We start from the raw sequence: 226834 nt of genomic DNA on the forward strand, positions 1-226834 counted from the left end.
GGCCCCCGCGTCGACACCCGGCGCGGCCCAGCCCTTGACCCCGGGTCGGGGCGCGGCTCTCGCGCAGCCCCCGTGCGGGGCCCACTCCCGGGGCTCGGCCCCGGCTCCGGTCACGGCCCAAGCCCTGGCCCCCTGCCCGGCCCCCGGCCCGGATCCGGCTGCCGCCGCTCGCGCGGCACGGGCGGAGGGCTCGACACGCGGTGGTGCGGCCCGCCCGGCGCCGGCAGCGGAGCGGCGGATCGAGGGGTTGTTGCTCGGGCTCGCCGCAGGCGACGCCGCCGGCTGGCCCGCCGCCCGGCACCGGGCCAGCCGCATGCCCGAGTGGACCCGCCGCCTCACCCGCGAGCTCGACACCTTCGCCGAGCAGAACCAGACGACGACCCTCCCCGTGCCCATCGCCCTCAACCAGCCCCCGGAACCCCTGCGGCTCGGCCCCTCCGACGACGCCGAGTGGGCCGCCTTCGCCGCCGAATCCGTACTCACCGCGGCAGGTGTGCTGCTCAGCGACCTCAGCCGGTCCCGCCGGATGCGGGCCGCCATCGACCTCGCCTGGAACGCCCTGGCCAGCGAGATCGCCGCGGCGGCCGAGCGCGCCCCCGAGGTGGAGTCGGCCGTCCTCCCGCTCCGCGCCCGCATCTCCGTCCGCGCCGGCCTCGGCAACCTCGCCGCCGGCCTGCGCCCGCCCGCCACCGGCCACGACAACCCGCACTACTTCGACGACGCCGCCTGCATCCGCGCCTGCGTCCTCGCCGTCGTCCACCCCGGCGACCCGGCCGCGGCCGCGGACCTCGCCGAGTTCGACGCCCGCTACACCCAGGACGGCGACGGAGTCCACGGCGCCCGCGCCATGGCCGCCGCCATCGCGTCCGCCCTCGCCGGCGCCGACACCGACACCGCGGTCGACGCCGCCCTCGGCCGGCTCCCCGAGGCCACCGAGATCGGCCGCAACGCCCGCCACGCCGTCAAGCTCGCCCGTGCCCACACCGGCGGAGGCGGCGCCTTCGCCATCGTCCCCACCCTCGAGCACGAGATCGTGGACCACGTCTACAGCTACGGCATCGCCGCCGCCGAGACCGTCCCCGTGGCCCTCGCCCTCGCCACCGCCGCCCGCGGCCGGGTCGAGGAGGCCGTCCCGGCCGCCGCCTGCCTGTCCCGCGTCGCGGACTCCGCCCCCGCCCTCGCCGGCGCGCTCACCGGCGCCCTCGGCGGCGGCGACTCGATCCCCACCGCCTGGCGCGAGGCCTGCCGCACCCTCTCCGGCTGCGCCCTCCCCCGCCTCGCCGGGACCGATCTCGTCGAACTCGCCGCGCTGCTCGCTCGCACGGAACTCACCTCACCCAAGGGATGATTCGGACATGACGCTCACTCTGGAAGACCGGGCGGCCGGATGCCTCGTCGGAGCCGCCGTCGGCGACGCGCTCGGCGGTCCGGTGGAGGGCTGGTCCCCCGACCAGATCGTGGAACGGCACGGCGGCCGCGTGCACGGCATCGTCGGCCCGTGGCACGAGGACTGGCGCACGGCCCGCCCCATCGCGCCGTACCACAAGGGCGACGGCCACGTCACCGACGACACCCTCATGACCCATGCGCTGGTACGGGTCTACGAGGCCGTACGGGACCACCTCGACGCGTACGCGATCGCCGACCACCTGGTCCCGGACCTGATGACCAGCCCGCGCTGGATCCCCGAACTCGAAGCGGAGGCCCTCCCCCTCCAGCGGATCTTCCTCGCGGAGAAGTGGATCGTGACCCGGCTGCACTACGCGCACGCGGACCCGCGCGAGGCGGGCAGCGGCAACATCGTCAACTGCGGTGCGGCGATGTACATGGCGCCGGTCGGCATCGTCAACGCGGGCAATCCGGCGGGCGCGTACGCGGAGGCGCTGGACATCGCCGGCGCGCACCAGTCCTCGTACGGGCGCGAGGCGGCGGGCGTCTTCGCGGCGGCGGTGGCCGCGGCGTGCGTACCGGGGGCGACGGCGTCCTCGGTGGTGGACACGGCCCTCGCCCTGGCCAAGGACGGCACCCAGGAGGCGATCGCCGCGGTGTGCGAAGTGGCGGGCCGCCACCGGGACTTCGAGTCGGCGCTGGCCCCGCTGCGCGCGGCGGTCGCCCCGTACGACTCCGTCGGCCCGGACTACCGCAAGCCGTCCCTCGGGGCGCGGCGGCCGTCCCGGCTGCACGCGATCGAGGAGCTCCCGATCGCGCTCGGGATGCTGATCGTCTCCGACGGGGTGTACGAGGGTTCCGTGCTCGGAGCCGTCAACTACGGGCGTGACTGCGACTCCATCGCCACGATGGCGGGGGCGATCGCCGGAGCCCTGTCGGGCGTCTCGGCGGTCCCGCCCGCCTGGGCCAAGCAGGTTTCCGAGGCCAGCCGCCTCGACCTGCACGCCCCGCCATCGGCACTGGCCGCGGTGACCCGTGAGGTCTTCGCCCTGGACCGCGCCCGACGCCGCGCCCACGAGTCGGCCTTCACCTCGATCGCCACCCCGCAGTGACCGGCACCCCGCCCTGCGATGCCCCTGCGGCCGGCCCCGCACCGCTCCCGGTCGGCGGACACCCGCCCGCACCCGCCCCGCCGGCCAACGCCGACCGGGCGAGGTACCCGGCACCGCCCGACCCGGACCCGGCAAGGTACGCAGCAGCGCCCGACCCGGACCCGGCAGAGCATGCGACGCCAGCCGACACCCACCCGGCAAGGCACGCAGCAGCGCCCGACCCGGACCCGGCAGAGCATGCGGCACCAGCCGACCCGGACCCGGCAAGGCATGCGACGCCAGCCGACACCCACCCGGCAAGGCACGCAGCAGCGCCCGACCCGGACCCGGCAAGGTACGCAGCAGCGCCCGACCCGGACCCGGCAGAGCATGCGACGCCAGCCGACACCGACCCGGCAGGGTGCGCAGCAGCGGCCGGTCCGGGCCGGGCGGGGGTGGGGCCGGGGACCGGCGCAGGCGCGCCGACGGCCACCGGCGGCACTCCGCCGCGCCCGGCGGTCCGCGGGGAGCCGCCCGCACCCGGGTCGGCGGTGCGGGCGGCCTCGACCGCGGGCGGCGTACGGCTCACCTGGGTCCAGCCGGAGGACCTGGTCGGGCACGAGCTGCGGCAGGCCGCCGAGGACGGGCGGGACGCGGAGCCCCTGCTCCGCGCCTGGATCGCGGCTGGCGGTGCCCCGGCGCCCGGCCGGGCCGGCGCCTCCCCCGCCCCCGCCCCGCCGGAGCTCCGCGCCCTGGCCTCCCGCCTCCTGACGGAACTCGCCGGCCTGCCCTCCCCGTCGGCACCCGACGAGCCGACCCCCTGGCCCGCCATCACCGCCACGTGGACCGCGACGCCGGGCCGGGGGCCCGGACCCGGCCCCGGACCCGACCCCGGGCTGCGGGCTCGGCTGGAGCGGGCCTGGGTGGGGCGGGCCGTGGGGTGCGTGCTCGGGAAGCCCGTGGAGAAGCTCCCCCTCGAGGGGATCCGGGCGCTGGCCCGGGCCGCCGGGAACTGGCCGCTGGACGACTGGTTCACCGAACAGGGCGTCCCCGCGGAGCTGCTGGCCGCCCACCCGTGGAACCGTCGCTCCGCCGCCACCTCCCTCGCCGAGAACATCGACGGCACCCCCGAGGACGACGACCTCGCCTACCCGCTCCTGAACCTGCTGCTCCTCCAGCGCCACGGCAAGCGGTTCACCACCGCCGACGTCGCCCGGCTCTGGCTCGACGAGCTCCCCGCCGGCCGGACCTTCACCGCCGAGCGCCTCGCGTACCGGAACCTGCTGCTCGGGCTCGAGCCCCCGACCACCGCCACCCACCACAACCCCTTCCGCGAGTGGATCGGCGCCCTCATCCGGGCCGACGTCCACGGCTGGACCAACCCCGGCGACCCCGCCGCCGCCGCGGCCCAGGCGTACCGGGACGCCGCCCTCACCCACACCGGCAACGGCGTCTACGCCGCCCTGTTCACCGCCGCCGCCATCGCCGAGGCCGCGACCGGCCGGGCCGACATCCACACCGCGCTCCGGGCCGGACTGGCCGTCGTACCGCCCCGCTCACGGCTCGCCGAGGCCGTCCGCCACGCCATCGACACAGCCCGGCGGCACGCCGACTTCGACCGTGTCGTCGACCGCCTGCATGCCCGGTACGGCCACTACCACTGGGTCCACGCCATCCCCAACACCGCCCTGATCGCCGCCGCCCTCACCCACGCCGACGGGGACTTCACCCACTCCGTCTGCCGTGCCGTGTCCGGTGGTTGGGACACCGACTCGAACGGGGCCACCGCCGGTTCGCTCGCCGCACTCGTCGACGGGAACGGCGTCCCGCACCGCTGGGCCGCCCCCCTGGGGAACCGCCTCGCCACCACCGTCCCCGGCTTCGACGGCATCGGCTTCGACACCCTCGCCCAGCTCACCGCACAGGAGGCAGCACGCCCATGACGGCCATCGCCGTGCTCGGCAGTACCAACATGGACCTCGTCGCCTACGTCCCCAAGGCCCCCCGGCTCGGGGAGACCGTCACCGGCCGCGCATTTCGCACCGTCCCCGGCGGCAAGGGCGCCAACCAGGCCGTCGCCGCCGCCCGCTGCGGCGGGGAGGTGGTGATGATCGGCGCGGTCGGGGCCGACGAGTTCGGCGTACGGCTGCGCTCCGCGCTCGCCGCGGCCGGGGTCGAGACGGCCGCCCTGCGCACCGTCGATGGCGCCAGCGGTACCGCCCACATCACCGTGGACGACGAGGGCGGGAACAGCATCATCGTCATCCCCGGCGCCAACGCCCACGTCACCGGTCTGGAAGCGGGCGACGACTCCCGCATCGGCGCCGCCGACTCCCTCCTCCTCCAGCTCGAACTCCCGCTCTCCGCCGTCCTGGCCGGCGCGCTCGCCGCCCGCGCCCACGGCGTCCGCACGGTCCTCACCCCGGCCCCCGCCCGGCCTCTGCCCGCGGAACTCCTGGCCGCGGTCGACCTGCTGGTCCCCAATGAGCACGAGGCCGCCGCCCTGACCGGCCTCACCGACCCGCACCAGGCCGCCGAGGTGCTGCTCCACGAGGTCCCGGAGGTCGTCATCACCCTCGGCGCGGCCGGGTCCCTGTACGCCGCCCGCGGGCGGGAGCCGCTGACGGTGCCCGCGCCCCGGGTCCGGGCGGTGGACACCACCGCCGCCGGTGACACGTTCGTCGGCGCGCTCGCCGTGGCGCTCGGGGAGCACCGGCCCGTGCCGGAGGCGCTGCGCTGGGCCTCGGCGGCGGCCGCGCTCTCCGTCCAGCGCCCCGGCGCCCAGGACTCGATGCCGACCCGCACCGAAACGGACGCCTTCGCCGCATCCGAGCCCCTGCCCGGGACCGGCCCCGCCTCCGGGGCAACCTCATGACCCCCGCGGGCGCGACACCGCCCGCCCCGGCCGAACCCGCGTCCGGAACCAGGGCCCACGCCGGGCCCGCGCCCGGCACACCGCCCAGAGCCGCCATCGCGGCCAGGCCCGGCCCCCCGTCCAGCCCAGGCCCCGCACCCAGCCCCGAGCCCGAGACCCGAACCGGGGCCGGGACGGGGACCGGGGCCGGGACCGGGGCCGACGCCGGGCCGCTGCGCGGGCTGCGGGTGCTTGATCTCGCCACCCTCTTCGCCGGGCCGCTCGCCGCCACCCTGCTCGGCGACTTCGGCGCCGAGGTCGTCAAGGTCGAGCACCCCGAACGCCCCGACCCCTCGCGCGGCCACGGCCCCGCCAAGGACGGCGTCGGCCTGTGGTGGAAGCTGCTCGGCCGGAACAAGCGGACGATGACCCTCGACCTGTCCACCCCCGGCGGGCGCGACACCCTGCTGCGGCTGGCCGCCACCGCCGACGTGGTCATCGAGAACTTCCGCCCCGGCACGCTGGAGAAGTGGGGCCTGGGCTGGCCCGAGCTGTCCGCTGCCAACCCGCGGCTGGTCCTGACCCGCGTCACGGCCTTCGGCCAGCAGGGCCCGTACGCGCACCGCCCCGGCTTCGGCACCCTCGCCGAGGCGATGAGCGGCTTCGCCGCCATCACCGGGGAGCCCGACGGGCCCCCGACCCTGCCGCCCTTCGGCCTCGCCGATTCGATCGCCGCGCTGACCACCGCGTACGCCGTGATGACCGCGCTCGCCGGCCGCGACCGCACCGGCCACGGGCAGGTGGTGGACCTGGCCATCATCGAGCCGATCCTCACGGTGCTGGGCCCGCACCCGCTCTGGTACGACCAGCTCGGCTACGTCCAGCCGCGCACCGGCAACCGCTCCACCAACAACGCCCCCCGCAACACCTACCGCAGTGCCGACGGCCGCTGGCTGGCGGTCTCCACCTCCGCCCAGTCCATCGCGGAGCGCGTCATGCGGCTGGTCGGCCGGCCCGAGCTGATCGGCGAGCCGTGGTTCGCGACCGGCTCCGGCCGGGCCGCCCACGCGCCCGTCCTCGACGAGGCGGTCGGCGGCTGGATCGGGCGCCACAAGGCCGACGACGTGGTCGCCGCCTTCGAAGAGGCCCAGGCCGCCGTCGCCCGGGTCTACGACGTACGGGACGTCATGGCCGATCCGCAGTTCGCGGCCCTGGACACCGTCACCGAGGTCGAGGACCCCGAACTCGGCCCGCTCCGGATGCAGAACGTCCTGTTCCGGCTGTCCGGGACCCCCGGCGGGATCCGCTGGGCGGGCCGCCCGCACGGCGCGGACACCGACGCCGTACTCACCGAACTCGGCCTGTCCGAAGCCGAGATCAGCGCACTCCGGATGGAGGGGGCCCTGTGATCCTGACCTGGCTCTACGTACCCGGCGACCGCCCCGAGGTGGTAGCCAAGGCCCTGCACTCCGGGGCCGACGCCGTCATCGTCGACCTGGAGGACGCGGTGTCGGCCTCCCGCAAGGAGTACGCCCGCGCCGCCACCGCGGAACGGCTCGCCGAGCGCCCCCCGGTCCCCGTGGTCGTCCGCGTCAACGCCCTGGAATCCCCCTGGGCCGGCGCCGACCTCACCGCCCTGACCGGGCTGCGGGGCCTTGCGGGGCTGCGGCTGCCGAAGATCTCGGCCCCGGAGCAGATCGCCGCGGTCGCCGACCGCACCGGCGGGGTGGCCCTGTACGCCATGCTGGAGTCGGCGCTGGGCGTGGAGCGCGCGTACGAGATCGCCCGCGCGCACCCGGCCCTGCGCGGACTCTCCCTCGGCGAGTCCGACCTCCGCGCCGATCTGGGCATCAGCGCCGAGGCGGGCCTGGACTGGCCGCGCTCGCGGGTGGTGATCGCGGCCCGGGCGGCGGGGCTGGCCCCGCCCGCGCAGTCGGTCTTCCCCGACATCCGGGACCTGGAGGCGCTGGCCGTCTCCTGTGCCCGCGGCCGGGCGCTGGGCTTCCTGGGCCGGGCGGCGATCCACCCGCGCCAGCTGCCAGTGATCGAGCGGGCGTACCTGCCCGGCCCGGATGAGGTCACCGCCGCCCAGGAGATCGTCGCGGCCGCGCGCCGTACCCCGGGCGCGCTGGCCCTGCCGGACGGCCGGTTCGTCGACCCGGCGGTCCTGGCGGGCGCGGAACGGGTCGTCGCGCTCGCCCGCCGGGAGTGACGGCCGGGCCCCGGGGGCCGTGCGCCGAGCGGCGACCAGGGCCACCTGCCGCCCACGCGGACCCGGAGTACAGGGCCACGCCCGCGTTGACATGGGCTTGCCCCGGTCGGCGATGACCGCGTTCTGCGGCACGGCAGCAGACGCCGGTCACGCGACGGGAGGGGCGCCGCGTGGTGGCGCGGCGCCCCTCCCGTGTGGTCCGGATGACCCGGTCAGAGCTTCTTGGTGGCCTTCGGAGCCTCGGCGTCCGCCGTCACGGCGTCCTTGGGCTCGTCGTCGGCCTCGGTCTTGGCCTCGGTCTTGGCCTCGGTCTTCGGCTCGGAGTCCTCGGCGGTGGCCGGGGCGTCGGTTCCCGCGTCCTTCGCCTTGTCCTCGTCTGCGTCCTTGTCCTTGGCCTCGGGGTCGGATGCCGCGGGTCCGCGGTCCGGCTCCACGACCTCCTCGCGGCCCGGCCGCAGCTTCGCCGACAGCACGAGGTAGACCACGGCCAGGATGAAGACCACGATCGCGGTCCACACGTTCAGCCGCACGCCGAAGATGTGGTGGGCCTCGTCGACCCGCATGTACTCGATCCAGCCGCGGCCGACGCAGTACGCGGCGACGTACAGGGCGAACGCCCGGCCGTGTCCGAGCTTGAAGCGGCGGTCGGCCCAGATCACGAGTGCGGCGACGCCGAGGCACCACAGCGACTCGTAGAGGAAGGTCGGGTGGTAGGTACCGGCGACCCGGTTGGGCCCCTCGCTGATCTTCAGCGCCCACGGCAGGTCGGTGGCGCGGCCGTACAGCTCCTGGTTGAACCAGTTGCCCCAGCGCCCGAAGGCCTGGGCCAGCGCGATACCGGGGGCCAGGGCGTCGGCCCAGGCCGGCAGCGGGATGCCGCGCAGACGGCAGCCGATCCAGGCGCCCACCGCGCCCAGCGCGATCGCGCCCCAGATGCCGAGGCCGCCTTCCCAGATCTTGAAGGCGTCGACCCAGTTGCGGCCCTCGACGAAGTACAGCTGGTAGTCGGTGATCACGTGGTAGAGGCGACCGCCGATCAGGCCGAACGGCACCGCCCACACCGCGATGTCCGCGACCGTGCCCGGCTTTCCGCCGCGCGCGATCCACCGCTTGTTGCCGAGCCAGACGGCGACGAAGACGCCGATGATGATGCAGAACGCGTAGCCGCGCAGCGGGATCGGTCCGAGATGGATCACGCCGGTCGACGGGCTGGGGATATAGGCAAGGTTCATGGCAGTGCCGACGCTACCCTGCCGGGCGGTACGAACCGCAACCCGCCCGGCAACCTGGCGCCAAATCGAGACGGGACGATCAGCCCTCCGCGGCCCCCTTCGCGACCCCGGCCGAACCGGACCTCACCCCCGTCGAGGCGGACCCGGAGGTGCCCGACGAGGTGGACGAGGACTTCACCGCGGCCGACGAAGAGGCCGACGGCGATGCGGACGCCGATCCCTTCGCCCCCTTCGAGGACCCGCTCGGCGAGGCGGACGGCGAGGCGGACGGCGAGGCGCTCGCACCCCCGGTGCCCTTCGCGGTGCCCTCCACCTGCTCCTTGAGCTTCTGCGGGGTGATCGGGTGGGCCTGGTCGGCGAAGATGTCCTTGCCGTCCAGCAGCACGCTCGGGGTGCCCCGGAACTTCCCGGCACGGAAGGCCTCGTTCGACTTGTTCACCCAGCTGTTGTGCGTCCCGCCCTCGACGCACTTGCGGAACTCCGGGGTGTCCAGCCCGTCCACCTTGCCGGCCAGCTCCAGCAGCTTGGCGTTCTTCCCGTACCCGTCGTCGGTCTCCTGCGGCTGGTTCTCGAACAGGATGTCGTGGTACGCCGCGAACTTCCCGGCGTCCTGCGCGCAGGCGGCCGCGTTCCCGCCCTTCAGCGAGCCGCTGCCGCCCATGTTCCCGTCGATCAGGGTGGCCAGGTGGTAGTCGACCTTGAGCAGCCCCTTGGCCTCCAGCTCGTGGATCGTGTCCCGGTAGTTGGTCTCGAAGGCCTTGCACGCCGGGCAGCGGAAGTCCTCCCACACCGTCAGCGTGGACTTGGCCTCGGGTTTGCCCGTCTGGATGACGAGCGCGTCCTTGCCGGTGGCCCCGGAGGGGGCGCTCACCGGGCCCGCATTGGCGGACTTGTCGCCCGTGTCGGTGTTGGCCGCGATCAGCCCGATGACGGCTGCCAGGCCGAGGACGCCGACCACGGCCGACGCCACGATGAGGGTCCGCCGCCGCTTTTCCCTCTTCTTCTCGCGCTCGCGCTCCACCTGGAGCCGCTCGCGGGCCGATCGTTTCGCTTCGCGGTTCGCACCGTCGTTCTTCTCGCTCACGTTCGGCCAAACGAAGCGGGGAGGCACTCGCGTGCCTCCCCGCTCCCACTTCCACCCGAACGGACTACAGAACCCGATCGGGGGTTCGCGCCCCGAATCGAACGCGTGGGTCAGCTCCTGCGTACGCCTTCCGCGAGCTCGCCCGCCAGCGCCCGTACGGCGGCCAGCCCGGCCGGCAGGTCCGGCGCGTCCAGCAGCAGCTTCACGAAGGCCGAGCCGACGATCACCCCGTCGGCGAAGCCCGCGACCTCCTTGGCCTGGACGGCGTTGGAGACGCCGAGGCCCACGCAGACGGGGAGCCCACGGCGGGCCCCTTCGGTGGCGCGGGTACGGCGGACCAGCTCCTGGGCCTCGTGGCCGACCGACTCGCGGGTGCCGGTGACACCCATCAGCGAAGCGGCGTAGACGAAGCCGGAACCGGCGGCCGTGATGGTCGCCAGACGCGCGTCCTTGCTGCTCGGAGCGACGACGAAGACGGTCGCCAGACCGTGCTTGTCGGCGTGCTCACGCCACAGCGCGGACTCCTGGACCGGCAGGTCGGGCAGGATGCAGCCCGCGCCGCCCGCCTCGGCCAGCTCGGTGGCGAACCGCTCCGCGCCGTAGCGGTCGATCGGGTTCCAGTACGTCATCACCAGCACCGGGGCCCCGGTCGCCGCGTGGGCCTCGCGCACCGTGCGCAGCACGTCGGCGATCTTGACGCCGCCGCGCAGGGCGATGTCGTCGGCGGTCTGGATGATGGCGCCGTCCAGGACCGGGTCGCTGTGCGGGAGGCCGACCTCGACCACGTCCGCGCCGCCCGCGACGACGGCCTTGACGGCCTCGATGCCGCCGTCGACGGTCGGGAAGCCGGCGGGGAGGTAGGCGACGAGGGCCGCGCGGTCCTCGGACTTGGCCTTGGCGAGGGTGTCGCTCAGCAGCTGGATACGCCCGGTCTTCTCGCTGGCCTTGCTCACTTGTTCTCCCCCTCGGTGTTCTCCGTGCCGTCGTACAGGCCGAAGTAGCGGGCCGCCGTGTCCATGTCCTTGTCGCCGCGGCCGGACAGGTTGACCACGATCAGCCCGTCCTTGCCCAGCTCCTTGCCCAGGTCGAGGGCGCCCGCGAGGGCGTGCGCCGACTCGATCGCCGGGATGATGCCCTCCGTGCGGGAGAGCAGGCGCAGGGCCTGCATCGCGGCGTCGTCGGTGACCGCGCGGTATTCGCCGCGGCCCGAGTCCTTGAGGAAGGAGTGCTCCGGGCCGATGCCCGGGTAGTCCAGACCGGCCGAGATCGAGTACGGCTCGGTGATCTGGCCCTCCTCGTCCTGGAGGACGTAGCTGCGGGAGCCGTGCAGGATCCCGGGCTCGCCGGCGGTCAGCGTGGCCGCGTGCTCGCCGGTCTCGACCCCGTGCCCGGCGGGCTCGAAGCCGACCAGGCGGACGTCGGCGTCCGGGATGAAGGCGTGGAAGAGGCCGATGGCGTTGGAGCCGCCGCCGACGCAGGCCGCGACGGCGTCGGGCAGCCGGCCGGCGCGCTCCAGGATCTGGCGGCGGGCCTCGACCCCGATGACCCGGTGGAAGTCGCGGACCATGGCCGGGAAGGGGTGGGGGCCGGCGACCGTGCCGAAGAGGTAGTGGGTGCGGTCCACATTGGCGACCCAGTCGCGGAACGCCTCGTTGATGGCGTCCTTCAGGGTCCGGGAGCCGGACTTCACCGCGATGACCTCGGCGCCCAGCATCCGCATCCGGGCCACGTTCAGGGCCTGGCGCTGGGTGTCGATCTCGCCCATGTAGACGGTGCACTCGAGGCCGAAGAGCGCGCAGGCGGTGGCGGTGGCCACGCCGTGCTGGCCGGCTCCGGTCTCGGCGATGACGCGGGTCTTGCCCATGCGCTTGGTGAGCAGCGCCTGGCCCAGCACGTTGTTGATCTTGTGCGAGCCGGTGTGGTTGAGGTCCTCGCGCTTGAGGAAGATCCGGGCGCCGCCGGCGTGCTCGGCGAACCGCGGCACCTCGGTGAGGGCGCTGGGCCGGCCGGTGTAGTTGACCATCAGGTCGTTGAGCTCGGCCGCGAAGGCCGGGTCGCCCTTGGCCTTCTCGTACTCGACGGCGACCTCGTCCACGGCGGCGACGAGCGCCTCCGGGATGAACTTGCCGCCGAAGTCGCCGAAGTAGCCCTCGGCGTTCGGGACGTGACCCTCCGGGTCCGGAATGAAGAACGAGCTGCTGGACATGCCCAGTACTCCTACGGGTGCGATGGGATGGATGCACCGTATTGCGCTGCCGGCCCGCCGCACGCGCACCCCGCTGCGGGGTGGCGACGCGTACGGACGCGGCGGCCCGCGCCCGGAGCCGGCGGCTCGGGGCGACGGGCCGTAACCGAGCACCGCGCGGGGCGGTACGCCGGGCGGCGTCGGGCGACGACGTCAGGCGTACCGGACCGGGACGGCCCTCGTTACAGCGCGCCTGTGGGGCGCCATCGCATGCCGTTGACCTGGCCGGGCTCGGAGCCGATCACGTACCTGACCCGCCGCCCGTGCACCCGCCGGGCCGGGGCGCGGCAGCCGCGGGGGCGGCAGCCGCGCGCCAGGGGCGCGTGCGCCGTCGGCACGCCGGCCGGGCCGTGGCCCCGTCGGGTGCGGACGGAGGGGCGGTTGGGGGCCATGGGACGGGTCAGCTCCGTCCGTGGCGCAGGGCGGGGTGGGCGCCGGCGGCGACGAGGTCGGCCACGGCCGACTTCGGGTCGCGTCCGGTGACCAGGGACTCCCCGACGAGGACGGCGTCGGCGCCCTCGTTGGCGTAGGCGATCAGGTCGTGCGGCCCGCGGATGCCGGACTCGGCAACCTTGACGATGTGGGCCGGGATCTCGCCGACGACCCGCTCGAAGGTGGAGCGGTCGACCTTGAGGTCCTTCAGGTTGCGGGCATTGACGCCGATGATCTTGGCGCCGGCCTCAACCGCGCGCTCGACCTCTTCCTCGTCGTGGACCTCGACGAGCGGGGTGAGGCCGATGGACTCGGCCCGCTCGATGAGGGAGACGAGGGCCTCCTGTTCCAGGGCCGCGACGATCAGCAGCGCGAGGTCGGCGCCGTAGGCGCGGGCCTCCCACAGCTGGTACGCCGTGACGATGAAGTCCTTGCGCAGGATCGGGATGTCCACGCGGGCGCGGACGGCCTCCAGGTCGGCCAGCGAGCCGCCGAAACGACGCTGTTCGGTGAGGACGGAGATGACCGCCGCACCGCCCGCCTCGTAGTCGGCCGCGAGTCCGGCCGGATCCGCGATCGCGGCCAGCGCGCCCTTGGAGGGGCTGGAGCGCTTGACCTCGCAGATCACCTTGACGCCGTCGCCGCGCAGGGCCGCGACGCCGTCCTTGGCCTGGGGCGCCTTGGCGGCACGCTCCTTGAGCTCGTCGAGGCTCACGCGGGCCTGCCGTTCGGCAAGGTCTTCGCGGACCCCTTCGATGATCTCGTCGAGCACACTCACGCGAGCGGCCCCCTTCCGGGTCGATGACGGTCGGCCGCCTTGCAGACACGTACAACTGCAAGGTCAGCAATTCAAATGGTATCCGCAGGAGGCCTTGCCCTCCGCACGCGGTTGACGGCGTCCCAATGACTGGACATTCGGAATCCGGGATTCATATAGGCCTCACGGGGCCAGTGCGGACCCGAAGGGAAGGTTCCGGACGACCACGAACACCAGGGCCAGCACCCCGATGGCCCACCAGTACGGCCGCCGCAGGGCAAAGCGCGGGGTCGGGCCGCCGCGGTAGGCACGAACCAGCCACAGGATCATGAAGCCGGCGAAGACGAAGTAGCCGACGACAGCCAGGGCATTTGCCCCGAAAGCCGTGATCAGATCGCCGTGGGCGAACGCGTGCGCACTGCGCAGGCCACCACATCCGGGACACAGGATTCCGGTCACTCGGAATAGCGGGCAGACCGGATAGTGGCCGGGTTCATTGGGATCCACGGCGCCCACGTACGCAAAGGCCAGGCCCGCCGAGGCCAGCGTGAGCGCCGGCGAGGCCAGCCGCCGGGCGCGGCCGGGACCCGCGGGTGCCGTAGGCGGCGCGGGCACGGCGAAGGGGCTGCTAGAGGCGTCCACCCGCTGATTCTCTCCGGTCATGACAAAAGGCGCAGCCCGACGGGGCCGCGCCTTTCGAAGGTGTGCAGTGGCACTCGGCCCGGTCAGACCTTCGCGGCGGCCTTGTTGGCGGCGATGACCACGGCCAGGTCCTCGTGGGCGGCCTTCGGCATGCCCATGCCCGCGGCCTTCATCGCCATGCCGACCACACCGCCCAGCACGACGACGACGAGACCCGCCCAGAACCCGAGCGGGTTCGCGAGCACCATGAAGGCGCCGGAGATGCAGAAACCGATGAAGGCGATGATGACACCGGTCCAGGCGGCCGGGGTGTGTCCGTGGTTAGTGCCCGCCATGAGTTGCTCCTCGTTTGCTCTGTCGCAGTGCAGTTCAGAAATCGCGGTCTGTGTCGAATGCTCGGTGCCCATTGTCCCGCACCGGTGGCGGTGCCTGGTCAGCGGGTCGGGTCCTCGCCGCGGTCCAGGGCCTTCCACAGGTCCTCGGGCCGGTCGGGGTCCACCGCCGCCGCCTTGCGGGCCCGGGGGCTGCCGTCCCGCTCGTAGCGGCCGCCCATCGCGGGCCAGCTGCGGCCGAACCGCAGGGCCAGCAGTCCGGCGACCAGGATCAGGGCCGCACCGGCGGCCGTGATGTACGGCCAGGCCGTGTGCGTCAGCGCCCCCACCTGCGCCGCGGTGTCCGCGGTCGTACGGGCGGCCTGCGCGTCCAGCGCCTGCCGGTCGTCGGCGGCCAGGACCGCGGAGAGCGCCGCGCCCAGGCCGCTCAGCGCGAGCAGCCCGGAGACCAGCAGCCGGCTCCTGCCGCGTACGGCGAACACGGCCACCAGGGCGGCGAGGCCCACGATGGCCAGGGCCGCCGGGAGCCCGGTGACGGCCCGCCCGTCCGCGGTCAGCGGCAGCGAGCCACCGCCCACGGCGGCGGTGCCCCGGGCCCAGACGCGGCCGGAGGCGAGCAGGACGACGGTGGCACCGAGCGCGCCGAGCAGCAGCGCGACGGCCACGCTGCGGCGGCCGCCGCGGCCGGCGCCACCGTCCGCAGTGTCTGCGGCGCCGGAGGCGGGGGCGTCGATGTCGTTTCGGGGTGGGGGTACGGCACTCACGTACCCCACTATCCCCTACCCGCTCAGGAGCCGTGGAGCCGGTTCGCCGCTCCCACCGCGCGCAGTACGGCGGCCGCCTTGTTGCGGCACTCGTCGTCCTCCAGCTCGGGCACCGAGTCCGCGACGACTCCCGCGCCGGCCTGGACGTACGCCGTGCCGTCGCGCAGCAGCGCGGTGCGGATGGCGATGGCCGTGTCGGAGTCCCCGGCGAAGTCGAGGTAGCCGACGCAGCCGCCGTACAGACCGCGGCGGGTGGGTTCCAGCTCCTCGATGATCTGCATGGCGCGCGGCTTGGGCGCCCCCGAGAGGGTCCCGGCCGGGAAGCAGGCGGTGAGCACGTCGAAGGCGGTCCTGCCCTCGGTGACCCGGCCGGTGACGGTGGAGACGATGTGCATGACGTGCGAGTACCGCTCGATCGACATGAAGTCGACGACCTCGACCGATCCCGGCTCGCAGACCCGGCCCAGGTCGTTGCGGCCCAGGTCGACGAGCATCAGGTGCTCGGCGCGCTCCTTGGGGTCGGCCAGCAGCTCCTCGGCGAGCTCGTGGTCCTCCTGCGGGGTGGCCCCGCGGTGGCGGGTGCCGGCGATCGGGTGGACCATGGCCCGCCCGTCCTCGACCTTGACCAGGGCCTCGGGGCTGGAGCCGACGACGTCGAAGCCGTTCTCGAAGCGGAAGAGGTACATGTACGGGGACGGGTTCGTGGCCCGCAGCACCCGGTAGACGTCCAGCGCGGAGGCCTCGCAGGGGGTCTCGAACCGCTGCGAGGGCACCACCTGGAAGGCCTCGCCGGCCCGGATCCGCTCCTTGATGTCCTCGACGGCGTCCTGGTACTTCTCGCCGCCCCACAGGGCCGAGAACGCGGGCAGCTCGGAGGCGGGCAGCGGGGTGGGGGTGTACGGGGCGGGCCGCGCGAGGTCGGCCTCCATCGCGTCGAGCCGCGCCACCGCGTCCGCGTACGCCTCGTCCACACCGGTGTCGAGGTCGTTGTGGTTGATGGCGTTGGCGATGAGCTGGACCGTGCCGTGCCAGTGGTCCATGACCGCCAGGTCGGAGGTGAGCAGCATGGTGAGCTCGGGCAGCTCCAGGTCGTCGGCGGTGTGCTCGCCGATGCGCTCCAGGCGGCGGACGATGTCGTAGCCGAGGTAGCCGACCATGCCGCCGGTGAAGGGCGGCATCCCGCCCGCGAGGTCGCGGGGAGTGTGCAGGGCCTGGACGGTGGCGCGCAGGGCCTCGAGCGGGTCGCCGTCGGTGGGGACGCCGACGGGCGGGGTCCCGATCCAGTGCGCCTGGCCGTCCTGGACGGTCAGCGTGGAGTCGCTGCGTACGCCGACGAAGGAGTAGCGGGACCAGGAGCGGCCGTTTTCCGCGGACTCCAGGAGGAAGGTGCCCGGGCGTTCGGCGGCCAGCTTCCGGTAGAGCCCGACGGGGGTGTCCCCGTCGGCCAGCAGCTTGCGGCTCACGGGGATGACGCGGCGGTCCGCCGCGAGCTTGCGGAACGTCTCAAGATCCATGGCTTGGGACCCTACCTACCTATTCGGCCAGCGGAAGGACATCGGCGTCGAAGCACGTGCGGGCGCCCGTGTGGCAGGCGGCGCCGACCTGGTCGACCTTGACGAGGAGGGTGTCGGCGTCGCAGTCGAGGGCGACGGACTTCACGTGCTGGAAGTGGCCGGACGTGTCCCCCTTCACCCAGTACTCCCGGCGGCTGCGGGACCAGTACGTGCAGCGGCCGGTGGTCAGGGTGCGGTGCAAGGCCTCGTCGTCCATCCAGCCCAGCATGAGCACCTCACCGGTGTCGTACTGCTGGGCGATGGCCGGAACCAGGCCGTCGGCGGAGCGCTTGAGCCGGGCGGCGATGGCGGGATCGAGGGAGGACGTTCTCATGGGGGCCATTGTGCCGCGACCGGGCCGCTGTGACGGATCACCGTCCGCCTGATGGGCGGGCACGGGGCGGGTTCCGGCCGTAGGCTGGCCCCCATGTCTACCCATGCGAAGCGTGAACGCCTGCTGCTGGCGGACCTGTTGGAGGCGGCCGGGCCGGAGGCGCCGACGCTGTGCGACGGCTGGCGGGCCCGGGAGCTGGCGGCGCACGTGGTGGTCCGGGAGCGCCGCCCGGACGCGGCGGGCGGTCTGCTGCTGAACGTCCTCAGGGACCGGCTGGACAAGGTGATGGCCGAGTACGCGGCCAAGCCGTACGAGGAACTGATCCAGCTGATCCGGACCGGCCCGCCGAAGATGTCCCTCTACGCGCTGAAGCAGATCGACGAGGCCGCGAACGCGGTGGAGTTCTACGTCCACGCGGAGGACGTACGGCGCGCCCAGCCGGGCTGGTCGCCGCGCCGGCTGGACCCGGTGTTCTCGGATGCCCTGTGGTCCCGCCTGGAGAAGCTGGCCCGCCTGACGGGCCGCCGCTCCCCGGTGGGTCTGGTGCTGCGCCGCCCGAACGGCCAGACGGCGGTCGCGCACAAGGGCACACCGGTGGTGACGGTGACCGGCGAGCCGGGCGAGCTGACCCTGTTCTGCTTCGGCCGCCAGGACGCGGCGGCGGTGGAACTGGACGGCCCGGAGGAGGCCATCGCCAAGCTGACGGCGGCCAGGCTCGGCATCTGATCCTCGACGGCGCCCTCGCACCGCTCGGCCCCGGCGGGCCTCCCGGGCTTCGGGCGCCTGCGCCGGACTCCGTCCGCCGGCCGGGTCACCCCGGTCGGCAGGCCGGGGGCGGGGATGTCCCCGGCCGCGGCCGGCCGGCCACGGCTCCCCGGCGGGCGGAAACCCGCGGGGAGCCCGGGGCAGCGCCCCGGACACGACCGCCGCCCGGCCAGGGCGTCAGCGGACCGGGTGGCCCGCCTCGCGGAGGGCTTCCTTGACCTGGGCGATCCGCAGGTCGCCGAAGTGGAACACGGACGCCGCCAGCACCGCGTCGGCGCCGGCCGCGATCGCCGGCGGGAAGTGCTCCAGCCGGCCCGCACCGCCCGAGGCGATCACCGGGACCGTGACGTGCCCCCGCACGGCCGCGATCATCTCGGTGTCGTAGCCGTCCTTGGTGCCGTCCGCGTCCATCGAGTTGAGCAGGATCTCGCCGGCGCCCAGTTCGGCCGCCCGGTGCGCCCACTCGACGGCGTCCATGCCGGTGCCCTGGCGGCCGCCGTGCGTGGTCACCTCGAAGGAACCGGTGGGAGTGCGGCGGGCGTCGACGGACAGGACGAGGACCTGCCGCCCGAAGCGCTCCGCGATCTCCTGGATCAGCTCGGGCCGCGCGATGGCGGCGGTGTTCACGCCGACCTTGTCCGCGCCGGCCCGCAGCAGCTTGTCCACGTCCTGCGCGGTGCGGACACCGCCGCCCACGGTCAGCGGGATGAAGACCTGCTCGGCGGTCCGCCGCACCACGTCGTACGTGGTCTCGCGGTTCCCGGACGACGCGGTGATGTCGAGGAAGGTCAGCTCGTCGGCGCCCTCGGCGTCGTACAGCTTGGCCATCTCCACCGGGTCACCGGCGTCGCGCAGGTTCTGGAAGTTGACACCCTTGACGACGCGGCCGTTGTCCACGTCCAGGCAGGGGATCACTCGTACGGCGAGCGACATCAGGACTCCCCTCGGAAGGCTTCGACCTCGACCTCGACGACCAGGCTGGGGTCGATGAAGCCGGAGACGATGATCATGGAGGCGGCGGGGCGGACGGCGTCGAAGAGCTCCTTGTGGGCGCGGCCCACCTCGTCCACATCCCTCGCATGGGTGATGTACATCCGGGTGCGGACGACGTGCTCCGCGCCCAGGCCGGCCTGCTTCAGCGCGTCGATCGCGACGCGGAAGGAGTTGACCGTCTGGTCGTACGGGCCGCCGGCCACGATCTTGCCGTCGATGACGGAGGTGCAGCCGGAGACGAGCACGAGCCCGTTCGGCAGCTCGACGGCGCGGGAGTACCCCACGGCGTCCTCCCACGGGCCGCCGGAGGAGATGCGGCGGACCTCGCCAGCGCTGCTCATGAGCCGGACACCACCCGCAGGGCCTCTTCCAGCGTGAAGGCCTTGGCGTACAGGGCCTTGCCGACGATCGCGCCCTCGACGCCCAGCGGCACCAGCTCGGACAGCGCCCGCAGGTCGTCCAGCGAGGAGATCCCGCCGGAGGCCACGACGGGCCGGTCGGTGGCGGCGCAGACGTTCTTCAGCAGCTCCAGGTTGGGGCCGGTCAGCGTGCCGTCCTTGCCGATGTCGGTGACGACGTACCGGGCGCAGCCCTCGGAGTCCAGGCGCGCGAGGGTCTCGTAGAGGTCCCCGCCCTCGCTGGTCCAGCCGCGGCCCTTGAGGGTGGTGCCGCGTACGTCGAGGCCGATGGCGATCTTGTCACCGTGCTCGGCGATCGCCTTGGCGGCCCACTCGGGGGTCTCCAGGGCGGCGGTGCCGAGGTTGACGCGGGTGCAGCCGGTGGCGAGGGCCGCGGCGAGCGTGGCGTCGTCGCGGATGCCGCCGGACAGCTCGACCTTGATGTCCATGGCGCCGGTGATCTCGGCGACCAGGGCGCGGTTGTCGCCGGTGCCGAAGGCGGCGTCCAGGTCGACGAGGTGCAGCCACTGCGCACCGGCGCGCTGCCAGGCGAGGGCGGCCTCCAGCGGGGAACCGTAGGAGGTCTCACTGCCGGACACCCCGTGCACGAGGCGGACGGCCTGCCCGTCGCGGACGTCGACCGCGGGGAGGAGTTCCAGCTTGCTGACGGGCATCAGAGGGTCTCGATCCAGTTGGTGAGGAGCTGGGCGCCGGCGTCGCCGGACTTCTCGGGGTGGAACTGGGTGGCCCACAGGGCCCCGTTCTCCACCGCCGCGACGAACGGCTCGCCGTGGGTGGCCCAGGTGACCTTGGGGGCGCGGATCACCGGGTTGGTGACCTCCAGGCTCCAGTCGCGTACCGCGTACGAGTGCACGAAGTAGAAGCGGGCGTCGTCGTCCAGGCCCTTGAAGGCCTGGCTGTCGGCCGGGGCGTCCACGGTGTTCCAGCCCATGTGGGGCACGATCGGGGCGCGCAGCGGCTCGACGGTGCCGGGCCACTCGTCGAGGCCCTCCGTCTCCACGCCGTGCTCGATGCCGCGCTCGAAGAGGATCTGCATGCCGACGCAGATGCCCATGACCGGGCGCCCGCCGGAGAGCCGGCGGCCGATGATCCAGTCGCCGCGTGCGTCCTTGAGGCCCTGCATGCAGGCGGAGAAGGCGCCGACGCCGGGAACGAGGAGGCCGTCGGCGTCCATCGCCTTGTCGTAGTCGCGGGTGATCTCGACGTCCGCGCCGACGCGCGCGAGGGCGCGTTCGGCGGAGCGGACGTTTCCGAAGCCGTAGTCGAAGACCACGACCGTCTTGGTGGGGCGGACTGCGCTCATTCCCACATTCCCTGAATCCGCAGGACTCCGGCGGCGAGGCACATCGCGGAGCCGATGGCGAGCAGGATGATGACCGATTTGGGCATCTGCTGCTTCTGGAAGGAGTAGACGCCGCCGGCCAGGAAGAGGCCGAGGACGATCAGGATGGTGTTCAGGCCGTTCACGGCTAGAGGGCGCCCTTCGTCGAGGGCAGGATTCCGGCGGCGCGCGGGTCGAACTCGGCGGCGTAGCGCAGGGCGCGGGCGAGGGCCTTGAACTGGCACTCCACGATGTGGTGAGCGTTGCGGCCGTACGGGACGTGGATGTGCAGGGCGATCTGGGCCTGCGCGACGAAGGACTCGAAGATGTGCCGGGTCATCGTCGTGTCGTACGCGCCGATCATCGGCGCCATGTTCTCGGGCTCGGTGTGCACGAGGTACGGGCGGCCGGACAGGTCGACGGTCACCTGGGCGAGGGACTCGTCGAGCGGCACGGTGCAGTTGCCGAAGCGGTAGATGCCGACCTTGTCGCCGAGGGCCTGCTTGAAGGCGGCGCCGAGCGCGAGGGCGGTGTCCTCGATCGTGTGGTGGCTGTCGATGTGCAGGTCGCCGTCCGTCTTGACCGTGAGGTCGAAGAGGCCGTGGCGGCCGAGCTGGTCGAGCATGTGGTCGTAGAAGCCCACGCCCGTCGAGACGTCGACCTTGCCGGTGCCGTCGAGGTTTATCTCGACGAGGACCGAGGTCTCCTTCGTCGTCCGTTCGACCCGTCCGATGCGGCTCATGCGTGCTGCTCCTTCTTCAGTGCGCGAACCGCTTCCAGGAACGCGTCGTTCTCGGCCGGGGTGCCGGCGGTGACCCGCAGCCAGCCCGGTACGCCGTTGTCCCGGACCAGGACGCCCCGGTCGAGGATCTTCTGCCAGGCGGTGTGCGCGTCCTCGAACTTCCCGAACTGGATGAAGTTCGCGTCGGACTCGGTGACCTCGCAGCCGATGCCCCGCAGCTCGGTGACGAGCCGGTCCCGCTCGGCCTTGAGCTGCTCGACGTAGCCGAGCAGGGTGTCGGTGTGCTCCAGGGCGGCCAGCGCGGTCGCCTGGGTGACGGCCGACAGGTGGTACGGCAGGCGTACGAGCTGCACGGCGTCGACCACGGCCGGGTGCGCGGCCAGGTAGCCCAGGCGCAGCCCGGCGGCGCCGAAGGCCTTGGACATGGTCCGGGAGACCACCAGGCACGGGCGACCCTCGATCAGCGGGAGGAGGGAGTCCCGGTGGCTGAACTCGACGTACGCCTCGTCCACGATGACCAGGGATGCCAAACCCCGATCGGCACGCGCCGCCTGCGCGGCCTCGTAGAGGGCGAGGACCGTCTCCGCCTCGACCGCGGTGCCGGTGGGGTTGTTGGGCGAGGTGATGAAGACGACGTCGGGCGCGTTCTCGGCGATGGCCTGCTCGGCCGCCGCCACGTCGATCGTGAAGTCGTCCCGGCGCGGGCCGGAGACCCAGCCCGTCCCGGTGCCCCGGGCGATCAGCGCGTGCATCGAGTACGAGGGCTCGAAGCCCATCGCGGTGCGGCCGGGCCCGCCGAAGGTCTGCAGCAGCTGCTGGATGACCTCGTTGGAGCCGTTGGCGGCCCATACGTTCTCCCGCGCGACCGGGTGCTTGCCCGTACGGGTGAGGTAGGCGGCCAGGGCGGTCCGCAGCTCGATCGCGTCCCGGTCGGGGTAGCGGTTGAGGGTGCGGGCCGCCTCGGAGACGCGCTCGGCGATGCGCCGGACCAGCTCCTCGGGGAGCTCGTACGGGTTCTCGTTGGTGTTCAGCTGGACGGGCACGTCGAGCTGCGGGGCGCCGTACGGGGTCTTGCCGCGCAGCTCGTCCCGGATGGGGAGGTCGTCGATTCCGAAGCTCACTGGGTGGGGACCTTCCATCCGAAGCGCGCCTTGAGGGCGGCGCCGTGCGCGGGCAGGTCCTCGGCCTCGGCCAGCGTCACCACGTGGTGGGTGACCTCGGCGAGGGCGTCCCGCGTGTAGTCGACGATGTGGATGCCGCGCAGGAAGGACTGTACGGACAGGCCGGAGGAGTGGCAGGCGCAGCCGCCGGTGGGCAGCACGTGGTTCGACCCCGCGCAGTAGTCGCCGAGCGAGACCGGGGCCCACGGGCCGACGAAGACCGCACCGGCGTTGCGCACCCGGGCGGCCCAGGCCGCGGCGTCGGCGGTCTGGATCTCCAGGTGCTCGGCGCCGTACGCGTCGACGACCTTGAGGCCGTCCTCCAGGCTGTCGACCAGCACGATCGCGGACTGCTTGCCCGCGAGTGCCGGCCTGATCCGGTCCTCGACGTGCTTGGTGGCCGCGACCTGGGGCTCCAGCTCCCGCTCGACGGCGGCCGCGAGCTCCTCGGAGTCCGTGACGAGCACGGCGGCGGCCAGCGGGTCGTGCTCGGCCTGGCTGATCAGGTCGGCGGCGACGTGCACCGGGTCGGCCGTGGAGTCCGCGAGGACCGCGATCTCGGTCGGGCCGGCCTCGGTGTCGATGCCGATCCGGCCGGTGAAGTAGCGCTTGGCGGCGGCGACCCAGATGTTGCCGGGGCCGGTCACCATGTTCACCGGCAGGCAGTCCTCGGTGCCGTACGCGAACATCGCGACGGCCACCGCCCCGCCGGCCGCGTACACCTCGTCCACGCCGAGCAGCGCGCACGCGGCGAGGATCGTCGGGTGCGGCAGCCCTGCGAACTCCTTCTGCGGCGGGGACGCGAGCGCGATCGACTCGACGCCCGCCTCCTGGGCCGGTACGACGTTCATGACGACGGAGGACGGGTACACGGAGCGGCCGCCCGGGGCGTACAGGCCCACGCGCTCGACCGGAACCCACTTCTCGGTCACGGTTCCGCCGGGGACCACCTGGGTGGTGTGCTCGGTGCGGCGCTGGCTCCGGTGCACGATCCGGGCGCGCCGGATCGACTCCTCGAGGGCGGCGCGGACGGCCGGGTCGAGCTCGTCGAGCGCGGTCTTGAGCGCCTCGGCAGGCACCCTGACCTGCTCGAGCGTCACACCGTCGAACTTCTGCGCATACTCGATCAGCGCCGCGGTGCCACGATGATGGACGTCCTCGCAGATGGGCCGCACCTTCTCCAGGGCGGCTTCCACGTCGAACTCGGCACGGGGCAGCAGATCGCGCAGGGCGCCACCCTCGGGGAGGGTGTCACCGCGCAGGTCGATACGAGAGATCACCTCCCAATTCTCTCAGACCGCCTCCCGCCACCGTCCGCCTGTATCACTGGCTGATACACGCCCCGGATGTCACTGCCGCCCACTAGCGTTCCTCGTACACGTATGCGCAGCGGAGGGGGGCCGCCATGGCGGAGGCACGGGCGGGCGAGGAGCCCGCGGATCTCACGGATCCGGAACGCCGCATGTGGCAGGCGTACCGGACGGGCAGCATCTGTGATCTCAGCGCCCGGGCCGCCGACGAGGACAATCCGCACGGCGACCGGATCTGGGGCGGCGGGCGCAGCGTCCGCGCCCAGATGGTGGCGCTGCTGCTGCTCCACGGCCCGCCGCCGGTGCCGGGCCGGGTCGCCTCGCTGAAACTGCGCGGCGTACGGATCACCGGGCGCCTCGACCTGTCCGGCGGGATCGTGCAGCCGTACGTCGAACTCCAGTCCTGCCGCTTCGACAGCGAGATCCAGCTGTCCGAGACCCGGTTCGGCACCCTGCGCCTGGTCAACTGCGCGATACCCCGGTTGGACGCCTCCCGTCTGCACACCGAGGGCGATCTGCACCTGCCGCGCTGCCGGGTGGCCCGCGGGATCCGGCTGACCGACGCGCAGATCGGCACCGACCTGCTGATCAGCCAGGCCGTGGTGCAGCGGGACAACAAGGGCCGGGCCATCGCCGCGGACGGGATGTCGGTCGCGCAGGACTTCCAGGGCGAACTGCTGGAGACGTACGGGGAGGTGAGCCTGCGCGGCGCGAAGGTCGGCGTGTCGATGAACCTGCGCGGGGCCCGGCTGCGCAACCCGTACGGGCGGCGCGCGCTGAACGCCCCGCAGCTGACCGTCGAGCGGACCCTGTACCTGACGTCGATCGCCCTGGACTACGTCCCCGGCGACTCCGGCTCCTCCACTCCCCCGTACGGGCTCGGCCAGACGCCCACGCGCGGGCAGCGGGCCCAGCGCTTCGAGTGCCGGGGCGGGCTGCGCCTGGACGACGGCCGCTTCGGCGACGCGGTCGACTTCTACGGCGCCCGGTTCACGCTGACCGAGGAGCAGGAGGTCTCGCTGCGCCGGATCCAGACGCCGGAGCTGCGGTTCGTCGGCGAGCGGCCGGAGCGGGGGCGGGTGGTGCTGTCGGGGGCGAAGGTGGTCAAGCTGGTCGACACCTCCACCAGCTGGCCCGGCCAGGGCGGTGTGTCGATCGAGGGGTTCGCGTACGAGAACCTCGCGCCCCGCGGCCACTTCCCGCTGGCGCGCCGGCTGGCCTGGGTGGAGGCGGCCACTCCGGAGTACTCGCCGGAGCCGTACGAGCGGCTGGCCGCCGTACTGCGCACCAGCGGCGAGGACGCGGACGCCCGCGAGGTGCTGCTCGCCAAGCAGCGGCGGCGCCGGGCCACCCTGCCGCCGGCGCTCAAGGCGTGGGGGTACCTCCAGGACTGGACGGTGGCGTACGGGTACCGCCCGGGCCGGGCCGCACTGTGGATGGCGGTGCTGTGGGCGGCGGGCGCGCTGCTCTTCTCCCGGCACGAGCCGCCGCCGATCAAGGCGGACGAACACCCGAAGTGGGAGGCGGCGCTCTACGCGCTGGACCTCCTGCTCCCCGTCATCGATCTCGGCCAGGAAGGCCAGTGGAAGGTGGAGGGCGGCTGGCAGTGGGGCTCGGCGGCGCTGGTCCTGCTGGGCTGGATCCTGGCGACGACGGTGGCGGCGGGAGCCTCGCGTCTGCTGAGACGGGGATGAGCGGAGGCCGGGAACAACTGAGGTGACAGGCCCTGGCCCGCGGCCACTACCCTGTGCCTCGTGACCTCCGTTCGCCTGCCCCTCTTCCCGCTGAACTCGGTGCTGTTCCCGGGACTCGTCCTCCCGCTGAACGTCTTCGAGGAGCGTTATCGCGCCATGATGCGGGAGCTGCTGAAGACGGGCGAGGACGAGCCGCGCCGCTTCGCGGTCGTCGCGATCCGCGACGGCCGGGAGGTCGCGCCGACCGCTCCCGGCCTGCCGGACCAGACGGCCCTGCCCGAGCGGGGCCCGACGGCGGGCTTCGGCCCGGATCCGATCCAGGCCTTCCACCGGGTGGGCTGCATCGCGGACGCGGCGACGATCCGGGAGCGGGAGGACGGCAGCTTCGAGGTCCTCGCCACCGGTACGGCGCGGGTCCGCCTGCTGTCGGTGGACAGCTCGGGCCCGTACCTGGTCGCGGAGCTGGAGGAGCTCCCGGAGGACACGGGCGACGGCGCGGGCGCGCTGGCGGAGGGGGTCCTGCGGGCCTTCCGGAACTACCAGAAGCGGCTGGCCGGAGCCCGCGAGCGGTCCCTGACCTCGGGTGCGGACCTGCCGGACGAGCCGTCGGTGGTCTCGTACCTGGTGGCGGCGGCGGCCGTGCTGGACATCCCGGCGAAGCAGCGGCTGCTCCAGGCGCCGGACACCGCGACCCGCCTCGCGGAGGAACTGAAACTGCTGCGGGCGGAGACGGCGGTCATCCGCCACCTCCCGTCGCTCCCGGCGGTGGACCTGACGCGCGCGCCGACGAGCCCGAACTGACGGCGAAGAACGCACGGCGAAGTACTGACGGCGAAGGACCGATGGCGAAGAAGAAGGCTCCGGCCGGCACTCCGGCGATCGCGGCGCTCACGTCCGCGCAGGCCGCGTTCACGGTGCACGCGTACGAGCACGACCCGGCGCACCCCTCGTACGGCGAGGAGGCGGCCCAGGCCATGGGGGTCTCCCCGGACCGGGTCTTCAAGACGCTGGTCGCGGACGTGGACGGTGTCCTGGCGGTGGCGGTGGTCCCGGTGTCGGGCAGCCTGGACCTCAAGGCACTCGCCGCTGCGCTGGGTGCGAAGCGGGCGGTGATGGCGGATCCGGCGCTGGCGGAGCGCACCACGGGATACGTACGGGGCGGCATCTCCCCGCTGGGGCAGCGCAAGCGGCTGCGGACGGTGCTGGACGTGTCGGCGCAGGCCCACGCCACGATCTGCATCTCGGCCGGCCGCCGCGGCCTGGAGGTCGAGCTCCCGCCCGCCACCCTGACGACCCTGACGTCGGCCACCCTGGCCCCCATCGCCCGCCCGTAGCCGAGTCGGGGCTGCACATGCAGCCCCGCCGGCGTTCGAGGCGCGGGGTCCGGGGCGGAGCCCCGGTTTCGGGAAGGCCCGGCGCAATGGCCCCGGCCCCCGCCCGCCGTACGGTCAGGCCTTCGGGGGCTCGGACTCCGACGGGTCCGGCCGGTCCGACGGGTCGGCGTGGACGTGGGGCGGTGGGTACACGCCCTGCCGGGCCGACTCGCCCGCCGGGTCCGGGTCCTGCGGGGACCACAGGGCCGTCAGGCCGAGGTGGACGGCCACGGCGACCATCGGCCAGACCAGCAGCGCCCCCTGCGCCAGCAACTGCAGCGGCGCATCGAACGGCACGCCCTTGCCCGCCTTCAGCGCGGCCGCGGCCACGTCCGACGACGGCCCCAGCCACAGCCCCAGCCGCCAGCCCACCAGCGCGGCGAAGCCGGACCCGACCACCAGGCCGACGACCAGCGGGACACCGCCCCGGCGCCGCCACAGGAAGACGAGGACCGCGCTCAGCACGCCGAGCCCGACCGACAGCAGGAAGAACATCGCGTCGGCCCCTATCCGGGCCTCGCTCTCGGTGTCCCGCAGGAAGACGGCCTCGCCGTTCGACACGTACTGCGCCTTCGGCGCCAGCCATGCCCACAGCACTCCGAGCAGCACCCCGGCCACCCCGGTGGCCAGGGCCACGGCGGCCCCGTCGCGGATGTCCGCCGGGGTGATGCCCGCGGCGGAGCCGCCCGGCTTCCCGGGCGGCAGCGGCGGTTCGAACGGGGACGGCGTGGTCACGGCTTCGGTCACCCCCACATCGTGCCAGGTGCCCGGCGCGGCGGCGTCAGCGGACCGCTGCCCGCCGGTACGCCCAGGTCGCCGCGGCCAGCGAGAGCACCCCCACCGCCCCGCACACCCCGAGGTCCAGGCCGACCGCCGCCCAGTCCGGATGCGGCGCGAAGGTCCGTGCGAACGCCTCCACCCCGTAGGTCGACGGCAGCAGGTCCCGCGCCCACACGATCACGTCCGGCATCCGCTCGGGCGGCAGCACCCCCAGCAGCAGCGCCGCCGACATGCCGAGCTGCCCGGCCAGCGTGGCCAGCTCCTGCCGCGGCGCCAGCAGCCCCAGCGCCGCGCCCAGCCCCGCCAGCGCGGCCCCGGCCAGCGGCACCACCGCGGCCAGGATCCACAGCCCGCCCATCGGCAGCCCGAACAGCAGGCATCCGAACACCGCCGTCACCAGCGTGCCCGGCAGCGTGAAGGAGGCGTACGCGGCGGCCGAGCCCAGCACCACCGAGGCGGGGGGCACGGGCAGCGTGGCGTAGTGGTCCAGCCCGCCGCTGGCCCGCAGCTGCCCGAAGTACTGCGCGAGCAGGTTCAGCGCGACGAAGGCGACGACCAGTACGGAGGAACCCGCGACCACGGCCCGGGCCTCGGAGCCCCCGTCCACCACGCCCCGCATCAGGATCATGATCCCGACGGACTGGAAGGTGGCCACGAAGAGCAGCGGGATCCGGGACACGCGGGCCCGGGACAGCTGCGCCCGGTACACGGCGGCCAGCGACGGGAAGAGCCGGGCCCGGGGGGCCAGCACACCCACGGCGGCAGCGGTCACGACTTCACCAGACCCTTCGACGTACGCCCGCCCAGCGCGAGGTAGACGTCCTCCAGGCTCGGGGTCGCCAGCGTGAAATCGTCGAGGGCGGCGAAGGCCGGCCCGCCGGTCACCGCGGCCACCGCGGCGCGCGCCTCGTCGGGGGCCAGCCGCAGCACCCACCGGCGCCCGGCTTCGGCGGCCGCCGGCGCGAGCGCCGCGACCTCCCGTACCTCCAGCGGCGGCGCGGTGCGCCAGACCAGCTCCAGCCGGACCTCGCCGGAGACCCGGGCCTTCAGCCCGGCCGGGGTGTCGCAGGCGATGACGCGGCCCTGGTCGATGACGGCGACCCGGTCCAGGACGGTCTCGGCCTCGATGACGTTGTGCGTGACGAGCAGGACGGTGGCCCCGCGCTGTGCGCGCCGCCGGTCCACGGCCGCCCACACGGCCCGCCGGGCCACGGGGTCCATGCCGGTGGTGGGCTCGTCGAGGACCAGCACCGGCCGCTCCCCCACGAGCGCGGCGGCGAAGCAGGCCAGCCGCCGCTGCCCGCCGGAAAGCTTCTTCAGGGGCCGCCCGGCGATCGGGGTCAGCCCGAGTTCCTCGAGTACGGCGTCCCGCTCGGTCCGCGCCGCCCGTGCGTCGAGCCCGCGCAGCCGTCCCGTGGTCTCGGCGGCCAGCGCCACCGTGAGCTCGTCGAGGGCCGTGGACTCCTGCCCCAGGTAGGCGAGCAGCCGGGCCGCCCGCTCGGGGTGGCGTACGAGGTCGTGGCCGAGCAGGGTCACGGCGCCCGAGTCGGGCCGCATCAGGCCGGTGAGCTGCCGGACCAGCGTGGACTTGCCGGCGCCGTTGGGGCCGAGCAGGCCGAAGATCTCACCGCGCCGGACGTCCAGGGAGATCCCGTCGGTGGCCCGGGTCTCGGGCAGGGCGGGAGCCCCGCGCCGGCCCCGTACCGCGGGATACGTCTTGACCAGGTCACGCACCGCGCAGACCACGTCGCAGGCCGCGTCCGCGGCCACTGCCGTGCTCGGTTGTGCTGATGCTGTGCCCGTACTCACGAGGGAGCAGCCTACGCGGCTTTCGCCCCTACTCGGCCGCCGGGGTCGGCGGCCCCGCGGTCACGGCGGCGGGTGTCCCGGCCACGTGCTCGGCGGCCGCGCGGACGTCGATCTCCCGCCAGAACCCGGCCCGGATGGCGTAGCGGTCGTGCTCGTCGATCTGGTCGTCCTTGTGGGCGAGCAGCCCGAACCGGGCCGCGTAGCGGAGCAGCTCCCCGTCGATGCGGTGGGGGATCCGCGGGTACATCGTGGCGAGCTTCTGCAGGTGGACGGTCTCCGGGAGGCGTTCCATCCAGCGCCGGGCGAACACCTGGCCGACCTCGAAGGGGTCGCCGCCGACGGTGGTGATGTCCTCCTCCCGGTCGGCCCAGCGCTGCTCGGCGCTGGTGAGCTGGGCGAGGGTGGGCAGCGAGGCGGTCTCGGCGGGTTCCCCCAGCGGTCCGGCCCGGTCGATCCAGCCCTTGTCGGAGGACCAGCGCAGGGCGCTGCCGGCCGGGGGCTGGGGGGCGCCCGGGGCTCCCGGGGGGCCGGGCTGCTGGCCGGGGGCGCGCAGCGAGCCGGCGAGGTCCTTGGGGGTGGGTACGGTCTTGCCGCCGGCGGCGGGCGCGGGCACGGGGGCGCCGCTCCCCTCGGGCTCGGCGGGGGCGGGGGCTCCGGCGCCGTTGCCGCCGGCGCTGCGGGCGGCCTCGGCGAGGGCCGCCTCGGGCAGCGGGGCGGAGAGGATCGCGGCGATCTCGGGGCGTGGCGCGGGCGGCGGTGCGCACAGCCCGGCGAGGTCCCTGGCGCGGACGGCGCGGGTGATCCAGGTCCGGTCCAGGACGCGGCGTTCGTCGGCCTCGGCGACGAGGTCCTCGGACTGGTTGTAGTCGCCGTCGGCGGCCTGGACGGCCCACAGGTGGACGGCGACCCCGTGCTCCTTGGCGGACATCAGGCCGGGCAGCAGGTCCCCGTCCCCCGTGACGAGCACGACGTCGGAGCAGGCGCGGTTGCGGGCCAGCTCGGTGAGCTCGGCGTGCATGGCGGCGTCCACGCCCTTCTGCGCCCAGCGGCCGTCGCTGCGGGTCAGGGCGCCGAGGCGGACGGTGACGCGGGGCATGACGCGCAGCCGCCGGTGCTCGGGCTGGGGCACCCGGTCGGGTGCCCCGTCGAACCAGTAGATGCGCAGCAGAGGCTGCTCGGTATCGGCCTCGGCCCGCTCGCGCAGGCCCTGGATGAGGGCGGCATGGTCCACGGTGATGCGGGAGCGGGAGGGCTCCCCGGCGAGAAGACTGGCGGCGGCGCCCAGCAGATAGCCGGCGTCCACCAGGACGACGCAGCGGTCCACGCGTACCACCCTCTTCCCGGGGATCCTCTGTGTGTGTCGCGGGTTCCCCGAGTCTGCCCGACCGCAAGGGGGTTGACGGCCGGAACTCGATCATCGGCGTGGCGGATCCCGCGGCCGCTTCCGGAAGAGGGATTCCCGGCTACACGCAGTAAAGATCCAAAATGCGCGGTTTGTGACGGCATGTGAGGGTGAAGGCGGTCCTGGCCCCTAGACCCTCACGGAGGCTCCACCATGGCCAAGAACAAGAACCGCCAGCATGAGCAGAAGCAGCAGCCCCGCTCGTCGTCGCAGGATCCGTCGAAGAGCTCGACGCAATCCGTGTCAGAGCCCTCGGGCGGCAGCCCGAGTCCGATGGACATGGCCCGCAAGGGCAAGCAGAAGAAGTTCGGCCACAACTGACGCCTCCGCGAGCACCGCGCACGAGGGCGCGCCCAGAGCTCTGGGCGCGCCCTTCCGGTGGCACCTCCCAGCGGTGGCCGGGGGATTTCGACTGCGGGGGAAGGCGCGTGCGACCGGCGTTATCCGGCCAGGCAGGACGGGCCCAGGAGCACCTTGAGGTCGCCGAAGAGCGCGGGGTCGGGCTGGACCCGGTGCTTGTCGAGACGCAGCACGGTGGTGGTCCGCGGCCCCTGGAGCTTGATCCGGACCTCGGTGTTGCCCTTGTGGTGCCGCAGGATCTCGCCCAACCGGGTGACCATCGGAGGAGTGACCTTGACGGTCGGGATGGTGAGGACGACGGGGGCGTTCGTCCCGGCCGAGGAGAGGTCGGGGACCATCATCTCCATGGCGACCAGCCGGGGGACGTCCTCGCGCTTGTCGAGGCGGCCCTTGACGAAGACGACGGTGTCCTCGACCAGCTGGGTGGAGACGAGCTGGTACGTCGCGGGGAAGAACATGCACTCGATGGATCCGGCGAGGTCCTCGACGGTGGCGATGGCCCAGGCGTTGCCCTGCTTGGTCATCTTGCGCTGGAGGCCCGAGATGATGCCGCCGATGGTGACGACGGCGCCGTCGGAGTGCTCGCCGCCGGTCAGCTGGGAGATGCCGGCGTCCGTCTTGTCGGAGAGCACGTGCTCCAGGCCGAAGAGCGGGTGGTCGGAGACGTACAGGCCGAGCATCTCGCGCTCCTGGGCGAGCAGGTAGGACTTCTCCCACTCCACGTCCGAGAACTCGACGTCGAGCCCGAAGCCGGGCTCGTCGCTCGCGCCCTCGTCACCCATTCCGCCGAAGAGGTCGAACTGTCCCTCGGCCTCCTTGCGCTTGACCGCGACCACGTTGTCGATCATCGGCTCGTGGTGGGCGACCAGGCCCTTGCGGGTGTGGCCCATCTCGTCGAAGGCGCCGGCCTTGATCAGCGACTCGACGGTGCGCTTGTTGCAGACGACGGCCTCGACCTTGTCCAGGAAGTCGGGGAAGGTGGAGTACTTCCCCTTTGCCTTCCTGGTCTTGATGATCGACTCGACGACGTTCTGGCCGACGTTGCGCACGGCGGTGAGGCCGAACAGGATCACGTCGTCGCCCTGGGCGGCGAAGTTCGGCTCGGACTCGTTGACGTTCGGCGGGAGCACCTTGATGCCCATGCGCCGGCACTCGTTCAGGTAGATCGCGGACTTGTCCTTGTCGTCCTTGACCGAGGTGAGCAGGCCGGCCATGTACTCGGCCGGGAAGTTCGCCTTGAGGTACGCCGTCCAGTACGAGACCAGGCCGTACGCGGCCGAGTGCGCCTTGTTGAAGGCGTAGCCGGCGAAGGGGACCAGGACGTCCCACAGGGCCTGGATCGCCTGGTCGGTGTAGCCGTTCTTGCGGGCGCCCTCCTGGAAGATGGTGAAGTTCTTCGCCAGCTCCTCGGGCTTCTTCTTGCCCATCACGCGGCGCAGGATGTCGGCCTCGCCGAGCGAGTACCCGGCGATGATCTGGGCGGCCTTCTGCACCTGCTCCTGGTACACGATCAGGCCGTAGGTGACCGCGAGCACCTCTTCGAGCGGCTTCTCCAGCTCCGGGTGGATCGGGGTGATCTCCTGCTGCTTGTTCTTGCGCAGCGCGTAGTTCGTGTGCGAGTTCATGCCCATCGGGCCCGGCCGGTACAGGGCCGAGACGGCGGAGATGTCCTCGAAGTTGTCGGGCTTCATCAGGCGCAGCAGGGAGCGCATGGGCCCGCCGTCGAACTGGAAGACGCCGAGGGTGTCACCGCGGCCGAGCAGCTCGAAGGTCTTGGGGTCGTCGAGCGGGAGGGCCAGGAGATCGATGTCGATCCCCTTGTTGGCCTTCACCATCTTGACGGCGTCGTCCATGATCGTGAGGTTGCGCAGACCGAGGAAGTCCATCTTCAGCAGGCCGAGCGACTCGCAGCTCGGGTAGTCCCACTGGGTGATGGTGACGCCGTCGGTGTGCCGCACCCAGACCGGTACGTGGTCGGTGATCGTCTCGCTGGACATGATGACGCCCGCGGCGTGCACGCCCATCTGGCGGACCAGGCCCTCCACACCGCGGGCGGTGTCGATGACCTTCTTCACGTCCGGCTCGTTCTCGTACATCCCGCGGATCTCCCCGGCCTCGCCGTAGCGGGGGTGGCTGGGGTCGAGGATGCCGGAGAGCGGGATGCCCTTGCCGAGGACGTCGGCGGGCATGGCCTTGGTGAGCCGGTCGCCCATGGCGTAGGGGTAGCCCAGGACGCGGGCGGAGTCCTTGATCGCGTTCTTGGCCTTGATCGTGCCGTACGTACCGATCATGGCGACCTTGTCCGCGCCGTACTTCTCGGTCACGTACCGGATCACCTCGACGCGCCTGCGCTCGTCGAAGTCGATGTCGACGTCGGGCATGGAGACGCGCTCGGGGTTCAGGAACCGCTCGAAGATCAGGCCGTGCGTGAGCGGGTCGAGGTCGGTGATGCCCATGGCGTACGCGACGATCGAGCCGGCCGCGGAACCACGGCCGGGGCCCACCGCGATGCCCTGGTTCTTGGCCCACATGATGAAGTCGGCGACCACGAGGAAGTAGCCCGGGAAGCCCATCGAGATGATCGTGTCCATCTCGTACTCGGCCTGCTTCATGCGGTCGTCCGGGATGCCCCCGGGGTAGCGGCGGTGCATGCCGCGCATGGTCTCCTCGCGGAACCAGGTGACCTCGGTGTAGCCGTCCGGGATGTCGAACTTCGGCATCAGGTTCCGGAAGCCGAACATGCCCTCGGTGTCGATCTGGTCCGCGACCAGCTTCGTGTTGGCGCAGCCCTCCTGCCAGGCGTCCGAGGAGTCGATGGCGTACATCTCGTCGGTCGACTTCAGGTAGTAGCCGGTGCCGTCGAAGCGGAAGCGGTCGGGGTCCGAGAGGTTCTTGCCGGTCTGGATGCAGAGCAGGGCGTCGTGGGCGCCCGCCTCGCTCGCGTACGTGTAGTGCGAGTCGTTCGTCACCAGCGGCGGGATGCCGAGCTTCTTGCCGATCTCCAGCAGGCCGTCGCGCACCCGGCGCTCGATCTCGATGCCGTGGTCCATCAGCTCCAGGAAGTACCGGTCCTTGCCGAAGATGTCCTGGTACTCGGAGGCCGACTTCAGGGCCTCGTCGAACTGGCCGAGGCGCAGCCGGGTCTGGAGCTCGCCCGAGGGGCAGCCGGTGGAGGCGATCAGCCCCTCCGACCACTTGCTGATGGTCTCCTTGTCCATGCGCGGCCACTTGGTGAGCCAGCCCTCGGCGTACGCGTCGGAGGACAGCCGGAAGAGGTTGTGCAGGCCGGTGGCGTTCGCCGCCCAGATCGTCTTGTGGGTGTAGCCACCGGAACCGGACACGTCGTCCCGCTTCTGGTGGGGCTGGCCCCACTGGATGCGGCGCTTGTTGCGCCGGGACTCGGGTGCGACATACGCCTCGATGCCGATGATCGGGGTGATCCCGGCCTTCCGGGCGGTGTGGAAGAAGTCGTACGCCCCGTGCAGGTTGCCGTGGTCGGACATGGCGATGTGCGTCATGCCCATCTCGTTGCACGCGTTGAACATGTCCTTGAGCCGCGCGGCACCGTCCAGCAGCGAGTACTGGGTGTGGACGTGCAGGTGCGTGAACGGCTGCTTGGTCACGGTGGCAGACCTCCGGAGGCAATGAGGGGGGCAGCCTCGAAGTCTACGTCTGCCGAGTGACACAACCGGGGCACCGACCGGTACCTTCATCCGTTGCAGACCCAAGGACACCTGTCCGAACCCTCATGATCAAAAGCACGAACCACCGCGCCACCAGGAGGCACCCGCCATGGCGGTTCCCGAGACGACGAACGAGCAGCGCGCCGAGCAGATACTCGATGTGTTCGACACTGCTTTCGGTGAGCTCCTCGCCGCCGACCCCGCCGCCTTCCAGGTCAAATTCCGGAAGATGGCGGCCTCGGCCTTCGCCTTCTACCGGGGCACGGCCTGCCTCTTCTACGCCGACCTGGAGCGGGACCGGCACGGCGGGCCCTACCTGGACGAGCGGACCGGCCGGGTGTGGATCCACGGCGATCTGCACGCCGAGAACTTCGGCACGTACATGGACTCCAACGGCCGGCTGGTCTTCAACGTCAACGACTTCGACGAGGCGTACGTCGGCCCCTTCACCTGGGACCTGAAGCGGTTCGCGGCCTCCGTCGCCCTGATCGGCTACACCAAGGCGCTCAGCGACGAGCAGATCAGCGAGCTGGTGCGCACCTACGCGGGCGCCTACCAGGAGCGGATCCACCACTTGGCGGCCGGGGTGAAAGACCGCTGCGAGGACGCGGTGGCCTCCTTCACCCTGGACACCGCCGAGGGCCCGCTGCTGACGGCCCTGCGCTCGGCCCGCTCCCGCACCCGCTTCTCCCTGCTGGACTCGATGACCGAGATCCGGGACTACGAGCGCCGCTTCACCTCCGGCGGGGGATCGATCGAGCTGGACGCGGCCACCCGCTACAAGGTGCTCGCCGCCTTCGACGGGTATCTGGAGACCCTGCCCGACGCGTCCCTGGTCCGGCCGGACTCCTACCGGGTCAAGGACGTGGTGGGCCGCCGGGGCGTCGGGATCGGCTCGGCCGGCCTGCCCTCGTACAACATCCTGCTGGAGGGGCACAGCGACGCCCTGGAGAACGACGTCGTGATCTACCTCAAGCAGGCGCAGACCCCCGCGGTGTCCCGGCACATCACCGACCGGGCGGTGCGGGACTACTTCCAGCACGAGGGGCACCGCACGGTGATCTCCCAGCGCGCCCTCCAGGCCCACGCCGATCCGTGGCTGGGCTGGACCGAGCTGGACGGGTCGGGGCAGCTGGTGGCCGAGGTCTCCCCGTACGCGGTGGACCTGGACTGGTCGGACCTGGACGACCCGGAGGAGATCGCGGCCGTGGTCGCGGACCTGGGCCGGGCGACGGCGACCATGCACGCGGCGGCCGACGAGGCCGAGAGCGGGCACTCGCTGGTCCCCTTCTCCACCGAGCGGGCCATCGACGCGGCGATCGCCGCCGACGAGGAGGGCTTCGCCGAGCTGCTGGTCGACTTCGCGCACGCGTACGGAGCCCGGGCGCGCGCCGATCACCAGATCTTCGTGGACCTGTTCCGCAACGGTCGGATCAGGCCGTAGGTCCCGGGCCGCACGGGACCGGGGACCCGTTTTCACAGGGAGTCGTGGCAGACTCGCGGCGATGGGCATATCGAGGGCAGGACTCCGGGGGCTGCGGGCCGCGCTGTTCAGCGCACTGGTCGTGCTGCTCTCGGCCGGCTCGCACGTCCTGATGTCCCGGGTCCCGCTGCCGCCCGCGCCGGCGGCCGGGGCCTTCGCCGGCGTGTTCCTGATCACGTACGCGCTGGCGGGCCGCGAGCGCGGTTTCGGCGCCATCGCCGGCCTGCTGGTTCCGCTGGAGCTGGCCGCCGACACGGTCTTCACCGCCGGGCAGCACGCCTGCTACGGCCCGGCCGGCGGGCCCGTCGCCGGGCCGCTGCGGGCGCTGGGCCTGGACGAGCTGTGCGGCGGCCCGCCGCTGGGCGGGCCGCTGGCCGAGGCACCCGGGGCCGTCCCCGACGCGGTGGCCCTGCTGGCCTCGCCCGGACCCTGGACCCCGTGGCTGCTGCTCGCCGCGCACGTCTCGGTCGGGCTGTTCGCCGCGGCCTGGCTGCGGTACGGGGAGCGGGCGCTGGGCCAGCTGCTGCGCGCGGTGGCCGCCTTCGCGTTCCGGCCGCTGCGGCTCGCGGCGGCCTCGGCTGCGGTGGCCGCCGGCCCGGTGCGGCGGACGCTGCGCCGGGCCCTTCCGGGCGCGGGGGCCCGTACCCGCTTCCCCGCCCACTCCGTGGGACGCCGGGGACCTCCCGTACGCGGCGCGCTCGTCTGCGCCTGACCCCCGTACTGGAGACACCTCCCAGCGGTAGCTGGGGGACAGTCCCCCCTTCCCTTGTGTCACACCCCACGGAGATCACCATGAGTTCACGCAACAGCCAGTCGAACAAGGCGGCGGCCCGCGAGCGGCTGCGTGCCGAGCGCGAGAAGCAGGCCAAGAAGGACAAGGTGCGCCGCCAGGTGCTGGTGGCCGGCGCCGTCGTCGCCGTCCTCGCACTGGCGGGCGGCATCGGCTACGCGGTCGTGCAGGCCAACCAGCCGGGCGAGTGGGACAAGGCCGCCGACGCGACGCTGGTCGCCCCGAAGAACACCACGGGCGACAACGGCACCACCGTCGTCATAGGCAAGGCCGACGCCAAGAAGACCCTCGAGCTCTACGAGGACGCGCGCTGCCCGATCTGCTCGACGTTCGAGCAGGGGGTCGGCCCGCAGATCAAGAAGGACGTCGACGCGGGCAAGTACAAGATCCAGTACGTCGGTGCCACCTTCCTCGACAAGGCCTTCAGCGGGAGCGGTTCGAAGAACGCCCTGAGCGCGCTGGGTGCGGCCCTGAACGTCAGCCCCGAGGCGTTCCTGGACTACAAGTCGGCGCTGTACTCCAAGGAGAACCACCCGGACGAGAAGGACGACAAGTTCAGCAAGGACGACAACCTGCTGAAGATCGCGGACGAGGTGCCGGCCCTCAAGGGCAACGCCGAGTTCAAGAAGGCCGTCGAGGACGGCACGTACAACCGCTGGGCGATCGAGATGTCGAAGGTCTTCGACAAGAGCGGGGTCACGGGCACCCCCACGCTGAAGATGGACGGCAAGAAGGTCGAGATCCAGAAGATGACGCCGGAGGACTTCACGGCCGCGATCGACAAGGCCATCGCGGGCTGACCGGTCCCACCGGACCCGAGGACGGGCAGGCGAACTCCCAGAGTTCGCCTGCCCGTTGCTTTGTAAGGGGTGTACCGACGGTTATACCCATCAGTAATATGACCGCCCGTGACCAGTCATCTCCCCTCCCCCACTGCGGCAACCCCGCGCCGCCGTACGGTCGTCAAGGCCGCTGCGGCCACGGCCGCCCTCGCCCCCTTCGCCACGGCCGCGCTGGGCATCTCCCCCGCGTCGGCGGCCTCGAACGGGCCCGCCTTCCTGCACGGCGTCGCCTCCGGTGACCCGCTGCCCGACGGGATCCTGCTCTGGACCCGCGTCACCCCGACCCCCGCCTCCGTGCCCGGCTCCGGCGTCGGCCCCGCCACCGAGGTGGCCTGGGAGGTGGCCGAGGACAAGGCCTTCTCCCGGATCGTCCTGAGCGGCACCGTCACCGCGACCGCCGCCTCCGACCACACGGTCAAGGCGGACGTGCGCGGACTGCGGCCGCAGACGGCGTACTTCTACCGGTTCACCGCCGGCGGCGCCGTCTCCCCGGTCGGGCGCACCCTGACCGCCCCGGGCCACGACGCGACGACGCCCGGGGTCCGCTTCGGCGTGGTCTCCTGCGCCAACTGGGAGTCCGGCTACTTCTCGGCGTACCGCCACCTGGCCGCCCGCACCGACCTGCACGCGATCCTGCACCTGGGCGACTACATCTACGAGTACGCGAACGGGGCCTACCCCGAGGCGAAGTACGTCGTACGCCCGCACGAGCCGCTGCACGAGATCCTGAACCTCGCCGACTACCGGACCCGGCACGGCAAGTACAAGACCGACGCCGACCTGCAGGCCCTGCACGCCGCGCACCCGATCGTCGCGATCTGGGACGACCACGAGTTCGCCAACGACTCCTGGTCGGGCGGGGCGGAGAACCACACGCCGGGCACCGAGGGCGACTGGGCGGACCGCGCGGCCGCCGCCAAGCAGGCGTACTTCGAGTGGATGCCGGTGCGCACCTCCACCGCCGGCACCGTCTACCGGCGGCTGCGCTTCGGCACCCTCGCCGACCTGCACCTGCTGGACCTGCGCACCTTCCGCTCCCAGCAGGCCAAGATCGGCAGCGGCGCGGTGGACGACCCGGAGCGCACCATCACCGGGCGCGCCCAGCTGGACTGGCTCAAGTCGGGCCTCGCGAACTCGAACGCGACCTGGCAGCTGGTCGGGACCTCGGTGATGATCTCGCCGGTGGCCTTCGCCTCGCTGCCCGCGCACCTGCTGGCGCCGCTGACGAAGCTGCTGGGCCTGCCCGAGGGCGGCCTCGCGATCAACGTGGACCAGTGGGACGGGTACACGGACGACCGCAAGGAGCTCCTGAACCACCTCAAGGACCGGAAGATAAAGAACACGGTGTTCCTGACCGGCGACATCCACATGGCGTGGGCGAACGAGGTCCCGATGAACATGGCGACGTACCCGGGGTCGGGAACGGCGGCCACCGAGTTCGTGGTGACGTCGGTGACCTCCGACAACATCGACGACCTCCTGCACGTGCCGGCGAAGACCGCCTCGCTCGTAGCGGAATCGGCGATCAAGGCCGCCAACTGGCACGTGAAGTGGCTGGACATGGACTCACACGGCTACGGAGTGCTGGACGTGACCGCCGAGCGTTCGCAGATGGACTACTACGCGGTGTCCGACAAGCGGAATCCGGCCGCGACGGTCGCGTGGACCCGGTCCTACCGCACGGCGAACGGCACGCAGAAGGTGGAGCGGGCGTACCAGCCGGTCGGCTGACCGTCCGTCAATTCTCTTGCGCGAAGGGGTGCCTGGTGCGGACCAGGCACCCCTTCGGCCTCAGAAGCAACAAATCTTTTACTTACAGGGCTTGCTTAGTGCATGACATGGACACATAAGCTTCGCGCCAGCGTGAGGAAAACCCTCACCCCCCACCACGCTTCGCGAGGAGTCAACGTGCGCGCCTCTGCCCGCATATCCCCCATGCTCCGCCGCCGCCTCATGGGTACGGCCGTTCTGGCCGGAACCCTGGCGTTCGCCCCGCTCACGGCCCCCACGACCGTGGCCGCGGCGGCCAAGACCGGCTCCGAGGCCTGCGCCGACGCCGGCATCTCCGCGGCCGCCCGGGTCGCCCGCCCGAAGGACCACCACGCGTCCGACCCCAACGAGGTGACGGACGCCCAGGTCAAGGCCATGGACGCCGACCTGGTCAAGAAGAGCGCCGAGCTGGGCCCGCAGCGCCAGATGCGCGCCGCCGAGGTCACCGCGGCGACGAGCATCCCGGTCTACGTCCACGTCATCACCTCCGGCACCGCCGGCAAGCTGACCGCCACGGACATCAACAACCAGATCGCGGTCCTCAACTCCGCCTACGGCGGCAAGGGCACCGGCAACGTCGACTCGGGCTACCAGTTCTCGCTGGCCTCGACCGACTACACCGACAACGACGCCTGGTACAACGTCTCGGACGGCACCCAGGCCGAGAAGGACATGAAGAACGCCCTGCGCAAGGGCGGCGCGAACGCGCTCAACCTCTACACCGCCAACCTCGGCGGCGGCCTGCTCGGCTGGGCGACCTTCCCGAGCTCCTACGCCTCCCAGCCCAAGATGGACGGCGTGGTCATCCTCAACTCCTCGCTGCCCGGCGGCTCTTCCGCCAACTACAACGAGGGCGACACCGCCACCCACGAGGTCGGCCACTGGATGGGCCTCTACCACACCTTCCAGGGCGGCTGCACCGGCAGCGGCGACTCCGTCGCCGACACCCCGGCCGAGAAGAGCGCGGCCTTCGAGTGCCCGACCGGCCGTGACTCCTGCACCAGCAAGCCGGGCGTCGACCCGATCCACAACTTCATGGACTACACGTACGACTCCTGCATGTACCAGTTCACCGCGGGTCAGGTGGCCCGTATGAAGAGCATGTGGAGCGCGTACCGCGCCTGATCAGGGCCTGAAACGAGCAGGGGCGGGGCACGGGTTCGTGCCCTGCCCCTGCTTGCTCGTTCTCCCCGCTACAGGCTGTCGAGGAAGGCGAGCGCGACCCTCCAGGTCTGCTCCGCGGCCTCCGCGTCGTAGTCGTCGAGGTCCGGGTCCGTGAACAGGTGCCCGGCACCCGGGTAGCGGTGCACCTCCACGTCCGCGCCCGCGCGCTGCATCCGCAGGTACCAGGCGGTCAACCAGTCGTGCGTCTCGAACGGGTCCGGATCCGCGATGTGCAGCTGCACCGGCAGCTCGTCGACCGCGGTGTCCTCCTCCAGGTCCGCCGTCCCGTGCAGGAGCAGCAGCCCGCGCGCCTTCTCGTCGGCCAGCGCCAGGTGCTGGGCGACGGAACCGCCGAAGGAGAAGCCGGCGTAGACCAGACCCTGATCGGAGTAGGGGGCGGAGGCCAGCACCGCACGCTTGAGCAGCTCGTCGCGGCCGATCTCGTCCCGGTGTGCCATGCCCTCCTCGACGGTCTCGAAGGTGCGCCCCTCGAAGAGATCGGGCACCTGGACCTGGTGACCGGCCGCGCGCAGCCGGTCGGCCGCAGCGTGCACCGCGGGCCGCAGCCCGTACGTCGAGTGGAAGAGCATGATGTTCATGCACCCCATCGTGCCATTCGTTGAATGGGAGGGGCCGACGGGCGCGTTCCGGTTACGTTGAAGTCCATGGACACGGACACCGTTCTGCGCCCGATCGCGGTCCTCGGCGGCTCCCTGGTCGTCACCCTGCTCTCCGGGTGGCTGCTGGACCTGCTGCTGCGCCGCGCCGACGCCCGGCACAGCGAGACCCCGCTGTGGGGGCTGCTGCGCCACTGCCGCCTGCCGTTCCAGCTCGTCCTGTGCACGACGCTGCTGTACGGCGCCCACCGCCGGGTGGGCATTCCCCAGGACTACGTGTTCGCCGTGGAGCGCGCCCTGACCCTCGTCCTGATCGCCTCGGCGGCCTGGCTGCTGGTGCGCATCGCGACGGCGGTCGTCGACTCCGCGTACGCCCGCTACGCCGACCGGAACCCGGACGACGCCCGGGTGCGCCGGGTCCGCACCCAGGTGACGCTGATCCACCGGGCGGTCACGGCGGTGGTCGTCGTGGTCGCCGTGGCCGCGATGCTGCTCATGTTCCCGCCGATGCGGGCGGTCGGCGCCTCGGTGCTGGCCTCGGCGGGCGTCCTCGGCATCGTGGCGGGCATCGCCGCCCAGTCCTCGCTGGGCAACCTCTTCGCCGGACTGCAGATCGCCTTCGGCGACACGGTCCGGATCGGCGACACGGTGGTCGTGGACAAGGAGTGGGGAACGGTCGAGGAAATCACCCTGACCTTCCTGGTGGTCCGCACCTGGGACGAGCGCCGGATCACGATGCCTGTGTCGTATTTCACAGGCAAGCCGTACGAAAACTGGTCGCGCGGCGGCGCCCAGATGACCGGGACGGTCTTCTGGCACCTGGACCACAGCGCACCGCTGGCCCTGATGCGGGAGCAGCTCCGGCGGATCCTGGAGGAGATCCCGGAATGGGACGGCCGGACCGGCAGCCTGGCGGTCACGGACACGGCCCCGCACACGATCCAGGTCCGGGCGGTGGTCACGGCGAAGGACGCCACGGACATCTGGACGGTCCGCTGCCAGGTCCGCGAGCGTGTGATCGACTGGCTGGTGGCCCACCACCCGTACGCCCTGCCCCGCATCGCCACCTCCCCGGAAGACCCCCGTCCGGGAGCATCCTGACGGCCCCGGCAGTGGCGCCCGGGCGGTCAGAACGTCAGGCGGAACAGGGCTCCGCCGCCCGGGGCCGGTTCCGCGACCAGCTCCGCGGCATGCGCACGGGCGATCTGGCGGGCCATCGCGAGACCCAGCCCCGAGCCCGGCAGGGCACGCGCCGCCCCCGCCCGGTAGAAGCGGTCGAAGACGTACGGCAGATCCTCGGCCGCGATCCCGGGACCGTGATCCCGTACCGTCAGCCCGGCCCGGCCGTCCCGCGACACCAGCTCCACCTCCACCGGCCGCCCGGCCGGGCTGAACTTCGCCGCGTTGTCCAGCAGGTTCGACAGCAGCCGGGTCAGCCGTGCCGGTACGCCCGGCACCACCGCCTCCTCCCCGCGGACGCGGACGTGCACCGGCACGGACGGCCAGTGCTCCCGCGCCGCCTGCGCGCAGTGCTCCACCAGCGGAGCCAGCCGGACCTGTTCGACCAGCGGCTGCGGCTCCTCGTCCCGGGCCAGCTCGATCAGGTCGTTCACCAGCCCCGTCACCTCCCGCAGCTGCCGCCCCAGCGCGAGCGACGCCCGCTCGCGCTGCTGCGCCGTCAGCCGCTCCCCCCGCGCCAGCAGCTCCGCGTTCGTCCGCAGGGCGGTCAGCGGGGTCCGCAGCTCGTGCGAGGCGTCCGCGACCAGCCGCCGCTGCGCCGTCACCGACTGCTCCAGCTCGCCCAGCATGGTGTTGAAGCTCCCTGCCAGCCGCGTGATCTCGTCCTCCCTCCCGGGAGGCGGCAGTTCGATCCGGTGCCGCGGATCCCGCGTCGCCGCGATCCGCTCGGCGGTGGCCGTGAGCCGGGTCACCGGGGCCAGGCCGGTCCGCGACACCCAGGACCCGAGCCCGGCCGCCACCAGCACCCCGGCCCCGCCGATCAGGGCCAGCCACCACGCCGCCTCCTCGATCCCGTCCTCCACGGTGTCGGCCCGCAGCGCCACCTGCAGCGCCCGCCCCTTCGCGTAGTCGGTGGTGAGCATCCGCGTCGGGTGCCCCGCGTGCACGATGTCCGTGTAGTACGGCGCGTGCCGCCCGGCGGCCACCGCCCGCGCCGCAGGGGCCACCGGCAGCGGGTACGGCGTGGCCGGATCGTTCGCCGGGTCGGCCGGCACCACCTCCGCGCAGGCGGGCGCCGCCAGGAACCGGCACTCCCCGGCCAGGGTCCCCGGCCCGGAGCCCGGGTTGCGCTGGGCCGCGAGCCGCGCCGACTGGGTCAGGCTCAGGTCGAGCTGCTCGTACAGTGCGCCGCGTACGACGAAGAAGGCCGCCGTGCACACCCCGACCGCGACCAGCGCCACCGCCGCGGTGGCCGCCAGCGCCAGCCGGGTCCGCAGCGGCCGGCGTCTGCGCCAGGGCGCCCCGAGCCTGCGCCGCCCGGCGCCGCTCACGCCGCGCCCAGCCGGTACCCGACCCCGTGGACCGTGTGCACCAGCCGCGGCTCGCCGCCGGCCTCCAGTTTCCGCCGCAGGTAGCCGACGTACACGGCCAGCGAATTGGAGTCCGGTCCGAAGTCCCGCCCCCACACCAGCTCCAGGATCAGCTCCCGCGGCAGGACCTGTCCGGGGTGGCGCAGCAGCAGCTCCAGCAGTGCGGCCTCGGTGCGGCTGAACTCCAGGGGCCGCCCGCCGCGCCGCCCGATCCGGGTCGCGGGGTCCAGCACCAGGTCCGCGAAGCCGAGCGCGGCCGCGCCCGCCGGATCGGGCGCGGCCCGCCGGAGCAGGGCCCGGACCCGGGCCACCAGCTCGTCCAGCGCGAACGGCTTGACCAGGTAGTCGTCGGCGCCCGCCTCCAGGCCGTCGACCCGCTCGCTCACCGAGCCCAGCGCGGTCAGGACGAGTACCGGCGTACGGTCGCCCAGCGCGCGCAGCTGCCGGCAGACCCCGAGCCCGTCCAGTACGGGCATCATCACGTCGAGCACCACCGCGTCGGGCTGCCAGCCGGCCACCTCCGACAGCGCGGCCAGCCCGTCGCCGGCTCCCCGTACCTCGTACCCCTCGACGGCCAGCCCGTCCTGGACGGCGGCCCGTACCTCGGGCTCGTCGTCCACGACCAGGATCCGCTGCGCACTCGTGCTGCTCATGGGCAAAGCCTGCCAAACGGTTCTGAGAGAACCTCCTAGAACGTTCTTAGGGCGCACCGGAAGGGTGCGGCCATGACCACACGAGACATACGAGGCACACGAGGCACATCCCTCCCACCCCTGTCCGTCGTGATCGGCGCGGGCGGCACCGGGGGCCACATCCATCCCGGGCTCGCCCTCGCCGAGGCGCTGCGCTCGGCCGTCCCGGATGCCGTGGTCTCGTTCATCGGGACCGAGCGGGGCCTGGAGACCGAGCTGGTCCCGGCCGCCGGCCACCGCCTGCACACCGTCGACATGATCCCGTTCGACCCGTCGCTCGGCGCCAAGCGCTACCGGATGGACCTCGTGTACGCGGCCGCCGACCTGGTGGTGTGCCGGGCCGGGTCCGCGACGGTGGCCGAGCTGGCGGCGACCGGTATCCCGGCCGTGCTCGTCCCCTACCCCCACGCCCCCGGCGACCACCAGACCCACAGCGCCCGGGTCCTGTCGGACGCGGGAGCGGGCCTGCTGCTGCCGGATGCCTCGGCCACGGCCGACCACCTGGCCTTCCTGCTCGGCCCGCTGCTGGCCGATCCGGCCAGGCTGGCGGCGATGGCCGGCGCCGCCGTCCCCCGGGGCGGCGCCGCGGTCGGGTGCTGCGATCAGGTGCTGCGCAGGCTGCGGACGTCCAAGTGCCTCAGCACCCGGTCCACGATCTCCGGATCCGCCCCCGGCTCGCTGCGCGCCGCCAGCACCTCGTGCCGTGCCGCCGACATCATCTCCCGCTGGATCCGCTGGACGTCCCGGATCCGCTCCACCCGCTTCGCGTACGCCTCCCGCCGCTCCTCGTCGACCATGTCGGGGCTGATCCTGGCCCCCACGTCGTACGCCCGCCGGTACAGCACCTCCACCAGGTCCTCCGGGAGGTCCTCCGCCTCCTCGATCTCCTTCAGCCGCCGCTTCGCCGCCTTCGCCGCGCGGATCGCCAGGTGCCGCTCCGTCTCCCGCTCGGCGTCCTCGTCGGCCTCCACGCCCAGGATCCGCACCAGCCACGGCAGCGTCAGCCCCTGGCACACCAGGGTCACCATGATCACGGCGAAGGCGATGAAGATGATCTGGTCCCGCGCCGGAAACGGCGCCCCGCCCTCCACCTTCAGCGGAATGGCGAGCGCCAGCGCCACCGAGGCCACCCCGCGCATCCCGGCCCACCACATCACCACGCTCTCCCGCCAGCTCAGCGGGATCTCCTCGTCGTAGTCGCGCCGCGTGTGCAGCCGCTTGGCCAGCCACCCCGCCGGCAGCAGCCACATCAGCCGTACGCCGACCACCACCACGATCACGGCGGCCGCCCATCCCGCCATCTCCCACGTCCGGCCGCCCGCGACACCGAACACGTTGTGCAGCTCCAGCCCGATCAGCCCGAAGGCCACGCCCGTGACCAGCGTGTCCACGACCTCCCAGAAGGTGTGCCCGGCGAGGCGTCCCAGCACGTCGTCCGCGTCGCTCGCGTACTCCGCGAGGAACAGGGCCGTCGTCAGCACGGCCAGCACGCCAGATCCCTTGAACTCCTCGGCCAGGACGTACGCCACGAACGGCACGAGCAGCGTCAGCCCGATCTGCAGCGTGGCGTCCTCGAGCCGCCCCATGAGCGCGTTGGCGGCCCAGCCCAGCAGGAGTCCGACGCCGACGGCGACCACGGCGGAGAGCACGAACTCCCCCAGCGCGTCCGGCCAGGAGAAGCTGCCGCTGACGGCGGCGGCGATGGCCACGTGGTAGAGCACGATCGCGGTGACGTCGTTGAACAGGCCCTCGCCCTCCAGGATCGACACCATGCGGCGCGGCAGCCCGAGCGATCCGGCGACGGCGGTCGCGGCGACGGGGTCGGGCGGGGCCACGAGCGCGCCGAGCGCAACGGCGGCCGCCAGCGGCAGCCCGGGGACCACGGCGTGCGCGACGGCGGCGACGGCGGCGGTCGTGACGAACACGAGGGCCACGGCGAGCAGGAAGATCGGCCGGACGTTGGCGGCGAACTGCCGCCACGAGGTGCGCTGTGCCGAGGCGTAGAGCAGCGGGGGCAGCAGGAGCGGCAGGATGTACTCGGGCGGGATGTCGACATTCGGCACGGCCGGCACCAGCGCGAGCGCGACCCCGACGATGGTCATCAGAACGGGCGCGGGCAGCCCGAGCCGATCCCCGAGCGGCACGGTGACCACGGCCCCGAGCAGCAGCACGAACAGCAGAGCAAGCTGATCCACTCCCCCACCCTGCCGCACCGCAGGCCGCGGGCACCCTCGCCCCGTCGAAGCCTCGCCCGCCTGGCGGCGATCCCGCCACCGCCGGGCGAGCCCCGGGGTGGAGCCGCCTCCCAGCGGTGGCCGGGGAGGGGGAAGGGCGCGCAGGGGACCGGCCCCGCGGGGGCGCGGCAAGCCCCGGCTACGACAAGTGGCGCCGCATCGCGCGGTGCGGGATGCCCGCGTCCTCGAACTCCGGGCCGTGGGCCACGTACCCCAGCCCCTCGTAGAAGCCGAGCGCATGCGTCTGCGCGCCCAGGTCCACGGCGGACAGCCCCAGCCGGGCCTCCTCCGCCTCGATCGCCCGGACCAGGGCCACGCCCACACCCAGCCCGCGCGCGGACTTGGCGACGGCCAGCCGCCCGAGCGAGCCGGCCGTCAGGTCTCCGCCCGTCTTGCCCAGCGCCGCCGGCCCGTGCAGCAGCCGGCCGGTGCCCAGCGGGTCCCCGTCCGGCCCCACGGCGAGCACGTGCACCGCGACCGCGTCGTACGCGTCGTACTCGATCGACTCCGGCACGGACTGCTCGACCACGAACACCTCGGTCCGCAGCGTGAAGCACGCCGCGAGGTCCGCCTCGGAGGCGACGACCCGGACCTCGAAGTCCGCGGCCGCGGTCACTCGCTCTCGGCCCGGATCACGTCCAGCGCGTGCTGGAGGTCCGCCGGGTAGCCGCTCTCGAACTCCACCCACTGGCCGTCCGACGGGTGCTCGAAGCCGAGGCGCACCGCGTGCAGCCACTGCCGGGTCAGGCCCAGCCGCTTCGCGACGGTCGGGTCGGCGCCGTAGGTGAGGTCGCCGACGCACGGGTGCCGGTGCGCGGACATGTGCACGCGGATCTGGTGCGTGCGCCCGGTCTCCAGCTTGATGTCGAGCAGCGAGGCCGCACGGAAGGCCTCGATCAGGTCGTAGTGGGTGACGGAGGGCTTGCCCTCCTGGGTCACGGCCCACTTGTAGTCCGCGCTGGGGTGGCGGCCGATCGGGGCGTCGATGGTGCCGCTCATCGGGTCCGGGTGGCCCTGTACGAGCGCGTGGTAGCGCTTGTCCACGACCCGCTCGCGGAACTGGTTCTTCAGCGAGGTGTACGCGCGCTCGGACTTGGCGACGGCCATCAGGCCGGACGTACCCACGTCGAGGCGGTGCACGACGCCCTGGCGCTCGGACGCGCCGGAGGTGGAGATGCGGTAGCCGGCGGCGGCGAGGCCGCCGATGACGGTGGTGCCGGTCCAGCCGGGGCTCGGGTGGGCGGCGACGCCCACCGGCTTCATGATGACGACGATGTCGTCGTCGTCATGGACGATCTCCATGCCCGGGACGGGCTCGGCGACGAGCTCGACCGGCCGCGGCGGCGCGGGCATCTCGACTTCGAGCCAGGCGCCGCCGTGCACGCGCTCGGACTTCCCGACGACGCCGCCGTCGACCGACACCTTCCCCGCGGCGGCGAGCTCGGCCGCCTTCGTCCGGGAAAAACCGAACATACGGGCGATGGCGGCGTCGACGCGCTCGCCCTCGAGGCCATCGGGAACGGGCAGGGTGCGGATCTCGGGAATCGTACTCACCCGTCGAGTATGCAGGACTCGGCAGCGGAGCTTTCCCGCGATCAGTGTGCGACCGGTGTCCGATCAGTCCTTGTGGACCGTGCCGTCCGGGTCCAGACCCTTGAACGACAGCAGCACGATCAGGATCCCGCCGCACACGATCGCCGAGTCCGCGAGGTTGAAGACCGCGAAGTGGGCGGGCGCGATGAAGTCGACGACCGCTCCCCGGAACACCCCCGGCGAACGGAAGATCCGGTCGGTGAGATTGCCCAGCGCACCGCCCAGCAACAGGCCCAGCGCGATCGCCCACGGCAGGCTGTAGAGCTTCCGGGACAGCCGCACGATCACGATGATCACGGTGGCCGCGATGCAGGTGAAGATGATGGTGAAGGCCTCGCCGAAGCCGAAGGCGGCGCCCGGGTTGCGGATCGCCTCGAACTTCAGCAGGTCGCCGATGATCCGGATCGGCGGCTGGTGCTCCAGCTTCGCGACGACCAGCATCTTGCTGCCGAAGTCGAGCAGGTAGGCGAGCAGCGCGACGACGAGCAGCGCGACGATCCGCCGACGCCCCTTGGGCTCGACAGACTCCGGCTGGGCGTCGTCCCCGACCTCCGGCGTACCGATGATGCTCTCCGCCTCTGCCACGTGAGTCCCTCGACTAGCTCGAACCAGGTTGCCGACACCACAGCCCTGCCAGGTTCCTGGACCCTGACGAGACACGAGAGTACGTCAGGGTCCTCCTGCGGCGCCGCCCGGCCCGCGCCGCCTCAGTGCCGGCGCTCCTGCTTCTGCTTGCAGTCCACGCACAGCGTCGCCCGCGGGAAGGCCTGCATCCTGGCCTTGCCGATGGGCCGGCCGCAGTTCTCGCAGAGCCCGTACGTGCCCGCGTCCAGCCGTTCCAGGGCCCGCTCGGTCTGTTCGAGCATCTCGCGGGCGTTCGCGGCGAGGGCCAGCTCGGACTCCCGGGTGATGTTCTTGGTGCCCGTGTCGGCCTGGTCGTCGCCCGCGCCGTCGCCGGAGTCCCGCATCAGGCCCGTGATGGCCTCGTCGGAGGCGTGCAGCTCGGCGCGCAGCCGCAGGACCTCGCTCTGGAGCTCCGTACGCGCCTCGGTGACCTCCGCCGGGGTCCAGGGGTCCTCGCCGGGCCGTACGGCCAGCTCGCCCGGCGCCGGGCCCGCCGTGGCCCTGGCCTTCGGCAGCCCGCTCGTGGCGGCCGCAGCCGTCTTCCTGGCCGTGCCGGTGCTCTTCTTGGCAACCACTTTCCGGGCTCCCGTCTGTTGCGCGGCCTGCGCCGCCCCCTCGGCCCCGGCCGCCTTGGCCGTGGCCTTCCTCGCGGTCGTCTTCCCGACGCCGGTCGCCTTCTTGACGGCCACCTTGTCCACGGCCGTCGTGTTCACGGCCGAGGTCTTCTTGGCCGAGGTCTTCCCGGCAGCCGTCTTCACGACCGCCGCCTTCTTGGCGGGTGCCTTCCCGGCCGCCTTGGCCGCCGACTTCACCACCGTCTTGGCCGCCGCTTCGGCCGCCGGCTTCGCGGCCGTCTTCCCGGCGGCGTTCACCTTCCCGGCGGCGTTCACCTTCCGGGCCGGAGCCGCCTTCCCGGCCGCCGTCGCCTTCCCGGCGGCCTTCCCGACAGCCTTCTCGGCAGTTCTGCCGGCGGTCTTCTTCGCCACCATGGCCGCGGCCCCTTCACATACTGTGATCTTGCGCGCGAATCGTGCCGGAACGATAAATCGACTCCGGCCTCGCGGCAACGGGGCACGCGTCCATCGATGCCAACCTGCATCCGTTGTGCCCAGCAGGGAGCCCGGTAATCCGCCACTCCTGTCACACCGGAGCCGGACCGGCGCATCGGCCCATTCGGGTCACGCCGCGTCCCCGCCCGACCGCCGCCCCGCACCCCGCCCCGAGCCCCGCCGAAACCCCGGCCCCGACCCCGCGTAAACCGGTCTGCCGAGCGTGCCCCCGCCCCGTACACTGGGCCCAGCGAAAGGCATGGACGGGGACGAGTAGCGTCGGACGCAGCCATGAGCGACCCGGGGACGGTGAGAGCCCGGGGGCGAGCGCGATGCGAAGGATCACCCCTGAGCCGCCGGAAGAAAGCCGTTCACGGGTCCCCGCGGATCCGGCCGCGGCGAGTAGAACCGGCTTCGCACCCCAATGAGGGGGCCCCCGGACCCGTCCGGAGGCCAAGGAGGGTGGTACCGCGGGAGCAGCAAGGCTCTCGTCCCTCCGGACGGAAGTGACACCCCGCCGGAGGAAGAGTTCAGCCTCATGACCACACCGCCGCAGTACCGCCCGGTACCCGCCCAGGTCGACCTGCCCGCCCTCGAGCACGCCGTTCTCGACTTCTGGCGCGAGAGCAAGACCTTCGCCAAGACCCTGGAGCAGTCCGAAGGCCGCCCCGAGTGGGTCTTCTACGAGGGCCCGCCCACCGCCAACGGCATGCCCGGCGCGCACCACATCGAGGCCCGCGTCTTCAAGGACGTCTTCCCCCGGTTCCGCACCATGCGCGGCTACCACGTGGCCCGCAAGGCCGGCTGGGACTGCCACGGCCTGCCCGTCGAGCTCGCCGTCGAGAAGGAACTCGGCTTCAACGGCAAGCAGGACATCGAGGCGTACGGCATCGCCGAGTTCAACGCCAAGTGCCGCGAGTCCGTGACCCGCCACACCGACGCGTTCACCGAGCTCACGACCCGGATGGGCTACTGGGTCGACCTGGACGACGCCTACCGGACCATGGACCCCGAGTACGTCGAGTCCGTGTGGTGGTCGCTGAAGGAGATCTTCAACAAGGGCCTGCTCACCCAGGACCACCGCGTCGCCCCCTGGTGCCCGCGCTGCGGCACCGGCCTCTCGGACCACGAGCTGGCGCAGGGCTACGAGACGGTCGTCGACCCCTCCGTCTACGTCCGCTTCCCGCTGACCTCCGGCCCGCTGGCCGGCGAGGCCGCGCTCCTGGTCTGGACGACCACCCCCTGGACCCTCGTGTCCAACACCGCGGTCGCCGCGCACCCCGAGGTCACCTACGTCGTCGCGCGCCGTACCGGCGTCGAGGACTCCGAGAAGATCGTCGTCGCCCGGCCGCTGCTGGAGAAGTCCCTCGGCGAGGGCTGGGAAGCCACCGGCCAGACCTTCACGGGCAAGGAGATGGAGCGCTGGACGTACGAGCGCCCCTTCGACCTCGTGGAGTTCCCGGCGCCCGCCCACTACGTCGTGAACGCCGACTACGTCACGACCGAGGACGGCACCGGTCTGGTCCACCAGTCCCCCGCCTTCGGCGCCGACGACCTCGCGGTCTGCCGCGCGTACGGCCTGCCGGTCGTGAACCCGGTCCGCCCCGACGGCACCTTCGAGGAAGAGGTCCCGCTGGTCGGCGGCGTCTTCTTCAAGAAGGCCGACGAGAAGCTGACCGCCGACCTGGACGCCCGCGGACTGCTCTTCAAGCACATCGCCTACGAGCACAGCTACCCGCACTGCTGGCGCTGCCACACCGCGCTGCTCTACTACGCGCAGCCGTCCTGGTACATCCGCACCACCGCCGTCAAGGACGCGATGCTGCGGGAGAACGAGAAGACGAACTGGTTCCCGGACTCGGTCAAGCAGGGCCGCTTCGGCGACTGGCTGAACAACAACATCGACTGGGCGCTCTCCCGCAACCGCTACTGGGGCACCCCGCTGCCGATCTGGCGCTGCGAGGAGAACCACCTCACCTGCGTCGGCTCGCGCGCGGAGCTGTCGGAGCTCTCCGGCCAGGACCACGCGAACCTGGACCCGCACCGCCCGTACATCGACGACGTGACCTTCACGTGCCCGGCCGAGGGCTGCTCGCTGGAGGCCGTGCGCGTCCCCGAGGTCATCGACGCCTGGTACGACTCGGGCTCGATGCCGTTCGCGCAGTGGGGCTACCCGTACAAGAACAAGGAGATCTTCGAGAAGCGCTACCCGGCGCAGTTCATCTCGGAGGCGATCGACCAGACGCGCGGGTGGTTCTACACGCTGATGGCGGTCGGCACGCTGGTCTTCGACAAGTCCTCGTACGAGAACGTGGTCTGCCTGGGCCACATCCTCGCCGAGGACGGCCGCAAGATGTCCAAGCACCTGGGCAACATCCTCCAGCCGATCCCGCTCATGGACCAGCACGGCGCGGACGCGGTGCGCTGGTTCATGGCGGCCGGCGGCTCCCCGTGGGCGGCCCGCCGGGTCGGCCACGGCACGATCCAGGAGGTCGTCCGCAAGACCCTCTTGACCTACTGGAACACGGTCGCCTTCCAGGCGCTGTACGCCCGTACGTCGGGCTGGGCGCCCTCGGCGGCCGACCCGGCGCCGGCGGACCGCACGGTCCTCGACCGCTGGCTGCTGTCCGAGCTCCACACCCTGACCTGCGAGGTCACGGACGCGATGGAGTCGTACGACACCCAGCGCGCGGGCAAGCTGCTGTCCGCCTTCGTGGACGACCTGTCGAACTGGTACGTGCGCCGCTCGCGCCGCCGCTTCTGGCAGGGCGACAAGGCGGCGCTGCGCACCCTCCACGAGGTCGTGGAGACGGTGACCCGCCTGATGGCCCCGCTGACCCCCTTCATCACGGAGCGGGTCTGGCAGGACATGATCGTCCCGGTCACCCCGGAGGCGCCGGAGTCGGTGCACCTGTCGACCTGGCCGGTGGCGGACACCTCGGCGATCGACGCGACCCTGTCCCAGCAGATGCTGCTGGTACGGCGCCTCGTGGAGCTGGGCCGCGCGACGCGGGCCGAGTCCGGCGTCAAGACCCGCCAGCCCCTGTCCCGGGCCCTGGTCGGCGCGGTGGGCTTCGACGCCCTGTCGGCGGAGCTCCAGTCCCAGATCACGGAGGAGCTGAACGTCTCCTCCCTGGCCTCCCTGTCGGAGGTCGGCGGCTCGCTGGTGGACACGACGGCGAAGGCGAACTTCCGGGCGCTCGGCAAGCGCTTCGGCAAGGGCGTCCAGGACGTGGCGAAGGCGGTGGCCGCGGCCGATGCGGCGGCGCTGTCCCTGGCGCTGCGGTCCGGCTCGGCGGTCATCTCGCTGAACGGCGAGGAGATCTCCCTCTCCCCGGAGGAGGTCATCATCACGGAGACCCCGCGCGAGGGCTGGTCGGTGGCCTCCGACTCCGGCGCGACGGTGGCCCTGGACCTGGAGATCACCCCGGAGCTGCGGCTGGCGGGCCTGGCGCGTGACGCGATCCGCCTGATCCAGGAGGCCCGGAAGAACTCCGGCCTGGACGTGGCGGACCGGATCGCCCTGCGGTGGTCCTCGTCGGACCCGGAGGTCGTGGCGGCCCTGACGGACCACGCGTCGCTGATCGCGGACGAGGTCCTGTCGACCGACTACGCCACCGGCGAGGCCGACGCCACCTACGGCGAGGCCTTCACGGACGAGCCCCTCGGCCTGACGTTCCGCCTCCGCAAGGCGTAACCGCTCCCGCTCCTGTGGCCCGGCCGCCCCTTCCGTGGGGTGGCCGGGCCACACCCGTTCCCTCTCCCCGCCCCGCCCTTTCTCCGTTTCCGCCTGCGACGCCGGCCGGGCTGAAACACGGCCCCGCCGGGGTGTGAGGCGCGGCAGGGGTCCGGGCGAAGCCCTGGGGCACCCCCAGGGCTTCGCGAACGGGTACGCAAACGGGCCGGGCCCGGTGCCCCCGAAGGGGAACCGGGCCCGGCCCGTGACTGCTGACGACGCCCAGAGGGCGTACCGCCTAGTTGTCGTCCTCGTCGATCAGGAAGCCCCGCATCGGCGAAGGCGCCTGCTGCATCGGCTGCGGCGCAGCCGGCCGCACCGGAGCCATCGGCTGGGTCATCGCGGGAGACATCTGCTGCTGACCACCGTACGAGGGGCCGCCCATCGGGGACGGGCCGCCCATCGGCGAGGGACCGCCCATGGGCGACGGAGCGCCCATCGAGTGCCCCATCGCTCCGGCCGGAGCCATCGACGGCGTCGGCGACGGCGGCAGCGCCGGACCGGCCGGGTTGCGCGGCGGGGCCAGGGAGTCGTCCGCCTGGGTCTCGAGCTGGCGCAGCTGCGACTCCAGGTAGGACTTCAGACGCGTACGGTACTCACGCTCGAAGCCCCGCAGGTCCTCGACCTTGCGCTCCAGCGTGGCGCGGGCGGACTCCAGGGAGCCCATCGCGACGCGGTGCTTCTCCTGCGCGTCCCGCTCCAGCGCGTCGGCCTTGGCACGGGCGTCCCGCTCCAGGCCCTCGGCGCGGCTGCGCGCCTCGCCGACGATCTTGTTGGCCTCGGAGCGGGCCTCCGCGATCGCCTGGTCGGCGGTCTGCTGCGCCAGCGACAGGACGCGGGCGGCGCTGTCTCCACCGGGGCCCTGCTGCGGGAGCTGCGGCTGCTGCTGGTGCATCTGCTGCCCCATCGGCTGCATCTGCTGGCCCATCGGCTGCATCTGCTGGCCCATGGGCTGCATCTGCTGGCCGAGCGGGTTCTGGCCGCCCATGGACTGCTGGCCCATCTGCTGCTGGCCCATGGGCTGCTGGCCCATCTGCTGCTGGCCCATCTGCTGCTGGCCGCCCATGGTGTGCATGGGGCCGCCCATCGGGCCCGGACCGCCCGGACCCTGCGGTCCGTGTCCGCCGGGGCCGGCCGGAAGCTGCGGCGGGCCGCCCGGCAGCTGCGGCGGGCCCATCTGCGGCGGGCCCTGCTGCGCCGGCGGGCCGGATATGGCCGCGGGCACCGGTGCGCCGGGGCCTCCGGGGCCTCGCTGGTCCTGGGGTTCCGGCTTGCGCATGCCCTGCTGCTGCTGGTTCTGCGCGGCGGCACGCGTGGCGGCGGCCAGCTTCGCGCGCAGGTCCTCGTTCTCGCGCAGCAGGCGCGTCAGTTCGGACTCGACCTCGTCGAGGAAGGCATCGACCTCGTCCTCGTCATAGCCTTCTCGGAGGCGGACGGTCGTGAACTGCTTGTTCCGCACGTCCTCGGGAGTCAGCGGCATGTCTTCTTCACCTCTACGTAGTCGTCGGCAGTCGGCAAGACCGTATCGGGACTGTCCCCGCGCCTGCGGGGAAGCTCATCGTTCACACGCTTCTCGCAGCGGTGCTCACGAAACTGATGAGGATGTAAACGATGATCATCAGAACGAAGAAGGACAGGTCGAGTGCCACGCCCCCGAGACGCAACGGCGGGATAAATCGCCGGAGAAGCTTGAGCGGTGGATCGGTGACAGTGTAGGTGGCCTCAAGGACGACCACCATCGCCTTGCCGGGTGTCCATGAACGTGCGAACTGGAAGACGTAGTCCATCACCAGTCGGAAGATCAGCACGATGAGGAAGCACATCAGCGCGATGTAGACCACCTGCAGTGCGACACCCATCCCGCGCTTCCCTCTCCCCTGCTCTCGCTCTGTTCCCGGCCCCGTGTCTGACGGATCGGTCTAGCTTTGGTTGAAGAACCCGCCCTCCGCGATGCGGGCCTTGTCCTCCGCCGTGACATCGACGTTAGCAGGCGACAGCAGGAACACCTTCTGTGTCACGCGTTCAATGCTGCCGTGCAGACCGAAGACCAGGCCGGCGGCGAAGTCGACAAGTCGCTTCGCGTCCGTGTCGTCCATCTCCGTGAGGTTCATGATCACCGGAGTGCCCTCACGGAAGTGTTCCCCGATGGTACGGGCCTCGTTGTAGGTCCGGGGGTGCAGCGTCGTGATGCGGTACGGCTCCCGCTCGGAGACGACCTTGGGCATGATCACGGGGGCGTTCTTCTCCAGGTTCGAGCGGTCAGGTGTGATGGACGCCACGGGGGCAATTCGCGCAGGACGTCCGTTTTCCAGCGGCAATGGGATGGGTTCCCGCTGTGCCGGAGGCTGGGTAACTCGTACCGGTTCGTCCGTTACGGGCGCTTGGTGCACGGGCTGCTGGCGCCGGCGATCCCGCTCCGGTTCCGGCTCGGGCTCGAACTCGTCGTCGGGGTCGTACCCCGGGTTGTCGTACCGGTCGTCCTCCACGAGGCCGAGGTAGACCGCCATCTTGCGCATCGCGCCGGCCATTCTCTGAGTCCTCCGCTCTGTGGTGGATCGCCCTGTCGCAGGTGTGTCGCTGTGTCACCAAAGTCACCAACTGCCCGCGATCCACGTGGTCCGCCCGCCCATCAGCGGCAATGACCATATTTTCTGCTGTGGTCCGACTTTCTTCGCGACGTTACCCGAGCCGGGGTCTCGCGCCGAGTACCGCAGTGCCGACGCGTACATGTGTCGCACCGGCCGCAACGGCCTGTTCCAGGTCTGCACTCATCCCGGCCGACACCATCGTGGCAGCCGGATGGTCCGCGCGCAGGCTGGATGACAATTCCACCAGCCGCTCGAAAGCGGCCTGTTCGCGTCCCGCGTAGGGCCCGGCCAGCGGAGCCACGGTCATCAGTCCGTCGATCCGCAGTCCGGGCGCCCCGGCCACGAGGTCCGCGAGTTCGGCGAGCTGCTCCGGAGCGGCGCCGCCCCGGGTGCCGCGCTCCCCCGACTCGGCGTCGAGGGCGATCTGTACGAGGCAGCCGAGTTCGCGCCCGGCGCTCTCGGCGGCCGCCGAGAGCGCCGTGACGAGCTTCGGCCGGTCGACCGACTGCACCACATGCGCATATCCCGCCACAGAACGGACTTTGTTCGTCTGCAACTGGCCCACGAAATGCCAGCTGAGCGGCAGATCCGCGCAGGCCGCGGCCTTGGGGGCGGCATCCTGGTCACGATTCTCCGCAACATGACGGACCCCCAGGTCCGCCAGCAGTCGTACGTCGCTCGCGGGGTAGGTCTTGGTGACCACGATGAGCGTCACCTCTTCCCGTCCCCGCCCCGCGGTCGCGCAGGCGGACGAGATACGTTCCTCCACCCGCGCCAGGTTCTCCGCGAGCTCCGACTTACGATCCGTCATCAGTCTTTTCCTACCGGGGATCCGGGGGTTGCCCCCCGGGAAGACACAGTGTCCAACCAGACATATCCGGCAAGCCGCCCGGTCACCCGGTCGCGGCGGTACGAGAAGTGGTCCCGCGACTCCAGTGTGCAGACCGGCGAGCGGTGCAGGTTCACCACCCCCGCCTCCGCGAGCTGCGCATGCACCCCGGCGACCACGTCGACGGACGGCGTACCCCAACTCGTCTCGCCGTAGGCGGCCGGTACCGCTTCGGCGACCGCGTCCCGCATCCCGGCCGGCACCTCGTAGCAGCGCCCGCAGATCGCGGGGCCGGTACGGGCGATGATCCGCCCGGGTTCGGCCCCGAGGGAGACCATCGCCTCCACGGCGGCGGGCACCACTCCGGCGACCAGTCCGGGCCGGCCCGCATGGGCCGCGCCCGCGACCCCGGCGACGGGGTCGGCCAGCAGGACGGGGGTGCAGTCCGCGGTGAGCACGGCGAGGGCGAGCCCCCGGCGGGCGGTCACCACCGCGTCCACCGCCGGGACGTCGGCGGCTGCGCCCCAGGGTCCGGGGACCACCGCCACGTCCTTGCCGTGCACCTGGTTCATCCAGACCACGTGGTCCGGCTCGATGCCCAGGGCCCCGGCCGCGATCACCCGGTTCGCGAGAACGGCGGTGGGGTCGTCTCCGACCGCGCCGCCGAGATTGAGCTCCTCGTACGGAACGGCGCTCACCCCGCCCCACCGGTCGGTGAAGGCGAAGTGGGCGCCGCTCTCGATGTGCTGCCCCAGCGTCACTTCAAGAAGTCCGGGACATCCAGTTCCTCGGCCGGGCTGTCCTGGTACGGCCGGGCCGTCGGGACCTGCGGCGCGGGGGCCGCGGCCTCGATCGGAGCCGCCTCGACCGGGGCCGGGGGCTCTTCGCGCGGGGTGACCGTACCCAGTCCGCCGAAGGCCGGGCGCACCGGCTCGGCCGCGCGGACCGGCGCCGGGGCCGGCTCCTCGCGCTTGGTGGACGCGGCGCCGATGACGTTGTCCCGGCGGGCCGGGGGCTGTCCGCCGTCGAACCCGGCGGCGATGACGGTGACCCGTACCTCGTCGCCGAGCGCGTCGTCGATGACGGCGCCGAAGATGATGTTCGCCTCGGGGTGGGCGGCCTCGCTGACCAGCTGCGCGGCCTCGTTGATCTCGAAGAGACCGAGGTCCGAGCCGCCGGAGATGGACAGCAGCACGCCGCGGGCGCCGTCGATGGACGCCTCGAGGAGCGGCGAGGAGATCGCCATCTCGGCGGCGGCGACGGCGCGGTCGTCGCCGCGGGCGGAGCCGATGCCCATGAGGGCCGAGCCGGCCTCGGACATCACGGACTTGACGTCCGCGAAGTCGAGGTTGATCAGACCCGGGGTGGTGATCAGGTCGGTGATGCCCTGGACGCCCGAGAGCAGGACCTGGTCGGCCGACTTGAAGGCGTCGAGGACCGAGACCTGGCGGTCCGAGATGGACAGCAGCCGGTCGTTGGGGATGACGATGAGGGTGTCGACCTCTTCGCGGAGCTCGGCGATGCCGTCCTCCGCCTGGTTCGCGCGGCGCCGGCCCTCGAAGGTGAACGGCCGGGTGACCACACCGATCGTCAGGGCGCCGAGCGAGCGTGCGATGTTGGCGACGACGGGTGCGCCGCCGGTGCCGGTGCCGCCGCCCTCGCCGGCGGTGACGAAGACCATGTCGGCCCCCTTGAGGACCTCCTCGATCTCCTCGCGGTGGTCCTCTGCCGCCTTGCGACCGACTGCCGGGTTGGCGCCGGCGCCGAGGCCCCGGGTGAGTTCACGGCCGACGTCGAGCTTGACGTCGGCGTCGCTCATCAACAGCGCCTGGGCGTCCGTGTTGATGGCGATGAACTCGACGCCCTTGAGACCGACCTCGATCATTCGGTTGATGGCATTGACACCACCGCCGCCGACACCGATGACCTTGATGACTGCGAGGTAGTTCTGCGGTGCTGCCACGTCGAAGGCCTCTCGCCTCGAGTTACGTGTCGCCGCCTCGCGGGCCTGCGTTGCGACGACTGATGCCGAAATGTGGGACGGTCCGAACGCGCCGACCCGAACCCTAAACCTGAAGTTTAGGGTTAAGTATGTGTCTGTTCCCTGGACTCTTCCGAACAGGACACTAAGTCGACAAGTAGCGCGTGTTCAACGAACACGCCGAACCTCCCGTTTTTCTTTTCACCCTATGTGATCACCCGTATCGGTGGCCAACCAGGGTGCGTCGCTGTTCGACCCGACGTCAACTCCCGGACGCGGCAGGGGCGGTGGGGACGCTCACGTCAAAGTGGTCAGCCTTGGGCGCCGCTTTCAGCAGGGCGCTCAGCGCCCGGCTCTTCGCCTCGCCCTGCTCGCCGCTCCCCCACACCACGGTCCGGCCCCGGGCCAACTCCAGTACGACCGAGTCGTACGACCCCACCTTGACCTGCACGGTCTCCTTGGCGACCGCCTCGGGGAGGTCTCCGGCGACGCCCACCGCCTCGCGCAGCAGCCGCTCCTCGTCGAAGCGGCGGCCGCTCGGCGACTGCGGCGCGGACAATTCGAGGACCGGAACGCCCGCGGGTGCTTTCGGAACCGTGTCGAATCGCACACCCGAAGCGTCCACTTCCACGAAGTTGGCGTCTTTTTTGATGAGCAGGACGGGTTTGCGCTCCGTCACCTTCAGCCCGATTCCGTGCGGCCAGGCGCGCACCACATCGACCGAATCGACGCGGGGCAGCCGGCTGCGCACCCTGCCCGCGATCTCGTCGGTGTCCACGGTCGCCAGCGGCGCCCCGACCGGTACGGCCGCGGCGGCCAGCACCTGCTCGGGGGTCAGCACCCGGGTTCCGCTCGCCGTCACCTTCTCGACCCGGAGCCAGGAGGAGCCGTAGAGCACCCAGCTGCCGCCCCCGGCGAGGAGCACCGCGGCGACGAGGGAGAGCAGCACGGGGCCCCGGTGCCGCATGCGCCGGACAAGGCGCTGCACACCGGGGCCTCGCGGACCGGATCCCTTCGACGACCTGGGCGGCTTGGGCGGCTTGGGAGAGCCGGCGCCCTTGCCCTTCCCGGCGGACCCGGGATTGCCGCGCTGTGCGGTCGTCGCTCCGGCCACTCCTGTGCCTCCTGCGCTAGCGGTTCCTGTGTGCGGCGATCGCCTCGTACACCATCGCGACCAGCAGCTCGTCGGCGTCCCGGCGGCCGAACTCGGCGGCGGCGCGGGACATCTCGTACAGGCGGTGCGGGTCGGCGAGCACCGGGAGCACCTGGCTGAGCACCCACTCGGGCGTCAGCTCCGCGTCGTCGACGAGCAGGCCGCCGCCGGCCTTGACCACCGGCTGGGCGTTGAGCCGCTGTTCGCCGTTGCCGATCGGCAGCGGGACGTACGCGGCCGGCAGCCCGACGGCGGAGAGTTCGGCGACGGTCATCGCGCCCGCGCGGCACAGCATCATGTCGGCGGCGGCGTACGCGAGATCCATCCGGTCCACGTACGGTACCGGCACATACGGCGGCATCCCGGGCATGTTGTCGACACGCGGCAGTTCGTTCTTCGGGCCGACCGCGTGCAGGATCTGGATCCCGGAGCGCTGGAGGGTCGGAGCGACCTGCTGGATGGTCTCGTTGAGGCGGCGGGCGCCCTGCGAGCCGCCGGAGACCAGCAGCGTCGGCAGGTTGGGGTCCAGGCCGAAGGCGGCGCGCGCCTCCGGGCGGACCGCGGCCCGGTCCAGGGTCGAGATGCTGCGGCGCAGCGGGATGCCCACGTAGCGGGCGCCGCGCAGCTTGCTGTCGGGGGTGGAGACCGCGACGGCGTGCGCGTAGCGGGAGCCGATCTTGTTGGCCAGTCCCGGCCTGGCATTGGCCTCGTGGACGATGATCGGCACCCCGAGCCGCTTGGCGGCGAGGTAGCCGGGCAGGGCCACGTAGCCGCCGAAGCCGACGACGCAGTCGGCCTTGGTGCGCTCCAGGATCTCCTCGGCGGCCTTGATCGTGCCGCGCAGCCGTCCGGGGACGGTGATCAGCTCGGGGGTGGGCTTGCGGGGCAGCGGGACAGCGGGGATCAGCCCCAGCTCATAGCCGCGCTCGGGCACGAGGCGGGTTTCGAGCCCGCGCTCCGTGCCGAGGGCGGTGATGCCCACGGAAGGGTCCTGCCTGCGCAGGGCGTCCGCGAGGGCGAGCGCCGGCTCGATGTGGCCGGCGGTCCCCCCACCGGCGAGTACGACATGCACCGAAATTCACCGCTCTCCGGACGGACGCCTCTTGACGCTCCGTCTCATCGACTTCCATCTCTGCCCGGTCCGCTTCCAGCCGGTCTTCGGCTGGCGCATCGCGAGCGCCGCGCGTGCCGCCGGCTCCTCCCGCGCGAAGGCGATGAGCAGTCCGACCGCGAACATGGTCGGCAGCAGCGCGGACCCTCCGTACGAGAACAGCGGGAGCGGGACTCCGGCGATCGGCAGCAGACCGAGCACCGCACCGATGTTGATCACGGCCTGGGCCGTGATCCAGGTGGTCACGCCTCCCGCGGCATAGCGTACGAAGGAGTCCTCCGTGCGTCCGGCCACGCGGATACCCGCATAGCCTAGAGCCGCGAACAGGGCGAGTACCGACAGCGTCCCTGCCAGACCCAGTTCCTCCCCGGTGATGGCGAAGATGAAGTCGGTATGGGCTTCGGGCAGTTGCCCCCATTTTTCCACACTGGCACCCAAACCGGAACCGAACCATCCGCCGGATGCGAGGGCGTAGATCCCGTGCACGGCCTGCCAGCACAGGTCGCCCCGGCCGGGATCCGTCGCGCCGATGCAGGCGAGCCGGTCCATCCGGTGCGGGCTGGTCTTGATCAGCAGCGCGACGATCACACCCGCGAACGCCAGCACCGCCACGAACATCCGCGTCGGGGCTCCGGCCAGCCACAGCAGGCCGAACAGGATGGCCCCGAGGATCATCGCGGTGCCCATGTCCCCGCCCAGCATGATCAGCCCGAGCAGCAGGAAGGCCACCGGGACCAGCGGCACCAGCAGGTGCTTCCACTGGCTCAGCAGCCCCTTGTCGCCCTTGCGGGCCAGCAGGTCGGCGCCCCAGAGGATCAGTGCCAGCTTGCCGAACTCACTGGGCTGGAGCATGAACGGACCACCAAGGGAGATCCAATTCTGGTTGCCGTTGATCGCCACCCCTATCCCGGGGACCTGGACCAGGACCATCAGGAACAGGGTTCCCGCGAGCACGGGGTAGGACAGCGCGCGGTGCAGTTTGACCGGCATCCGGGAGGCGACCAGCAGCAGCCCGGTGCCGATCAGGGCGGCCAGGAACTGCTTCTTGAAGAAGTAGGCGTCTCCCAGGCCCAGCTGGAGCGCCTTGATCATCGAGGCCGAGTAGACCATCACCAGGCCGAGCACGGTGATGAGCAGCGAGCTGCCGAAAATCAGGTAATACGCGGTGAGGGGTCGGTCCCAGGCCTTGCGCAACTGCCACTGGGTACGGCGGAACCGGTCCAGCGGCCCGCGCCCGGCGGGCCGCTTCACGCTCCCCGCCGGACGCCTGCGGCCCTGCGCCTTGACCGTTCTGACGGACTTGGCGCTCTTGACGGATTTGACGGCCTTCGCGGCGGACGGCCGCCGCCCCGGCAGCACTTGCTTGGCCGGCATGTGTGACCTTCCCCTCCACTCGTACGACGCGAGCAGCCGGTCGGGGAGGACTCGCCGACCTGAGAACGGGCCGGCCGGACCTACGCGCCCTCGGCGGCCAGTTCGCGCACCGCGTCCGCGAATGCGTCCCCGCGCTTGTTGTAGTTCGCGAACATGTCCATCGAGGCACAGGCCGGTGCCAGCAGAACCGTGTCGCCGGGCTCTGCGAGCCGGGCCGCTTCCCGGACCGCTGCGAGCATCGCCCCAGTGTCGGTCCGGTCGAGGTCGACGACCGGGACCTCGGGGGCGTGTCGCGCCAGCGCCTCGGCGATCAGCGCCCGGTCGGCTCCGATCAGCACCACGGCGCGCAGCCGCTTCGCCGACTTCTGGACGAGCTCGTCGAAGGTCGCGCCCTTGGCGAGGCCGCCGGCGATCCACACGACGGGCTCGAAGGCGGCCAGGGAGGCCTCGGCGGCGTGCGTGTTGGTGGCCTTGGAGTCGTCGATGTACGTGACCCCCCCGACCTCGTCCACGTACGCGACGCGGTGCGCGTCGGGGCGGAAGTTGCGCAACCCGTCGCGGACCGCGCGCGGCGCGACGCCGAAGGCGCGGGCCAGGGCCGCCGCGGCGAGGGCGTTGGCGATGTTGTGCGGGGCCGGCGGGTTGACGTCCTTGACCTCGGCGAGCTCCTGGGCGTTCTTCTGCCGGTTCTCCACGAAGGCGCGGTCGACGAGGATGCCGTCGACGACGCCGAGCATCGAGGGGCCGGGGGCGCCGAGGGTGAAGCCGATCGCCCGGCAGCCCTCCTCCACGTCGGCTTCGACGACCAGGGCCTCGGTGGCCGGGTCGGCGGCGTTGTAGACGCACGCCACGGTGTTGCCCTCGTAGATCCGGCCCTTGTCGGCGGCGTACGCCTCCATCGAGCCGTGCCAGTCGAGGTGGTCCGGGGCCAGGTTGAGCACGGCCGCCGAGTGGGCGCGCAGCGAGGGCGCCCAGTGGAGCTGGTAGCTGGAGAGTTCGACGGCGAGCACGTCGTACTTCTCCTCGCCGAGCACCACGTCGATGATCGGGGTGCCGATGTTGCCGACGGCCGCGGTCCTGAGGCCCGCGGCCTTCAGGATCGACGCGAGCATCTGCGTGGTGGTGGTCTTGCCGTTCGTGCCGGTGATCGCCAGCCACGGGGCGGCGTCCGGGCCGCGCAGCTGCCAGGCGATCTCCACGTCCCCGACGACCTCGACACCGGCCTCGGCGGCCGCGGCGAACAGCGGGCTGTCGGGCTTCCAGCCGGGCGAGGTGACGACCAGATCGGTGCCCTTGGGCAGCGTCTGCGCATCCGCGAGCCGTACGGAGATGCCCAGCTCGCCGAGTTCGGCGGCCCGGGCCCGGTGGCCCTCGCTGTCGCCGCCGTCCACCACGGTCACCGATGCGCCGAGGCCGGCCAGGGCGCGGGCGGCACTGATGCCGCTCACGCCGAGACCGGCGACGGTGATGTTCTTGCCCTGCCAGGAGGTCACTTGTCCGCTGCCCATCCCGCGTAGAAGAGTCCGAGACCAACGATCACGCACATGCCCTGGATGATCCAGAACCGGACCACCACCAGGACCTCGGACCACCCCTTCAGTTCGAAGTGGTGCTGCAGGGGCGCCATCCGGAAGACGCGCTTCCCGGTGAGCTTGAAGGAGCCGACCTGGATGACGACCGACATGGTGATGAGGACGAAGAGGCCGCCGAGGAGGGCGATCAGGAACTCCGTGCGGGAGCAGATCGCGAGACCGGCGAGGGCGCCGCCGAGGGCCAGCGAGCCGGTGTCACCCATGAAGATCTTGGCGGGCGAGGTGTTCCACCACAGGAAGCCGAAGCAGGCGCCCATCAGCGCGGAGGCGACGATCGCGAGGTCCAGCGGATCTCGCACCTCGAAGCACGCGTTGGGGTTCGTCAGGGTCTGCGCGTTGGCGCACGACTCCTGGAACTGCCAGACGCCGATGAAGGTGTACGCACCGAAGACCATCACCGCGGCGCCGGTGGCCAGACCGTCCAGGCCGTCCGTCAGGTTCACGCCGTTGGACATCGCCAGGATCATGAACAGCGCCCAGACCACGAACAGCACCGGGCCGATGGACCAGCCGAAGTCCGTGACGAACGACAGCTTGGTGGAGGCCGGGGCGTTGCCGCGGATGTCCTTGAACTGGAGCGCGAGCACGGCGAAGGCGATGCCGACGATCAGCTGGCCGGCCATCTTGGCCTTGGCCCGCAGACCGAGCGAGCGGCGCTTGACGATCTTGATGTAGTCGTCGAGGTAGCCGACGAGGCCCATGCCCGACATCAGGAAGAGCACCAGCACGCCGGAGAACGTGGGCTGGCTGCCCGTGATCACCTTCGTCAGGGCGTACGCGATGATCGTGGCCAGGATGAAGGAGATACCGCCCATGGTGGGCGTGCCCTTCTTCCCGGCGTGGCCGCGCGGGCCGTCGTCGCGGATGAACTGGCCGTAGCCCTTCCGGGCCAGCAGCTTGATCAGCAGCGGGGTGCCGACCACGGTCAGGAACATGCCGATGACACCGGCGAAGAGGATCTGCCTCATCGGTCGGCGACCTCGCCCTCGCCGGCCAGCAGCGCCAGAGCGACCCGCTCCAGGCCGACCGACCTGGAAGCCTTCACCAGCACGACGTCACCCGGGCGCAGTTCACTGCGCAACAGGTCGATCGCCGCCTGCGCGTCGGACACGACCACCGACTCCTCACCCCACGAACCCTCGTTATATGCGCCCAGTTGCAACCAGGACGCTTCCCTGCCCCCGACTGCGACGAGCTTGCTCACGTTGAGCCGGACGGCAAGCCGTCCCACCGCATCGTGCTCGGCCAACGATGCGTCCCCGAGCTCGGCCATGGGGCCGAGCACTGCCCACGTGCGTCCCCCGTCGGCCCTGGCGGCGCCGCCCATCGCGGCAAGCGCGCGCAGAGCGGCCCGCATGGACTCGGGATTCGCGTTGTAGGCGTCGTTGACGATCGTCACGCCGTCCGCCCGCTCGGTGACCTCCATCCGCCACCGGGACAAGGTGCCCGCCTCGGAGAGCGCGGTGGCGATCTCCTCGACGGACATGCCCAGTACATGGGCCACGGCGGCCGCGGCGAGCGCGTTCGACACGTGGTGCTCACCGTACAGGCGCAAGGTCACTTCGCCGCACCCGGTGGGTGTGTGGAGTGTGAAGGAGGGTTGTCCCGCCGGTGTCATACGGACTTCGGTGGCCCGTACGTCGGCGTCGTCGGCCTCGCCGAAGAGCACCGTACGGGCCTTCGTCCGGGCGGACATCGCGCGCACCAGCGGGTCGTCGGCGTTGAGGACGGCGACTCCGCCGTCGGCCTCGGACGGCAGGGCCTCGACGAGCTCGCCCTTGGCCCGGGCGATCTGCTCGCGGCCGCCGAACTCGCCGATGTGGGCGGTCCCGACGTTGAGGACGAGTCCGATGCGCGGCGGGGTCAGGCCGGTGAGGTAGTCGATGTGCCCGATGCCGCGGGCGCCCATCTCCAGTACCAGGTGCCGGGTTTCCTCCGTGGCGCGCAGCGCGGTGAGCGGCAGGCCGATCTCGTTGTTGAGGGAGCCGGGGGTCCACACGGTGGGGGCGTGGGCCTGGAGCACCTGGGCGATGAGGTCCTTGGTGGAGGTCTTGCCGGCGGAGCCGGTCAGGGCCACCACGTCGGTGCCGAGGCGCTCGACGACGGCTCGGGCGAGGGCGCCGAGGGCCTTCTCGACATCGGCGACGACGATCGCGGGGACCCCGACGGGCCGGGCGGCGAGGACGGCCGCGGCACCGGAGGCGACCGCGCGCTCGGCGTAGTCGTGGCCGTCGACGTTCTCGCCGGTGAACGCGGCGAACAGGCTGCCGGCCTCCACCTGACGGGAGTCGATGACGACGGGCCCGGTGATCCGCACGGACGGATCCGGTATGTCGTGGGGCCGCCCGCCGGTGATGTCGGCGATCTCGGCGAGGGAGAGGGCGATCACTGGTTCACCTCGGCCTGTCGGACGTTGCTGCGTTGCTGGCGTTCGATCGCGGCACGGAGCACCGCGCGGTCGTCGAAGGGGCGTACGACGCCCGCGGTGTCCTGACCCTGCTCGTGGCCCTTGCCGGCCACCAGCACCGTGTCGCCGGGCTCGGCGCGCGCGACGGCGGCGGCGATGGCCGCGGCCCGGTCGGCGTCGACGAGGACCGTGCCGCGCTCTTCGGCGGGTACGGAGACGGCGCCCCCGAACATCGCGGCGAGGATCGCGAGGGGGTCCTCGGAGCGCGGATTGTCGGAGGTCAGCACGGCGGTGTCGGCGAACCGGGCGGCCGCCGCGCCCATCGGGGCGCGCTTGGTGGTGTCGCGGTCGCCGCCGCAGCCGAGCACGATGTGCAGCTTGCCGGTGGTCACCTCGCGCAGCGCACGCAGCACCGACTCGACGGCGTCCGTCTTGTGCGCGTAGTCGACGACGGCGAGGTACGGCTGGCCCGCGTCCACCCGCTCCAGCCGGCCGGGGACCCCGGGGACCGCGGCGACGCCGTCGGCGGCGGTCTGCGGGTCGAGGCCGGCGGCGGCGAGCGTGACGATCGCGGCGACGGTGTTGGCGACGTTGAACGGGCCGGGCAGCGGGGCCGTGGCCCGTACGCGCTGCCCCTGCGGGCCGAGCACGGTCAGCGTGGAGTCCATGTGCCCGAACACCACGTCCTCGGCGCGCCAGTCGGCGGCCGGGTCGCCCGCGGCGGAGAACGTGACCACCGGGATCGCGGCCTCCTTGGCGAGGCGGCGGCCGTACTCGTCGTCGATGTTGACCACCCCGAGGCGGGCGCGGCGCTCGGTGAAGAGCTGCGCCTTGGCCTGGAAGTAGTCCTCCATGTCCGAGTGGAACTCCATGTGCTCCGGGCTCAGGTTGTTGAAGACGGCCACGTCGAAGACGCATCCGTCGACCCGGCCGAGCACCAGGGCGTGGCTGGACACCTCCATGGCGACGGCCTCGACCCCGCGTTCGCGCATGACCGCGAACAGGGCCTGGAGGTCGGTCGCCTCGGGGGTGGTGCGCTCCGACTTGATGCGCTCGTCGCCGATGCGCATCTCGACGGTGCCGACCAGTCCGGTGCTGCGTCCGGTCCCGCGCAGACCCCCCTCGACGAGGTACGCCGTGGTGGTCTTGCCGGAGGTGCCGGTGATGCCGATCTGGAGCAGGCCCTCGCCGGGACGGCCGTAGATCGTGGCGGCGAGCTCGCCCATCCGGCCGCGCGGGTCGGCGACGGCGAGGACCGGCAGTCCGGTCGCGGCCGCGCGTTCGGCACCCGCCGGGTCGGTCAGCACGGCCGCGGCGCCGAGTGCGGCCGCCTGGGCCGCGAAGTCGGCGCCGTGCAGCTTGGCGCCGGCCAGCGCCGCGTACAGGTCGCCGGGACGCACCGCACGGGAGTCGTGCGTGATCCCGGTGATCCGTGGCTGTTGCGGCGACTGCTGCTCCGCGGCGCCTGCGCCGGGGGCTTCGATGCCCAGCAGGGTGGCCAGCTCGCCCAGGGGGGTCGGGCGGGCGGACACGGGCCGGGGCGCTCCCGGCGGCGTTGCCGGGGCGTCTTCCTGAGCGGTTCTGGGCTGATCAGCGTGGGGCACGGCGGTGAGCGTACCGGGCGCGGCGGGCCGCTCGCGAAGCGAGGGCCCGGCCGCGCTGTCGGCGGCCGACGGGTTCCCGGGTTTCGGGGTGATCGTTGTCACTGATGGTGCCTCACGGATTTCGGGCGGGCCGGCTGGGCGGCCGGATCACTGGCCGGGCTGCTGGCTGGGCTGTGCGGAGGGCTGGGGGGCGGGCGGGGCGCCGCCGTCGAAGGTGACCGGGAGCCCGGCGGGGGCGCCTCCGGTCGGGGCGACCTGGAGGGTCTTGAGGGCGAACTCCATGACCTTCTTGTAGATCGGGCCGCAGATCTGACCGCCGAAGTAGCTGCCCTTGGTGGGGTTCTGGATGGCGCAGTAGACGGTGATCCGCGGGTTGTCGGCGGGCGCGAAGCCGGCGAAGGAGGCCGTGTAGCCCTTGTAGCGGCCGGTGGCCGGATCCACCCGGTTGGAGGTGCCGGTCTTGCCGCCGACCCGGTAGCCGGGGATACGGGCCTTGGTGCCGGTTCCCTCCTGGTCGTCGACGACCGACTCGAGCATCTCGGCCAGGGTCTTGGCGGTCTCCGGGCTGATCACGCGGGTCTGCTCGGGGGCCGGGGTCGGGGTGAAGCGGCCGTCGGGGCCCTTGGTGCCGCGGACCAGGGTGGGCGTGATCCGGACTCCGCCGTTGGCGATCGTCGAGTACACGGAGGCCGCCTGCATGGCGTTGAGGGAGAGGCCCTGGCCGAAAGGGATCGTGTACTGCTGGGAGGTGGACCAGGCCTCGGGCCGCGCGAGGATGCCCCGGGACTCGCCCGGGTAGTTCAGGCCGGTGGGCTGCCCGATGCCGAACTTGTCCAGGTAGGAGTAGAGGACCCGGTTCGCCTCGGGCTGGGTGGCGCCGAGCTGGCCGGTGGCCAGGATGGTGCCGATGTTGGAGGACTTGGCGAGGACCCCGTTGAGGGTCAGGTACCAGGTCGGGTGGTCGATGTCGTCCTTGAACAGCCGGTCTCCGCGGTGCAGCCGGTTGGGCACCTCGACGTGGGTCTCGGAAGTCGCCTTCTTCTCCTCCAGTACGGCGGCCATCGACATCACCTTGGCGGTGGAGCCGGGCTCGTACACGTCCTGGAGCGCCGCGTTGCCCATGGCGGCGGAGCTGGCCTTCGACAGGTCGTTGGGGTCGAATCCCGGGGCGTTGGCCATGGCCAGCACCTCTCCGGTGCGGGTGTCCTGGACGATGACGTAGCCGCGGTCGGCCTCGGACTTGGCGACCTGCTCGGTGATGGCGCTCTGCGCCGCCCACTGGATGTCGCGGTCGATGGTCAGCTCGATGTCCTCGCCGGGCACGGCGGGCTTCTCGCTGGACCCGGCGGTGGGCACGCGGCGGCCGCCGGACTGGGCGTACGTGATGGCGCCGTCCTTGCCGGCCAGCTTCTTGTCGAGGGAGGACTCGAGCCCGCCGGCGCCCTTGCCCTCGGCGTTGACGTAGCCCAGTATCCCGGCGGCCAGGTCCCCGCCCGGGTACACGCGCTTGCTGCTGTCCTCGTTGAACACGCCGGCGAGGACGTTCGCGCCGGGGCCGTTGTTCTTCTTGTCGGCGGCGGCCTTGTCGGCGAAGACCCGCTTGAGGTCCTTGATCTGGTTCCAGACCTGGGGGGTCTGGCGGCGGGCGAGGACGACGTAGCGGGTGTTCTTGGTCTTCAGGCGGGCGGCGAGCTCCTTGGCGTCCTTGCCGAGGATCGGCGCGAGGAGGGCGGCGGCCTGCTCGGGGGCGTCCGGGGCCTTGCTGTCCTGCGGGGTGAACATCTTCGGGTCGGCGGTGATGTCGTACGCGTCGACGCTGGTGGCGAGGGCCACGCCCCTGCGGTCGGTGATCTCACCGCGCTCGGCGGCCAGGGTGTAGCTCGCGAAGCGGTTCTCGGAGGCCTTGGCGGAGTACGCGGAGGCGTCGACGGCCTGCACCTGGAGCAGCCGCACGACGAAGGCCAGCATCACGAGGGTCAGCCCGACGCTGACGAGGCGCAGCCGGGGCTTGGCGCTGCCGAGGCGGATGGTGTGCGGTTTCCGTGCCGGGGCGGGCCTGCGGGTCGCGGGCCGCGAGTTCGCCCGTGCGCGCTCGCCGCCCCCGGGCCGCGCCCGTCCGGGCCCGGGCACCCGCCGCCCGTCCTGCGGCCTCACTCCGTCACCGCCGGGGCCCCGCCCCGCACCCCGTGCCCCGATCGCCGGCGGGGCCGGACAGACCCGGGGCTCCGCCCCAGGCCCCGCGCCTCACACACCGGCGGGGCCGGATGCGGCCCGGCGGGGGCGAAGGCGTGCGGGCTGCGCCCGGCACCGGAGCGCCCGGCGGGCTGGTTGCCGCGCTGCGGCAACCCGGCCCCGCCGGTGTTCGAGGCGCGGGTTGCCGGGAGCCGGCCCCCGACGACGGCTCCGCGCCCGTGCGGGGTCCGGGCGGAGCCCGGTGAAAGGGAGAAGGGCGGGTGCGGGACGGCCCCGCGCAGGGGCAGCCTGCCGGGCCCGGCAGGGCCCGGGCGCGCGGTGGGGGCGGACGGTCCGGTGCAGGGGGAAGGTCCCGCTGGGGGTACCCCCGGCGGTGGCTGGGGGAGGGTCCGCGTCACGACGTCACCTTCCGGGGGTCGGGGTGGGCTGGGGGGCTCCGCCCTGCACGGGCTGGCCGGTCTGGGGTGCGCCGGCCGGGGTGCCGGCCGGGGCGGAGCCGGGGGTGCCGGCCGGGGTGCCGACCGGGGCGCCGCCGGCCGGGGCGGAGCCTGGGGTGCCGACCGGGGCGGAGCCCGGCGGGACCGCGGCCGGGGGGCCGGCCGGGCTCGGGGTCACCCCCGGAGGCGGCGGCAGGGCCTCCGCCACCGCCGCGGTGCCGGTGACCTTGCCGTCCGGGCCGATGAAGACCGGGCTGCCGCCCGGGACCAGGCCCAGCTCAAGGGCCCGCCGCTGCAGAGCGTCCGGCGCCGAGTAGCCGTCCACGTCCCGCTGCAGCGCCTGTTCCTCGTCGGTGATCGCGGTCGTCTCCTTCTTCAGCCTGCTCAGCTGGAAGGAGCCCTGGTTGAGCGCCGAGTTCAAGAGCAGCAGGCTGATCAGCCCGCCGGCGAGCAGCGCCACCACCAGCAGGACGAACGGCGTCCGCGCCGCCTGCCCCGAGGAGCCGCCGCGCAGCCGCCCCAGTCCCCCGGCTTTGCTCACAGCCGCGCCTCCCGGATGCGCTCGACTCCGCGGAAGCGGGCCGGAGCGGCCCGCCGGTTCTCGGCGATTTCCTCCTCCGTGGGCAGTTCCGCGCCACGGGTGAGCAGCTTCAGCTTGGGCTGGTACTTCTCCGGGACCACCGGCAGCCCGGGCGGGGCCGTGGAGGCCGCGCCGGCCGCGAACACCTGCTTGACGAGCCGGTCCTCCAGTGAGTGGTACGAGAGCACCGCGATCCGGCCGCCCACCGCGATCCGCTCCACGGCGGCCGGGATGGCCCGCTCCAGGACCGACAGCTCACCGTTGACCTCGATGCGCAGTGCCTGGAAGGTCCGCTTGGCCGGGTTGCCGCCCGTCCGCTTCGCCGCCTGGGGCAGGGCGTCCCGGATCAGCTCGACGAGCCGCGCGCTGTTCGTGAACGGCTCCTTGTCCCGCTCCCGGACGATCGCCGAGACGATCCGCTTGGCCTGCTTCTCCTCGCCGTACTGGCGCAGGATCCGGACGAGCTCGCCCGGCGGGTAGGTGTTGAGCACCTCGGCGGCGCTCATCCCGGTCGTCTGGTCCATCCGCATGTCCAGCGGCGCGTCCTGCGCGTACGCGAACCCGCGGTCGGCCTCGTCGAGCTGCATGGAGGAGACGCCGAGGTCGAAGAGCACGCCCTGGACGGTCGGGGTGCCGAGCCGGTCCAGTACGTCGGGCAGCTCGTCGTAGACGGCGTGGACGAGGGTGGCCCGGTCGCCGAAGGGCGCGAGCCGCTCGCCGGAGAGCCGCAGGGCCTCCTTGTCGCGGTCGAGGCCGATCAGGTGCGCCTCGGGGAACCGGGTCAGCAGGGCCTCGCTGTGGCCGCCGAGGCCGAGGGTGCAGTCGACGACGACAGCCCCGGGCCTCTCCAGCGCCGGGGCCAACAGGTCCAGGCACCGCTGGAGCATCACCGGGACATGTCGGGACTCGCTAGTCAAAGCGCCCTCTCAGATAACGGCGCGGCAGGCATACGCCGCGCCGCGCACGCGGAGTGTTACCAAGGGGCCGGGCGGCCGGTCAGGGCCGGGCTCCGGCCGGTTCGCGTCACTTTAGTGCAACGGTCGCCGCGGTCAACGAACCGCCCCGCGCGCCGTGCGCGCCTCTCGTACGGAACCCACAAAAGCCGCGAATCACCTGATTGGCCGCCCTCACCTCACTCCTGTGGGTTAGCTCACAACAAGGCCGCTTGACCTTCTTTGTCCATCCTCACTCGATGCCTTTACCGGCGGTGACCACTACCGTCGTATGCATGACGACTTCCGCATCCCTGCCCGCAGAGTCCACCCCCCAGGTATCCAGCGGCGGCTCAGTCACGGACCGGCTGGTGTCGGCGAACCGGCAGTACGCCGCGGAATTCTCGGACCCCGGCATGGACGCCCGCCCCGTCCTCCACGTGGCCGTCGTGGCCTGTATGGACGCCCGCCTCGACCTGCACGCCGCCCTCGGCCTCGAGCTCGGCGACTGCCACACCATCCGCAACGCGGGCGGCGTGGTCACCGACGACACCATCCGCTCCCTCACCATCAGCCAGCGCGCCCTCGGCACCCGCGCGGTGATACTCATCCACCACACCGGCTGCGGTCTCGAAAGCCTGACCGAGGACTTCCGGCACGAACTCGAGGACGAGGTCGGCCAGCGCCCCGCCTGGGCCGTCGAGGCCTTCCGGGACGTGGACCAGGACGTCCGCCAGTCCATGCAGCGGGTCCGGACGAACCCCTTCCTGCCCCACCGCGACGATGTGCGAGGCTTCGTCTTCGACGTGCACACCGGACTCCTGAGGGAGATCGATCCCGCCTCGTGAGTGACACAAGGCCACAACGCCGTCAAGAATGCGGGAAGACGCCGCCCGGAAAACCGTCCGGGCCGGCGTCCGTGTCGGGGTGGGCCGGAGTGCGCTGAGGGCGTCGGCCCTGCAGAAAGGGCCGAGGAGAACCAGGTGACGACGTATGACGACCGAGCGAGCCTCGCGGATCTGACGAGCACCGCGGAGCGGGTGCGCCACTCGGTCGAGAGCGTGATCGAGGGCAAGCCCGAGGTCGTACGCATCGCGCTGACCGTGCTGCTCGCCGAGGGGCACCTGCTGATCGAGGACGTCCCGGGCGTGGGCAAGACCATGCTCGCCAAGACGCTCGCGAAGTCCATCGACTGCTCGGTGCAGCGCATCCAGTTCACGCCGGACCTGCTGCCCTCCGACATCACCGGTGTCAGCATCTACGACCAGCAGCGCCGCGAGTTCGAGTTCAAGCCGGGCGCGATCTTCGCGCAGATCGTCATCGGCGACGAGATCAACCGCGCCTCGCCGAAGACCCAGTCCGCGCTGCTGGAGTCGATGGAGGAGCGCCAGGTCACCATCGACGGCACGACGTACACGCTGCCGAGCCCGTTCATGGTGGTCGCCACCCAGAACCCGGTGGAGATGGAGGGCACCTACCCCCTCCCCGAGGCCCAGCGCGACCGCTTCATGGCCCGCGTCTCCGTCGGCTACCCGAGCCCCGAGGCCGAGCTCCAGATGCTCGACGTGCACGGCGGGATCTCCCCGCTCGACGACCTCCAGGCCGTCGCGCACGCCCACGACATCGTCAAGCTGATAGAGGCCGTGCGCGAGGTGTACGTCGCCGAGCCCGTCCGCCGCTACGTCGTCGACCTGGTCTCCGCCACCCGCAGCCACCCGGACCTGCGCCTGGGCGCCTCGCCCCGTGCCACCCTCCACCTGCTGCGCGCCGTGAAGGCCTCGGCCGCCCTGTCCGGCCGGGAGTACGTGCTGCCCGACGACGTGCAGGCGCTGGCCGCCCCCGTCCTCGCGCACCGGCTGCTGCCCACCGCGCAGGCCCAACTCAATCGGCGCACCGCCGAGCAGGTCGTCCACGACATCCTCCAGCGCACCCCCGTCCCCGCCGCGCACGCCCGCGGCGAGATGCCGCCCGGCGCGGGCACCCGGGGCTTCTGATGAGCGCCGGTGCCCCGCGCGGCGCCGGCGGCGAGGGCCGGGGCGCCGGCGGGCTGCGCGCCTCGCTGTCGGGGCTGACCACCCGCGGCCGGTCCTTCCTGGCCGCTGGGGTCGCCGCCGCCCTGTGCGCGTACGTGCTGGGTCAGGGCGAACTGCTCCGGGTCGGGCTGCTGCTCGCCGTCCTGCCCCTGGTCTGCGTCCTCACCCTGCACCGCACCCGCCACCGGGTCTCCGGCAGCCGCCGGCTGACCCCGGTGCGGGTGCCCGCGGGTTCCGAGGCCCGGGTCCGGCTGCGCATGGAGAACGTCTCCCGGCTGCCCACCGGGCTGCTGATGCTCCAGGACCGGGTGCCGTACGTACTCGGGCCCCGGCCCCGCTTCGTCCTGGACCGGGTCGAGCCCGGCGGGCGCCGCGAGGTCTCCTACCGGGTCCGCTCCGACCTGCGCGGCCGTTACCCGCTGGGCCCGCTCCAGCTGCGGCTGACCGACCCCTTCGGGCTGGTCGAGCTGACCCGCTCCTTCAGCACGTACGACACGCTCACCGTCATTCCGCGTACCGAGGCGCTGCCCCCGGTCCGGCTGACCGGCGAGACCTCCGGCTACGGGGACGGCAGCCGCCGCTCCCTGGCCCTGGCCGGCGACGACGACGTGATCCCGCGCGGCTACCGGCGCGGCGACGACCTGCGCCGGGTGCACTGGCGCTCCACCGCCCGCTACGGCGAGCTGATGGTGCGCCGCGAGGAGCAGCCGCAGCGCAGCAAGGCCACGGTCCTGCTGGACACCCGCGGCGTCGCCTTCGAGGGCGCCGGACCGGACTCGGCCTTCGAGTGGGCGGTGTCCGGGGCCGCCTCGGCCCTGGTGCACCTGCTCGAACAGGGCTTCTCGGTACGGCTGCTGACGGACACCGGGACGTCGGTGCCCGGCGACGGCGGCGGCTTCTCCTCCGGCGGGCAGGAGTCCGCGGAGGCCGCCGGGCTGATGATGGACACCCTCGCCGTCGTCGGGCACTCCGACGGCGCCGGCCTCTCGCGCGCGTACGACGCGGTGCGCAGCGGCGGTGGCAACGGCGGCGGAGGCTTCGGCGGAGCCGGCGGTGACGGGCTCCTCATCGCCTTCTTCGGGGACCTGGACGACGTACAGACGGAACTGGCGGCCAAGATGCGCGTGCGCTGCGGAGGCGCGGTGGCCTTCGTCCTGGACTCCGCGCTCTGGGCCGGGCGGCCCTCGCGGGTGGAGGCGCGGGTGCGCAGGCTGCGCGACGCGGGCTGGACAGCGCTGGCCGCACCGCCCGGAGTGGCGTTCGGGGAGCTGTGGCGCCAGGCCGGGAACGCTCCGCTCGGCACGGGTACTTCCGGAGGTTGGGGATGAGCGGGCGAGCGCGCGTGACGCTCTTCGCGATGCTGGCGACCCTGCTCACCTCGTGGTCGCTGGCCTCGCTGGTGGACTCGGCGGGCTGGCTGCTGCAGGCGGCGCTGCTGCTGGCCGTGCAGAGCGGGGTGGGGGCCGGGGCCCGGCGGGTGCCGCTGGGGCGCACGCTGACCGTGGCCGCGCAGGCCCTGGTGTCGCTGCTGGTGCTCATGTTCCTGTTCGCGGGCAAGGGCGAGTCCACCGGGACCGGGCCGATGGCCTATCTGGTGACGGACTTCGGCGCCCTGTTCCGGCGGGGCGTGCAGGACGTCGGCGAGTTCGCGATCCCGGCGCCGCTGACGGACGGCATCCGGCTGCTGCTGCTGGCCGGGGTGCTGCTGATCGGGCTGCTGGTGGACCTGCTGGCGGTGACCCTGCGGACCGCTGCCGCGGCCGGGCTGCCGCTGCTCGCGCTGTACTCGGTGGCCGCGGGGCTCTCCGGCGGCGCCGGGGCCTCCGCGGTCTCCTTCACGCTGGCGGGCTGCGGCTACCTGTTGCTGCTGCTGGCCGAGGGCCGCGACCGGCTCGCACGGTGGGGCCGGGTCTTCGGCGCGGCCCCGAGCGAGCGGGTGTCGGCGGCCTCGGGGTACGGGGGCGGCGGCGCGGGCACGGGCCAGGCGCTGGCCCCGGTACGCACCGGGCGGCGGATCGGCGCGGTGGCGCTGGGGATCGCGCTGGTGGTGCCGGCGGTGCTGCCCGCTCTCGGCGGCGGGCTGCTGGGTGCGCGGGGCGAGGCCGAGGGCGGCGGCGCCGGCGTCGGCGGGACGATCTCGGCGGTCAACCCGCTGGTCTCCCTGCAGGGCAGCCTGAACGCGCAGGACAACCGGGTGGTGCTGAAGTACCGCACGGACAGCCCGCAGCTCGGCGAGCAGTACCTGCGGATCCTGGCGCTGGACGAGTTCAACGGCGTCAAGTGGGAGGCTTCGGGGCGTGCCCTGACCGATGTGCCGGAGCGGCTGCCGACCCCGCCGGGGCTGAGCGAGCAGGTCCGGGCGACCGGGACCGAGGTACGGACGAGCATCTCGGCGGCGGACACGTACGCGCAGCGCTACCTGCCGATGCCGTACCCGGCGACGGGCGTGGACATCCCCGGCAAGTGGCGGTTCGAGCCGGTCGGCCGGACCCTGGTCGGGGACCAGCTGGGCAAGGACAGGTTCCAGAACGTCCAGGGCTCCATGTACACGGTGCGCAGCCTGCTGCTGCGGCCGACGGCGGTGCAGCTGCAGGCGGCGCCGGAGGCGAATCCGGCGATCAAGGCCGAGTACACGAAGCTTCCGGACAATCTGCCGCCGGTGGTCGCCGATACGGCCCGCCAGGTCACGAAGGGTTCGAAGGACGACTACACGCGGGCGGTGAAGCTCCAGGACTACTTCGCCGTGAACGGTGGATTCCGCTACGACACGAAGGTGGCCTCGGGTACGGGGCCGCAGGCCATCGCCCGGTTCCTCGCGGACAAGGAGGGGTTCTGCATCCACTTCGCGTTCTCGATGGCGGCGATGTCGCGCTCGCTGGGGATCCCGGCACGGGTCGCGGTGGGGTTCACGCCCGGTGAGAAGCAGTCGGACGGCAGCGTGAACGTGTCGATGCGGGACGCGCACGCCTGGCCGGAGCTGTACTTCGAGGGCGTGGGCTGGACCCGGTTCGAGCCGACGCCGCGCCAGGGCATCACGATTCCGGACTACTCCCGGGCGGAGACCCCGGCCGCCCAGCCGTCCGCACCGACGGCGCTGCCCTCACAGGGCGCGACGCAGCCGTCGGCGGCGCCGTCGAAGGCCGACGACTGCCCGCCGGAGCTGAAGAAGCTGGGCGAGTGCGGGGCTGCGGCGGCCCACCCGAACACGGGATCCGCAGGCGGTGGCCCGTCACTGACCGCGGTACTGGGCTGGATCCTGTCCGTGCTGGCCCTGCTGGCCCTCCCGCTGCTCCCGCTGCTGTGGCGGACGCGGGCGCGGGGCCGCCGGCTGGCCGCGGGGCGCGTCCTGCCGGCCTGGCAGGAGCTGGGCGACGCGGCCTGGGACGTGAACATCCCGCCGGACGAGGCCTTGTCGCCCCGGCGGGCGGCGGCGCGGCTGGTCGTCCTGGGCCGGCTGGAGCCAAAGGCGGCGGATGCGGTGCACCGGGTCGCGGGGGCGGTGGAGCGGGCGCTGTACGCCCCGCCCGGCGAGGAGGCCCCGTACGAGACCCTCGCGGCGGACGTCCTGCTGGCGCGCGCCGCGCTCCTCGGGGCCGTCGGCCGCGGCTCGCGCCTGCGTGCGCTGCTCCTCCCCCGCTCGGCGGTGCGCCTGCGCTGGTCGGCGGCAGCCCGCTGGTCGTCCCTGACGGCCCGGGCCGCGGCCCCACTGGCCCGGGCCTCGGCCCTGCTCTCCCGCACCTGGGCCCGCATCCCGCTCCGGAGCCGCGGCTGATTTCAGCCCCGCAGGCGTTTGAGGCGCCCGGCCGCGGGGGCTCGGGGGCGGCGCCCCCGCTGCGGCGCCGCGAGCGGTGCGGGGAACGGTGGAAGGGCGGTGCGGGGTGAGGCTCCGCCCAGCGGCAACGGCACGACCCGCGGAGGCGACGGCGCGGCGAGGCTCGATCCCCCCGAGCCCCGCCGCGCTGCGTCCCCCGCTGACGGCGAAGGTACCCGGCCCGCACCGGCCGCCCCGTGTCGGCGGTCCGGACCGGATCCCCGTCCGTTGTCCCCAGTCTGGCGTCTGCGCAGGTGAGGGCCCATCCGCGCGCGTACTCATCCCGCGCCTGGGTACACGTACTCAGGCCCGGCAATCCGCGGAGCGGGCGGCGCCACCAGTTCTACGCCGTCCCGGCGCACCGCGGCACCGCCGATCGGGGGTCACGGGGCCCCGGCCGGACGTCCTCAGCGGTTCCCGCTGACCCGGCCCCGCAGCAGCAGCGACAGCGCCGAGTGCACGTCGTCCAGCGACCGTTCGCTCTGGAACGACTGCCAGTCCAGCGCGGCCACCAGCACCATGCCCACCATCGCGGCAGCCGTGAGCGGCACGTCGATCTCGGCGCTGAGCTCCCCCCGCTCCACGCCCTCCCGCAGCACGGTCTCCACGACGGCCACCGCCTCGCGCCGGACCACCATCAGCGTGGACTGCCACGCCCGGTTGGTCCGCCACAGCTCGGCGACGTACAGCTGGGTGAAGGCCGGGTACCGGTCGATGAAGACGAGCCCGGCCCGGATCATCGCGTCGAGCGCCTCGACCCGGCTGCCGCCCCGCTGCTCCGTCTCCTCGGCCGCGGTGCGCAGCGAGGCCGTCAGCAGGCCGACGCCGTGGCGCAGCAGCTCCTCGAAGAGTTCGTTCTTGCTCGCAAAGTTGTAGTAGACGGTGCCCTTCGCGACGCCCGCCCGCTCGGCGATCTCGTCGACCGTGGTCGCGGAGAATCCCTGCTCGGCGATGAGTGTGACGGCCGCCTCGTAGAGCTTCTGGCGCGTCGCCTGCCGGCGGCCACTGCCGCCGGTACCGGTGCTGCTCGTGTCCATGGCGCTGATTCTCACAGGTCAACCTATCCCTACAGGCTCAGTTCGGGGTGCAGCCTGTCCATCGTCCACACCTGCTTGCCGCGGGCGGCGAGCGTGGTGAGGGCGAGGGAGCCCGCGGTGAAGGCGACCAGGACCGCACAGCCCACCCAGACCCGGGTGAGGTCGCCGCCGGAGATGAGGCGGCGCAGTCCCTCGACGATGTAGGTCATCGGCAGGTACGGGTGGATCCAGTTGAAGAAGGGGGGGCTGGTCTCGACGGGGTACGTACCGCCGGCCGAGGTCAGCTGCAGCATCAGCACGACGAGGACCAGGATGCGCCCGGCCGCCCCGAACTTCGCGTTGAGCCACTGGACCATCGCCGCGAAGCAGCCGGTGGCCAGCGAGAGGAAGCCGATGGCCAGCGCGGGGCGTTCCATCTCCAGGCCGAGGCCCCAGTGGAGTACGGACATCAGCGCGGCCACCTGCAGGACCCCGATGCCCACCACGGGCAGCCAGCCGGCGAGGGCGATCCGCCACGGCGAGGCGCCGGCGGCCAGGGCACGCCGGTTGAGCGGCGCGATGAGCATGTAGGCGACCATCGCGCCGACCCAGAGGGAGAGCGGGATGAAGTACGGCGCGAAGCCGGTGCCGTAGTTGGGCGCCTTGTGCAGGGACTGGTTGGCGAGCTTCACCGGGTCGGCCATCACCTGGGTGCGGGCGTCGCGCTGCCGCTGGTCGTAGTCCGGGATCTTGTCGGCGCCGTCGTGCAGGCCGCCGGCGAGTTCGCCGGTGCCGTCGACGAGCTTGTACATGCCGCCGTCGAGGCGGTGGGCTCCGTCGCCGAGCTTGCCGACGCCGTCGCCGAGGGCGCCGGAGCCGTCGGCGGCGGTGCCGAGGCCGGTGTGCAGCTGGCCCATGCCGGTGGCGACCTGGTGGGCGCCGGTGTTGAGGGCGTCGACCTTGGCGACGGCCGCGTCGAGGTCGGAGGAGAGTCCGGGGGCGGCCGCGGCGAGTGCGCGGGCCTGCTTCTCCAGGTCGGTGAGCTGTCCGCGGAGCTTGCCGAGGTCGCCGCCCGCGTCCTTGACCACGGTGTTGACGTCGCCGGCCAGCTGGGCGCCCTCGGCGGCGTCGTCCTTGAGCTTCTTCAGCTGGGGGCAGGTGGCGGGTACCGGCTGGGCGGCGGCGGTGCAGGTCTTGGCGTAGACGTCGGCGGCGCCGGTGGAGACCCGCTGGGTGACGGCTGCGGCGGCCGGGGCCTTCTTGGCGAAGGTGTCGAGGTGGTTGTTGACGACCTTGGCGGTGTCCGCGACCAGGACGGCGGTGTCGGCGATCTGCTGGGGGTCCTTGAGGAACGGGCGGGCCTTGCCGGCGGCTCCGTTGACCTTGTCGGCCAGCGTCTGGGTGCCGTTCGCGATGTCCCGCGAACCGGTCTCCAGCTTGCCGGCGGCCGAGTCGAGCTTCTTCAGACCGCCGGTGAGCTCGCCGGTCTTCTCCTTCGCCGTGTCCAGACCGTCGGCGAGGTCCTTGGCCCCCTGCTGGGCCTTGCCGGCTCCGTCCTTGAGCTGGTCGGCTCCGTCGGCGGCCTCGGCGGTCTTGTCGTGGAGGTCGGAGAAGGAGACGAAGATCTTGTCGAGGAAGCCGCGGGAGGCATTGGCGGACGCCGCGGAGCGGACCTCGGAGAAGACGGTGCGCGAGATCGATCCGACGATGTAGTTGTTCGCGTCGTTCGTACGGACCTGCAGGGCGCCGGTGGTGGGGTCGTCACCCGCGCTGGAGGTGATCTTCGTGCTGAAGTCGGCGGGCATGGTGAGGGAGAGGTAGTACGTCCCCTTCTCCACTCCCTTGGCCGCTTCCTCGGCGCTGACCTCGCGCCAGTCGAAGGTCTTGCTGTCGTGGAGCTTCCGGGCGATCTCGCCGCCGGCGTCGACGTGCTTGCCGGCGACGGTGGCGCCCTTGTCGGCGTTGACGAGGGCGACGGGCACCCTGTCCAGGTTCTTGTACGGGTCCCAGAAGGAGCACAGGTACAGCGCGCCGTACAGCAGCGGCAGCAGGAGCAGCGCGATGAGCGCGGCCACGGGCAGCTTCCCCCGCCCGAACCGCTTCAGCTCAAGCGCGGCCAGCTTCGGCGATCGCATCGTCCGCCCCCTTCGTGTCTTCGGTGTCCTCGGTGTCCTCGGCGCCTTCGGTCTTCTTTTCGGTGCCGGACGCGGCGGCCTCGGGCTTCGGCTCGGGGGCGGGCTCTGGCTCTGGCTCGGGCTCGGGCTCGGGCTCGGGCTCGGGCTCGGGCTCGGGCTTCGGCTCGGGCTTCGGCTCGGGCTTCGGCTCGGGCTTCGGCCTGGGTTCGGTGGCGCCCGTACGCAGGACCGTCACGTCGTCCGGCGCCTCGCTGCACACCGCGAGGACGGTGGTCCCGCGGGCGGCGATGGAGCGGAGCAGGGTCCAGGCCTCGGCGCGTTCGGCGTCCGAGAGCTTGAGGTCCAGGTCGTCGAGGGCCAGCAGCCGCGGCGCGCCCAGCAGGGCGATGGCCACGGACAGCCGGACCGCCTCCAGGCGCTCCAGGTCGCGTACGGAGGTCCGCGGGCCCTTGGGCAGCGCGGCGAGGTCCAGCCCGGCGGCGGCCAGGGCGGCCTCGATCCGGGCCTCGGTGCCTGCGCGGCGCTCGCCGCGCGGGCGCAGCAGGGCGCGGACGGGTCCCTCGTAGCGGCGCTGGAGCAGTGCCCCCTCGCGCAGTTGCTCGGCGACGGTGAGGGACTGGTCGAGCTCGTTGACCCCGGTGACCGGGCCGAGGGCGGCGATCCGGCGGACCGCGGCCATGTGCCGCGGCAGCCGGTGGCCGGCGATCTCGGCGTGGCCCTCGGTGGCCTTCATGCGTCCGGTGAGGGCGAGGACCAGGCAGGTCCGGCCGCTGCCGGAGGGGCCTTCGACCGCGATGAGCGAGCCGGGCTCCGCATCGAGGCCCACCCCTCGGAACACCCAGCCGCGCGGGCCCTTGAGTCCGAAGTTCTCGGCTTTGACGGCCGCACCGTGCGGGCTGTCCACGCCGCCCCCCTCCTTTTGAACTGACCGGTCAGTTCAAAAACTAGCACCTTTGGGTGCACCACATGCGCACAGGGGGGCAGTTGACCGGACAGAGCGGGCAAAACAGCAGGTCAGCGCAATTGTCAGTGGCGACCGTCACGATGAAGGCAGGCACAAACACAGACACAGCAGTACGCAACGACAGGAGGTTCGTCATGGCCACACCGTCCCCGTCCCCTGTCCACCCCGTCCCGCGCAGGTCGGCAGCCCCCTCCCCTCCGGCTCCGCCGTCGGGATGCCCCAAGGCCGCGCTCGATCTGCTCGCCAAGGCCCGCGCCGGCCTGGCCGAGGCCGTCCGGCTGACCCGGCCCAACGAGCGGTACGCCACCGCGCACCTGGCAGCGCTGCGCACCGCCGCGGCCGTGCTCGCCGCGCGCGGGCGGCCCGAGCCGGTCGGCCCACGGCGCCGGCCCCGGATCCGCAGCGCGTGGGAGGTACTGCCGGAGATAGCACCGGAGCTGACGGAGTGGAGCGCACTGTTCGCCTCCGGCGCCGACCGCCGGGCGCGGGCCGAGGCGGGGATACGGGATGCGGCGACGGTCCGGGACGCGGACGATCTGGTGCGCGCCGTGGAGATGTTCCTGCGGCTGGTGGAGCGGATGCTCGTCCTCCAGCCGGTGGCGCCCACCCTGCCGCAGCCGCGTCCCGAGCACCCGGAACCTCCCGACGCGGGCTGAGCTGCCCGGAGTGACCGGCAGGACATCCGCCAGGCAATAGGGTGGGGCTCACATCTCTCACCCTTGTCGCGCCGAGGAGCCATCAGCCGTGTCGGACACTTCCCGCCCCCGTGCCTCCCTCCGCACCGCCGTGGTGTGGGAGGTCCTCAAGGAGGCGCTCGACCGCCGGGTGAAGGCGACCGGGCGGGATGTGCTGGACGTGCTGGACACCGGTGGCGGCACCGGCAAGTTCGCCGTGCCGGTGGCCCGGCTCGGCCACCGGGTGACCGTGGTCGACCCCAGCCCGAACGCGCTGTTCGGGCTGGAGCGCCGCGTCGCCGAGGCCGGCGTCGCCGGCCTGGTCCGCGGGGTACAGGGCGACGCCCAGGGCCTGTTGGACGTCGTCGAGCGGGACGCGTACGACGTGGTGCTCTGCCACGGCGTGCTCGAGTACGTGGACGACCCGGCCGAGGGCGTGGCCAACGCGGTCGCCGCCCTGCGCCCAGGCGGCACGCTCAGCCTGCTGGGCGCGGGCCTCGGCGGGGCCGTGCTGGCCCGCGCGCTGGCCGGCCACTTCACCGAGGCCCGTACGGCGCTCACCGACCCGGCCGGCCGCTGGGGCGCGGGCGACCCGGTACCGCGCCGCTTCACCGCCGAGCAGCTCACCGAGCTGGTCGGCGGAGCCGGCCTGGAGGTCGGCCCGGTGCACGGAGTCCGCGTGTTCGCCGACCTCGTCCCCGGCGTCCTGGTGGACACCGAGCCGGGCGCGGTCGAGGCGCTGCTGCGCCTGGAGGAGGCCGCCGCCGAGCTGCCGGCCTTCCACGCGGTCGCCACGCAGCTGCATGTACTCGGTGAGAAGCGGCTGGGCGAGAAGCGCGCCTGATCTGCGGAGCTTCCGCTCACGGAGTACACCGGAGACCCTCCGGTCCGGCGGCCGGCCCCGTATGATCGTGGACAGTGACCGGCATGGTGGACGGGCCATTGGGGAATAAGCGCCTCAGTGACCGCCCTCCCGGCGGTACGGTTTCGCGCAGGGTTTTGCTCAGGCGTCGCCTTTTCGGGCGGTGCCTTTTCCGGGCAGTGTTTTGGAACCTGGCGTAGAGGGCGGGTATCACGGGGGCGATTCCCCGCCTATCCTGAAGGGGACCCCTGGTCGCTACCCCCCGCGACCGACGGATGAGGAGGACTCCCGTGCCGCTCTCGGAGCACGAGCAGCGAATGCTCGAGCAGATGGAGCGAGCGCTGTACGCCGAAGATCCCAAGTTCGCGACAGCGCTTGAGGGAAGCGGACTGCGTACGTACACCCGGCGACGGGTCTACCAGGCAGTCGCAGGCATTGTGGTGGGTATCGCGCTCCTCATGACCGGTGTGATCATTCCGAACGTACTCTGGGTCAGCGTGGTGGGATTCCTCGTCATGCTCGGCTGTACGGTCCTCGTGGTCACCGGTTGGCGCAAGGCACCCAAGCCTGGCGAGCAGCCCGTCTCCGGCAGTGCAGGCGGTTCGGCCCACGGCCGCAGCCGGCAGCGTCGGTCGATGATGACCCGCATCGAGGAGCGGTGGCAGCGCCGCCGCGACGAACAGGGGCAGTAGGCCCCCGCAGACATGGGTGAGGGGACGGCCGCCGTACGGCGGCCGTCCCCTCACGTCTTGCCGTCCCCTCACGTCTTGGCCCCGCCGGTCCGGGACCGGCGGGGCTACGGCATGATGATCCGATGAGTGTGCTCCCCCTGGTCTTCACCAGCGGCTGGGCCAGCGGGATCAACGCCTACGCCGTGGTCCTCCTGCTCGGCATCTTCGGCAGAACCGGACTGACCGACGAGGTCCCCGCGTCCCTCCAGCGCACCGACGTGCTGATCGTCGTCGGCGTACTGTTCCTCTGCGAGGTCGCCGCCGACAAGATCCCTTACGTGGACTCGGTCTGGGACACCGTGCACACCGTGATCCGCCCGGTGTCCGGCGCCGTGGTCGGCGCACTGCTGGCCGGCCAGAGCGGCTCGCTCTCCGACATCGCCGCCGGTGCGATCGGCGGCTCCACCGCGCTGGCCAGCCATTTCGTCAAGGCCGGCACCCGCATGGCCGTCAACACCTCGCCGGAGCCGTTCAGCAACATCGCGCTGAGCATCGCCGAGGACCTGGGCGTGGCCGGCATCGTCACCTTCGCGATGTTCCACCCCGAGGCCGCCGCGATCATCGTGGCCGTCCTGCTGGCCGCCGGTCTGGCCGTGCTCGTCTTCCTGTGGACCCGGATCCGCCGCTTCCTGCGCCGCCGGGCCCAGCGCCGCGAGGACAAGCGGCTCGCCGCCGGGGAACGCGAGGCGGCCGCGCGGGCCGCAGTGCCACCCCGCTGACCTCCCGCGATTGCGCTCGATAGGGTCATCCGCATGGCACGAATTGCGGTGATCGGCGCCGGCATGGGCGCGATGGCTACGGCGGCCCGGCTGGCCGTGGCGGGACACCGGGTGACGGTGTACGAGCGCGGGTCGACGTACGGCGGATCCGTCGGCCGGTACGAGCGCGACGGTTTCGCCTTCGACACCGGGCCCGGGCTGCTGCACCTGCCCGCCGTCTACCGCGACCTGTTCGTCAAGACCGGCAAGCGGCCCCTGGAGGACAGCGTCGAGCTGGTCCAGGTCGACCCTGCCGTCCGGCACCTCCTGGCCGACGGCACGGCCGTCACCCTCCCGGGCGGCTCGCGCGGCGGCGCCGCCGCCGTCCTCGACCAGGCCTTCGGCACGGGCGCCGGAGACCGCTGGAACGGGGTCCTGGGCCGGGCCCGGGACGCCTGGAACGCCACCCGCCGCCCCCTGCTGGAGGAGCCGCTGCGCCCCGACTGGCAGGTGCTGGGCGGCGATCCGTACCCCGCGCTGCGGGGGAGCGGCCTGCTCCGCCGCCGCCCGCCGACCCTCGCCGAGGTGGCCGGGCGCGAGCTGGGCGGGGAGCTCGGCGAGCTACTGGCCGCCCGGGTGCGGGCGTACGGGGTCGACCCCGCCACCGCGCCTGCCGCGGCGGCCGTGCTCCCGTACATGGAGCAGACCTTCGGCAGCTGGTACGTGCGCGGCGGGATGCGGGAGCTGGCCACCGCCGTGTACGAGCGCTGCCGGGAGCGGAAGGTCGCCTTCGTCTTCGACACGCCGGTACGGGAGGTCCTGGAGCGGGACGGCCGCGCGGCCGGGCTGCTGCTGGCCGACGGCTCCGAGGCCGCCGCCGACCTCGTGGTCTGCGGGGCCGACCCGCGGCAGCTGCGGGCCCCGCTGCCGGCCGGCGGCGCCCCGGCCCGCGGGCCGGGGGTGGCCAGCCGGCTGACCCTGCTGCTCGCGCTGCGCGGCGCCCGCCCCGCGGACGCCGTCCACCGCACCCTGGTCCACTCCCCCGGCGCCCAGCTGACCGTGCTGCGCCCCGACGACCCCGCCGTACGGCCCGACGCGGACCACGAGGCGGTCACCGTGAGCGCCGTCTGCGGCCCCGAGGGCGCCCCTGCGCCCCGCGCGGAGGAGCTGCTGGACCTGGCGGCCCGGGCCGTTCCGGGGCTGCGCGAGCGGCTGTTGTGGACGCACGCGCGTACGCCCGCGGACATCGAGGCGGCCACCGGCGCGCAGGGCGGCGCGGTGCCCCCGCCCGCGCTCGCCGGAGCCGGCGGCCGGATGCTCTACCCCGCCAACACCACCGCCCTGCCGGGGCTGTTCCTCGCGGGCGGCTGGGCGCATCCCGGCGGCGGGCTGGCACACGCCGGGATGACCGGGGCCCTGGTGGCCGGACTGATCGTGGAGGGCGCGGAGTTCCGCGGCTCCCAGTGACAGGGACGCCCCCGGGGAACGGACCCCGGGGGCTCTCGCGGCCTCAGTAGCGGTACTGCTCGTATTCACCGGAGCCCTGGTACGGGTACTGCTGTTGCTGTTGCTGTTGCTGTTCCTGTTGCTGCGGCTGTTGCTGCGGCTGTTGCTGCGGCTGTTGCTGCGGCTGTTGCTGCGGGTACGGAAGCTGGTCGTCGCCCGGGTAGGGATGGGCGGCCCCGTCGGTGGACCGCTGCTGCGGCACCCACACCCCGCCCGGCGGGGTGTCCATGGAGTACTGCTGCTGCCCGCCCGCACTCGCGTACGGGTCGGCGGAGTAGCCGGCGTACGGGGTGTAGTCGTACGGCTGTTGCGGGATGACGGCCCCGCCGGTGCCGATGTACGGGTCCGAGTAGGCGGCGTAGACCTGCTGTTCGCCGCCGGCCGGATAACCCGCGGAGTAGTCGTAGCCGCCCTGGGTCTGCGGGTCGTGGGCCTGCCCGTCGTAGTAGGGCGCGTACTGGTGGGCGTCCTGCTCGGCCGTGGAGAACGGCGAGGCGAACGCCGCCGTCTGCCCCGCGTCGGCGGTGGGCGCGAAGCTCTGTATCCCGTACGACCCGGTGTCCTCGGGCAGCGGCTCCGGGCTGTAGAACTGCTCGGTCGCGGCCTGGAACTGCGGCGTCGGCTGCTCGTTGCCGGACGCGTCGGGCTCGTCGGGCTCGTCGGCCCCGTCGGCGGCCACGGCCGTCCCGTCCGGCCCGTACTCCAGCGAGGTCACCTGCAGCGCGGGCTCGGGGCGCGGACCGCCCGCCCGGCGGCGCCGGGTCTGCCGTACGGGCTCACCGCCCCGGCGCAGCGCCCAGCCGGCCTCGAAGCCCTTGCGGAAGGAGAGCGTCACCAGGGTCTGGCCCACGGCGAACGCGGCCGCGCCCACGCCGATGACCAGGACCGACGGCAGCACCACCCCGGCGACCACACCGAGGAACCCGGCGAACGCGAGCAGGCGCCAGCGCAGCCGGGCCTTGTACTGCATCAGGACCTCGGCAAGCAGCCACAACGCGACGAAACCGAACGCGATGTAGAGGACCGTCATTCCCATGCGTGGCACCTCTCGGTACGGCCCACCGCCCGGGAAATGGGGGCCGGCCGATCAGGCCCGCTGGTGCAGGCCCAGGTTCTCGTAGATCTCGAGAGTCGCCGTGGAGTTGTTCAGCGTGATGAAGTGCAGCCCCGGGACACCCTCGGACAGCAGCCGCGCGCAGAACTCCGTGGCGAACTCGATCCCAATGGAGCGTACAGCGGCCGGATCGTCCTTGACGGCGAGCATGCGCTCTTTCGCGGCTGCGGGGAAGACTGCGTTGCTGAGTTGCGGCAACCGGTCGAGCTGCTTGATGCCCACAACAGGCATGACCTCGGGGATGATCGGGGTCTCGCAGCCCGCCTTCTGGGCGCTGTCGCGCAGCCGGAGATAATTCTCCGGGTCGAAGAACATCTGGGTGATCGCGTAGTCGGCGCCGGCACGGCACTTGTCCACGAAGTGCCGGATGTCCGTGTCCCAGTCCGCCGAGCGCGGGTGCATTTCGGGGAAGGCCGCGACGCCCACGCAGAAGTCGCCGGACTCCTTGAGCAGCCGGACCAGGTCGGCGGCGTAGTGCACGCCCTCGGGGTGCGCCACCCACGGACCCATGGGGTCGCCCGGCGGATCGCCGCGCACGGCGAGCATGTTGCGGATGCCGGCGTCGGCGAACTGGCCGATCACATTGCGCAGCTCGGCGATGGAGTGGTCGACCGCGGTGAGGTGCGCGACGGGGGTCAGGGTGGTGTCGGCGGCGATCTGCTGGGTGGCCTTGACGGTGCCGCCGCGCGTGGAGCCGCCGGCCCCGTAGGTCACGGAGACGAAGCTCGGGCCCACCGCCTCGATCCGGCGCAGCGCGTTCCAGAGGTTGCGCTCGCCCTTCGCCGTCTTGGGGGCCCAGAACTCGAAGGAGTACGACGGGCTCCCGGACGCCAGCAGGTCACGGACCGTGCGTGCACGGTCCGTACGGGTGGAAGCGGTACCAAGGGCCATACGGGCAGGTTAGACGCGCCCTCGCGGTCGCCGAAGACGTGTCCGCCTTTTGGACACGTTTTTGGACACCTATGCGGAGACCCGCTCCCGGACCCGCTTGGCCAGGTCGGCGGCGGCCGCACCCGGGTCGGAGGCCTCGGTGAGGGCGCGGACGACCACGATGCGGGTGGCTCCGGCGTCGAGGACCTCGTCGAGGTTGCCGGCTTCGATGCCGCCGATGGCGAACCAGGGGCGGGCCGGGGCCAGCGAGGCCGCGTACCGGACCAGCCCGAGGCCGGGGGCGTACCGGCCGGGCTTGGTGGGGGTGGGCCAGCACGGGCCGGTGCAGAAGTAGTCCACGCCCGGCTCGGCGACGGCGGCGTCGACCTCGGACTCGGCGTGGCAGGACCGGCCGATCAGCACCCCCTCGCCCAGGATCGCGCGGGCGGCGGGCACCGGGATGTCGCCCTGCCCCAGGTGCAGGACGTCGGAGCCGATGGCGTGGGCCACGTCGGCGCGGTCGTTCACCGCGAGGAGCCTGCCGTGCCGGCGGGCGGCGTCGGCGAACACCTGGAGGTGCTCGAGCTCCTCGCCCGCCTCCATGCCCTTGTCCCGGAGCTGGACGATGTCCACACCGCCGGCCAGGACCGCGTCGAGGAACTCGGGGAGGTCCCCCTGCCGCTTGCGGGCGTCCGTGCACAGGTAGAGCCGGGCATCGGACAGCTGGGCGTTCGCGGACATGGGTACCCCCGGGGTGGGAGCGGTGCACGGGCCGTCCAGGGCCCGTGCACCGCGGATGGATCGGGCGGCTCGGGTCAGAGGGCGAGCGCCTGAGCGCGGCGCTTCACCTCCGTGCCGCGATTCTCGCTCAGCGCCTGGACGGGGGTGCCGGGCAGGGTCGGGTCGGCGGTGAAGAGCCACTCCAGCATCTCCTCGTCGGAGAAGCCGTCGTCGCGGAGCACGGTCAGCAGGCCGGCGAGGCCCTTGACGACCTTGTCGCCGTCGATGAAGGGTGCGGGCACCGCAAGCGCACGGTTCTCACCGCGGCGTACGGCGATCAGCTGACCTTCCTTGACCAGCTGGCGGACCCGGGTCACTTCGATGTCGAGCATCTCCGCGATGTCGGGGAGGTACAGCCAGGCGGGGACAAGGGCATCGATCTTTGCGTCAATCTCGGTCACGAGCACAAGCCTGCCACCTCGGACCGACTGCCGGTACCCGAGCCGGCCCGTCCGGGTCCCGGCGGCTCCGCCACGCCCTTCGCACGGCGGCTAGAGCAGCGCCGATTTCAGGGGTGTGGCGGGGTCGGAGACCTTGGCCGGATCCACGGGGGCGCCCGTCTCGATCAGCTTCCGTCCCTGCGCCAGATCCCGTGGCCGGCCCACCGCCAGGACCGCGGCCAGCGCCCCGGCCCGGAGCCAGCACACCGACCACGCCTCCTCGGCGGGGTCCCCGCGCCACCTCAGCTCGTCCGCACCCGCATGGTGCCCCGCGTACTGCACGAAGCGCCCGAACTGCTCCGACCAGAAGTACGGCACCGGGTCGTAGACCTGGGCCGGTGCCCCCGCCAGGATGTTCGCCGCGACCACCCGCGGCCCCTGCAGGGCGTTGTCCCAGTGGTGCACCAGCAGCCGCGCCCCGTAGCGCCCCGACGGGAACGACGCGCAGTCGCCGACCGCGTACACCCCGGGCAGGGAGGTCCGCAGGTACGCGTCCGCCGTGACCGATCCGTCCGGGCCGAGCCCGACCCCCGAGTCCGCCAGCCACCGGGTCGCCGGCCGGGCCCCGATGCCCACGACCACCGCGCCCGCCGGCAGCTCCCGCCCGTCCGCGAGCAGGACCCGCCCGGACTCCACCGAGGCCACCTTGGCGCCGGTCAGCAGGGCGGCCCCGGCCTCCTCGTACCAGCGGGCCATGGGAGCCGCGACCTCCGCCGGCTGCGCCCCGGCCAGCACCCGGTCCGCCGCCTCGACCACGGTCACCGCGCAGCCCGCCTCGCGCGCCGCGGTGGCGAACTCGGCGCCGATCCAGCCCGCCCCGACGACCACGATCGCCGGCGCCGCGGCCAGCACCGGGCGCAGCCGGGCCGCGTCGTCCAGGGTCCGCAGCAGGTGCACGCCGGGGACGCCCTCGGCCCCGGGCAGGGTCAGCGGTTCGGCTCCGGTCGCCAGCACGAGCACCTCGTACGGGACCGGCCCCGCCTCGGTGTCCAGCTCGCGCTCTGCGGCCCGCAGCCCGGTGACCTCCACCCCGAGCCGGAGCTCGATGCCCAGCCCCTCGAAGTCCACGTCGAAGGCGGAGTCCTCGGCCTTGCCGAGCAGCACCGCCTTGGACAGCGGGGGCCGGTCGTAGGGCTGGTGGGGCTCGGCGCCCAGGAGGGTCACGGGGCCGCTCCACCCCTGCTCCCGAAGGGCCACCGCGGTCTGCACCCCGGCCATTCCGGCGCCGACGATGACGACGCCGCTCTGAGTGTGTTCCGTCTGCTCGCTCACACCGCCCACCCTAGCGATCTGATGATCCGTCAGGAATAGCGGCCCCGGGGAGGCAGCCTTACCCGGCCCCGGCTCCGGGGTTAGTCTGGCCGTCGTACCTATCGCGGGAGTCCGGACGTACCGGGCTGAGAGGGAGGCTGGGCGGCCTCCGACCGTACGAACCTGATCCGGGTCATGCCGGCGAAGGGAGGGGCTGGACGCCCATGCACTCATCTCGGAAGGGATCCGACAAGGGATCCGACGTCCTCGTCATCGGGGGCGGGATCATCGGCCTGGTCACCGCCTGGCGGGCGGCCCGGCGCGGGCTGCGGACGGTGCTCGCCGATCCGGCGCCCGGCGGCGGCGCCGCACAGGTCGCGGCCGGCATGCTCGCCGCCGTCACCGAGCTGCACTACGGCGAGGAGACCCTGCTCGGCCTCAATCTCGCCTCCGCCGCCCGCTACCCGGAGTTCGCCGCCGAGCTGGCCGACGCCAGCGGCGGGATGGACATCGGCTACCGCGCCTGCGGCACGCTCGCCGTGGCCCTCGACGCCGACGACCGGCTCCACCTGCGCGAGCTGCACGCCCTGCAGCGCCGCAGCGGCCTGGAGTCCGAGTGGCTCACCGGCCGCGAGTGCCGCCGCCTGGAGCCGATGCTGGCCCCGGGCGTACGCGGCGGCCTGCGCGTGGACGGCGACCACCAGGTCGATCCGCGCCGGCTGGCGGCCGCGCTGCTGGCGGCCTGCGAGGGCGCCGGCGTGGAGATCCACCGGGCGAGCGCGGAGCGGCTGCTCACCACTGCCGACCGGGCCGCCGGCGCACTGCTCGACGACGGTACGGAGCTGCGCGCCGACCAGGTGGTCCTGGCCGCGGGCTCGCTCAGCGGCCGGCTGGCAGGCGTACCGGCGGACGTGCTGCCTCCCGTACGGCCGGTGAAGGGGCAGGTGCTGCGGCTCGCGGTGCCGGCGGCGTACGCGCCGTTCCTGTCCCGGACGGTACGGGCCGTGGTCCGCGGCAGCCACGTCTACCTGGTGCCGCGCGAGAACGGCGAGCTCGTCGTCGGCGCCACCAGCGAGGAACTCGGCTGGGACACCACCGTCACCGCGGGCGGGGTGTACGAACTCCTGCGCGACGCCCACGAGTTGGTGCCCGGCATCACCGAACTGCCGCTGACCGAGACACGGGCGGGGCTGCGGCCCGGCTCCCCGGACAACGCCCCGCTGCTCGGCCCGACCGACCTCCCCGGCCTGCACCTGGCCACCGGGCACTACCGCAACGGGGTGCTGCTGACCCCGCTCACCGGCGAGGTGATGGCGGAGCTGCTGACCACCGGCGTCGTACCGGAGATCGCCCGCCCCTTCACCCCGCGTCGTTTCACCCCGGCACGTCAGGAGTCGTACGCATGACCATCTCCGTGAACGGCGAGCCGCGCGAGGTCGCGGCCGGCACCACCCTCGACGCGGTGGTCGCCGCCCTGACCGCGGCCCCGTCCGGCGTCGCGGCCGCACTGAACGAGACCGTGGTCCCGCGCGGACAGTGGCCGCTCACGCCGGTGGGCGAGGGCGACCGGGTCGAGATCCTCACCGCCGTGCAGGGAGGCTGAGCGCGATGACGGACGACGCTTTCGCGCTGGGCGGCCGGACCTTCTCGTCCCGCCTGATCATGGGGACGGGCGGGGCACCGAGCCTGGACGTCCTGGAACGGGCGCTCATCGCGTCCGGTACGGAGCTCACGACGGTGGCGATGCGCCGGCTGGACCCGACGGTCCAGGGCTCGGTCCTGTCGGTGCTGACCCGGCTCGGGATCGCGGTCCTGCCGAACACGGCGGGCTGTTTCACGGCGGGCGAGGCGGTGCTGACGGCGCGCCTCGCGCGGGAGGCGCTGGGCACGGACTGGATCAAGCTCGAGGTCGTGGCCGACGAGCGGACCCTGCTGCCGGACGGGGTGGAGCTGCTGGATGCGGCGGAAACCCTGGTGGACGAGGGATTCACCGTGCTGCCCTACACGAACGACGACCCGGTGCTGGCCCGCAAGCTGGAGGACGTGGGCTGCGCGGCGATCATGCCGCTGGGGTCTCCGATCGGCTCGGGCATGGGCATCCGCAACCCGCACAACTTCGAGCTGATCGCGGAGCGGGCCGGCGTGCCGGTGATCCTGGACGCCGGAGCGGGCACCGCGTCGGACGCGGCGCTGGCGATGGAGCTGGGGTGCGCCGCGGTCATGCTGGCCTCGGCGGTGACCCGCGCCCAGTCGCCGGTCCTGATGGCGACGGCCATGCGGGACGCCGTGTCGGCGGGGCGGCTGGCGTTCCGGGCGGGCCGCATCCCGCAGCGCCGCTTCGCGGAGGCCTCGTCTCCCGCGGAGGGCCGCGCCGCCCTCGACCCGGAACGCCCGGCGTTCTGAGGCTCCGCCCCCGCATCGGGGCCTCCTCCCGTGGCACCGATGCGGGTGCGCCGCCCCCGAGCCCCCGGTCCTCAAACGCCGGCGGGGCCGGATTTTCCAGCCCGTCCGGCGCCTGAGGACCAAGTCCGGGCGGAGCCCGGTGAACGGGAGAAGGGCGGGGCGGGGACGGCCCCGCCCCGCGAAACCGGCCGCGGCCGGACGTCACAGGTGCGCTGCAACCCCACCCGCCCCTGGTCGGCGGCAGCACAGACGCTCGTAGAATCGCCGGGTGGATACGACCTTGGATGACCCCCTCGTCGGGCAGACACTCGACGGCCGCTACCGCGTCGACGCCCGTATCGCGGCCGGCGGCATGGCCACGGTCTACCGGGCCGTCGACACCCGCCTCGACCGCGTGCTCGCGCTGAAGGTGATGCATCCGGCGCTCGCCGCCGACGGCGCCTTCGTCGACCGGTTCATCCGCGAGGCCAAGTCCGTGGCCCGCCTCGCGCACCCCAACGTCGTCGCCGTGTTCGACCAGGGCACCGACGGGCCGTACACGTACCTCGCCATGGAGTACGTCTCCGGCTGCACGCTGCGCGACGTGCTCCGCGAGCGCGGCGCGCTCCAGCCCCGTGCGGCCCTCGACATCCTCGAGCCCGTCCTGGCCGCCCTCGGCGCCGCCCACCGGGCCGGATTCGTGCACCGCGACATGAAGCCCGAGAACGTCCTGATCGGCGACGACGGCCGGGTCAAGGTGGCGGACTTCGGGCTGGTCCGGTCCGTCGACTCGGTCACCAGCACCACCGGCTCCGTCCTCGGCACCGTCTCCTACCTCGCCCCCGAGCAGATCGCGAGCGGCACCGGCGACACCCGCGTGGACGTCTACGCCTGCGGTGTCGTCCTGTACGAGATGCTCACCGGCTCCAAGCCGCACTCCGGCGGCACCCCCGCCCAGGTGCTCTACCTGCACCTCCACGAGGACGTGCCGCCCCCGTCGGCCGCCGTCCCGGGGCTGCCCGTCGGCCTGGACGAGCTCGTCGCCTACGCCGCCGCCCGCGACCCCGAGCTGCGCCCCTTCGACGCCGCCGCCCTGCTCGGGCTGGCCCTCGACGCCCGGGCCCGGCTCAGCGACGCCGAGCTGGACGCCGTGCCGCCGCAGGCGCGGGCCGAGGAGCGGAGCGCCACCGAGGACCGGACCGGCGTGATCCCACGGCCCGTCGCCGCGCAGCCTCCCGTGGACCGGACGTCCCGGCTGGAGCTCCCGGAGGCCCTGCCGGCCCCGGCTGCGCGGCCGGCCCCGCGCAGAGCGCGTCGCGGCATGCTGCTCGTGATCGCCGGGGTGCTGCTCGCGCTCGGTCTCGGCACCGGGGTCTGGTACATCAGCTCCGGCCAGTTCACAAAGGTCCCCAACCTGCTCGGGAAGACCGAGGCGCAGGCGAAGTCCGACCTGTCCGCGGCCGGCCTCGGCGTGAAGCGGGTCGACCGGAAGTTCAGCGACGCCTTCGACCGCGGGACGGTCATGAACTCCGACCCCTCGGGCGGCAAGCGCATCCGCGGCAACGGCGCGGTGGTGCTCACCGTCTCGCGCGGCCCGGAGATCGTCGTCGTCCCCGATGTGAAGGGCAGTCCCCTGGAGGACGCGAAGGCCGAGCTGGTCAAGAGCGGTCTGGCTCCCGGCCTGGTGACGCAGGCGTTCAGCCAGGACATCGCCCAGGGCTCGGTGATCGGCACCGACCCGACGGGCGGGCAGAAGCGGTCGGCCGACACCGCGGTCGCGATCGTGGTCAGCAAGGGCCGGCCGGTGCAGGTGCCGAACGTGGCCGGAAGGCCCCTCGACCAGGCGCGGGCGGCCCTCCAGGACGCCGGCCTCAAGGTCGAGACGGCCGCCGACCAGGTCAACTCGCCGTTCCCGGCCGGTACGGTCGCCAACCAGTCGGTCGGCGCCGGCTCCCAGGCCGCGACCGGTGACACGGTGACGCTCACCGTGTCCAAGGGCCCCCGGCAGATCCCGGTGCCGAACGTGACCGGCCAGGAGGCGGACGCGGCCCGCAGGACGCTGGAGGCGGCCGGTTTCAAGGTGAAGGTGGAGCGTCCGTTCCTCGGCTTCAGCAACACGGTGGACGCCCAGTCGGTGCCGGGCGGCCAGAGCGCTCCCGAGGGCAGCACGATCGTCCTGCGGACCAAGGGGCTGTAGCGGTACATGGACCAGGCTGTGCGCAATCCCGTGGGCGGGCACGTCCCCGTCGCCGGCGGGCTCGCTTCGGTGGGGCTGACGTACGCGCGGGAGATGGGTGCGGAGGCCGTCCAGGTCTTCGTGGCCAATCCGCGCGGCTGGGCCACCCCGGTCGGGAACCCGGCGCAGGACGAGCTGTTCCGGGCCGGGTGCGCGGCCGGGGCGATCCCGGCGTACGTGCATGCCCCGTATCTGATCAACTTCGGCTCGCACACCGAGGCGACGGTGGAGAAGTCGGTGGAGTCGCTGCGGCACTCGCTGCGCCGCGGCCGGGAGATCGGCGCGCTCGGGGTGGTCGTGCACACCGGCTCGGCGACCGGAGGGCGCCCGCGCGAGGCGGCGTACGCGCAGGTCAGGGAGCACATGCTGCCGCTGCTGGACGAGCTGACGCACGACGACGACCCCTTCCTGCTGCTGGAGTCCACGGCCGGCCAGGGCTCCTCGCTGTGCTCGCGGACCTGGGACTTCGGCCCGTACTTCGAAGCGCTGGACCACCATCCGAAGCTCGGGATCTGCCTGGACACCTGCCACATCTTCGCCGCCGGGCACGATCTGGCGGAGCCCGGCGGCGCCAAGCAGACACTGGACCTGCTGGTGGACACGGTGGGCGAGGGGCGGCTGAAGCTGATCCACGCGAACGACTCGAAGGAGGGCGTGGGCGCCCACAAGGACCGCCACGCCAACATCGGGCAGGGCCACATCGGCAGGGACGCCTTCGCCGAGCTGTTCACGCACCCCGCGACGGAGGGCGTCCCGCTGATCATCGAGACGCCGGGCGGCAAGGAAGGGCACGCGGCGGACGTGGCGCTGCTGAAGGAACTGCGCGAGCTCCACTGATCCCTTGGGGCATACCCCTCGGAGGTACGCCGTTGGGTACGGCCATCCGGGTGGCGTTGGCGCGGCCCCGGTCGGCACGTGGCTGCCGGGCCGCGGCAAGGGCCGCGCGGTCGTGCACCGGTACCACCGCCGAGGGCGGGCGGGCCACCGGCTACAGCTCGGGGCCGTCCCCCGGCTCCTCCTGGTACGAGTAGCGCTGCTCGCGCCAGGGGTCGCCGATGTTGTGGTAGCCGCGCTCCTCCCAGAAGCCGCGGCGGTCGGCGGTCATGTACTCGATGCCGCGGACCCACTTCGGGCCCTTCCAGGCGTACAGGTGCGGTACCACGAGCCGCACCGGGAAACCGTGCTCGGCGGTGAGCAGTTCACCGCCCTGGTGGGTGGCGAAGACGGTCCGGTCGGAGGCGAAGTCGGCCAGCCGCAGATTGGAGCTGAAACCGTACTCGGCCCACACCATCACATGCGTGACCTGCGGCGACGGCGGCGCCAGGGCGAGGATGTCGCGGGCGAGGACCCCGCCCCATTCGGCGCCCGTCATGCTGAACTTCGTCACGCAGTGCAGGTCCGCCACGACCGATTCGAACGGCAGGGCCGTGAAGTCCTCGTGGTTCCAGCAGTGCTTCTCACCGTCGGCGGTGGCCCCGAAGACGCGGAACTCCCAGCGGTCCGGCTTGAATTTGGGGACCGGGCCGTAATGGGTGACCGGCCAGCCGCGCTGCAACCGCTGCCCCGGGGGAAGCTCCAGCTGCTCTGCTCCCGGAGATTCCCGGCTTTCCGGCTGACCCATGCCTCCATGGTGACAGACGTCGCGGGGTGGTCACGACCAGGTACGCACCTATACGGGCAAGTCACGGCAACTCACACTAAGGAGGCACTTACTGGACGGCCTCATGCGGCGGTGCGAGGATGCGCGCACTCCCCCAGCCACGGCTGGGAGGTACCCCCAGCCCCGTCACGTAGCTGACATTGCCTGGAAGGAGCCTCTGCGATGCAGGGCGACCCCGAGGTCCTCGAGTTTCTGAACGAGCAGTTGACCGGCGAGCTCACGGCGATCAACCAGTACTGGCTCCACTACCGGATCCAGGACAACAAGGGTTGGACCAAGCTCGCGAACTACACCCGTGCCGAGTCCATCGACGAGATGAAGCACGCGGACAAGCTCACCGAGCGCATCCTCATGCTGGACGGGCTGCCGAACTACCAGCGGCTCTTCCACGTACGGGTCGGCCAGACCCTGACGGAGATGTTCCAGGCGGACCGGCAGGTCGAGCTCGAGGCCATCGACCGCCTCAAGCGCGGGATCGAGGTGATGCGCGGCAAGGGCGACGTGACCTCGGCGCGCCTCTTCGAGGACATCCTGGGGGACGAGGAACACCACATCGACTACCTCGACACCCAGCTGGAGCTCATCGAGAGCATCGGGGAGCCGCTCTACATCGCGCAGCTGATCGAGCAGCCGGAGAGCTGAGGCCTACGCGGCTTCCGCGAGCTGCGGGTCCGCGGCGAGCACGGCGGCCGCGTTGCCCTTCTCCAGCAGCTCCCGGCGCGGGCAGGCCCCGCGGCCCAGGATGCCCTGGATGGTGCGCACGCAGGATCCGCAGTCGGTGCCGGCCTTGGTGACGGAGGCGATCTGGCGGGGGGTGCAGGCCCCGGCGGCCGCGTGGTCCTTGACCTGCTTGTCGGTGATCCCGAAGCAAGAGCAGACGTACACGCGGTTCACCTCCCTGACAGGAATGGTTTCTACAGCCATCCCCGATTCGGTGAGGCTTACCTAACCGTACCCAAAGTGGCGCCGGCCGAAAAGCCCCGGCGACGACAGTGGGGCACGGATCACATCGATCCGTGCCCCACTGTCGTACGTATGCACGTATTCAAAAACGGTGCTTACTGATCGCGGTACATCTCGGCGACCAGGAAGGCCAGGTCCAGGGACTGGCTGCGGTTGAGCCGCGGGTCGCAGGCCGTCTCGTAGCGCTGGTGCAGGTCGTCGACGAAGATCTCGTCGCCGCCGCCCACGCACTCGGTGACGTCGTCACCGGTGAGCTCGACGTGGATGCCGCCCGGGTGCGTGCCCAGTCCCTTGTGGACCTCGAAGAAGCCCTTGACCTCGTCGAGCACGTCGTCGAAACGGCGCGTCTTGTGGCCGGAGGCCGCCTCGAAGGTGTTGCCGTGCATCGGGTCGGTGACCCAGGCGACGGTCGCGCCCGAGGCCGTGACCTTCTCGACCAGCTCGGGGAGCTTGTCGCGGACCTTGTCGGCGCCCATGCGGACGACGAAGGTCAGCCGGCCCGGCTCGCGGTCGGGGTCCAGGCGGTCGATGTACGTCAGCGCCTCGTCCACCGTGGTGGTCGGGCCGAGCTTGATGCCGATCGGGTTGGCGATCTGCGAGCAGAACTCGATGTGCGCGTGGTCCAGCTGGCGGGTGCGCTCACCGATCCAGACCATGTGGCCGGAGGTGTCGTACAGCTTGCCGGTACGCGAGTCGGTGCGGGTCAGCGCGCCCTCGTAGTCGAGCAGCAGCGCCTCGTGGGAGGCGTAGAACTCGACGGCCTTGAACTCGGCCGGGTCGGTGCCACAGGCCTTCATGAAGTTCAGCGCGTTGTCGATCTCCCGCGCGAGCTGCTCGTAGCGCTGCCCGGACGGGGAGGACTTCACGAAGTCCTGGTTCCAGGCGTGCACCTGGCGCAGGTCCGCGTAACCACCGGTGGTGAAGGCGCGCACCAGGTTCAGCGTCGACGCGGACGCGTGGTACATGCGCTTCAGCCGCTCGGGGTCCGGGATCCGGGCCCCTTCGGTGAAGGCGAAGCCGTTGACGGAGTCGCCGCGGTAGGTCGGCAGGGTGACGCCGTCGCGGGTCTCGGTGTCCTTGGAGCGCGGCTTGGAGTACTGGCCCGCGATGCGGCCGACCTTGACGACGGGCACGGAGGCCGCGTACGTCAGGACGGCACTCATCTGGAGCAGCGTCTTCAGCTTGGCGCGGATGTGGTCGGCGGACACGGCGTCGAAGGCCTCGGCACAGTCGCCGCCCTGCAGCAGGAACGCCTCGCCCTTGGCGACGGCTCCCAGACGGGCGCGCAGCTGGTCACACTCGCCCGCGAAAACGAGCGGGGGATACGACTCGAGGTCCGCGACGACAGCGCGCAGTGCCTCGGCATCGGGGTACGAAGGCTGCTGCGCCGCGGGAAGGTCTCGCCAGGTCGCCTTGGCGGCGGGGGCTTGGGTTTCAGCGTTCACGGTCACCTCGTACACATTACGGCGTATCGCGTCACGTCCAGCCCGGTGCCCACTTCGTGAGACGGGTGTCTCTGTGGATCACTTCCGGCGGCGCGGAGGCTTCGCCTCCGGCAGGAGGTGGGCTATCGTCGGCGGCATGTACGCGCTCTCGAACCAGAACTGGTGGTGGCCCGCTCCCGGCGGTCCACTGCTCGCGCGTACCCACTGACACGCACGACGCGAAGGCCGCCCGAGGGGCGGCCTTCGGTGCTTTCCGGGCCCGGCCGCTCCTCTTCACCACGCCCACGGAGAAGGACGCCCGCCCCATGGAACCCAGCCGCCTGCTCGGCCTGCTCGACGACTCCTGCCCGCCGTTCGCCCTGCTGCGCCGCCGGACCCCCGGCCGCGACCACGACACCGTCGAGGTGCTGACCGGCGCGGTCCACGAGGCCGGGCGCCTGGCCGATCTGCCCGTCCGGGAGCTGCCCACCCTCGCCCTCGTCCCGTTCCGGCAGATCCGGGAGCGCGGGTTCGACGTGCGCGACGACGGCACGCCGCTGAGCGTGCTGGCCGCCGAGGAGGCGTACGAGGTCCCCCTCGCCGAGGCGCTGGCCGCGCTGCCCGACCACCCGGTGCGGGTCGAGGACGGCGGCTTCGACGTGCCCGACGAGGAGTACGCGGCCACAGTCGAGCGCGTGATCCGGGACGAGATCGGCCGCGGCGAGGGCGCGAACTTCGTCATCCGGCGCACGTACGAGGGCCGGATCGAAGGCTTCGGGCGGGCCGACGCGCTCGCACTGTTCCGGCGGCTGCTGCTGGACGAGCGGGGCGCGTACTGGACGTACGTCGTCCACACCGGGGACCGGACGCTGGTCGGGGCGAGCCCCGAGGTGCACGTGCGGATGTCCGGCGGCACGGTCGTGATGAACCCGATCAGCGGAACGTACCGGTATCCGGCCGGGGGCCCGACGGCCGAGTCCCTCCTCGCCTTCCTCGGCGACCGCAAGGAGACCGAGGAGCTGTCGATGGTGGTCGACGAGGAGCTGAAGATGATGTGCACGGTCGGCGACCGGGGCGGGGTCGTCGTCGGGCCGCGGCTGAAGGAGATGGCGCACCTCGCGCACACCGAGTACGAGCTGCGCGGCCGGACCTCGCTGGACGTGCGGGAGGTGCTGCGCGAAACCATGTTCGCGGCGACGGTGACCGGGTCGCCGGTGCAGAACGCCTGCCGGGTGATCGAGCGGTACGAGGCCGGAGGGCGCGGCTACTACGCGGGGGCGCTGGCCCTGCTGGGCACCGACTCCGCGGGTACGCAGACGCTGGACTCCCCGATCCTGATCCGGACCGCGGACATCGCGGCGGACGGCACGCTGCGGGTGCCGGTGGGCGCCACGCTGGTCCGGCACTCCGACCCGGCGGGCGAGGTGGCGGAGACGCACGCGAAGGCGGCCGGGGTGCTGGCGGCGCTCGGGGTCCGCCCGGCGGCCCCGCGGCCCGGGTCCGCCGCGCCGGGTCTGGCCGCCGACCCCCGGGTCCAGGCGGCCCTCGCGGCGCGCCGCCGGGACCTGGCGCCGTTCTGGCTCCGGATGCAGGAGCAGCCGGCCCCGGTGACCGGCCGCGCCCTGGTGGTGGACGGCGAGGACACCTTCACGGCGATGCTGGCGCACGTGCTGCGGGTGACGGGGCTGGAGGTGACGGTACGCCGCTACGACGATCCGGGGCTGCGGGAGGCGGCCCTGTCCTGGACCGGCCCGATCGTCCTGGGCCCGGGGCCGGGGAACCCGGCGGACGCCGCCGACCCGAAGATGCGGATGCTGCGCGCTCTGGCGGCGGACCTCCTGGCGGGGCACCGGTCCGGGATCCTGGGCGTCTGCCTCGGGCACGAACTGCTGGCCGCGGAGCTGGGCCTGCCGCTGATCCGCAAGGCGGAGCCGGCGCAGGGGGCGCAGACGCGCATCGACTTCTTCGGTACGCAGGAGGTGGTGGGCTTCTACAACACGTACACGGCGCACTGCCCCGACGAGCTCGCCGGCCGGCTCGCCCTGTCGGGCGTGGAGATCTCCCGCGACCCGGTCACGGCCGAGGTCCACGCCCTCCGCTCGGCCGCCGGCGGATTCGCGGGGGTCCAGTTCCACCCGGAATCGGTCCTCACGCTCCGCGGCGCGGAGCTGCTGCGCGAGCTGCTCGCCGCGGTGACGGCCGCCACGGTGTAGCCCCGCGGCCCGGCCGGACCGGTCCGGCCTGCACGGCCCGCCGCCGGCCGGCACCGGCCGGGTCCGCCGCGGCCCGGTCCGGGGCCGGCATGACCCGGCGGCCGCCGAAAGGTGTGTCCACGCGGCCGAATCCAGCCCTCGCCGGGCCCCGCCGGCATGGCCGTCCACCGAATCCCCGGTGAACCCCCGGCCTACCCCGCCGGGGACAGGGTGTTCTCCGACCTCCGCCCGGCCAGGTAGTCGGTCACGTTGCGGACCGTCGTCTCGACGATCTGGCCCACCGCGTCGTGCGTGTAGTACGCCTGGTGCGAGGTGACCACCACGTTCGGGAACGTGATCAGGCGCGCCAGGGTGTCGTCCTCGACGGCCTCCAGGGACTTGTCCAGGAAGAAGAGCCCGGCCTCGGCCTCGTACACGTCCAGACCGACTCCCTCGAAGCGCCCGGCGCGCAGCTCCGCCACCAGGGCCTCCGAGTCGATCAGTCCGCCGCGGCTGGTGTTCACCAGGATCGCGTCGTCCTTCATCATCCGCAGCGCGGCCGCGTCGATGAGGTGGTGTGTCGACTCCAGCAGCGGGACGTGCAGGCTGACCAGGTCCGCGGACGTGAGCAGTTCGTCCTTGTCCACGTACTTCATGCCGAGCTCCACGCACGCCGGGTTCGGCGCGAGGTCCCAGCCCAGCAGGTTCGTGCCGAAGCCGTGCGCGATCCGGGTGAACGCCTCGCCGATCCTGCCGGTGCCGAGCACGCCCGCGGTGCGGCCCCGGATGTCGCGGCCCATCAGCCCGTTCAGCCGGAAGTCGAAGTCCCGCGTGCGGTTCGATGCGCGGACGATCCGCCGGTTCACGGCCATCGCCAGGGTCCAGGCGAACTCGGCGACCGAGTACGGGGAGTAGTACGAGACCCGGCTGACCGTCATGCCGAGCTGCCGGGCGACGTCCAGGTCGATGTTGTTGAAGCCGGTGGACCGCTGGGCGATCATCTTCGTCCCGCCCCCGGCCAGGGTCCGCAGCACGCGCCCGTTCAGATCCGCGTTCACGCTCGAGGAGATGACCTCGTACCCGCCCGCGATGGGGGCGGTGTCCTCGGTGAGGAAGACGTCCAGGCAGCGCACCTCGTGGTGCCCCGCGGCCGCGAACGCCTTCTCGATCAGCGGCTGCTCGTCCCCCTGCACCCCGAATGCCAGGATTTCCATGTTCGCTCCCGTGCTGCGCGAAGAATCGGACCATGGGCCGCTCGTCACCTTACGACCGATACGACCCACAGCCCGCTGACGCGCTCCGGCTCAGCCGAAGAACACCCCGACCTCCTTGTACAGCGCCGGGTCCACGGTCTTCAGCTTCGCCGTCGCGTCGGCGATCGGCACCCGCACGATGTCCGTGCCCTTCAGCGCGACCATCTTCCCGAAGTCACCCTCGTGCACGGCGTCGATCGCGTGCAGCCCGAACCGCGTCGCCAGCCACCGGTCGAAGGCGCTCGGCGTGCCACCGCGCTGGATGTGCCCGAGCACCGTGGTCCGGGCCTCCTTGCCCGTCCGCGCCTCGATCTCCTTCGCCAGCCACTCCCCCACGCCCGACAGCCGGACGTGCCCGAACGAGTCCGTGGTGGCGTCCTTCAGCACCATCTCCCCGTCCTTGGGCATCGCACCCTCCGCGACCACCACGATCGGCGCGTAGCTCGCCTTGAACCGGGAGGTCACCCACGCGCACACCTGGTCCAGGTCGAAGCGCTGCTCGGGAATGAGGATGACGTTGGCACCGCCCGCCAGCCCCGAGTGCAGGGCGATCCAGCCGGCGTGCCGGCCCATCACCTCGACGACCAGCACCCGCATGTGCGACTCGGCCGTGGTGTGCAGCCGGTCGATGGCCTCCGTGGCGATGCCCACCGCCGTGTCGAAGCCGAAGGTGTAGTCCGTGGCCGACAGGTCGTTGTCGATGGTCTTCGGGACGCCGACGCACGGGATGCCGTACTCCCCGTACAGCTTGGCGGCCACGCCCAGGGTGTCCTCGCCGCCGATCGCGACGAGGGCCTCGACCTCGTACTTGGCGAGGTTCTCCTTGATCTGCCGGACCCCGTTCTCCTGCTTGCACGGGTTGGTCCTCGAGGAGCCGAGGATGGTGCCGCCGCGCGGCAGGATGCCGCGGACGGCGGAGATGCCGAGGGGGACGGTGTCCCCCTCGACCGCGCCGCGCCAGCCGTCCTTGAACCCGATGAAGTCGCACCCGTACTCCTGGACGCCCTTGCGGACGACGGCCCGGATCACCGCGTTGAGCCCGGGGCAGTCGCCGCCGCCCGTCAGCACTCCGACCTTCATGGAATCTCCCTTCGCCACAGGGCCCACTGAGCCCGCACGACGGTCACGCTAGTGGTGACTCAGGTCACAGCAAGGGCCTGGGAAGGGTCAATTCCGGTGGAATGAAGGGGCGTTGCGTCTCCCCCGTTCACTCGTACGAGGACGCGGGTGCGACGTACGACACCGCTCGCGCGCGTCACGCGTCGTCGAGGCCGCGCTCTATCGCGTACCGGACGAGCTCCACCCGGTTGTGCAACTGGAGCTTGCCCAGGGTGTTCTGCACATGGTTCTGGACCGTGCGGTGGGAGATGACGAGGCGCTCCGCGATCTGCTTGTACGAGAGCCCCTTGGCCACCAGTCGCAGCACCTCGGTCTCCCGGTCGGTCAGTTGCGGGGCCTTCGGTTCGTCGGGGGCGGCCGGCGCCGGGTCGGTGGCCAGGCGCCGGTACTCGCCGAGCACCAGCCCGGCCAGGCCCGGGGTGAACACCGGGTCGCCGGCCGCGGTGCGGCGGACCGCGTCGATCAGCTCCTGGGCGCCCGCGGACTTCAGCAGGTAGCCGGTCGCGCCGGACTTCACCGCCTCGAGGACGTCGGCGTGCTCACCGCTGGCGGACAGGACCAGGACGCGCAGCGCGGGGTTGGCGCCGACGAGCTCCTTGCAGACCTGCACCCCGGGCATGCCCGGCAGGTTGAGGTCGAGGACCAGGACGTGGGGGGCGGCGGGCACGGCCCGGCGGACCGCCTCGGGGCCGTCCCCGGCGGTCGCGACCACGTCGAAGCCCGCGGCGGCCAGGTCGCGGGCGACCGCGTCCCGCCACATCGGGTGGTCGTCGACGACCATCACCTTGATCGCGCCGAGCTCGTTCGGCCCGTCGGTCTGGCTCACTGGGTTCTCCCCCTCGGTACTTTCAGTTCCACTTCGGTGCCCTGTCCGGGGACGGACACCAGCTCGGCGCTGCCGCCGAGATCGCGCAGCCGGCCGCGGATGGACAGGGCCACGCCCATCCGGCCCTCGCCCTCGGCCTGGTCGAGCCGGCCCGCCGGGATGCCCGGGCCGTCGTCTCGGACGGTCACGATCACCTCGTCACCCCAGTCCTCGACCAGGATCCAGGCCCGGGCGCCGTCCCCGGCGTGCTTGCGCACATTGTCGAGGGCGGCGCCGACCGCGGCGGCCAGCTCCTTCGCCGCGGGCACGGGCAGCAGTACCGGCGTGCCGGGCTCGGCGAAGCTGACCCGGGATCCGGCGTGCGGGGCGAGGAGGGTCCGCAGATCCAGCTCGCCCTCGTCGGCGCCGGGCTCCTCCACCTCGTACGCGTCCACCAGCGCGCCGAGCGACTCGTCGCGGGAGATCCGGGAGGCGGGCACCAGCCCGCTGGAGACCAGGGTGCGCAGCGCCACCTCCTGCTCCCCGGCCATCCGGCCGAGCTCGGCGGCCTCGCCGCCCAGCTCGGTGCCGCGCCGCTGGACCATGGCGAGGACCTGGAGGACCCCGTCGTGGATGTCGCGGGCGAGACGCTCGCGCTCGCGGGTGGCGGCCTCGATCTCCAGGGCGCGGGCGAGGGTGGCCTCACTGGCCCGGGCGACCTCGACGACGTACCCGATGGCGATGGAGGCGACCCAGACCAGCAGCACGTTGTGCAGGGTGTCGCGGGTGGGCTCGCCGCCGTGGACGCAGATGTTGGCCACGGCCACGAAGGTCGAGGCGAATCCCGCCCAGCGCCAGCCTCCCTTGATCGCGAAGGCGAGGACGGAGCCCGCCGTCCAGATGGTGGGGAGCGTGGGGCCGCCCGCGGCGATCCGCTCGTACGTGTCCGCGAGCGGGGTGAGCAGGATCCCGACGAGGGCGACGGTGAGGTCGGCCCCGAGGAACCGCTTCGTGCAGCTGGCGGCGTTCGCCACCTTGCGGTGGGTCGCCAGCGTCCAGACGGCGAGCACGGCGAGATAGCCGGCCGCGATCCAGGGGCGGTCGAAGTCCTTGTACGCCGAGGCGAACAGCAGGGCCGCGTAGACCATGGTGATCAGCCGGTAGGCGGTCAGCGCCCGCCACAACGGCTGCTCGACCGACATGCGCACGACACGCTCGCGTTTCGCCATCTCCCCCACCCCCGCGGGCGGTTCCGCCCGTTCCGCCCCTTCTGCCCGCCCTACTCCGCGCTCTTGCCGGCCGCCTTGTCGGCGGCGGCCTTGTCGGCGGCGGCCTTGGCGGCCTTCTCGGCCTTCTCCGCGTCGGCGATCTGGCGCTTGGCAGCCGTCGCGTAGATGTCGACGTACTCCTGGCCGGACAGCTTCATGATCTCGTACATGACCTCGTCGGTCACCGAGCGCAGGATGAAGCGGTCGCTGTCCATGCCCTGGTAGCGGCTGAAGTCCAGCGGCTTGCCGATCCGGATGCCCGGGCGCATCAGCTTCGGGACGACCTTGCCGGGCGGCTGGATCTTCTCCGTGTCGATCATCGCCACGGGGATCACCGGCGCACCGGTGGCCAGGGCCACACGGGCCAGACCGCCGGGCTTGCCGCGGTAGAGGCGGCCGTCGGGTGAACGCGTCCCCTCGGGGTAAATACCGAACAGCTCCCCGCGCTCGATGACCTCGATGCCGCTCTTGATCGCGGCCTCGCCCGCGCCGCGCGCACCGGAGCGGTCCACCGGGAGCTGGCCGACGCCCTTGAAGAAGGCCGCCGTCAGCTTGCCTTTGACGCCCGGGGAGGTGAAGTACTCGGCCTTCGCGATGAAGGTGACCTTCCGGTCCAGCACGGCCGGCAGGAAGAAGGAGTCGGAGAAGGACAGGTGGTTGCTCGCGAGGATCGCAGGCCCCTCGGCGGGAATGTTCTCGAGGCCCTCCACCCACGGCCTGAAGGCGAGCTTCAGGGAACCCCCGATGGAGAACTTCATTGCGCCGTAGATCAACTCGAAAGCCTTCCTGTGTCTGTCGAACAGACCATATCCCCTGGCTCGGTCCGGAGCGGCCGACGACCCTGGTCGGTGTCACGCCGGTCGCGTACGGTGAAGTCACACAGCGCTACGCACCCCCCACCCGTCGAAGGAGACCCTGGTGCCCGTCCTCCCTGGAGCCGAGCCGTTCCGCCACGAGGGCGGAGAGGTCGGCGTGCTTCTCTGCCACGGCTTCACCGGTTCCCCGCAGTCGCTGCGCCCGTGGGCCGAGTATCTCGCCGGGCAGGGCCTGACGGTGTCGCTGCCGCTGCTGCCCGGGCACGGGACGCGGTGGCAGGACATGCAGCTCACGGGCTGGCAGGACTGGTACGCCGAGGTGGACCGGGCGCTGCGGGAGCTGCTGGACCGGTGCACGCAGGTGTTCGTCTTCGGCCTGTCCATGGGCGGGGCGCTGAGCCTGCGGCTGGCGGCCAAGCACGGGGACGCGATCAGCGGCGTCGTGCTCGTGAACCCGGCCAACAAGGTGCACGACCCGCTGGCCGTCGCCCTCCCGGTGGCCAAGCACTTCATCCGGTCGACCCCGGGCATCGCGAGCGACATCGCGAAGCCGGGCTCGGACGAGGTCGGGTACGACCGGGTCCCGACCCGGGCCGCGCACTCGCTGCGGAAGTTCCTGCAGCTGCTGGACACGGAGCTGCCGCAGGTGACGCAGCCGGTGCTGCTGCTGCACAGCCCGCAGGACCATGTCGTACCGCCGGTCGACTCGGCGCGGATCCTCGCGCGGATCTCGTCGACGGACGTCACCGAGACCCTGCTGGAACAGAGCTACCACGTCGCGACGTTGGACTATGACGCGGAGCAGATCTTCGCGGACAGTTATGCGTTCGTCGGGCGGCTCGCGGAGAGCGTCGGCAGGGAGGGGGCGGCCAGCGGTGGCTGAGCACGAGGAGTCCTCGGGGGGTGTCCCCCCGCTGGACGAGGAGGCGGCCTGGGCGGCGATCGTCGCCGGGTACGGGCAGGAGCCGCCGGACCCGCCGGGGTCGAGGCCGTTCCGGCCGATCGAGAACCTGATGCTGCCGGAGGAGGACGTGGAGCCGGCCCCGGAGCCTGCGGCGGACAAGGAACCCCCGGCTCCGGCGTTGGGCAGCTCGGTGGTGTTCGCCCCGGGCGTGGGTGTGGGCGATATCGGGCCCGGGACCGGGCCCCGGGACCACGCGCCGGCGGAGCCGGACGGGAAGGACGAGGGTCACTTCGTCCCCCCGGAGCCGGAGCTCCCGCCCGCGGACACGACGGCGAAGTTCGCCTGGCTGGCGGTGGTGGGCGGGCCGGTGCTGCTGCTCCTGGCCGTGCTGTTGCAGTGGGACATGACCTGGTGGCTGACGACGCTGGGCGTCGGCGGCTTCCTGGGTGGCTTCGCCACGCTGGTGGCGCGGATGTCGCAGGGCGACGACGAGGACGACGACCCCGGTCGCGGCGCGGTGGTCTAGGCAGATCCGGGGAGACGGCCCAGCCCCCGAGCCGCAGGGGCCGGGCTACGGCGCGGCCGGGAGGCGGAGGGTGGCGAGGACGGGGAGGTGGTCCGTGGCCGCCCGGAGGTCTGTTTCCGTGATGCCCGGCAGAGCCGTGGGGACACCGCAGGTCAGGACTTCCACGCCCGGCGTTGCGAAGATCGCGTCGATCCGCCTCGGCGGGCCGGAGCGGACGAAGGTGTGCTCGCCGCCCCAGGGGGACACCGTCCAGCCGTCCTGGAGGGCGGTGGAGAGGCGCCGGAATGCCGGGCCCGCCGGCGTCTCGTTGATGTCGCCCGCCGCGATGCCGTACGGGGCGTCCGTGGCCGTGAGGCGGTTCAGGAGCTGGTCCGCCTGCGCCCGGCGTTCCGCCCCGTCCAGCGACAGGTGCGCGCTCAGCACCGCCACCCGCGCGGCCCCGAACCGGACCACCGCCGTGGCGAAGCCCCGCCGGTGCAGGCCCGGGGTCAACGGGAGCAGGACGTCCTCGGTCCGCTCCACGAAGGCGCGCAGGGAGCACAGCAGGAGGGGGCCCGCAGCGGTCGCGCCGCCGCTCAGCACCACCAGGTCCGTCTTCGCGGCCAGCCGCGCCGCGTGCTTGCGCCAGCGGAAGAACCGCGGGGCCTCCTGGATGAACACCAGGTCGGGCGCACACGCACGGATCACCCTGGCCAGCGCCTCCTCGTCGTCCCGCATCGAGCGGATGTTGTAGCTGAGGGCGCGGATCACCGCGGAACCGTCGGATTCCGTCACTGAGTTCGGCAGCATAAGGGGCAACATAGCCAGACTGCCCGCCGTGCCCCAGAGGGCGCGGCGGGCAGTCCGGCGAACGAACGGCATCAGCCCTGGCGGGCCAGGTCCGCCGCGCCGACGAGCCCGGCCTTGCCGCCCAGCTGCGCGGCCAGCACCTGCGCGTGCGGACGCCACGCGCCGCCGATCAGCCAGCGCTTGAAGGACTTGCGGATCGGGTCGAGGACGAGGTCGCCCTCGTCCGAGACCCCGCCGCCGACGATGAACGCCGACGGGTCGAAGAGGGAGGCCAGGTCCGCGAGGCCGGCGCCCGCCCAGCGGGCCAGCTCGCGGAAGGAGTCGATGGCCACCAGGTCACCGGCCCGCGCGGCCTCGCTGATGTGCTTGCCCTCGATGCCGTCGGCGGTGCCGTCGCCGAGCGCGAGGAGGATCGCCGCGTTCTCGGGGGTGGCGTTGGCGCGCTGCTTCGCGTACCGGACGAGCGCGCGGCCGGAGGCGTACTGCTCCCAGCAGCCCTGGCTCCCGCACCCGCACAGCAGGCCGTCCGGGACCACCCGGATGTGCCCGAACTCGGCGGCCACGCCGAAGCGTCCGCGCCGCAGCTTGTTGCCGATGATGATGCCGCCGCCCAGGCCCGTGCCGAGCGTGATGCAGATGACGTCCTCGTGGCCCTGGCCGGCGCCGAAGCGGTACTCGCCCCAGGCCGCGCAGTTGGCGTCGTTCTCGACGACGACCGGCAGGCCGATGCGCTGCTCGACCTTGTCCTTGAGCGGCTCGTGCCGCCAGTTGATGTTCGGCGCGAAGAGTACGGTCGCGCGCTTGTCGTCCACGTACCCGGCGGCGCCGATGCCGACGGCCTCGATGGTGTGGTTTCTGCTGACTTCGGACACTGCGGCGCAGATCGCGTCCGTCACTCCGTCCGCGGTCGGCGGGGTGGGCACCTTGTACGTCTCAAGGATGGTGCCCTCTTCGTCGACCACGCCGGCCGCGATCTTCGTGCCGCCGATGTCGACGCCGATGGTGAGTCCCATTAGTCCCTCGGTTTCCGGTCAAACCCCGCCACGGCCAACGGTACCCGAGGGCGGCAGGGTCTCAGTCGAGATCGATCCGCTGCGTCGGACCGCTCCCGCCCTCGTCGCGGGGGTCGGAACGGTCGCCGGAGGGGCGGTCCGAGGGCGCAGCGGGCGCGGGCTCGTCCCGGGTCCAGCGGCGCTCGTGGCCCTCGACGGCCGAGCGGTACGCGGCGAGCAGCTCGGATCCGGCGGCCGCGAGGTGGTCGAAGACCTCGGGGTTGCGCTCGACGACGGGCTTGGCGGCGGCCTTCGCCTGGTTGACGAACTGGCGCACCGCGCCTTGTGCGGCGGCTCCGAGCAGCGGGTTGTTCAGCCCGGAGACCTTGTCGGTGACGGCCTCGAACAGCTTGAACAGCTCCTCGGCTGCGGTCCCCGTGCCGGCGTCGGTGCCGCCCTGCCGGGCCCGGCGTCGCTCCTGCTCCGCGGCGAGGTCCTCGGCGCAGGCCTGGGCCCAGGCGTCTTCGTCGGTGGGACGGTCGGTGGCCTCGCTCATGGCGGACTCTCCTGCGGCAGCTGCTGGGCGTGCGGTACGTACTACCTTCGACGTTACCCGAACGGGGGTACGCGGTTCAGGGCCTGCGGGGCCAGAGTCCCGGGTCCGGGGTGAAGCGGATGCGGAGCTCTCCGTCGGCGAGGGCGGCGCCGGAGACCGTGCAGCGGCGCAGCGCCGAGGGCAGCGGAACGATCCTGCGGTACGGGCCGGCCGCGAGCAGCAGCTCGTCGCCGCGCCGGACCAGGTCGAGGTCCCGCTTGTGGGCGCCGGGCAGCGGGACCACCCAGACGAGTACCCCGTCCTCGGCGAGGCGGTCCTCGACCACCCAGGCACTGCGGGCCGGGGCCGCCTCGCCCGCGGCCCCCGGAACGAGCCCCTCCGCCCCGGTGAGCCGGGCCAGGTCCTCCGGCCCCAGGGGGTCCCGCCCGAGGTGGCCCAGCGGGAGCACGGGCATGTCTTTGGTCGACTCGGTCCCGGCCCACTGGGCGGCGTACTTCTCCTGCTGGGCGGCGAGCCCGGCCAGCCAGGGGTCGGGCGAGCCCTGCGGCACCATCCGGTTGGCGACGATCGCGCCGACAGGCAGCTGTTCGAGGGCGAGGCCGAGCAGCCCGGTCCGCAGTGCGGCGTCGGCGCCCGGTCCCGGCTCGGCGACCAGCCGCAGCGAGGTGGTGCCGGCCTCCACGACGGCCTGGACGGCGGCCAGCTCCTCGTCCCAGCGCGCGGCGGCCTCGTACAGCCACTGCGCGGGCATGGGTACGCCGGCCAGCTGGGCCAGTACGGGCCGCAGGGCGCGGGCCGCCTGCCGCTCGGCCGGGAGCAGCCGGGCCAGGTAGCGGCGGAGCTGGGCGGGGAGGGCGAGGGTGGCCACGGCCTGGTGGAGCGGGGGCATGTCGACGACGACGAGGTCGATGCCGGGTGCGGCGGCGGCCCGGCGCAGGGCGCGCAACAGGGCGAACTGCTCGGCGCCGGGCAGCTCGGTGAGCTCCTCGGCCCCGAGCGGCCGCGCCCCGACCATGCCGAGCAGGGCGGAGCCGCGCTCCTGGAGGGCGACGAGTTCCTCGCGGAACTCCTCGCCGGAGTCCACGCGGGCCACGAGGACCCCGGCGGCGGGTACGGCCGTCAGCCCCGGCGCGGCTTCGACGGGCCGCCCCGCGGGCTCCCCGACCAGTGCGGCCAGGGGGTCACCGGGGTCACCGGAGAGCAGCAGCACCCGCTGCCCCGCCCGCGCGGCGGCGACGGCCGTGGCCGCGGCCACGGTGGTCCGCCCGGCCCCTCCGGGGCCGGTGATCAGCAGTGTGTGCATGGTGCAGGTGCTCCGGATCGTGTGCCTGTGCTGTGCCGAGCCGGGCTTCGCCCGGACCTGGGGGCTCCGCCCCGGACCCTGCGCCTCGGCTGCCGGCGGGGCTGGACCGCGCCGGCGGTTGCGGACCGTGCCGACGGGGCTGGAATCAGCCGGCGATCAGGCCGATTCGACGCGCTTCTTCAGACCGGCCAGGGCCCGGTCGATGATGACCTTCTCGGCCTTGCGCTTGATCATGCCGAGCATCGGGATCTTGACGTCCACGGTCAGCAGGTAGGTGACCTCGGTGCTCTTGCCGCCCTCCAGCGGGGCCAGCCGGTACGAGCCGTCGAGCTGGCGCAGCATCTGCGACTTCTCCAGGGTCCAGCTGACCTCGTCCGCACCCTTCCAGGTGTAGGCGAGGGTGTGGTCGTCCTTGATCGCGCCCGCGTCGAGCAGCAGCCGGACCATCGAAGCGCGCCCCTCGGCGTCGGTGGCCAGTACCTCGGCCTCCTTCACCTCGCCGGTCCACTCGGGGTAGCGGGCGAAGTCGGCGATCACGGCCATGACGTCGGCCGGCGCCGCCTCGATCGTGATGCTCGAGCTGGTGTGTTCCGCCATGGCAGTCGGCCCTCCAGGCTGGGTACCTCCCAGCGGTGGCTGGGGGAATTCGAGGAAGTGTGCGGCCTGCGGCCGCCGCGTGCAGGCTACCGTGCGTGCGGAGGTCACCACTCCAGGGCCCAGGGTCTTCCGGTCGCAGCGAAATGCCCGACGTTCACGCATTCCGTGCCGCCGATCCGCATCCGCCGGGCCAGCGGCTGGTGCACGTGTCCGAACAGTGCGTACCGCGGGCGGGTCCGCCGGATCGCCGCGAGCAGGGCCTCGCTGCCGCGTTCGAACCGGCGCGCGACCGTGTCGTAGCAGAGCTCCGGAACCTCCGGCGGGATGTGCGAGCAGAGCACGTCCACCTCGCCGAGCGCCTCGACCTTGGCGGCGTACTCGTCCTCGTCCACCTCGTACGGGGTGCGCATCGGCGAGGGCAGCCCGCCGCCGACGAAGCCGAAGACGCGGCCGCCGATCTCCACCCGCTGCCCGTCGAGGACGGTCGTGCCGGGGCCGGCGTACTCGTGCCACAGACCCGGGATGTCGACATTGCCGTAGGTGGCGTACGTGGGGTGCGGGAACGCGGCGAACATCTCGGCGTACTGGCGGCGCACCGCGCCCTCGATCATTTGCTCCCGGTCCAGCCCGGCCCACAGCCGCCGCCCGAAGTCGCGGGCCTCGTCGAAGCGGCGCGCGGTGCGCAGCTCCACGATCCGGTCGGCGTTCTCGACGCCGAACAGGTCGGGGAAGATGCCGCGCGAGTGGTCGGCGTAGTCGAGGAAGAGCACGAGGTCGCCGAGGCAGACCAGTGCGTCGGCACCCTCCCCGGCCCGGGCGAGCGCCTCGGCGTTGCCGTGGACGTCGCTGACGACATGGACCCGCGTGCTGCTTTTCCTGCCACCCATGCGCCCAACCCTAGGGGGGCCCGGGGACGGCGGGTAGAGGGGGTGGCACAGGCGGCCTACCTGCGGTTACTTCCGAGTCGCAAACGGGGTCGACTACTGTCGGCATGGCACGGCCGTGTCTGTGACGCACGGAACATCTGGCCGGTTCCCTCTATCCGGAACCCACTACCGGTGGGTAACGTCCGGTCGGTCCACATGGTGGCGATGGCGCCCAGAGGAGCAGCAGTCTTGCGCGAGTTCAGCCTTCCGGCCCTGTACGAGGTCCCGTCGGACGGGAACCTGACGGATCTCATCCGCCGCAATGCCGCGCAGCATCCCGACACCGCCGTCATGGCCCGCAAGGTCGACGGCCAGTGGCAGGACGTGACCGCGACCGAGTTCCTCGCCGAGGTGCGCGCCACCGCCAAGGGCCTCGTCGCGGCCGGCATCCAGCCCGGCGACCGCGTCGCGCTGATCTCGCGCACCCGCTACGAGTGGGTGCTCTTCGACTTCGCGATCTGGAGCGCGGGCGGCGTCACCGTCCCCGTGTACGAGACCAGCTCGCCCGAGCAGATCCAGTGGATCCTCGGCGACTCCGGCGCGGTCGCCGTCGTCGCGGAGAGCCCCGGGCACAGCGCGGCCGTGGCCTCGCTGCGCGACCGGCTGCCGGAGCTGCGCGAGGTCTGGGAGATCGAGCAGGGCGCGCTCGCGACGCTGCAGGCCGCCGGTGCGGACGTCACCGACGCCGAGGTCGACCGGCGCAGCTCGCTGGCGAACGCCGACGACCCGGCCACCATCGTCTACACCTCGGGCACCACCGGCCGCCCCAAGGGCTGTGTCCTGACCCATCGCAACTTCTTCGCCGAGTGCGGCAACGTGGTGGAGCGCCTGAGCCCGCTGTTCCGCACCGGCGAGTGCTCCGTGCTGCTCTTCCTGCCGGCGGCGCACGTCTTCGGCCGCCTGGTGGAGGTGGCGGCGGTACTGGCGCCGATCCGCCTGGGCTGCGTACCGGACATCAAGAACCTCACCGACGAGCTGCAGTCCTTCCGGCCCACGCTGATCCTCGGCGTGCCGCGCGTCTTCGAGAAGGTCTACAACTCGGCGCGCGCCAAGGCCCAGGCCGACGGCAAGGGCAAGATCTTCGACGCGGCCGCCGAGACGGCGATCGCGTACAGCCGTGCGCTGGACGACCCGGGCGGCCCCTCCTTCAGCCTGAAGCTGAAGCACAAGGTGTTCTCCAAGCTGGTCTACAGCAAGCTGCACACGGTCCTCGGCGGGCGCGGCGAGTACGCGATCTCCGGCGGGGCCCCGCTGGGCGAGCGGCTCGGCCACTTCTTCCGCGGCATCGGCTTCACGGTGCTGGAGGGCTACGGCCTGACGGAGTCGTGCGCGGCCACGGCCTTCAACCCGTGGGACCGCACGAAGATCGGTACGGTCGGCCAGCCGCTGCCGGGCTCCGTGGTGCGGATCGCCGACGACGGCGAGGTGCTGCTGCACGGCGAGCACGTGTTCAACGGCTACTGGAAGAACGAGACGGCGACGGCCGAGGCGCTGACCGACGGCTGGTTCCACACCGGCGACGTCGGCACCCTCGACGAGGACGGCTACCTCGCGATCACCGGGCGCAAGAAGGAGCTCATCGTCACGGCGGGCGGCAAGAACGTCGCGCCCGCGGTGATCGAGGACCGGATCCGGGCGCACGCGCTGGTCGCGGAGTGCATGGTGGTCGGCGACGCGAGGCCGTTCGTGGCGGCGCTGGTCACGATCGACGAGGAGTTCCTCGGCCGCTGGGCCGCGGAGAACGGCAAGCCGGCCGGGGTCACGGCGGCGGAGCTGCGCGAGGACGCGGACCTCATCGCCGCCGTCCAGAAGGCCGTGGACGACGGCAACGCGGCGGTTTCCAAGGCGGAATCGGTGCGGAAATTCCGCATTCTGCCCTCCCAGTTCACGGAGGAGTCGGGTCACATCACGCCTTCGCTGAAGCTGAAGCGGAATGTGGTGGCGAAGGACTTCGCGGACGAGATCGAGGCCCTGTACCGGGGCTGACGCCGGGCTAGCGCGGGTCCTGGGCGAGGATCCGCGCCATGTTCCGCTCGGCGAGCGCGGTGATGGTGACGAACGGGTTCACCCCGAGCGAGCCCGGGACCAGGGAGCCGTCGACGACGTACAGCCCCTGGTAGCCCTTGGCGCGGCCGTAGTCGTCGGTCGCGTCGCCGAGGACGCAGCCGCCGAGCGGGTGGTACGTGAAGTTGTCGGCGAAGGCCTTGTTGTCGCCGAACAGGTCGTACCGGTAGATCGTGAAATTGGCCCGGTTGATCCGGTCGAAGAGGCATTTGGCGGCCTGGACGGACGGGGTGTTCTGGTCGCGCCGCCAGTTGAGCCGCGCCGAGTCGCTCGCGGCGTCGTAGGTGAAGTGCCCGCGCTCCGGGTTCTTGGTGATGGCCAGGTACATCGAGATCCAGTGCTCGAAGCCCATCGGCAGCGGGGCGATCTCGGCGAACACCGGGTTGGCGGCGTTGTCCCAGTCGTCGATGCCCAGGGCGGGCATGGTGGCCTGGTTGGCGCCGACCGTGTCCCAGAGGTGATTGGCCCGGGCGGTCATCACGTTGCCGTTGTGGCCCCAGCCGAGCCCGACCTTCTCGCTGAGCGCTGGCAGGGTGCCCCGCTCGCGGGCGCGGAGCAGGATCTCGGTGGTGCCGAGGCTGCCGGCGCCGAGGAAGAGCTGTGCACAGCCGAGCTCCCTGACCTGCGTGACCGTTCCCGTCACGTCGCTGGTCTGCACCGTCAGCACGTAGCCGCCCGCCGGGTCCTGGCGTACGCCGACGACGCGCTGCATGGTCTCGATGGTGACGTTGCCGGTGCCGATCGCGGCCGCGAGGTAGGTCTTGTCGACGCTCTTCTTGCCGTGGTTGTTGCCGTAGATGACCTCGCCGGCGAGGGCGGAGCGGGTGGCGGTCCCGGCGGCTTCGCGCTGCATGTACGAGAAGTCGTACACGTTGGGCACGAAGGTGGTCTTCAGGCCGGTGTTCTGGGCGTGCTTGCGGGAGATCCGGGCGAACCGGTACCACTCCGTGGACTCGAACCAGCCGGGGTCGATGTCGCCCACTCCGAGCATGGCGCGGGCGCGCGGGTAGTAGGTGCCGTACATCTCGTCGGCGTCGACCCTGGGCAGCACCTCGGAGAAGTAGGAGCGGCGCGGGGTCGGCGCCATGCCGCCGTTGACGAGGGATCCGCCGCCGACGCCCCGGCCGACGTACACGGACATGTCGCCGTAGTTCACGCGGTCGAGGACGCCGGGATAGGGGCTGATGTCCCGGTTGACGACGTCGAGCCAGAGGAACTGGGCGAGCGGGGCCTCGGTGCGCGTGCGGAACCACATGGAGCGCTGGTCGGGCGCGGAGGTGGAGGGGAAGACCTTGCCGTCCGGGCCGGGGGTGTTCCAGAGCCGGCCCATCTCGAGGACGACGGTCCGTACGCCGGCCTGCCCGAGCCGGAGGGCGGCCACGGCCGATCCGTAGCCGGAGCCCACGACGATGGCGGGGGCGTACTGCGCGGCGGCGGGCTCGGCGGCCGCGGCCGATTGCAGCCCGATGCGGGTGAAGCCGAGGGCGGCGGCGGTCTGGAGGGCGCCGATGCCCAGGAAGTGACGGCGCGTCAGCTGAGGTGTCATGGCCGCATCATGGGCGGAATCCGGCCGTCCACCCAGAGGCGGTGTTGACAGAGTTCCGAGGAACAGTCAGATGTGGCGGAGGATCACGCACCGCCCGGGACCGGTCCTCGGCCCGGGACGGTCTCAGACCTGCCCGGTCGGGCGGCCGCCACCGCGACCCGCCGCGGCCGCGTGACGATGTACACGGCCCTGTGCCGACAGCTCCGGGGCCGGGGTGCCCGGATTGGCGGGCGTGTACTCGGGCAGGAGGTCGGCGACGGCGGAACGGATGGCGCCGCGGCTGACGTCGCGGTCGCGGGCGAGAGCGGCGATGGAACGTTCACCGGCGGCGGCGAGGGTCTGCACCATGGACTTCACGGTGGACAGCAGTTCTCCGGTGCTCGGGTGGCGGGCGGTGAGGTCCATGCCGGAGAACGCGCCGTCGTGGATGCGCAGCGCCACCTGGTCGCGGTGGTGTCCGGCCGGCGGCCCGGCGGCGAGTCGTCAGCGGCTGGCGAGAAGGCCGTCCAGCAGGGCCCGGAGCCCGTCCAGGTAGGTGTCTTCGGCGGTCAGCGGTGCCCAGCGGTCCGCGATCTGCGCCAAGCGGGGTAGCTCGCTCGGGTCGAGATCGGCGAAGACTTGTTCGCGGTAGGTCGCGCGGTCATCGTCTGTGCGCCGTCGGGCCGCTGCTGTCCTGACCACGATCTCTCCGGCGGTGTAGTACCAGATCGCGCGGTAGCCGTGCACGGCCCGGTCGGGGGAGAGGCCGCATTCGACCAGGCCGTCGACGATCTGCTCGACGAACCACAGCGCGGATGTGGACATCAGGTCGTCGGCGGTGAGCACTTCCACGATCCAGGGGCAGGCGGCGAGTGACTCGTGGATGGCGGTGGTGGCGCCGATGATCCGCTCGCGGGGGTGGGCGGGCATTTCGGGTCGGCGCAGGGTCCGTGTCGCGTAGTCGTCCAGCAGCAGGACGAGCAGTTCTTCCTTGTCGCGGACGTGGTGGTAGAGCGCCATCGGTGTACTGCCGATCTCCGTGGCCAGCCGCCGCATGGTCAGCCGGTCCACTCCTTGCTCGGCCACGATCCGGCGGGCTGTCTCGATGATCTCCTCGCGAGAGATGCGGGGAGGTCGGCCCGGGGCTTTGCGCGGTGCGGACGGTTGCGGCATGCCCCCATCATCCCCCAGGTGTCGACAACAGCCGCCCCCTCGCGCTAACTTTTCTTACATGTATAGAAACTCTCGTGGGAGGCCCGGAGTGGTGCTGGCGGCAGCCGCCGTTGCCCAGTTCGTCGTCGCCCTGGACATGTCCGTGGTCAACGTCGCATTACCCGCGATCCGCACCGACTTGGGATTCGCGCCGCTCGACCTGTCGTGGGTCGTCCACGTGTACGCGCTCACGTTCGGCGGGTTCCTGCTGCTGGGAGGACGCGCGTGCGACCTGTACGGCCGACGTCGGATGTTCGCTCTGGGGCTGGCCGTCTTCGGGCTGTGCTCGCTGGCGGGCGGACTGGCCCAGGCACCCTGGCAACTGATCGCCGCCCGCGCCGGGCAGGGCCTGGGCGCCTCCGCAGCCGCGCCGGCCGTGCTGGCGATGCTCACCACTACCTTCACCGAAGGCCCCCAGCGCGTCCGCGCGCTCGGGGTGTGGAGCGCGGCGAACGCCGCAGGCGGCGCGCTGGGCGTGCTGGCAGGTGGACTGCTGACCGAATACGCGGGCTGGCGCTGGGTCATGCTGATCAACCTGCCCATCGTCACAGCGGCTCTCGCGCTCATCCCCGCAGGGGTGCCCGCCGGAGCATCACCGGCCCGGCGCGAGAGACTGGACGCGCTGGGCGCCGTACTGGCGACAAGCGGAGTCGGGCTACTGGTGCTCGGTGTCGTCCGCACCGACACCCTCGGCTGGGCCTCCCCGGCCACGTGGACGACCCTCGCCACCGCGGCCCTACTGCTGATCGCCTTCGTCTTCACCGAGTCAAGGACCGCCGCACCGCTGCTGCGCCTCGGCCTGCTGCGCAGCCGCTGGGTCACCGGCGCGAACGTGCTGGTGTTCCTGGCCGCGGCCGGGCAGTTCACCGCGTTCTACTTCGTGTCCCTGTACATGCAGCAGGTCCTGGGCATGGGCGCCGCAGCGACCGGCACCGCATTCCTGCCCTTCTCCGTCGGCCTGGTCGCGGGAACCATCGTCGCGACCCGCATCACCACGTCACGCACCCCCCGCGCGTCCGTGGTGCCCGGAGCCCTGCTGGCCGCCGCGGGCCTGGCCTGGTTCGCCCTCATCAGCCCCAACGGCAGCTTCCTCACCGACGTGCTCGGCCCGTCCCTCGTCACCAGCGTCGGCACCGGTCTGGTCCTGGCCCCGGTCGCCGCCGCCGCGACCACCGGCGTCGCCCCGCGCGAGGCCGGCATGGCCTCCGGCCTCATGAACAGCTCCCGCCAACTCGGCGGCTCCATCGGCCTGGCGGCCCTGGCCACCATCGCCGCGCACCACACCGGCACAACCACCGACCCCGCCGCGCTCAACGACGGCTACGCCCTGGGCCTGGCCATCGCCGCCGTCATTTTCGTACTCGCGGCGGTCGTGGCCATCGGCGTGCTGCCGCGCCGCCGGGCCGTCACACCTCTCCCCCAATCCACCGCCCCCACAGAGAACCAGTTGGAAGGAACACCGTCATGATGACGACCACTACCGTCGACCTGTTCGCCTCGGCGCTGCACTTTCACCCCGACGGCGACGTCCAAGCCGTCGAACGGCAGATGACAAGCAGCGGCTCCGGTGCCTGGCAGATCGCCACGTTCCACGTGGAGACCGACGCCGACGTGCACGCCGACCACTGGGAGATGCACCCGGAAGCAGAGGAAGCAGTGTGCTGCCTGACCGGCGGCGTCCGCCTCTACTTCCGTTCCGACAAGCCCGGCGGCGCCGAAGACATGGTGCAGTTGCAGGCAGGCACCGCCGTGATCGTCCCCCGCGGTCGCTGGCACCGCCTGAAACTGGAGGCCCCCAGCGACCTGATGTCGATCACCCTCCGCAACGGCACCCGCCTCGAAAAGCGCACCGTCACCCACTGAACGGAAGGTGGCCCGGCAGATGTGCTGTCGGGCCCCCACAATCCTCGCCCGAAAACTTGGCCGTGCCTGGACCGCCGGCACAAGGTGTTCATCGCGCTGGCCGGGGACATCGCGCACTCGGCCGGACCTCGCAACGTGACGATCGTCCGGGACGGCACCGTCGTCCACGGTGTCAGCTGAGCCCTCAGCCCGTCCATCACCCTGGAGCGGGGGCCGGTTCGCCCTCGGGGGTGCGCGGCCGGGGCACAGGTGCCCGCCGGTCCGCGTTGTCGGGTGCTTGGTGCCGCCCCGGGTGAAGCGGCGCAGGACCTGCTCGGCTCGGCGGTGCCCAGGCGCAGGGCAGTGGTATATGTGACGATCTGGTCGTACTGCTGGCGGATCAGGTCCCAGTTGACCGTCTTGGTGGACAGCACCCGTTCGAGGTTCGGCCACGGGGCTGAGGGGCCGGAGGGCTCAGAGGAGCTCGCGCAGGTGGTCGGCCAGCAGGTCCCAGCGCCACTTCTCCTCGACCCAGGCGCGGCCCCGCTCTCCCATGCGGCGGCGCAGTTCCGGGTCCCGGAGCAGGGCGATCACGCGGTCCGCCGCGTCCTCGGGGACACCGCCCCGGACCACCCAGCCCGTCTCGCCCTCGAGTACCGCGTCCGGCGCTCCGCCCGAGTCGCCCGCGACCACCGGCAGGCCCGTCGCCGAGGCCTCGAGGTAGACGATGCCGAGGCCCTCCACGTCCAGCCCGCCCCGCCGGGTCCGGCACGGCATCGCGAAGACGTCCCCCGCGCCGTAGTGGGCGGGCAGCTCGGCCCACGGGACGGCGCCCGTGAAGACCACCGAGTCCGCGACGCCGGTGGAGACGGCCAGCGCCCGCAGGTCCGCCTCGTACGGGCCCCCGCCGACCACCAGCAGCACGGCGCCCGGTACCGCGGCCAGGATCCGCGGCATCGCCTCGATCAGCGTGTCCTGCCCCTTGCGGGGGACCAGCCGCGACACGCAGACCACCACGGGCCGGTCCGACAGCCCCAGCCGGGCCCGGATCTCGTCGCCGCCCGACCCGGGGTGGAAGGTCTTCTCGTCCACCCCCGGCGGGAGTTGCACCATCCGCGCCGCCGCCCGGTCCGTCAGCGCCGAGGCGATCCGCGAGCGCGTGTACTCGCCCAGGTACGTCAGCGTGTCCGTGCCCTCGCCGATCCGGCGCAGCAGCTGCCGCGCCGCCGGCAGCTGCGCCCAGCCCGCCTCGTGCCCGTGGGTGGTCGCCACGATCCGCTTCGCCCCGGCGCGGCGCAGCGCCGGGCCCATCAGCCCCAGCGGGGCCGCCGCCCCGAACCACACCGACTCGCAGCCGTGTTCGCGCAGCAGCGCGACCGCCCGCCGGGTCACCCGCGGGGTCGGCAGCAGCATCGTCGTACGGTCGCGCACCACCTGGAACGGCTGCTCGGCGTCGAAGGCCGCGGTGGCCTCGCGGCCCTCCGTACCGTGCTTCCAGGTGGAGGCGTAGACGACGATCCGGTCGGGATCCAGCCGCAGCGCCATGTTGTGCAGGAAGGCCTGGATGCCGCCCGGTCTCGGCGGGAAGTCATTGGTCACGATCAGCGTCTTGTGCATCGCCAGCCAAAGTACCGCAGGCCCCTCGGCGCCCCCCGAGCGCTCCCGCCCGGGCCGGCCCCGGGACCCGGCCGACGCCAGGGTGCGGCCGGCGCTCGGGTGCGGCCCGAACCAGGGCCGCCGACACCGGGGCGCGGGCGGACACCCCCTAGGGCGCGGCCAGCTCCTCCCGCAGGCTCGCCTGCCAGGCCGCCGTCAGACCGGCCGGACCGGTCCCGAGCGTCTCCTCCAGCGCCGCCGCCGGCGATTTGCGGCCCGCCAGCTCGTAGAGGCGGACCAGCGCGGCGTCACCCCACTTGGCCGCGATCATCCGGCAGGCCAGCCACGCGCCCTCGTACGCGCGGGCCAGCGCCTCCGGGTCGCCGCCGAAGGCGAACGCCTCGTCGGCGGGCAGCGCGCCCGGCAGCTCGCCGCGGCGGACCGCCCGGCCCAGTGCCGGTGCGGCCTGCTGCGGGGTGGTGGCGCCGCCGCGGTACGCCGCCCAGTCCGCGAAGCCCTCCGAGAGCCACAGCGGGGTCCGGGCGGTGGTCGCGGCGCGGGTGGCCACGTGGGTGACCTCGTGGGTCAGGATGACGCCGCGGCCCGCCGTGCTGAGCTCCGCCCAGCCCTCCGGGTTGACGACGACACGGTCGGCGGGGGCCGCAGCGGCGCCCACCCGGCCGGTCGTGACGGCCCCCATCCCGCGGTACTCGGCGGCCGGCCGGCCCAGCAGCTCCGCCATCCGGTCCAGGGAGCCGGGCACCAGCACGACCACCCGGCCCGCCCACGGCCCCGGCCAGGCGGCGCTCGCCGCGGGCACCGCCCGGTCGGCGTCCGCCGCGATCGCGGACAGCGTCCCGGCGTCCTGCCCGACGCCCAGCACCAGGGAGTGCGCGCCCCGGACCACCTCCACCGGGCCTTGGTCCCACAGCTGGGGCGGGGCGCCCGGCGCGGCCCGGTCCCCGGTGACCCGCCAGCGTCCGCCGTCCCGGCCGAGGCGCACCTCGCGCGCCGACCCGGCGGGGGCCGCGTCGTAGCCGGTGAGCCGGTAGTGCAGTTCCGCGCGGGCGGTGGCCTGCGCACCGTCCCGCCGGACCGCGGAGACCTCGTACCCCCATCCCTCGAGCGGGATCCCGGCGAGCTGCGCGGGCGGCGTCCGCGACCAGGCGGCGACGGCATCCCGGACGTCCCGCTCGGCGGTGTCGTGCGCGGCGGGCGCCCCGCACCCCGCGAGCAGCACGCTCAGCAGGAGCGGCAGTGCGCGTACGAGGAGCCGACGGACCGGGGACATCCGACGATCGTACGCACGGGCTCCGTCAGGGGCGGGTCACCGAGGACACCGGCATCATCCCGACCGGGTCGTACCGCACCCGCGCCCCCGGGTACGGGGCGTGCACCACCTGGCCGTTGCCGACGTACATGGCGACGTGGCTCGCGTCCGAGCGGTACGTGACCAGGTCGCCGGGCTGCGCCTGCGAGAGCGGGACCCGGCGGCCCGCGTACCGCTGGGCCTGCGAGGTGCGCGGCAGGGAGACGCCCGCCTGCCGGTACGACCACACCATCAGCCCGGAGCAGTCGAACCCGGAGGGCCCGGTGGAGCCCCAGACGTACGGGCGGCCGACCGCGGCCCGGGCGGCCATCACGGCGGTCGCGGCGCGGCCGGAGGAGGGGCCGGAGGAGGGGCCGGAGGAGGGGCCGGAGGAGGGGCCGAGCGTGTTCGGGTCGGGCAGCCCGTCGGGGCGGCCGCCGGAGCGCGAGGCCCGCTCGAAGTCGGCCCGCTCCTGCGAGGGCATGGCGTTGAGGACTCGGCGGGCCGCGGCGAGCTTGGCCGTGACGGCCCGCTTCTGGCGGGCCACGTCGGCGCGTACGGCGTCGAGTTCCGCGAGCTTCTGCGAGGCCTCGTGGCGCTGCTGGCCCAGTCGGCGCTGCTCCTTGCGCAGTTCGTCGAGCTGCCGGGTCTGCCGGTCGCTCAGCCGCTCCAGTTGGGAGGCCTTGTCGAGGTACTCGTCCGGGTCGTCGGAGAGCATCAGCTCGACGGCGGGGTCGATGCCGCCGGAGCGGTACTGGGCTCCGGCGAAGGTGCCGAGAACTCCGCGCATGGTGTTGATGCGGTCCTGGCCGCGGGCCAGTGCGTCCTGGTCCCGGTCGATCTCGGTGCGGAGCCTGTCGGCCCGCTCGCCCGCCTGGTTGTAGCGCTCGGTGGCCTGTTCGGCCTCTTCGAAGAGCCGGTCGACCTGGGCGCGGGTGGCGCTCGGGGGCTCCTGCGGCCGGGCCGGGGCCGCACTCGCGGTCGCGCCCGCCATGGCTGCCGCGGCGGTGGCCATGGCGGCGGTGAGGACGGTGACCTTGGTCTTCCGGTCGAGGCTGCCGAGCCCGGGCCGGCGATGGGACGCCACGTGGAACCGCTCCCTTGCACTGCGCGGGACCGGGTCCGCCCTCCGTGGACGGCCGTGTGCCGGGTTCCGCGCTGGCAGACAGTAGCCGCGCGGCCACACACCGGCCAACGGCCGCCGGAGGGCAGACACAGTGACGCCCCGCCGGAGACGCAGGTCACCGGCGGGGCGTGTGGTCACAGCGGGGCCGCGGAATTCGCCCGGATGGGCGGTGTGCGACGCGTCCGACGGGCCGGTCCCGAGCGGGGCCCGGGGACGTCCGGCGAACGTCAGCCGACGCGGACGCCGAACTGGAACGGCATGTTGCCGATGGCCTCGTACTTGACGCCGCCGCGCGGGTTCGAGGCGTGCAGGACCATGCCGTTGCCCGCGTACAGGGCGACGTGGTGCAGGTCCGAGTAGAAGAACACCAGGTCGCCCGGCTGCAGCTGGCTCTGGCCGATGCGCGTGCCGTCGTTGACCTGGGTGTAGGTGACGCGCGAGATGCTGACGCCGGCCTGCTTGTAGGCCCACTGGGTCAGCCCCGAGCAGTCGAACGCGCTCGGCCCGGTGGCGCCGGAGACGTACGCCATGCCCAGCTTGGTCTTGGCGGCCTCCAGGGCGGCGCCGGCGCGGCCCGAGGCCTTGACGTTGCCGAGGTCGGCGCGGTCGCCGGCGCCGCGGCTGGCGCGGGTGTCCTCGTCCTTGATGGCCGCGCGCTCCTGCGCGGTCAGGGTGTTGAGGAGGGCCTGGGCCTCGGCGAGCTTGTCCTGCGAGGCCTTCTTCTTCTCGCCGAGCTCCTTGCGGGTGGCGTCGAGGTCCGCGAGCTTGCCGGAGGCCTCCTGGCGCTGCTGCGCGAGCGCGCGCTGCTTGGCCTGGATCTTCTGGACCGCTTCGACCTGCTTGCCGCTCAACTGCTCCAGGGTGGAGGCCTTGTCGAGGTAGGTCTCGGGGTCGCCGGAGAGGAAGAGGGCGACGGACTGGTCCATGCCGCCGGTGCGGTACTGGGCGCTCGCCATCGAACCCAGCGTGGTGCGCAGCTGGTTGAGCTCGTCCTGGCCGCGGGCGACCTGGTCCTGGAGCTGGCCGATCTCCTTCTCGAGCGTCTCCTGGTGCTGCTTGGCCCCGTTGAACTTCTCGGTGGCCTGCTCCGCCTCTTCGTAGAGCGCGTCGACCTGGGCCTTGACTTCATCCTTGCTCGGCTGGGCCGGAGCGGCGGAGGCGCCGTGTGCGGAAAGGGCGACGGCCGCGGCGGCCGTGGCGGTGAGCACGGTCACACGAGTGCGGGTCGGCTGCTTGGGTCGACGGTGGGACGCCACGAAGGCGAGCTCCTTCTTCCTCGAGCCGCCGAAGGAACACAACTCGGCGACACCTCCGCCGCCACCCCGAATGAGTGATCTGCCGCACGAAGGTTTGAGCAGACCCTAGTGACCCGGCTGTGATCAGTTCAAATCCTGCCGGGAAAAAACTCGCCCGCCGACCAGGTTCTTTACCTACAGCCCACGCTCTGTGCAGGGCACTTGACGGTACGTTCCCTGTCGGCCATCAGAAATCGGGCATTCCGCCGAGGAGTTACGAAACACGTGAAAGCCGCTTCAGCAACAAAGCGGACGCCACCGGCCGGGCGCCGGCCTTCGCCACCCCGTCGGCCACCTCGCGGTCCGTGGAGACCACGACCACCGGCCGGCCGGGCGGTTCCGCGCGCACCAGCTGGCGGATCAGCTCGTCCGCCGTCACACCGGGCTTCGAGAACAGCACCCGTACCCCGCGCGGCGGGGCGAGCAGCACCGGGGCCGCCAGTTCCGCGCCGTCGAAGACACAGGTCATCTCCGCACCGGTCTGCGCGGCCAGCATCGACAGCCCGCCCAGCAGCCGCAGCCGCTGCTTCTCCAGCGGCATCGTCGGATAGCCGGTCTTGGTCACGTTGTAGCCGTCGACCACCAGATGGGCCTGAGGCAGCGCCAACAACTGGTCCAGCAGCGCCGGATCGGTCTCCGACAGGGCCCGTGCCGCGATGTCCTTCGGGGTCATCCGGCCCGGCTCCACCGCGTCCACGGTGTCGGCCGGCCTCGTCGACAGGGGCGGCAGCGCCAGCTCGCGGCGCAGTCCCTGGGCAGCGTCCAGCACGGTGTCCAGCAGCAGCCGCAGCCGCATGTCCTCGACGCTGCGGCCCTCGCGGGTGGCCCGGCGGGAGGTCTCCAGCGCCGCCTCGACCTCCGCGAGGCGGGACTTGAGCCGCCGGGTCTCGCTCTCGGCGGCGGCCACCTGCGCGGCCGCCTCGCCCCGGATCCCGTCGATCTCGGCGGTGACCTTGCGCAGGGCCGCCTCGCCGCGCTTCACATCGCTCTGGGCACTGCGCAGCTTGCGCTGAAGCGATTCCGCTTCCTTGCGCGCCGCGTCCAGCTCGGCCCGCACCTGCTCGCCGCCGAGGCGCTGCAGGTCCCGCGCCTGGGCCAGTTCCTCGCGGAGCCGGTCCAGTTCGCGCCGGGTCTCCTCGCCGACCCGCTCGGCGTCGGCGCGCTGCGCCTCCTCGCCCGCGGCGGCCACCAGCTTCACCCAGCCGACCGGCCTCAGCACGTACGCGGCGGCCGCCACGTCCAGCGGGTCCGCGGCGGCGGGCGGGGCGCCTGCCTCCAGCGCACCGGCCAGCTCGGCCTGGGCCTCGCGCACCTTCTCGGCGACACGGCCCCGGAAGACGGGGTCCGTCTCCACGGCCGCGGCCATGGCGTTGCCCGCGAACTTGGCGCGCCGGGACGGGGTGAACCGGGCGTACTGGCGCAGCTGCGCCGGGAGGTCCGCGACCGTCAGTCCGCCGAAGGCGTCCGAGACGAGCGCGACGACCCGGCGCCGCACGCCTTCGGGCAGCGGGCGGTCGAGCACCTCCGCGGCGTCGCCGGCCGCATCGGCCGGCTCAGCGCCGCTTGCTGGCTCCACAATCCGTCACCCCTACCGTGATCTACCTGTGGGCCCGGCTCCGTCAGGAGTCCGCGCCCGGCCTGTCCACGAGCTCGATCTGGTCCACCGCGTTGCACCACCGGCAGCGGACCGACTCGATGGTCTCATTGACCACCTCACGCTCCTCGACCTTGGGCTCCCCGGCAAGATCCAGGTGGACGTACTCCACGACCTTCGACGAACGAGTGACATCGAAACGCGTGAGGTTGCCGCACAGCGTGCAGCGCCACCGGGTGGTGTCGGTCGGCAGGGGAACCGTCATCAGGCCGCTCTCTCCTTCGTAGCTGCTTCAATTAAAGCCGCCGTCTGCGTCAATCGGCGGGCCGCAGCACGTAACCCTACGGCCTGCCGGTGCTCCGGGTGGGTCCGCTTGGGTCATGCTCGATCGCATGATCGTAAGGTGGCAGGCCCTCCGCGAGGCCGCCCGGGGCCCGGTGGTCGTCCACGCGCTGATCGCCGGCTGCTGCGTGGTGTTCCTGCTCGGCCCGGCCTCGGGGCTGAATCCCTCGTACGGGAGGACGGGCGAGCGGTTAGTGGAGAGGGGGACCGCGTACTTCCGGCTCTGGGGGGTGGTCCCGAACGAGTTGTTCACCGGGTCCGCGCGGGCGCTGCTGACCCCGCTCACCGCCCTGTTCGTGCACGGCAGCTGGCTGCACCTGCTCGGCAACATGCTCTTCCTCTACGTCTTCGGCGTGATGACGCAGGAGCGGATGGGCCGACCGGAGTTCCTGTCGTTCTACGTCTGTACGGGGTACCTCGCCCTGGCGGCGTACGCGGCGGCCAACGCCTCCTCGGCCCAGACCCTGGTCGGCGCGTCCGGCGCGATCTCGGCGGTGCTGGGGGCCTTCCTGTGCCTGTTCCCGCGCGCGCGGGTGACGAGCCTGTTCCCCTTCCTCCTCTTCCTCCCGCTGCGCTTCCCGGCGTGGATCGTCCTTCTGTTCTGGTTCGCCCTCCAGTGGCTGGCGGCGCACCGCGCGGGAAGCGGCCCGGGGGTGGCGTACCTCGCCCACCTGGTGGGCTTCTCGCTCGGCTTCGTCTACGCGTGGGTGCGCTATCGGCGTACGACTAGAGTGAGGAGACCAGCGACGGCCACCGAGGGAGACAGCCAGCCGTGATCACCGCGATCGTGCTCATCAAGACCAGCGTGGACCGCATCCCCGAGATCGCCGAGGCCGTCGCCGCGCTGGACAGCGTCAGCGAGGTCTACTCCGTCACCGGGAAGTACGACCTGATCGCCCTGGTCCGCGTGGCCCGCCACGAGAACCTGGCGGACATCATCCCGGGCAGCATCAGCAAGATCCCGGGCGTGGAGGCGACGGACACCCACGTGGCGTTCCGCACGTACTCCCAGCACGACCTGGAAGCGGCGTTCGCCATCGGCCTCGACGCGTAGCGACCGACCGGGGGGACAGAGCCCCGCCCGGGACCGCGGCGTGGCGGGGTGGCTCCGCTCCGGACCTCTCGCCGTGCGGCACGGGCCGGGCCCGGCCATGATCCGCCGGACACCCCCTAGACGGCCGGGACGCAGCGGCCTTCCTCCGTGCGGTACTGCCACTTGGCGCCGTCGGCGACGAGTTCCTGCACCGCGCGGACGAAGCGGTCCACGTGCTCGTCGGGGGTGCCCGCGCCGAAGCTGACGCGGATCGCGTTCAGCGACCGCTCGCCCGGGGCCGCCTCGGGGGCCCCGCATTCGCCCTGGGCCTGCGGCTCGCTGCCGAGCAGGGTGCGGACCAGCGGGTGGGCGCAGAACAGGCCGTCGCGGACCCCGATCCCGTACTCCGCGGACAGCGCGGCCGCGAAGTGCGAGCTGTTCCAGCCGTCCACCACGAAGGAGATGACGCCGACCCGCGGGGCGTCGTCCCCGAAGAGGGACAGGATCCGGACCGCCGGGACCTGCGCCAGGCCGCCCCGGACCTTCGCGATGAGGTGCCGCTCGCGGGCGACGAGGTTCTCGAAGCCGGCCTCGTCCAGCGCCCGGCAGGCGGAGGCGATGGAGTACACGCCGATGACGTTCGGGGAGCCGGCCTCGTGGCGGGCGGCCGTGGTGTGCCACTCGACGTCGACGCCGCCGTCCTCGCGGCGGGCGACCTTCCGCGAGGCACCGCCGCCGGCGAGGTACGGCTGCGCCTGCCGGAGCCAGTCCGCGCGGCCGGCCAGCACGCCCGAGCCGAACGGCGCGTACAGCTTGTGCCCGGAGAAGGCCACCCAGTCCACGTCCAGCTCCTGCACGGAAACGGCGTGGTGCGGGGCCAGTTGGGCGGCGTCAAGGACGACCCGCGCGCCGTGGGCGTGCGCGGCGGCGGCGAGCTCCTTGACCGGCCACAGCTCACCGGTGACGTTGGACGCGCCGGTGACGCAGACCAGGGCCGGGCCGTAGGGCTCCCGGTCGGCCAGCGCCCGCTCCAGGGTCGCGACGGCCTGGGCCGGGGTCCGGGGGGCGTTGAGGTACGTCACCTGCGCGTCGCCCCACGGCAGCAGCGAGGCGTGGTGCTCGGTCTCGAAGACGAAGACCTGGCAGCCGGCGGGGAGTACGGCGGCGAGCAGGTTCAGGGAGTCGGTGGTGGACCGGGTGAAGACGACCTGGTCGGCGGGGCGGCAGTCGAGGAACTCGGCGACCGTGGCGCGGCTCTGCTCGAAGAGGTCGGTGGAGAGCTGGGAGAGGTAGCCGGCGCCGCGGTGCACGCTGCCGTAGTAGGGGGCGTACGCGGCGACGTCGTCCCAGACCCGCTGGAGGGCGGGGGCGCTGGCCGCGTAGTCGAGGGCCGCATAGGTGACCTCGCCGCCGGTGACGAGCGGGACGGTGACGTCCCGGCCGAGGACCGGCAGCGGCTCGGCACAGGCGGGGTCGACCGGGGCGGTCACGGTGTCGGCGGTGACGGTGGCGACGGCGGTGGCGACGGCGTTCGGGTACGTGGACATGGCGGTATCTCCCGGCAGGGCAGGCTGAATGGCTCCGGATGGCCCGTACGCGGGTGCACGCATGCGCGGACGCACGTGCGGCAGGGGTACGGGAGTTGCCTCGACGCGCGGACGACTGGGGGCCGCACGGAGGGTGAAGAAGGGGCGGAGTCGCCCTATCGCATTCGCTTGCTCACGGAAAACGCTCCTCGAGAGACCAGGACCCCTGGTGTCGAGGGATCCGCGCTTGCCGTAGGCCTTTCTGCCTACGACCTGGTCATCACCCGGGGCACCCCGCCACGGAAGGAGGGTTGCCGGACAGCAAGCCGGGGCCGAAACGCTGTCACTCGTGACCTGGTCAGCATCCTGCCACAAGATCCCTCACGCGCAAGACCCCGGTCCGCATGCTGGACCGGGGTCGCCCGTTTCACGCCGTTCTCGCACCGCTACGCGTTGCTGGCCGCCACCCAGCGGTCCAGGGCCGCCCGGGCGGAACCCGAGTCGACGGCCTCCGCCGCCCGGGTGATGCCGGCGCGGATCTGGTCCTCCAGGGAGCCCGTGCCGGGGGCCAGGGCCACCAGGGCCGTCGCCGCGTTCAGCAGCACCGCGTCGCGGACCGGGCCGGTCTCGCCGGCCAGCACGCGGCGGGCGACATCCGCGTTGTACGAGGCGTCCGCGCCGCGCAGCTGCGCGACGTCGACCAGGGGGATGCCCACGTCGCGCGGGTCGAAGGGCTGCTCGTCCACCCGGCCGTCGCGGACCCACCACACCCGGGAGGTGGCGGTGGTCGTGAGCTCGTCCAGGCCGTCGTCGCCGCGGAACACCAGCGCCGAGGAGCCGCGCTCCGCCAGGACGCCCGCCACGATGGGGGCCACCCGGGCGTCCGCCACGCCCGTGGCCTGCGCCCGTACCCGCGCCGGGTTGGTCAGCGGGCCGAGGAAGTTGAAGGTGGTCCGGATGCCCAGCTCCCTGCGGGCCGCGGCCACGTGCCGCAGCGCCGGGTGGAACCTCACCGCGAAGCAGAAGGTGATGCCGGCCTCCTCGGCGACCTCGACCACCCGCGCCGGGGTGAGGTCCAGGTTGACGCCGAGCTTCTCCAGCACGTCCGAGGAACCGCTCGCGCTCGACGCGGCCCGGTTGCCGTGCTTGACCACCTTGGCGCCGGTACCGGCGACCACGATCGACGACATCGTCGAGATGTTCACCGTTTTGGCCCCGTCGCCGCCCGTGCCGACGATGTCCACCGTCCGGCCCGGCACCTCGATCAGCTTGGCGTGCGCGTACATGGAGCGTACGAGGCCGTTGATCTCCGCGACGGTCTCCCCCTTGGCCCGCAGCGCCACCATGAAGCCGGCGATCTGGGCGTCGGTGGCCTCCCCGCGCATGATCCGGTCCATGGCCCAGGCCGATTCGTCGGCGCGCAGGTCCTGGCCGGTCAGCAGGGCGTCGAGAATGCCCGGCCAAGTGGGGGTACCCCCGGACGGAGTCTGGGGGAGGGCCGGCACCCCACCGGCGTCAGCCGGACTCTGACCGCTCATGGTCTGCTCCTGGATCCGTCGGCAAGCACTGAGGACTCCACCCTATCCACCCCCGGTGACGGCAAAGAGCCCCGTCCAGACACTGGACGGGGCTCTCGCCGTGGCGACACCAGGACTGACCGAAATCAGTCCCTCAAGCGGGATCAGTGGTGGCCGTGGCCGCTCTGGATCTCCTTGTACTCCTCCACCGTGGGCTTCGGAATCTGGTTGTTCTCGGCGTAGAAGCCCTTGCTGAGCTTCGCGCGGAGCTTCTCCGTGCGGCCGACCTTGCGCTCGACACCGTTCTCGTCGACCGTCGGGCCGATCTCGACCGGCTTGTACTGCTCGTGCGCGGTGAGCGTGTGCAGCTTGGCCTGCGACAGCGGCTCGTGGACCTCGACGAACTCACCGTGCGGCAGGCGCTTGATGATGCCGGTCTCGCGACCGTGCAGCACCTTGTCGTGGTCCCGGCGCTGCAGGCCGAGGCAGATGCGCTTGGTGGCGATGAACGCGAGGACCGGGACGACGAAGAAGCCGATCCGGACGAACCACGTGATGTTATTGATCGAGAGGTGGAAGTACTGCGCGAACATGTCGTTTCCACCGCCGATCAGCAGCACGATGTACTCCGCGATCCAGGCGACACCGAAGGCCGTACGGGTCGGGACGTTGCGCGGGCGGTCCAGGATGTGGTGCTCGCGCTTGTCCCCGGTGACCCAGGACTCGATGAACGGCCAGACGGCGATCGCGCCCAGCACCACCGGGAAGATCAGCAGCGGGATGAACACGCCCAGGACGAGCGTGTGGCCCCACAGGTTGATCTCCCAGCCCGGCATGGCACGGATCAGGCCTTCCGGCATACCCATGTACCAGTCGGGCTGCGCACCGGTGGACACGTGGTCCGGGCGGTACGGGCCGAGCGCCCAGATCGGGTTGATCGAGGCGATCGCCGCGATGGCCGCGATGACACCGAAGACCAGGAAGAAGAAGCCTCCGGCCTTGGCCATGTAGACCGGCAGCAGCGGCATGCCGACGACGTTGTTGTTCGTCTTGCCGGGACCCGCGAACTGGGTGTGCTTGTGGTAGAAGACCAGGATCAGGTGGGCCACCAGCAGGCCCATCATGATGCCGGGCAGCAGCAGGATGTGGATCGAGTAGAACCGCGAGACGAAGTCGCCGCCCGGGAACTCGCCGCCGAAGAGGAAGAACGAGATGTACGTGCCGACGATCGGCACGGACAGGATCGCGCCCTCCATGAAGCGGACACCGGTGCCCGAGAGCAGGTCGTCCGGCAGGGAGTAACCGGTGAAACCGGTGAACATGCCGAGGACCAGCAGCAGGAAGCCGAAGATCCAGTTGACCTCGCGCGGCTTGCGGAACGCGCCGGTGAAGAAGACGCGCATCATGTGCACGACCATGCCCGCGACGAAGATCAGGGCCGCCCAGTGGTGGATCTGCCGGATGAGCAGACCGCCGCGGACCTCGAAGCTGATGTCCAGCGTCGAGGCGAAGGCCTCGGACATCTGGACGCCCTGCATCGGCACGTACGAGCCGTGGTACACGACCTCGTTCATGCTCGGGTGGAAGAACAGCGTCAGGTACACACCCGTGAGGATGATGATGATGAAGCTGTAGAGGCAGATCTCACCCAGCATGAAGGACCAGTGGTCCGGGAAGATCTTGCGCATGTTGGACTTGGCCAGGCTGTAGATGCCCAGGCGGCCGTCCGCCCAGTCGGCTACCCGCTCGCCGGCCGGTGCTTTGCGCTTCGAATCGGTGGCAGTGCTCATCCGCGCTCCCAGAATGCAGGACCGACGGGCTCTTCGAAGTCGCCGAGCGCCTCGAGGAAGCCTTCGCCGTTCACGCCGATCCGCAGCTGCGGAAGCGCGTGGCCGGCCGGGCCGAAGATGACACGGGCGCCGTCGGAGAGGTCGAAGGTGGACTGGTGGCACGGGCAGAGCACGTGGTGCGTCTGCTGCTCGTACAGGCTGATCGGGCAGCCGACGTGGGTGCAGATCTTCGAGTAGGCCACGATGCCCTCGTGGGACCACTCGAGTTCCTGCTTGTCCTTGATGTCCTCCGGCTTGATCCGGACGATCATCAGGGCGGCCTTGGCGATCTGCGTCTGGAAGTCGTGCTGCTCCTCCTCCAGGCCCTCCGGCCTGGCGAAGGTCAGCGAACCGACCTGCACGTCCTCGGGACGCAGCGGCTCGTTCGTGTTGTCGTTGATGAGCAGCTTGCCCTTGGCCCACACGGTGTGACGGAGCTTCTCCTCCGGCAGCGGGCCCAGGTCGCGCAGGATCATGACGGCGGACAGCGGCAGCATGGCCAGCGCGCCCAGCATCGTGTTGCGGATCAGCGGGCGGCGGGCGATGCCGGACTCGTTCGCACCGTCGGCGAAGTCCTGCATGACCTTCGCCTTGACCTCCGGCGGCGCCGCGATCTCGTGGCGCTCGTCGGCGACCTCCACGTCGGACATCAGGGTGCGGGCCCAGTGGACCGCGCCCGCGCCGATGCAGAAGAGGGCGGTGCCCAGGGTCAGACCCAGGGCGAAGTTGAGCCCGCTCACCTTCCCGATGGGGAAGATGTAGATGATCTTGTCGACCGGGATGGTCACGTACGAGACGATGAAGCCGATCGTGGCCAGCATCGACAGCGTGAACAGCATCGCCACGGTGCGCTCGGAGCGCTTCGCGGCCCGCTCGTCGATGTCCTGGATACGGGGCTTGTGGACCGGAAGGCCCGGGTCGGCGAACGGGTCGTCCGCGACTGCTACGCCACCGTGGTGCGCGTCGCCCTGCTCGCTCGGCAGGTGCTTCTCTTCGGGAATGTCTTGGCTACTCATGACTTCTTGGCCTTAGCGGTGTGGGCCGCGACCCAGACGGCGACAGCGATCAGCGCACCCAGGCCGAAGATCCAGCCGAACAGACCCTCGGAGACGGGGCCGAGGCCACCGAGCTTCAGGCCGCCAGGGCTGACCGACTTCTCGCCGTTCACGTGCTGGATGTACGCGATGATGTCCTTCTTCTCCTTCGTCGGCATGGTGCTGTCCGGGAAGGAGGGCATGTTCTGCGGGCCGGTGAGCATGGCCTCGTAGATGTGCTTCGGCTCGACGCCCTCAAGGTTGGGGGCGTACTTGCCGTTCGTCAGTGCGCCGCCTTCGCCGGTGAAGTTGTGGCACTGCGCGCAGTTGTTGCGGAACAGCTCACCACCCCTGGCGATGTCGGCGCCCGCCGGGTCGTACTGCTTCTCGGTCGGCACGATCGGGCCGGCGCCGAGGGAGGCGACGTACGCGGCCAGCTGGTCGGTCTGCGCCTGGGAGTAGATGACCGGCTTCTTCGGCACCTGGGCGCCGGGCTGCTGGGCGGGCATGCGGCCCGTGCTCACCTGGAAGTCGACGGCTGCGGAGCCGACGCCGACCAGGCTGGGGCCGTCAGTGGAACCCTGACCGCCGGTTCCGTGGCAGCTTGCGCAGCCCACGGCGTAGAGCTTCTTGCCCTCCTCGATGGCGAGGGACTGGGCGGTTTCATCGGCCTGCGCCTTGCCCGCAGGGGCGAAGGCGGCGTACAGCCCCCCAGTGGCCGCCAGCGCGAGGAGTAGAACGACGACCGCCGCCAGCGGATGGCGTCGTCGTGCGGAGAGCTTTTTCACGGATTACCCCGGTGTCAGGATCTTCTGCGTCGGTGTTTCTGGATGGAGTGCCGGGCCTGGCCCGGTGACGTGTTCGCTACTTGATCAGGTAGATCGTCGCGAAGAGGCCGATCCAGACGACATCGACGAAGTGCCAGTAGTAGGACACGACGATGGCCGACGTGGCCTGTTCGTGGGTGAACCTCTTGGCCGCGTACGTCCGGCCGAGGACCAGCAGGAAGGCGATGAGACCGCCCGTCACGTGCAGGCCGTGGAACCCGGTGGTCAGGTAGAACACGGAGCCGTACGGACCGGACGAGAGGCTCAGGCCCTCGTGCTTGACCAGCTCGGTGTACTCGAACACCTGGCCGCCAATGAAGATCGCACCCATAACGAAAGTGATCATGAACCACGATCGGAGCTTCTTCACGTCACCGCGCTCTGCGGCGAATACGCCGAGCTGGCAGGTGAGGGAGGAAAGCACCAGGACCGTCGTGTTCGTCGCCGAGAAGGGCAGATTCAAGGCCGAAGCCTGCTCTGTCCAGTACTCGGCGCCTGTCACGGATCGCAGGGTGAAGTACATCGCGAAGAGGGCCGCGAAGAACATCAGCTCGGAACTCAACCAGATGATGGTTCCGACGCTGACGAGGTTCGGCCGGTTGACCGTCGGGTGCGCGTGCCCGGTATCTACTGTCGTTGCTGTCGCCACGACCGACATTATGTCGGTCGCTTATCCCGCCCTCACCCCGGGGGGTGCCGTTCGGAGTGTCAGGGGCGTGTGCAAGGCCCGAACGGCCCATCAGATCGGCCCTGCGCGTTCGTCGGCAAGGCTGTCAGAACCGATGTTGACACCGGGTCGGACGGAGTAGCATCCCGCGCAACATCAACGTTGTTCACGGCACCGTGGAGGAACGAAATGCGCTCGACTGCACGGGTTCTGGTCTACAGCGACGACGCGAGCACCCGGGAGCAGGTGCGGCTGGCGGCCGGGCGCAGGCCGGCCGCGGACCTGCCGCCGGTCGAGTTCGTGGAATGCGCCACCCTCCCGGCCGTCCTGAGCGAGCTGGACGCGGGCGGGATCGACGCCTGCGTGCTCGACGGCGAGGCGGTTCCGGCCGGGGGCATGGGCGTGTGCCGGCAGATCAAGGACGAGATCTTCCGGTGCCCGCCCGTGCTGCTGCTGATGGGGCGTCCGCAGGACGCCTGGCTGGCCACCTGGAGCCGCGCGGACGCGGCGGTGACCCTGCCGGTCGACCCGGTGGAGTTCGCCGACGCCCTGGCGGTCCTGCTGCGCTCCCGGCTTTCGCTGGACGCGTAGGGGGTGTCCGGCCCTGATCCGCCGGACACCCCCTGGCCGGCATGCACTGGCGCGCAGGGGCCTGTGTCGGCTCCTGCGCGCCGGCGACCGGGACCGGGGCCCCGGGCGGGTGCCGGGGAGGCCGGCCGGATCCGGGCCGCGGGCCTGCGGGCTCAGACCTGCGGGCGCAGGCGGGCCTGGTCGATCGGACTGCGGCCTTCCTGGGTGCCCTTGAGGAGGGCGCTGCCGTCGCGCCACACCTTCCAGTCCAGGTTCCAGTCGCCGAAGCCGTTGCCGAAGGGCTCCATCTCGTCGCCGATGCTGTTGATCACCTTGACGATGTCGCCCTCGGAGATGTTCTCGAAGAACCAGGCGGCATTGCCCGTGCTCATGCCGGTGCAGCCGTGGCTGACGTTCTCGTAGCCCTGTGAATCGACGGACCACGGCGCGGCGTGGACGTATTCACCACTCCAGGTGACGCGGGCCGCGTAGTAGACGGGCAAGTTGTAGTACTCGCTGCCGCCGATGCCCACGGTGTCGCCGCGCATCTGGACGTAGTACTGCTTGCCCAGCACCACCTTGACCCCGTTGCGGGTGGAGTAGCCGGGCTTTCCGGTGGTCACCGGAATGGTGTTGATCACTTCTCCGTTGCGCTTGAACGTGAGGTAGTGGGAGGACGCGTCGGTGATGACCTCGACGCGGTCCCCGATCTCCAGCTTCAGCGGCTTGCTGGCGGCCCCGTGGAGCTCGTCGGAGATCTTGATGCCCTCCAGATTGCTCCGTACGGAGACGGTGGAGTGGGCGGGCCAGTACTCCTTGGGGCGGAAGTGCAGGTTCTTGTCGTCCACCCAGTGCCAGGCGCCCTCGACGCCCGACGGCGTGTCGACCTCCAGGCCCCGCTCCACGATCGCGCGGGCGGCCTTGTCCGTGACGGGCACGTTGAGTGCGGCAGTAAGGGGCTGTCCGACGCCGTACTTGCCCTCGTCCGGCCCGAATTCGACGTTCAGGACCTTCTTGGCCGGAGTGGTCTCGAACGTCAGCCTGCGCTGCCCTGGAGCGCCGCGCTCGTCCTCGGTGTCCACCAGGACCGTGTAGTGGGCGCCGGCGGCCATCGGGACGGTGCTGTGCCAGCGGTCCCCCTTGGCGCTCAGCTCGCCCGCGAGGCGGCGGCCCCGGGCGTCCACGGCGGTCACGTCGGTGATCCGGCCGGCGCCCCCCTTGGCGGTGATCTCCAGGGGCCGGTCGGGGTCGACGGGCCGGTTGCCCGGGGGCTGGTTGAAGACGACTTGGTCGCCCGCGTCGTACGGGCGGGCTGACAGCGGGTTGCCTCCGGGCCCGCAGCCGGAGGCGCCGGCCCCGAGGGACGCGACCAGCGCGGAGCAGCTGAGAACCGTCCAAAGACGCGGTGAGTGCTTCATGGAGCCAACGCTATGAAGGTATGACCATTACGGCGCGCGGGGTGACTGCAAACGAGGGGCCCGGACTCCTCCGTTGGAGGAGTCCGGGCCCCAGGTCCTTGCCTTGCTGCGGTCCTACTGGTTCTGGTTCTCACCGCGGTAGTACTCGTACACCCAGCCCCACAGGCCGATCACGATGATCGGGGCCGAGAAGTACATGAGCCACCAGCCGAAGATGACGCCCATGAACGCGAGTGCACCGCCGATGCCCAGCGAGAGCGGCTGCCAGCTGTGCGGGGAGAAGAACCCCAGCTCGCCCGCCTCGTCGGCGACGTCGGCCTCCAGGTTGTCCTGGGCCATCTCGTCCACGCGCTTGGCCGTGAAGGCCAGGTAGTAGCCGATCATGACGCTCAGGCCGAAGCCCAGGAAGAGCGCGGTGGTTCCGACGGGCTCCTTCGACCACACGCCGTACACGACGGCCATGATCAGGATGAAGAGGGAGAGCCAGAGGAACATCTTGCCCTGGATCTTCACTTGCCGGCCTCCTTGCCACCGGTGACGGCCTTGGCGGCGACGCTGTGGTCCTCGAGGTGGTCGAGGGCCGCGATCTCAGGGTGGTGCAGGTCGAACGCCGGGGATTCGGAACGGATCCGCGGCAGGGTGAGGAAGTTGTGCCGCGGCGGCGGGCAGGACGTCGCCCACTCGAGCGAACGGCCGTAGCCCCACGGGTCGTCGACCTCGACCTTCTTGCCGTACTTCGCCGTCTTCCAGACGTTGTACATGAACGGCAGCATCGACATGCCCAGCAGGAACGAGCTGATCGTCGAGATCGTGTTCAGGGTGGTGAAACCGTCGGCCGCGAGGTAGTCCGCGTAACGACGCGGCATGCCCTCGGCACCCAGCCAGTGCTGCACCAGGAACGTGCCGTGGAAGCCGATGAACAGCGTCCAGAAGGTGATCTTGCCGAGGCGCTCGTCCAGCATCTTGCCCGTGAACTTCGGCCACCAGAAGTGGAAGCCGGCGAACATCGCGAACACCACGGTGCCGAAGACGACGTAGTGGAAGTGCGCGACGACGAAGTACGAGTCGGAGACGTGAAAGTCCATCGGGGGCGAGGCCAGGATGACGCCGGTCAGACCACCGAAGGTGAAGGTGACCAGGAAGCCGATCGTCCAGAGCATCGGGGTCTCGAAGGACAGCGAGCCCTTCCACATGGTGCCGATCCAGTTGAAGAACTTCACACCGGTCGGGACCGCGATCAGGAAGGTCATGAAGGAGAAGAACGGCAGCAGCACACCGCCGGTGACGTACATGTGGTGGGCCCACACGGTCACGGAGAGGCCGGCGATCGCGATCGTCGCACCGATCAGACCGATGTAACCGAACATCGGCTTGCGGGAGAAGACCGGGATGATCTCGGAGACGATTCCGAAGAACGGTAGCGCGATGATGTACACCTCTGGATGGCCGAAGAACCAGAAGAGGTGTTGCCACAAGAGCGCGCCGCCGTTTGACGCATCGAACACGTGCGCACCGAACTTGCGGTCGGCCTCCAGCGCGAAGAGCGCGGCGGCCAGCACCGGGAAGGCGAGCAGGACCAGGACACCGGTCAGCAGCACGTTCCAGGTGAAGATCGGCATGCGGAACATCGTCATGCCGGGGGCGCGCATGCAGATGATCGTGGTGATGAAGTTGACCGAGCCGAGGATCGTGCCGAAGCCCGAGAAGGCCAGACCCATGATCCACATGTCGGCGCCGATGCCCGGCGAGCGGACCGCGTCCGACAGCGGGGAGTAAGCGAACCAGCCGAAGTCGGCGGCGCCGTTCGGCGTGACGAAGCCGGCCACCGCGATGGTCGAGCCGAAGAGGTACATCCAGTACGCGAACATGTTCAGCCGCGGGAACGCCACGTCGGGCGCGCCGATCTGCAGCGGCATGATCCAGTTCGCGAAGCCCGCGAAGAGCGGGGTGGCGAACATCAGCAGCATGATCGTGCCATGCATGGTGAACGCCTGGTTGAACTGCTCGTTCGACATGATCTGCGTACCCGGACGGGCCAGCTCGGCGCGCATGAGGAGCGCCAGCAGACCGCCGATGATGAAGAACACGAACGACGTGACCAGGTACATCGTGCCGATGGTCTTGTGGTCGGTAGTGGTCATCCACTTCACGACGACATTGCCCGGCTGCTTGCGCCGCACCGGCAGCTCGTTTTCATACGAGTCGGCGGCGGCACCCTGAGATTCGTTGAGGATGCTCACAGTTTGTTCGTCTCCGCATTCCGGGCCGGGTCAGTCTGCTTGATGCCGGCCGGGAGGAAGCCGGTCTGCCCCTTCTCGGCCAGTTCCTTGAGGTGCGCCCGGTATGCCTCGGGCGAGACGACCTTGACGTTGAAGAGCATCCGGGAGTGGTCGACGCCGCAGAGCTCGGCACACTTGCCCATGAAGGTGCCCTCCTGGGAGGGGATCACCTCGAAGACGTTGGTGTGGCCCGGGATGACGTCCTGCTTGAACAGGAAGGGGACCACCCAGAAGGAGTGGATGACGTCGTTCGACGACAGGATGAAGCGGACCTTCTCGCCCTTGGGCAGCCACAGCGTCGGGCCGGGGTTGCCGGTCTCCGGGTTGTGGTCGCCGGGAACGCCCTTCTCGTAGACGCCTTCGGCGCCCGCGGGGAATTCCTTGGTGAAGCGGTCCGGGATGTTGGCGAGCTCCTTGGGAACCTCGCCCGCCTTCGGGGTGGCCGCATCGCCGTCGACGTTCTCGACGTAGTTGAAGCCCCAGCTCCACTGGAAGCCGACCACGTTGATCGTGTGTGCCGGCTTGGGGGTGAGCGCGAGCAGCTTCGACTCGTCACGCGCGGTGAAGTAGAACAGCACCGAGACGATGATGAGCGGGACCACGGTGTACAGCGCCTCGATGGGCATGTTGTACCGGGTCTGCGGGGGGACCTCCACCTTCGTCCGGCTGCGCCGGTGGAAGATGACGCTCCAGATGATCAGGCCCCAGACCAGGATGCCCGTGATCAGAGCGGCTGCCCACGACCCCTGCCACAGGGACAGGATGCGAGGCGCCTCCTCCGTGACCGGATAGGGCATTCCGAGGCGGGGGAAGTCTTGCCAGTTGTACGAGCAACCAGTGGCGGTCGCCAGGACCGCGCCCGCAGTCAGCACCTGCAGCAGCTTCCGCCGCATCGGGGGCCGCGGCGAGCGGTCGGAGCCGTAGGGACTCACGTAGCGCCTTCCCGAGAGTCTCGGCCCGCGCGGCCGGCCGCGGCCGTATTCGGGTCGGTCGCCGGCCCTGACGCAGGCAGGGGTTTGGATGTTTATGCGGACCAAACCCTACTGGACGCTATTTGGGGTCGCGCGGGGAGGGTGCCCAACGCGCCGCTACTGCCCCCGAAGGGATGGATCGGCCGTACGGGGGACGGCTCAACACCCCCTGAATGGCGGCCTCCGGTGGCATCTGACGGCCCCTGACCTCGAAAGGTGCCGGCCGCCGGTTAGCGTGGCCGGATGCCGTACTTCGACACCGCGTCCGCCGCCCCCCTGCACCCCGTGGCCCGGCAGGCGTTGCAGGCCTCCCTGGACGAGGGCTGGGCGGACCCCGCCCGGCTCTACCGGGAGGGCCGGCGCGCCCGGCTGCTGCTCGACGCGGCGCGCGAGGCGGCGGCGGAGGCGGTGGGCTGTCGTCCCGACGAGCTCGTGTTCACTCCTTCGGGGACACACGCGGTTCACACGGGGGTCGCGGGAGTCCTCGCCGGGCGCCGGCGCGTCGGCGGTCATCTGGTCGTATCAGCGGTGGAGCACAGTTCCGTCCTCCATGCGGCGGAGGCGCACGAGGCCGCCGGGGGAACGGTGACCCAGGTCCCCGTGGACCGCACGGGTGCGGTGTCCCCGGCCGGATACGCCTGCGCACTGGACGCGTCGACGGCCCTGGCCTGCCTCCAGTCGGCCAACCACGAGGTGGGCACGGTCCAGCCGGTGGCGGAGGTGGCCGAGATCTGCGCGGCGGCGGGGGTGCCGCTGCTGGTGGACGCGGCGCAGTCGCTGGGCTGGGGCCCGGTCGGGGGCGGCTGGTCGGTGCTCACCGCGAGCGCGCACAAATGGGGCGGGCCGGCCGGAGTCGGGCTGCTGGCGGTCCGCAAGGGAGTCCGGTTCTCGCCCCAAGGACCCGCCGACGAGCGGGAGTCGGGCCGCTCCCCCGGCTTCACGAACCTCCCGGCGATCGTGGCGGCTGCGGCCTCGCTGCGGGCGGTACGGGCCGAGGCCGACGCGGAGGCGGCCCGGCTGCGGGTCCTGGTGGACCGCATCCGGCGGCGCGTGGCGCGGCTGGTGCCGGACGTGGAGGTGGTCGGGGACCCGGAGCGGCGGCTGCCGCACCTGGTCACGTTCTCCTGCCTGTACGTCGACGGCGAGACGCTGCTGCACGAGTTGGACCGGGCGGGCTACTCCGTCTCGTCCGGCTCCTCCTGCACCAGCTCCACGCTGACCCCGAGTCATGTGCTGCAGGCGATGGGCGTGCTGTCGGAGGGGAACGTACGGGTCTCCCTGCCGCCGGGGACGACGGCGGAGGAGGTGAACGGCTTCCTGGAGGTCCTGCCCGGGGTGGTGGCGGGGGTCCGCGCCACGCTCGGCGTGGGCGAACCGGTGGCCGCGGAGCCGGTGTCGGACGCACTGGAGATCGACGCGCTGGGCCTGCGCTGCCCGCAGCCGGTGATCGAGCTGGCCCGGGTCATCGCCGCGGTGCCGGTCGGCGGGACCGTGACCGTCCTGTCGGACGACGAGGTGGCCCGGCTGGACATCCCCGCGTGGTGTGCGATGCGCGGCCACGCCTACCTGGGCGAGGCCCCCCGCCCGGTGGGAGTGGCCTACACGGTCCGCCGCCAGGTGTGACGGGCCGGTCGCCCCAGACGCCGGCGGGGCTGATGTCAGCCCCGCCGGCGTTCGAGGCGCGGGGGCAGCGCCCCCGCACCGGCGGCTACGCGGCCAGGTGGGCCCGGACGTCGGCCGCGGCGGGCTCGCCGTAGGCCTTCGTGAAGCGCTCCATGAAGTGCGCACGCGCCAGCGTGTACTCCTGGGTGCCCAGCGTCTCGATCACCAGCGTCGCCAGCATGCAGCCGACCTGCGCGGCCCGCTCCAGGCCCACACCCCAGCCCAGGCCGGTCAGGAACCCGGCGCGGAACGCGTCGCCGACGCCCGTCGGGTCGACCTTCGCCGCCTCCTCCGGGCAGCCGACCACGATCGGCTCCTCGCCGACCCGCTCGATCCGCACGCCCCGCGAGCCCAGCGTCGTCACCCGGGTGCCGACCTTGGCGAGGATCTCCGCGTCCGACCAGCCGGACTTCGACTCGATGAGGCCCTTCTCGTACTCGTTCGAGAAGAGGTACGTCGCCCCCTCCATCAGGGTGCGGATGTTCTCGCCGTCCATCCGGGCGATCTGCTGCGAGAAGTCCGCCGCGAACGGGATCCCCCGCGTCCGGCACTCCTCCGTGTGGCGCAGCATCGCCTCGGGGTCGTCGGCGCCGATGAGGACCAGGTCGAGCCCGCCCACCCGGTCCGCGACCGCCTTCAGCTCGATCAGGCGGGCCTCGCTCATCGCGCCCGTGTAGAAGGAGCCGATCTGGTTGTGGTCGGCGTCCGTGGTGCACACGAAGCGCGCGGTGTGCAGCACCTCGGAGATCCGCACGGAGGCGGTGTCGACGCCGTGCCGGTCCAGCCACGCGCGGTATTCGTCGAAGTCGTAGCCGGCCGCGCCGACCAGGATCGGGCGGGTGCCGAGCTGGCCCATGCCGAAGCAGATGTTCGGGCCGACGCCGCCCCGCCGTACGTCGAGGTTGTCGACGAGGAAGGAGAGGGAGACCGTGTGCAGCTGGTCCGCGACGAGCTGGTCGGCGAAGCGGCCGGGGAAGGTCATGAGGTGGTCGGTGGCGATGGAGCCGGTGACTGCGATGCGCACGGCGTGGATGCTCCTGCGGAGGACGGCGAGGGGACAGTCAAAACTACCCGGTCCCGGCCCGGCAGCCGACCGCATGAAACTACCCCGTAGTAGGTCTTTCTTCGCCCACCGCGCCGTGCCTACCGTGCCCCATGACCTATACCGATGGTTTCGGGTACGCCGGGAACGCCGGGAACGCCGAGAACACTGCCGACACGCAGCGCGGCTTCGCACGGCTGCTGGGTGACTGCGCCAGGATGGCCCCGCACTGGGCGGTCCCGGCGGACCCGCGGCCGGACCGGGTGGCGCCCTCCCAGATCCACGGGATCAGCGTCCCGCCGGCCTCGGCCCGCCTGATCGCCTCCACGGCCGAGTACGGCGACTAGGGGGTGTCCGGCGGATCAGGGCCGGATAGCCCGGGTCGTCTGGTGCCGTGGATTGCAAGGCGGAGGAGGGAGCCACTGCGGTGGGGGCACCTCCCAGCGGTAGCTGGGGGACATTGGCGACCGACGACAACGCGGCAAGGCGCGGTGCCTGGGGGTCCCCCCGGACGGAGTCTGGGGGAGGCCCGGGCCCGGCCATGGTCCGCCGGACACCCCCTGGGGTGTCCGGTCTTCGGGAGCCGTTTTCCGCAAGCGCGGAACCGGTTTGCCGTCTGTTCCGTCACAGCCGCATCAGCCACTGCGGTACGGGCGAAGGAGCAAGCGGTGACCAGCGAACAACCCGACACATCACGCGGCACACGGCGGCGGCCGGCCTGGGCCATCGGCTCGATCGCGGCCGCCGTCCTGCTCGCGGGCGGCGGTACGGCGTACTGGGCGTCGACGGCCTACGGCGACGGTACGCCGCGCGGTCGTACGGGTGACAGCGCGGCCTCGGCGCCCCGCGTCGCGCCGAACCCCTCCGGGCCGGGCATCGCCCCCGGCGAGCCGGATCCGCACGGCAGCGGGGTCACGTACCGGGCGGACGTCGCGCTCCCCGAGGCTCCGGCGACCGTGCCGGCCTTCGCCGCGACCGGCGAGGTCACCTCGGAGGAGGTGGCCCGGCTCGCGACGGCCCTCGGCATCCCGGGCGCCCCGCGGCTGACCGGCGAGTTCTGGCAGGCCGGGGAGAGCGCCGACGGCGCCGGACCCCGGCTCACGGTGAACCTCAAGGCCCCCGGGACCTGGAACTTCTCCCGCTTCCAGGGGACGGGCGGCGCCGGGGACGACTGCCGGCGCGGCAAGGACACCTGCGGCCCGGCCACCCTCCCCCAGGGCGCCCGGAGTGCCCAGGACACGGGCGGCAAGGGCGGTACACCGGTGAGCGAGGAGGCCGCCAGGGCCGCCGCCGCTCCGGTGCTCGCGGCCGCCGGCCAGAGCGGGGCCGCGCTGGACGCCCGGCTCACCCAGGACGCCGTCCGCGTGGTGAACGCCGACCCGGTGATCGGCGGGCTGCCCACGCAGGGCTGGTCCACGAAGGTCAGCGTGGGTGCGGACTCCCAGGTGGTGGCGGGCAGCGGCGAGCTGAAGGCGCCCGTCCGCGCCGCCGAGCAGCCGGTGGTCGGGGCCGTCGAGGCGCTGGCCCGGCTGAACCGGTCCTCGGCCGGGTCGGGCGGTACGGACCCGGGGCCCAGCGGCTGCGCCACCTCGGTCCCGCTGACCCCGGACACCCCGGCCGGGCCCTCGGACACGCTGCCGTGCAACCCGGAGCCGCGCCCGATGAAGCCGCCGCGGACCGAGACCGTGAAGGGGGCCGTGCTCGGGCTGGCCCCGGGGACCGTGGACGGGACGCGCGGCCTGGTGCCGGCCTGGCTGTTCGAGGTGGCGGGCAGCAACGGCGGGCCCGGGCGCACGGTGGTCCAGCCGGCCGGTGAGAACGGCTCCACCGCGCCTTCGGCCCCCAAGGGCGGGCGGACCGTGCCCGGGTTCTCGTACAAGGAGGCCGACCGGACGCTGACCGTGAACTTCTGGGGCGGGATGTGCAGCACCTATGCCCTGGAGGCGCGGGAGGAGGCCGGGTCGGTCATGGTGAAGATCACCGACACCCCGAACGAGCCCGGCCGGGCCTGCATCATGATCGCCCAGGACATGACCGTGTCGACGACCCTCCAGCAGCCGCTCGGCGAGCGCAAGGTGGTCGACGTGACCACGGGCAAGCCGCTCCCCCGGCAGTAGCCCCGTACGCGAAAGAGCCCCCGGCGCCTCTCGGCGCCGGGGGCCCTTTCGTCGTACAGGCTCGCTCCAGGCTTAGCTGAAGGAGTCGCCGCAGGCGCAGGAGCCGGTGGCGTTGGGGTTGTCGATCGTGAAGCCCTGCTTCTCGATGGTGTCGACGAAGTCGATCGAGGCACCGTGCAGGTACGGGGAGCTCATCCGGTCCGTGACGACCTTCACACCGTCGAAGTCCTTGACGACGTCGCCGTCGAGGGAGCGCTCGTCGAAGAAGAGCTGGTAGCGCAGGCCGGAGCAGCCGCCGGGCTGGACGGCGACGCGAAGCGCCAGGTCATCGCGGCCTTCCTGCTCCAGCAGGGTCCTGACCTTCTCGGCGGCGGCGTCGGACAGGAGGATGCCGTCGCTCACAGTGGTCTTGTCGTCCTGTACGGACATCTGCATTCACTCCCGAAGTGGGCGGCTCCCCGCGGAAGCAGGGAAACGTCGGACTCTTGCCGTCGATGGCAACGAGCGGGGCCGCGGATTCATTCCGGACCCGACGTATGTCTTAGATATTCATGCTCGCACACCGTCGTGGGGAGGTGGGCCCGACGGACCGAGTGCTTCATCTCAGGCCAGGAGCTTCACCTCAGGCGAATTCGTCACATCGACACTATCGGCATCGTCAAAGTGACGTGAAGCGGCTATCATAGATAGCGTCAAATAGACGAGAAGTCGAAGCTCTGCTTCAGAAGTCCCCTTGTCGCAGAACAGAAAGGGTGCGTGTCGTGACCACCGCCCAGCCTTTGGACGTCCAGCCGACGCCCCTCGCCCTGCTGCTGCTCGGCCGTGAGGCCGACCCCAAGAGCGAGCGCGGGGTGGAGTGCCCCGGCGACCTGCCCTCGCCGTCGGACCCGGACCTGGTCGCGCGCGCCCGCGCGGCCAAGGAGAAGCTCGGGGACAAGGTCTTCATCCTCGGCCACCACTACCAGCGTGACGAGGTGATCGAGTTCGCCGACGTCACCGGCGACTCCTTCAAGCTGGCCAAGGACGCGGCCGCCAAGCCGGAGGCCGAGTACATCGTCTTCTGCGGCGTCCACTTCATGGCGGAGTCCGCGGACATCCTGACCTCGGACGACCAGAAGGTCGTCCTGCCGGACCTGGCCGCCGGCTGCTCGATGGCCGACATGGCCACCGCCGAGCAGGTCGCCGAGTGCTGGGACGTGCTCACCGAGGCGGGCGTCGCGGGCGCGACGGTCCCCGTGTCGTACATGAACTCCTCCGCCGACATCAAGGCGTTCACCGGCAGGCACGGCGGCACGATCTGCACCTCGTCCAACGCGAAGAAGGCCCTGGAGTGGGCCTTCGAGCAGGGCGAGAAGGTGCTCTTCCTCCCGGACCAGCACCTCGGCCGCAACACCGCCGTCCGCGACATGGGCATGTCCCTCGACGACTGCGTGCTCTACAACCCGCACAAGCCGAACGGCGGCCTGACCGTCGAGCAGCTGCGGGACGCCAAGATGATCCTGTGGCGCGGCCACTGCTCGGTGCACGGCCGGTTCTCCGTCGACTCGGTCAACGACGTGCGCGCCCGCATCCCCGGCGTGAACGTCCTCGTCCACCCCGAGTGCAAGCACGAGGTCGTGGCGGCCGCGGACTACGTCGGCTCGACGGAGTACATCATCAAGGCGCTGGAGGCGGCCCCGGCCGGCTCCAAGTGGGCCATCGGCACCGAGCTGAACCTCGTCCGCCGCCTGGCGAATCGATTCGCGGCGCAGGACAAGGAGGTCGTCTTCCTCGACAAGACGGTCTGCTTCTGCTCGACGATGAACCGCATCGACCTCCCCCACCTGGTGTGGACCCTGGAGTCCCTGGCCGAGGGCACCCTCGTCAACCAGATCCAGGTCGACAAGGAGACGGAGAGCTTCGCGAAGCTCGCGCTCGAGCGGATGCTCGCCCTGCCGTAACGGGCGGAACGGATCGGCGAAGGGGCACCTTCCGGGGTGCCCCTGTCGTTTAACCTCCCCCAACCTCCCCGGTACGGACGGCGAGTTGATCGCCATGACGCAGTACATCGGAGAGAAGGGGCGCCCCGCCGTGCGGGACGCCCCTCCACCCTGCCTGCGGACTCAGACCGTGGCCGGGGACTCCTCGTCCGAGACGGCCGACGACGCCGGGACCACCGTCAGGCGGGCCGAGCGCTTGGCCTCGCGCTTGGTGCGGCGGCGCTCCTTGCGGAGCTCGATCATCGTGTAGAGCGTCGGCACCAGGAGCAGCGTCAGCAGGGTCGAGCTGACCAGGCCGCCGATCACCACCACCGCGAGCGGCTGCGAGATGAACCCGCCCCCGCCGGTGACGCCGAGCGCCATCGGGAGCAGCGCGAAGATCGTCGCGAGGGCCGTCATGAGGATCGGGCGCAGCCGGTGCCGGCCGCCCTCGATGACGGCTTCGACGACGCCGAGGCCCTGGGCGCGGTACTGGTTGACCAGGTCGATCAGGACGATCGCGTTGGTCACCACGATGCCGATGAGCATCAGCATGCCGATCATCGCCGGGACGCCCAGCGGGGTGCCGGTCACCAGCAGCAGACCGAGGGCGCCGGTCGCCGCGAACGGGATCGAGACCAGCAGGATGAGCGGCTGGATCAGCGAGCGGAACGTGGCCACGAGCAGCATGAACACGATCGCGATGGCCGCGAGCATGGCCAGGCCCAGTGAGGCGAAGGCGTCGCTCTGGTCCTCGGAGACGCCGCCGATGGTGGCCGTGGCCCCCTCGGGCAGGTCCAGCGCCTTGATCTTCGTCTGGAGCGCGGCGCCGATCGCGCCGGTGTTGTCGCCCACCGGCTTCGCGGTGACGGTGGCGGCGCGGGCACCGTCGATCCGGGTCATCGAGACCGGGCCGGGGACCTCCTTGACCTCGGCGACGTCGCCGAGCCGGACCGGGCCGACGGGGAGCGCCTGCAGTTCGGCCAGGGTGGTGGCCGGCTGCGCGGACTTGATGACGATGTCCCGCTCGGTGTTGTCCAGTACGGCCTTGCCCGCCGGGTTGCCCCGTACGGCCTGGGCCACGATCGCGCCGAGGGCGGCCTGGTTCAGGCCCGCCTCGGCGGCCTTCGGGGTGGCGGTCACCGAGATCCGGGGCACGGACTGGGACAGGTCGCTCTGGACGTCGGTGACGTCGTCGAGCGTGGCCACCTCGGCCCGGACCTGCTCGGCGGCCTTGGCGAGGACGTCCGCGTCGCCCGCCTTGACGACCACGCTGAGGTTCTGGCTGCCGAAGCCGCCGCCCGCCGAGATGCTGGTGTCGCCGATGCCGTCGAGCTTGCCGAGCGCGTCCTCGATGCGCTTCTTGACGCCCTCGGAGTCGCCGGAGTCCTCCAGGGTGACCTGGTACGAGGCCTGGTTGGAGCCCGTACCGCCGCCGAAGGCGGCCAGGAAGCCGGAGGAGCCGACGGTGACCTGGTAGTCCTTGACGCCCTTGACCTCGGTCAGGGCCTTCTCCACCGTGCGGCTCGCCGCGTCGGAGGCGGCCAGCGAGGTGCCGGGGGGCAGCTGCTGCTTGACCGTCAGGACGCTCTGCTCGCCCTGGTCGAAGAAGTTGGTCTTCAGCAGCGGGGCCATCCCGAAGGTGGCGACGAGGACCGCGACCGCGACGGACAGGGTGGCGATCCGGCGGCGGGTGACCAGGCCCAGGGCCCGTACGTAGAACCGCTGGAGGCGGCTCTTCGCCTCCTTCTCCTCGGCTTCGCGCCGCGCCTTCTCCGGGTTTTCGGCCGCGCCCTCGGGCGCGCGCAGGAACCAGTACGAGAGCACCGGCACGACCGTCAGGGAGACGATCAGCGAGGCCAGCAGGGCCGCGGCGACGGTGAGGGAGAACGGGCCGAAGAACTCGCCGACCATGCCGCCGACGAAGCCGATCGGCAGGAAGACGGCGACGGTGGTGAGCGTGGAGGAGGTGACCGCGCCGGCGACCTCCTTGACCGCGGCGATGATGGCGCCCTCGCGCTCCTCGCCGTAGCCGAGGTGGCGCTTGATGTTCTCCAGGACCACGATCGAGTCGTCGACGACGCGGCCGATGGCGATGGTGAGCGCGCCCAGGGTCAGCATGTTGAGCGACAGGTCGCGGGTCCAGAGCACGATCAGCGCGAGGACCACGGACAGCGGGATGGAGACCGCGGTGACCAGCGTCGAGCGCAGCGAGGCCAGGAAGACCAGGATCACGATCACCGCGAAGAGGAGGCCGAGCAGGCCCTCGGTGGTGAGGCTGGAGATGGACTTGGCGACGGGCGGGCCCTGGTCGCTGACGACGGTCAGCTCGGCGCCTGCGCCGAGCGCGGAGCGCAGCGCGGGCAGCTTGTCCCGGACGGCGTCGGAGATCGCGACGGCGCTGCCGTCCTTGTCCATGGTGAGGACGAGGGCGAGGCTGGGCTTGCCGTTGGTCCGGGTGATGGAGACGGCCTTGGCGGGCTCCTGCTTGACGGTGGCGACGTCACCCAGGCGCACGGCCGGCTTGCCGCGGCCGGCGCTCAGGCGCAGGTCCTGCAGCTGGGACAGAGAGGTGTAGCCACCGCCGACGCGGACGGTCCGGTTCTTGCCCGCCTCGTCGAAGGAGCCGGCGGGGACGGTCGCGCCGCCCGCCTGGAGGCCCTGCGCGAGGGCGGCGCCGTCGAGGCCGGCCTCCGCGAGCTTGGCGTTGTCGGGGGTGACGGCGACCTGGAGGTCCTGGACCCCGTCGACGCTGACCTGGCGGACGCCCCCGATGTCCTCGAGGACGGGGACGACGGAACGGTTCAGCTGATCGGCGAGCGCCTGCTGGTCCTTGTCCGAGGTGACGGCCAGGACGACGGTCGGGATGTCGTCGGTGGAGCCGGCCACGACCTGCGGGTCGACCTCGGCGGGCAGCCGTACGCGGGCCCGGTTCACGGCCTGCTGGACGTCGGCGACGAGCTGCTTGGTGCCGCTGTCGCCGTAGTCGAACTTGGCCATGATGAGGGCGTTGCCCTCGCTGGCGGTGGAGGTGATGCCGGTGATGCCGTCGACGCCCTTGAGGGTGGCCTCGATCGGCTCGATGACCTGCTTCTCCACCACGTCGGGCGAGGCGCCCTGGTACGGCGCGAGCACGGACACCATCGGCAGTTCGATGGACGGCAGCAGCTGCTGCTTGAGCTGCGGGATGGCTGTGGCGCCGAAGAGCAGTGCGGTGATCGACACGAGGCCGATCAGCGCTCTTTGGGACAGGCTGAAGCGGGACAGCCAGGACATGGGTGTGGGATCTCTCTGCAGTGGCGTGCGCGTGGGCCGGGAAGGCCACGGTCCTTCAGGCTTCCGTACGCCGGCGCTCCACTGCGTCGCCCCCAGGTGCCGTCCTCATGTGCGGCATACCGCGTCCGCAGTACGCCGCCGCAGTACGCCGCCGTACTGCGTGGCTGTACTGCGTGGCCGTACGCGCGGCCGCGCCGGCGGCGGCGGGGCTATTCGGCCCGGGGCCGGACCAGTCCCGATTCGTAGGCGATGACCACCAATTGGGCCCGGTCGCGGGCGCCGAGCTTGGCCATGGCCCGGTTCACATGGGTCTTGACGGTGAGCGGGCTGACCTCGAGCCGTCCGGCGATGCCGTCGTTGGACAGGCCCGCGGCGACGTGGACGAGGACCTCGCGTTCCCGGACGGTCAGCGCGGCGAGCCGCTCGGCGTGCACGGCGGCGGGGGCGCCGGGCTCGGCGCCGCCGCCCTGGGCGAGGAACGTGGCGATGAGCCCTTTGGTGGCGGCCGGGGAGAGCAGCGCCTCGCCGGCGGCGGCCACGCGGATGGCGTTGAGGAGCTCCTCGGGCTCGGCGCCCTTGCCGAGGAACCCGGAGGCGCCGGCCCGCAGGGACTGGACGACGTACTCGTCGACCTCGAACGTCGTCAGCATGACCACGCGGACGGCGGCGAGTTCGGGGTCCGCACTGATCATGCGGGTGGCGGCGAGCCCGTCGGTGCCGGGCATCCGGATGTCCATGAGCACCACGTCGGGCCGGGTCTGCCGGGCGAGCGCGCAGGCCTGGGCGCCGTCGGAGGCCTCGCCGACGACCTCCATGTCGGGCTCGGAGTCGACCAGCACCTTGAAGGCGCTGCGGAGCAGGGCCTGGTCGTCCGCGAGCAGCACCCTGATGGTCGTCGGCGTCTCTTCCACGCCCCGACCCTACGCGGTCCCCTCCCGGGGGCGGGTCCCGCGGGGCCTGCGGGGGTCAGCCGAGGGCCAGGACCACCAGGGCCGTGGTCGCCGCGATTTCGGCGAGCGCGCCGAAGACGTCGCCCGTGACCCCGTCGAAGCGGCGTACGCACCGGCGCAGCAGGGACTCCGCCGCCGCCAGGGCGATCAGGACCGCGCCCGCGCACTGGACGGCGGCGCCCGGCCCCACCGGCAGGGCGGCGGCCCCGGCCAGGACGGCCACCAGTGCGGCGATCCCGGCGGCCGAGCCCTTGGGGAGCACCCCGGCCACCGCCGCTCCCAGCCCCTCCGGGCGGGCCGGCGGTACGCCGTCGCGGGCGGCCAGCGTCATGGCCAGCCGGGCGGTGACGGCCGCGATGACCGTCGCCAGGGCCCCGTGGACCCAGCTCTCGGCGTAGAGGTCCGCCAGTGCCCCCACCTGGGCGAGCAGCACCAGCAGCAGCGCCACCACCCCGAAGGGGCCGATGTCGGACTGCTTCATGATGCGCAGCGCCACCTCGGCCGGCTTCGCGCTGCCCAGCCCGTCGGCGGTGTCGGCGAGCCCGTCGAGGTGCAGACCCCGGGTCAGGGCGGCCGGTACGGCGACCGTGACGGCCGCCGCGAGCAGCGGGCCGCCGCCCAGAACGAGCAACAGCACGCCCGGCACGGCCGCGAGCACGCCCACGACGAGCCCGGCGAGCGGCGCACAGGCCATTCCGGTGCGGGCCGCGGGCCGGTCCCAGCGGGTGATGCGGGCGGGCAGCACGGTGAGCGTGCCGAACGCGAAGCGCAGGCCGTCGCGCAGCGAGGCGCGCTCCGCCGGCGGCGTCAGGAGCGACGCGGGGGGCTGGTCGTCGAACGAATCTTTCATCGGCGCGAACGCTACCCGCTCGCCGCGGGCGGTAAATTGCCCCATACGGGAAAAATAGGGAGCCGCCCACAAGAGGGAGCTGGCGGTATGGGTCACTGGTGGTACCGGAACATCGTCGAACCGGGGAAGCTCCCGCTCCTCCTCGCCCTGGTTTCGTTCGTGATGTCGTTCCTGATCACCCGTGTGATCACCCGGCTGATCCGGGCCGGGCGGGGGCCGTTCAGGAACGTCACCCCGGGCGGGATGCACGTCCACCACGTGGTGCCCGGCGTCGTCCTGGTGATCATCGGCGGGTTCGGGGCGGTGGGCAGCGGCCGGTACGGTTTCGGCGCCATGGCCTCCGCCGTCATCTTCGGGCTGGGCGCGGGCCTGGTGCTGGACGAGTTCGCGCTGATCCTGCACCTCGACGACGTCTACTGGAGCGAGCAGGGCCGCAAGAGCGTCGAGATCGTGGTCCTGACGGCCGCGCTCGTGGCGCTGGTGCTGGGCGGGTTCCTGCCCTTCGGCGTCAACGACCTGACCGCCGACGAGCGGCAGAGCCGCGGCCTCGTCGTCATGAACACCGCCACCAACTTCTTCCTGGCCCTGATCGCCCTGTGGAAGGGCAAGGCGCGCACCGCGTTCTTCGGCACGGTCATCCCCTTCGTGGCGCTGATCGGGGCGATCCGGCTGGCCCGGCCCGGCTCCCCGTACGCGAAGAGGTTCTACGCGAAACGCCCGCGGGCCCGCGCCAAGGCCAGGCTGCGCGCGTTCCACCACGACCGGCGCTGGGCGGCCCCGCGCCGCAGGTTCGAGAACTTCATCGGCGGGACCCCCGATCAGGAGCGGCCGGTGGTCTCGAAGCCGACGAAGCACTGAAGAGGCGCGCCCCGTACCGGCGGGGCGCCCACAACGTGGCGGCGCCCGGCCGGCCCCCCGGGAAGGGGGCGGGCCGGGCGCCGCCACGTCCGTGTCCTGCCGCCGGGAGGCTCAGCCCCGGATCAGGCCGTCGTCGCTGAGCATCTCCCTGACCTCGTCGAGCGAGGCCTCCTCCGCGGGCAGGATCAGCTCGGACGGCTCCAGCGCATCGTCCGGCAGCGGCTCGCCGAGCCGCCGTACGGCCTCGAGCAGCGCGCCCAGCGTGCGCCGGAAGCCCTCCTCGTCACCGCTCTCCATCTCCGCGAGCAGATCGTCGTCCAGCGTGTTGAGCTCGGCGAAGTGACCGTCGTCCAGCTTCCACTGGCCTTCCCCCATGATGCGGACAATCATGACGGGCCCCGTCCTACTGCTTGTCGAAGCGGTGCTGGGTCTGCGACTGCTGGGCGCTGCCCGGGGCACCGCCCTCGATGGCCTGCTGCTGCGCCGACGGGCCGCCCGCCAGCTCGGCCTTCATCCGCTGGAGCTCGAGCTCCACGTCCGTACCGCCGGAGAGGCGGTCCAGCTCGGCCTGGATGTCGTCCTTGGAGCCGAGACCGCTCTGGTCGTCGAGGGCGCCGGAGGCCAGCAGCTCGTCGATCGCACCGGCGCGGGCCTGCAGCTGGGCCGTCTTGTCCTCGGCCCGCTGGATGGCCAGGCCGACGTCGCTCATCTCCTCGGAGATGCCGGAGAACGACTCCGCGATCCGGGTCTGGGCCTGCGCCGCCGTGTACGTGGCCTTGATGGTCTCCTTCTTCGTACGGAAGGCGTCCACCTTTGCCTGGAGGCGCTGCGCGGCGAGGGTCAGCTTCTCCTCCTCGCCCTGCAGGGTCTGGTGCTGCACCTCCAGGTCGCTGACCTGCTGCTGCAGCGAGGCGCGCCGGGACAGCGCCTCGCGGGCCAGGTCCTCGCGGCCCAGCGCCAGCGCCTTGCGGCCCTGGTCCTCGAGCTTGGCGGACTGGCCCTGGAGCTGGTTCAGCTGCAGCTCCAGTCGCTTGCGGGAGGTCGCCACGTCGGCGACGCCGCGGCGCACCTTCTGAAGCAGCTCCAGCTGCTTCTGGTACGAGTAGTCGAGGGTCTCGCGCGGGTCCTCGGCCCGGTCCAGGGCCTTGTTCGCCTTCGCGCGGAAGATCATCCCCATACGCTTCATGACACCGCTCATGGGCTTCGCGCGCCCCCTTCTGACGGACTTCGCTCCAGGTCACCAGCCATGGCGATCGCCCCGGACTCCCGAGCCGACCACCATCAGAACCCACAGTACGGGCCCTGTCTCCATTACCGCACTGTTCGTGTACGGATGCGCTCCTCCTCCAGGACGACTCCGCCCCCGCCCTTGTCGGGCGTAAGGAGTAGGTGCTCCCCCGACCGGCGCCGGGGGTCCGGGAAGGCCCGACCCGCTGTACGAACCCTGCACAGGGAAGACGCCCGCCGTTGCCGGATCGTTCCCCGGCGGGGTGGGGTACCCGGCCGCAACCACGTAGGCTTGGGTTTTGTGTTTGGTAGCCGCTCCTCCAAGGAAGAGAAGGCCGCCGCCACCGACAAGGTGAGCGCCGACCTCTCGCAGCCCCGTGACCCGCAGGCCCCGAAGGGCCGCCCGACGCCGAAGCGTGCTGTGGCCCAGTCGCAGCGCAAGGCCGTGGTGGCCTCGACCGGCAATCGCAAGGAGGACGCCAAGCGTGCCCGTGAGCGCCGCCGTGTAGAGATGGCCAAGCAGCGCGAGGCGCTGGCCAGTGGTGACGAGCGCTATCTGCCCGCCCGCGACAAGGGCCCCGTCCGCCGGTTCGTCCGCGACTTCGTGGACTCCCGCTTCTCCGTCGCCGAAATGTTCCTGCCGCTGGCAGTGATCATCCTGGTGCTGACCATGGTGCGGGTGCCGTCGATCCAGAACATCGCCCTGATGCTGTGGCTCGCGGTGATCGCCCTGATCATCGTCGACTCCATCGGCATGGGCTTCCGCCTGCGCAAGGCCCTCGCCCAGCGCTTCCCCGACGAGCCGCGCCGCGGCGGCGCCGTCGCGTACGGCCTGATGCGCACCCTCCAGATGCGCCGGCTGCGCCTGCCGAAGCCGCAGGTCAAGCGGGGGGAACGGCCCTGACCGGAGGAAAGCCCGGAGCGTCCGGAGACGGCTTCGCGGGGGGCGCCAGGCTGTGGCTCGAGGGACTGGGCGGACTGCGCAACGCCGTCCGCCAGGAACTCGTGGGCCGGCAGGTCGACGAACAGATCGCGCACCGCTTCCCGGTCGGGCAGCGGCTGCGCGTCCTCGACGTCGGCATGGGCCAGGGCACCCAGGCGCTGCGTCTCGCCCGCGCCGGGCACAAGGTCACCGGACTGGAGCAGGACCCCGCCATGCTCGCCGCCGCCCAGGAGGCGCTGGCGGCCGAGCCCGCCGGGATCCAGGACCGGGTCCGGCTCATGGAGGGCGACGGCCGTGAGACCGGCGCGCACTTCCTGCCGGGCAGCTTCGACGTGGTGCTGTGCCACGGCGTGCTGATGTACGTACCCGAGCCGGACGCGATGCTCGCCGGGCTGGCCCGGATGCTGGCCCCCGGCGGACTGATGTCCCTGCTCGTGCGCAACGGCGACGCCCTCGCGATGCGGCCCGGGCTGGACGCCGACTGGTCGGCCGCGCTGGCCGCCTTCGACACCGTCGACTACACGAACCGGCTGGGCCTGGACGTACGGGCCGACCGGCTGGCCGGGCTCACGGCCACGCTGTCCGGGATCGGCGCGCCGCTGCAGGCCTGGTACGGCGTACGCGTCTTCACCGACGGGACCGAGGCCGGCGAGAACCTGCCCCCGGACGAGGAGCTGGAGCGGCTGCTGGCCGCAGAGGACCGCGCCGGGCGGACCGACCCGTACCGCGGGGTGGCGGCGCTGCTGCACCTGTGCGGCGTACGGGGCTGACCACCGCAACCCCCGCAGAACCGAGGAAGCCCGGCCCCCTGGAGGTCCGGGCTTCCTGCATCGGCGGCGGCCGCTCAGGCGCCCAGCGCCTCGCGCAGGCTCATCGCGTACAGCTCGGTGCCGTTGTCGTCGGACAGCTTCACCTTCTCGGTGCCGCCGTCCAGCAGCTCCTTCCAGTACTCACCGATCCAGGACTCCGCGTCGCCCTGCGTGGTGAACTCCTCCGGTACCACCGACGGGCTCGTCTCGGTGCCGTCGGCCGTCTCGAACCGCCACGTCCACGCCATGTCCGCCTCCGTTGCTCGTCCGCTGCTCGCACGCTTCTCGCCTTGAGTCTGCCCGCAGAGTAGCCGGGCGCGCACCAGTCTCGGCGACGCGGGAGGATCTTCTCGTGGAACTCACTCTGCTCGGCACCGGCACACCCGAAGGACTGCCCCGCCCCGGCTGTCCCTGCGCGGCCTGCGCGGTCTCCCTCGGCCCCCGGTCGCGCACCGCGACGTCCCTCCTCGTCGACGGGGCGCTACTGCTCGACCTGACCCCCGGGGCGGTGCTCGCCGGCGCCCGCGCGGGGCATTCGCTGGCCGGCGTACGGCAGGTCCTGCTCACCCATCCGCACGACGGACCCCCGGTCGAGCTGCCGCCGGGGCTGCCGGCCGCCGGGCGGGTGCCGGACGGGCGGGAGCTCGCGGTGATCAGCGGGCACCGGGTGCGGGCGGTGCCGATGGACGCGCCGGGCACCGGGTACGAGGTGACCGGGCCGGACGGGAGCCGGCTGCTGTACCTCCCGCCCGGCGGGGCGCCGGCCGGGACGGACCGAGGCGTCGGGCAGCGCCCCTACGACATGGTCCTCGCGGACGTGCTGGGCCGGCCGGAGGCGCTGGTGCGGCTGCGGGCGAGCGGCGCCGCCGGTCCGACCACGGACGTGATCGCCGTGCACCTGGACCACGACACCCCGCCGGGCCGGGAGCTGGAGCGCCGGTGCGCGGCGGCGGGCGCGCGGGCGGTGCCGGACGGGACGACGGTGACGGTGGGCGAGTACCACGCGGTGCCGGACCTGCCGCGCCGGACGCTGGTGCTCGGCGGGGCCCGCTCCGGGAAGTCCTTCGAGGCGGAGCGGCGGCTGGCGGGCTTCCCGGAGGTGGTCTACGTGGCCACCGGCGGCTCCCGGGACAACGACGCGGAATGGGCGGCGCGGATCGGCCTGCACCGGGAGCGGCGGCCGGGGAGCTGGCGCACGGTGGAGACGTGCGAGCTGGTGCCGCTGCTGGTGGAGGGAGGGCCGCCGCTGCTGATCGACTGCCTCGCGCTGTGGCTGACGGACGCGATGGACCGGGCGGGGGCCTGGGACGACGCCGTCTGGGCGGGGCAGGGGCAGAAGGAGCTCCGGGAGCGGGTGGCGGAGCTGGTGGCGGCCGTCCGGACGACCCGCCGCACGGTGGTGGCCGTCAGCAATGAGGTGGGCTCGGGGATCGTTCCCGCGAGCGCTTCCGGCCGGCGTTTCCGCGACGAACTGGGGCGCCTGAACAACGCGGTGGCCGCCGAGTGCGAGCACGTCCTGATGGTGGTGGCCGGGCAGGCGGTGGTCCTGAAGGAGTGACTCCGCACCCCGGGCTCCGAGGACGGCGGACGGGGCTTGGGGAGGGCCTTACCCGCTGTACGCTCTGGCAGATGACCACGCTGAATCTCGACGACTTCTCCGATCTGATCGAGCGCCCCGACGGGGGCGTCCGGCGTGACGCCGAGGAACGCCGTGAGCGGCTGGCCGTGCCGGCCGGGGCGCTGGGGCGGCTCGACGAGCTCGCCGAGTGGCTCGCCGCCGCGCAGGGGCGGGTGCCCGTCCGGCCGATCGAGCGGCCCCGCGTCGTGCTGTTCGCCGCCGACCACGGGATCGCCGCCGAGGGGGTGTCCGCCCGCGCCGCCGGCAGTGCGCACGAGCTGGTGCGCTCCGTGCTCGACGGGAACAGCCCCGTCTCGATCCTCGCCGGGCGGCTGGGCGCCACCGTACGGATCGTGGACGCCGGCCTGGACTGCGAGCCCGGGCTGCTGCCCGAGGACGTGGTCCGCCATCGCGTGCGCCGGGGCAGCGGGCGGATCGACACCGAGGACGCGCTCACCCTCGAGGAGGCCGACGCGGCGCTGCGGCTCGGGATGCGGATCGCCGACGAGGAGGCCGATTCCGGCACCGACCTCGTGGTCCTGGGGGACGTGAGCGTCGGGGGAACCACGGTCGCGGCGACGCTCGTCGCCGCCCTGTGCGGAACCGATGCCTCCGTGGTCACCGGGCGCGGCGGAATGCCCATCGACGACCTGACCTGGATGCGCAAGTGCGCGGCGATCCGCGACGCCCTGCGCCGGGCCCGCCCGGTCCTCGGCGACCAGGTGGCCCTGCTCGCGGCGGTCGGCGGCGCCGACGTGGCCGCGATCACCGGATTCCTGCTCCAGTGCGCGGTCCGCCGTACGCCGGTCATCCTCGACGGCGTCGTCTCGGCGGCCTGCGGGCTGGTGGCCCAGCGCGCCGCGTTCCGGGCCCCCGACTGGTGGCTGGCCGGGCAGGCCAGCGGCGAGCCGGGCCAGACGAAGGCCCTGGACCGAATGGCACTCAACCCGGTGCTCGACCACGGCGTCACTGTGGGAGAAGGAACCGGGGCACTGCTGGCTCTCCCGCTGGTCCAGGCGGCCGCCGCGCTCGCGGCGGAACTGCCGGTGCGGGCGGCGCGGGAGCCGAAGGGCTGAACGCCCGCTCCGGGGCTCCGCGGTCCGGCCGCCCGCGGTCCCCGGACCGGGCCACCCGTGGACGGCGGCGCCCCATATCATCGCGTTTCATGGGAGAGGCCCGCTTGACCAGCGCAGACATTGACCGGAACGCCGCACAGGCAGCACAGACCGCCAAGGCGGCACAAGGATCCGGCAAGGACACGAACAGCAGGAAGGACGACAGGAAGGACGAGAGGAAGGAAGAGAACGGAGGCCGGGAGACCGGCCGGGGATCCGCCCGGTCACGGCGCAGCGCCGCGTTCGCGGTCTGGTACCTGCGCGCCGTCACCTTCGTCAACTTCCTCAGCGCGGTGTGGCTTTCGCTCGGGCAGGACCTGCGCAGGCACAACACCGCCGATTTCTACACCCCGTACCTGCTCACGGCGGGCTTCGCGTCCGGCCTGTTCTCGCTGCTGCTCGCGGTCACCATGGGCCGCCGCAAGCGGGCTGCGTGGATCCTGAACCTGGTGCTCAGCGGCATGCTGCTGCTGGCCTTCGCCACCGCGGCCTTCGCCCCGTGCACCAGCGGCGACTTCAACCTCTGCTACCCGGAGTTCCGGGACCACACCCAGAACTGGGTCTCCCTCGCGCTGACCGCTGCCTTCGTCGGCGCCCTGGCGCTCGGCCGCCGGGAGTTCTACGCCAAGGGCGACCGCTCCAACCCCAAGCTGGCCACCGCCGTCGGCGCCGTCGGCCTGCTGTTCACCTCGCTGCTCGCCGCGCTGATCGTCGGCGCCGCCAACATCGACCCGGACGCCGCCGACGCCACGTTCCTGGCCCGCTGGCGGTACGGCGTGATGCGGCTGATCACCCTGGAGCCGAACGCCCGCGACTACGCGGCGATCACCACGCCCGGCTGGGTGGACATCGTCATCAACGTCATGTCGACGCTGCTGCTGATCGCCGTGCTGCTCGCCGCCTTCCGCTCGCGCCGCGCCGTCGACCCCCTCACCGAGGAGGACGAGGAGAAGCTGCGCGCGCTGCTCGCCAAGCAGGGCGACCGCGACTCCCTCGGCTACTTCGCGCTGCGCCGCGAGAAGTCCGTCATCTGGTCCCCCACCGGCAAGGCCGCCGTCACGTACCGCGTCGTCGGCGGGGTCTCGCTGGCCTCCGGCGACCCGATCGGCGACCCCGAGGCCTGGCCCGGCGCCATCGAGCCCTGGCTCGCCGAGGCCCGCGAGCACGGCTGGATCCCCGCCGTGAACGGCGCGAGCGAGGAAGCCGGGCAGATCTACGCGCGGCACGGACTGGACGCGCTGGAGCTGGGCGACGAGGCGATCGTGGAGACCGCCGAGTTCACCCTGGAAGGCCGCGCCATGCGCACCGTCCGGCAGGCGTTCAACCGTGTCAAGCGGGCCGGGTACACGGTCCGGATCCGGCGCCACGCCGACATCCCGGCCGAGGAGATGGACGAGCTGGTGCGCCGCGCCGACGACTGGCGCGACGGCGCGACCGAGCGCGGCTTCTCCATGGCGCTGGGCCGACTGGGCGATCCTGCCGACGGCCAGTGCGTGATGCTGGAGTGCACCGACGGCAACGGCGACCTGCGCGCCCTGCTGTCCTTCGTGCCGTGGGGCCCCAAGGGGCTGTCGCTGGACCTGATGCGCCGTGACCGCGATTCCGAGAACGGCCTGATGGAGTTCATGGTCATCGAACTCCTGGAACGCTCCAAGGAGATCGGCGTCACACAGGTCTCGCTCAACTTCGCGATGTTCCGTTCCGTCTTCGAACGGGGGTCCAAGCTCGGCGCGGGTCCGGTGCTGCGCATGTGGCGCTCGCTGCTGAGCTTCTTCTCCCGCTGGTGGCAGATCGAGTCCCTCTACCGGGCCAACGCCAAATACCGGCCGATCTGGGAACCGCGGTTCATGCTCTTCGAGAAGAGCTCCGACCTGCTGCGCATCGGTATCGCGGCGGGCCGGGCCGAGGGCTTCCTGGAGGCTCCCGGGCTGCCGAAGTGGCTGAACCGCAGACATCTGGAGACCAATCGTTGACGGCTTGGACGACCACCCCCCTCCGGCGGTTCGCCCGCCGCGAGTGGGGGCCCTTGTTCTGGACCGTCCGGGACGCGCTCGTCCGCGACAAGTGGCGGGCCGCCCCCATGACGCTGGGGGCCGTCTGCCTGACCTCGGTCTTCCAGATCGTCCAGAACACGTCCTGGGGGTTCCAGCCGGTCCAGAACCTCGGGTCGGTCAAAGCCGTCGACCCGCTGTGGCTGGCCCTGCTGCGCACCCCGCTGTCCCTGTTCGTCCCCGCCCTCGACCTGCCCGTGTGGGGGGCTCTCGTCCAGATCCTGCTGGTCTTCGGGATCTCGGAGATCTGCATCGGCTGGTGGCGCACACTGCTGATCGGCTACGTCGCCACCCTCGCCGGGACCACGTACGCGCGGATCGGGCTCTCGCTGGGCCCTGACCACCCCTTCGGCCTGCCGGTGTCCGACCGCGTCGTCAACGACACCGGCCCGTCGGCCGCGGTGGTCGGCCTCGCGATCTACGTGTGCTGGCGGTACCGGGCGTACCTGACGGGCGCCGTCGTGATCGCGGTGATGATCGGCGAGGTGCTGGTCAAGGACAACCTGGCGGGCAAGGAGCACCTCGCGGCCATCGCCGCCGTCATGGCCGTGTGCGTGGTCCGCGCGAAATGGGGCCCGGAACGCTCCCGGACCCCCCTCGGCCAGCGCCCGCCCCCGGCCGCCCCGCTCCCCCCGCAGCGTCCCGGCACCTGACGGGGCCGCCCGGCCGGAGGCAGGCCGTACCGTATCGGGGTGACGACAGACATCGGGCCGTTCGCCCCCACCCGGCAGTGGATGCGGGCCCATCCGCTCGCCACCGATGCCGTCCTCGCGCTCGGGGCGCTCGTCGCCATGATCGTCGGTTCCTTCGCCGATCCGCACAGCCCGCACGGGCCCGCCTTCGGAACACGGACCCCCGAGCCGTTCTCCCTGCTGCTGATGCTGCTGGGCGCGGCCGCGCTGGTGTTCCGCCGCCGGCACACCCGCACCGTGCTCGCCGTGACCATCGGGCTCTCCCTGCTGGAACTGACCACCGGCGGGCCCCGGGCCCCCGTCGCCATGTCCGCGGTGATCGCCCTGTACACGCTGGCCTCCCGCACCGACCGGCCCACCACCTGGCGGATCGGCCTGCTCACGATGGCGGGGCTGACGGGCGTGGCCATGCTCGCCGGCCCGCAGCCCTGGTACGCGCAGGAGAACATCGGCATCTTCGCCTGGACCGGGATGGCCGCGGCCGCCGGCGACGCGGTGCGCAGCCGGCGGGCGTTCGTCGACGCCATACGGGAGCGGGCCGAACGGGCCGAACGGACCCGCGAGGAGGAGGCCCGGCGGCGGGTCGCCGAGGAGCGGCTGCGGATCGCCCGCGACCTGCACGACGTGGTGGCCCATCACATCGCACTCGTCAACGTGCAGGCGGGGGTGGCCGCGCACGTCATGGACAAGCGCCCCGACCAGGCCAAGGAGGCCCTGGCCCACGTACGGGACGCGAGCCGCTCGGCGCTGAACGAGCTGCGGGCCACGGTCGGCCTGCTGCGGCAGTCCGGGGATCCCGAGGCGCCGACCGAACCGGCGCCGGGGCTGGCCGTACTGGACGAGCTGGTGGACACCTTCCGGCACGCCGGGCTGCCGGTGAAGGTGATGGTCGAGCTGGGCCGGGACCGGGACCCGCTGCCGGCCGCCGTGGACCTGGCGGCGTACCGGGTGATCCAGGAGGCCCTGACCAACGTGCGCAAACACGCGGGCCCGGAGGTCCGGGCCGAGGTCAGCGTGGTCCGGGTCGGTGCCTCGGTGGAGGTGACCGTGCTGGACGACGGCGGCACCGCCGAGGTCCCCGCGGACGAGGGCGCGGGCGGCGGCCACGGGCTGCTCGGCATGCGCGAGCGGGCCACGGCCCTCGGCGGCTCCTGCTTCGCCGGAGCCCGGTTCGGCGGCGGCTACCGGGTCCACGCCGTCCTCCCCGTGGCCTAAGGGCTGTCCGGCGGGCAGAACTGCCGCCAGGCGCCCAGTTCGTACTTCTTCTGCAGCGAGCTGAGCTCCAGTTCCTGCGAGCGCGGGCACCACTGGCCGATCCGGCCCTCGTACTCCACGTGGAAGACGGCCTTGCCCGCCGCGATGAACGGCCTGAGCTGCTCGCACTCGTCGTACTCGAAACACTGCTCGTTGACCGCGAAGTCGAAGTCCCCCACCAGCTGCGGGATCTGGTCGAGGTCGTTCTTCAGCCCGACCGCGAGGCCCCGGTCGTGCGCCAGCTTCGCGATCAGCCGGTTGTACTTCAGCTGGTCGTCGGCGGTGAGCGGGAAGCCGGTCTTGTTGCGGTAGCCGTCCATGTTGTCCGGCTCCACCGCGTCGAAGCCCTTGTTCCGGCACATGTCGAACCGCTTCGCGATCAGCGGCTCCAGCTCGGACAGCCGCCGGATGTCCAGCCAGCGCTCGCCCTCCCAGCCGTTGCCCTCGCCGAGCATCGTCTTCGGGAACGCGTCGGCGTCGGGGCGGAACTCCTCCCAGGCGCCGGTGGAGAGGTAGCAGACGGTCCGCCGGCCGGCCTTGTTCAGCCCGGCGACCTGCTCCTTGGTGGTGTTGAACCCGTCGACGTCGTACACCGCGGCCTTCACCGAGGTGTCCAGCTTTCCGGAGAGCTGCCACTGCCAGCTGACGCGGGGCTCGGGCTGCCAGCGCTTCCCCGGCGCCGGGGCGCGCGACACGTCGTCCGGCTCCTGCCCCACGGTGGTGCAGGCGGCCGGCAGGAGCAGCAGGAGCAGCAGGACCCGGCCGCGCCGGAACGAACGCGTCATCCGGCGGCCTCCAGGGCGTACGGGAGGGTCCCCCACGGGTGCGCGCCGGTCCCGGGGACCGCGCAGTGCACCGCGGCCCCCCGCTGCCGGGCGAGCTCGGCGGCGGGCGCACCCGGCGGGACGGCGTACACGAGGTGGCAGAACCGCTGGGCGGGATGGTCGGCCGTCCAGGGCGGCACCGTCGCGTCCCGGTAGGCGTCCCAGGGTCCCTCGAAGGTGACCAGCAGGTCGGCGAGTCCGGCGTAGTCGGGGTGCGGGTGGACCCCGTGGTTGAGGACGATGGTGCGGGCGCCTGCGGCCCGGGCGGCGACGGCGAGCCGCCCGTAGTGCGACAGCAGCGCCGGATCGGCGGAGGCCTGGTCGAGGAAGGCCCCGTCGGCGCCGTACCAGTCGCGGTGGCGCAGCAGGTCCTGCACCACGGCGGTGTGCGGGCGCCGCCCGTAGTCGGTGTCGGTGTACCCGAGGACGGGCACCCCGACGTCGCGCAGCCGCTCCGCGACGGCGGCGAACCGCTCGTCGGGGGCCTCCCCCGGCCCGCTGGCGGGGTTGAGGACCACCGAGTGCAGCCGGCCGGCGGAGCGGATCAGCAGCTCCCAGTCCTCGGGCCGGTCGGCGGGGTGCTCGTAGAGGGGCACCAGCAGCATGAGGTCCTTCTTCTCGTACGGGGTCATCGTCAGCGGTGGGCCGTCGCGCGGCCGAGGAGCAGGCAGACCAGCGTGCCCAGCACGGCCGCGGCCGCACCCGCCACGACGAGCTGGACCAGCCGAGGCTGCCCCAGCCCCAGGAGCAGCGCCAGGCTCTGGGCGATGGCCGCCGAGGCGCAGACCACGGCCGCGGGCCGGACCGCCCCGAAGGACTGGAGCAGCAGCCCGGTCCACATGACGGTGCCGAGCAGCAGCAGGGTCGCGGCCCGGACCCCGGTCAGGCCCGGGGCTCCCGGCCAGAGCAGGGTGCCGGCCAGCCCGAGGGCCAGCAGCACCGCCAGGTACACGGCGAGGCAGCGGCCCAGCGTGCCGAGCATCCGCTGCCAGAACCGCCGGGGCGAGCGGGCCGCCCGCAGCCCGGCGAGGCTTCCGCTGCGGAACCGGTGGAGCAGCCATTCGGCGGGCCCCATGCTGAGGGTGAGCGCCACCGCCGAGGGGGCGGCGACGGCCTCGGCGGGACCCCCGGCGAGCACCTCCCCCAGGGCGGCGTACAGCACGAGCAGGCCGGTCCCGAGGCCGAACACCCCGTACGGCACGGAGTCCCGGAGCCGGGGTCCGCGCGGGCGGTACTCCTCCTCGGCGCCCCGCAGCATCCGCCAGCGCACGGGGCCTTGGCCGGGCCGGTGTCCGGCCCGGCTCCTGATCCGGCGCACGCCGGCCCGTACGCCCTCGGCCAGCGGCAGCTCCCGTACGGCGAGGGTGCAGGCGGCCAGCAGGGAGACCAGCAGCAGGCCCACCCGTACCGGCACGGGCAGGTCGGTGAACAGCGCGAGCAGCGACCCCGCGGCCATCGGGGCGAGTGCGGCGAGCAGCACCCGCTCCCGGCCGAGGACCAGCAGCACGGTGGCGGCCCCGACGTACAGGGCCTGGCCGGCGGCGAACGCGTACGAGAACGGCGGCCCGCCGGGCACGGTCAGCGCGGCGGCGCTGCCGAGCAGGGCGCCGGCGGGGGCGCCGACGAGCAGGGTCCGCCCGGCGGCGGCCCGGTCGCCCATGCCCAGCCAGGAGTAGGCGCGGTGGGACAGGGTCTGGTCCCACACCCAGCCGATGAGCGCCCCGGCGAGCAGGGTCAGCGTCCCGGCGGGCAGCCCGAGCCGGTCCTGCGGGCCCTCCAGCAGCGGGGCGCCCAGTACGTACGCCAGACCGGGCAGCGCGAAGATCAGCCCGCGGAGCAGGCAGGCGGTGAGGGAGACCTTCCAGGGGTCGGGGACGCGTCCGGGCTCGGGGAAGGCGCGGGGCACCCGGGTATAGAGCTCCTCGGCGAGGCCGAAGGAGTCGTGGCGGCCGTAGGTGAGCCGGATGTGCTCGTCGGTCATCCCGTCGGATTCGAGGATGGCGGCGATCTCGTCGGGGTGGACGGCCGCCGCGATGAACCCGTCGAGGCGTTCGGCGAGTTCGTCCATCGGGTCGCCGGCGGGGCCGGGCTCCCCCGGCCCGGTGTGCCGGGGCCGGGGGATGGCGGGCAGTGTGTCGCCGCCGGGGACGCGCAGCCAGAGGGATCCGCTCACCACACGCTCCCGTCGGCGGCGAGTTCGCGGTACCAGGGGTCGGCGAGCCGCTGCGTCCATTCGTCGCCCTCGCGGACGGGCGGGGCGGGCTGGCCCGCGAGTTCGCGGTAGATGTGCCGGAAGCCGTCCACGGACTGGTGGAGGGTGAACTTCTCGACCACCCGCTTGCGGGACAACCGGCCCAGTTCGGCGCGGCGTTCGTCGTCGCGGAGCAGGGCGAGGGTGGCGCGGGCCATGGTCTCGGGCTCGCGCGGCGGGACGACGAGGCCGGTGTCGCCGACGGCCTCGCGCACCCCGCCGACGTCGGTGGAGACGGTGGTGCGGCCGCAGGACATGGCCTCGATGATGCTGAAGGGGAAGCCCTCGCTGATGCTGGAGAGCATCACGACGCTGCCCGCCGCGTAGGCGTTCGCGACCCGCTCGATGCTGCCCTCGTACGAGATCCCGTCGCCCACCCCGAGTTCGGCGGCGAGTTCCTCCAGGCGGAGCCTGTACTCCTCGCAGCCGGCCGGGACCGGGCCGAAGAGGCGCAGCCGCAGGGCGGGCAGCTCCTCGCGCATGAACGCGTAGGCCCGGATGAGGGTTTCGATGTCCTTGATCGGGTCGATGCGCCCGCACCAGCTGAGGGTGGGCACCTCGGGCTCGGGTCCGGCGTCGGGGAAGGCGTACGGGTCGACGCCGTTGTAGACCGTGCGGATCCGGTCGGGGGCGGCGCCGCCGCGCTCCTCCCAGCGGCGGTTGTACTGGTTGCACGGGGTGATCAGGTCCGCCTGCCGGTAGCCCTCCGTGTTGAGCTCCCGGTAGAAGCCGAGCATCAGGGCCTTGACCGGCCAGCGCTGCTGCGCGGTGCGGTAGCCGAGGTAGCGCTCGCGCAGGTAGATGCCGTGCTCGGTGAGCAGGAAGGGCACCCGGTCGAGGTACTTGGCGGCGAGGGACGGGAGGGTGGCGAGCCCGCTGCTGACGGAGTGCGCGACGCTGTCGGGCGGGATCCGTACGGAGAGCGGCCGCAGCGCGTGCTCGAGCAGGTCGGTGGCGGTGAGCGCGTCGTGGATCGTGGGCTCGGCCGCGGCGGTGACGAGGCCGGGGCGGGTCCATACGGTCATCAGCAGGCGCAGGACCGTTTCGGAGCGCAGGGCCGGGGCGAGGCGGCCGGCCCGGGCCATGACGGCGAGTTCGCGGAGGGCTTCGGAGAATCCGCCGCGTCCGGGATCGAGGAGCGACAGCAGGAGGGTTTCGTAGGTTTCCGTGAACCGGCGGTGCGCCTTGCCCCGCAGGGTCGAACGGCGGCTGCGGCCCGGCGGCGGTCCCCAGAGCGGGACCGCGGTGTGCCGGTAGACGTTGCGGGGCAGCTCCCAGGTGACCGGCTCGCGGCCGGAGCCGGTCAGGGCTATGACGTTGAAGTCGACCTCCGGCATCCCGCGTACCAGCTGGTCGCACCAGGTGCTGACTCCCCCGTGGACGTGCGGATAGGTGCCTTCGGTGAGCATGGTGACATGACGCCCGTGGCTCATGCGCTGTGTCCCCCCAGGACGGTAAAACGGGGCCGGCGCCCGTGGGTATGCGGAGCGCCGGCGCTAGGTGGTACCAGGTGGTACTGGCGTCGGATGACGCGGTGGTCAGCTGGGCAGCTTGAGCGTGACCGCGCTCTGGAGCACCTCCGGCGCGGTCCACGCCGAGCGGTTGCCGGCGTAGGCGGTGCCGAAGTCGGCGGTGCCCAGCAGGAGCTGCTTCTTGGTGCCGACCGGTGCGGTCACCGGGGCGACGACGCCGGAGGGCGCCTTGACGGTGACGGCGGTCCCGATGCGGTAGGCGGTGACCTTGCCGTCGGCCAGCGCCTTGTCCCAGGCGGCCCGGCGGCCGAGTTCGATGCCGGTGTCCTTCATGCTCTGGTTCACGATCGGCGCGCTGGGCGCGTAGAGCGCGCGGTAGGTGTCGAGGACCTGGTTGAGCACCGGGTAGAGGGTGCGGTCCTCGGCGAGGTTGGACTGGTGGACGTAGTGCGGACGCGGGTCGTTGGCCAGGACGTGGCGCAGGGCGGTCCGCGCCTCGGCCGGGACGATGTAGTCCAGGTAGCCGGTGGTGGTGTTGATCGGGGCCGGGAGGCAGGTGGAGGTCGCGGGGTTGTCCTCGCAGACTCCGCTGCCGCCGTCGGCGCGGCTGGTGTAGATCCAGTTGTACTCGTCGGCCATCTCCGCGTTGGTGCCCGTGTTGTAGTACACGTTCATCGGGTAGCGGGGGACGGTCAGGGCGGCGCCGACCGCGCGCTGCGCCGGCTCGCGCGAGTTGTCGCTGCCCGCCCACTTGACCCCGTTGTCGGCGAGCGCGCCGGCCAGGTTGGGGTTGTCCTCGGCCTGCTGCGGCAGGGTCTTGAGGCCGGAGTGCTCGCCGGTGACGAGCTCGGTGCGGTCGGTGGTGATGCCCTTGGCGGCGGCCCAGTTGTTGTTGTCGCGGATCTGGGCGGAGATGTCGGCCCGGCTCATCCAGTTGATGGCGCCCTGGTCGTTCTTGGTACAGGTCCACGGGACGGTGGTGGTGTCCTGGACGCAGCCGAGGAAGAGGTGCGTGTAGGTGTGGTTCATCCAGCGGTACTTGGCCCGGTCGGCGACCAGTTGCGCGGTGAGGGCGTCGGTGCCGCCGTTCTCGGTCTTCCACTCCTCGCCGGCGCCTGCGTTGAAGAGGAGGTCGAGTTTGAAGTTCTTGCTCGTCTGCCACTGCGCCGCGTACTGGGCGTCGGCGGCGGTCATGCGGATGGTGCTCTCCTTGCCCTCGCCGCCCGCGCAGGCGTAGTCGCCGGGCGTGCAGTTGAGGTCCTTGCTCCAGCGGGCGTCCGGGGCGAAGACGTCGTCGACGTGGACCGCGAAGTAGCTGCGGCTCTGGCCGAGGTGGACTCCCTGGGTGAGCCAGTCGACGATGCCGCGGGCCAGCAGCCGGAACTGCTGCTGGTACCGGTTGTAGCCGAAGGTGACGACCAGCTCGCTGCGGCCGTCGTGCGCGTACTCGCCGAGCAGCGAGGCCCGTCCGCCGGTGACGGGCGCGTCGAGGTAGCTGGTGTAGCCGGCCCTCGGCTTGCCCATGAACCCGTAGCTCTCTGGAATCAGGGTGGAGTTGTCCTCGAAGGTGACTTGGCCGGCGAGGTAGTCGAAGGGGCCCGCCTTGCCGGCGGCGGTGACGGCGGCCTGGGTGCCGTCGAGCTGTCCGCTGTAGCCGCCGTTGTCGGTGTATTCGAGGCCCACGCCCGGGTGGGCCCATGTGTACGCGTCGACCTGGCGGATGTTGTACGCCGTCTCGTACGCGGTGAGCGCGGCCATCTCGGCCGAGCCCTCGCCGAACGGGTTCTCGTTCGGGAGCACGACGCCCTGGTACTTGGCGCGCGGCCGGCCGTCGACCGTGTCGCTGAGGAACGCGGCGTTGATCACCGGGTGGCCGGAAACGCCCAGCACGACGCGGGTATAGGGCACTCCGGTGTCCTGGAGTTCTGCGGTGATCGCCTCGACCGAGCTGCCGCCGTCGTCGACGACGAGCACCTTCAGGTCGATGCGCGGTGTCACGGCCGCCTGTGCGGTCGCAGCGGGCATTGCCACGGACATCAGCGCTGCCGCAGCCATCGCGGCGGCAGCCCTGTTCATCCGGTTCTTGTTGACCATTTCGGCCTTTCCCCCCGCAGGCATCACTCGACTACGGCCCCATGGCGGTCGGCCGGGCCGAGGAGGCTCTGTGGAAATCATGCAAAGGGACCCCGCGTCCCCTTGCGAGAGTGGCTCGAGTCTCTCGGACCCCGTCAGGCCTCAAGGGCAAACCTGGAACAGAAGCCACAGATGGGTGAACCTGTCAGCGTCTTGATCGAACAACTTGCCCAACCTTCGAGTGGCGTACGGACCAGCCGGTACGCGTAGGCTCATTTCTGGCGGCCGTCGGGCCGGAATACGATCGCTACGGATGGCCGTCCACCCACTCGGCCCACAACACAAACGGAAGCGAGACTTCACTACCGTGACTGCTCTGACTCTCAGCACTGCCGGCGCGGCGACGCTCCGCGCCGACGCCCTCGTGGTCGGCGTGGCGAAGGGCCCGAAGGGCCCGGTCGTCGCAGCGGGCGCCGAGGCCGTGGACAAGGCGTACGACGGAAAGCTCGCCGCCGTGCTCGACGCACTCGGCGCCTCGGGCGCCGAAGGCGAGACCACCAAGCTGCCGGCCCCGGACGGCCTGAAGGTCCCGGTCGTGCTGGCGGTCGGACTCGGCCCCGTCCCCGAGAAGGACGAGTCGTACGACGAGGAGGCCCTGCGCCGCGCCGCCGGCGCCGCCGCCCGTGCGCTGCACGGCACCAAGAAGGCCGCCTTCGCCCTCCCCCTGAACGACGCCTCCGCCGTCACGGCCGTCGCCGAGGGCGCACTGCTGGGCGCGTACGCCTTCACCGCCTACCAGGGCGGCGAGAAGAAGGGCAAGAACGGCGGCCCGAAGCAGCCGCTCGCCGAGGTCGCCCTGCTGGGTGCCAAGCCGCGCGACAAGGAGCACAAGGCCGCCGTCGAGCGCGCCACGGTCGTCGCGACCGAGGTCAACATCGCCCGCGACCTGATCAACACCCCGCCGAACGACCTCACCCCCGAGGCCTTCGCCGCCGTCGCGTCCGCGACCGCCAAGGAGCACGGGATCAAGGTCCAGGTCCTCGACGAGAAGGCGCTGACCAAGGGCGGCTTCGGCGGGATCATGGGCGTCGGCAAGGGCTCCGAGAACCCGCCGCGCCTGGTGAAGATCGCCTACACCCACCCCAAGGCGGAGAAGCACCTCGCCTTCGTCGGCAAGGGCATCACCTACGACTCGGGCGGCATCTCCCTGAAGCCGGCCGGCCACAACGAGACGATGAAGTGCGACATGTCCGGCGCCGCCGCCGTGTTCGCCTCCGTCGTGGCCGTGGCCAAGCTGGGCCTCGAGGTCAACGTCACCGGCTGGCTCGCGCTCGCCGAGAACATGCCCTCCGGCTCCGCCACCCGCCCGGGCGACGTGCTGCGCATGTACAGCGGCAAGACCGTCGAGGTCCTGAACACCGACGCCGAGGGCCGCCTCGTCCTCGGCGACGCGCTGACCAAGGCCTCCGAGGACAACCCGGACGCGATCGTCGACGTCGCGACCCTGACCGGCGCGATGATGGTGGCCCTGGGCAACCGGACCTTCGCGATCATGGCCAACGACGACGCGTTCCGCACCTCGATCCACGAGATCGCCGAGGAGGTCGGCGAGGCCTCCTGGCCGATGCCCCTCCCCGCCGACCTGCGCAAGGGCATGGAGTCCCCCACCGCCGACATCGCCAACATGGGCGAGCGCATGGGCGGCGGCCTGGTGGCCGGCCTCTTCCTGCAGGAGTTCGTCGGCGAGGGCATCACCTGGGCGCACCTCGACATCGCGGGCCCGGCCTTCCACGAGGGCGCCCCGTACGGCTACACCCCCAAGGGCGGCACCGGCTCGGCCGTGCGCACCCTGGTGCGGCTGGCCGAGCGTACGGCCACCGGCGACCTGGGCTGACGTACCTCACATAACCGCACATATCACGCCTGAGGCGTGACGCCTCACGCGTGATATGTGATGCGTGACGCACCCCGGGGCCTCGAAGATCAGTCGATCGAGGCCCCGGAGTCGTTCACCCACAACGAAATCCGTACGTTTCTACGCCTCGGTAACCCCTGCTTCGGGCAGAACCACCTGCCACAGTCCGGGCCCGGCGTCCCGCGTTCCCCCGACAAATGCGAAGATGGGTTCTCGGCAGGACAGGGCCCCCACCACAGGGCCGAAGAAACAAGCGGCCGATTACCAGCCGCCGCCCGGTCACAGAGGACCGGTGCCCGGCGCACATGCATGGAGGACGTGACGTGGCGAACGACGCCAGCACCGTTTTCGACCTAGTGATCCTCGGCGGTGGCAGTGGCGGTTACGCCGCGGCTCTGCGCGCATCCCAGCTGGGTCTGGACGTTGCCCTGATCGAGAAGAACAAGCTCGGCGGCACCTGCCTGCACAACGGCTGCATCCCCACGAAGGCCCTGCTCCACGCGGGCGAGATCGCGGACCAGGCGCGCGAGGCCGCCCAGTTCGGCGTGAAGGCCACCTTCGAGGGCATCGACATCGCGGGTGTGCAGAAGTACAAGGACGAGGTCATCTCGGGCCTGTACAAGGGCCTGCAGGGCCTGGTCGCCTCCCGCAAGGTGACGTACATCGAGGGTGAGGGCCGCCTTTCCTCGCCGACCTCCGTCGACGTGAACGGCCGGCGCATCCAGGGCCGCCACATCCTGCTGGCGACCGGCTCCGTGCCGAAGTCGCTGCCGGGCCTGGACATCGACGGCAACCGCATCATCTCCTCGGACCACGCGCTGGTCCTGGACCGCGTCCCCGAGTCGGCGATCGTCCTGGGCGGCGGCGTCATCGGCGTCGAGTTCGCCTCGGCGTGGAAGTCCTTCGGCTCCGACATCACCGTGATCGAGGGCCTCAAGCACCTCGTCCCGGTCGAGGACGAGAACAGCTCGAAGCTGCTGGAGCGCGCGTTCCGCAAGCGCGGCATCAAGTTCAACCTCGGCACCTTCTTCGACAAGGCCGAGTACACCGAGACCGGCGTGCGCGTCACGCTGGCCGACGGCAAGACCTTCGAGGCCGAGGTGCTGCTGGTCGCCGTCGGCCGCGGCCCGGTCTCGCAGGGCCTCGGCTACGAGGAGCAGGGCGTCGCGATGGACCGCGGCTACGTCCTGGTCGACGAGTACATGCAGACCAACGTGCCGACGATCTCGGCTGTCGGTGACCTCGTCCCGACCCTGCAGCTCGCGCACGTCGGCTTCGCCGAGGGCATCCTGGTCGCGGAGCGTCTGGCCGGTCTCAAGACCGTCCCGATCGACTACGACGGCGTTCCGCGCGTCACGTACTGCCACCCCGAGGTCGCCTCCGTCGGCATCTCCGAGGCCAAGGCCAAGGAGATCTACGGCGCGGACAAGGTCGTGGCCCTGAAGTACAACCTGGCGGGCAACGGCAAGAGCAAGATCCTGAAGACCGCGGGCGAGATCAAGCTCGTCCAGGTCAAGGACGGTGCCGTGGTCGGCGTCCACATGGTCGGTGACCGGATGGGCGAGCAGGTCGGCGAGGCCCAGCTGATCTACAACTGGGAGGCTCTGCCGGCCGAGGTCGCGCAGCTCATCCACGCGCACCCGACCCAGAACGAAGCGCTCGGCGAGGCCCACCTGGCCCTGGCCGGCAAGCCGCTTCACTCCCACGACTAATTCGTCACGGGCGCGACGACCACTTCCGCACATTCGTTAGGAGCAACTGAAACCATGTCGGTTTCCGTAACCCTTCCGGCGCTCGGAGAGAGCGTTACCGAGGGCACTGTCACCCGCTGGCTGAAGGCCGAGGGCGAGCGCGTCGAGGCCGACGAGCCGCTGCTCGAGGTCTCGACCGACAAGGTCGACACCGAGATCCCGTCCCCCGCGTCCGGCATCCTGGCGTCCATCAAGGTCGCCGAGGACGAGACCGTCGAGGTCGGCGCCGAGCTGGCCGTCATCGACGACGGCTCCGGCGCGCCGGCTGCCGCCGAGGCCGAGACGGTCGTCGCCGAGGTTCCGGCCGCGCCGGCTCCGGTCGCCGAGGCCCCCGCGGCCCCGGCCCCGGTCGCCGAGGCTCCGGCCGCCGCTGCCCCCGCCTCCGGCACGGACGTCGTCCTCCCCGCGCTGGGCGAGAGCGTCACCGAGGGCACCGTCACCCGCTGGCTGAAGCAGGTCGGCGAGTCCGTCGAGGCCGACGAGCCGCTGCTCGAGGTCTCCACGGACAAGGTCGACACCGAGATCCCGGCGCCGGTCTCCGGCACGCTGCTCGAGATCCGGATCGGCGAGGACGAGACCGCCGAGGTCGGCACCGTTCTGGCCGTCATCGGCGTCGCCGGTGCCGCTCCGGCCGCCGCCCCGGCTCCGGTTGCCGCTGCCCCGGTGGCCGCTCCGGCCCCGGTCGCGGCTGCCCCGGTCGCCGCTCCGGCTCCCGTCGTGGCCGCCCCGGCCGCTGCCGCCCCGGCTCCGGCCGCTGCCGCCCCGGCTCCGGCCGCTGCCGCCCCGGCTCCGGCCGCCGCTCCGGCGCCCGTGGCCGCTCCGGCTCCGGTTGCCGCCCCGGCTCCGGTCGCCGCCCCCGCTGCCCCCGCCGCTCCGGTCTCCGCCGGTGACGAGGGCGCGTACGTGACCCCGCTGGTGCGCAAGCTCGCCTCGGAGTCCGGCGTCAACCTGGCCTCGGTCTCGGGCACCGGCGTCGGTGGCCGTATCCGCAAGCAGGACGTCCTGGCCGCCGCCGAGGCCGCCAAGGCCGCCGCTGCCGCCCCGGCTCCGGCCGCCGCCCCGGCCGCCAAGGCCCCGGCTGCCGCCGCGGTCTCGGAGCTGCGCGGTCAGACCGTCAAGATGACCCGCATGCGCAAGGTCATCGGCGACAACATGATGAAGGCGCTGCACTCGCAGGCTCAGCTCAGCTCCGTGGTCGAGGTGGACATCACCAAGATCATGAAGCTGCGCGAGCAGGCCAAGGCGTCCTTCCTGGCCCGCGAGGGCGTCAAGCTCTCGCCGATGCCGTTCTTCGTCAAGGCCGCCGCCCAGGCGCTGAAGGCCCACGCGGTCGTCAACGCCCGGATCAACGACGACGAGGGCACCATCACCTACTTCGACTCGGAGAACATCGGCATCGCCGTGGACTCCGAGAAGGGCCTGATGACCCCGGTCATCAAGGGTGCCGGTGACCTCAACCTGGCGGGCATCTCCAAGGCGACCGCCGACCTGGCCTCCAAGGTCCGCGGCAACAAGATCACGCCGGACGAGCTGTCGGGCGCGACCTTCACCATCAGCAACACCGGCTCGCGCGGTGCGCTCTTCGACACGGTCATCGTGCCCCCGAACCAGGTCGCCATCCTGGGCATCGGTGCCACGGTCAAGCGCCCGATGGTCATCGAGACCCCCGAGGGCACCGTCATCGGCGTCCGCGACATGACGTACCTGACCCTGTCCTACGACCACCGCCTGGTGGACGGCGCGGACGCGGCCCGGTACCTCTCGGCCGTCAAGGCGATCCTCGAGGCCGGCGAGTTCGAGGTCGAGCTCGGCCTCTGAGGCACACGCCGCATCGGCAACGCCTCGTACGGCGCCCCCGCCCGGAACCACTTCGGGCGGGGGCGCCGTCGTCATACCCTGGTGGGTCCATGTGGGACATCTCGGGGGGCGTCGTATGGCTCGTGCACAGGTGACGGATCTTGTCGTGGTACTGCCGGGCATCATGGGCAGCCGGCTGGCGGACGCCGACGGCACGGCGGTCTGGGACCTGTCGGGCGCGGCCCTGTTACGAGGCCTGCGGACCTTCGGCCGCTCCGTGACCGCCCTGCGCCTCCCGAAGGACATCGGCGACGGGGACCCGGGCGACGGCGTCGTCCCCGTGGGCCTGATGCCCGATCTGCACGCCCTCCCCGGCATCTGGCACCCGGTGGACGGCTACACGGACCTGCTGCGCTGGCTGGAGCGGCACTTCACCCTGTCCGTGGCCGACAACCTCCTCACGTTCCCGTACGACTGGCGCCTGTCCTGCCGCTACAACGCGGAGCGGCTGAAGGGCCGGATCGACCTGGAGCTGGAGCGCTGGCGGGCTTCGGCCCCGGAGCGCCGCGAGGCCCGGGTGGTCTTCCTCTGCCACTCGATGGGCGGGCTGGTGGCCCGGCACTACGCGGAACGCCTCGGCGGCCACGAGGTCACCCGCCGTCTGATCACCCTGGGCACCCCGCACCGGGGCTCCGTGGAGGCCCTGGCCGCCCTGGTCAACGGCAGCCGCCTCCTGGGCCCGGACCTCGGCACGTTCGCCCGCAGCCTGCCGTCCCTGCACCAGCTGGCCCCCGACTACGCGTGCGTGACGGGGCCACAGGGCCTCGCGTACGCCCGCGACCTGCCGGGCCTGCCGGGCGTGGACCCGGCCCTGCTGGCGGATGCGGCCCGCTTCCACGCGGACCTGCGCAGCGCCCCGCCGCGGGCCGAACTGCACGCGATCGTCGGCGTCGGCCAGCCCACGGCGGCGAGCGCCGCCTACGCGGACGACCGCCTGACGCTCCTGCCGGAGCTCGACGGCGCCCGTGCGGGCGGCGACGGCACGGTCCCCCGTCTCGCGGCCCTGCCGGCGTCCGGGGCCGGCGAAGGCCACGCGGTGACCGAGTCCTTCACCCCGTACGAGCAGCACGGCTCCCTGCACAACAACCGGGGCGTACGGGACGCCCTGTGGGGTCTCCTGGGCCACACGCCCCCCGGCACGGCCGAGGACGCCGCCGGCTCCCGCCTGGGCGTGCAGGCGCCCGCCCTGCTGCCGGCCGGAGCCCCGTACGAGGTCACGGTCACGGCGACCGGCGAGGAACTCCTCCTCACGGCGGAGCTCCGCCCGGCGGACGGCAACCGCCCGACAGCCCGCACCCTGCGCAGTCTGGGCGGGGGCCGCTACGCCGGCGCCTTCCCGCCGCCGCAGCCGGGCGCGTACCGCCTGGCGGTGGGCGGGGTGACGGCCCTGAGCCTGGTGGCGGAACGGTGACCCGCGGCGTCCGCCCCCTCGTCCGGGGCCTCTTGTAACCAGCCTCACCCAACGGCCCTGACCAGGAACGCATCCCTGCGGCCTACTCCGCCGTATTGTCTACGCATCGAAGCGATGCACGCCCCCACAGGAGATGAAGCCCCGATGATCACCCCACCCGTCGTGCACTCGCTGCGCGAGCAGATCCGCGAGCACATCGTGGAGGGGATCGTCAGCGGGCGCTGGAAGCCCGGCGAGCGGATCGTCGAGCGGAGGATCGCCGTCGAGCTCGAGGTCAGCCAGACGCCCGTGCGCGAGGCCCTGCGCGAGCTGGAGACGCTGCGGCTGATCGAGTCGGCGCCGAACAAGGGCGTGCGCGTACGGAACCTGTCCGCGGCCGACCTGGAGGAGATCTACCCGGTCCGGGCCGGCCTCGAGCAGATCGCGGCCGAGCTGGCCGCGCCCCGGCTGGCGACCGACTGCTCGGCGCTGGAGCCGCACGTGGCGGCCCTGTGGGAGGCCGACCGCACCGAGGACGGGACCGCGCAGGTGCGGCACACCGTCGGGTTCCACCGGGAGCTGGTGCGGGCGGCCGGGAACAGCGTGCTGCTGCACACCTGGGAGAGCCTGGGCATCGAGGTCTTCACGGCCCTGTCCATCCGCTGGCTCGGAACCGTGCAGAAGTCGTACGCCGAGGAGCACGCGGCCCTCGTCGAGGCGTTCCGCAATCAGGATCCGGACATCGGCGTGCTGGTGAAGCGGCATGTCCTGGGGTGCGCACCCCGCGCCTGACGGGTCGGTCTGTCCTGGTTTGCCCGGCACCGGGTGCCTATTTTCGTGGCACCCGGTGCCGACTTTCGCTCGCTGGACATTTCTTCGCCACATTCGTTTGATCGATCATCGATCAGCGATTTACAGTCGACGGCGGACCCCAACCTGGTCCACCGACCCTGTCCTGCCCGTCAGGGATTTTTCACCACCTCTCCTTTGTCCGGAAGGCGGCGCACACCGATGTCCGACCCCGTAGGAAAGCTTCCGAGCGAGCTCGACCAGCTCCCGGACCGCGACACCGAGGAGACCGCCGAATGGGCGGCCTCCCTCGACGCCGTCGCCAAGGCCGCCGGTACGCGCCGCGCCGAATACCTGCTCCGCCGCACCCTCCAGCACGCCGAGGCCGCCGGCCTCGCCCTGCCGAAGCTGCTGGAGACGGACTACGTCAACACCATCCCCACCTCCGCGGAGCCCGAGTTCCCGGGTGACGAGGAGATGGAAGCCAAGATCACCGCGTGGAACCGCTGGAACGCGGCCGCCATGGTGACCCGCGGCTCCAAGTACGGCGTCGGCGGCCACATCGCCACCTTCGCCTCGGCGGCCTGGCTCTACGAGACCGGCTTCCAGCACTTCTTCCGCGGGAAGGAGGCCGACGGATCGGGCGACCAGCTCTACATCCAGGGCCACGCCTCCCCCGGCATCTACGCGCGCGCCTTCCTCGACGGGCGCATCTCCGAGCAGCAGCTCGACAACTTCCGCCAGGAGGCCGGCGGCAACGGCCTGCCGTCCTACCCGCACCCGCGGCGCCTGCCGTGGCTGTGGGAGTTCCCCACGGTCTCCATGGGCCTCGGCCCGCTCTCCGCGATCTACCAGGCGCGCTTCAACCGCTACCTGCAGAACCGGAGCATCAAGGACACCGCCAACTCGCACGTCTGGGCCTTCCTCGGCGACGGCGAGATGGACGAGCCCGAGTCGACCGCCGCCCTGGCCCTGGCCTCCCGCGAGCAGCTCGACAACCTGACCTTCGTCATCAACTGCAACCTGCAGCGCCTCGACGGTCCGGTCCGCGCGAACTTCCGCGTCGTCCAGGAGCTGGAGGCCCAGTTCCGCGGCGCCGGCTGGAACGTCATCAAGTCGCTGTGGGGCTCCGCCTGGGACGAGCTCTTCCAGCTCGACACCACGGGCGCCCTGGTACGCCGCCTGCGCGAGGTACCGGACGCGCAGTTCCAGACGTACGCGACCCGCGACGTGGCCTACATCCGCCAGCACTTCTTCGGCGCCAACGCCGAGCTCGTGCAGCTGGCCGGCGTGCTCTCCGACGCGAAGATCGCCGAGTGCTTCCACAGCTCCCGCGGCGGCCACGAGCCCCGCAAGGTCTACGCCGCGTACAAGGCCGCCCTGGAGCACAAGGGCGCGCCGACGGTCATCCTCGCGCAGACCGTCAAGGGCTACACGCTGGGTGCCGGGTTCGAGTCGAAGAACGCGAACCACCAGATGAAGAAGCTGACGACCGACGAGTTCAAGAGCATGCGCGACCTGCTCGGACTCCCGATCCCGGACAGCGCCTTCGTCGACGGCAAGGTCCCCTACGGCCACCCGGGCGCGAACAGCCCCGAGGTGCAGTACCTGAACGAGCGCCGCGCGGCCCTCGGCGGCCCGGCCCCGGCCCGCAAGGTCCACCACGTGGCCCTGCCGGCTCCGGCCGAGCGCTCCTTCGCCCCGCTGCTCAAGGGTTCCGGCAAGCAGGAGATGGCCACCACGATGGCCTTCGTCCGGCTCGTGAAGGACCTGATGCGGGACAAGGAGACCGGCAAGCGCTGGGTGCCGATCGTCCCCGACGAGGCCCGCACCTTCGGCATGGAGTCCCTCTTCCCGTCGGCCGGCATCTACTCGCCGCTGGGCCAGACGTACGAGCCGGTCGACCGCGACCAGCTCATGTACTACAAGGAAGCCAAGGACGGCCAGATCCTCAACGAGGGGATCACCGAGGCCGGCGCCATGGCCGACTTCATCGCCGCCTGCACGTCGTACGCGACGCACGGCGAGCCGATGATCCCCTTCTACATCTTCTACTCGATGTTCGGCTGGCAGCGCACCGCCGACCAGATGTGGCAGCTCGCCGACCAGCTCGGCAAGGGCTTCATCGTCGGCGCCACCGCCGGGCGCACCACGCTGACCGGTGAGGGCCTGCAGCACGCGGACGGCCACTCGCACCTGATCGCGTCCACGAACCCGGCGTCGCTCAACTACGACCCGGCCTTCGCGTACGAGATCGCGGTGATCGTCAAGGACGGTCTGCGCCGCATGTACGGCGAGCCGACGCCCGGCGAGGACTCGAACGTCTTCTACTACCTCACGGTCTACAACGAGCCGAAGGTCCAGCCGGCCATGCCGGAGGGCGTGGAAGAAGGCATCCTCAAGGGTCTGTACCGCTTCAACACGGCGGCCGACCTGGACGGGGCCGCCCCGGCCGCCGACGCCCCGAAGATCCAGCTGATGGCCTCGGGTACGGCGATCCACTGGGCGCTGGAGGCGCAGCAGCTGCTGGCCGCCGACTGGAACGTGGCCGCCGACGTCTGGTCCGCCACCTCCTGGGGCGAGCTGCGCCGCGACGCGCTGGAGTGCGACGAGGCGCTGCTGCGCGGCGAGATGCGCACCCCGTACGTCACGCGCGCGCTCGAGGGTGTCGCCGGCCCGGTCCTCGCGGTGTCCGACTGGATGCGTCAGGTCCCGGACCAGATCAGCCAGTGGGTGGAGCAGGACTGGACCTCGCTCGGTACGGACGGCTTCGGTCTGTCCGACACCCGTGAGGGCGCCCGCCGCCACTTCGGTGTCGACGCGCAGTCGATCGTGGTGGCCGCGCTGGCCCAGCTCGCCCGCCGCGGCGAGGTGCCGGCGTCCGCCATCAAGGAGGCGCGCGAGCGCTACGGCCTCTGAGCCGTACGCAGGATCCGGCCGTGAGGCGGTACGCCCCCGTGGGGGCGGACCGCCTCACGGCGTTTCAGCGGGCGTAGTCCTGCGCCTGCTCCTGTTCGGCGGGCTTCCCGAGGGATCCCCTGGGGGCGATCAGCAGCTTGCGCAGGGCTTCCAGGTTGTCGGCGATCTGCCGGCGCTCCGCGTCGATCTCGGCCAGCTGGCGGTCGGACTCGCCGTGGATCCGCTCCGCCCTGGCGTTGGCGTCGGCGACGATGTCCTCGGCCTGGGTCTGCGCGGTCTGCACGCTCTGGCGGGCTCGGCGCTCGGCGTCCGTACGCAGCTTCTCGGCCTCCAGGCGCAGCTGCTCCGCGCGGAGCTCGATCTCCGCGAGCCGCTTCTCGGCCTTGGCCTGACGCGCGGCCAGGTCGCGCTCGGACTGCTCACGGCGCTTGCGCAGGTTGGTCTCGAAGTCCAGGGCTGCCCGGGCCGCCATGGCGCGGGTCTCCTCGAAGAGTGCGTCGGCCTCCTCACGCCTGGCGGCCACGTGGCTCACGGCTTCGGCGCGCAGGGTGGCGGCCTCGCCCTCGGCCTTCTCGCGCGCCGCCGCGACGGCCGCCGCGACCGCGGCGTCCGCCGCCTGCGCCGCCTGGGCGTGGGCTTCCCGGAGGACTCGCTCGGCCTCCTTCCGCGTTGCCGCCGCGTCCGCCTCCGCCTGGGCCCGTACCCGGGCCGCCTGCTCCTGGGCGTCCTCCGCCACGAACCGGGCGAGGGCGTGGGCGTCGGCCAGGGCCTGGACGACCTTGGTCTTGGCCTCGCGCGTGACGAGGTTCGTCTGTCTGTGCTCGGCGAGCTGTGCCCGCAGGCCCGTGACGACGGTTGCCGCATCACCGGGCCGGTCCTCCCGGTCTTTGGCGAGCAGGCGCATCACCAGGGCGGTGACCTCGGCGGGGAGCCCGGAGGCGACCTCGGAGAGCGGGACGGGAAGCTCGTAGATGTGGTGGTAGAGCAGCGCGTGCGCGGTGGAGGGGATGAACGGCGGGCGGCCCGAGAGGCCCTCGTAGAGCAGACAGCCCAGGCTGTAGAGGTCGGCCCGGTGGTCGATGTCGCGGTCGCCGCGGCACTGCTCGGGGGACATGTACAGGGGGGTGCCCAGTTTGGCGCTGCCCGTGGTGAGTTCGGCGATCCTCAGCGTCTCACCGAGGAATTTCGCCAGGCCGAAGTCCAGGACCTTGATCACACCGGTGCCGGTGAGCATGACGTTCTGCGGCTTGATGTCCCGGTGGACGATGCCGCGCTCGTGCGCGGCGGCCAGGGCGGCCGCGATCTGGCAGCCCCAGTTCACGACGTCGTACCAGGGCACGGGCGCGGACTCCTTGAAGGTCTGCGCGAGCGTCCGGCCGTCAAGGCGTTCCATGACCAGATAGAGCATCCGGCGGCCGGCCACCCAGGCCTCGCCGCAGTCGTGGACGGTCACGGTGTGGCGGTGGGGGAGGTTGGCGGCCGAGCGCACTTCGTGCGTGAACCGCCGCTCGACCTCCTCCTCGTCCATGCCTCGCACGGCATCGACGAGCTTGGCGGCCACCGGGCGCAGCATCCGCACGTCGACGGCGCTCCAGACCTCCCCCATGCCCCCTCCGCCGAGCCGCTCCTCCAGCCGGTACCGGCCTTCGAGTAATTCCCCCCGCATCAGTGCCCCTTCCACCCCTCGGCTGCCGTGTTCCGAGTATGGGGCCCGGTCCCGGCGATTCCGTGCACGGGTGGAGGCCGGTGGAGGCCAAAGGAAGGCCGACACCGGCCTTTGGCCGTATGCGCGGTGGCGGCGAGGGGGCGCACCCGTGATGCTGGAGCGGTGATGGACGAGACGGAGTTCTGGGAGATCGTCGACCGTACCCGCGAGGCCGCCGAGGGTGACCCCGAGGAGCACGCCGAGCTGCTCGTGGAGCGGCTGGCGCAGCTCGATCCGGACTCCGTCCTGGACTTCGCCCGGCACTTCGAGTCGCGGTACAACCGGGCGTACACGTGGGACCTGTGGGGCGCGGCCTGGGTGCTGCTCGACGGGGCGAGCGACGACGCGTTCGACTACTTCCGGTGCTGGCTGATCGGCCAGGGCCGGGAGGTCTTCGAGGGCGGGGTGCACGACCCCGACGCGCTCGCGGAGCTCCTGGAGGAGTTCGACGAGGACATCGACGGGGACGGCGAGGAGCTGGGGTACGCGGCCGACGAGGCGTACGAGCAGCTGACCGGGGCGGTGGCACCGGACTTGGGGATTCCGCTCCAGGCCGCGGAGCCGGAGGGCACCCCGCTGGACTTCGAGAACGAAGCCGTGCTCGCGGAGCGCTTCCCCCGGCTGTGGGACCGCTTCAGAGGCTGAGCGCCGGGCAGCGCCCGGCGAAGGAGACGGCCTAGTAGTGGGTACCGCCGTCGATGCGGATCTCCGTACCGGTGATGAAGGCGCCGTCCTCGGAGCCCAGCATGGCGACGACGCCGGCGACGGTCTGCGGGCCGGCGAAGCCCTGGCCGATGGCCGGGGCCAGCTTGGCGAACAGGCTCCAGTCGGTGTCCTCGGGCAGGCCGGGGCCGTTGCCCGTGGTCATGCCGCTCTCGATGGAGCCGGGTGCGACGGCGACGAAGCGCAGGCCCTGCTTGCTGTACTCGGCGGCCAGCGCGTGGGTCATGGACTGGATGCCGCCCTTGCTGGCCGCGTACGCGGACATGTACGGGTGCGCGAAGGACGCAGAGGTGGAGCTGAAGTTCACGACGACCGGCTGGTCGCCCTCCAGCAGCGCCGGGAGCGCCTCGCGGATCACCAGGAAGGTGCCGGTGAGGTTGACCCCGATGACCTTGTTCCAGAACTCGAGGGTGGTCTGGTGGGTGTGCGCGGAGCGCAGGATGCCCGCCGCGTTGACCAGCACGTCGAGCCCGCCGAGCGTCTGGACGGCGGCGGCGATGCCGCTCTGCACGGCGGCCTCGTCGGATATGTCGAGGACGGCGGTGGTGAGCCGGTCGGCGCGCCCGTCGGCGAGGGCCTGGTCGGCGGTCGCCTTCAGGCCCGCCTCGCTCACGTCCACGGTGTGGACGCGGCCGCCCTCGGCGAGGATGCGGTGGACGGTGGCCTGGCCGATGCCGGAGCCGCCGCCGGTGATGAGGACGCGACGTCCTTCGTAACGGTTCATGGGGCGAGCGTACCGCCGGGATGACACGTTTTGCCAGAGTGTCAAAGCATGCAATCTCGGGCGGGCGCGGGAGGTAGGCTTCACCCGTGAGATCCCCTCGTCCGTACGCTCCCCAGGCCGGCCCCGGAGCCCAGTCGCTGACCGAGCGCCGCAAGGCCGCCACCCAGCTCGACATCGCCCGCGCGGCCTGCGAACTGTTCGCCGAGCACGGTCCCGACGGCACCACCGCCGAGGACATCGCGCACCGGGCCGGCGTGGCACTGCGCACGTTCTACCGGTACTTCCGCAACAAGCAGGAGGCCGTGGCCCCGCTGCTCGCCGGCGGCGGCGACGCCTGGCGCGCCCTGCTCGCCGAGGAGGACCCCGGCACCCCGCTCGGCGAGGCCCTGGAACGCGCGGTGACCCGCTCGCTCAGCGACTCCCAGGCGGTGGAGGAGGGCCTGGAGGTGACCCGCGGCCTGCTCCGCGCGGCCCAGGCCGACGAGGCGCTGCGCGCGGTCTGGTACCGCGTGAACCAGGACTCCGAGGAGCGCCTGGTCCCGGTGATCGCCCGACTGGCCGGCGTGGACGCCGACCCCCTGGGCATCCGCCTCCTCGCGGCGGCCGCCACGGACGCCATCCGCATCTCCCTGGAACTCTGGTCGACCACGGAAGCCCCGGTCGCGGGCCCCGGCTCCCCACCGGAACTCGCGGTCCGCTGCCTGCGCGACCTGACGGGCGCGATGCCGCTGCTGCGCAAGGTCAGAGGAAACGGTCAGACTTCAGCCTGAGCTGCTCGGAGAAGAACGCGGCGGCATCGGGCCGCATCCGGGCCAGGGCCACCATCGCGGTCACGATGACATCGGCGACCTCGGCCTCCACGTCGTTCCACGTGTGCGAGGTGCCCTTGCGCGGATTGGTCCCCTTGGCCCCGATGACGGCCTGCGCCGCCTCCCCGAACTCCTCGCCGATCTTGAGGATCTGCAGGGTCACACTCTCCTCGTGCGCCATCCCCCGCTCCCGGTCGTACGCATCGAACCGCGCGGCGAGGGCACCAACGGTCTTCCACTGATCGTCCATGCCCCGAACCTAGCCGGAAAACGGCGGAGCCCCGCCCCTCTCCGAGGAGAAGGGCGGGGCTCCGCAAGACCGGCCGATCAGCGGCCGGCCGTCAGCTCTGCGACTTAGATGTCGAAGTAGAGCTCGAACTCGTGCGGGTGCGGGCGCAGGGCGATCGGGGCGATCTCGTGCGTGCGCTTGTAGTCGATCCAGGTCTCGATCAGGTCCGGGGTGAAGACACCGCCGGCCAGGAGGTACTCGTGGTCGTCCTCCAGGGCCTTGAGGACGTCCTCGAGGCTGGTCGGGACCTGCGGGACGCTCGCGTGCTCGTCCGGGGAGAGCTCGTAGAGGTCCTTGTCGATCGGCTCCATCGGCTCGATCTTGTTCTTCACACCGTCGAGGCCGGCCAGCAGGAGGGCCGAGAACGCCAGGTACGGGTTCGAGGACGGGTCCGGGGCGCGGAACTCGACGCGCTTCGCCTTCGGGTTCGAGCCCGTGATCGGGATGCGCATGGCGGCGGAGCGGTTGCGCTGCGAGTACACCATGTTGACCGGCGCCTCGAAGCCCGGGACCAGGCGGTGGTAGGAGTTCACCGTCGGGTTGGTGAACGCCAGCAGCGACGGGGCGTGCTTGAGGATGCCGCCGATGTAGTAGCGCGCGGTGTCCGACAGGCCCGCGTAGCCGGCCTCGTCGTAGAACAGCGGGTCGCCGTTCGCCCACAGCGACTGGTGCACGTGCATGCCCGAGCCGTTGTCACCGAAGATCGGCTTCGGCATGAAGGTCGCGGTCTTGCCGTTGCGCCAGGCGACGTTCTTCACGACGTACTTGAAGAGCATCAGGTCGTCGGCCGCGGCGAGCAGCGTGTTGAACTTGTAGTTGATCTCGGCCTGGCCGCCGGTGCCGACCTCGTGGTGCTGGCGCTCGACCTGGAGGCCCTGGGCGTCCAGCTCGAGGGAGATCTCGGCGCGCAGGTCGGCGAAGTGGTCGACCGGGGCGACCGGGAAGTAGCCGCCCTTGTAGCGGACCTTGTAGCCGCGGTTGTTCTCCTCGGAACCGGTGTTCCAGGCGCCGGCCTCGGAGTCGATGTGGTAGAAGCCCTCGTTCGCGGTGGTCGCGAAGCGCACGCTGTCAAACACGTAGAACTCGGCCTCGGGGCCGAAGTACGCGGTGTCGGCGATGCCGGTGGAGGCGAGGTAGGCCTCGGCCTTCTTCGCGACGTTGCGCGGGTCGCGGCTGTAGGCCTCGCCCGTGATCGGGTCGTGGATGAAGAAGTTGACGTTCAGCGTCTTGTCACGGCGGAACGGGTCCAGGCGCGCGGTCGTGATGTCGGCACGCAGAGCCATGTCGGACTCGTGGATCGCCTGGAAGCCGCGGATCGAGGAGCCGTCGAAGGCGAGCTCCTCCGCCGGGTCGAATGCCCGAGCCGGGATGGTGAAGTGCTGCATCACACCAGGCAGGTCGCAGAAGCGGACGTCGACGAACTTGACGTCGTTCTCCTCGATGTACTGCTTCACTTCGTCGGCGTTCTGGAACATCCAACTCCTCCTACTCCCGACCCCGGGGCAGGGCGGGCTTTATAGCTCGTGGTGCGTCAGTGCGGTGCCGCACGCTGACCCGACCATAAGCAGGCGGGATTTCTCAAGCATGACCCATTTGTTTCGCACAAGTTAACCAGGGTCCCGCCGGAATGCCGTGGAGCCGCACAGGTACCGTGTTCGGGTGGACAACAGGCAAGCACTCGGATCCTGGCTCTCCGGCCCCCGCGCGGCCGCCGAGGACATGGGCGTCGACTTCGGCTACCCGGGCCGGCGGCTCGGCCTGCCCCAGGAGGGGCCCGGCTCCGCGGCCCGGTTCGGGCGCCGGCTCGGCGGTGTCGCCATCGACTGGATCGGCTGCCAGGTGATCGCATACGGGCTGATCACGGGCGGCAACGCGACCGCCACGGGCAACTGGACGCTGGCCCTCTTCGTGGTGCTGAGCATCCTCACCGTCGGCACCGTGGGATTCACCCCCGGGAAGCGGCTCGTGGGCCTGCGGGTCGTCGCGCTGGACGGCGGCCGCCTCGGCCTCGGCCGGGTCGTGCTGCGCACGGTGCTGCTCGCCCTCGTCATCCCGGCGCTGGTCTGGGACCGGGACGGGCGCGGCCTGCACGACCGGCTGGCCCGCGCCGTCCAGGTGAGGATCTGACCCGCCCGCAGCAATACGCACAGGGGCGCCCCCGAAGCCGTTCGGCTCGGGGGCGCCCCTGTGTCGTACGCGCGGTGCGTTGTGCGTTAAGCGTTGTATACGAAAAGCGGGTCAGCGCATCTTTCCGCCGCGCGGCATCCGCATGCCCTTGGGCATCGGGCCCTTCGGCAGCGGCATGTTGCTCATGAGATCGCCCATGGCACGCAGCTTGTCGTTGACCTGGGTGATCTGCGGGCCGTCCAGCACGCGCGGCAGCTTGAGCAGCGTCGTGCGCAGCTTCTTCAGCGGGACCTCGCCCTCGCCGGTGCCCACGATGAAGTCGTGCACCGGGACGTCCGGCATGATCCGGGCCAGCTTCTTCTTCTCGGCGGCGAGCATCGGCTTCAGCCGGTTCGCGTTGCCCTCGGCGATCAGTACGACGCCGGCCTTGCCCACGGCCCGGTGGACGATGTCCTGGCTCCGGTTCATCGCGATGGCCGGGGTGGTGCTCCAGCCCCGTCCCACGTTGTCCAGTACGGCCGCGGCCGCGCCCGGCTGTCCCTCCATCTGCCCGAAGGCAGCCCGCTCGGCCCGCCGTCCGAAGACGATCGCCATCGCGAGGAACGCCACCAGGAAGCCCAGAATGCCCAGGTAGACCGGGTGGTCGATCAGGAAGCCGATCGCAAGAAAGACACCGAAGGTGACGATTCCCACGCCCGCGACGATCAGACCGACCTTCGGGTCGGCCTTGCGCGTCATCTTGTACGTCAGGGCGATCTGCTTCAGTCGCCCGGGGTTCGCAGCAGTCTCTGCGTTTGACTTCCTCGCCATACAGCGAAGTTTACGTGGCCTGCGGGGTCCGGGTCGCCGCGGCCTCGAGTACGTGCTCGGTTTCGACCCGGTCCTTGGCCCGGCGGCGGTCCTCGAGGACGGCGGTCCATGCATTGCGGCGGGCGCCGCTCATGAGCAGCGACTCGAAGCCCCGGAAGGCGTCGGTGAACGACGGAATGGCGATGGCGCGTACGGGCGCGGCCTGCATGATGTCGATCCCTTTCACGGTGCTCACGGTGCTCATCGGGGGGCTTGGGGTGCGCGGCGGGGTGGGTCGGCGGTGCGCGGCGGTGTGCGCGGTGCGTGGACCCATCGTCACTGACTGGTGTTACCAGGGCATGACCGGTCGGTCAAACGGTGATGAAACATTTACGCGGCCCGCCGGGCTCTTCGTTACAAAGAGCCTAGGGGCCGCGTGGATGCGGTGTTACTGATTGGTAGGACTTTGTGCGTGAGTTCACACAGTCCGTGTGGTAGCGCGCGTCACACCGTCGCGCGCTTCTCCCCGCCTGCGGTCGAGCTCCGCCTCGGCACCGCTCCGGCCGAGTGCCCGCCCTCGTACCTCGGGCGGACCCTCGACCTGCGCTCAGACTCGGCTGCGCTTCTCCATCGCCTGCTGGTAGAGGCGACCCGCCCGGTACGAGGACCGGACCAGCGGGCCGGACATCACACCGGAGAAGCCGATCTCCTCGGCCTCCTTCGCCAGCTCCACGAACTCGTCCGGCTTCACCCAGCGCTCGACGGGGTGGTGCCGCGGCGAGGGCCGCAGGTACTGGGTGATGGTGATGAGCTCGCAGCCGGCCTCGTGGAGGTCCTTCAGCGCCTGCGAGACCTCCTCGCGCTCCTCGCCCATGCCGAGGATCAGGTTCGACTTGGTGACCAGGCCGTAGGCGCGCGCCCGGGTGATCACGTCGAGCGAGCGCTCGTAGCGGAAGCCGGGGCGGATCCGCTTGAAGATCCGCGGCACCGTCTCGACGTTGTGCGCGAAGACCTCGGGGCGGGAGGCGAAGACCTCCTCCAGCAGCTCCGGGACCGCGTTGAAGTCGGGGGCCAGCAGCTCGACCTTGGTGCGCCCGCCCTCGCGGCCCGCCGTCTGCCCGTGGATCTGGCGCACGGTCTCGGCGTACAGCCAGGCACCGCCGTCGGCCAGGTCGTCGCGCGCGACGCCGGTGATCGTGGCGTAGTTCAGGTCCATCGTGACGACCGACTCGCCGACGCGGCGCGGCTCGTCCCGGTCCAGGGCCTCGGGCTTGCCCGTGTCGATCTGGCAGAAGTCACAGCGCCGGGTGCACTGGTCGCCACCGATGAGGAAGGTGGCCTCGCGGTCCTCCCAGCATTCGTAGATGTTCGGACAACCGGCCTCCTGGCACACCGTGTGCAGTCCTTCGCCCTTCACCAGGGCCTGCATCTTGGTGTACTCGGGACCCATCTTCGCCCGGGTCTTGATCCACTCGGGCTTGCGCTCGATGGGGGTCTGGCTGTTCCGGACCTCGAGGCGCAGCATCTTGCGTCCGTCGGGTGCGACTGCGGACACGACCGGCTCCCTGTGACTTCGATTCTTCGGCGCCCACCAGGGTACGCCCGTAAATTCGTACGCTCTTACGTCGGCCAACCGGTGGACGGCCGGACCCATTCCCCGGCCGCTAGGCGCCCGCCACCTGCTCGATCTCCCGGGGCCGCAGCTCCGCGTGCTCCAGTACGTCCTTCAGGTGCCGTTCGACGACCGGCAGCACCTCGGCGATGGTGACCTCGCGGCCCAGTTCGTACGAGAGCGAGGTCACACCGGCGTCCCGGATGCCGCAGGGCACGATCCGGTCGAACCACGTGTTGTCCGGGTTCACGTTGAAGGAGAAGCCGTGCATCGTGACGCCCTTGGCGACCCGGATGCCGATCGCGGCGAGTTTGCGGTCCTCGCGGCGCTGGCCGGCGTTCGACGGGGCGTACTCGGGACCGTTGAGCCGGGCGTCGAACTCGTCGTCGCCGATGCGCGGGTCGAAGTCGAGGCTGAGGCCGCCGATCCTGGGGCGCTCCTGCACCGGGTCGCCGAGCACCCACACGCCGGAGCGGCCCTCGACCCGGGTGGTCTCCAGGCCGAACTCGGCGGCGGTGCGGATCAGCGCCTCCTCCAGCCGGCGCACGTGCGCGACGACGTCGACCGGACGGGGCAGCTTCATGATCGGGTAGCCGACCAGCTGGCCCGGGCCGTGCCAGGTGATCTTGCCGCCGCGGTCCACGTCCACGACGGGCGTGCCGTCCAGCGGGCGCTCGTTGTCCGCGGTGCGCCGGCCGGCGGTGTAGACGGGCTGGTGCTCCAGCAGGAGGCAGGTGTCGTGTATCTCGTCCGCGAAGCGCGCGGCGTGGACCCGCCGCTGCTCCTCCCAGGCCTGGGTGTACTCGACGTAATCGGGTCCGAAGCCCAGATGGACAAACCCAAGCTCAGCCACCGCAGCGCCTCCTCGTTGAACCTGCCGTGTGCACGTATCGCACCCAGCCAAGAGTACGGCGGCCGGTTCCCGCCCCCTCAGCCGCCCGCCGGCGGCCCCTCCGCGGGGCCCGGCGGCAGCGGCCTGGGCCGCCTGCGGCCCCGGGGCGGCCGGTCCGGGTCCTCGTCGGCGCGCGGCAGCCGCCGGTGGCCCTCCGAGTGGTCGTTGACCCAGCCGCAGACCCCGCACGCGTACCGGCCGTCCAGACCCGCGATGTACGTGCCGCACCGCCGGCACTCGGCTTCGGTGAGCTCGGGCGCGGGCAGCGGCGCGGTGGCGTCGGCGGAGGGCTCCGCCCTCGTGGGCCTGCGGGTCATGTCGCGCAGCGTACGCGGACGGAGGGGTCGGTCCGTAAAGGGCCCTACCGGTTCTGCACACGATCGGATGAATGTGGGGCAGAGGGGGCGGTACGAGCGAAGTTCGCCGCTACATTCACGCCGTTCACAGGGCCGGGACTCCGGTCCGTCACGTCAGGAAACCGTGGAGCCGATGACGGAACGACCTGCCCAGCGCGTCCCCAACCGGCAGCTCGCGGCGCTGATCGCGGAAGCCGGGTTCTCCAACGCCGGTCTGGCCCGCCGCGTCGACCAGCTCGGCCTGGAGCACGGTCTCGATCTGCGGTACGACAAGACCTCCGTGACCCGATGGCTGCGCGGGCAGCAGCCGCGCGGGACCACTCCGGCGCTGATCGCGGAGGTCTTCACCCGGCGCCTGGGACGGCGGCTCTCCGCGCAGGATCTGGGCCTGGACGCCTGCGCGCCCGTCTACGCCGGTCTGGAGTTCGCGGCCACCCCCGAGGAGGCGGTGGACATCGCCAGCGGGCTGTGGCGCAAGGACTCCGGCTCCCACGCCGAGCTGCGGAAGATCGCGTTCACCCCCGCCGGGCTGGTCGTGCCCAGCCGGGACTGGCTCATCGGGCGGGCCGACGAGCGCGTGGGCCGCGGCGCGGACCCGGCGGCCGCGGCCCGCGTGCCGGTGCAGGGCCGGGCCTCGGTGCCCCGGCAGCGGCAGATCGACCGGGGGCCCGGCCAGCGGGTGACCAGCGGGGACATCGCGGCGCTGCGGTCGGTGAGCGAGCTGTTCCGGACCCTGGACCAGGCCTACGGCGGCGGGCACGCCCGGCAGGCCCTGGTGCGCTACCTCGAGCACGAGGCCGAGCCCATGCTCCGCGGCACCTACGGGGAGACCACCGGGAGGCGGCTCTTCTCGGCCGCCGCCGACCTGACCCGGCTCGCGGGCTGGACCTCGTACGACATCGCCGCGCACGGACTCGCCCAGCGGTACTTCGTGCAGGCCCTGCGCCTCGCGCAGGCCGCCGGGGACCGGCCGTACGGCTCGTACGTGCTGGTGACCATGAGCCGGCAGGCCGTCTACCTCGGCCACGGCCGGGAAGCCGTGCAGCTGGCCCGCGTCGCGCAGCAGGGCGTCGGCGCCGGGCCGCCGCCGGTGGTGCAGGCGCTCCTGCACGCGGCGGAGGCCCGCGGGCACGCGGTGCTCGGCGAGGTCCGGGCGGCGACGGCCTCGCTGGTGCGGGCCGAACGCGCGCTGGGCGGGGCCCGGCCCGGGGACGACGTACCGCACTGGGCGCGGCTGTTCGACGAGGCGCAGCTGGCGGACGAGTTCGGACACTGCCACCGGGACCTCCAGCAGTACCGGGCCTCGGCGCAGCACGCGGAGCGCTCGCTCCAGCTGCGCGCACCGGGGTTCGCGCGCTCGCGGCTGTTCTGCCGGGTGGTGCTGGCCACGGCCCGGCTGGGGCTGGGTGAGCTGGACCAGGCGTGCGCGCTGGGCGCGGAGGCGGCGCAGCAGGCGATGGAGATGCGATCGGTGCGCGCGGTGGAGTACGTACGGGACTTCGAGCGCCGGCTGGAGCCGTACCGGGACGCCTCGGCGGTGCGGACGTACCGGGACCGGGTCGCGGCGCTGTCGTGAGGCGACGACGGCACCGAGGCCGACGCGGTCAGGCGGTCGGAGGGGTCGGAACGGTCGGAGCGGTCGGAGGGGTCAGGCGTGGGCCCGGTTCCGCAGGGGGGAACCGGGCCCTGGCACGGTGGTTCTCAGGCCACCGCCGCAACGGAGGGCTCCGCGCTCGCCGGGAGCCGGATGCCGAAGTCGCGCAGGACGGCCGTGGCGGCGCGGCGGGCCGAGTGCAGCGCCCCCTGGACGGTGTTGGAGTCGCGGTGGTCGCCGCACACGTACAGCCCGGCCAGGACCCGGACCGGACGGCGCAGGTCGTAGGGCGGCGGCATCGCGGGTACGGCCTCCGGGGTGTGGTGGACGGCCAGCAGCTCCCAGTCCCGGGTGCCGGTCTCGTACAGCCGGGCGAGGCGCGAGGAGACCGTGCGCATGGGCGGCGGCGGGCCGAGCACGGTGGTGGTGACCAGGCTCCGGCCGGCCGGGGCCCGCGTCGGGTCGACCGCGCTCATCACGGCGGTGTGGGCGACGGGCCACCTGGGATCGCCGTCGAGCAGGAGCGAGCCGTCCCACGGAAGCGGGGCGGCGGTGGCGTGGTGGATGACGGTGACCTCGTGGAAGTCCGGCACCCGCAGCCCCGGCAGCAGTCCGGCGGCGGCCCGCGCGCCGGTGGCCAGGACGGCCGAGCGGCAGCTGAAGTCGCCGTGCTCCTCGGTGGTGACCAGGTTGGTCGCCACCGACCGGACCCGGACCCCGGTGCGCACGGTGCCGGGCGGCAGCCCGGCTGCGAGCAGCTCGGGCAGGGCCGCGGCGCCGCCCTCGGGCACGGCGAGCCGGCCGCGGGCGAAGGTGCGCAGGGCGAGGTCGGCGACCCGGCTGGAGGTGGTGAGCTCCGGATCGCGGAGCAGGGCGGCGAGCAGGGGCCGCAGGGTCGTGCCGAGGCCCCGGGAGCGCAGGGCGGCGAGTGCCGTGCGCTCGGGGCGGGCCAGTACGCGGTCCACGGGCAGGGCGGCGAGCCGGCCGAGGTAGGCGCTGAGCCGGGCCTGGTCGAAGGAGCCGCTGGCCAGCGCGCGGGCCGGGGTCAGCGCTCCGGCGCGCAACTGCCTGCCGTCCGTGTGGACGAGCGCCCCCGGCGCGAAGGGACGCAGGACCAGACCGGCCAGGCCGGGGGTCCGATCGAGCTCCGTGTACGAGGTGTTGAGCAGCTGCCCGATCCGGTCCAGCCGGAATCCGTCGACCTGCTCGGTGGCCATCCGGCCGCCGGGATCGTCGGCGGCCTCCAGAACGGTGACCGTGACCCCTGCTGCGATCAGGTGGTGTGCCGCCGCGAGTCCTGAGACTCCGGCTCCTACGATGACGACGTCCGCATGCTGTGCGGCGCGGTGTGAGCTGCTGAGCACGTGCCCCTCCCCGAGGTCGGCGCGGCTGTGTGGGAATCCTCCTTCCCCCAACGAGCTCCAGGGGAACCTGAGTTCGATGGGGTATTGCGGTCAACTACGGTCGCACGGCGGTCGCATCCGGGTCACAAACGGTCGCACGGGGGTGGGGCGCGCGCTGCCGGGCGGTTCGGGCAGGGCCCGGCGGCGCCGCGCGCGGCGCGGAGCCGCGGGCGCGGGCGGGGCGGGGGGCGCAGGCGGGGCGGAAGGCGCAGGCAGGGCGGGGGCGCAGGCAGGGCGGGGGTGAGCCCGGTTCTACCGGCCGAGCGCGGCCCGGATCGCCTCGTCGATCCCCGGGTACCGGAAGGTGAACCCGGTCTCCAACAGCCGGGCGGGCCGCACCCGCTGACTGCCGAGCACGTCCCCGGCGAACTCCCCCAGCACCACGCGCATGGCCGGCGCCGGTACGGCGAACAGCGTCGGCCGGTGCAGTACGCGGCCCATCGCGGCGGTGACCTCACGGTTGGTCAGCGGCTCGGGGGCGGTCAGGTTGACGGGGCCGGACAGCTCCGGGGTGTCGATGGCATGCCGCAGGGCGGCGATCTCGTCGTGCATGGAGATGAAGGACCAGTACTGCCGGCCGTTGCCGAGCCGGCCGCCGATCCCGGCCCGGAAGATCGGGAACAGCTTGCCCCAGGCCCCGCCCTCGGCGGCGACCACCAGTCCGGTCCGGGCGAAGACGGTCCGTACGCCGGCCTCTTGGGCGGGGGCCGCGGCCGCCTCCCACTCGACGCAGACCTCGGGCAGGAAGCCCCGCCCTGCCGGGGCGTGCTCGTCGACGGCGCGGTCGCCGGTGTCGCCGTAGTAGCCGATGGCGGAGCCGCTGACGAAGACGGCGGGCGGCTCGTCGAGCGCGGCGATCGCCCGGGCGAGCGCGTCGGTGCCGCCGACCCGGCTGTCCCGGATCTCCTTCTTGTACGCGGCGGTCCACCGGTGATCGCCGACCCCGGCCCCGGCGAGGTGGACGACGGCCGCGCAGCCGGCGAGCCCGGTGGGGCCGACGTACCCGCACCGCGGGTCCCAGGTCGCCTCGTCGGGTGCGGCGGCCGTGCGGCGCACGAAGCGGACCACGTCGTGGCCGTCTGCGCGCAGGGACCGTACGAGGGCCTTGCCGATGAGGCCGCTGGAGCCGGTGATGGCGATACGCATGCCCCCATGATGCAGGTCCGCCGCGCGGCGCATCCGGTGGCGCTGCGCGAGCCTTCTCCCCCGCCCCGTCCCGTTCCCCGAGCTCCGCCCGGACCCGCCCAGGCACAGCGCCGCCGCCGCGGGCCGACCCGAACCCCACAGGCCCAAACACCACGCCGGGACGTCCGGGCGCGGCGCCGCTGCCGGGGGTCGGCCCGGAACCTCACAGGCCCCCGCACCACGCCGGGGCGTGCGTGCGCCGCCGCCGGGAGCCAGCCCCCGAACCCCACAGGCCCCGCACCGCGCACGGGACGTCCGCGTGCGGCGCCATCGTTCGGGGCCGGCCCCGAACCCGAGAGGCCCCCACCGCGCCCGGGACAACCGAGCACGGCGCCGCCGCCGGGAGCGGCCCGGAACCCCGCAGCCCCCGCACCGCGCCCGGGGCGTCCGGGGGGGGTGGTGCCGTTGTCGGGGGCCCGCGCGGGCCGGCCCGCGGGGTCTCCGCGCCGGGGCGTCCGGGATCAGGTGGTGCCCAGCCAGGTGCCGACCGCGTACGTGACCGTCATCGCCAGGGCGCCCCCGGCGACATTGCGCAGGACTGCCCGGAGGGCAGGCGCGCCGCCGAGCCGGGCGCTGGTCACCCCGCACAGCGTGAGCGCCCCCAGCACCGCCACCACCGTCACCGGCACCCGCTCCGACGCCCCCGGCAGCGCGATCGCCAGCAGCGGGAGCAGCGCCCCCACCGTGAACGCGACCAGGCTCGCGAACGCCGCGTGCCACGGGTTGACCAGCTCGTCGGGATCGATCCCGAGCTCCACCCTCGCGTGCGCCTTCAGCGCGTCCCGCTCCGTCAGCTGCTCCGCCGCCTCCCTCGCCAGCTCCCGGCTCAGCCCCCTGGCCCGCAGCAGCTCGGTCAGTTCCTCCAGCTCCGCCTCCGGCTCCGCCGCCAGCTCCTGCCGCTCCGTCTCCAGCGCGGCCCGCTCCGAGTCCCGCTGGGAGCTCACCGAGACGTACTCCCCCGCCGCCATCGACAGCGACCCCGCCAGCAGCCCGGCCACCCCAGCCTCCAGGATCGACGTGCGCGAGGTGGTGGCCCCGGCCACGCCCACCACCAGGCCTGCGGTGGAGATGATCCCGTCATTCGCGCCGAGCACCCCCGCGCGCAACCAGTTCAGCCGCGTGCTGATCGCCGCGCTCTGCTCCGCCCCGTCCGCATCCGTCACGGGACCACTGTCGGCGCCCGGACCCCGCAGGGCCACCCGGCGGGCCGGTCCGGCGTGCGCGGCCCCGGCCCCCGTACCAGGGTGGAAGGGTGAGACGCCGACGCGAGGAGCCTGGCTGGCTGCAAGGAAAGCCGCCACCACGCTGGGCGCGGCTCGCGCCCGCGGTGGCGCTGGTGGTGCTGGTGCTCGCGCAGCGCATCACCCCGGGCGACATCGAGCTGGGCTTCTTCCTCGCGGGCCTGCCCCCGGTGGCGGCCTTCGCGTACGGGGCGGCCGGGACGGCCGTCTTCGCCACGCTGGTGCTCTTCCTGCTCGGGGCGCCGTGGATCGAGGTCGCGCACGCCCACGGGACGGATCTGGCCACGGTGGCCGCGATCGGGCTGCTCAGCGTGGTGATCGCCTGGGTCCGGCGGCGCCGCGACGCGCAGCTGGTCAGTGTGCGGACCGTCGCGGAGGCGGCCCAGCTGGCGGTGCTGCCGCCGGTGCCGGACCGGGTCGGTCCGGTGCGTTGCGCCGGGCTGTACCGGGCCGCCCAGCGCGGCACGCTGGTCGGCGGGGACCTCTACGACGTACGGATCGGGCCGTACGGGGTGCGGGCGCTGGTCGGGGACGTGCAGGGGCACGGTCTGGCCGCCGTCGGCACGGTGGCGGCGCTGCTCGGCGCCTTCCGGGAAGGGGTCCTGGACGATCCGGAGCTCGCGGGGGTGGCCGCCCGGCTGGACCGCAGGCTCCTGGCGGACACCGCGGGCCCGGCCGGCTCGGGCGGCCCGGCCGGCCCGGCGGACACCGCGCGCCCGGCGGACTCGGCGGACTCGGCGGACTCGGCGGACTCGGCGGGCGCCGCCGTCGAGCATCCGGAGCTCTTCGCGACGGCGCTGCTGCTGGAGTTCCCGCCCGGGCTGGACCTCGTACGGATCATCTCGTGCGGGCATCCGCCGGCGCTGCTGCTGCGGGCGTCCACCGTGTCGGAGGTGGCCGTGGAACCGGGCCCTCCGCTGGGGCTCGGGCTCGCCGGATCGGACCTCGCGGTGGTGGCCGGCGTACCGCTGCTGCCGGGCGACCGGCTGCTCGCGCACACGGACGGGGTAACGGAGGCCCGGGATGCGGCGGGCGACTTCTACCCGCTGGCCGCCAGGGTCCCGGGCCTCTCGAAGGACCCGGCGGGCCTGGTCGAGGCGGTGTGGCAGGACCTGGTGGCGTTCACCGACGGCGGCCCCCGCGACGACGTGGCCCTGCTGGTGCTGTCGATTCCGGACGCCGCGGAGCCCGTATGACTCTGTGAGACCCGGCGCCGCAGAGCTCAGGAGCCACCAGTGCCGGCCTCAGGACGGCGGCGACAATCGGCAGAACCGGCAGCACGGCGAAGTAAAGCCCGCCACCCGCGGCAACGCCGCAATGGGTCCGTACGCGCCCGCTCACCGCAATGCCTCCCTCACGACCCCCCGCGTCGGGCAGAGCGTTCGCGAACACTCTGCCCGACGCGTCCGACCCGGCCGGCTGCTCAGGCTCCGTTGCTGATGATGAAGGCGCGGACCAGCCTGCACGTGACGTTCGACGGGCGGTGGACGCCCGTGCGGACGGCCATCGTGCGGATCTTCCGGTTGGTGGCGCGGCGGGCGTCGTACGTCCCCGAGTCGAGCAGGGATATCGCCAGCCGCATCGCCTTCAGACGGCGGTTGTGGCTCTCGTACCACTCGCGGGGCAGGCCCGCCGGCAGCGGCTTCTTCTTGACGGGCTCAATGGTCGTGGCAGTGGCCATCTACAGCCTCCCAAACGGTAGTTGGCGTCCTGTCGTTCTCCCTCGATTTTACCGGGGACCACTGACAAAAGCCCCTGGCCAGACAGGCTCTGGCTAGGCTGGGGGACATGGAGATCTGGATCAATCCCGCCTGTTCGAAGTGCCGCAGCGCGCTGACCCTGCTGGACGCCGAGGGCGCCGAGTACACGGTGCGCCGCTACCTGGAGGACGTGCCCTCCGAGGACGAGATCCGCGAGGTCCTGGACCGGCTCGGCCTGGAGCCGTGGGACATCACGCGCACCTCGGACCCGCTCGCGAAGGAGACCGGCGTACGGGACCTGCCGCGCGAGGAGACGGACGCGGCCCGGGGCCGCTGGATCGCCCACCTGGCGGCGCACCCGAAGCTCATCCAGCGCCCGATCATCACGGCGGAGGACGGCACGGCGGTGGTCGCCCGCTCGGAGGAGGCGGTCCGCGAGGCCCTGTCCCGGCGGGGCTGAGCCGGTCCACCGCCTCCCCGGGGCGGCCGCCGGAACCGGGGCCGACCTGCGCGGACGGCCCCTTCGGCGGCTCGGCGCGGCCGCCTAGGCTCCCGGCATGACGTCCGACGACACCGCGCCCGGCACGAGCACCACCGCCACCGCGCCCGGCACCGGCGCGGGCACCACCGCTGCCGCCACCGCGCCCGGCACGAGCGCCGGCACCACGGCCACCGCCACCGCGGCCGGCACGGGCGCCGGTATCGGCGCCGACCTGCATCTCGAGCTTCCCGCGCACGGTGCCCGGCGTACCGCCCTCGCCCAGGCCCTGCGCGAAGCCGTGCGCAGCGGGCGGCTCTCCGGCGGGACCCGGCTGCCGGCCTACCGGGCGCTGGCCGCCGACCTCGGGCTGGCCCGCAACGCCGTCGCCGACGCGTACGCCGAGCTGGTGGCCGAGGGCTGGTTCACCGCCCGGCAGGGCTCCGGCACCCGGGTCGCCGAGGGGGCGGCCACCGCCGCCGCCCCGGCCGGCCCGGCCCCGGCCGCCGCCGAGGGGCCCCGCCACGACCTGCTCCAGGGCAAGCCCGACCCCGCGTCCTTCCCGCGGGGCGCCTGGTCCGCGAGCGCCCGGCGGGCCCTGGCCGAGGCCCCCACCGAGGCCTTCGGGCCCGGCGATCCCCGGGGCCGCCCGGAGTTGCGGCGGGCACTGGCCGCGTACCTGTCCCGGGCCCGGGGCGTGCGTACCGGGCCGGAGAACATCGTGGTCTGCTCCGGCTTCGCGAACGGCCTGCGGCACCTCGCGTCGCTGCGGCCCCGCGACTGGGCCGTGGAGGAGTACGGGCTCCCCTTCCACCGCGGCATCCTCGAAGCCGCCGGGGTCCGCCCGCACCCCGTCCCGGTCGACGAGGACGGCGCCCGCCCGGACGGGATCCCGGCCCGGGCGCGCACGCTGCTGCTGACCCCGGCTCACCAGTTCCCGACGGGTGCCCGGCTGCTGCCGGCCCGGCGGGCCGCCGTCGTGGAATGGGCCCGTACGGCGGGCGGGCTGATCGTGGAGGACGACTACGACGGGGAGTTCCGCTACGACCGCAAAGCGGTCGGCGCCGTGCAGGGCCTGGCCCCCGAGCACGTCGTCTACGCGGGGTCGCTGAGCAAGTCCCTCTCCCCCGCGATCCGCCTGGGCTGGCTCGTGCTGCCGGACCACTTGGTGGACCGGGTCCTGGCGGCGAAGGGCCTGCGGGAGTCCTGGGCGAGCGCCCTGGACCAGCTGGCACTGGCCGACTTCATCGCGTGCGGCGCGTACGACCGCCACATCCGCCGCATGCGCCACCGCTACCGCGGCCGTCGCGACCAGCTGGTCTCCGTACTGGCCTCCCACGCCCCGGAGTTGCGGGTGACGGGGATCTCGGCGGGGCTGCACGCGGTCGTGGAGCTCCCGCCGGGGACGGAGGCCGCGGCGCTGGAGGCGGCCCGGGCGGCGGGCCTGGCGCTGGACGGCCTGTCGGAATACCGGCATCCGGCTGCGGCCGGGGCGGGCCGGGAGGGACTGGTGGTGGGGTACGCGGCGTCGCCGGAAGCGGCGTTCGGCCGGGCGGTGGAGGCACTGGCGGGGACCGTCGGGCGCGCGGGCACGGAGGGGCGGTAGTCCCCGCCGGCTTGCGGGCACGGCGGAGCGGTAGTCCCCGCCGGCCTCGCGGACGCCACCATCGGACTGGCCGTCATCGTGGCCAACGCCGTCATCACGTAGCCCCGGTTCGGCCCGGCCGCCCGGCCCCGGCCCGGCCCGCCCCCTCAGGCAGGCAGTTGCGCCTCCGCCTCGGCCAGGATCTCCGTCAGCCGGGCCGCGAACTCCGCGTCGCGCGGGTCCGCCACCCCGGTCCGGACCGCGGTGAGCAGCGCGTCCAGGGCGCGCCCGTACGCGCCGGGTACGTCGGTCCAGTCGGGCAGCGAGAACACCCCTTCGGCCCCGCGCAGTTCCAGCCCCACCCCGGCCGCCGCGGCCGGCGCGCCCAGGCTGAGCACGGCGGTGCTGGCGGCGCCGGAGGCGTGGCGCAGGGAGAGCTGGACCACGTCGGAGGGCCCGCGGGCGGCGGTGACGGCCGTGACGTCGCCCAGGACCGGGATCAGGACGGACAGCGCGTGCGGCCCGACGTCCCAGAGCCCGCCCTTGGCCTTGCGCCAGGGCGAGTCGGCGTACGCGCTGGGCGTGCCGTCGGGCGGGAAGACGGCGCCGAGCCAGTGGGCGCTCGCCGTGAACCACCCGGAACGGCCGGCCTGCTCGGCGACCCAGCCGGCGGCGGGCTCGGCGAAGCGCAGGGTGAGGAAGACGACGGAGGCGACGCCGTGCCGGGCGACGGCGTCGGCCACGGCGCGGGCGTCCTCGACGGTGGTGGAGACGGGTTTGTCGAGCAGCAACTGGCAGCCCGCCGCGGCGGCGCGCACGGCGAGCGGGGCCTGTACGTCCGGCGGCAGGGCGAACGCCACGACGTCGCAGTCGGCGAACAGCGCGTCGGGGTCTTCGTACACCTTCACGCCGTACGCGTCGGCCAGCCCGGCGGCGGCTTCGGGGCGGCGGCCCCACACGCCGGCGAAATCGGAGCCGGCGTGCGCGGCGAGGGCGGGGGCATGGGTGCGGCGGGCCCAGGGGCCGGTGCCCAGCAGGCCGACCCGGGGGCGGGCCGGCGGGCGGGGGGAATCCATGGGGTCACCGGCCGAGGTCAAATCGTACGAAATGCTCACCTGCTCAGTCTGCCCCACTCGGACGGGTGTGCTGCCAGCAACCCGCACAACCCACCCGACCTGCGGCGTAAACCTCGGTAACACGGGGTTCACACATGGGCAACGGACGAGAAATCGCGAGCGGGCACGCTGCGGTCAACACAGCAACGCAATCGCAGCACCACGAACGCAGCACCCGCAGAGTCTGCGCCGCAGCGACGCACCGAAGGATGGGGCCCGTGAGCTACAAGGCTGAGTACATCTGGATCGACGGCACCGAGCCGACGGCGAAGCTGCGCTCCAAGACGAAGATCATGGCCGACGGCGACGCGCTGCCGATCTGGGGCTTCGACGGATCGAGCACCAACCAGGCCGAGGGACACGCCTCCGACCGTGTACTCCAGCCGGTGTTCTCCTGCCCGGACCCGATCCGCGGCGGCGACAACGTCCTCGTGCTCTGCGAGGTCATGAACATCGACATGACCCCGCACGAGTCGAACACCCGCGCGCTGCTGCGTCCGATCGCCGAGCAGTTCGCGGGCCAGGAGCCGATCTTCGGCATCGAGCAGGAGTACACCTTCTTCGACGGCATCCGGCCGCTCGGCTTCCCCGTGGGCGGCTTCCCGGCCGCGCAGGGCGGCTACTACTGCGGTGTCGGCTCGGACGAGATCTTCGGCCGCGAGATCGTCGAGAAGCACCTGGACCACTGCCTCGCGGCGGGCCTGAGCATCTCCGGCATCAACGCCGAGGTCATGCCCGGCCAGTGGGAGTTCCAGGTCGGCCCCGTCGGTCCGCTGGAGGTCTCCGACCAGCTGTGGATCGCGCGCTGGCTGCTCTACCGCACCGCCGAGGACTTCAACGTCTCCGCGACGCTGAACCCGAAGCCGGTGAAGGGCGACTGGAACGGCGCCGGCGCGCACACCAACTTCTCCACGAAGGCGATGCGCGAGGACTACCGCGCCATCATCACCGCGTGCGAGTCGCTGGGCGAGGGCTCGAAGCCGCTGGACCACGTCAAGAACTACGGCGCCGGCATCGACGAGCGCCTGACGGGCCTGCACGAGACCGCCCCGTGGAACGAGTTCAGCTACGGCGTCTCCGACCGCGGCGCCTCGGTCCGCATCCCGTGGCAGGTGGAGAAGGACGGCAAGGGCTACATCGAGGACCGCCGCCCGAACGCGAACGTGGACCCGTACGTGGTGACCCGCCTGATCACGGACACCTGCTGCACGAGCCTGCAGAAGGAGGGCCTGGTCTAGGACCCGGCCTCTCCCGCACCACGACGCGACGCCCGCCGAGCCCTGTGGCCCGGCGGGCGTCGCGCGTTGCGCATTGTGCGTTGCGCGTTTGTCCGTTTGTGCGTCCACGCATCCGACCAGCATGCGATACGGGCCATCGGTCCGGACGCCCGGACCCGGGTCGCCGGGTGACGGTTTGTCCGGTGTTGTCCACGGCGACTCGGGGAATGCTCGCGGAATTTGAGATTCCGCTCCACTACCTGAGACGCGACCTGCCCCGCACCTCCTGCATCTGCTTCAATGGGCCCATGGCCAGCCACTCGCACACCTCGAACGGTCGCAGCGACCTCGAGCCGTTCTGGCCCTCCCGTCAGGACCACGATTTCGACCGGGTGTGTTGCCGCGCGAAGAACGCGCCGGCCCTCTAAAGCCTTCCGGGATCTCCCACCAGACCCTTCCCCGAGGCCTTCGGTCTGCGCGGAACGCGACGACGTACGTACGTCTCCTGCCGACCACTCCGCGTGAAAGAGCTGACCACTCATGTCTCACACCCGTTCCCTGACCTCTGCCGCCTCCGCCGCCTCCGCTGCGACCGCGCCCCTCGCCTACCCGCCCAGTCCGCGCCACCGGCTGCGCGCCGTGGACCGGAACGAGGTCGCCCGCGTGGTCGACCTCCTGCCGCCCGGCGCCACCTGGCTGCCCGCGCCCCAGCACACCCTGCCGACGCTGCCGGGCCAGCCGCCGATGGTCGGCTACCTGGTCCTCGTACCGGCGGACCAGCAGCCGCCGATCGCCTTCGCCCCGCAGTCCGTTCCCGCCCCGGCCGCACCCCGGCCCGCCCCGGTCACCACCGAGGACGCGCTCGTCCGCATCGACGCGGCGCAGCGCTCCGCCGAGATCGAAGGCCGGGTACTCGACCTGACGTACCTGGAGTTCGAGCTGCTCGCCCACCTGGTGGCGCACCCGCACCGCGTGCACACCCGGGACCAGCTGGTGACCACGGTCTGGGGCTACGGTCACGTCGGTGACGGCCGGACCGTGGACGTCCACGTCGCCCGCCTGCGCCGCAAGCTGGGCGCGGCGCACCGCGGCGCGATCCAGACGGTGCGCCGGGTGGGCTACAAGTACGCCCCCTGAGCGCCCGTTCGGCACGGCGCGGCGCCGCGCACGACGGTGGGCCCGTACTCCGCGAGGGAGTACGGGCCCACCGGGCCTTCGGGACGGACCGAGACGTCCTAAGCGGCGGTGGCCGCCTTGGCGCGGCGCGTCGCGAGCACCCCCAGCAGCACGTCGACCGCCAGGAAGGCGACCAGGCTGATGCCGAGCAGCGGTACGAACCACCCGACCACGGCGACCCCGGCGGCGAGCGGGAGCAGCACGGTCAGCGGCACCTTGCGCCAGGCTCCGCGCGGCTGGGCGCGGCCGGCCGAGAGGGTGCGGTCCTTGGTGGGGCGGCGCAGCCACCACATCCGGTAGCCCCAGAAGACCAGGAACATCAGCGCGACGGCGAGCGCGGCGAGCGCGATCTGGTTGGCGGGGCCGAAGGTCTTCCCCATGTGCAGGTCGATGCCGAAGCGCGTCAGCTGCGCGAGGACGGGGTAGTCGGCGAAGCGCAGTTCGTCCATGATCCGGCCGTCGGCGGGGTCCACGGCGACGGAGTCGAGGTGGACCGGCAGCTGCTTGTCCTGCTCCTTGATCACGTAGCCCTTGCCCCGGGCGGGCAGGGTGACGCGGAGCTCCTCGGTGACCCCGGCGGCGCGGGCGGCGGCCACGGCCTTGTCGATGCCGATGTCCGCGGTGGGCGGCGGCGGGGGCATCTCCATGCCCTCGGTCATGACGTGACCGGCGTGCTCGTCGGAGCCGGAGCCCGAACCGGGCGCGAGGGCGGCGGACAGGGAGGGGGTGGCGCCGCCGAGGCTGTCCTGGAGCTGCCCGATGTTCTCGCCCGCGTACTTCGACCAGGTCAGGCCGGTGGCGGAGAGGGCGACGAGTCCGGTGACGGCCCAGAGGCCGACGGCCCCGTGCCAGGAGAGGGTCTTGCGGCGGCCGGTGGCGGCGCGGTCGGGCAGGACGAGCAGAGCCTTGCGGGACCGGCGGCGGCCGATCCACAGGGCGAGTCCGCCGAGTGCGACGACCCACAGCCAGCTCGCGGCGAGCTCGCTGTAGTTCCGGCCGAACTCGCCCAGCTGGAGGCTGGAGTGGAACTCGCTGAGCCAGGCCCGCAGCGGCAGCGCGTCACCTGCGGTGGTCAGCTGTCCGTTGACGTGGGCCGTATACGGATCCACGAACACGGTCCGGGTCTGACCCTCCTCCAGCCCCGGGACCTCCATGATCACGCGGGTGGTCGCCTCGGCGTCGGGCGCGGGCCACACGCCCACGACCTTGCCCTCGGGCGCGGCGCCCCGGGCGGCCGCGACCTGGGCGCTGAGCGGCAGCGCGCTCTCGCCGACCTTGGTGACGGTCAGTTCATCGGAGTAGACGATCTTCTCGGCCTGCCAGGAGCCGGCGTACAGCAGGCCGGTGGCGGCGGCGAGGAACAGCAGCGGGGCTATCAGGATTCCGGCATAGAAGTGCATGCGCAGGAGCAGCGGCCGCAGGGCCGCCCAGGTGCCGGGATTCGAGGAAGCTCCGGCTCTGGCGGATGCGTCGGGTGTGGCGGATGCGTCGGGTGCGGCAGCTGCGTCGGGTGCGTCGGCGTCCGGGGTGCGGACGTCCTGAACCTCTTCAAGGGACATGTGGGTCCTAGGCGTTGGCGAAGACAGGGGTGAACCGGCCCCGGGTCTCGCCGCCTCGCCGATGGAGGAGGTGCGCCGGTCAGGCGCAGGCAGGACGGCCGGGGGCCGTGGCGTGGGTGTCTCGCCACCCGGGCGGGCCGCGGCGCACCAGGGCGTGGGCGGGCACGGCCCCGCGCAGCCTGCGCGGGGGTTCGTGCGAGGGGCGCGGTGCGGGCGGCGGCGGTACGGGGGCCACACGGGCCCGGACCAGTGCGATCGCGCGGGCGAGCGGCCGGGCCGCCAGCAGTCCGGCGGCGCCGAGGACCGCGGCCAGCCGGAACACGGCCGCCTCGCCCCACGCCAGCCAGGCCGCGCAGAACAGCCCGGCGAGCACGTGCGCGGCGATCATGCCGAGGCCGGCGTGCCCGGCCATGTCGGCCATGCCGGCCATCCCGCTCGTGTCCGCCATCCCGGCCATGCCGTCCATGGAGCCCGCACCGGCGGCTCCGGCCGTCGCCTCCGGCAGCGCCGTGGCCGCCAGGTGGTGGTGCCCGGGCATCGGCGCGGGCAGGTGGACGGGCACGGGCACGGCCTGTGCGGTCCGGCCGGGGTGGCCGGCGGACCCCGCCTGGCTGTCGGCGAAGATCAGGTGCAGTACGCCCTGGACGGCGAGCAGCGCCGCGCTGATCCCCACGGGCCCGCGGCGCCGCCCGGCTCCGAGCCACGCGAGCCCGCCGGTCACCCCGAAAGCACCCAGAAGGCCCATCAGGGGAATATCCGCGTCAGACATGTAGGAATGCCCCACAGCACCCAATGCGGTGCACACCGCCGCGAACATCGCGGCCCGTGCGACGCGCAACGGCGCGGGGATTTCAGACATGGCAGGAACATGCTCGCACGGGACCCGGTTCCGCCAGTCCGAGGGCTGTATCCGATCATGATCGGATGAATTCACTGCCATGGCCCCCGCCGACGCTCGGTGCGGTGTATGCGGGCGGGGTCCAGCTCGGCGCGTACGCGCTGGAGAGGCTGGGGACGGCCGAGCGGGACCGGGTGCTGCGGGGCTGCTCGACGCATGTCGACAACCTGGCCGCCGGCCGCTGGGAGACCCTGCTGAGCAGCGCCTTCGTCGTCGAGGAGCCCATGCCGCTGCCGTACGCGCTGCTGCTCGTCGCGGTCCTCGGGTACGCGGAATACGCGTACGGGGCCTGGTGGACGGCCGCGGTGTTCCTGTTCGGGCATGCCGCGGCGACGCTCCTCGTGTACGGCGTCCTGCGCCGGACGGCCGATCCGCTGACCCGGCGGGCCGTGGACGTGGGGACCAGCTACGGATTCAACGCCGTGCTCGGCGCACTGACCTCCGCCCTGCCGCGCGGCCGGGTCCGTACGGCCGCCCGGGTGGGGCTGCTGGCGCTCGCCGCGCGGCCGGTGCTGAAGCGGGAGCGGACCTTCACGGACGCCGGGCATCTGGCGGCCCTGGGGATCGGGGTCGGGCTCTCGCTCGCCCTCGATTACCTATCCGGGCCGAAACATCCGAAAATCGGGTGACTGCACACCACCCGGACCATTCACACGATCCGCCCCACCCGGACCACCCGGACCACCCGCCCCACCCGGACACCCGGACACCCGGACCCTCGGCATTGCCTGCACCACCCGCACCGCCCACGCCCTATGCACACCGCTGGAGCCGCCACGATGACGACCACCACCCCCTCCACCACCGTCGCCAACCTCCGCGACCTCGGCGGCACCCCCCTCTCCGGCGGCCGCACCGTCCGCCCCGGCCTGGCCCTGCGCTCCGGCCAGCTCGATCGGCTCGACGTCGACGCCGACCCGGTCGTGGCCGCACTGGGCCTGCGTACGGTCATCGACTTCCGCACCGACGCCGAGCGCGCCGACCACCCGGACCGGATACCGCAGGGCGCCCGCCTGCTCGTCCGCGACGTCCTCGCCGACAAGCTGAGCTCCGGGAAGATCCCGGCCGCCACGCAGCTCAAGGACCTGCTGTCCGACCCGGCAATGGCGGAGGAGCACCTGGGCGGCGGCAAGGTCCAGGCCCTTTTCGCCGAGACCTACCGGTCCTTCGTGACGACCGCTTCCGCGCAGGCCTCGTACCGGACCCTGCTCACCGAGCTCGCGGACCCGCAGGCGGGCCCGCTGCTGTTCCACTGCACGGCCGGCAAGGACCGTACGGGCTGGGGCGCGACCGTCGTCCTGTCGCTGCTCGGCGCGGACGACGAGACCCTGATGGCCGAGTACCTCTCCGTGAATCCCGCGGTCAAGCAGGCCTTCGCGCCGCTGATCGAGGGCTTCACCGTCGCCGGCGGCAACCCGGACATCGCGCTGGGCCTGATCGGCGTGTTCCCCGAGTACCTGGAGGCCGCGCTCGACGAGGTGAACACGCGGTACGGCTCGATGGAGAAGTACGTGCGCGAGGGCCTCGGCGTCCCCGACGAGACGGTCGAGGCGCTGCGAGCCCGCCTGGCGGCCTGATCCGGACCTGCCCAGACCCGCCCGCGGCCGGCATTCGACCCGAACGTGTGACCTGCGGGCGGGTGACCATCCGGTGATTCGCTCGTTCTGTTGAACGTGACTGCGCCGGATACCGCCACCCGCCCCCCGACTCCCGTGCCGCCCGACGTCGAGCTGGCCGAGGCCGCCATCGTCGAGCACTACCCGCGGCTGGTGCGGCTCGCCTATCTGGTGCTGCCACCCGCCCTCGGCCGCAACCGGCGGGTGCTCACCGCCCATTCGCTGGCCCAGCGGGCACTGCCGCGCGGGCGGCGCGGGGCCGCCGCCGAGGCCGCGGTACAGACCGCGGTACAGGGCGGGGTTCCGGGCCAGCGCGGGACCGCGGGCGCCGAGTCCGGGTACGCGTACGTCCGGCTGAGGGTGCTGCGCGCCGCCCTGGAGGCCGGGCTTCCACTGACCTTCCGGGCGCTGCCCCGGCGGGCTCAGCTGCCTCCGCTGCTCCCCCAGGTGTGGGGGCTGCGGCTGTTCCCGCGCTCCGGCGGGGCCGAGGAGCTGGCCCTGGACCAGTGGCTGGCCACCCTCGACGGGCCCGGCCGGGCGGCCTGCGTACTGCGCGCTCTGGAGCGGCTGCCGGAGCCCGAGGTGCTCCGGGTGCTCACCGAGGCCGGGGTCGCGAACCCCGCCGCCGCGGTCGCGGAATCGGGGGATCCGGCCAACGACGCCCTGTTCGCCTCCCCCGAGTTCGATCCGTGCGTGCTCCAGGCGCGGCCCACCGACCTGCTGCGCCGGCGCCGGTTCGCGCGGGCCGGGCTGGCCGCCGCGGCCGCCCTCGCCGTGTGCGGGGCGCTGCTCGCGCTGCCCGGCGGCGGCTGGGGCGCGGACGGGGCCGCCGCCCCGCCGTACGCGCGCAACGCGGCGGCGGAACAGGCCCTGGATCCGGGGAAGCTGGTCCGGGTCGCGCCCACCCTCTGGCGTACGTCCTCCCGTACGGGCTTCTCCACCTGGCCCGCCCGCGGCGACCGCGCCGACGACGCCGAACTGCTGCGCCGCGCGCTGGCCGTCTGGGCCCGGCCGGGCCGGTCCGTGGTCGCCTCGGCCACCCCCGGCACGCCGCCCGGACCGCCGATGGGCCCGCCGCAGCTGCTGTTCGCGGGCACCGTCGACCAGGCGGTCGTGGTCCTGCTCTACGACGGACTGCGCGTGGTCCGGTATGCCGAACCCCGCACCGGGACCTCGGTCGCCGCCCTCGACTTCGCCCGGACCGACGGCGCCTCGGCGGACACCGCGACCGCGCTGGTGCTGAGCCGCGTCGACGGCAACGTCCGCTACCTGACCGCGCCGTGGGTCACCGGGGTGGGGCTGCGGGACCTGCTCAAGCCCGGTGACGCCCCGACGGCGCTGAAGCTGAGCCGGGACGGGATCACACCGCCGGTGGCGAGCCCCGCCCCGTCGGGCAACTGCACCGGCTGGAACGCCCTGACCCTGACCGGCGACGGCTCCACCCGGCTGGTCACCGACCTCGGCGAGCTGACCCCGGCCCGGCTGACCTCGGGCGCGCCCGGCGCGGAGCGCGACGCGGCGGAGGGTGCGGAGCTCGGCGACTGGTCTCGGATCGCGTGCCTGCTGCCGTCGGTCCGCTCGCACGGGGTCAGCGGCGTGAACGCCTGGACGTACGCGAAGCAGCCGCTGCCCGAGGGCGACGGCACGGCGAGCTGGCTGTGCACCCGGGCGCAGACCTGGTCGGGTACGGAGGACCGGGTGCAGGCGCAGTTCCTGACCCCGGGCGCCCCGCTGGCGGCGCAGGCGGCGAAGGCGGAGGGCTCGCCGGCGTGCGGGCCGCGGGAGCCGCGGGTGCTGGCGGGCGTGCTGTGGAAGTCGAAGGCGGGCCAGTGGTACGTGCTGGCGGCGGGCAGTGCGCAGTTCGCGTCGCTGTCGGTGTCGGGCGGCGGGGTGAGCGGGTCGGCGAACGGCAACCGGCTGGCGGTGAAGGCGCCGGAGGGCGCGCAGGTGGAGCTGGCGGGCAGGCTCACGGACGGCACGAAGGCGGGGGTGCTCAAGTAGCCCCGACAGGTGGGTGAATCTTCAACCGTCAAGAACGGCCGGGGAGTTGGCGGGATCCGGACATGACTGCCGCAGTGCGCACATGGCATGATCTGATTCCGGTTACCACGCGGTAACCCCCCACACCCCTCACGTACCGAAGGTCACCCACGTGCGCACGCTCGCCCGACGCCTCCTGCTCCCCGGCCTGACCACCCTGGCGCTCACCGCCACCGGCTGTTCCTCGACAGCACACACCGGCGCCGCCGACGCGGCCGCCCCCGTCACCCTCGCGCCCACGTCCGACGGCACGTCGCAGCAGCTCGACGTGGCCGCGGCACCCCAGGGGACGCCCACACCGGCGGCCGTGGCCCGCGCCGACGGAAAGGGCAAGACCGAAAAGTCCTCGCTGAAGGTCGCCTCCTACGACCAGGCGAGCGGACGGGCCGTCATAGCCAAGGCCCCGCAGGGGCCCGCCCATTCGCCTTCGCCGGGCAAGTCCGCCGGGGCCGGCAAGTCCCCCGAGGCGGGCAAGTCCCCCGAGGCCGACAAGCCCGTCGCGGTGGGCGACGTCATCGCCAGTGCGCCGGCGCCCGGTGCCCCCAACGGCCTGCTCGCCAAGGTCACCGAGGTCGTCGGGAAGACCGACCGCGGCACCGAGGTCAAGACCGCCTCCACGACGCTGGCCTCCGTCCTCAACGACGACAAGGCCGACGGCAAGGTCCCCGTCGACCCGTCGTCGGTCACCGTCGAGCCCCTGCTGAAGGGCGTCACCTTCTCCTGGGCCAAGACCGGGGGCGTGAAGTTCGGCCCCCAGAGCGCCAAGCTGCCGCTGGGCAACCTGCGGCTCGACGTGAACGCCGCCGTCGACACCGCCCCGGACGCCCCCGCCTCGGCCGGCGCCTCGGTCTCCGGCTTCGTCCAGCTCGCCCCCCAGGTGGAGTTCTCGTACGACGGCAGCACGGGCGGCGGCTCCGGCCCGCGCGGCGCCTTCCTCGGCATGAGCGGCGACTGGTCCTCGCAGTGGAAGCTCCAGGGCCGCGCCGCCGCGAGCACCGGGGCGCCCAAGCGGATCCCGTTCGCCAAGCTGCACAGCGCCCCGGTCATCCAGGTCGGCCCGGTCCCGGTCGTCGTCAACCTCGACCTGACCTGCTACGTCCAGGTGGAGGCCGACGGCCGCGTGACCCTCGACGTCCAGCAGGACGTCAAGGGCGACTTCAAGGTCGGCGGCAGCTACGCGCTGGGCAAGGGCTGGACGCCGGTCAGCCAGTCCAACGTCAAGAGCACGCCGGTCACGGCGACCGTCACCGCCGCCGGCAAGGTCAAGGGCGCGCTCGGCGCCGAGGCCTCCGTCGGCCTGTACGGGGCCGTCGGCGTCAGCGCGGACTTCGCCCCGTACCTGCGCGGCGAGGCCGACGTCAAGGCGAGCGCGTCCAGCGACGGCAAGACCTCCCTCAGCGGCGCCTGGGCGGTGTACGGCGGCTTCGACCTGAGCGGAAACCTCCACCTGCAGCTCTCCCTGTTCGGCACGCCGCTCTTCGAGCGCAAGATCCCGCTGGGCACGCTCAACCGCGAGTGGGCCCTCGCGAGCGGGCACGCCGAGCGCTAAGGGGGTGTCCGGCGGATCAGGGCCGGACACCCCCTAGCCGCACGAGCCGGGCGGCAGAGCCCGGCGACAGACCGGAGTCCCCCGGGCGCGCACGCGCCCGGGGGACTCTTGCGTGAAGTGCGTGAAGTGGTGGCCGCAGAGGGGTTTTCCCCTCCCCTACCCCTCAGTACATTGACGCCATGTCTAATACGCCGCTCGCGCCCGCCCCCGTGGCGTCGGAACACATCGAGCTCAAGGCGCGGAACGTGTCCTTCGGCTGGGAGGGCACCCCGCTCCACTGGCTGCCCGGCGACCCGTTCGCCACGCACACCATCAACGTGCTGCACCTGCTGCTGCCCGCGGGCGAGCGCTGGTTCGTGCACGTCTACAAGCAGGTGCTCCCGTACATCAAGGACGAGCGGCTGCGCGCGGACGTCGTCGGGTTCATCGGCCAGGAGGCCATGCACGCCGCCGCGCACGACGACGTACTCCCCCACCTGAAGCGCCTGGGCCTGGACCCGACCCCCTACACGGCGCAGGTGGACTGGCTCTTCGAGAAGCTGCTGGGCGACCGGACGCTGCCCCCGGGCAAGGCCAGGCACTGGTGGCTCATGGAGCGGGTCGCGGTGATCGCGGCGATCGAGCACTACACGGCGTTCCTCGGGAACTGGGTCCTCAACGCGGACGAGTTGGACCGTCGGGGCGCGGACCCCGTGATGCTGGACCTGCTGCGCTGGCACGGCGCGGAGGAGGTGGAGCACCGCTCGGTGGCCTTCGACCTCTTCATGCACGTGGACGGCAGCTACCGCCGGCGGGCCCGGACCTGGGCCACCGCGTTCACGGCGCTCGTCTTCCTGTGGCAGCGGGGCGCCCGCTTCTTCATGGAGAACGACCCGGAGCCGACCGGCGCCAAGGCCTCGTTCGGCCAGTTCTTCCGGGCGGGCCGGCAGGGCACGCTCCCCTCGACGGGCGCGATGCTCAAGTCGATCCCGACGTACCTCTCCCGTACGTACCACCCGTCCCAGGAGGGCTCGACGGCCCAGGCCGTGGCCTACCTGGCCTCCTCCCCCGGCGCGAACGGCGGTGCCACGGCATGAGCCGCGCCCTGAAGGCGGCGGCGCTGGCGGGCGCGGCCCTGCTGGCCCGCCGCGCCCTGCGGGGGCGCATCGCCCGCTCCCCCCTGTGGCCCCTCCCGGCACTGGAGACCCCGGTCTCCGGGTACTCCCCGCGCCGTTGGCTGCCCGCCCTGATCGTGTCCCGTACGGAGCCGGCGGACGGGGTCATGGCCCTGACCCTCGAATCCCCGGAGCTCCCGCCGTGGACCCCGGGCGCACACGTGGACGTACGGCTCCCCTCGGGCCTGATCCGCCAGTACAGCCTCTGCGGCGACCCGGCCGACGCGGGCCGCCACACGATCGCGGTCCGCCTGATCGAGGACGGCCGCGGCGGCTCCCGCGAGGCGCACGCCCAGCTGGTGGAGGGCGCGGAACTGGAACTGCGCCCGCCGCGCAACCGCTTCGAGCTGGTCCCGTCCCCGTCCTACGCCTTCATCGCGGGCGGCATCGGCATCACCCCGATCCTCCCGATGCTGCGCGCGGCCACGGCGGCGGGCGCGGACTGGACCCTCCTGTACGGCGGTCGCAGCCGCGCCACGATGCCGTTCCTGAGCGAACTCTCGGCCTACGGCCCCCGGGTCACGATCGTCCCGGAGGACGAGGCGGGCCTCCCCGACCTGTCCCCGCTCGCCGGGACCGCCCCCGGCACGCTGGTCTACTGCTGCGGCCCGGACCCCCTGATGACGGCGGTCCGGGCGGCAGCCCCGGACCCTTCGGCCGTCCACCTGGAACGCTTCACTCCACCCTCGGCGACCGGAACCTGCCGCCCCTTCACGGTGGAACTCCACCGCTCGGGCCGCACGATCGAGGTCGCGGCGGACGAATCCGCCCTGACCGCGGTCCGCCGCGAGCTCCCCGCCACCCCGTACTCCTGCGAACAGGGCTTCTGCGGCACCTGCCAACACCGCGTCCTCGCAGGCGAGGTGGACCACCGCGACGAACTCCTCACGGACCGGGAACACGAGGACTCGATGCTCCTGTGCGTCTCCCGCGCCAAGGACAACCACCTGGTCCTCGACCTCTGACGCCAAGCACACCCCTACACCCAGGCCGGCCCCGAGGCGGCACAGCCGAGCCGTGCAGTTGACTTCCCTACTCAAAAATCCGGGCAGCCATCACCACGTCGGGCGCACCAGCTGACCGAGTATGAGGTTGGGTGGCCGCCCGCAGGCTCAATCGGCACAGGTGACCTTCGCGTGGTCAGTGACGACGCGCCGGAAGAGGTCATGGCTGGTGCGGCCGGTGTGTCGCAGCGCCCAATCCTGCGCTGCCTCTCGCTCGTCGTGCGGGCCGGATTCGGCGTAGCACCCTGCGGTGACGCAGAACGCTTCGTAGGTGATGCCGCCGTCGGGGACATGCCGGATGGTGTGGGGTACGTGCCGGTACACGGCGCGGGCGGTCACTGGTGACCCTCGGGGTGGCGTCGCATGTAGACGTTGCAGTCGGTCACGGTCGTCATGTCGCCGACCATGCGTGCGCGGTCGCGTACGTTGGCCAGTTCGGTGCAGCCTGCACAGCCTTCGACCGGGGCCGGGTCCGGATCCAGTCGCAGCGGCAGTTCAACAGGTGCAGTCGAGTACCTGGTCGGCTCACTCATGGTGCGTCGCCACCCTTCGAACGTCACATGGCTGACCTGTTGACAGGTCGGTGCTCTAGTTCAGTATTCGAGTGGCCGAAGCACTCCCGCTACGGTTCGTAGTGCACTAGTGTGCCCTCACTGACAGCGCGTCAATTCATTGGAGGGGCAGCCTTATGCCCAGTCCCAAGACGTTCACGAAGATCGCTGATCACTTCCGGGAGCGCATCCTGTCGGGCGAGCTCGCGCCGGGTGCCAAGCTGCCGACCAACCGGGAGATCGCCGGGCAGTGGCAGGCCGCAGCCGCCACCGTGTCTCGTGCCCTGCAAGCCCTCCAGGTCGAGAACTTCATCCGCACCACCCCCAGGGGTACGTTCGTCGCCGATGACCCGAGGTGGACTCTGTCGGCGCGCGACCGGCTGGCCAGGGTCCAGCGGGTGAAGTCGTTCCTGGCGGAGGGAGAGACAAGCCGTGTGACGGCCGCTGAGCTGATCGCCCCGCCGCTGTACGTGGCGGAGATCTTCGATCTGGAGACCGGGGACCAGGTGGTCCGGCGCGAGTGGCTGGCCGGTCGGGGCAAGACGCGGACCGTGTTCGCGGTGACCTGGTACCCAGCGCCGTTCGCCGCATTGGTCCCCGATCTGCTGAACACCGCTCCGGGCCGCAATCACGGGCTGTCCGCGCGGGTACTCGAAGCCACCGGCCGCACGATCACTCACGCCCGTGACGACATGCACGCCCGCCCCGCCGACGCCCGCGAGGCGAGTGCGCTGGGGCTAGCCGTCGGCTCACCGATCCTGGCCGGTGCTCACCGATGGTCGGACTCGGAAGGGATCATCGAGTACGGGGAATGGTGCCTGCCGCCCCGGTTCACCATCGGCTACGAGTACCAGCCCTGACCACCCTAAACGACCCCGAGGCCGCAGTCGGGACCGCTGGCCGGATGCTCTCCCTGGGGCAGAGCGGCAGCGAACGTACCACGGAGCCCGCACGGATCGTGCTGGACCGGCTGCGGGCGTTCCGCGACGTTCCCGAGGTCGCCGAGCTGCCGGCGTCCTGATCGTCCCGATCGCGCGGGGGGCGAGTTCGGACTGCTGCCTGCGGGCGTCCCGGCACTCGGCGGGCTTGCGCACGGTCTGGTCGCTCGGCACAGGAACGGTCGGCGGGTCGGCGGGAGCCTGCGCTGCGGAGTCGGGGCTGCGTCGGACACCGCCCTCGGCGGGCCCGGCGGTGGAAACGGAGGGTCGGACCTCTGGCCGACCCTGTGCCCGCGATCCGACCGTAGGACGGTCGCAGGCGACAACTTGCTCCGCAAGGGCGCAAGGAGTCCTTAACCCACAACTTGCTCCGACCCTGGGCGGTGCTCGGGTAAGCAGCGCTTACCCCACAACTTGCTCCCATCGGGCACGAGTCGAACCCGCCCACGACGCGGCTGACCGCTGACCGCCGACATCCGCGAGGACCTCGGGTGCTGGTCCGGTCTGGGTCGGTCGGCGACGTCGGGCCACCTCCAACGGGCGGAGCCCGCCTTGAACCTCGAAGAAAATCTGGACGCACGCCTGCGGCCGGCGTCGCGGGGGAGCGTGCTCGGGTGGGGTGGCTGGTCAGTAGAGCTGGACGCGGGTGATGACGCAGTGGGGTTCGGGGGCGTCGGCGACGATGACGTACTCGGCGACGCCGAGGGAGCCGCCGGGCCCGAGCGGCATCCGTCGCTGCTGGGGCCAACGCTCGGAGGCCGTGCTGCCGGGGACCAGGCCGCAGGTGGTGTTGATCCGTACGGTGGCGGAGACGATGGCGCTGAAGACCTCGCCGGTCACGGCCGGATCCTGCAACAGGGCCTCGACCTCAGGAGACAGGTAGCAGGGCCACCCATCGTCGTCCTCGGCCCCGTCCTCGCCATCGTCGTACGGCGTCCCGGAGTCACTCAACGGGCAGCCCTGCCGCGCGCCGGGCCTCGACCGCGTCGGCCACGCTGCGCAGGGACAGCGTGCCAGCGAGGGCGGCAGCGGTGAGCTGGTCGCCGCGCGCCTGGTCGGTGTCGAGCACCGCCTCGCACCACCAGTGCCGCAGCACCGCCTCCGCCTCCTGCGGCGCCGCCGCCAACAGCTCGCGGTAGAACTCCATCCGCCTCGCCCCGGACAACGCCGCCGCGATCCCCTCGGCATTGCGCGGCACCCGCTCGCCCGCGCCTTCCATGTGGACCGACTGCACCGACATGGCCACCTCCCTGCCTCTACGACTCCCCGGCCAGTCTGCCTCCCCGGCACCCCGGGCGTCGACACGACCACCGCCCCGGCCGGGCCCTGGTCCCGAGCTGACCCTATCCGCGCCCCGTGCACGACGTGTCGAGGGCCGGGAATCTCACCCGACCCAGTGACCGTGGAGCGGAGTATCCCCAGGTCAACCCTGGTGCGTGCCGCCCAGCTCCACAGCCTCGACGCGGGTGCGGAGGTCGGCGATCTGCCCGACAGCCTCGGCCAGTGCCTGTTCCAGCGCCTCCACGCGGGCCACCATGCCGCCGACGGGCGCGTTCCCCACGTCCGGGCTGCCAGGGTCTTCGTCGGTGTCGGCGTCGGGGTGGGCGACGAAGGCTCCCTTGCCGGGCCGGGAGATCGCGTAGCCGTCCTGCTTCAGCAGGGCCATGGCCTTCTGCACAGACAGGCTGGAGGCCCCGTACTCCGCCATCAACACGGCCTGCGTCGGCAGCGCGTCCCCCGGCTTCAGCCCGCCGGAGCGGATCCGCTCCCGCAGGGCCTCGGCGATGACCTCGAACGTCAGCAGCACCGTGCCGCCCGCCGGTCTACGCCCCCGCCGCCCCACCGTCACCGCAGGTCACCCCGCCTTCTCTGCGCCACTACCACCGAAAACCGGCCCGTCCAAACCAGAAAACCAGGGCCACAGTACCCGCATCCCAACCACCCACCGAAACAGATGAGGAGGGATGCACTTGAATGCGCCCTTGAAGCGATGCTACCTTCACGCACCGCCGGTGATCACCATCGCTGACCAGGTCAGACGCCCCCGGCCCACCGCCCACGCGCACGGTTCCCTCACGCGCCGACCACCCGGGTCGCCCCTCAGCCACCTCTCCTCTTCTCCCACCCCCTGCCGGAGGTCTGTCCCCATGCCCGCACAGCTCCAACTCCCCTCCCCCGCAACCACGTCCGCTCCCGCGAACGGGGCGATCGCCGCACCCGCGCACGCCGGGAGGGCCGACACGTCCGCGCACAGGGGCTCGGCGCTGGAACGCCGGGCGCGGCTGACCGCCAGGCTGGCCAAGCTCGCCGCCGCCGGACACCTAGCGCCCCTGGCCCGGCAGATCGGCTCCCTGGGCGGCTGCGCCCGCCCGATCCGGATGTCCGGCGTCTTTACGATCAGGACCTCGCGGAAGCCCTCTGTGGTCGCGGTCATCCGCAGGTCGATGCCGGGCACCTCCGTGTACACCGCGCTGTCACCTTCGAGGACGGGTACGGGCAGCCTGCCCTGCCAACCGAGGGACATGGAGTGCGGACCGCGGGCGATGGTGACGAGGTTCGCCTGGTCGCCGCCGCCCGAGAAGCTCAGCCCGGCGACGGCCGCCTTCGGCCCGATGGTGCCGTCGGGGCGAATTTCCAGGGTTGCGTCGGGTACGACCCAGTCGCCGCCCTTGGCCTTGACGCGTACGGGTACGGGTACGGGTACGGGTACGACCGACTGGTCGAGCCGTAAGGACTTGCCGTCCGGATTTGCGTATGTGGTGGTGAACTCGCCGCGCTCGGCGAGCAGCTCGACCGGCTTGCCGGACTTCGCTGCCGCCTTGAGCGCCTTCTGCGTCTCCGTCGGCGCGGGCGCCGCGGCTGTATCCGCGGCGGCTGTCGGTGCGTATGCGGGCACGACACCGGCCATGAGCACCGCGCCGAACGCGACAGCCATGGCACGGCGGAGCCGCCCGCCTCTGAGTGCAGACATGGTCCCCATCCCCGATAACACGGGGCCTCCCCAGAGCCCCGGACGATGACGCGATCACGCAGACATCGCATCCGCGGATGTAAGGCGGCTATCAACTGGCATACAGGGCAAGCGAGTTGGCGCATTTGCGGATGACGGGAAACCGTCCGGTCCATAAATCACCCAACAGTCCGACATCCCCCGCCATCCAGGGCCGCAGCGCCCGCCCGGGCGTCGGGTGGGGAGGGCCCAGTAGGGTGTCCGCATGACAACCGGGACGCGACGCAGGATGGGTGTCGAGGAGCGGCGGCAGCAGCTGATCGGGGTGGCCCTGGAGCTGTTCAGCCACCGGTCGCCCGACGATGTGTCGATCGACGAGATCGCGGCGGCCGCCGGGATATCCCGGCCGCTCGTCTACCACTATTTTCCGGGCAAGTTGAGCCTGTACGAGGCCGCCCTGCGGCGCGCCGCCGATGAGCTCGCGCAGCGGTTCGTGGAGCCGCAGGAGGGCCCGCTCGGGGCACGGCTGCTGCGCGTCATGGGCCGGTTCTTCGCGTTCGTCGACGATCACGGGCCCGGCTTCTCGGCGCTGATGCGCGGCGGGCCGGCGGTCGGGAGCAACCGGACCAACGCGATGATCGACGAGGTCCGGCACGCCGCGTACCAGCAGATCGTCACGCACATCGGGATCGAGAGGCCGCCCGCGCGGCTGGAGCTCGTGGTGCGGTCGTGGGTGTCGCTGGCGGAATCCACCGCGCTGATCTGGCTGGAGCAGCGGAAGATCCCGCGGGCCGAGCTGGAGCTGCAGCTCGTGCACGACTTCGCCGCGCTGGCCGCCGTAAGCGCCGCGTACGACGCGGAGATGGCCGGCATCCTCGGACGGATCCTGGCCGACGAGCCGGCCGACGGGCCCTTCGGCGAGCTGGTCGGGCGGCTCGGGGCGCTCGTCCCGGCAACGGTGGAGCCCGGGGTGCCCGCCCCCCGATGACCGGCCCCGGGTAACCGGCCCCGCCGGCCTGCCCCCCGCGAGCGGCCCCGGCGACCGGACCCCGGTGATCATCCGCGTGATAATACGCCCGTGATCATTGATGAAGGGATCTTGTTCCGGCGGGCCGTGGAGAAGGACGCCTCCACGCTGGTGGCCCTGTACGACCAGGCCGCCCGGTGGATGCGCAAGCACGGGATCGACCAGTGGAAGCCGGGGGACAAGGACGCCGCGCACTTCCTGGCGAAGATGCGCGAGGGCGAGGTGTGGCTCGCGGGGGACGCCGACGGGCGGATCATCGGCGCGTACGAGCTGTGGTGGTCCGACGAGGAGGCCTGGGGCGTGCAGCCGCCGGTCGCCGGCTACGTGCACCGGCTGATGGTGGAACGCGAAACCGCGCCCGCGGGGGCCGGACGCCGGATGCTCGAACATGCCGAGCGCCGGATCGCCGGGTCCGGATTGCCGCGGGCGCGGCTGGACTGCGTCTCCACCAACCCCCGGCTGCTCGCGTACTACCGGCGTGCGGGCTACCGGGTGGTCGGGGAGTTCCCCCACAAGGAGGGCAAGGACGGACGGGTGTACGGGGTGATCCTGCTGGAGAAGCGGCTCGATCAGCTCACCGTCGTGTGAGGTTCCGGGTGAAGACGGCGACCGTGCGGGCCGGGGTGGTGAACTCTCCTGTCCGTGCGTCGTACGTCGCCTGCTTGACCGCGGGGTCGGCTCCGGCCGCCTGGACCGGGTGCAGGGCGTAGGCGGTGCCCGCGAGGGCCGGGATGCGCTGGGGCTGGGTGGCGGGGGTGGCGTTGAAGACCACCACCAGGTCGCCGAGGGTCATGGTGATCACCCCCGGGGTCTCGTCCTTGCCGGAGAGCGGGAAGGCCAGCGCGGCCTGGACCGCCTCCGGTGTGGTGAGGGCGAAGGACGGTTCCGTCGTACGGATCTTCAGCAGGTCGCGGTAGGCCGACGAGGCGCCCGTGATGTCGGCGCAGGCGGGTACCGGGCCGGTCAGCAGGGGCTTCGCGTACAGCCACTTGGAGCCGTTGTCGGCGGCCGGCGGCAGGCCCCGGCCGAAGCCGTTGCCGTCGCGGCAGTCCCAGTGGACGGCGTTGAACCAGTCGCCGCTGTCGTACGAGTTGCGGTCCAGGGACTTCGAGCGGAGCAGGTCCGTACCCGCCTGGGACAGCGACGGGCCCTGCGAGAGGGTGCCGACGGCCATCGCCAGGACCTGCATCCGGGCCCGGTCGGCGGTGGAGGTGCCCTGCGGGAGCTTGTACGCCAGGGCGTCGGCCAGGGTTTCGTTGTCGTGGGCGTCCGCGTAGGAGAGGGCGTCGCCCGGGGCCGCCGCGTATCCGGCCGGGGCGCCGTTGTAGTCCACCCCGGAGCCCGAGGTGTGCCGGCCCGCGCTGTCCGTGAAGGTGTACGCGGCGAGGTTGCCGGACAGCCCGACCTTGATCAGGTCCTGGGCGTGCAGGAGCCGGGCCCGCTGCTGGTCCGCGGTGCCGTTCGCGGGCGACGCGTTCGGGGCCGTGAACAGGCCCGAGGCGAAGCCCTGGACGCGCGGGTCCTCGTCGAAGGGGCCGCCGCCGCGGACCGCGTCGCGCGAACGGTCCGAGAAGGTGGCGATGCCGGTACCGGCCATGTTCTTCTGCGTGGCCTGGACGAAGCGGGCGTCGTCCGCGACCTCGCCGAAGTTCCAGCCCTCCCCGTAGAGGATGATCTTCTTGCCGTCGACGCCGTCCTTGGCGACGGTCAGGGCGTCGAGGGCCCCCCGGACGGCCAGGATGTTCGCCTTCGGGTGGTGGCCCATCAGGTCGAAGCGGAAGCCGTCGACCTTGTACTCCCTGGCCCAGGTGACGATCGAGTCCACGACGAGGCGGCCCATCATGGCGTTCTCGGGAGCCGTGTTGGCGCAGCAGCTGGAGTTGGCGACGGAGCCGTCCGCCAGCAGCCGCTGGTAGTAGCCCGGCACGATCCTGTCCAGCACCGACTTGTCGGACTGGCCGGACGCCACCGTGTGGTTGTAGACCACGTCCATCACCGTGCGCAGGCCGGCCCCGTTCAACGACTGGACCATCCTGCGGAACTCGACCGTACGGGCCGTGCCGTTCGGGTCGCTCGCGTACGAGCCCTCCGGCACGGTGTAGTGCAGCGGGTCGTAGCCCCAGTTGTACGCGTCCTTCGCGGCCGCGGCGGCCACGCAGGCCTGCTGCTCCGGCGAGTCCGGCGCGTACACCTTCAGGTCGCAGGCGGGTTCGGTGCGGTCGGAGGCCTTCTCCGGGATCGTGCCGATGTCGAAGGCGGGCAGGAGGTGGACGTACGAGGTGCCGGACGCGGCCAGCGCGCGCAGGTGCTGCATGCCCGCCGAACCGGTGTCGGTGAAGGCCAGGTACTGGCCGGGGTGGGCGCTCGTGCGGTCCGCGACCGAGAAGTCGCGGATGTGGAGCTCCTGGATCTGCGCCGAGGTGAAGGGGACGGGCGCGGGCTTGCGCAGGGCGCCCCAGCCGGGCGGGGCCAGCTTCGGGTCGGCCAGGTCGACGGCCAGGCTGTACGTGGAGTCCGTGGTCAGGGCGGTGGAGTACGGGTCGGTGACGAGGTTGCGGACCACCTGGCGGGTGCTCGGGGCCCACACGGTCACGGCGTAGCGGTACGGCTTGCCGGTCCAGTTGCGCTCACCGCGCACCGACCAGACGCCGGTGGTGTCGTCGCGGTGCATGGCGACGGTGCGGCCGTCGAGCTCGAGGGCGACCTGCTGGGCCGTGGGGGCCCAAACGGAGAGGGTGGGGCGGCCGTCCTTGAAGACCGGGCCGAGCGCGGCCGTGTTCGCGTACAGGTCGTCGAGTACGCCGGCGAGCTGCACGCCGGTGGCGGCCAGGACGGCGCCGTTCGCGGCGCGGGCGCTCGCGACGAGCTGCCCGCGCAGGGCCTCCCGTACGCGGTCCCGGTCGCGCGGGTCGACGGAGTAGGCGGCGTACGTCGCCAGGTGCGGGAACTTCTGCTTCTGGGCGGCGGTGAGCTCGGCCTTGGTGAGGCGCAGCCACTGCGCGCCGCTCGCGTGCAGGATGCCGTTCTCCGCGGTGACGGTGCCTTCGCGGGAGGCGAGGAGCTGTACGGAGGCGGCGGCCGCGGGGGCGTTCCAGGCGAGGGTGTCGCGGTCGATCCAGACGGCCTCGGCCTTGGTGAGGTCCACGGCGGCCGAGGAGCCGGCGGGCTGCGGGAGGAGGTACGGGGCCCGGCCGCCCAGCATCCAGACCTCGTGGCCCGTGGCCTTCAGGTCGAGGGACTGGTCGGTGGGGAGGTCCTTCTCGTCGCCCTTGTGGAGGATGTAGCTGAGGCTGGTCGCGCCGGCCGCGAGCGGGACCTCGTACACCGCGCCGTAGGAGTCGGTGCGGGCGGGCATCAGCGGCTTGGACCAGTCGGTCGGGGTCGCGGCGCCGGTCCAGACGTGCAGGCCCCAGCCGTCGTAGGCGCCGTCGGCGCGCTGGTAGTGGAGGACGGCCTTGGCCTGGTCCTGCGGCGGGTAGGCGGGGCGGTCGGTGCGGGCCGCCTCCGTGCCCTGCTCCAGCCAGACCTCGCCGCTCTTGGTCACGTCGAGGGTGCGGTCGGCGGCGACGTCCTTGTTGCCGTCCTTGTCGATGACGAGGTAGCCGATGGAGGAGGCGCCGGGCTTGAGGCGGACGTAGGCGAAGGCGCCGTACGCGTCGCGGCCGGTGAAGTCGTGCCCGGCGGGCCAGGGGGTGGCTTCGCCGTCGGCGAGGTCGCCCCAGGCGTACAGCCGCCGGTTCGTGTAGTCGCCGTCGGGGCGGTGGTAGTGGACGACCGCGTAGTCGCGCTGGGTGGCGGTGGGGACCGGGACGGGCGGGACCTGGCCCGAGACGGACTCGGCGAGGACGCTCGCGGTGCGGCCGGCGGAGTCGACGACGACGGCCTTGTAGCGCAGCGGGGTGCCGGCCGGGGCCGTGACGTCTTGGGTGACCTTGTACGGGGCGTGGTCGGCGGAGCCGAGGACCTGCCACTTCCCGGTGCCGGTCTGGGCGGCGAAGACGACCCGGTTCAGGCCGCCGCCGGTGACGTCGGCGGACAGCTCGACGGTGCCGGTCGCGCCGGCGGCCGGGGCCTTCAGGGTCAGGGCGGGCTTGACGGCGGGGGCCGCGAGGGGGGCGGTGGCCTGGAGGACCACCGAGCCGAGGGCGGGGACGGTGACGGTCAGCTTGCCGGCGGCCGAGGACCGGATCAGCGCGGTGCCGCCGTACAGGGTGCGGTACTGGGCGCCGGCCGGGGCGTCGAGCTCGACGGTCCGTGCCTGGGTGCCGTTGTTCGCGGCGACCAGGTACTCGGTGCGGGTACGGCTGTCCGTACGGGCGAAGGCGTAGACGGAACCGTCGGAGAAACGTTCACTCTGAACGCCGTCCCGCAGGGCCGGGTGGTCCTTCGTCAGCTTCGAGAGAGCACTGATCTGCCGGTAGAGCGGGTGTCCCGGATCGTAAGCATCGCTCGCATGGGTGCGCACCGTTCCGAGCTGGTCGTCGTCCAGGTAGTCGGCGACCTGCGTGGCGAACAGCGGTTGCCGGGCGTCCTTGTCGCCGCCTGCGCCCGTGAAGCCCTGCTCATCGCCGGAGTAGATCACCGGATTGCCCCGGGAGAAGAACATCAGCTCGTTGGCGAGCCGGTAGCGGTCCAGCAGCTCCTGCTCCCCCGCCCCCGGCCGGTCCTGCTTCAGGAAGCTCCCGAAGCGGCCCATGTCGTGGTTGCCGAGGAAGGTGACCTGCTCGTACGCGTTCGCCTTGTCCGTGGTGTACCGGTAGTCGTCGGCCAGTACGGAGCCCAGCCGCGAGGCCGCCGCGCCCTGGGAGGCGTACGCGCGGATCGCGTCCTGGAGCGGGAAGTCGAGGGTGGCGTCGAGGCGCCCGCGCGTCACGTACGGGGAGGTGACGGCGGTGTCGGCGGAGTAGACCTCGCCGAACATGAAGAAGTTCTTCCGGCCGCGCTGGGCGGCGTACTTGTCGAGGGCGGTGGCCCACTGCGTCCAGAACCCGGTGTTGACGTGCTTGACCGTGTCGATGCGGAAGCCGTCGATCGCGAAGTCCTTGACCCACTTCTCGTAGATCTTCTCCATCCCGCTGACGACCTCGGGACGCTCGGTCCACAGGTCGTCGAGGCCGAAGAAGTCACCCTGCCCGGAGGATTCCCCGGCGAAGGTGGAGTCGCCCCGGTTGTGGTACATCGTCGGGTCGTTGAGCCAGGCGGGAGCCTTCAGGCCCTTCTTCGCATCGGGCACGAACGGCGTCCGCGGAAAGGACCCGGCACCGACCGCGGGGAACTTCAGCTTCCCGTCGGCGTAGTCGGAATCATCGAAGGGCACCCCGTCCTTCGTCAGATAGGGAAAGGCTCCCTTCGACAGATAGGAGTACGACTGCTCCCGGTAGTCGACGACATCGGCGGTGTGGTTGGTGATGACGTCGAAGAAGACCTTCATCCCCTTCGCGTGCGCCTTGTCGATCAGCCGCTCCAGGTCGGCGTTGGTGCCGAAGTGCGGGTCGACCTGGGTGAAGTCGGTGATCCAGTACCCGTGGTACCCGGCGGAGACATCGGCCCCCTTCCCCTGCACCGGCTGGTTCTTGAAGATCGGCGCCATCCAGATGGCGGTGGTGCCGAGCCCCTTGATGTAGTCGAGCCGGTCGGTCAGGCCCTTGAGGTCGCCGCCCTGGTAGAAGCCCTTGTCCGTCGGGTCCAGCCCGGTCTCGAGCCGGGTGCCGGTCAGGCCGCCGGTGTCGTTGCGCGGATCGCCGTTCGCGAACCGGTCCGGGAGGACGAAGTAGAACTGGTCCCGGGTCAGGTCGTGGCGTGCGGGCTCGGCGGCCAGCTTCGCATCCGAGGGCGGGGCAGGCGGCGCGGCGGCCACTGCCGGGAGGGCGGGCAGGAGCGTCACGGCCAGGGCGGCGGCGATCGCTCCTGCGGCGGGGCGTATCAAGGCGGGTCTCCTTGTGTACGTGGCACGTGGATGAGGGCCGCCCGGCGATGGCAGGGATACGGATGCCGGGCGGCCCTGGTCTGTGTGAGGAGGGGGTCAGTTGCGCCAGGTGTCGTTCAGCAGGACCGTGCCGCTCGCCGGGACGGTGGCGGTGCGGTTGGCCCCGCTCTCCCAGGTGACGTTCCCGGCGGCGTCCTTGCGGAGGTACTTGTACGAGAAGGCGGTCCCGGCCGGGAGCGACACGTCGAGCTTCCAGACGGGGTAGGCCGCCGGGTCGAGCTTGAGGGCGCCGGCGGTGTTCCAGCCGCCGAGCTCGGCGCGGTCCCCGGTGACGTAGACGTTCTGCCCGAGGGCGGTGGTGGCGTTGACGGCGAAGGCGGCGCCGGCGGGGCTTGCGGGTGTGCCGGTGCAGGTACGGGCGTTCACGTGCAGGGCAAGGGCGGTACCGGCCCCCAGGGTGGCGGTGAACTGCCCGGCGGAGTTCACCGTGACCGTGCGCCCGCTCTGCACATCGCAGTAGTCGCCGGCGGCCAAGGAGGTCTGGAAGGTCCGGGTGAGGCCCGCGCCCTCGTGGTTGATGGCGACGTACGCCTTGGCGCCGCGCCCGAAGGCGATCTGGTCCCCGCCGTTGTCCCACCAGTCGGTGACGGCCTGGCCGCGGGCCGCGTTGCGGAAGCCGACCATGGAGGAGATCTCCCGCCAGGCGTGCTGGCACTTCCACCCGTCGGCGTAACAGGCGTTCACCGCTCCGCCGTTGGGCGGGCCGGCGTCCTTGTCGGTCCACTCGTACCCGGAGTGCACGTCGGGGGACCCGTACGGCCAGGCCAGCATGAAGACGCTGGCGAGGGTGTAGGCGGAGCCGTCCTTGTAGTTCAGGGTGTCGCCGACCCGCTCGGTGTCATGATTGTCGACAAAGACACCGGACTGCCCGCTCGGCATGTACCCCCAGGCCTCGCCGAAGTTCTTCAGGTAGGCGAGGTTCTCGCTCTGGAAGACGCGCTTGAGGTCCCGGGCGTAACGGAACTCCTGCACATCGCCGTTGCCGAGGTACTCACTCGGCGACACGGCCTCACCGGCCCCGTAGATCGCCTCCTGCTTCCAGTAGACGGAAGGGTTCGCCAACCGGGACTTGATGTTGGCGAGGTCGGCGGCGGGCATGTGCTTGGCGGCGTCGATCCGGAAGCCGTCGACGCCCAGCGACAGCAGGTCGTTCAGGTACCCGGCGATCCGCCCGCGCACGTAGTCCTCACCCGTGTCCAGATCGGCGAGCTGCACGAGCTCGCAGTTCTGCACATTGGCCCGGTCCTGGTAGTTGGAGACGGTCGCGCGGCAGTCGTCCATGTCGGAACCGGAGTAGATCCCCGGATAGTTGTACTTCGTGTACGAGGACCCACCGGTCCCGACGCCGTCGC

Annotated in this window: 203 protein-coding genes, 5 pseudogenes and 2 riboswitches (1 of these 210 cut by a window edge); of the genes and pseudogenes, 80 read left to right on the plus strand and 128 right to left on the minus strand. The window is 72.3% G+C overall.

Annotated elements, in window-relative coordinates:
- Positions 1-124: 124 nt before the first annotated feature.
- The 6 genes from AB0I68_RS01155 to AB0I68_RS01180 all read left to right on the plus strand — a co-directional run bounded on the left by AB0I68_RS01155 (position 125) and on the right by AB0I68_RS01180 (position 7546).
- Positions 125-1348, plus strand: a complete 1224-nt coding sequence (locus tag AB0I68_RS01155) for an ADP-ribosylglycohydrolase family protein (protein ID WP_363175365.1) — start codon at positions 125-127, stop codon at positions 1346-1348.
- Between the two features lie 7 nt (positions 1349-1355).
- A complete protein-coding gene (locus tag AB0I68_RS01160) occupies positions 1356-2501 on the plus strand; it encodes an ADP-ribosylglycohydrolase family protein (RefSeq protein WP_363175052.1) in 1146 nt (381 codons plus the stop codon).
- Between the two features lie 530 nt (positions 2502-3031).
- Positions 3032-4423 carry an ADP-ribosylglycohydrolase family protein gene (locus AB0I68_RS01165; RefSeq protein WP_363175053.1) on the plus strand — a complete coding sequence of 464 codons (1392 nt, stop codon included), beginning with the start codon at positions 3032-3034 and terminating at the stop codon, positions 4421-4423.
- Positions 4420-5355, plus strand: a complete 936-nt coding sequence (rbsK, locus tag AB0I68_RS01170; RefSeq protein WP_363175054.1) for a ribokinase — start codon at positions 4420-4422, stop codon at positions 5353-5355. Before AB0I68_RS01165 ends, rbsK begins: the two co-directional genes overlap by 4 nt.
- Positions 5356-5567: 212 nt before the next feature.
- The gene (locus tag AB0I68_RS01175; RefSeq protein WP_363175366.1) at positions 5568-6743 is read left to right on the plus strand and encodes a CoA transferase; all 1176 of its coding nucleotides are present in this window, start codon (positions 5568-5570) and stop codon (positions 6741-6743) included.
- Entirely contained in the window at positions 6740-7546 is an 807-nt protein-coding gene (locus tag AB0I68_RS01180; RefSeq protein WP_363175055.1) for a CoA ester lyase, read from the plus strand. Before AB0I68_RS01175 ends, AB0I68_RS01180 begins: the two co-directional genes overlap by 4 nt.
- 212 nt (positions 7547-7758) lie before the next feature.
- Here AB0I68_RS01180 and lgt read toward each other — a convergent pair whose 3' ends face one another.
- From lgt to hisI, 11 genes and pseudogenes are all read right to left on the minus strand, one after another.
- Positions 7759-8778: a prolipoprotein diacylglyceryl transferase gene (gene lgt, locus AB0I68_RS01185; protein WP_363175056.1), complete on the minus strand. Its 1020-nt coding sequence runs from the start codon at positions 8776-8778 to the stop codon at positions 7759-7761.
- 292 nt (positions 8779-9070) lie between these two features.
- Positions 9071-9862, minus strand: a pseudogene (locus AB0I68_RS01190) (thioredoxin domain-containing protein); the annotation flags it as partial.
- 110 nt (positions 9863-9972) lie between these two features.
- Complete coding sequence (gene trpA / locus AB0I68_RS01195; RefSeq protein ID WP_363175057.1) at positions 9973-10815, minus strand: tryptophan synthase subunit alpha; 843 nt, start codon at positions 10813-10815, stop codon at positions 9973-9975.
- On the minus strand, positions 10812-12068 hold the full coding sequence (gene trpB / locus AB0I68_RS01200) for a tryptophan synthase subunit beta (protein WP_363175058.1): 1257 nt from the start codon (positions 12066-12068) through the stop codon (positions 10812-10814). The genes trpA and trpB overlap by 4 nt, the downstream gene beginning before the upstream one ends.
- A gap of 221 nt (positions 12069-12289) precedes the next feature.
- Entirely contained in the window at positions 12290-12499 is a 210-nt protein-coding gene (locus AB0I68_RS01205) for a tryptophan synthase subunit(beta) (protein WP_363175059.1), read from the minus strand.
- Between the two features lie 8 nt (positions 12500-12507).
- Entirely contained in the window at positions 12508-13317 is an 810-nt protein-coding gene (gene trpC, locus AB0I68_RS01210) for an indole-3-glycerol phosphate synthase TrpC (RefSeq protein ID WP_363175060.1), read from the minus strand.
- 162 nt (positions 13318-13479) lie between these two features.
- The gene (locus tag AB0I68_RS01215) at positions 13480-13959 is read right to left on the minus strand and encodes a DUF2752 domain-containing protein (RefSeq protein WP_363175061.1); all 480 of its coding nucleotides are present in this window, start codon (positions 13957-13959) and stop codon (positions 13480-13482) included.
- A 62-nt stretch (positions 13960-14021) separates the two neighbouring features.
- Positions 14022-14273, minus strand: a complete 252-nt coding sequence (locus AB0I68_RS01220) for an HGxxPAAW family protein (RefSeq protein ID WP_363175063.1) — start codon at positions 14271-14273, stop codon at positions 14022-14024.
- A 98-nt stretch (positions 14274-14371) separates the two neighbouring features.
- Entirely contained in the window at positions 14372-15043 is a 672-nt protein-coding gene (locus AB0I68_RS01225; protein ID WP_363175065.1) for a TIGR02234 family membrane protein, read from the minus strand.
- Positions 15044-15057: 14 nt separating this feature from the next.
- The gene (locus AB0I68_RS01230) at positions 15058-16548 is read right to left on the minus strand and encodes an anthranilate synthase component I (RefSeq protein WP_363175066.1); all 1491 of its coding nucleotides are present in this window, start codon (positions 16546-16548) and stop codon (positions 15058-15060) included.
- A 19-nt stretch (positions 16549-16567) separates the two neighbouring features.
- Entirely contained in the window at positions 16568-16930 is a 363-nt protein-coding gene (gene hisI / locus AB0I68_RS01235) for a phosphoribosyl-AMP cyclohydrolase (protein ID WP_363175067.1), read from the minus strand.
- Between the two features lie 84 nt (positions 16931-17014).
- Between hisI and AB0I68_RS01240 the strand changes: the two genes are divergently transcribed.
- Positions 17015-17647 (plus strand): TIGR03085 family metal-binding protein, encoded by a 633-nt coding sequence (locus AB0I68_RS01240; protein ID WP_363175068.1) that lies wholly within the window; start codon positions 17015-17017, stop codon positions 17645-17647.
- Positions 17648-17863: 216 nt separating this feature from the next.
- On the opposite strand, the gene hisF is transcribed toward AB0I68_RS01240, so the two are convergent.
- Genes hisF through hisD form a run of 8 tightly spaced genes read right to left on the minus strand, consistent with a single transcriptional unit; the run spans position 17864 to position 23601 of the window.
- Positions 17864-18619 carry an imidazole glycerol phosphate synthase subunit HisF gene (gene hisF, locus AB0I68_RS01245; protein ID WP_363175069.1) on the minus strand — a complete coding sequence of 252 codons (756 nt, stop codon included), beginning with the start codon at positions 18617-18619 and terminating at the stop codon, positions 17864-17866.
- Positions 18619-19020 (minus strand): RidA family protein, encoded by a 402-nt coding sequence (locus AB0I68_RS01250; RefSeq protein ID WP_363175070.1) that lies wholly within the window; start codon positions 19018-19020, stop codon positions 18619-18621. Before AB0I68_RS01250 ends, hisF begins: the two co-directional genes overlap by 1 nt.
- Positions 19017-19751 carry a bifunctional 1-(5-phosphoribosyl)-5-((5-phosphoribosylamino)methylideneamino)imidazole-4-carboxamide isomerase/phosphoribosylanthranilate isomerase PriA gene (gene priA, locus AB0I68_RS01255; RefSeq protein WP_363175071.1) on the minus strand — a complete coding sequence of 245 codons (735 nt, stop codon included), beginning with the start codon at positions 19749-19751 and terminating at the stop codon, positions 19017-19019. Before priA ends, AB0I68_RS01250 begins: the two co-directional genes overlap by 4 nt.
- The gene (gene hisH / locus AB0I68_RS01260) at positions 19751-20401 is read right to left on the minus strand and encodes an imidazole glycerol phosphate synthase subunit HisH (RefSeq protein WP_363175072.1); all 651 of its coding nucleotides are present in this window, start codon (positions 20399-20401) and stop codon (positions 19751-19753) included. The genes priA and hisH overlap by 1 nt, the downstream gene beginning before the upstream one ends.
- Positions 20398-20565 carry a hypothetical protein gene (locus tag AB0I68_RS01265; protein WP_363175073.1) on the minus strand — a complete coding sequence of 56 codons (168 nt, stop codon included), beginning with the start codon at positions 20563-20565 and terminating at the stop codon, positions 20398-20400. The genes hisH and AB0I68_RS01265 overlap by 4 nt, the downstream gene beginning before the upstream one ends.
- Positions 20566-20567: 2 nt before the next feature.
- On the minus strand, positions 20568-21161 hold the full coding sequence (gene hisB / locus AB0I68_RS01270; RefSeq protein WP_099893196.1) for an imidazoleglycerol-phosphate dehydratase HisB: 594 nt from the start codon (positions 21159-21161) through the stop codon (positions 20568-20570).
- Complete coding sequence (locus AB0I68_RS01275; protein ID WP_363175074.1) at positions 21158-22282, minus strand: histidinol-phosphate transaminase; 1125 nt, start codon at positions 22280-22282, stop codon at positions 21158-21160. Before AB0I68_RS01275 ends, hisB begins: the two co-directional genes overlap by 4 nt.
- The gene (gene hisD / locus AB0I68_RS01280; protein WP_363175075.1) at positions 22279-23601 is read right to left on the minus strand and encodes a histidinol dehydrogenase; all 1323 of its coding nucleotides are present in this window, start codon (positions 23599-23601) and stop codon (positions 22279-22281) included. Before hisD ends, AB0I68_RS01275 begins: the two co-directional genes overlap by 4 nt.
- A 125-nt stretch (positions 23602-23726) precedes the next feature.
- Here hisD and AB0I68_RS01285 point away from each other — a divergent pair, with 125 nt between their 5' ends.
- Genes AB0I68_RS01285 through ybaK form a run of 3 tightly spaced genes read left to right on the plus strand, consistent with a single transcriptional unit; the run spans position 23727 to position 26659 of the window.
- Positions 23727-25325, plus strand: a complete 1599-nt coding sequence (locus tag AB0I68_RS01285; RefSeq protein WP_363175076.1) for an oxidoreductase — start codon at positions 23727-23729, stop codon at positions 25323-25325.
- A gap of 60 nt (positions 25326-25385) precedes the next feature.
- Complete coding sequence (locus AB0I68_RS01290) at positions 25386-26126, plus strand: LON peptidase substrate-binding domain-containing protein (RefSeq protein WP_363175077.1); 741 nt, start codon at positions 25386-25388, stop codon at positions 26124-26126.
- A gap of 41 nt (positions 26127-26167) precedes the next feature.
- Positions 26168-26659 carry a Cys-tRNA(Pro) deacylase gene (gene ybaK / locus AB0I68_RS01295; RefSeq protein ID WP_363175079.1) on the plus strand — a complete coding sequence of 164 codons (492 nt, stop codon included), beginning with the start codon at positions 26168-26170 and terminating at the stop codon, positions 26657-26659.
- A gap of 114 nt (positions 26660-26773) precedes the next feature.
- Here the strand turns inward: ybaK and AB0I68_RS01300 are convergent, their stop codons facing one another.
- The 4 genes from AB0I68_RS01300 to AB0I68_RS01315 all read right to left on the minus strand — a co-directional run bounded on the left by AB0I68_RS01300 (position 26774) and on the right by AB0I68_RS01315 (position 30620).
- Positions 26774-27445, minus strand: a complete 672-nt coding sequence (locus tag AB0I68_RS01300; protein WP_363175080.1) for a DUF2567 domain-containing protein — start codon at positions 27443-27445, stop codon at positions 26774-26776.
- 34 nt (positions 27446-27479) lie between these two features.
- Positions 27480-28250 carry an ABC transporter permease gene (locus AB0I68_RS01305; protein ID WP_363175081.1) on the minus strand — a complete coding sequence of 257 codons (771 nt, stop codon included), beginning with the start codon at positions 28248-28250 and terminating at the stop codon, positions 27480-27482.
- A complete protein-coding gene (locus tag AB0I68_RS01310) occupies positions 28247-29248 on the minus strand; it encodes an ABC transporter ATP-binding protein (RefSeq protein ID WP_363175367.1) in 1002 nt (333 codons plus the stop codon). The genes AB0I68_RS01305 and AB0I68_RS01310 overlap by 4 nt, the downstream gene beginning before the upstream one ends.
- A gap of 67 nt (positions 29249-29315) precedes the next feature.
- Positions 29316-30620, minus strand: coding sequence for an NYN domain-containing protein (locus AB0I68_RS01315; RefSeq protein ID WP_363175082.1), 1305 nt, complete (start codon positions 30618-30620; stop codon positions 29316-29318).
- Between the two features lie 222 nt (positions 30621-30842).
- On the opposite strand from AB0I68_RS01315, the gene AB0I68_RS01320 reads away from it, so the two are divergent.
- Entirely contained in the window at positions 30843-31010 is a 168-nt protein-coding gene (locus AB0I68_RS01320; protein WP_363175083.1) for a hypothetical protein, read from the plus strand.
- 119 nt (positions 31011-31129) lie between these two features.
- Here AB0I68_RS01320 and dnaE read toward each other — a convergent pair whose 3' ends face one another.
- Entirely contained in the window at positions 31130-34672 is a 3543-nt protein-coding gene (gene dnaE, locus AB0I68_RS01325) for a DNA polymerase III subunit alpha (protein WP_363175084.1), read from the minus strand.
- A 169-nt stretch (positions 34673-34841) separates the two neighbouring features.
- Here dnaE and AB0I68_RS01330 point away from each other — a divergent pair, with 169 nt between their 5' ends.
- The 5 genes from AB0I68_RS01330 (at position 34842) to AB0I68_RS01350 (ending at position 40742) form a co-directional block, all read left to right on the plus strand.
- Positions 34842-36176, plus strand: coding sequence for a DUF2252 domain-containing protein (locus AB0I68_RS01330; protein ID WP_363175085.1), 1335 nt, complete (start codon positions 34842-34844; stop codon positions 36174-36176).
- Between the two features lie 61 nt (positions 36177-36237).
- Positions 36238-36927, plus strand: coding sequence for a hypothetical protein (locus AB0I68_RS01335; RefSeq protein ID WP_363175086.1), 690 nt, complete (start codon positions 36238-36240; stop codon positions 36925-36927).
- A gap of 80 nt (positions 36928-37007) precedes the next feature.
- Complete coding sequence (locus tag AB0I68_RS01340) at positions 37008-37805, plus strand: thioredoxin domain-containing protein (RefSeq protein ID WP_363175087.1); 798 nt, start codon at positions 37008-37010, stop codon at positions 37803-37805.
- A 108-nt stretch (positions 37806-37913) separates the two neighbouring features.
- The gene (locus tag AB0I68_RS01345) at positions 37914-39578 is read left to right on the plus strand and encodes an alkaline phosphatase D family protein (protein WP_363175088.1); all 1665 of its coding nucleotides are present in this window, start codon (positions 37914-37916) and stop codon (positions 39576-39578) included.
- A gap of 222 nt (positions 39579-39800) precedes the next feature.
- Positions 39801-40742, plus strand: a complete 942-nt coding sequence (locus tag AB0I68_RS01350; RefSeq protein ID WP_363175368.1) for a zinc metalloprotease — start codon at positions 39801-39803, stop codon at positions 40740-40742.
- A gap of 68 nt (positions 40743-40810) precedes the next feature.
- Here the strand turns inward: AB0I68_RS01350 and AB0I68_RS01355 are convergent, their stop codons facing one another.
- Positions 40811-41389 carry a dienelactone hydrolase family protein gene (locus AB0I68_RS01355; protein ID WP_363175089.1) on the minus strand — a complete coding sequence of 193 codons (579 nt, stop codon included), beginning with the start codon at positions 41387-41389 and terminating at the stop codon, positions 40811-40813.
- Between the two features lie 57 nt (positions 41390-41446).
- Between AB0I68_RS01355 and AB0I68_RS01360 the strand changes: the two genes are divergently transcribed.
- Positions 41447-42499, plus strand: coding sequence for a mechanosensitive ion channel domain-containing protein (locus AB0I68_RS01360; protein WP_363175090.1), 1053 nt, complete (start codon positions 41447-41449; stop codon positions 42497-42499).
- 26 nt (positions 42500-42525) lie between these two features.
- Here AB0I68_RS01360 and AB0I68_RS01365 read toward each other — a convergent pair whose 3' ends face one another.
- Positions 42526-43908 (minus strand): HAMP domain-containing sensor histidine kinase, encoded by a 1383-nt coding sequence (locus AB0I68_RS01365; protein WP_363175091.1) that lies wholly within the window; start codon positions 43906-43908, stop codon positions 42526-42528.
- A complete protein-coding gene (locus AB0I68_RS01370; RefSeq protein ID WP_363175092.1) occupies positions 43905-44600 on the minus strand; it encodes a response regulator transcription factor in 696 nt (231 codons plus the stop codon). The genes AB0I68_RS01365 and AB0I68_RS01370 overlap by 4 nt, the downstream gene beginning before the upstream one ends.
- Positions 44601-44672: 72 nt before the next feature.
- Here AB0I68_RS01370 and AB0I68_RS01375 point away from each other — a divergent pair.
- Positions 44673-45212: pseudogene (locus tag AB0I68_RS01375) on the plus strand (glycosyltransferase); the annotation flags it as partial.
- 29 nt (positions 45213-45241) lie between these two features.
- On the opposite strand, the gene AB0I68_RS01380 reads toward AB0I68_RS01375, so the two are convergent.
- The 5 genes from AB0I68_RS01380 to AB0I68_RS01400 all read right to left on the minus strand — a co-directional run bounded on the left by AB0I68_RS01380 (position 45242) and on the right by AB0I68_RS01400 (position 50079).
- Positions 45242-46834 carry a Na+/H+ antiporter gene (locus AB0I68_RS01380; protein ID WP_363175093.1) on the minus strand — a complete coding sequence of 531 codons (1593 nt, stop codon included), beginning with the start codon at positions 46832-46834 and terminating at the stop codon, positions 45242-45244.
- 178 nt (positions 46835-47012) lie between these two features.
- Entirely contained in the window at positions 47013-47489 is a 477-nt protein-coding gene (locus AB0I68_RS01385) for a GNAT family N-acetyltransferase (protein ID WP_363175094.1), read from the minus strand.
- Positions 47486-48427, minus strand: coding sequence for an RluA family pseudouridine synthase (locus AB0I68_RS01390; RefSeq protein WP_363175095.1), 942 nt, complete (start codon positions 48425-48427; stop codon positions 47486-47488). Before AB0I68_RS01390 ends, AB0I68_RS01385 begins: the two co-directional genes overlap by 4 nt.
- 63 nt (positions 48428-48490) lie before the next feature.
- Complete coding sequence (gene lspA, locus AB0I68_RS01395) at positions 48491-49051, minus strand: signal peptidase II (protein ID WP_363175096.1); 561 nt, start codon at positions 49049-49051, stop codon at positions 48491-48493.
- A 122-nt stretch (positions 49052-49173) separates the two neighbouring features.
- A complete protein-coding gene (locus AB0I68_RS01400; protein ID WP_363175097.1) occupies positions 49174-50079 on the minus strand; it encodes a TraR/DksA family transcriptional regulator in 906 nt (301 codons plus the stop codon).
- Between the two features lie 598 nt (positions 50080-50677).
- On the opposite strand from AB0I68_RS01400, the gene ileS reads away from it, so the two are divergent.
- A complete protein-coding gene (ileS, locus tag AB0I68_RS01405; RefSeq protein ID WP_363175098.1) occupies positions 50678-53836 on the plus strand; it encodes an isoleucine--tRNA ligase in 3159 nt (1052 codons plus the stop codon).
- Between the two features lie 277 nt (positions 53837-54113).
- On the opposite strand, the gene AB0I68_RS01410 is transcribed toward ileS, so the two are convergent.
- The 16 genes from AB0I68_RS01410 to rsmH form a co-directional block, all read right to left on the minus strand.
- Positions 54114-55355 carry a DivIVA domain-containing protein gene (locus AB0I68_RS01410; RefSeq protein ID WP_363175099.1) on the minus strand — a complete coding sequence of 414 codons (1242 nt, stop codon included), beginning with the start codon at positions 55353-55355 and terminating at the stop codon, positions 54114-54116.
- An 82-nt stretch (positions 55356-55437) separates the two neighbouring features.
- Complete coding sequence (locus AB0I68_RS01415) at positions 55438-55734, minus strand: YggT family protein (protein ID WP_030155988.1); 297 nt, start codon at positions 55732-55734, stop codon at positions 55438-55440.
- Between the two features lie 60 nt (positions 55735-55794).
- On the minus strand, positions 55795-56403 hold the full coding sequence (gene sepF, locus AB0I68_RS01420) for a cell division protein SepF (RefSeq protein ID WP_363175100.1): 609 nt from the start codon (positions 56401-56403) through the stop codon (positions 55795-55797).
- Between the two features lie 151 nt (positions 56404-56554).
- A complete protein-coding gene (locus AB0I68_RS01425; protein WP_363175102.1) occupies positions 56555-57274 on the minus strand; it encodes a YggS family pyridoxal phosphate-dependent enzyme in 720 nt (239 codons plus the stop codon).
- The gene (pgeF, locus tag AB0I68_RS01430) at positions 57274-58053 is read right to left on the minus strand and encodes a peptidoglycan editing factor PgeF (RefSeq protein WP_363175103.1); all 780 of its coding nucleotides are present in this window, start codon (positions 58051-58053) and stop codon (positions 57274-57276) included. Before pgeF ends, AB0I68_RS01425 begins: the two co-directional genes overlap by 1 nt.
- Positions 58050-59255 (minus strand): cell division protein FtsZ, encoded by a 1206-nt coding sequence (gene ftsZ / locus AB0I68_RS01435; RefSeq protein ID WP_363175104.1) that lies wholly within the window; start codon positions 59253-59255, stop codon positions 58050-58052. Before ftsZ ends, pgeF begins: the two co-directional genes overlap by 4 nt.
- A 280-nt stretch (positions 59256-59535) precedes the next feature.
- A complete protein-coding gene (locus AB0I68_RS01440; protein WP_363175105.1) occupies positions 59536-60240 on the minus strand; it encodes an FtsQ-type POTRA domain-containing protein in 705 nt (234 codons plus the stop codon).
- 163 nt (positions 60241-60403) lie between these two features.
- Complete coding sequence (gene murG, locus AB0I68_RS01445; RefSeq protein WP_363175106.1) at positions 60404-61498, minus strand: undecaprenyldiphospho-muramoylpentapeptide beta-N-acetylglucosaminyltransferase; 1095 nt, start codon at positions 61496-61498, stop codon at positions 60404-60406.
- 6 nt (positions 61499-61504) lie between these two features.
- The gene (ftsW, locus tag AB0I68_RS01450) at positions 61505-62911 is read right to left on the minus strand and encodes a putative lipid II flippase FtsW (protein WP_363175107.1); all 1407 of its coding nucleotides are present in this window, start codon (positions 62909-62911) and stop codon (positions 61505-61507) included.
- Positions 62912-62991: 80 nt separating this feature from the next.
- Positions 62992-64419: a UDP-N-acetylmuramoyl-L-alanine--D-glutamate ligase gene (gene murD / locus AB0I68_RS01455; protein ID WP_363175108.1), complete on the minus strand. Its 1428-nt coding sequence runs from the start codon at positions 64417-64419 to the stop codon at positions 62992-62994.
- Positions 64401-65471 (minus strand): phospho-N-acetylmuramoyl-pentapeptide-transferase, encoded by a 1071-nt coding sequence (gene mraY / locus AB0I68_RS01460; RefSeq protein ID WP_363175109.1) that lies wholly within the window; start codon positions 65469-65471, stop codon positions 64401-64403. The genes murD and mraY overlap by 19 nt, the downstream gene beginning before the upstream one ends.
- A complete protein-coding gene (murF, locus tag AB0I68_RS01465) occupies positions 65468-66892 on the minus strand; it encodes a UDP-N-acetylmuramoyl-tripeptide--D-alanyl-D-alanine ligase (RefSeq protein WP_363175110.1) in 1425 nt (474 codons plus the stop codon). The genes mraY and murF overlap by 4 nt, the downstream gene beginning before the upstream one ends.
- Positions 66889-68616: a UDP-N-acetylmuramoyl-L-alanyl-D-glutamate--2,6-diaminopimelate ligase gene (locus tag AB0I68_RS01470; protein ID WP_363175111.1), complete on the minus strand. Its 1728-nt coding sequence runs from the start codon at positions 68614-68616 to the stop codon at positions 66889-66891. The genes murF and AB0I68_RS01470 overlap by 4 nt, the downstream gene beginning before the upstream one ends.
- A 45-nt stretch (positions 68617-68661) precedes the next feature.
- Positions 68662-70668, minus strand: coding sequence for a penicillin-binding protein 2 (locus tag AB0I68_RS01475; RefSeq protein WP_363175112.1), 2007 nt, complete (start codon positions 70666-70668; stop codon positions 68662-68664).
- Between the two features lie 441 nt (positions 70669-71109).
- Positions 71110-71685 (minus strand): hypothetical protein, encoded by a 576-nt coding sequence (locus AB0I68_RS01480; RefSeq protein ID WP_363175113.1) that lies wholly within the window; start codon positions 71683-71685, stop codon positions 71110-71112.
- On the minus strand, positions 71682-72641 hold the full coding sequence (gene rsmH, locus AB0I68_RS01485; RefSeq protein ID WP_363175114.1) for a 16S rRNA (cytosine(1402)-N(4))-methyltransferase RsmH: 960 nt from the start codon (positions 72639-72641) through the stop codon (positions 71682-71684). Before rsmH ends, AB0I68_RS01480 begins: the two co-directional genes overlap by 4 nt.
- A gap of 311 nt (positions 72642-72952) precedes the next feature.
- Between rsmH and AB0I68_RS01490 the strand changes: the two genes are divergently transcribed.
- The 4 genes from AB0I68_RS01490 (at position 72953) to AB0I68_RS01505 (ending at position 78461) form a co-directional block, all read left to right on the plus strand.
- The gene (locus tag AB0I68_RS01490; RefSeq protein WP_363175115.1) at positions 72953-73504 is read left to right on the plus strand and encodes a carbonic anhydrase; all 552 of its coding nucleotides are present in this window, start codon (positions 72953-72955) and stop codon (positions 73502-73504) included.
- A gap of 135 nt (positions 73505-73639) precedes the next feature.
- On the plus strand, positions 73640-74650 hold the full coding sequence (locus AB0I68_RS01495) for a MoxR family ATPase (RefSeq protein ID WP_363175116.1): 1011 nt from the start codon (positions 73640-73642) through the stop codon (positions 74648-74650).
- Positions 74650-76017, plus strand: coding sequence for a DUF58 domain-containing protein (locus AB0I68_RS01500; protein ID WP_363175117.1), 1368 nt, complete (start codon positions 74650-74652; stop codon positions 76015-76017). The genes AB0I68_RS01495 and AB0I68_RS01500 overlap by 1 nt, the downstream gene beginning before the upstream one ends.
- Positions 76014-78461 (plus strand): transglutaminaseTgpA domain-containing protein, encoded by a 2448-nt coding sequence (locus AB0I68_RS01505; RefSeq protein ID WP_363175118.1) that lies wholly within the window; start codon positions 76014-76016, stop codon positions 78459-78461. Before AB0I68_RS01500 ends, AB0I68_RS01505 begins: the two co-directional genes overlap by 4 nt.
- A gap of 446 nt (positions 78462-78907) precedes the next feature.
- Here the strand turns inward: AB0I68_RS01505 and AB0I68_RS01510 are convergent, their stop codons facing one another.
- From AB0I68_RS01510 to AB0I68_RS01520, 3 genes are read right to left on the minus strand one after another with little or no spacing between them, the layout of a single operon-like run.
- Positions 78908-79537 (minus strand): helix-turn-helix domain-containing protein, encoded by a 630-nt coding sequence (locus AB0I68_RS01510; RefSeq protein ID WP_363175119.1) that lies wholly within the window; start codon positions 79535-79537, stop codon positions 78908-78910.
- A 29-nt stretch (positions 79538-79566) separates the two neighbouring features.
- Entirely contained in the window at positions 79567-81651 is a 2085-nt protein-coding gene (locus tag AB0I68_RS01515; RefSeq protein ID WP_363175120.1) for a YhgE/Pip domain-containing protein, read from the minus strand.
- Complete coding sequence (locus AB0I68_RS01520; protein WP_363175121.1) at positions 81623-82555, minus strand: ATP-binding cassette domain-containing protein; 933 nt, start codon at positions 82553-82555, stop codon at positions 81623-81625. Before AB0I68_RS01520 ends, AB0I68_RS01515 begins: the two co-directional genes overlap by 29 nt.
- A gap of 194 nt (positions 82556-82749) precedes the next feature.
- Here AB0I68_RS01520 and AB0I68_RS01525 point away from each other — a divergent pair, with 194 nt between their 5' ends.
- The 5 genes from AB0I68_RS01525 to AB0I68_RS01545 all read left to right on the plus strand — a co-directional run bounded on the left by AB0I68_RS01525 (position 82750) and on the right by AB0I68_RS01545 (position 87047).
- Entirely contained in the window at positions 82750-83271 is a 522-nt protein-coding gene (locus AB0I68_RS01525; RefSeq protein WP_363175122.1) for an SAV_6107 family HEPN domain-containing protein, read from the plus strand.
- A gap of 88 nt (positions 83272-83359) precedes the next feature.
- Positions 83360-84133, plus strand: a complete 774-nt coding sequence (locus AB0I68_RS01530; protein ID WP_363175123.1) for a methyltransferase domain-containing protein — start codon at positions 83360-83362, stop codon at positions 84131-84133.
- 308 nt (positions 84134-84441) lie between these two features.
- On the plus strand, positions 84442-84843 hold the full coding sequence (locus tag AB0I68_RS01535) for a DUF3040 domain-containing protein (RefSeq protein ID WP_363175124.1): 402 nt from the start codon (positions 84442-84444) through the stop codon (positions 84841-84843).
- A gap of 122 nt (positions 84844-84965) precedes the next feature.
- On the plus strand, positions 84966-85601 hold the full coding sequence (locus AB0I68_RS01540; RefSeq protein ID WP_363175125.1) for a DUF4126 domain-containing protein: 636 nt from the start codon (positions 84966-84968) through the stop codon (positions 85599-85601).
- A 33-nt stretch (positions 85602-85634) separates the two neighbouring features.
- Positions 85635-87047 carry an NAD(P)/FAD-dependent oxidoreductase gene (locus AB0I68_RS01545; RefSeq protein ID WP_363175126.1) on the plus strand — a complete coding sequence of 471 codons (1413 nt, stop codon included), beginning with the start codon at positions 85635-85637 and terminating at the stop codon, positions 87045-87047.
- A 43-nt stretch (positions 87048-87090) separates the two neighbouring features.
- Here AB0I68_RS01545 and AB0I68_RS01550 read toward each other — a convergent pair whose 3' ends face one another.
- The 5 genes from AB0I68_RS01550 to AB0I68_RS01570 all read right to left on the minus strand — a co-directional run bounded on the left by AB0I68_RS01550 (position 87091) and on the right by AB0I68_RS01570 (position 91562).
- Positions 87091-88122 carry a hypothetical protein gene (locus AB0I68_RS01550; RefSeq protein ID WP_363175127.1) on the minus strand — a complete coding sequence of 344 codons (1032 nt, stop codon included), beginning with the start codon at positions 88120-88122 and terminating at the stop codon, positions 87091-87093.
- Positions 88123-88173: 51 nt separating this feature from the next.
- Positions 88174-89091: a methylenetetrahydrofolate reductase [NAD(P)H] gene (gene metF, locus AB0I68_RS01555; protein WP_363175128.1), complete on the minus strand. Its 918-nt coding sequence runs from the start codon at positions 89089-89091 to the stop codon at positions 88174-88176.
- A gap of 69 nt (positions 89092-89160) precedes the next feature.
- Positions 89161-89811: a thiamine phosphate synthase gene (gene thiE / locus AB0I68_RS01560; RefSeq protein ID WP_363175129.1), complete on the minus strand. Its 651-nt coding sequence runs from the start codon at positions 89809-89811 to the stop codon at positions 89161-89163.
- Between the two features lie 74 nt (positions 89812-89885).
- The gene (locus AB0I68_RS01565) at positions 89886-90251 is read right to left on the minus strand and encodes an Rv2175c family DNA-binding protein (protein WP_363175130.1); all 366 of its coding nucleotides are present in this window, start codon (positions 90249-90251) and stop codon (positions 89886-89888) included.
- Positions 90252-90341: 90 nt separating this feature from the next.
- Positions 90342-91562 (minus strand): FAD-dependent oxidoreductase, encoded by a 1221-nt coding sequence (locus AB0I68_RS01570; RefSeq protein WP_363175131.1) that lies wholly within the window; start codon positions 91560-91562, stop codon positions 90342-90344.
- Positions 91563-91655: 93 nt separating this feature from the next.
- A riboswitch (TPP riboswitch) is annotated at positions 91656-91768 on the plus strand.
- On the opposite strand from AB0I68_RS01570, the gene thiO reads away from it, so the two are divergent.
- From thiO to AB0I68_RS01595, 5 genes are all read left to right on the plus strand, one after another.
- Entirely contained in the window at positions 91766-92947 is a 1182-nt protein-coding gene (gene thiO, locus AB0I68_RS01575) for a glycine oxidase ThiO (protein ID WP_363175132.1), read from the plus strand. (Overlaps the previous riboswitch by 3 nt.)
- Positions 92944-93144 carry a sulfur carrier protein ThiS gene (gene thiS / locus AB0I68_RS01580; protein ID WP_363175133.1) on the plus strand — a complete coding sequence of 67 codons (201 nt, stop codon included), beginning with the start codon at positions 92944-92946 and terminating at the stop codon, positions 93142-93144. Before thiO ends, thiS begins: the two co-directional genes overlap by 4 nt.
- A gap of 5 nt (positions 93145-93149) precedes the next feature.
- Positions 93150-93944: a thiazole synthase gene (locus AB0I68_RS01585; protein WP_363175134.1), complete on the plus strand. Its 795-nt coding sequence runs from the start codon at positions 93150-93152 to the stop codon at positions 93942-93944.
- 268 nt (positions 93945-94212) lie between these two features.
- Positions 94213-96120, plus strand: coding sequence for a Stk1 family PASTA domain-containing Ser/Thr kinase (gene pknB / locus AB0I68_RS01590; protein ID WP_363175135.1), 1908 nt, complete (start codon positions 94213-94215; stop codon positions 96118-96120).
- Between the two features lie 6 nt (positions 96121-96126).
- Complete coding sequence (locus tag AB0I68_RS01595; RefSeq protein ID WP_363175136.1) at positions 96127-96996, plus strand: deoxyribonuclease IV; 870 nt, start codon at positions 96127-96129, stop codon at positions 96994-96996.
- Positions 96997-97147: 151 nt separating this feature from the next.
- Here the strand turns inward: AB0I68_RS01595 and AB0I68_RS01600 are convergent, their stop codons facing one another.
- Complete coding sequence (locus AB0I68_RS01600) at positions 97148-97780, minus strand: sulfite oxidase-like oxidoreductase (RefSeq protein WP_363175137.1); 633 nt, start codon at positions 97778-97780, stop codon at positions 97148-97150.
- A gap of 201 nt (positions 97781-97981) precedes the next feature.
- Here AB0I68_RS01600 and bfr point away from each other — a divergent pair, with 201 nt between their 5' ends.
- Positions 97982-98461 carry a bacterioferritin gene (gene bfr, locus AB0I68_RS01605; protein WP_363175138.1) on the plus strand — a complete coding sequence of 160 codons (480 nt, stop codon included), beginning with the start codon at positions 97982-97984 and terminating at the stop codon, positions 98459-98461.
- A gap of 3 nt (positions 98462-98464) precedes the next feature.
- Here bfr and AB0I68_RS01610 read toward each other — a convergent pair whose 3' ends face one another.
- Together AB0I68_RS01610 and AB0I68_RS01615 are read right to left on the minus strand one after the other, a co-directional pair.
- A complete protein-coding gene (locus tag AB0I68_RS01610) occupies positions 98465-98704 on the minus strand; it encodes a (2Fe-2S)-binding protein (protein ID WP_363175139.1) in 240 nt (79 codons plus the stop codon).
- 173 nt (positions 98705-98877) lie between these two features.
- The gene (locus tag AB0I68_RS01615) at positions 98878-100233 is read right to left on the minus strand and encodes a class II 3-deoxy-7-phosphoheptulonate synthase (protein ID WP_363175140.1); all 1356 of its coding nucleotides are present in this window, start codon (positions 100231-100233) and stop codon (positions 98878-98880) included.
- Positions 100234-100532: 299 nt separating this feature from the next.
- Here AB0I68_RS01615 and AB0I68_RS01620 point away from each other — a divergent pair, with 299 nt between their 5' ends.
- Positions 100533-102419: an anthranilate synthase family protein gene (locus AB0I68_RS01620; protein ID WP_363175141.1), complete on the plus strand. Its 1887-nt coding sequence runs from the start codon at positions 100533-100535 to the stop codon at positions 102417-102419.
- 191 nt (positions 102420-102610) lie between these two features.
- Here AB0I68_RS01620 and AB0I68_RS01625 read toward each other — a convergent pair whose 3' ends face one another.
- The 5 genes from AB0I68_RS01625 to AB0I68_RS01645 form a co-directional block, all read right to left on the minus strand.
- Positions 102611-103612, minus strand: coding sequence for a 2-hydroxyacid dehydrogenase (locus AB0I68_RS01625; protein ID WP_363175142.1), 1002 nt, complete (start codon positions 103610-103612; stop codon positions 102611-102613).
- Between the two features lie 90 nt (positions 103613-103702).
- Positions 103703-104731, minus strand: coding sequence for a 6-phosphofructokinase (locus AB0I68_RS01630; RefSeq protein WP_363175144.1), 1029 nt, complete (start codon positions 104729-104731; stop codon positions 103703-103705).
- A 175-nt stretch (positions 104732-104906) separates the two neighbouring features.
- Positions 104907-105551 carry a response regulator transcription factor gene (locus AB0I68_RS01635; protein ID WP_048480546.1) on the minus strand — a complete coding sequence of 215 codons (645 nt, stop codon included), beginning with the start codon at positions 105549-105551 and terminating at the stop codon, positions 104907-104909.
- Positions 105552-105592: 41 nt separating this feature from the next.
- Entirely contained in the window at positions 105593-106804 is a 1212-nt protein-coding gene (locus tag AB0I68_RS01640; RefSeq protein WP_363175145.1) for a DUF5931 domain-containing protein, read from the minus strand.
- Positions 106805-106854: 50 nt separating this feature from the next.
- Complete coding sequence (locus tag AB0I68_RS01645; protein WP_363175146.1) at positions 106855-107616, minus strand: lysophospholipid acyltransferase family protein; 762 nt, start codon at positions 107614-107616, stop codon at positions 106855-106857.
- Between the two features lie 145 nt (positions 107617-107761).
- Between AB0I68_RS01645 and AB0I68_RS01650 the strand changes: the two genes are divergently transcribed.
- Positions 107762-108541: an alpha/beta fold hydrolase gene (locus tag AB0I68_RS01650; RefSeq protein WP_363175147.1), complete on the plus strand. Its 780-nt coding sequence runs from the start codon at positions 107762-107764 to the stop codon at positions 108539-108541.
- Complete coding sequence (locus AB0I68_RS01655; protein WP_363175148.1) at positions 108534-109088, plus strand: hypothetical protein; 555 nt, start codon at positions 108534-108536, stop codon at positions 109086-109088. The genes AB0I68_RS01650 and AB0I68_RS01655 overlap by 8 nt, the downstream gene beginning before the upstream one ends.
- A 45-nt stretch (positions 109089-109133) precedes the next feature.
- Here AB0I68_RS01655 and AB0I68_RS01660 read toward each other — a convergent pair whose 3' ends face one another.
- From AB0I68_RS01660 to AB0I68_RS01685, 6 genes are all read right to left on the minus strand, one after another.
- A complete protein-coding gene (locus tag AB0I68_RS01660; protein WP_363175149.1) occupies positions 109134-109889 on the minus strand; it encodes an endonuclease/exonuclease/phosphatase family protein in 756 nt (251 codons plus the stop codon).
- A 59-nt stretch (positions 109890-109948) separates the two neighbouring features.
- On the minus strand, positions 109949-110890 hold the full coding sequence (locus AB0I68_RS01665) for an ROK family glucokinase (RefSeq protein WP_363175151.1): 942 nt from the start codon (positions 110888-110890) through the stop codon (positions 109949-109951).
- A gap of 61 nt (positions 110891-110951) precedes the next feature.
- Positions 110952-111425 (minus strand): DUF5304 domain-containing protein, encoded by a 474-nt coding sequence (locus tag AB0I68_RS01670; protein WP_363175152.1) that lies wholly within the window; start codon positions 111423-111425, stop codon positions 110952-110954.
- A 76-nt stretch (positions 111426-111501) separates the two neighbouring features.
- Positions 111502-112728 (minus strand): ArsA-related P-loop ATPase, encoded by a 1227-nt coding sequence (locus AB0I68_RS01675; protein ID WP_363175153.1) that lies wholly within the window; start codon positions 112726-112728, stop codon positions 111502-111504.
- Positions 112729-112884: 156 nt separating this feature from the next.
- Entirely contained in the window at positions 112885-113325 is a 441-nt protein-coding gene (locus tag AB0I68_RS01680) for an SRPBCC family protein (RefSeq protein ID WP_363175154.1), read from the minus strand.
- A gap of 104 nt (positions 113326-113429) precedes the next feature.
- Complete coding sequence (locus AB0I68_RS01685; protein ID WP_363175155.1) at positions 113430-114212, minus strand: metallophosphoesterase; 783 nt, start codon at positions 114210-114212, stop codon at positions 113430-113432.
- A gap of 228 nt (positions 114213-114440) precedes the next feature.
- Between AB0I68_RS01685 and AB0I68_RS01690 the strand changes: the two genes are divergently transcribed.
- Positions 114441-116237 carry an AMP-dependent synthetase/ligase gene (locus AB0I68_RS01690; RefSeq protein WP_363175156.1) on the plus strand — a complete coding sequence of 599 codons (1797 nt, stop codon included), beginning with the start codon at positions 114441-114443 and terminating at the stop codon, positions 116235-116237.
- Between the two features lie 7 nt (positions 116238-116244).
- Here AB0I68_RS01690 and AB0I68_RS01695 read toward each other — a convergent pair whose 3' ends face one another.
- The 3 genes from AB0I68_RS01695 to AB0I68_RS01705 form a co-directional block, all read right to left on the minus strand.
- Positions 116245-117861, minus strand: coding sequence for a GMC oxidoreductase (locus tag AB0I68_RS01695; RefSeq protein WP_363175157.1), 1617 nt, complete (start codon positions 117859-117861; stop codon positions 116245-116247).
- Between the two features lie 123 nt (positions 117862-117984).
- The gene (locus tag AB0I68_RS01700; RefSeq protein WP_363175158.1) at positions 117985-118302 is read right to left on the minus strand and encodes a hypothetical protein; all 318 of its coding nucleotides are present in this window, start codon (positions 118300-118302) and stop codon (positions 117985-117987) included.
- A gap of 42 nt (positions 118303-118344) precedes the next feature.
- The gene (locus AB0I68_RS01705) at positions 118345-119013 is read right to left on the minus strand and encodes a TetR/AcrR family transcriptional regulator (protein ID WP_363175159.1); all 669 of its coding nucleotides are present in this window, start codon (positions 119011-119013) and stop codon (positions 118345-118347) included.
- Positions 119014-119071: 58 nt separating this feature from the next.
- On the opposite strand from AB0I68_RS01705, the gene AB0I68_RS01710 reads away from it, so the two are divergent.
- From AB0I68_RS01710 to AB0I68_RS01720, 3 genes are read left to right on the plus strand one after another with little or no spacing between them, the layout of a single operon-like run.
- Positions 119072-120520 (plus strand): MFS transporter, encoded by a 1449-nt coding sequence (locus AB0I68_RS01710; protein ID WP_363175160.1) that lies wholly within the window; start codon positions 119072-119074, stop codon positions 120518-120520.
- Positions 120520-120915: a cupin gene (locus AB0I68_RS01715; protein ID WP_363175369.1), complete on the plus strand. Its 396-nt coding sequence runs from the start codon at positions 120520-120522 to the stop codon at positions 120913-120915. Before AB0I68_RS01710 ends, AB0I68_RS01715 begins: the two co-directional genes overlap by 1 nt.
- Before the next feature lie 21 nt (positions 120916-120936).
- The gene (locus AB0I68_RS01720) at positions 120937-121095 is read left to right on the plus strand and encodes a hypothetical protein (protein WP_363175161.1); all 159 of its coding nucleotides are present in this window, start codon (positions 120937-120939) and stop codon (positions 121093-121095) included.
- A gap of 87 nt (positions 121096-121182) precedes the next feature.
- On the opposite strand, the pseudogene AB0I68_RS01725 reads toward AB0I68_RS01720, so the two are convergent.
- The 7 genes and pseudogenes from AB0I68_RS01725 to AB0I68_RS01755 form a co-directional block, all read right to left on the minus strand.
- Positions 121183-121346, minus strand: a pseudogene (locus AB0I68_RS01725) (Tn3 family transposase); the annotation flags it as partial.
- Positions 121347-121368: 22 nt separating this feature from the next.
- Entirely contained in the window at positions 121369-122511 is a 1143-nt protein-coding gene (locus AB0I68_RS01730; protein WP_363175162.1) for a glycosyltransferase family 4 protein, read from the minus strand.
- 148 nt (positions 122512-122659) lie between these two features.
- On the minus strand, positions 122660-123781 hold the full coding sequence (locus tag AB0I68_RS01735; RefSeq protein ID WP_363175163.1) for a hypothetical protein: 1122 nt from the start codon (positions 123779-123781) through the stop codon (positions 122660-122662).
- A 25-nt stretch (positions 123782-123806) separates the two neighbouring features.
- Positions 123807-124814, minus strand: a complete 1008-nt coding sequence (locus AB0I68_RS01740) for an NlpC/P60 family protein (protein WP_363175370.1) — start codon at positions 124812-124814, stop codon at positions 123807-123809.
- Positions 124815-125152: 338 nt separating this feature from the next.
- A complete protein-coding gene (locus tag AB0I68_RS01745) occupies positions 125153-126181 on the minus strand; it encodes an NlpC/P60 family protein (RefSeq protein ID WP_363175164.1) in 1029 nt (342 codons plus the stop codon).
- A gap of 253 nt (positions 126182-126434) precedes the next feature.
- Positions 126435-127799 carry an NYN domain-containing protein gene (locus tag AB0I68_RS01750; protein WP_363175371.1) on the minus strand — a complete coding sequence of 455 codons (1365 nt, stop codon included), beginning with the start codon at positions 127797-127799 and terminating at the stop codon, positions 126435-126437.
- A 40-nt stretch (positions 127800-127839) separates the two neighbouring features.
- Positions 127840-128079, minus strand: coding sequence for a hypothetical protein (locus AB0I68_RS01755; RefSeq protein WP_008738811.1), 240 nt, complete (start codon positions 128077-128079; stop codon positions 127840-127842).
- Positions 128080-128194: 115 nt separating this feature from the next.
- Between AB0I68_RS01755 and AB0I68_RS01760 the strand changes: the two genes are divergently transcribed.
- Positions 128195-128932, plus strand: a complete 738-nt coding sequence (locus AB0I68_RS01760; RefSeq protein WP_363175165.1) for a rhomboid family intramembrane serine protease — start codon at positions 128195-128197, stop codon at positions 128930-128932.
- Complete coding sequence (locus tag AB0I68_RS01765; protein WP_363175166.1) at positions 128929-129210, plus strand: Lrp/AsnC ligand binding domain-containing protein; 282 nt, start codon at positions 128929-128931, stop codon at positions 129208-129210. Before AB0I68_RS01760 ends, AB0I68_RS01765 begins: the two co-directional genes overlap by 4 nt.
- Before the next feature lie 116 nt (positions 129211-129326).
- Here AB0I68_RS01765 and AB0I68_RS01770 read toward each other — a convergent pair whose 3' ends face one another.
- The 6 genes from AB0I68_RS01770 to AB0I68_RS01795 form a co-directional block, all read right to left on the minus strand.
- Positions 129327-130736, minus strand: a complete 1410-nt coding sequence (locus tag AB0I68_RS01770; RefSeq protein WP_363175168.1) for an aminotransferase class V-fold PLP-dependent enzyme — start codon at positions 130734-130736, stop codon at positions 129327-129329.
- 217 nt (positions 130737-130953) lie between these two features.
- A riboswitch (SAM riboswitch) is annotated at positions 130954-131070 on the minus strand.
- A 91-nt stretch (positions 131071-131161) separates the two neighbouring features.
- The gene (gene trpD / locus AB0I68_RS01775; RefSeq protein ID WP_363175169.1) at positions 131162-132253 is read right to left on the minus strand and encodes an anthranilate phosphoribosyltransferase; all 1092 of its coding nucleotides are present in this window, start codon (positions 132251-132253) and stop codon (positions 131162-131164) included.
- A gap of 143 nt (positions 132254-132396) precedes the next feature.
- Entirely contained in the window at positions 132397-134022 is a 1626-nt protein-coding gene (locus tag AB0I68_RS01780; RefSeq protein ID WP_363175170.1) for a cytochrome bc complex cytochrome b subunit, read from the minus strand.
- The gene (locus AB0I68_RS01785; RefSeq protein ID WP_363175171.1) at positions 134019-135077 is read right to left on the minus strand and encodes a Rieske 2Fe-2S domain-containing protein; all 1059 of its coding nucleotides are present in this window, start codon (positions 135075-135077) and stop codon (positions 134019-134021) included. The genes AB0I68_RS01780 and AB0I68_RS01785 overlap by 4 nt, the downstream gene beginning before the upstream one ends.
- A complete protein-coding gene (locus AB0I68_RS01790) occupies positions 135074-135883 on the minus strand; it encodes a c-type cytochrome (RefSeq protein WP_363175172.1) in 810 nt (269 codons plus the stop codon). The genes AB0I68_RS01785 and AB0I68_RS01790 overlap by 4 nt, the downstream gene beginning before the upstream one ends.
- A 76-nt stretch (positions 135884-135959) precedes the next feature.
- Positions 135960-136580, minus strand: a complete 621-nt coding sequence (locus AB0I68_RS01795; RefSeq protein WP_363175173.1) for a heme-copper oxidase subunit III — start codon at positions 136578-136580, stop codon at positions 135960-135962.
- Positions 136581-136778: 198 nt separating this feature from the next.
- On the opposite strand from AB0I68_RS01795, the gene AB0I68_RS01800 reads away from it, so the two are divergent.
- Positions 136779-137180 carry a hypothetical protein gene (locus tag AB0I68_RS01800; RefSeq protein ID WP_363175174.1) on the plus strand — a complete coding sequence of 134 codons (402 nt, stop codon included), beginning with the start codon at positions 136779-136781 and terminating at the stop codon, positions 137178-137180.
- Positions 137181-137332: 152 nt separating this feature from the next.
- Here AB0I68_RS01800 and AB0I68_RS01805 read toward each other — a convergent pair whose 3' ends face one another.
- The 4 genes from AB0I68_RS01805 to coxB form a co-directional block, all read right to left on the minus strand.
- Positions 137333-138577, minus strand: a complete 1245-nt coding sequence (locus AB0I68_RS01805) for an Ig-like domain-containing protein (protein WP_363175175.1) — start codon at positions 138575-138577, stop codon at positions 137333-137335.
- Between the two features lie 114 nt (positions 138578-138691).
- Entirely contained in the window at positions 138692-139090 is a 399-nt protein-coding gene (locus AB0I68_RS01810; RefSeq protein ID WP_363175176.1) for a cytochrome c oxidase subunit 4, read from the minus strand.
- Positions 139087-140817 (minus strand): cytochrome c oxidase subunit I, encoded by a 1731-nt coding sequence (gene ctaD, locus AB0I68_RS01815; RefSeq protein WP_363175177.1) that lies wholly within the window; start codon positions 140815-140817, stop codon positions 139087-139089. Before ctaD ends, AB0I68_RS01810 begins: the two co-directional genes overlap by 4 nt.
- The gene (coxB, locus tag AB0I68_RS01820; RefSeq protein ID WP_363175178.1) at positions 140814-141788 is read right to left on the minus strand and encodes a cytochrome c oxidase subunit II; all 975 of its coding nucleotides are present in this window, start codon (positions 141786-141788) and stop codon (positions 140814-140816) included. The genes ctaD and coxB overlap by 4 nt, the downstream gene beginning before the upstream one ends.
- 282 nt (positions 141789-142070) lie before the next feature.
- Between coxB and AB0I68_RS01825 the strand changes: the two genes are divergently transcribed.
- On the plus strand, positions 142071-143450 hold the full coding sequence (locus AB0I68_RS01825; RefSeq protein WP_363175179.1) for an aminotransferase class V-fold PLP-dependent enzyme: 1380 nt from the start codon (positions 142071-142073) through the stop codon (positions 143448-143450).
- An 85-nt stretch (positions 143451-143535) separates the two neighbouring features.
- Here the strand turns inward: AB0I68_RS01825 and AB0I68_RS01830 are convergent, their stop codons facing one another.
- Entirely contained in the window at positions 143536-144513 is a 978-nt protein-coding gene (locus AB0I68_RS01830) for a carbohydrate kinase family protein (RefSeq protein ID WP_363175180.1), read from the minus strand.
- Positions 144514-144644: 131 nt separating this feature from the next.
- Between AB0I68_RS01830 and AB0I68_RS01835 the strand changes: the two genes are divergently transcribed.
- Together AB0I68_RS01835 and AB0I68_RS01840 are read left to right on the plus strand one after the other, a co-directional pair.
- Positions 144645-144878 carry a hypothetical protein gene (locus AB0I68_RS01835; RefSeq protein WP_363175181.1) on the plus strand — a complete coding sequence of 78 codons (234 nt, stop codon included), beginning with the start codon at positions 144645-144647 and terminating at the stop codon, positions 144876-144878.
- A 321-nt stretch (positions 144879-145199) separates the two neighbouring features.
- A complete protein-coding gene (locus AB0I68_RS01840; RefSeq protein WP_363175182.1) occupies positions 145200-146648 on the plus strand; it encodes a hypothetical protein in 1449 nt (482 codons plus the stop codon).
- Positions 146649-146720: 72 nt separating this feature from the next.
- Here the strand turns inward: AB0I68_RS01840 and erpA are convergent, their stop codons facing one another.
- Positions 146721-147077 carry an iron-sulfur cluster insertion protein ErpA gene (erpA, locus tag AB0I68_RS01845; RefSeq protein ID WP_030010511.1) on the minus strand — a complete coding sequence of 119 codons (357 nt, stop codon included), beginning with the start codon at positions 147075-147077 and terminating at the stop codon, positions 146721-146723.
- 323 nt (positions 147078-147400) lie between these two features.
- On the opposite strand from erpA, the gene nadA reads away from it, so the two are divergent.
- On the plus strand, positions 147401-148588 hold the full coding sequence (gene nadA, locus AB0I68_RS01850; protein WP_363175183.1) for a quinolinate synthase NadA: 1188 nt from the start codon (positions 147401-147403) through the stop codon (positions 148586-148588).
- A 162-nt stretch (positions 148589-148750) separates the two neighbouring features.
- On the opposite strand, the gene AB0I68_RS01855 is transcribed toward nadA, so the two are convergent.
- The 3 genes from AB0I68_RS01855 to AB0I68_RS01865 all read right to left on the minus strand — a co-directional run bounded on the left by AB0I68_RS01855 (position 148751) and on the right by AB0I68_RS01865 (position 153682).
- Entirely contained in the window at positions 148751-151882 is a 3132-nt protein-coding gene (locus AB0I68_RS01855) for an efflux RND transporter permease subunit (protein ID WP_363175184.1), read from the minus strand.
- A gap of 209 nt (positions 151883-152091) precedes the next feature.
- The gene (locus AB0I68_RS01860; protein WP_363175185.1) at positions 152092-152793 is read right to left on the minus strand and encodes a response regulator transcription factor; all 702 of its coding nucleotides are present in this window, start codon (positions 152791-152793) and stop codon (positions 152092-152094) included.
- Positions 152794-152848: 55 nt separating this feature from the next.
- The gene (locus tag AB0I68_RS01865; RefSeq protein WP_363175186.1) at positions 152849-153682 is read right to left on the minus strand and encodes an adenosylcobinamide-GDP ribazoletransferase; all 834 of its coding nucleotides are present in this window, start codon (positions 153680-153682) and stop codon (positions 152849-152851) included.
- A gap of 87 nt (positions 153683-153769) precedes the next feature.
- Here AB0I68_RS01865 and AB0I68_RS01870 point away from each other — a divergent pair, with 87 nt between their 5' ends.
- Positions 153770-154540: a hypothetical protein gene (locus AB0I68_RS01870; RefSeq protein ID WP_363175187.1), complete on the plus strand. Its 771-nt coding sequence runs from the start codon at positions 153770-153772 to the stop codon at positions 154538-154540.
- Positions 154541-154651: 111 nt separating this feature from the next.
- Here AB0I68_RS01870 and AB0I68_RS01875 read toward each other — a convergent pair whose 3' ends face one another.
- Positions 154652-154930: a hypothetical protein gene (locus AB0I68_RS01875; RefSeq protein ID WP_363175188.1), complete on the minus strand. Its 279-nt coding sequence runs from the start codon at positions 154928-154930 to the stop codon at positions 154652-154654.
- Between the two features lie 13 nt (positions 154931-154943).
- On the minus strand, positions 154944-155738 hold the full coding sequence (locus AB0I68_RS01880) for a PspA/IM30 family protein (RefSeq protein WP_361723132.1): 795 nt from the start codon (positions 155736-155738) through the stop codon (positions 154944-154946).
- Positions 155739-156059: 321 nt separating this feature from the next.
- On the opposite strand from AB0I68_RS01880, the gene AB0I68_RS01885 reads away from it, so the two are divergent.
- A complete protein-coding gene (locus AB0I68_RS01885; protein ID WP_363175189.1) occupies positions 156060-156671 on the plus strand; it encodes a DUF3043 domain-containing protein in 612 nt (203 codons plus the stop codon).
- 101 nt (positions 156672-156772) lie between these two features.
- Positions 156773-157480 carry a class I SAM-dependent methyltransferase gene (locus AB0I68_RS01890; RefSeq protein WP_363175191.1) on the plus strand — a complete coding sequence of 236 codons (708 nt, stop codon included), beginning with the start codon at positions 156773-156775 and terminating at the stop codon, positions 157478-157480.
- A gap of 74 nt (positions 157481-157554) precedes the next feature.
- Here AB0I68_RS01890 and AB0I68_RS01895 read toward each other — a convergent pair whose 3' ends face one another.
- Positions 157555-157767 (minus strand): hypothetical protein, encoded by a 213-nt coding sequence (locus AB0I68_RS01895; protein WP_363175192.1) that lies wholly within the window; start codon positions 157765-157767, stop codon positions 157555-157557.
- 104 nt (positions 157768-157871) lie between these two features.
- Here AB0I68_RS01895 and AB0I68_RS01900 point away from each other — a divergent pair, with 104 nt between their 5' ends.
- The 5 genes from AB0I68_RS01900 (at position 157872) to AB0I68_RS01920 (ending at position 164210) form a co-directional block, all read left to right on the plus strand.
- Positions 157872-159077 carry a bifunctional adenosylcobinamide kinase/adenosylcobinamide-phosphate guanylyltransferase gene (locus AB0I68_RS01900; RefSeq protein WP_363175193.1) on the plus strand — a complete coding sequence of 402 codons (1206 nt, stop codon included), beginning with the start codon at positions 157872-157874 and terminating at the stop codon, positions 159075-159077.
- A 71-nt stretch (positions 159078-159148) separates the two neighbouring features.
- Entirely contained in the window at positions 159149-160213 is a 1065-nt protein-coding gene (cobT, locus tag AB0I68_RS01905; RefSeq protein WP_363175194.1) for a nicotinate-nucleotide--dimethylbenzimidazole phosphoribosyltransferase, read from the plus strand.
- Positions 160214-160302: 89 nt separating this feature from the next.
- Entirely contained in the window at positions 160303-162225 is a 1923-nt protein-coding gene (locus tag AB0I68_RS01910; protein WP_363175195.1) for a phosphatidylglycerol lysyltransferase domain-containing protein, read from the plus strand.
- Positions 162222-162956: a hypothetical protein gene (locus tag AB0I68_RS01915; protein WP_363175196.1), complete on the plus strand. Its 735-nt coding sequence runs from the start codon at positions 162222-162224 to the stop codon at positions 162954-162956. The genes AB0I68_RS01910 and AB0I68_RS01915 overlap by 4 nt, the downstream gene beginning before the upstream one ends.
- An 81-nt stretch (positions 162957-163037) precedes the next feature.
- A complete protein-coding gene (locus tag AB0I68_RS01920) occupies positions 163038-164210 on the plus strand; it encodes a histidine kinase (RefSeq protein WP_363175372.1) in 1173 nt (390 codons plus the stop codon).
- Here the strand turns inward: AB0I68_RS01920 and AB0I68_RS01925 are convergent.
- From AB0I68_RS01925 to AB0I68_RS01945, 5 genes are all read right to left on the minus strand, one after another.
- Positions 164207-165034: an endo alpha-1,4 polygalactosaminidase gene (locus AB0I68_RS01925; RefSeq protein ID WP_363175197.1), complete on the minus strand. Its 828-nt coding sequence runs from the start codon at positions 165032-165034 to the stop codon at positions 164207-164209. The genes AB0I68_RS01920 and AB0I68_RS01925 overlap by 4 nt on opposite strands.
- A complete protein-coding gene (locus AB0I68_RS01930) occupies positions 165031-165705 on the minus strand; it encodes a spherulation-specific family 4 protein (RefSeq protein WP_363175198.1) in 675 nt (224 codons plus the stop codon). Before AB0I68_RS01930 ends, AB0I68_RS01925 begins: the two co-directional genes overlap by 4 nt.
- Before the next feature lie 2 nt (positions 165706-165707).
- Positions 165708-167246, minus strand: coding sequence for a hypothetical protein (locus AB0I68_RS01935; RefSeq protein WP_363175199.1), 1539 nt, complete (start codon positions 167244-167246; stop codon positions 165708-165710).
- Positions 167243-168757, minus strand: a complete 1515-nt coding sequence (gene pelF / locus AB0I68_RS01940) for a GT4 family glycosyltransferase PelF (protein WP_363175200.1) — start codon at positions 168755-168757, stop codon at positions 167243-167245. The genes AB0I68_RS01935 and pelF overlap by 4 nt, the downstream gene beginning before the upstream one ends.
- A gap of 105 nt (positions 168758-168862) precedes the next feature.
- Positions 168863-170890 carry a hypothetical protein gene (locus AB0I68_RS01945; protein WP_363175201.1) on the minus strand — a complete coding sequence of 676 codons (2028 nt, stop codon included), beginning with the start codon at positions 170888-170890 and terminating at the stop codon, positions 168863-168865.
- A gap of 346 nt (positions 170891-171236) precedes the next feature.
- Here AB0I68_RS01945 and AB0I68_RS01950 point away from each other — a divergent pair, with 346 nt between their 5' ends.
- The 6 genes from AB0I68_RS01950 to aceE all read left to right on the plus strand — a co-directional run bounded on the left by AB0I68_RS01950 (position 171237) and on the right by aceE (position 181490).
- Positions 171237-172763: a leucyl aminopeptidase gene (locus AB0I68_RS01950; RefSeq protein ID WP_363175202.1), complete on the plus strand. Its 1527-nt coding sequence runs from the start codon at positions 171237-171239 to the stop codon at positions 172761-172763.
- 344 nt (positions 172764-173107) lie between these two features.
- Complete coding sequence (gene lpdA, locus AB0I68_RS01955; RefSeq protein ID WP_363175203.1) at positions 173108-174496, plus strand: dihydrolipoyl dehydrogenase; 1389 nt, start codon at positions 173108-173110, stop codon at positions 174494-174496.
- 54 nt (positions 174497-174550) lie between these two features.
- Positions 174551-176353: a 2-oxoglutarate dehydrogenase, E2 component, dihydrolipoamide succinyltransferase gene (sucB, locus tag AB0I68_RS01960; protein WP_363175204.1), complete on the plus strand. Its 1803-nt coding sequence runs from the start codon at positions 174551-174553 to the stop codon at positions 176351-176353.
- Positions 176354-176468: 115 nt separating this feature from the next.
- Positions 176469-177803, plus strand: a complete 1335-nt coding sequence (locus AB0I68_RS01965) for a hypothetical protein (RefSeq protein WP_363175205.1) — start codon at positions 176469-176471, stop codon at positions 177801-177803.
- A 147-nt stretch (positions 177804-177950) separates the two neighbouring features.
- Positions 177951-178574, plus strand: a complete 624-nt coding sequence (locus AB0I68_RS01970; RefSeq protein WP_363175373.1) for a GntR family transcriptional regulator — start codon at positions 177951-177953, stop codon at positions 178572-178574.
- Positions 178575-178793: 219 nt separating this feature from the next.
- Positions 178794-181490 (plus strand): pyruvate dehydrogenase (acetyl-transferring), homodimeric type, encoded by a 2697-nt coding sequence (aceE, locus tag AB0I68_RS01975; RefSeq protein WP_363175206.1) that lies wholly within the window; start codon positions 178794-178796, stop codon positions 181488-181490.
- Positions 181491-181680: 190 nt separating this feature from the next.
- Here the strand turns inward: aceE and AB0I68_RS01980 are convergent.
- Positions 181681-182148: pseudogene (locus AB0I68_RS01980) on the minus strand (cellulose-binding protein); the annotation flags it as partial.
- 219 nt (positions 182149-182367) lie between these two features.
- Positions 182368-183156, minus strand: a pseudogene (locus AB0I68_RS01985) (serine/threonine-protein kinase); the annotation flags it as partial.
- A 165-nt stretch (positions 183157-183321) separates the two neighbouring features.
- On the opposite strand from AB0I68_RS01985, the gene AB0I68_RS01990 reads away from it, so the two are divergent.
- Entirely contained in the window at positions 183322-183840 is a 519-nt protein-coding gene (locus AB0I68_RS01990) for a DUF4240 domain-containing protein (RefSeq protein WP_363175207.1), read from the plus strand.
- 31 nt (positions 183841-183871) lie between these two features.
- Here the strand turns inward: AB0I68_RS01990 and AB0I68_RS01995 are convergent, their stop codons facing one another.
- Positions 183872-184642 carry an SDR family oxidoreductase gene (locus tag AB0I68_RS01995; protein ID WP_363175208.1) on the minus strand — a complete coding sequence of 257 codons (771 nt, stop codon included), beginning with the start codon at positions 184640-184642 and terminating at the stop codon, positions 183872-183874.
- A gap of 86 nt (positions 184643-184728) precedes the next feature.
- On the opposite strand from AB0I68_RS01995, the gene AB0I68_RS02000 reads away from it, so the two are divergent.
- Positions 184729-185412 carry a TetR family transcriptional regulator gene (locus tag AB0I68_RS02000; RefSeq protein WP_363175209.1) on the plus strand — a complete coding sequence of 228 codons (684 nt, stop codon included), beginning with the start codon at positions 184729-184731 and terminating at the stop codon, positions 185410-185412.
- On the opposite strand, the gene AB0I68_RS02005 is transcribed toward AB0I68_RS02000, so the two are convergent.
- Positions 185384-185701 (minus strand): MazG-like family protein, encoded by a 318-nt coding sequence (locus AB0I68_RS02005; protein ID WP_363175210.1) that lies wholly within the window; start codon positions 185699-185701, stop codon positions 185384-185386. The two genes, AB0I68_RS02000 and AB0I68_RS02005, sit on opposite strands and share 29 nt — an antisense overlap.
- Before the next feature lie 104 nt (positions 185702-185805).
- Positions 185806-187215: a type I glutamate--ammonia ligase gene (gene glnA, locus AB0I68_RS02010; protein WP_363175211.1), complete on the minus strand. Its 1410-nt coding sequence runs from the start codon at positions 187213-187215 to the stop codon at positions 185806-185808.
- 184 nt (positions 187216-187399) lie between these two features.
- Here glnA and AB0I68_RS02015 point away from each other — a divergent pair, with 184 nt between their 5' ends.
- Positions 187400-187867, plus strand: coding sequence for an RDD family protein (locus tag AB0I68_RS02015; RefSeq protein WP_363175212.1), 468 nt, complete (start codon positions 187400-187402; stop codon positions 187865-187867).
- Positions 187868-187978: 111 nt separating this feature from the next.
- Here AB0I68_RS02015 and AB0I68_RS02020 read toward each other — a convergent pair whose 3' ends face one another.
- The 5 genes from AB0I68_RS02020 to AB0I68_RS02040 all read right to left on the minus strand — a co-directional run bounded on the left by AB0I68_RS02020 (position 187979) and on the right by AB0I68_RS02040 (position 191477).
- Positions 187979-188677, minus strand: coding sequence for a DUF4191 domain-containing protein (locus AB0I68_RS02020; RefSeq protein WP_363175213.1), 699 nt, complete (start codon positions 188675-188677; stop codon positions 187979-187981).
- A gap of 10 nt (positions 188678-188687) precedes the next feature.
- The gene (locus tag AB0I68_RS02025) at positions 188688-188885 is read right to left on the minus strand and encodes a hypothetical protein (protein WP_054225563.1); all 198 of its coding nucleotides are present in this window, start codon (positions 188883-188885) and stop codon (positions 188688-188690) included.
- Positions 188886-189263: 378 nt separating this feature from the next.
- The gene (gene lipA / locus AB0I68_RS02030; protein WP_363175214.1) at positions 189264-190211 is read right to left on the minus strand and encodes a lipoyl synthase; all 948 of its coding nucleotides are present in this window, start codon (positions 190209-190211) and stop codon (positions 189264-189266) included.
- Positions 190212-190320: 109 nt separating this feature from the next.
- Positions 190321-191121 (minus strand): lipoyl(octanoyl) transferase LipB, encoded by an 801-nt coding sequence (gene lipB, locus AB0I68_RS02035; RefSeq protein WP_363175215.1) that lies wholly within the window; start codon positions 191119-191121, stop codon positions 190321-190323.
- A gap of 77 nt (positions 191122-191198) precedes the next feature.
- Complete coding sequence (locus AB0I68_RS02040) at positions 191199-191477, minus strand: hypothetical protein (protein ID WP_363175216.1); 279 nt, start codon at positions 191475-191477, stop codon at positions 191199-191201.
- A 172-nt stretch (positions 191478-191649) separates the two neighbouring features.
- On the opposite strand from AB0I68_RS02040, the gene AB0I68_RS02045 reads away from it, so the two are divergent.
- Positions 191650-193092: a regulator gene (locus AB0I68_RS02045; protein ID WP_363175217.1), complete on the plus strand. Its 1443-nt coding sequence runs from the start codon at positions 191650-191652 to the stop codon at positions 193090-193092.
- 125 nt (positions 193093-193217) lie between these two features.
- On the opposite strand, the gene AB0I68_RS02050 is transcribed toward AB0I68_RS02045, so the two are convergent.
- From AB0I68_RS02050 to AB0I68_RS02060, 3 genes are all read right to left on the minus strand, one after another.
- Complete coding sequence (locus AB0I68_RS02050; RefSeq protein ID WP_363175218.1) at positions 193218-194474, minus strand: FAD-dependent oxidoreductase; 1257 nt, start codon at positions 194472-194474, stop codon at positions 193218-193220.
- A 291-nt stretch (positions 194475-194765) separates the two neighbouring features.
- Positions 194766-195659 carry a TIGR01777 family oxidoreductase gene (locus AB0I68_RS02055; protein WP_363175219.1) on the minus strand — a complete coding sequence of 298 codons (894 nt, stop codon included), beginning with the start codon at positions 195657-195659 and terminating at the stop codon, positions 194766-194768.
- A gap of 500 nt (positions 195660-196159) precedes the next feature.
- The gene (locus tag AB0I68_RS02060; RefSeq protein WP_363175220.1) at positions 196160-196861 is read right to left on the minus strand and encodes a VIT family protein; all 702 of its coding nucleotides are present in this window, start codon (positions 196859-196861) and stop codon (positions 196160-196162) included.
- Positions 196862-196950: 89 nt separating this feature from the next.
- Between AB0I68_RS02060 and AB0I68_RS02065 the strand changes: the two genes are divergently transcribed.
- On the plus strand, positions 196951-198135 hold the full coding sequence (locus AB0I68_RS02065) for a PP2C family protein-serine/threonine phosphatase (RefSeq protein WP_363175221.1): 1185 nt from the start codon (positions 196951-196953) through the stop codon (positions 198133-198135).
- A 227-nt stretch (positions 198136-198362) separates the two neighbouring features.
- On the opposite strand, the gene AB0I68_RS02070 is transcribed toward AB0I68_RS02065, so the two are convergent.
- Positions 198363-198620, minus strand: coding sequence for a hypothetical protein (locus tag AB0I68_RS02070; protein ID WP_363175222.1), 258 nt, complete (start codon positions 198618-198620; stop codon positions 198363-198365).
- A 107-nt stretch (positions 198621-198727) separates the two neighbouring features.
- Here AB0I68_RS02070 and AB0I68_RS02075 point away from each other — a divergent pair, with 107 nt between their 5' ends.
- Positions 198728-199099, plus strand: a complete 372-nt coding sequence (locus AB0I68_RS02075; protein ID WP_363175223.1) for an ArsC/Spx/MgsR family protein — start codon at positions 198728-198730, stop codon at positions 199097-199099.
- 97 nt (positions 199100-199196) lie between these two features.
- Positions 199197-200723 (plus strand): PLP-dependent aminotransferase family protein, encoded by a 1527-nt coding sequence (locus AB0I68_RS02080; RefSeq protein WP_363175224.1) that lies wholly within the window; start codon positions 199197-199199, stop codon positions 200721-200723.
- A 146-nt stretch (positions 200724-200869) separates the two neighbouring features.
- Here AB0I68_RS02080 and AB0I68_RS02085 read toward each other — a convergent pair whose 3' ends face one another.
- Positions 200870-201778 (minus strand): Gfo/Idh/MocA family oxidoreductase, encoded by a 909-nt coding sequence (locus AB0I68_RS02085; RefSeq protein ID WP_363175225.1) that lies wholly within the window; start codon positions 201776-201778, stop codon positions 200870-200872.
- A 257-nt stretch (positions 201779-202035) separates the two neighbouring features.
- On the opposite strand from AB0I68_RS02085, the gene glnII reads away from it, so the two are divergent.
- Both glnII and AB0I68_RS02095 read left to right on the plus strand, forming a co-directional pair.
- Positions 202036-203055, plus strand: coding sequence for a glutamine synthetase (glnII, locus tag AB0I68_RS02090; RefSeq protein WP_363175226.1), 1020 nt, complete (start codon positions 202036-202038; stop codon positions 203053-203055).
- Positions 203056-203574: 519 nt separating this feature from the next.
- Entirely contained in the window at positions 203575-204171 is a 597-nt protein-coding gene (locus tag AB0I68_RS02095) for a winged helix-turn-helix domain-containing protein (protein ID WP_363175227.1), read from the plus strand.
- Positions 204172-204269: 98 nt separating this feature from the next.
- On the opposite strand, the gene AB0I68_RS02100 is transcribed toward AB0I68_RS02095, so the two are convergent.
- Positions 204270-205769, minus strand: a complete 1500-nt coding sequence (locus AB0I68_RS02100) for a PepSY domain-containing protein (protein ID WP_363175228.1) — start codon at positions 205767-205769, stop codon at positions 204270-204272.
- A gap of 79 nt (positions 205770-205848) precedes the next feature.
- A complete protein-coding gene (locus AB0I68_RS02105; RefSeq protein ID WP_363175229.1) occupies positions 205849-206514 on the minus strand; it encodes a hypothetical protein in 666 nt (221 codons plus the stop codon).
- Positions 206515-206693: 179 nt separating this feature from the next.
- Here AB0I68_RS02105 and AB0I68_RS02110 point away from each other — a divergent pair, with 179 nt between their 5' ends.
- From AB0I68_RS02110 to AB0I68_RS02135, 6 genes are all read left to right on the plus strand, one after another.
- The gene (locus AB0I68_RS02110; protein WP_363175230.1) at positions 206694-207296 is read left to right on the plus strand and encodes a rhomboid-like protein; all 603 of its coding nucleotides are present in this window, start codon (positions 206694-206696) and stop codon (positions 207294-207296) included.
- 150 nt (positions 207297-207446) lie between these two features.
- Positions 207447-208244 carry a tyrosine-protein phosphatase gene (locus AB0I68_RS02115; RefSeq protein WP_363175231.1) on the plus strand — a complete coding sequence of 266 codons (798 nt, stop codon included), beginning with the start codon at positions 207447-207449 and terminating at the stop codon, positions 208242-208244.
- 87 nt (positions 208245-208331) lie between these two features.
- Complete coding sequence (locus tag AB0I68_RS02120) at positions 208332-210284, plus strand: hypothetical protein (protein WP_363175374.1); 1953 nt, start codon at positions 208332-208334, stop codon at positions 210282-210284.
- A 151-nt stretch (positions 210285-210435) separates the two neighbouring features.
- The gene (locus tag AB0I68_RS02125; RefSeq protein ID WP_363175232.1) at positions 210436-211872 is read left to right on the plus strand and encodes a hypothetical protein; all 1437 of its coding nucleotides are present in this window, start codon (positions 210436-210438) and stop codon (positions 211870-211872) included.
- A 179-nt stretch (positions 211873-212051) separates the two neighbouring features.
- The gene (locus AB0I68_RS02130; protein WP_363175234.1) at positions 212052-212948 is read left to right on the plus strand and encodes a metal-dependent hydrolase; all 897 of its coding nucleotides are present in this window, start codon (positions 212052-212054) and stop codon (positions 212946-212948) included.
- Positions 212945-213991 (plus strand): PDR/VanB family oxidoreductase, encoded by a 1047-nt coding sequence (locus AB0I68_RS02135; protein ID WP_363175235.1) that lies wholly within the window; start codon positions 212945-212947, stop codon positions 213989-213991. The genes AB0I68_RS02130 and AB0I68_RS02135 overlap by 4 nt, the downstream gene beginning before the upstream one ends.
- Positions 213992-214138: 147 nt before the next feature.
- Here the strand turns inward: AB0I68_RS02135 and AB0I68_RS02140 are convergent, their stop codons facing one another.
- Together AB0I68_RS02140 and AB0I68_RS02145 are read right to left on the minus strand one after the other, a co-directional pair.
- Positions 214139-214369 (minus strand): hypothetical protein, encoded by a 231-nt coding sequence (locus AB0I68_RS02140; RefSeq protein ID WP_363175236.1) that lies wholly within the window; start codon positions 214367-214369, stop codon positions 214139-214141.
- On the minus strand, positions 214366-214563 hold the full coding sequence (locus tag AB0I68_RS02145; protein WP_363175237.1) for a hypothetical protein: 198 nt from the start codon (positions 214561-214563) through the stop codon (positions 214366-214368). Before AB0I68_RS02145 ends, AB0I68_RS02140 begins: the two co-directional genes overlap by 4 nt.
- Before the next feature lie 155 nt (positions 214564-214718).
- Here AB0I68_RS02145 and AB0I68_RS02150 point away from each other — a divergent pair, with 155 nt between their 5' ends.
- A complete protein-coding gene (locus AB0I68_RS02150; RefSeq protein WP_359179008.1) occupies positions 214719-215441 on the plus strand; it encodes a GntR family transcriptional regulator in 723 nt (240 codons plus the stop codon).
- Positions 215442-216146: 705 nt separating this feature from the next.
- Here AB0I68_RS02150 and AB0I68_RS02155 read toward each other — a convergent pair.
- From AB0I68_RS02155 to AB0I68_RS02170, 4 genes are all read right to left on the minus strand, one after another.
- Positions 216147-216470 carry a hypothetical protein gene (locus AB0I68_RS02155; protein ID WP_363175238.1) on the minus strand — a complete coding sequence of 108 codons (324 nt, stop codon included), beginning with the start codon at positions 216468-216470 and terminating at the stop codon, positions 216147-216149.
- The gene (locus AB0I68_RS02160; protein WP_363175239.1) at positions 216463-216759 is read right to left on the minus strand and encodes a hypothetical protein; all 297 of its coding nucleotides are present in this window, start codon (positions 216757-216759) and stop codon (positions 216463-216465) included. The genes AB0I68_RS02155 and AB0I68_RS02160 overlap by 8 nt, the downstream gene beginning before the upstream one ends.
- A 183-nt stretch (positions 216760-216942) precedes the next feature.
- A complete protein-coding gene (locus tag AB0I68_RS02165) occupies positions 216943-217326 on the minus strand; it encodes a winged helix-turn-helix domain-containing protein (RefSeq protein WP_363175240.1) in 384 nt (127 codons plus the stop codon).
- Positions 217327-217518: 192 nt separating this feature from the next.
- On the minus strand, positions 217519-218490 hold the full coding sequence (locus AB0I68_RS02170; protein ID WP_363175241.1) for a hypothetical protein: 972 nt from the start codon (positions 218488-218490) through the stop codon (positions 217519-217521).
- Between the two features lie 244 nt (positions 218491-218734).
- Between AB0I68_RS02170 and AB0I68_RS02175 the strand changes: the two genes are divergently transcribed.
- The gene (locus tag AB0I68_RS02175) at positions 218735-219457 is read left to right on the plus strand and encodes a TetR/AcrR family transcriptional regulator (protein WP_363175242.1); all 723 of its coding nucleotides are present in this window, start codon (positions 218735-218737) and stop codon (positions 219455-219457) included.
- 90 nt (positions 219458-219547) lie between these two features.
- Positions 219548-220084, plus strand: coding sequence for a GNAT family N-acetyltransferase (locus AB0I68_RS02180; RefSeq protein ID WP_363175243.1), 537 nt, complete (start codon positions 219548-219550; stop codon positions 220082-220084).
- On the opposite strand, the gene pulA is transcribed toward AB0I68_RS02180, so the two are convergent.
- Both pulA and AB0I68_RS02190 read right to left on the minus strand, forming a co-directional pair.
- Positions 220071-225422 carry a pullulanase-type alpha-1,6-glucosidase gene (gene pulA / locus AB0I68_RS02185; protein ID WP_363175244.1) on the minus strand — a complete coding sequence of 1784 codons (5352 nt, stop codon included), beginning with the start codon at positions 225420-225422 and terminating at the stop codon, positions 220071-220073. The two genes, AB0I68_RS02180 and pulA, sit on opposite strands and share 14 nt — an antisense overlap.
- A gap of 96 nt (positions 225423-225518) precedes the next feature.
- Positions 225519-226834 carry the 3' portion of a carbohydrate-binding module family 20 domain-containing protein gene (locus AB0I68_RS02190; protein WP_363175245.1) on the minus strand. 382 nt of this gene lie beyond the right edge of the window, so the window shows 1316 of its 1698 coding nt (coding positions 383-1698); the start codon falls outside the window, past its right edge; the stop codon is at positions 225519-225521.

Source organism: Streptomyces sp. NPDC050448, from assembly GCF_040655295.1.
GTDB lineage: Bacteria > Actinomycetota > Actinomycetes > Streptomycetales > Streptomycetaceae > Streptomyces.

Bases quoted from the DNA above. Each gene is read 5' to 3' on its own strand.
- erpA (WP_030010511.1), bottom strand. From the start codon at position 147,077: ATGTCCGTACAGGACGACAAGACCACTGTGAGCGACGGCATCCTCCTG.
- metF (WP_363175128.1), bottom strand. From the start codon at position 89,091: ATGGCCCTTGGTACCGCTTCCACCCGTACGGACCGTGCACGCACGGTC.
- AB0I68_RS02105 (WP_363175229.1), bottom strand. From the start codon at position 206,514: ATGGGCCTTCTGGGTGCTTTCGGGGTGACCGGCGGGCTCGCGTGGCTC.
- AB0I68_RS01330 (WP_363175085.1), top strand. From the start codon at position 34,842: ATGGCGGTTCCCGAGACGACGAACGAGCAGCGCGCCGAGCAGATACTC.
- AB0I68_RS01965 (WP_363175205.1), top strand. From the start codon at position 176,469: ATGGCTCGTGCACAGGTGACGGATCTTGTCGTGGTACTGCCGGGCATC.
- AB0I68_RS01995 (WP_363175208.1), bottom strand. From the start codon at position 184,642: ATGAACCGTTACGAAGGACGTCGCGTCCTCATCACCGGCGGCGGCTCC.
- AB0I68_RS02005 (WP_363175210.1), bottom strand. From the start codon at position 185,701: ATGGACGATCAGTGGAAGACCGTTGGTGCCCTCGCCGCGCGGTTCGAT.
- thiE (WP_363175129.1), bottom strand. From the start codon at position 89,811: ATGTCCGCGAACGCCCAGCTGTCCGATGCCCGGCTCTACCTGTGCACG.
- AB0I68_RS02085 (WP_363175225.1), bottom strand. From the start codon at position 201,778: ATGGATTCCCCCCGCCCGCCGGCCCGCCCCCGGGTCGGCCTGCTGGGC.
- AB0I68_RS01205 (WP_363175059.1), bottom strand. From the start codon at position 12,499: ATGGCCCCCAACCGCCCCTCCGTCCGCACCCGACGGGGCCACGGCCCG.
- hisB (WP_099893196.1), bottom strand. From the start codon at position 21,161: ATGAGCCGCATCGGACGGGTCGAACGGACGACGAAGGAGACCTCGGTC.
- sepF (WP_363175100.1), bottom strand. From the start codon at position 56,403: ATGGCCGGCGCGATGCGCAAGATGGCGGTCTACCTCGGCCTCGTGGAG.
- AB0I68_RS01545 (WP_363175126.1), top strand. From the start codon at position 85,635: ATGGCACGAATTGCGGTGATCGGCGCCGGCATGGGCGCGATGGCTACG.
- AB0I68_RS01945 (WP_363175201.1), bottom strand. From the start codon at position 170,890: ATGGTCAACAAGAACCGGATGAACAGGGCTGCCGCCGCGATGGCTGCG.
- trpB (WP_363175058.1), bottom strand. From the start codon at position 12,068: ATGTCCAGCAGCTCGTTCTTCATTCCGGACCCGGAGGGTCACGTCCCG.
- AB0I68_RS01585 (WP_363175134.1), top strand. From the start codon at position 93,150: ATGACGGACGACGCTTTCGCGCTGGGCGGCCGGACCTTCTCGTCCCGC.
- AB0I68_RS01730 (WP_363175162.1), bottom strand. From the start codon at position 122,511: ATGCACAAGACGCTGATCGTGACCAATGACTTCCCGCCGAGACCGGGC.
- AB0I68_RS01240 (WP_363175068.1), top strand. From the start codon at position 17,015: ATGTCTACCCATGCGAAGCGTGAACGCCTGCTGCTGGCGGACCTGTTG.
- AB0I68_RS01415 (WP_030155988.1), bottom strand. From the start codon at position 55,734: ATGGGTGTCGCACTGCAGGTGGTCTACATCGCGCTGATGTGCTTCCTC.
- AB0I68_RS02080 (WP_363175224.1), top strand. From the start codon at position 199,197: ATGACGTCCGACGACACCGCGCCCGGCACGAGCACCACCGCCACCGCG.
- AB0I68_RS01910 (WP_363175195.1), top strand. From the start codon at position 160,303: ATGGGAGAGGCCCGCTTGACCAGCGCAGACATTGACCGGAACGCCGCA.
- AB0I68_RS01855 (WP_363175184.1), bottom strand. From the start codon at position 151,882: ATGTCCTGGCTGTCCCGCTTCAGCCTGTCCCAAAGAGCGCTGATCGGC.
- AB0I68_RS01675 (WP_363175153.1), bottom strand. From the start codon at position 112,728: ATGCACACACTGCTGATCACCGGCCCCGGAGGGGCCGGGCGGACCACC.
- AB0I68_RS01335 (WP_363175086.1), top strand. From the start codon at position 36,238: ATGGGCATATCGAGGGCAGGACTCCGGGGGCTGCGGGCCGCGCTGTTC.
- AB0I68_RS01740 (WP_363175370.1), bottom strand. From the start codon at position 124,814: ATGGCCACCGCCGCGGCAGCCATGGCGGGCGCGACCGCGAGTGCGGCC.
- AB0I68_RS01895 (WP_363175192.1), bottom strand. From the start codon at position 157,767: ATGGCGTGGACGTGGCGGTTCGAGACGGCCGACGGCACCGAGACGAGC.
- AB0I68_RS01360 (WP_363175090.1), top strand. From the start codon at position 41,447: ATGGACACGGACACCGTTCTGCGCCCGATCGCGGTCCTCGGCGGCTCC.
- AB0I68_RS02160 (WP_363175239.1), bottom strand. From the start codon at position 216,759: ATGTCGGTGCAGTCGGTCCACATGGAAGGCGCGGGCGAGCGGGTGCCG.
- AB0I68_RS01220 (WP_363175063.1), bottom strand. From the start codon at position 14,273: ATGGCGGGCACTAACCACGGACACACCCCGGCCGCCTGGACCGGTGTC.
- AB0I68_RS02170 (WP_363175241.1), bottom strand. From the start codon at position 218,490: ATGTCTGCACTCAGAGGCGGGCGGCTCCGCCGTGCCATGGCTGTCGCG.
- AB0I68_RS01620 (WP_363175141.1), top strand. From the start codon at position 100,533: ATGGAACCCAGCCGCCTGCTCGGCCTGCTCGACGACTCCTGCCCGCCG.
- AB0I68_RS01670 (WP_363175152.1), bottom strand. From the start codon at position 111,425: ATGAGCGAGGCCACCGACCGTCCCACCGACGAAGACGCCTGGGCCCAG.
- AB0I68_RS02055 (WP_363175219.1), bottom strand. From the start codon at position 195,659: ATGCGTATCGCCATCACCGGCTCCAGCGGCCTCATCGGCAAGGCCCTC.
- AB0I68_RS01630 (WP_363175144.1), bottom strand. From the start codon at position 104,731: ATGAAGGTCGGAGTGCTGACGGGCGGCGGCGACTGCCCCGGGCTCAAC.
- AB0I68_RS02145 (WP_363175237.1), bottom strand. From the start codon at position 214,563: ATGAGTGAGCCGACCAGGTACTCGACTGCACCTGTTGAACTGCCGCTG.
- AB0I68_RS01640 (WP_363175145.1), bottom strand. From the start codon at position 106,804: ATGGCGAAACGCGAGCGTGTCGTGCGCATGTCGGTCGAGCAGCCGTTG.
- AB0I68_RS01870 (WP_363175187.1), top strand. From the start codon at position 153,770: ATGGGTCACTGGTGGTACCGGAACATCGTCGAACCGGGGAAGCTCCCG.
- AB0I68_RS01230 (WP_363175066.1), bottom strand. From the start codon at position 16,548: ATGGATCTTGAGACGTTCCGCAAGCTCGCGGCGGACCGCCGCGTCATC.
- AB0I68_RS01990 (WP_363175207.1), top strand. From the start codon at position 183,322: ATGGACGAGACGGAGTTCTGGGAGATCGTCGACCGTACCCGCGAGGCC.
- thiO (WP_363175132.1), top strand. From the start codon at position 91,766: ATGCACTCATCTCGGAAGGGATCCGACAAGGGATCCGACGTCCTCGTC.
- sucB (WP_363175204.1), top strand. From the start codon at position 174,551: ATGTCGGTTTCCGTAACCCTTCCGGCGCTCGGAGAGAGCGTTACCGAG.
- AB0I68_RS01355 (WP_363175089.1), bottom strand. From the start codon at position 41,389: ATGGGGTGCATGAACATCATGCTCTTCCACTCGACGTACGGGCTGCGG.
- AB0I68_RS01320 (WP_363175083.1), top strand. From the start codon at position 30,843: ATGGCCAAGAACAAGAACCGCCAGCATGAGCAGAAGCAGCAGCCCCGC.
- AB0I68_RS02175 (WP_363175242.1), top strand. From the start codon at position 218,735: ATGACAACCGGGACGCGACGCAGGATGGGTGTCGAGGAGCGGCGGCAG.
- glnA (WP_363175211.1), bottom strand. From the start codon at position 187,215: ATGTTCCAGAACGCCGACGAAGTGAAGCAGTACATCGAGGAGAACGAC.
- AB0I68_RS01540 (WP_363175125.1), top strand. From the start codon at position 84,966: ATGAGTGTGCTCCCCCTGGTCTTCACCAGCGGCTGGGCCAGCGGGATC.
- AB0I68_RS01825 (WP_363175179.1), top strand. From the start codon at position 142,071: ATGCCGTACTTCGACACCGCGTCCGCCGCCCCCCTGCACCCCGTGGCC.
- hisH (WP_363175072.1), bottom strand. From the start codon at position 20,401: ATGAGCGCAGTCCGCCCCACCAAGACGGTCGTGGTCTTCGACTACGGC.
- mraY (WP_363175109.1), bottom strand. From the start codon at position 65,471: ATGAGGCAGATCCTCTTCGCCGGTGTCATCGGCATGTTCCTGACCGTG.
- AB0I68_RS01635 (WP_048480546.1), bottom strand. From the start codon at position 105,551: ATGGTCGTCGACGACCACCCGATGTGGCGGGACGCGGTCGCCCGCGAC.
- AB0I68_RS01735 (WP_363175163.1), bottom strand. From the start codon at position 123,781: ATGTCCCCGGTCCGTCGGCTCCTCGTACGCGCACTGCCGCTCCTGCTG.
- AB0I68_RS01780 (WP_363175170.1), bottom strand. From the start codon at position 134,022: ATGAGCACTGCCACCGATTCGAAGCGCAAAGCACCGGCCGGCGAGCGG.
- AB0I68_RS01160 (WP_363175052.1), top strand. From the start codon at position 1,356: ATGACGCTCACTCTGGAAGACCGGGCGGCCGGATGCCTCGTCGGAGCC.
- AB0I68_RS01550 (WP_363175127.1), bottom strand. From the start codon at position 88,122: ATGGGAATGACGGTCCTCTACATCGCGTTCGGTTTCGTCGCGTTGTGG.
- ftsW (WP_363175107.1), bottom strand. From the start codon at position 62,911: ATGCCGGCCAAGCAAGTGCTGCCGGGGCGGCGGCCGTCCGCCGCGAAG.
- AB0I68_RS01505 (WP_363175118.1), top strand. From the start codon at position 76,014: ATGAGCGGGCGAGCGCGCGTGACGCTCTTCGCGATGCTGGCGACCCTG.
- lgt (WP_363175056.1), bottom strand. From the start codon at position 8,778: ATGAACCTTGCCTATATCCCCAGCCCGTCGACCGGCGTGATCCATCTC.
- AB0I68_RS01920 (WP_363175372.1), top strand. From the start codon at position 163,038: ATGCGGGCCCATCCGCTCGCCACCGATGCCGTCCTCGCGCTCGGGGCG.
- ybaK (WP_363175079.1), top strand. From the start codon at position 26,168: ATGGCGAAGAAGAAGGCTCCGGCCGGCACTCCGGCGATCGCGGCGCTC.
- AB0I68_RS01660 (WP_363175149.1), bottom strand. From the start codon at position 109,889: ATGTTGCCCCTTATGCTGCCGAACTCAGTGACGGAATCCGACGGTTCC.
- AB0I68_RS01795 (WP_363175173.1), bottom strand. From the start codon at position 136,580: ATGTCGGTCGTGGCGACAGCAACGACAGTAGATACCGGGCACGCGCAC.
- AB0I68_RS01930 (WP_363175198.1), bottom strand. From the start codon at position 165,705: ATGACCCCGTACGAGAAGAAGGACCTCATGCTGCTGGTGCCCCTCTAC.
- AB0I68_RS01800 (WP_363175174.1), top strand. From the start codon at position 136,779: ATGCGCTCGACTGCACGGGTTCTGGTCTACAGCGACGACGCGAGCACC.
- AB0I68_RS02040 (WP_363175216.1), bottom strand. From the start codon at position 191,477: ATGACCCGCAGGCCCACGAGGGCGGAGCCCTCCGCCGACGCCACCGCG.
- AB0I68_RS02130 (WP_363175234.1), top strand. From the start codon at position 212,052: ATGTCTAATACGCCGCTCGCGCCCGCCCCCGTGGCGTCGGAACACATC.
- AB0I68_RS01285 (WP_363175076.1), top strand. From the start codon at position 23,727: ATGGCGGAGGCACGGGCGGGCGAGGAGCCCGCGGATCTCACGGATCCG.
- AB0I68_RS01685 (WP_363175155.1), bottom strand. From the start codon at position 114,212: ATGGGTGGCAGGAAAAGCAGCACGCGGGTCCATGTCGTCAGCGACGTC.
- AB0I68_RS01715 (WP_363175369.1), top strand. From the start codon at position 120,520: ATGACGACCACTACCGTCGACCTGTTCGCCTCGGCGCTGCACTTTCAC.
- AB0I68_RS02100 (WP_363175228.1), bottom strand. From the start codon at position 205,769: ATGTCCCTTGAAGAGGTTCAGGACGTCCGCACCCCGGACGCCGACGCA.
- AB0I68_RS02020 (WP_363175213.1), bottom strand. From the start codon at position 188,677: ATGGCGAGGAAGTCAAACGCAGAGACTGCTGCGAACCCCGGGCGACTG.
- AB0I68_RS02095 (WP_363175227.1), top strand. From the start codon at position 203,575: ATGTCTCACACCCGTTCCCTGACCTCTGCCGCCTCCGCCGCCTCCGCT.
- priA (WP_363175071.1), bottom strand. From the start codon at position 19,751: ATGCCCGTCAGCAAGCTGGAACTCCTCCCCGCGGTCGACGTCCGCGAC.
- AB0I68_RS01755 (WP_008738811.1), bottom strand. From the start codon at position 128,079: ATGACGGTTCCCCTGCCGACCGACACCACCCGGTGGCGCTGCACGCTG.
- AB0I68_RS02150 (WP_359179008.1), top strand. From the start codon at position 214,719: ATGCCCAGTCCCAAGACGTTCACGAAGATCGCTGATCACTTCCGGGAG.
- AB0I68_RS01695 (WP_363175157.1), bottom strand. From the start codon at position 117,861: ATGACACCTCAGCTGACGCGCCGTCACTTCCTGGGCATCGGCGCCCTC.
- AB0I68_RS02025 (WP_054225563.1), bottom strand. From the start codon at position 188,885: ATGCAGGCCGCGCCCGTACGCGCCATCGCCATTCCGTCGTTCACCGAC.
- AB0I68_RS01370 (WP_363175092.1), bottom strand. From the start codon at position 44,600: ATGAGCAGCACGAGTGCGCAGCGGATCCTGGTCGTGGACGACGAGCCC.
- AB0I68_RS01250 (WP_363175070.1), bottom strand. From the start codon at position 19,020: ATGAGCAGCGCTGGCGAGGTCCGCCGCATCTCCTCCGGCGGCCCGTGG.
- AB0I68_RS02110 (WP_363175230.1), top strand. From the start codon at position 206,694: ATGAATTCACTGCCATGGCCCCCGCCGACGCTCGGTGCGGTGTATGCG.
- AB0I68_RS01515 (WP_363175120.1), bottom strand. From the start codon at position 81,651: ATGCGATCGCCGAAGCTGGCCGCGCTTGAGCTGAAGCGGTTCGGGCGG.
- hisF (WP_363175069.1), bottom strand. From the start codon at position 18,619: ATGTCGCTCGCCGTACGAGTGATCCCCTGCCTGGACGTGGACAACGGC.
- thiS (WP_363175133.1), top strand. From the start codon at position 92,944: ATGACCATCTCCGTGAACGGCGAGCCGCGCGAGGTCGCGGCCGGCACC.
- AB0I68_RS01400 (WP_363175097.1), bottom strand. From the start codon at position 50,079: ATGGTGGCGAAGAAGACCGCCGGCAGAACTGCCGAGAAGGCTGTCGGG.
- AB0I68_RS02070 (WP_363175222.1), bottom strand. From the start codon at position 198,620: ATGGCCACTGCCACGACCATTGAGCCCGTCAAGAAGAAGCCGCTGCCG.
- ileS (WP_363175098.1), top strand. From the start codon at position 50,678: ATGACCACACCGCCGCAGTACCGCCCGGTACCCGCCCAGGTCGACCTG.
- AB0I68_RS02115 (WP_363175231.1), top strand. From the start codon at position 207,447: ATGACGACCACCACCCCCTCCACCACCGTCGCCAACCTCCGCGACCTC.
- AB0I68_RS01710 (WP_363175160.1), top strand. From the start codon at position 119,072: ATGTATAGAAACTCTCGTGGGAGGCCCGGAGTGGTGCTGGCGGCAGCC.
- trpD (WP_363175169.1), bottom strand. From the start codon at position 132,253: ATGAGCGGTCAGAGTCCGGCTGACGCCGGTGGGGTGCCGGCCCTCCCC.
- AB0I68_RS01705 (WP_363175159.1), bottom strand. From the start codon at position 119,013: ATGCCGCAACCGTCCGCACCGCGCAAAGCCCCGGGCCGACCTCCCCGC.
- AB0I68_RS01880 (WP_361723132.1), bottom strand. From the start codon at position 155,738: ATGAGCGGTGTCATGAAGCGTATGGGGATGATCTTCCGCGCGAAGGCG.
- AB0I68_RS01340 (WP_363175087.1), top strand. From the start codon at position 37,008: ATGAGTTCACGCAACAGCCAGTCGAACAAGGCGGCGGCCCGCGAGCGG.
- AB0I68_RS01760 (WP_363175165.1), top strand. From the start codon at position 128,195: ATGCTCGATCGCATGATCGTAAGGTGGCAGGCCCTCCGCGAGGCCGCC.
- AB0I68_RS02075 (WP_363175223.1), top strand. From the start codon at position 198,728: ATGGAGATCTGGATCAATCCCGCCTGTTCGAAGTGCCGCAGCGCGCTG.
- AB0I68_RS02135 (WP_363175235.1), top strand. From the start codon at position 212,945: ATGAGCCGCGCCCTGAAGGCGGCGGCGCTGGCGGGCGCGGCCCTGCTG.
- rbsK (WP_363175054.1), top strand. From the start codon at position 4,420: ATGACGGCCATCGCCGTGCTCGGCAGTACCAACATGGACCTCGTCGCC.
- AB0I68_RS01835 (WP_363175181.1), top strand. From the start codon at position 144,645: ATGACCTATACCGATGGTTTCGGGTACGCCGGGAACGCCGGGAACGCC.
- AB0I68_RS01665 (WP_363175151.1), bottom strand. From the start codon at position 110,890: ATGGGACTCACCATCGGCGTCGACATCGGCGGCACGAAGATCGCGGCC.
- hisI (WP_363175067.1), bottom strand. From the start codon at position 16,930: ATGGCCCCCATGAGAACGTCCTCCCTCGATCCCGCCATCGCCGCCCGG.
- AB0I68_RS01525 (WP_363175122.1), top strand. From the start codon at position 82,750: ATGGCCACACCGTCCCCGTCCCCTGTCCACCCCGTCCCGCGCAGGTCG.
- AB0I68_RS01770 (WP_363175168.1), bottom strand. From the start codon at position 130,736: ATGTCCACGTACCCGAACGCCGTCGCCACCGCCGTCGCCACCGTCACC.
- AB0I68_RS01875 (WP_363175188.1), bottom strand. From the start codon at position 154,930: ATGATTGTCCGCATCATGGGGGAAGGCCAGTGGAAGCTGGACGACGGT.
- AB0I68_RS01595 (WP_363175136.1), top strand. From the start codon at position 96,127: ATGGACCAGGCTGTGCGCAATCCCGTGGGCGGGCACGTCCCCGTCGCC.
- murD (WP_363175108.1), bottom strand. From the start codon at position 64,419: ATGGGCAGCGGACAAGTGACCTCCTGGCAGGGCAAGAACATCACCGTC.
- AB0I68_RS01925 (WP_363175197.1), bottom strand. From the start codon at position 165,034: ATGACGCGTTCGTTCCGGCGCGGCCGGGTCCTGCTGCTCCTGCTGCTC.
- AB0I68_RS01510 (WP_363175119.1), bottom strand. From the start codon at position 79,537: ATGGACACGAGCAGCACCGGTACCGGCGGCAGTGGCCGCCGGCAGGCG.
- aceE (WP_363175206.1), top strand. From the start codon at position 178,794: ATGTCCGACCCCGTAGGAAAGCTTCCGAGCGAGCTCGACCAGCTCCCG.
- AB0I68_RS01215 (WP_363175061.1), bottom strand. From the start codon at position 13,959: ATGACCGGAGAGAATCAGCGGGTGGACGCCTCTAGCAGCCCCTTCGCC.
- AB0I68_RS01680 (WP_363175154.1), bottom strand. From the start codon at position 113,325: ATGGCGGAACACACCAGCTCGAGCATCACGATCGAGGCGGCGCCGGCC.
- AB0I68_RS01600 (WP_363175137.1), bottom strand. From the start codon at position 97,780: ATGGGTCAGCCGGAAAGCCGGGAATCTCCGGGAGCAGAGCAGCTGGAG.
- AB0I68_RS01500 (WP_363175117.1), top strand. From the start codon at position 74,650: ATGAGCGCCGGTGCCCCGCGCGGCGCCGGCGGCGAGGGCCGGGGCGCC.
- AB0I68_RS01490 (WP_363175115.1), top strand. From the start codon at position 72,953: ATGACGACTTCCGCATCCCTGCCCGCAGAGTCCACCCCCCAGGTATCC.
- AB0I68_RS01805 (WP_363175175.1), bottom strand. From the start codon at position 138,577: ATGAAGCACTCACCGCGTCTTTGGACGGTTCTCAGCTGCTCCGCGCTG.
- AB0I68_RS01785 (WP_363175171.1), bottom strand. From the start codon at position 135,077: ATGAGTAGCCAAGACATTCCCGAAGAGAAGCACCTGCCGAGCGAGCAG.
- AB0I68_RS02045 (WP_363175217.1), top strand. From the start codon at position 191,650: ATGACGGAACGACCTGCCCAGCGCGTCCCCAACCGGCAGCTCGCGGCG.
- AB0I68_RS01410 (WP_363175099.1), bottom strand. From the start codon at position 55,355: ATGCCGCTGACTCCCGAGGACGTGCGGAACAAGCAGTTCACGACCGTC.
- AB0I68_RS01350 (WP_363175368.1), top strand. From the start codon at position 39,801: ATGGGTACGGCCGTTCTGGCCGGAACCCTGGCGTTCGCCCCGCTCACG.
- AB0I68_RS01625 (WP_363175142.1), bottom strand. From the start codon at position 103,612: ATGGAAATCCTGGCATTCGGGGTGCAGGGGGACGAGCAGCCGCTGATC.
- bfr (WP_363175138.1), top strand. From the start codon at position 97,982: ATGCAGGGCGACCCCGAGGTCCTCGAGTTTCTGAACGAGCAGTTGACC.
- pelF (WP_363175200.1), bottom strand. From the start codon at position 168,757: ATGAGCCACGGGCGTCATGTCACCATGCTCACCGAAGGCACCTATCCG.
- AB0I68_RS01865 (WP_363175186.1), bottom strand. From the start codon at position 153,682: ATGAAAGATTCGTTCGACGACCAGCCCCCCGCGTCGCTCCTGACGCCG.
- AB0I68_RS01440 (WP_363175105.1), bottom strand. From the start codon at position 60,240: ATGCGGCACCGGGGCCCCGTGCTGCTCTCCCTCGTCGCCGCGGTGCTC.
- AB0I68_RS01425 (WP_363175102.1), bottom strand. From the start codon at position 57,274: ATGACGGATCGTAAGTCGGAGCTCGCGGAGAACCTGGCGCGGGTGGAG.
- cobT (WP_363175194.1), top strand. From the start codon at position 159,149: ATGACCACGCTGAATCTCGACGACTTCTCCGATCTGATCGAGCGCCCC.